This is a genomic window from Variovorax paradoxus (genome assembly GCF_024734665.1).
Taxonomy (GTDB): domain Bacteria; phylum Pseudomonadota; class Gammaproteobacteria; order Burkholderiales; family Burkholderiaceae_C; genus Variovorax.
Map to the genome: position 1 here is coordinate 1434197 of NZ_CP102931.1, position 229829 is coordinate 1664025.

The following is a 229829-nucleotide window of genomic DNA, read 5'->3' on the forward strand; positions in this document are numbered from 1 at the left end:
GCGCAGCAGCGAGATCGAGGCCCAGGGCTACAAGCGGGTACGCCAGGGCACGCACGACCCGGCTCGCATCGACTTCCCCCTGCTCACCGCCGAGATTCGCGATGGCGCCCGCCACGCCTTCCAGGCCATTCGCGCGGCCCACCCCGACGAAACCATCCGCCTCTTCGCGCTGGGCAGTGACGACAGCGCGATGACCATCATCCACGCCGCCGGCGTTCTTGCGCTGGGCGAGCCCGGCGACATGGACGACGAAAGCGAGATCTGGTGCTCCACCGAGTGGCCCTATTCGGAGGGTGACGAGTTTCTCGACATCGCCTATCGCATGATCCTGTCCTGCCACCGCAACGACTTGCCCTGCAGTGTTGAATTCGACGTTTTGCACGCGGGCCTCTTCGAAGCCTGCGTCGCCGCGATGGAACAACTTGATCGCGAAGGGTTCTTTGGTACTGGCGCCGTGCGTGAAGAGGTTGTGCTGCTGTGCCAAAGCGAAGGCGCTGAGGACATGGAAGGGTCGATTGCCCGGCTCAATACTCCGCGTGTGGTGGGGCGGCTTGAACGCTGGATCAGGCTCTGCGAGTGAGTGCTGATGGGGATGGTCTTGGCGGGTTAACGGTCAGCGGAAACGTCGACTGAGTGACCGCTTTGCGAAATTTCCATGGCTGCTCAGGGCCCGTTCCTGTCCTTCGATCTCGGGAGTTCAACGCTCGAAAGCGGGCATACGACTAATCACCAAAAGCTCTCGTGTATCAAGGGAGGAACTTCTATGTCGTCGACCCTTGGTCAACTCTCCGAACGCTCCACTACCACCTCACTAAATTGCAGAACGGGTTGTATATCCGTGTAATTGGCTATGTCGCCCCTGATCTCCTGCGCGTGCGGGCCGCGGGCTGCCTGGAATGCTTCGACAGAAGTGCAGACGAAGTCGCACTTGGCCACGTAAACAGGGTCGGTGCCCGGAGCACCACCTGCGATGCCCTTGTCCACCGTGTAGTACAGACATGCAGCGCCGAGCAGCTGTTTCATCATTGGCATATGCCTCTCGCGGTAGTAAGCATGATCGAATCGCGCGCCTGCGGCGTACGGGTACATGACACTGACTTTGATCATCGGGTTTTCTCCTGTTGTTGCACGGTAGTCGAGGCGTCGCCTCCGGGCGCACTCAGTCCATGGTTATGAATAGAACCTGCGCGGCACCTGTCATCGGTGCTTTGATAAGGAGTTCAGAGTGTGGTCGCGGTCTGCCACCCTCGGCCAGCCACTGTTCACGAATGTGAACGCTATTTGAGGGCGACAGCCGCGACCGCGTCGGCGATCTTTGCGCCCGTCGATCGAAGAGCCTGCAGTACGGCCTCCTGGCGCAGTTCGTCGAAGCGGCTCTCCGGCAACGTGATGCCCAGCGCAGCAATGGCTCGGCCGTGCACGTCCAGCACGGGCACAGAAACGCCTACCAGGCCCGCAGTAAATTCACCCCACGACCACGCAACGCCTTCGTCACGCACCACCCGCAATTGCCGCCGCAGCACGCCGACGGAACGGATCGTTTTCTCCGTACGCGGTTGCAGCGACACCTTGCGCAAGTAGGTCTCTCGCTCCGCCGCTGGCTGCCAGGCCAGCAGGATCTTTCCACCAGACGTGGCGTACAGCGGCATGAGGACCCCGACGTGGGTCGTGTACAGGACGGCGCGGGGTGTTGCAGAGGCGGCGATGCGCTCTGCCATATCGTCGCGCCGCACTACCAGCATGCTCGATTCGCCGGTGACCCGCACCAAGCCGTCCAACCAAGGCTGGCTGAGACTGACCAAGTCACGGTGGTGTGCGCCGCGCCTGGCCAGGTCGTACGCTCGCTCGCCAAGGCGGTAGTCTTGCGTGCGCTCCAAATATTCGACATAGCCGCGGGTTATCAGGTTGCGCAGGAGCGCCGTGAGGCTACCTTTGGGTATCGCGGTGCGGCGCGAGAGTTCTCCGTGGTTCATGGCCCGGCCCGTGCCCGCCAGCAGCTCGAGGAGGTCGAACACGCGATCGGCCGATTTGACGCTGGATGGTCGACGAGCAGCGGATGCCGCCAGTTGCGTTCCGGCGAGAGTATTGGGCCTTCTCGTCTGACGTGCGGGCATGTAGTTACAACAACGGCTGCGGGCGAGCACAAAGCCTACCCTAAACGGACATCTCCAAAGGACGGCTCCTGGCCGACTGTAGCCGAAGGGCGGTCGGTGCTGCAGGGCCATTGCTGTCATCAGACTGGCCGCCGGACCTCCGCTTCGCAACGGTTGCTGCCGGTGATGTCGGCCTCCTGAGTTCACGGTCTTGACCACGCAGCGGCCATTCATGCGCCAGTGTCATCTCGACCCAGTGGCCGGTTTTAAGTACTGCTGACCTTGCTGCTCAGCCGGTACGTTCACGACGCCTGCACGTCTGCTGACCTCGGTCAATTCGGCGTGAACTTGCTTACGGCTTAAAGAACCCTCAGCACCTCAAACTGCTGTTGGATTGGAGCGACCTGTATCGACACCTCATCACCCTCGAATTTGCCCAGCATTGCCCTACCCAAAGGGGCTTCGCTACTGATGACCTGAACAAGCTGAGTGCCGCTGACCAACTTCATGCTGCCCCCATCCGGGCCGAGAAAGAGCTGTTGCTGCTTGTCGTCGGAGTCGACTAGGCAGACCAGCGAGCCGAGCTGTATGCCTTTGATGGCGTCGTAGGGACGCGGGCGGAATCGGCGCCAATTGGCCATCGCCTGGCGTATGGCTTCGGCGCGCCGAGCTTGGCCGGTGGCCAGGTAGGCGGCTTCGAGTCCCAATGTGTCGTACTTGTTTTCGGCGATGTTTTCTTCGTGAGTCGCCGTTTCATGGGCTGCCCGCACTGCCTGTTCGGCTTGCAGCAGGTCTTCGGCGAGCCGTTCCAGCACCTGCTGTTGCAGCAAGAATTTATCCATGACGAAAGGTCGGCATCTCGAACAAGCGGGGGCAGGTTTTGATTATGAAGGGCTCCAGAAGCCTTCGACGCCTCTGTTGGCTGCAGGTTAACTTCAGCTGTGGGCCCTTGCCGTCACTCGGACGTCGCGAGAGCTGCCGTTCGATGCTTGCGTCCAACGCCATGGACCGTCATGGTTTGACAGCCTCTTCGCGCTTTTTATCAATAACCGCCTTGGCCTCTGAGTTCAAGTAGTTGACCCAAATTTCTAGGGCGTTCTGATCTCCTCGCCCCATGCCGCCAGATTTTAGAAAGAGTTGTCCCTTGTACTCGAATGCTTGACGAGTTATGACTGCTGGGTGTGCTGGATGGCCCGGCTTCGTTACCAAGAAAACTCTCGATTGCTTGCTGTCGATGAACTGAAGGACTTCCCCTCGGTCGATCTCCTCGAACCCCGTCTCGGTCCGGAACATCTTCACTATGTCAGCGTGTTCCTTTTCATACGCTGCTCTTTTTTCTTCCGATGGCTGTGCCATTGCTGAAACGCTTACGACCAGGCATAAAACCAGCGCAATTGCTCGGTGCATGCGACTCCCTTCTCAAAGTCAATGTTCAGCTTGAACGAATGGCAGTTCTTGGCTGTTCTGCCGAAGCAGCGACCGACCGGTTCTGGCCGAGTGCCGCAGTTTCCGGCGATCTCCTGCAACCGCATTCTGCGTCCAAGGTGGCCGAACGCATTGCCCCTAAATCGGTGACTGAAAGCAGGGGCTCAGCCCCATGTAACGAGCTTCTCTACACCTCTATGCACGTCCAAGAAGACGTCCGAGTATGGGGAAATCTCGGAGTGCTCCGAACCCGGATCACAGCGGACTTGGCAATCCAGTGCGCCGGAGAGGAATCGTGCGAAATCGACATGGGAGCGCCATGGGGTGGCACCGCGAAGCCACTCACGCTGCGTGCCCAACAGCTCATCTGCCACCACTGCACATTCGGCCATCAGGCCGCCTTCACGCCGCGCCATCGGCGCCAGCGATTCGAAGAAGCACGTCAGCGGTAGCAGTCCATTTGGCGCCGGTAAGGGCCGCTTCGCATGCAGCCGGCCGATGGTGCGGCAGACGATGCTTGTGGCAGCGACGTCATCACCTTCTAGAGCCATTTTCAGCAGATGACCCGCGCCGGTAGCACGCTCCATCAGCAGTACGCCCGCGTTCTCATCGAGGGCATACACGCGCGCAGCGCCATCGCCGTCCCACCAGCGCATCACTTGACCGCCGACCCGCTCGTCAATGTGCCGCGCGATCTTGATCATCCCGGCGCGACCGTCCGGATGTCCATCGAGACGGACCGGTAGTAGGTGGCCGGCGTGGGTTGCAAAGGGCTCGCCGTCAGGCTGCGCGTTCCAGCTTTGGAGGTAGGAATCGAAGAGTGTCAGGTTGGACATGCGGCTAATTTCACGTGGCCATCGATTCTCGAGGGTCTTCGTTGATGACATCGAATGCCCGCTCATGGCCGAACTGTGCCACAGCGCATAGGTTGGGCCCGATGCTCGACTACCCGCGCTGCTCTTCTATCAAGAGTTTCTCGTAGAGCGTCCTGTGCAGTTGTCGCGGCGAGGGGTGAATATCAACATCGAACAGGTCATATGGAACCGTCGGGAGCGAGCCGATGCCGATTCCTTGCATCCAGGACCGCACCTCTTCGAATAGACCGCCTCCGCCTGCGGTCAAAATTGCACCGGCCAAATTGGTGGTGCCGCAGAAGTCAAACTGACCCTCGTTGTCTAAGCGGACGATTGGCGCCTGCGAGACGTTGATATCGGCTTGCCCGCGCCAGTAGCCGAAATAGTTCCGCTCCTCGTCCGCAGCCACAAAATCAATAGAGGCGCAGACTTCGGCAATCGCCTTCACGTTGGCTCGAATATCTGGATTGGCCCATTCGCTTTCCCTGAGATAGCTTGTGTCAAGCCAGGGCGCCCAACTTGATGAGCTATCAAAAGCGAACCCAGTTTGACGTACCAATGCGTCCCGGTGCCCCAACAGAATCGCAAGGTCTGGCGGTGGTGCCTCGCCGCGAAGTCGGTGTATCGAGAATGCGGTCAGGAAGTCTGCGTTTTCAATCATGGCTCTTTGTATGTAGGACCGGAGGCTCGGTTGTGGCGCCGAAGGTCTGCTTACAGGCGAGTTGAGGGCCCGCGGCGAACGGCCGGCTCTGGCCGACTGTAGCCGGTTGGCATGACGTCGAAAGGCGCTCCAAGCAGACAAGCCGCATGGTCCAAGTAGCGAGTACGAGCAGCTCACCTTGAGCTTCAGTGGGAATGCCGTCCAAACCACTGGCGTATTGAGTACCCCGACGGCAACGAGAGAGATGCCGGTCTGCGGGCTGGCTGCTTGATACGCCCTGCAACGAGATGTCCCGAAGACATATGCCCTTTCGCCTATGCCTTTCTATTTGCGCGGCAATTGAACCTCTGCGTCACGAGCGTCAGCGCCCAACCTAACCGGTAGTGAGCAACGAGAGATCGGCTTGATCGCCCATCAGTTCGATCAGGGCCTGTGCGGCTCCTCGGTGGAGACATGCTTGATTTCAATGCCGTCCTACTGATTAAGGCGTTTCATCCAAAGGTGCAGGATGGTGCCGATATGGGGAAACGTCGCGCGATGTTGTGAAGCCCGAACCTCCTACCGATGGCAGAAGTTGCTCATGGCAGAGCCGCGGATCTCATGACTTTGGTCATTTCAGGTTCGCAGCCATCCGCACTAAGATGCCCGGACCATGGCTACTGCCACATCCCTGCCGCTGCATGCCGCGCCATTGCGTAGCGAGGCCAGCGTTGCCATACCGGCGCGGGGCATCCTGGTGGTCGACGACCACGAGTTGGTGCGCCTGGGCCTGAGGGCGCTGCTGCTGGCGGAAACCGGCAGCGTGCCGGTGCACGAGGCACGCTCCCTGGCCGACGCGTTGCGCTTGTACGAGTTCCATCTCACGTCGCATCTCCTGGTGCTGCTCGATCTCGATCTGCCCGACTCCCAGGGGCTGGATACCCTGGTGCGTTTCAGGCGCGCCTTTCCTGCATCGCGCGTGGTCGTGCTATCGGGCAAGGACAGCCATGCGTTGATGCAAGGGGTGATGGCGCTCGGGGCGCAGGCCTTTCTTCCCAAGACAGGTCACTTGGGCGAGGTGTTGCGCTACGTGAGGGACAACGATCTGGTCGCTCTGCCAGCCTCGCCGTCCACGACCCCTGTCGCCGTCCGCACGACTGCGGTAACGGCGACGACTGAGTTGCAGCCGCAGCTCAATGCGCGCCAGGTCGAAATCCTCGACTGGCTGCTGGCCGGCAAGTCGAACAAAGAAATCGCACAGCTGTCGCACCTGACCGAGGGCACGGTCAAGAACCATGTGTCTACCCTGTTGTTGCTGTTCGGCGTGCGCTCGCGAGCCCAGCTCATCAGCAGTCTGAAGTGAGCCCGTCGCGCCATGCGGCCTTCGACGTGGCGATGCCCCGCATGCCTGCGATGAATGACTTGCATCCGCCCGAGTTGGCCCAGCGGGTGCTGCGCGAACAGGTGGCCGCGGTCCATGCCAACGCGCCGGCAGCCTATCTCGCAGACTTCCTCACGGCACAGTCGCTGGGCATCGGCCTGTTCGTGGCCACGTGGCGCTGGCAAGTCCTGCTGTGGATGGCGCTGCACCTGGCATTGACGCTGCGGCGCGCTTATCGGCGCTATCGGCGCAGTCCCGATGCGGCCGCTCATCCCGAGTACTGGGCACGCTTCAATGCGCGCAACGTGCTGCTGCGCTCCTGCGTCTGGGGCCTGGCGCCGTGGCTGTGCGTTCCGCCGGGGCGCAACCTGGGGCTCTGGGTCATGGTCATCGTGATGATGATGGGCGGCTGCGCCGGCGGAGCACTGTCGCTGGCGGTTCTCAAGCGCAACATTCCACGCTTCATCGTGCCCAGCATGGCGAGCCTGACCTTGGCGCTGGCCTGGCGCGGCGACAGCACGCACCTGTTCCTGGCCACCGGCTGCCTGCTGTACCTGTGCGTCATGATCATGTTCGCGCTGCAGCATCATCGGCTGCTGACCGCTGCGCTGACCATGCGTTTCGAAAAGGAGGCGCTTGCCGAGCAGCTGAGCCATCAGATTGCCGCAACCCAGCGTGTCAGCGAGGAGAAGACGCGCTTTCTTGCCGCGGCGAGCCACGATCTGCGCCAGCCTCTGCACGCCATCGCATTGTTCGGAGCCGTCATTGAAAAGAAGCTCAAGGGCACCGAGGAATGGGATCACGCGGTGCGGTTGATGGATGCGGTCGGAACGCTCGGCGATTCGCTCGACATCCTGCTGGACATCTCGCGACTTGATGCCGGCGAGGTGGCGCCGCAGATTCGACCCGTGGAGCTCAATCCGCTGTTCCTCGCGCTCAACAATGTGTTCGTGGCGCAGGCGGCCGACCGGGATCTGCAACTGCGGCTGCGCGCCACGCCTTGCTGGGTGCTGAGTGATCCGCAGCTGTTGCAGCGGCTGCTGTCCAATCTCGTGGACAACGCGCTCAAGTACACGACGCGTGGCGGCGTGGTGGTGGCCGCCCGCGCACGCGGTCCGCTGGTGTGGATCGATGTGTGCGATACCGGCATCGGCATCGCGGACGAGCACCTCGGCCGCATCTTCGACGAGTTCTACCAGATCGGTAATCCGGGGCGCGATCGAGCACAGGGACTGGGCATCGGCCTGTCCATTGTGCAGCGGCTCTCACGCCTGCTGGCGCACCCGCTGCAGGTGCGCTCGCGCCTGCATCACGGCAGTCGCTTTCGCCTGGTGCTTCCGGCGGTGATCGCCTCGGGTGTCGTGCCACTCGCTGCATGCCCGGGCGCTGCCTCGCCATTGCCGCAGCGCGTGCTGCTCATCGATGATGAAGCCGCGATCCGCCAGGCCGTTACCGGGCTGCTGCAGGCCCATGGCGTAGCCATCGACGCAGTGGCCAGTGAGGCCGAAGCCGAGGCCGTGCTGGTGCAAGCCGCACATGGAAGTGCCCCTGTCGAAGTTCTGTTGTGCGACGTGCGGCTGGCCGATGGTGCCGACGGACTGGCCGCGGCGCAGCGACTGAGCGCGCGCTTCGGCCCAGGCTTGCAGGTGCTGTTGATCACCGGGGAAACCGCGCCGCAGCGACAGCGGCAGATGCTCGACTCCGGGCTGCAGGTGCTACTCAAGCCGGTGGCTGCCGACAGGCTGCTGCAGGCCCTTGCATCGCTGGTGCAGCACGATACGACGCACGCTTGCATGCGCTCCTGAGCATCTTTTTTTGCTGCTCGGCGATGACCTTCGACACTAGATCGCAGGCGTTGCCGACCCTACCGTGGAGGCCTTCTCGTTCACTCCACTTGAAAAAAGGAAGGCCCATCATGAATACCACTCGTACCGTTTCCCGTGCATGGCGTGCACCCGCCGCGCTGCTGATGATGAACCTCGTGCTGGCCGCCTGCGGCGGTGGTGGGGGCGGAGGCGGCGGCTTCCCCGGCTTCGCTGTCGCTCCTGCACCTGCTCCTCAGGGAACGCAGACGCCGGCACCGACGCAGGAAGACACCGCGCCCTCCATCACGACACAGCCATCGGATACCACCATTGGCCAGGGCGTGACCGCCATGTTGAAGGTACAGGCTGTGCGTGCCACGACCTACCAGTGGCAGCGCAGCGTTGATGGCGGTGCCAACTGGACCGATGTTTCCGGCGCCACCAGCGACAGCTTCACCACAGCAGCCAATCAACTGGCCGACAGCGGCCAGCAGCTGCGCGTGCAAGTGACGGGCCCCAATGGCAGTGTGACCAGCCATGCCGCCACGCTGACGGTCAAACCCTGGGTCGCCAACGTGCTGGCGGCCACCGGGGTGACATACAACCGTCCCTATCAACTCGTTCTGGATGCCAGCGGCGCGAACCTCTACGTGGCCATGGGAGGCAATGGTTCGGTCTACAGGATCGACACGGCCAGCGGCAGCGGCGCGGAAGTAACGCCGGGGACGACCATGAACACGCCGTATGGCCTGGCACTGGCCGCCGACGGTACCCTGTACGTGAGCGACCAGCATCGCATCAACAAGATCGCCCCCAACGCCACAACCTACAGCACCTGGGTGGGCAGTGGCACCAGCGGGTACGCCGACAGCCCGGCCGCTGCAATGTTCAACGACCCCGCCAGCATTGCGCTGGATGGCGCAGGCAACCTGTTCGTGGCGGACCTGGAAAACAAGCGCGTGCGCAAGGTCGCAGCCGATGGCACCACGAGCACGCTCGCGGGCGACGGCACGCAGGCCTACCTGGACGGGGTTGGCACAGCAGCCCAGTTTGCCCGTCCGCAGGGCCTGGCGATCAGCCGCGATGGCAGCACGCTGTACGACACGGACACCGACGGCACATGCTTGCGCAAGATCGATGTGGCCAGCGCCACAGTGAGCACGCTGCTGGGCGATTGCAACGGCAACGCTGTTTCCAATGTGGTCGACGGAACGGCCGCCACGCCGGCCAAGCTCGGCTATTCCTACGGCGTAACGGTGGATGCACATGACAACGTGTTCCTGACGCATGCCTGGGATGGCGTGGCGCGAGTGGTCACGCCTGCGGGCGAGATCAGCACACTGCGGGACAGCACCGGCGCGGCGATCATCTTCAATTTTCCGATTGGTGTGGCGGTCGCCAGCGACGGGACCATCTACGTGGGCGCATCCAACGGCAACCAGATCTTCAAGCTCACGCTGGCGCCCTGAGCGGTACGCAGGCAGGGATCTTCGGCTCGCACCACGCGAGCCGTTGATCTTGTCTGCCCGATGCGGCTTCGCACGCCCGCTTCGCCGCGGCTCAGGTGGCCTGCCGTTTTGGCCGAGCAGATTTTGGCGCCTCGCTTCGCGCCAGCCACAGTCCGCTCGCAACGATCAACGCCCCGCCGCCCAGCGTCCATGCGTCGGGCGCGGCCTGCCAGAACACCCAGTCCAGCACAAGCGCCCAGGCGAGGGCGCTGTATTCGAAGGGGGCGATGGCAGCGGCCTGGCCGTGACGGAAGGCCTCGGCGATAGCCATCTGGCCCAGAAAACCGCTGATGGCCAAACCCGCAAGCACCCACGTGTGCTGGGCCTGGATTGGCACCCATTGCGGTGCTGATAACAGGCTACCGCCGACAGCCATGCCGGCCGTGGTCCAGAAGACCAGCGCGGCGCTCGATTCGGTGCGGCTGATGAGCCGGCCCAGCATGTTCGACAGCGCATAGCAGACTGCGGCCACCAGGATCGCCAGAGCGCCCACCGAGAGGAAGGCCCCTTGCTCGGGTCGCAGTGCGATCACGACGCCTATGAAGCCCAGCCCGATGGCGATCCAGTGCCGCGGCTGGACCGACTCGCCCAGCATCGGCACGGCGATGAGCACCATCAGCAGCGGAGCGATGAAAGTGAGTGTGTAGGCCTCTGCCAGGCCAAGGGTCTTCAGGCCATAGACGAAGAGCACAAGCATCGTCATATTCAGCGCGGTGCGCAGCAGGTGCAGGCGCCAACGCAGCCGGCGGCTGAAAACGCCGGCTGCCTCGCGCCGCCAGGCGATGTACAGGCACACCAGGGGCAGCGCCGTGAGACCGCGCAGTGCCATCACCTGCACCGGCGGGTAATGCCCGGCCAGGTTTTTGAGCAGCGCGTCCATGCAGGCAAAGAAGGCGCAAGCCAACAGCATCGCGGCGATGCCGCGCAGGGTTCCGGTCGATTGCATGGTCGGGTTGTCTCGCGGCAGTGGCCGGGGAGGGGACTTGTTCTTGACCGCCTAGCATAGGCGCTGCGAACGTCTGGTCCTCGCCGCAAGTTACCATCAACTCGAGAGCAGCGCTGCGATGCAGCGACACTGAAACGGCATGGCCTTGGTGAAGTCCCCGGACCAGAAGACATCGCAAAGCCCGCCCCAGGTCAGTTCGATATGCCGCCGAGAAATGTCAGGTCTTGTTGTCAGCCCGGCTCTGCTTCAGCCGGCGAATCTCGGCGAGCTGGAACCTGAAGGCATCTACCGCTTCCTTGGCCTTGGGCTCCCAGGTGTCGGTCTTCATGTGCGCGAGAACCGCCTCCAGCGCATCGCCGAGTTGCCCAATCTGCCGTCCGTAGCTTCCGACGTCATCCAGAATCTGCTGCTCCAGAGCAGGGTCTGACGACTTGCCCATATTGATGTTGATGAACCCAAGCTGCCCATTGGCAATCTTGGTAAACCAAGTCCAGGGATTGATTTCCTGGCGCACATTGCCGGAGAGCGGCAAGTAAAAGTTCGGCATCGGAGACCTCCTGCGCAACGCGACTGGCTGCTGCGATGAGGTCAAGCAAGAAGCTCGCCGAGCCACTTCCGGTCCTGCCATGTGCTCGCACACGGGCCTCCACTTGCTTCCAGTCGGGTCGCTACAGCGCGTGTTCCCGCAGAAACCGGTCCAACTGGTGGCTGTTCGCCAGCCCCAGCTTGGCGAACACGTGCGCGCGGTGGGTCTCTACCGTGCGCTGCTCCAGCGGCGCCAGCTCCAGGGCGATCTGCTTGTTGGGCTTGCCCTCGGCTACCAGCCGGGCCACCTGCATCTCGCGCGGCGTCAGCTTGTCCCACAGTGCCTGCGCGGCCTGGCGGGCCTGCCGGCGCGCGGCGATCTCGCCGGCTTGCTGCAAGGCTTTGGCGATGCTGTCGAGCAGGCGCTCGTCATTGCAGGGCTTTTCGAGCCAGCCGAAGGCGCCGTTCTGCACGGCTTCGACGGCCATGGGTATGTCGCCGTGGCCGGACAGGAAGATCACCACCAGCGGGCTGTCTTTTGCGCGCAGCGCATCGAAGACCTGCAGGCCGCTCACGCCGTCCATGCGCAGGTCCAGGATCACGCAGCCCGCGCGCTGCAAATCGGCGCCGGCCAGGAAGGCCTCGCCCGAGGCAAAGGTCTGCACCGCGTAGCCGCGCGACAGCAGCAGCAGGCCCAGCGAACGGCGCACGGCCTCGTCGTCGTCCACCACGCACAGGTTGTTGGCAAGAGCGCTCATGGCGTTCATGGGGGTGTGATTTCCAGTTCGAGGGTGAAAACTGTGCCACCGCCGGCCCGGTTGGCAAAGGACAGCCGGCCGCGATGGGCCTCGACGATGGTGCGGCAGATGTTCAGGCCCAGCCCCAGCCCGCCGGTCTTGGTGGTGAAGAAGGGCGCGAACACCTGCTCGGCCAGCGCGGCGTCGATGCCCGGCCCGCGGTCGGCCACGCGGATGTGCATGCGTCCTTCGAGCACTTCGGCCTCGATTTCGACGAGCCGCTGCTCCGGCGGCGTGGCCTGCATGGCGTGCAGGCTGTTGGACAGCAGGTTCAGCAGCACCTGTTCGAGCAGCACGCGGTCGCCGCGCACCTCGGGCAGCCCCGCCGGCATGCGAACCTCGGCGCGCGCCTGGCGCATGCGCATCTCGCCCTGCAGCAGCGCCAGCGCGTTGCTGACCAGCGCCGCCACCGCGCAGTCTTCGGTGCCGGCGGTGCGCTGGCGCACGAAGCCGCGAATGCGCCGCACGATCTCGGCGCTGCGCTGGGCCTGGGCCATGGTCTCGTCGAGGCTGCTGACCAGCAACTGCTGGTTGCCCTGCTCTGCAAAAGCCTTGGCGGCGCTCGCGAAATTGCTCAGCGCCATCAGCGGCTGGTTCAGCTCGTGGGCCAGCGTAGAGGCCATTTCGCCGAGGCTGGCCAGGCGCTGGGCGTGCTGCAGTTGCTCGTCGTTCTGGCGCTGGCGCAACTCGGCGCGCTTCTGCTCGGTGATGTCCACCACCGAGCTCATCCAGCCGCTGTGCTTGCCGTCGGCGTCGATCAGCGCGGCGGTGTAGACCATGGTGATCACCTCGTGCCCGTCGCGGTGCCGCAGGCGCGACTCGAAGCCCGCATGTGCGGGCTCGCCGCTCATCATGGCGTCGTAGTGGCGCCAGTGCAGTGTCACATCGTCGGGGTGCCAGTAGGGGTAGGGCGGCAGCCGGCCGAGCAGTTCGTCGGCGCCGTAGCCGGTCATTTCGCAGAAGGCCAGGTTGACGTAGATGATGCGGCCGTCCAGGTCGCGCGCGCGCATGCCCACCAGCAGCGAATCTTCCATCGCCTTGCGGAAGGCGTGGGCCTCGTCGAGCTCGTGGGTGCGCTCGCGCACGCGCAGCTCCAGGTCGCGCCGCGCATCGCGCTGCTCGGCGAAGCGGCGTTCGCGCAGCTGCCAGTACAGGCCGCCCAGCAGCAGCAGGCCGGCGCACAGCAGGCCCAGCATCCAGGTGCGCTCGCGCGCGCGGACGACTTCGGCATGGTCGGCCATCACCGTCAGCGTCCAGCCGAGATCGGGCAGCGACTCGTCCACCGCCAGGAAGCGGCGCGGCTGGCCGCCGAGGTCGGTGCGCACGAGGTAGCCGGGCCCGCCTTCGTCGCGATCGACCTTCCACGGCAGCGCCGGAAAGTTCGTGCGCGCGCCGTACTGCTGGTCGCGCCGCATGCCTTCGATCTCGGCGGCGCCCAGGGCTCGCGTGGCCTGGTACATCCATGACTGCACCGAACTCAGGAACACGATGCCGCGCGCGTCGGTCAGCAAGATGGGGTCGCGCGCGAAGGTCCAGGCATCCTGCAACTGGCGCAGGCTGACCTTGACCGTTACCACGCCCAGCACCGCGCCGCCATCCGGCCGCACCGGTGCCGAAATGAAGAGCCCCGGCTCGCCGGTCGTCTGGCCCACACCGTAGAACAGGCCATTGCGTCCCGCGCGGGCGTCGATGAAGTAGGGCCGGTTGGCATACGACTCGCCCACGAAGGTCTGCGGCGTCGCCCAGTTGCTGGCCGCCAGCGTCATGCCCTGCAGGTCGATCAGGTAGAGCGCATCGGAGCCCGCCTGGCGGTTCACTTCCTCGATGTAGCGGTTGGCGCGCTGCTTCACCGCCGCATCCTGGGGATGGGCCAGCGCGGCCAGAACGTCGGGATGCAGGCTTGCCGTGAACGGGAGGTAGCTGTACTTGCCGGCGGCATCGCGCAGGCCCAGCGCGTGGACTTCCATGGCGCGGCGGATCGAGTCGGCCTGGAAATTCGCTTCGCGGACTGCGGCCCATTGGGCTGCGAGGCCGATCAGCAGCAGGGCCAGTGCGAGGGCGGCCGCCCATGCGGCGATCGCGCGGTAGCGGCGGCGCGGGCGGGTTGGGGGTGGCGGAGGAGCGAGCGTGATTGGCGGCATGGGAGGCAGGGGCCGACCGGCGCGGCGAGCAGAATTTTGCCCTGATCGCTGGAAGGCCCCCGGATGCCGCTGACGCTTGGCTCAGGCAGCCACGGGCTGCACAGGCGCTGGAGCTCGTGCACGGGAAGCAGGCACCACGTCCAGCTGCTTCACCAGCACGCCCCACCGCACGCGCGCTGACACCACACTCTCTTCCTTCACATGCCCGAAGCCGCGAATCTGCTCGGGCAACCGCGCCAGCGACAGCGCGGTGTCGAAGTCGATGACGTCGAAGCGCGCCAGCAGGTCTTCGACCATCGCGCGGTAATCCTCGATCAGCTGCCGCTCCATGCGCCGTTCGGCGGTACGGCCAAACGGGTCGAGCGCCGTGCCGCGCAGGCCGCGCAACTTCGCGAGCAGGTGGAACGCACCCATCATCCAGGGCCCGAAGCTCGTCTTCACCGCACGGCCTTCGGCGTCGCGGCGGCCGAGCACCGGCGGGGCGAGGTGGAAGCGCAGCACCGGCTTGCCTTCGAACTGCTCGCCCAGCTTCTCCATGAAGCGCTTGTCGGTGTAGAGCCGCGCGACCTCGTACTCGTCCTTGTAGGCCATGAGCTTGAAGAGGCCTGATGCGACGGCCTTCGCCAGCCGCGTGCTGCCGCGCTCGCGCTGTTCGACCACGCTCACGCGTTCCACCAGCTCGGCATAGCGCTGCGCATACGCCGCGTTCTGGTATGACGTGAGGAACGCGGTGCGATCAGCCACCAGCGCCTCGAAGCTCTGCGGCCGCTGCAGCGCCACCACCTTCGAAGGCGCCGCTTCGCGCGTCACAGCCGCAAGATCCAGTGCCGCCTTGCGGCCCCAGCGGAAAGCCGCCTGGTTCGCCTTTACGGCCACGCCGTTGATCTCGATGGCCTTGTCCAACGCCTCGGCGGACAGCGGAACAAAGCCTTTCTGAAACGCAAAGCCCAGCAGGAACAGGTTCGCCGCAATCGCATCGCCCATGAGCCGCGTCGCCAGTTGCGTCGCATCGATGAAGTCCGCACGCCCTTCGACCGATTCTTCGATCAGCGCGCGCACTTGCGCGGCCGGAAACTCCCAGTCGGGCTGCTGCGCGAAATGCCCCGTCGGCTGCTCGAAGGTGTTGACCAGCGCATAGGTGCGCCCTGGCCGCATGCGCGCGATGGCATCGGGCGCGCCGGCCGTGAGCATGTCGCAGCCCAGGATCAGGTCGGCCTCGCCGGTGGGAATGCGTTGCGCCTTCAGCTGCGCCGCATCGCGCGCGATGCGCACGTGCGACGTTACCGAGCCGTTCTTCTGCGACATGCCCGTCATGTCGAGCACGCTCACGCCCTTGCCTTCGAGGTGTGCTGCCATGCCGATCAGCGCGCCGATGGTGATGACGCCCGTGCCGCCGATGCCGGTGATGAGGATGTTGTGCATGCCTTCGAGTGCCAAAGGCGCAGGGTCGGGCAGGGCAGCCTCTTGCGCAGAGGCCTTCGCCGCCACCGGCGCCTGCTTGCGCGGCTTTACGCCTTCGACCGTCACGAAGCTCGGGCAGAAGCCCTTGATGCACGACTCGTCGGCGTTGCACGCGCTCTGGTCCACGCTGCGCTTCAGGCCCAGGTCGGTCTGCTTGGGCAGCAGCGCGGTGCAGTTCGACTGCTCGCCGCAATCGCCGCAGCCTTCGCACACCGCGTCGTTGATGAACACGCGCCGCGCGGCCTGCGGAAACTCGCCCTTCTTGCGGCGGCGGCGCTTCTCGGCTGCGCACACCTGGTCGTAGATGAGCACCGACACGCCCTCGAACTCGCGCAGCTCGCGCTGCACCGCGTCCATGTCGTCGCGGTGGTGCACGGTGAGCACGAAGCCGTCACGCTCCGGCGGCAGCACACTGCGGTCGACCCAGCGCGTCGGGTCTTCGGCCACCAGCGCAAGGCGCTTCACGCCCTCGGCCGCCATCTGATGCGCGATGCGCGGCACGGTGATGGGGCCGTCGACCGGTTGCCCACCCGTCATTGCGACCGCGTCGTTGTAGAGGATCTTGTAGGTGATGCTCACGCCCGCCGCCACGGCCGCGCGTATCGCTAGCGAGCCCGAGTGGTAGTACGTGCCGTCGCCCAGGTTCGCGAACACGTGCTTGCGCTTCGAGAACCACGCCTGCCCCAGCCATGGCGCACCTTCGCCACCCATGTGCGTGGTCGTCTTGTTGTGCTCGGGGTAGATGGCCGTCGCCATCACGTGGCAGCCGATGCCGGCCAGCGCGAGGCTGCCTTCGGGCACCTTGGTCGAGGTGTTGTGCGGGCAGCCTGAGCAATACCAGGCCGGCCGCGAGGGCGTGGCCACGGCCTTGCCGAGCACCACGTCCTTCGCGTCAAGAATGGCGAGCCGCATGCGGATGCGGTCGCTGGTGTGAAAGCGCGCCACGCGCCCTGCGATCACGCGCGCGATCTGCGCCACCGAGAAGTCGGCCGTGGCCGGTAGCAGCCACTGGCCGCGTGGATGTGCGCCCCATTCGCCCTGTTCGTCGAACTTGCCGATCACGCGCGGGCGCACGTCTTCGCGCCAGTTGTAGAGATGCTCCTTGAGCTGGTACTCGACGATCTGGCGCTTTTCTTCGACGACCAGAATTTCTTCGAGGCCGTCGGCAAACTCGCGGATCGAGTCGGGCTCCAGCGGCCACGGCATCGACACCTTGAACAGGCGAATGCCGATGCGCGCGGCTTCGTCCGCATCGATGCCCAGTTCTTCCAGCGCTTCGAGCACGTCGCGGTACGACTTGCCCGAGGCCACGATGCCCAGCCGCGCCTTTGGCGAATCGATGGTCACGCGGTTCAGCCGGTTGGCGCGCGCGTAGGCGATGGCGGCGTAGATCTTGTAGTCCTGCATCAGCGCTTCCTGCTTGCGCGCCTGCACGCCGAGCGTGTCGGTCGACAGGCGCGCATGCACGCCGCCGGGCGGGAACACGAAGTCCGAAGGCAGCCGCGTATGCACGTCGAGCGCGCCGGCCGCTATGGAGCCCGACGATTCGACCGTGTCGGCCAGCGCCTTGAAGCCCACCGGCAGCCCCGCAAAGCGCGACATCGCGAAGCCGTGCAGGCCCAGCTCGATGTATTCCTCCACGCTCTGCGGGTAGAGCATCGGGATCATCGAGGCGGCGAACAAGTGGTCGCTCTGGTTGGGCAGCGTGGAAGAAGACGCGCCGTGGTCGTCGCCCGCCACCAGCAAAATGCCGCCGTTGGGCGAGGTGCCCGCATGGCTCATGTGCTTGAACACGTCGCCGCAGCGGTCCACGCCGGGTGCCTTGCCGTACCACATGGCAAAGACGCCATCGACCGCGCTCTCGCCAGTGAGGTGCACTTGCTGCGTACCCCAGACCGCGGTGGCGGCCAGTTCCTCGTTCACGCCGGGCAAGAACTTGACGGCGTTGGCTTCGAGCTGCGGCTGCGCTTTCCACAGCGCTTCGTCCAGGCCGCCGAGCGGCGAGCCGCGGTAGCCGGAGACAAAGCCTGCGGTGTTCAGCCCCGCCTTCTGGTCGCGCCATTTCTGCACGAGCATGAGGCGCACCAGCGCCTGGATGCCGCTGAGGTAGATCCGGCCTTCGGTGGCCGTGTATTTGTCGTCCAGCGCAACGCTGGCCAGTTCGTGGGATGCCATGACTGAAAAAGACTCCGGGTAGGACTCGTGGAAATGCGGGCGTGGCCCCGGTAGAGGGCCGGCTCGCGAGATGCCTTGCCGGGGTAGACGGCGAGGCAGCAACGATTCTTCCGCCTTGTCTTCTGAAAGTGCTTCTTCGTTTTGGCAAAGCGCGGCGCTTTACGGAAGATCTGTCTTTTGCGGGTGCGATCGACCGAAAGGATTTCGGCAGGCTCGAACCGTCCCGCTGGCCCGACAATGGCGGCCCCCGCAGCACGACGAGAACCCGATGAGACCCGACCTCGATTCGCTGGCGCTTTTCCTGCGCGCCATTGAGCACGGCAGCCTGTCGAAGGCGGCCGCCGAGAGCCACATGGTGCTGTCGGCCGCGAGCCGCCGCCTGTCCATTCTCGAAGGCCACCTGGGCGTTGCGCTGCTGAACCGCACCTCCAAGGGCGTGACGCCCACTGGCGCCGGCGAATCGCTGGCCATGCATGCGCGCCAGATCCTGCGCGACGTCGATCGCATGCGGGCCGACCTGTCCGACTACGCGCAGGGCGCCACCGGCCGCGTGCGGCTGCATGCCAATGCCTCGGCCATGGGCCAGTTCTTGCCCGACGACGTGGCGAGCTTTCGCCAGCGCTACCCCGAGATCCGCGTGAGCGTGGAGGAGCACCGCAGCGTCTACATCGTGCAGGCCATTCGAGACCGGCAGGCCGATGTGGGCGTCATCACCAGCGAGGCGGCCGACCCGGCGCTCAACTTCATTCCCTACCGAACCGACCGCCTGGTGGCCATCGTGCGGCAGAAGCATCCGTGGCGCGGGCGCGAGGTATCTTTCGAGGAATTGCTCGACTTCGATTTCGTGGGGCTGGAGGACGACTCGGCCATCTCCCGCACGATGGAAGACGCCGCCATGAGTGCGCGCAAGGTGTTGAAGCTGCGCGTGCGGGTGAAGAGCTTCGAGGCCGTGTGCCGGATGATCGAAGCTGGTATGGGCGTGGGCATCTTGCCCGAGGGGGCTGCGGTGACCTATCGCAAGGAGATGAAGCTGCGCTTTATCAACCTCACCGACGCTTGGGCTTCACGCCGGATGTATTTGTGTACGCGGCAGGAGGCGTTGAGTTTTCCGCAGCGCCGGCTTGTCGATCATTTGCTGGCGCGGGGGATGCCTTAGGGCTCGGGTTCGGGTTCATTCGGGGCGACGCTCACGCCGACGGGGTACCTTGCTCCGCGAATGTCCTCCGCCCTTCGGGCTCCCCCTTTATTTCGCTGCGCAAGGCACCCCATCGGCGTGAGCGTTCAGCGCCGCTGCGGAAGCTGCATTTGTTGGCGGTCGCCGAGACTTCGTGCCGCATGGAGCGGCTATTTCGCCGGGTTCTTCTCTAGAGTGGATGCCCCTGTCACTCGATACCCCAACAAAGGGAGAAGAAAGGCGCAACACACCCAAGTCACCCAGATGTTTGAAGGCTGCTTGCCTCGCGGCAGGTTGTCGGTGCGAAAGCAGCGATGCAGATGCGAGGTATCAAAAGGCGACGGCCGGGGCGTTATCAGCACCCCAGCCGTCTAACCAAGTTCGTGCACAACCCTCTAAAGGAACGCACAAAAATGGCTACCAAGACTATAGCCCGGCCTCGCACGCCGGTAGCTTCCGAAGACAACGCCCAAGACCCGGCGGATCTTCTCGAAAACACCCTCTCTCAACTCGAAGCTCTCCTGTGGGTCTGCCACGGGGAAGACATCGACTGGTGCAGCGGGGATGGGCCTCGGCGATTGGACAACTTGCTTTGGCTTGCGGCTGAGCTGGCTCGCAAGGCTGGGGAGCTGTTTCAGGTGAGTGAGAAGGCGCGACGTGGGGCGCCTGAGGCTGGCGGTTAGCGGCTGGTCTGCGGGCTGCGGGTTTCGCGGCCCGCCTGGAGAGCGGGGTTCTTTGGGGTACGACGGCTGAAGCCTTCGTGATGGAGGGAATTCGGTTCGGCTGAGGCTGCTTGTGGGGTAGGCCTCGGTGGCAGCTATGCGCTCCATGCTGATCGTCGACAGACAATGCGAGCATCCGCTTTGCGGGCGGAAGCGGACTGTCGCTGCTCAAGGCTAGACTTCCGAGTCCGGCCAGAACCGGACGCTCAACCCCACCACTTACGCATGATGAAGTTCAGCTATTCCTTCAGCCTCCCAACAGCAGCTTTCCCGCCGTCCGCGGAGAAACTTCACCCCTATGACTACAACGAGTTCCTGCTTAGCCTTTCGGTGGACTGGCGGCAAGTTCCGAACTCTAGGGAGAGAACACTGAGCTGGTACTCGGACAAGCTCAAAGCCGAAATCGTTGTCAGCGTGGACTTCTACGAAGTGCCTGAGAGTAAGTGGGCGAACGTAGCAGAGGTGACTCTCGACAGCCGGCACAAGGCCCTTGAAGAGGCTTGTGGCGATGCACTGACCGTAGTCAGCCGCAGTGCGAAGCCCTACTCTGGAGGTGGTGGACTCGAAATCAGCTACGCCGCGCATACCGACGACATGACTCACCTCTATCTCGGCTACGTCACGTCGCGCAAGGTATTCAACTTCTCGCTGACGGGAGGCGCGAACAAGGCCGCACTCATTGAGTTCTACAACAGGCTAATGCAGAGTCAGCTACGGGTGAGGGTTCCTTAAAAGGCTCGCTTTGAGCACAATGCAGGCGCTCGCGGATGCCCGCTCAGCGCCCCTTCGCGACAGCGGCGTGACCGGCTACAGTCGGCCAGGACCGGTCAGTCGGAGGCGACGTCCCATTCGCCCGAGAGCAGACCAGCAACAGTCGGCCAGAATCGGCCGGTCGCAGCGTCGAGAAAAATTTGGCCAACTGCGGACATTCGCTCTGCGACGCAACGCCGGAGCATTCAGGCGGGTGCAGTGGCCACTACACAAAAAAATGATGAGGGTGGAATGAGAGATCGCTATACAAAACACCGATGGAAATTCCTATTGTTCGGAGCGGTAACTGGCGTTCTGATGGGAATCTATGCGCCGACGGCAACCGAACCCGGCAACTTGTTCTTTGATCTCCTCGGTGGCCTAATACTTTGGTACGTCCTCTGGTGGTTGTGGGCTAGGAGCCGAAGGCGCATTGATCGCAGCAAAGAGCAGTCATGAGAGACAGTGTCATGCGAACGACAGCTTGCTGTCTGATTCCCATCGTCTTCGTCGTCTCTACGCCGATGCTGAGGATGGCTCAATAGGCAGAATTCGGCCACCACCTGACATTCACCGATGAAGCCCAATTCGCTTGGGAGCCAACGTTCGAGGCGATTACACGACAGTTTCGGGCCAACTTGAAACCGAACCCATTGAAGCGCGTGCACGCCAACTTAAGGCGCGTCAACAATCGCTAATCGGTCGGTGCCGACCAACATTTCGGGCAATCAAGGCATGGCGGACAAGCTAGACAAGTACAACGACGCGCTCTTTGCACTTCTGCATGAGGCGATTCGCTGCTCTCCCGAATCTTGGACGCGAGGCGTGCTCACGATTGACTGCGACGGTCACCGCATCAACTACGGGCTCAAAAACGACCAGTCGAATGACAAGGCGAGCATCTCGCAAGACCTTGCCCAGCTCTGCGAGCAGTACTGGGCGGTTTTTCAGGAGCACGGCGAAGCCTGGTTGGAATCGACTATCGAGTTCTATCAAGAAGATGGGACATGGAAGTTCAATGCGAACTACAAGCGACCTGAGAAGGTCCGAGCGACTCCCAAATCCTCATGGAAGTTCTGGCAGTAGGTTGAACTGCGCCTACCGGCCAAGACCGGCCGCTCGCGGAGGGCGCAGAATTCAGGCAAGAGCGGACCTTCGGCAACTCACAGACAGCCAAAAAGACGACTGGATGCGATCCGCCCGAACTCGCAATGTTTTACTGGGGAATAAACTGTGAGCTTTGTCGCGAGCGAAGACATCAAGCGGGAGGCGATGGCCGAGTGCATCAAATTGTCTGACTATGTTTTGGGCACGTTCGGGGGCGGATTGGACTGGACTGACGAGAGTATTGAGAAGGTTGAGGAACTTCTCGACTACTTTCATCAGCAAGCCCAAAACGACAAGCCGACCGAGGCCGAAGTGTTCGCCTTTGCGAAAGGATTCGGTAGCTACATTGGAGAGGTTTACCGCCGAAATCACGGGGCCGAATGGGGGCTGGTAACGCTCAGCGGCAATACATTCCCTGGGTTGCGTTCAGATAGTGGCATCGAATTCTGGCCGTGGGGCCGCGCGCAGCAACGTATCGTTGAGGGGCCATCGAACAATGTTTGGCACTACTACCAAACGTTGGTGGCACGAGGTACTGTGAAAATTACACCGACCTCATCGGCGACGACCTGGTGGCGACGCATACGCGGTCGCTCGTAAGCCGCACCCACCCAGAAGCGGACCTTCATGGCGCCCCCCATCGACACCTTCGGCCGATGGCGGGAATTTGATGACAAGCATTGGTGCGGGCCAAAAGTAATCAGGCGCTGAACTCCCACCTAACCCATTCACTTGTAGCCTCTCCACCTTGAAAACACTTTTTGCCCCTGTTGGCGTTCTGCTGTTCGCATTGGGCGGATGCGCCCATCCGCCTTTTATTCCTAGTACCGGCCCGAACACCGCTGTGGTGGAGTTTTCAAACGGTCCGCTCGGCTATACGCAGCAGTACTTCTTTGAGAACCCGGTCACTTGTGAAGGGCCGTCAGTCATCTCCTCCCTTGACCCGCACGAGTCGAAGTCAGTTCGGATGCCCGCGGGTCGGCCAATAACAATATGGACAAGTGCGTGGGGACTTCCAGCGCCTTACGGCATGGTTGCGTGGTGTCGACCTTCGGCCTTCTCTACCCAACTTGTTGCCGGACGCTTCTACAAAGTGGAGTTCGCCGCCGACGTGGCGCAGAAAAGATGCGGGGCAGTGCTTACTTCGCGCGACGATTCAAGCCTGAAGTACATTCGCCGGCAAGTGGATGGTCCTGAGATTGCTGGTGGGCCGCTTACAAAAGGCTTTCAGTGCAATCGGACCGATGATCTCTCGAGCCTTTCACGATAGAGCGAGCGACGTTGTGCGAAACGCGTGCACGCCTGCGTGCGGCCAATACCGGAAGTTCGCCCCCGCTCTCCAGTTCGCCATCCAACGACCATCGCGATGCAGTTCTTGTTCGAAATCGAAGACGTGTTTGACATCAGCAGCCGAGGATGTGTGCTCGTGCCGGGCGTCCCGGATGCGTTCCGGCGTGACGTGAAGACGGGCGAGCAGCTTCTCATCGTGACTCCCCAGGGCACATACATTCGAACCAACATCGCCGGTTTCGAAATGATTAGTCGCGGGCGGCCCATGGTTCACGCGCCTTTCTCCTTGCCCCGAGCGGTCAACAAGGCGAGTCTTCCCGTCGGGTCGAAGGTTTACCTTATCGACGCCACCGACGTCTGACGGCCACAACCGGTCGTTCGCTATGTCAACGCAATGCGACTAAGAACAGACATCTGGCCGCCCCAGGCAGCCGAGAACCGCCGCGCTCGCACTGTCACATTTTTGCTGTTTGAGGTCACCTAACTGAGGGAGAAATCTCGTGTATCACGTTATAGGGCTGTCACACAATCTCATCCTACATGCGCAGCCTTTCGAACCTCTGGAAATTGATGGTCGCCTCCGATTTAGCACTCGGCATCAGCAAGCCAATGGCTACTTCAGATTGATTGCGCCGCATTTTGAGGCGTTCGCAATGCGAGATTCAGCCAAAGTCATAGGCGGCCTACACGTCGTGACGAGCCTTTCAGGCCACGATTTGCACGAAGCGCTGAGCATCTTGGATCAAATCGAGAAGCACATTACAGCCCTACCTCCTCACTGGCGCTCCTACCTCGGAACCACACAGCGTGGAAATGGCGCTGTGCAGCGCATGGAGCCGTTGTTGTTCAACAGCCGGGCGCTCCGCATAGTTCTGCACCTGAGGATGCTTGTCGTCTCGGCGTTGAAGCAGGGAAAATCCGTGTGCTATGGCAGTGGTGCTGTATATCGAGCTTACTGCGGGATCAGGTTGAAACCGGGCGAAGAATACTACTCATAGAGGCGGATGCAGGGAACATTCGTGGACATGCTGGTACTGCGTATGCCGCTTCACGATGACTCCTTCCGAGCGCTGAGCTTGTCTACACCGGACTCTGCGCAAATGCCGACTCTTCGGCTCCAGTCGGCCACCAGCAGACGGTCGGCATCGATCTCTAATCGAAGCGCAACGGCGTCAGATGATTCACGAAACCAAGCCCAAGCCCTCAATGCAAGAGACGTACATTCCCTTCACACCAGTTGCGGGTGTGGTTGCTCCATGCGCTTACGCGGTGCTTTGCACGGAGCCGGGCGACTACACGGTCCGACCCAGTTTCTCGAACGTTATCGGCGCTCCAGCGCAAGATCTACTGGTGCGCTTTGATAGCGTCATGGCCTGCATGTCTCATGCCGAGTTCTCACATCCGTGGGAGGCCATGTCGAAAGCCGAGTTACCTCGGCTTGAAGGGAGGTGGGACGGCTACGCATTCCCACTGCTGGAGGTTAAGGACTCTGATTGGTTGGCTTCCTTCACGGACTGCCAGACCATCGGTTTGGCGAGAGACGTCGTTCGTCACTTCCGGTTTGTGAGTCTCGACAATGTTGTAGACGTACTGATGTATGGCGATGGCGCCGTGACGGCGGAATGGATCAGCGTCATGCAAGAGTAGGCGCGAAGACTTCTTCTTGGGCGAAATTGCGGCCGTGCGGGAAAGACGTAGAAGTCGCATATCGAACGACTGCTTTTAGGCAACTTGTATGGCAGCTTGGGGCCCTGTGCTGCCGTCCACCCGACAGTTACGGATGTCTGCTTTGCAGTCTGAAGCGAGCATCGAACGCAGTCGTACCAATCTCGACCGTGACCGACGCCGGCCCTTCGGAGTTCTGCTTGTCCAGCGCCCGTCTTTCGCGAAAGCTCAGTGGTGCGCCCGCGCATGTCCATCTGCAATCCGCCACAGCGGTCGAACCGCCAACGCCACAGCCGCGCTCATCGTGCGCAGGGCATCGGGTGCTCCCCGCAGCGAAATAAAGGAGGAGGGGCGCAGCCCCGGGGGACATTCGCGGAGGGGAGTACCCGGTGTCCTGTGCACGCGCCCTGAACAACGGCGCACAGAACGCAACAAGAAATCAGCGCAGCGCTTCGACCAGATCCAGCACCATCCGGTCAGGCCCGAACTTCTCGACACCCTGAGTCAACAGCGCATCGACAGCCTGCGCAATGCCATGACTGGAAGATGACTGCTCCGCCATGTCGTTGTAGTACCCCAGGTCCTTCTTGGCATTGGCCATCGAGAACTTCAGTGAGTCGGTGCTGCCGGTTAGAAGCTTGGGCTTGACGCGCTCCAGCGCCACACCGTTGCCGCCGCCCTTGGCGAGCACGTCGACGAACACATCGGGCTTCACGCCCGCGCGCTCCGCACAGGCAGCAGCCTCGCACAGCAGCGCCACGGTGCCCAGCGACACGAAGTTGTGCAGCAGCTTCATCGCATGGCCCGCACCGATACCGCCCACGTGCGTGACGTTCTCGGCAAAGCAACGCAGCAGCGGCAGGCACGAGGCCAGCACCTCGGCGTCGCCGCCCACCAGCAGGTTCAAGCGGCCTTCAGCGGCTTCCTTCGCGGTGCGGGTCATCGGCGCATCGATGAACTTGCCGCCCTTGGCGCTCACTGCTTCCGCCACCTTGGCGGTGGAGGCGGGAACGGCCGTCGAGCAGTCGATCACCACCGTGCCGGGACGCAGCGCAGTCAATGCACCCTTGTCGCCGAGCATCACCGCCTCGACCTGCGGCGTGCCGGTGACGCACAGGATCAGCACGTCGACCTGTGCGGCCAGCGCGGCCACATCTTTCACCGAGGTGGCGCCGGCCTTCAGCAGGCCGTCGATGGGCTGGTTGCCCGCGTGCTCCAGCACGGTGAGCTGATGGCCGTGCTTGACGATGTTGCTGGCGATGCCGTGGCCCATCAGGCCGACGCCGACGAGGCCGACTTTGCGCGGCGTTTGCTGTTCAGTGGTTGTCATGTGTTGTCTTCATCCGTGCTTGATGGCGATGGTCTTGAGGGTCGTGAATCCGAGCAGGGCCTCGAAGCCCTTCTCGCGGCCGAAGCCGCTCGATTTCACGCCGCCGAAAGGCAGTTCTACACCACCCGCCGCACCGTAATTGTTGACGAAGACCTGGCCGCAGTGCAGCTTGTGCGCCATGCGCAGCTGGCGCGCACCGTCGCGGGTCCACACACCGGCCACCAAGCCGAAGTCCGTGCCGTTGGCCAGGCGCACCGCCTCGGCCTCATCGGCGAAGGGCATCACGACCAATACGGGGCCGAAGATTTCGCGCTGCGCCAGGTCGCTGTCGTGCGGCACGTCGCGGAACAGCACGGCCTCCTGGTAGTAGCCGGTGGCCGATGCATTGGGCGACACCGTGCCGCGCGCCGCCACCTTCAGGCCGCTGGCCTCGGCCGTCGAGACCATGTCGCGCACCTGGCGAAACTGCTTCTCGTTGATGAGCGGACCCATGTCCAGGTCTTCGGCGGGCGTGCCCGCGCGCACGGCCGTGAAGCGCTTCGCGAGCCGCTGCACCACCTCTTCGTAGACCGACTGTTCCACCAGCACGCGGCTGCCCGCCGAGCAGGTCTGGCCGGCGTTCTGGATGATGGCGTTCAGCAGCACCGGCTCGGCCGCGTCCAGGTCGGCGTCGGCGAACACGATCTGCGGCGACTTGCCGCCCAGCTCCAGCGTCACCGGGCAATGGCGCTCGGCCGCGGCCAGGCCCACGCTGCGGCCTGTCATGGTGGAGCCGGTGAAGGAGATGTGGTCGATGCCCGGGTGCGCGCACAGCGCAGCGCCGGCTTCCTTGCCGTAGCCCGTCACCACGTTGAGCGCACCGGCCGGAAAGCCCACTTCGGTCGCGATCTCGGCCAGGCGCAGCAGCGAGAGGCTCGCGTCTTCCGCCGGTTTCACCACGCAGGCGTTGCCCGCGGCGAGCGACGCGCCCACGCTGCGGCCTGCGATCTGCATCGGGTAGTTCCAGGGAATGATGTGGCCCGTTACGCCGTGCGGCATGCGCACCGTCAGCACGGTGTAGCCGCGCTCGTAGGGCAGGGTGTCTCCGTGCAGCTTGTCGCAGGCGCCGGCGTAGTACTCCATGTAGCGGGCCAGCGCGGTCGCGTCGTTGCGCGCCACGCGCAGCGCCTTGCCGGTGTCGCGGGCTTCGAGCTGGGCGAGTTCTTCGTGGTGCTGCATCACGGCGGCGCCCAGCTTGGCGAGCAGGCGGCCGCGCTCCAGCGCGGTCATCGCGCCCCAGGGGCCGTCGAAGTTCTCGCCCATGGCCTGGCGTGCGGCGCGCACGGCCGTGTTCACGTCGGCGGCCGTGCCGCGTGCGATCTGGCCGAATTTCTGGCCGTCGCTCGGGTCGATCACGTCGATGGTGGCGTTGCCTTCGGACGGCACGTGGCGGCCGTCGATGTAGTGGGTTGCGCTCATTTGATTTGTCTCCTTGCGGCCAGTCACTTGGGTTCCGGCCAGGGTTTTTGTGCTTCGCGGATCTGTTCGAAAGCGCGGCTGAACTGCAGCACGCCCAGGTCGTCGAAACGGCGCCCGGCAATCTGCAGGCCGATGGGCAGGCCCTCGGCCGAGTAGCCGCAGTTGATTGAGGCAGCTGGCTGCTCCGACATGTTGTAGGGCACCGTGAAGCCGATGTGTTCCAGCGGCAGCAGCGGGTTGTTGGTCGGCGAGGCGTGGTCCGCGGGCGCGGGCATGTTGGGCGACACCGGCGAGATCACGAAGTCGTAGGCCTTGGTGGCGGCAACGGTGGCCGCGCGCGTGGCGATGAACTGGCTGTAGGCCTCGAAGATGTGCGCGCCGGAGAACCCGGCCGCGCTCTCGGCCCAGGCGCGGATGTACGGCAGGATCTTCGCGCGCTTCTCGGCGGGCATGGCCTGCGTGTCGATGAACGAGCGCATGCGCCAGAAGTGGTCCATGCCCTGCAGCATCTTCGGCGTCATGAAGGGCTTGATTTCCTCGACCAGCGCGCCGGCCGCTTCGATGCGCTTCGCAGCGCGGCGCACCGCCTCGGCGATCTGCGGGTCCAGCGGCAGGCCGCAGCCCGCGTCCATGTGCAGCGCCACGCGCTTGCCCTTGATGAACGACGGGTCGACTTCGAAGGCCGTCCAGTCGATGCCCGGCGCCGGCAGTTCCGAATAGTCGCGGTCGTCGGGCTGTGCGACAGAGGCCATCATCAGCGCCGAGTCGGCCACCGTGCGCGTCATTGGACCGGCGCAGCGGCCCATGTACGGTGTGCTCAGCGGAATACGGCCGAAGCTGGGCTTGAGCGTGTAGATGCCGCACCAGCTGGCCGGCAGGCGCAGCGAGCCGCCGATGTCGGTGCCCACGTGCAGTGGGCCGTAGCCCGCGGCAGCCGCCGCACCGGCACCCGCGCTGGAGCCGCCCGGCGTGCGCGACAGGTCCCACGGGTTGCGCGAGAGTTCATGAAAGCTCGACAGGCCCGACGACAGCATGCCCAGGTCGGGCATGGTGGTCTTGGCGACCAGCACCGTGCCGTCTTCCTTCAGGCGCGCGGCGGGCGGGGAGTCTTGCGTCATCGGCACGAGGTCGTAGGCGGCGGTGCCCAGCGGCATCGGGTCGCCTTCGGTCGCGAGGTTGTCCTTGATGGTCACGGGCACGCCGTCGAGCGTGCCGCGCGGCGTGCCGGCCAGCCAGCGCGCCTCGGAGGCGCGGGCCTGTTCGAGCGCAAGCTCGGGGCGGAAGAGCCAGGTCGCGTGCAGCTCAGGCTCGTAGGCCGCGATGCGCTCGTTCACCGAGCGCGCCACTTCCACCGGCGAGAGCTCCTTGGCGGCGTAGGCCGCGTGCAGCTCCTGCACGCTCAGGGAGTACAGGGGCCTGGTCATCGCATCAGCTCCACGAAATTGCGGCCAGGTCGTTCACCACGATCGGCATGCTCGGCCACAGGCCCTTCACTTCCTTGCGTGCGATGGTCGGGAACACCGCCTGGTACAGGAAGCCGTTGACCGCATCGGATGCCAGCTGCCGCTGTGCTTCGGCCAGCAGGTCGGCGCGGCGCTTCTTGTTCTCTTCGTTCTGGATGCTGACGAACAGGTCGCGGAACTTCTTCGAGTCGTAGCCCCAGTAGTAGTCGGGCTCGGTGTACTTCACCAGGTCGAAGGGCTCCACGTGCGCGACCATGGTCAGGTCGAAGTCGTGCGCGCCGCCGAAGGTGCCGCTGAGCCACTGGGCCCACTCGACGTTCTGGATCTTCACGTTGATGCCGATCTGCGCGAGCTGCGCCGCGATCATCTCGCCACCCTGGCGTGCATACGAAGGCGGCGGCAGCTGCAGGCGCAGTTCGAGCGGCGTCTTCACGCCGGCTTCGGCCAGCAGCTTCTTCGCCTTCTCGATGTCGAAGGGGTTCATCGCCGTGGTGTCGATGAAGCCCGGCGCGCCCAGGGCGTAATGGCTGCCGATGGGCCTGCCGAAGCCGTCCGCCGCGCCCTGGACGATGGCGTTGCGGTCGATGGCCGCGAGGATGGCGCGGCGCACGCGCACGTCGTCCAGCGGCTTCTTGCGGTTGTTGATGGTCAGGATCACCTTGCCGCGCGTGCCCACCTCGATCACCTGGAAGCGTGGGTTGCCCTTGAACTGGCTCACCGAGCGCGTGCCCGCGCGCGGGAAGATGTCGATGTCGTTCGACAGCAGCGCGGCGGTCTGCGCGGCCGTGTCCGACATGAAGCGGAAGACGAACTTCTCGGTCTTCGCAAGGCTCGGGTCGCGATAGGTCGGCGACTTCACCAGCGTGCACGAAGCGCCGCGCTGCCATGCGCTCAGCTTGTACGGGCCGGTGCCTACCGGCGCAGTGACGTTGGTCTCGGCGCTCTTGGGCTCGACGATGCAGGCGGTCGATTGCCCCAGCATGAACGGCAGGTCGGGGTTGGGCAGCGTGCTGTTCACGCCCACCATGTACTCGTCGAGCACCACGGTGCCGATCTCGCTGAAGAAGCGCTTGTCCTTGTTGGTGCTCTTGGCGCCGCCCGCGCGGTCGAACGAGAACTTCACCACCGACGCATTGAAGGGCTGGCCGTTCTCGAAGCGCACGCCCTTGCGCAGCCTGAAGACGAAGGTCTTCATGTCGGGCGACGACGTCCAGCTCTCGGCCAGCATCGGCGTGACCGAACCGTCGGCGTTCACCTTGGTGAGCGTCTCGAAGATGTTGTACTGCGTGATCTCCGCGATGGCCGATGCGGCGCCGCTCGTCGGGTCCAGTCCTGGCGGTTCGAGCGGCATGCCGATCGTCAGCGTGTTCTTGCCGGCCTGCGCGCGGGCCTGGGGCAGGAATACACCCGGGATTGCCGCGGCCATGGCGGAAGTCATGAGTGTGCGTCGCTTCAACATTCGATAGTTCCTGGAGGTGAGGGTGGAGGAAAAGAAAGCCTTGCCCGGCTAGCGGGACGGCGTGTGCAGAACGGCGGAAAGCAGGGTGCGCGTGTACTCGTGCTGGGCGTGCTGGAACAGGTCAGCCGGGCGGCCCCGTTCGACGATGCGGCCCTTGAAGACCACGCAGACTTCGTCGCACAGGTGGTTGACCACCGCAAGGTCGTGGCTGATGAGCAGGTAGCTGATGCCGAACTGCTGCTGCAGGTCTTGCATGAGGTTGAGCACCTGGGCCTGCACGGACACGTCGAGCGCACTCACCGGCTCATCGGCGACGATGAGCTTGGGGCGCGTGATGAGCGCGCGTGCGATGGCGATGCGTTGCCGTTGTCCGCCCGAGAACTCGTGCGGGTACTTGTCCATGTCGGTGGTGCGCAGGCCAACCGCTGCCAATGCTTCGGAAGCGCGTTCGCGCTGCACGGCGCGGCTGGTCTCGGCCAGCGCTTCGAGCGGCTCGGCGACGATGCGTGCGACCGTCTGGCGCGGATCGAGCGAACCGTACGGATCCTGGAACACCATCTGGAAATCGCGCCGCGCGGTGCGCAGTTCGGCCTTGGGCAGCGCATGCAGGTTGCGGCCTTCGAGCGAGACAGTGCCCGAGGTGGGTGTGTCGAGCGCCATCACGAGGCGCGCGATGGTCGACTTGCCCGAGCCCGATTCGCCGACGATGCCCACGCTCTTGCCGGCCTGCACCTCGAAGCTCACGCCGTTGAGCGCCTTCACGGTCGGCGGCGGGCCGAAGAGCTTTTCGCGCGGCAGGGCGTAGTGGCGATAGAGGTTGTTCACGGCCAGCAGGGGCTGACCGGCGGTGGTGGGCTTGCTCATGCGGTGGCCGCCTTGGCATTCAACGCGGCGATTTCGCCCAGCCGCAGGCAGCGCACCGTGTGGTCGTTCGGCAGCATCGTGGCTTGGGGGCGTGTGCTCTGGCACAGGTCGATGGTGTGGGCGCAGCGGCCTGCGAAGGCGCAGCCCCGGGGCATGTCGACCAGCTCGGGCACGCTGCCGCGAATGGTCGGCAGGCGGCCGGCACGCACGGCCCCGATGGCGGGCCGCGCTGCGAACAGGCCGCGTGTGTAGGGGTGTGCGCGGCCGGCGAAGACCGTGTCGGTCGGCCCGCTTTCCACCGCGCTGCCGCCGTACATCACGAGCATGCGCTGCACGCTGTTGGCGATCACGCCCAGGTCGTGCGAGATCAGGATCAGCGCCATGCCCATTTCCTTGACCAGGCCCTGGATCAGGTCGAGCACCTGCTTCTGGATGGTCACGTCGAGCGCGGTGGTGGGCTCATCGGCAATCAGCAGGTCGGGCCCGCAGGCGAGTGCCATGGCGATGCCGATGCGCTGGCGCTGGCCGCCCGAGAACTGGTGCGGGTAGGCGTCGAGGCGCGAGGCTGCATCGGGAATGCCCACGCGGTCGAGCAGGCTCAATGCTTCCTTGCGTGCCTGTGCCTTCGTCAGCCCGCGATGCAGCTGCAGCGGCTCGCTGACCTGGCGCGCGATGGTGTGCACCGGGTTCAGTGCCGTCATCGGTTCCTGGAAGATCATGCCGATGCGGTTGCCGCGGATCTGGCACATCTGCTTTTCTGGCAGGCCGACGAGTTCCTGCCCGTCGAGCTTGATGCTGCCCCCGACCTTGGCGCTCGATGGCAGCAGGCCCATGAGCGACATCACGGTGATCGACTTGCCGCAGCCCGATTCGCCGACGATGCCCAGCGTTTCGCCGCGCTCCAGCGAGAACGAAATGCCGCGCACGGCCTGCGCCGGCCCGCGCTGGGTCTGCAGGCCGATCTGGAGGTTGTTGACTTCGAGGAGGGGCATGGCGCTTACCGGGCTCTGGCGAGGCGGGGGTCGAGCAAGTCGCGCAGCCCGTCGCCAAGGAGGTTCAGCCCCAGCACTGCGAGGGCGATCGCCATGCCGGGGAAGACGGCCAGCAGCGGCTGCTGGAACATGAGGGTCTGCGCTTCGCTGAGCATGCGGCCCCACGAGGGTTGCGGCGGCTGCGTGCCCAGGCCCAGGTAGGAGAGGGCGGCCTCGGCCAGGATGGCGATGGCGAAGCGGATGGTGATCTGCACGATCAGCACGGCCGAGATGTTGGGCAGCACGTGCTGCATGGTGATCGCGAATGGGCCCTTGCCGCAGGCGCGTGCGGCGGCCACGTACTCGCGCGACCAGATTGCGTTGGCCGAAGCCCGTGTGATGCGCGCGAAGGTCGGAATGTTGTAGATGCCGATGGCCACGATGGCATTCACGATGCCCGCGCCGAACACGGCGGTCATCATGATGGCCGACAGGATCGCAGGGAAGGCCAGCGTGAAGTCCGACAGCCGCATCACCGCTTCTTCGACCCAGCCGCGTTTCGCGGCCGCGAGCAGGCCCAAGGCGGTGCCGACCACCAGGCCGATACCGACTGCGATCACGCCCACGAGGATGGATGCGCGCGCACCAACCAGCAACAACGAAGCCACGTCGCGACCGAACGCATCGGTGCCGAGCCAGTGCGAGGCCGAAGGGGCCTGCATCTTGTTCGGCATGTCCATCGCATAGGGCGACCAGGGCGTCCACACGAAGGACACGAGGGCGGCCAGGAGCAGCAGGGCGGCCAGCACGCCGCCGATGACGAAGCTGCGGTGCTTCAGCGCGCGGCGCCAGAAGCCCGGCACCTTGAGCGCCGCGGCGCTTGGGCTTGGAATGGCAAGGGTACTCATATGTCGCTGGCCTTGATGCGCGGATCGATCACGGCGTACAGCACGTCGACCACGAAGTTCACGATGACCACCATGGCCGCCAGCAGCATCACGCAGTTGCGCACCACGATCAGGTCGCGGTTGCTGATGGCCTGGAAGATCAGCCGGCCCAGGCCCGGCAGGTAGAACACGTTCTCCACCACGATGGTGCCGGCCAGCAGCTCGGAGAACTGCATGCCCATCACGGTAATGACGGGGATCATGGCGTTGCGCAGCACGTGGGTCCACAGCACTGCACGTTGCGACACGCCCTTGGCGCGGGCAGTGCGCACGAAGTCTTCGCGCATCACTTCGAGTACGGCCGAGCGGGTGATGCGCGCGAGGATTGCTGCTTGAACAACGGCAAGAGACAGCGCCGGCAGCAGCAGCGACTTGATGCCCGAGAAGATGCCTTCGCTCCAGCCCTCGAAGCCACCAGCGGAGAACCACTGCAGCTGCACCGAGAACACGAGGATCAGCAGGATGGCGAACCAGAAGTTCGGAATGGCGATGCCGACCTGGGCCATGCCCATCAGGCCGACGTCGCCAAGCTTGTTGTGGCGGGCCGCGGCCGTGACGCCGACGAGCAGCGCAATCACGACGGTGAGGGCCATCGCAAGCATGGCGAGAGGCACGGTGAGCGCGAGGCGCTCCAGGATCAGGTCGAGCACCGGCGAGCTGTAGGCGTAGCTGTCGCCGAGGTTGCCGGTGAGCAGGCCGCCGATCCAGTGCCAGTAGCGGGTCCATGCGGGCAAGTCGAGACCCAGTTTCGTTGCCAGTGCCGCGACGGCTTCGGGTGAGGCGTCTGGGCCCATGAGCATCTGCGCTGCATTGCCCGGAAGAATCTCCAGTACCAGGAACACGATGATGGATGCGCCCACCAGGGTGCCGATGAGCGTCAGTGTGCGTTTCAGCAGGAACAGGCCCATTTCAGTGACTCCGCTCTGCGTTGTGTCGTTGGGTGTTCTTGTTCGGGGTGCGTGCGAATGACACCGGGTGCTCCCCTCCGCGAATGTCCCCCGCCTTCGGCTCCTCCTTTATTTCGCTGCGGGGAGCACCCGGTGCCATTCGCACATGGACGCGGCTGTAGTGCTGGCCGATCAACCGCTGCGTCCATCGATCACGTCGATGGGGTGCTCTGCGCAGCGAAATAAAGGAGGAGGCCGCAGGCCGGGGGACATTCGCGGAGCAGAGAACGCCGTCGGCGTGATCGCTCCCTGAACAAGAGCAGTGCGTCATGCCGAGATGCAATTCGCAATCGCGCGGCCCACGTCCACGGTGTTGGCGGTCCCGCCCATATCTCGAGTACGCGGACCTTCGCTCAGCACGGTCTCGATGGCCGAGATCACCGCAGCCGAAGCCTCTGCGTACACAGGGTCGTTGTTGCCCAGATGGTCCAGCATCAGTGCGGCCGACCAGATCTGGCCGATCGGGTTGGCGATGCCCTTGCCGGCGATGTCGGGTGCCGAGCCGTGCACCGGTTCGAACAGCGAGGGGAATTTGCGTTCGGGGTTCAGGTTGGCCGAGGGCGCAATGCCGATAGTGCCGGTGCAGGCCGGGCCCAGGTCCGACAGGATGTCGCCGAACAGGTTGGATGCCACCACCACGTCGAACCAGTCGGGGTGCTGCACGAAATGCGCGCACAGGATGTCGATGTGGTACTTGCTCGTCGCCACGTCGGGGTAGCGCGTGGCGATCTCGGCCAGGCGCTCGTCCCAGTAGGGCATGGTGATCGAGATGCCGTTCGACTTGGTGGCGGCCACCAGGTTCTTGCGCTTGCGGCGATTGGCGAGCTGGAACGCGTAGTCGATGATGCGGTCCACGCCGGTGCGGGTGAACACGGCCTCCTGGATCGCCATCTCGCGCGGCGTGCCTTCGAATAGGCGCCCGCCCACCGAGGTGTATTCGCCCTCGGTGTTCTCGCGCACCACCAGAAAGTCGATGTCGCCGGGCTTGCGGTGCGCCAGCGGGCCGGGCACGCCGGGCATCAGGCGCACGGGGCGCAGGTTCACGTACTGGTCGAAGTCGCGGCGGATCTTGATGAGCAGGCCCCACACCGCGATGTGGTCGGGCACTTTGTCGGGCGCACCCACCGCACCGAAATAGATCGCGTCGTGGCCCTGGATCTTGTCGGCCCAGTCGGCCGGCATCATCAGGCCCGTGCGCACATAGTGGTCGGAGCCCCAGTCGAAGTGGTCGTACGAAAAATCGATGCCGAAGCGGCGACCGACCGCATCGAGTACGCGCAACCCTTCGGGCATGACCTCGACGCCGATGCCGTCTCCGGGAATGACGGCAATCCTGTGCTTTTTCTGCATTGACTCAACCTGTTCCAAGTTCGTTTCGTTCGGTGCGCCAGCGCTCGTGACGCCGGGCTTGTCGAAAAATTCTAGAAGCGAGAACTGGGCCTGAAGAGGGGGTTGGCACTCAAATGGCCTTGACAAAATAAGAAGGCAAAGCGGAACGCCTTCACAGGAGATTTCTCGGATTTCTTGTCATTAAATTGACTTTGACTTCAGAAAATTAGAAGGCGACAAGCATCCGCGACCGACCGCTTGCCGGCTCCGACAACCGGTTCATGAAGGTTTTCTGAAGCCCTCGGCGCGGGCGTACCGGATACTCCACGCGCTTGCGATGCGCTCCGCAGAGACCGCCGCCTGGAGGACCATGAATCTTTTGCCTGTCGCCATGACGGCGCTTGCCCGGCGCTGGAGACGGTGGTTGCAGCCCTCGCTGCTGCGGCGCCTGCTGCTGGCGCAGACCGCGGTGGTCGTGCTGCTGTGGGGTGCCATCCTGGCGCTGTTCCTGTACGACTCCAACCGCGTGACGGATCTGGTGCGCTACGACAAGATCTTCGATAGCGTCATCACGATTGCACAGAACCTCGCGGCCGACCCCGCCCGTCAGCAGGAGGCCCTGAAGGCCTTCGACATGGCGCTGCTCGAAACATCGGGTGACTTCAGTTCAGAGACGGACAAGGCGCCCGTCATGCAGGTGTGGCAGCGGGGGCGGCTCATCTTCAACTCCACGGCTGCCGCGCCGGTCATGCACACGGCAGCGCCGGGCCGGGTGGAGAACGTGCGCGTCGGCGAGCGCGTGTGGCGCGCGCGCATGATGACTTCGCCATCGCTCGACACCCGCGTGCTGCTGGCCGAGCCGAAGGTGCTGCGTTTCAGCTTCACTGTCGACCACCGCAGCTACTACTTGCTGCCGCTGGCCATCAGCCTGCCGTTTCTCGTCTTTCCGGCGTGGCTTTCGGTGCTGTTCGCGCTGCGTCCCTGGCGGCAGGTGACGCAAGAGACTGCCGAGCGCGGCCCGGCCGACCTGACGCCGCTGAGCTTCGAGCCGCGGCACAAGGAGCTGCAGCCGCTGGTGCGCAGCATCAACGACCTGCTGCGCAGCGTGCGCGACCGGGCATCGCGCGAGCGAGTGCTGATCGCCGATGCGGCGAATGAACTGCGCACGCCGCTCGATGCGATGCGCGTGAATGTGGAGGCGCTGAAGGAGCAGACCGCCGACGCAGGCCAGCGCGAGCTCATGGTCAACCTGCTGCGCAGCAACGACCGCGCCGCGCGGCTGGTGGGCCAGCTGCAGCAGTTGATGCGCAGCGACGAGATGCCGCAGGATGCCGTGCCCATGCTGCTTGCGTTCGATGCGCTGGTGCAGGAGCGCGTTCTGTTCGTGGAAGGCCTGGCCTGCGTGCGCGGTATCAGGCTGGACTTCGTGTCCGAAGGCGCGGTGCTGGTGTTCGGAGAGCGTGAGAGCCTGATCTCGATGGTGAGCAATCTCATCGAGAACGCCATCAAGTACAGCCCGGACGGCGGCATTGTCACCGTGCGCGTTGCGTGCGAACCGGAATCGTCGAAGGCCGTGCTGCGCGTGACGGACCAGGGGCCGGGCATTCCGCCGGAGCTGCGCGAGCGCGTGTTCGACCGCTTCTTTCGCAACCCGGACCAGACGCAGTCGGGCAGCGGACTGGGGTTGGCGATCGTTCGTTCGGTGCTGAACAAACATGGCGGCCGGATCGAACTGGCGGCCGGTGAAGACGGGAGCGGCCTGTGCGCGACCGTGTGGCTTCCGTTGTCGACGGGCTGACAGGGCCTTGCGTCCCTCGTACCATGACCCGATGCGAACACTCCAACTCCCCACCGGCGGCGAGATGCCGGTACTCGGTCTCGGCACCTGGCGCATGGGCGAAAACGCGGGGCATCGCGCGGCCGAAGTGAAGGCGGTGCGCGAGGCCATCGCGCTCGGCTACCGGCTCATCGACACCGCCGAGATGTACGGCGAAGGCGGCGCTGAAACCGTCCTGGGCCAGGCCATCGGCGAGGCCTTGCGCGCGAGCGACGTGCGGCGCGAAGAGCTCTTCATCGTCAGCAAGGTTTATCCGCACAACGCCAGCCGCCGTGGCACGCGCGATGCCTGCGAGCGCAGCCTGAAGCGGCTGGGGCTCGACGCCGTCGATCTCTACCTGCTGCACTGGCGCGGCAGCCATCCGCTGCGCGAGACGGTCGCGGCGATGCATTCGCTGGTGGCCGACGGGCGCATCGCCCACTGGGGCGTGAGCAACTTCGACACCGACGATATGGAGGAGCTGGCGCAGGCTGTGGGCGATGGTCCGGAGTGCGCGGCCAATCAGGTGTACCTGTCGCTCGGCGAGCGCGGCCCGGAGTTCAGCCTGCTGCCCTGGCTGCACGAACATGGCATGCCGCTGATGGCCTACAGCCCGATCGACCAGGGCGCGCTGGCTGAAGACGACGGGCTGGGCGAATTGGCCGAGCGGCTCGGTGTGACGGCTGCGCAACTGGCACTGGCCGCGGTGATCGCGCGGCCCGGCGTGGCGGCGATCCCGAAGGCGGTGCGCAGTGCGCACCTGAAGGAGAACCTGGCCGCCGCAGAGCTGGAGCTCGATGCGGCGACTCTTGAAGAACTCGACCGGCTGCACCCACCGCCGCGGCGCAAGGGGCCGCTGGCGATGATCTAGCAAAAGGCTCAGTGGGCTTCGGCCTGCTTGGCCGCAGCGATCACTGCCTGTTCGTCGTGCTTCGCTCCATTGAGGAACAGGTTCAGCAGCACCGCCGCAATCGACGCCAGCAGAATGCCCGATTCGATCAGCGAGTGAATCGCATGCGGCATCCACTGCTTGAAGTTGGGCGCGATCAACGGAATCATGCCGATGCCGATCGACACCGCGACGATCATCGCGTTGTGCCGGTTGGTCTTGAAGTCCACGCCCGACAAAATGCGGATGCCGGTGGCCGCCACCATGCCGAACATCACGAGGCCCGCACCGCCGAGCACCACCGTGGGCAGCGACTCGACCAGCGCCGCCATCTTCGGCAACAGGCCCAGCACGATCAGGATCGCGCCGCCGGCCACGCACACATAGCGGCTCTTGATGCCGGTGACGGCCACGAGGCCCACGTTCTGCGAGAAGCTGGTGTACGGGAATGTGTTGAAGATGCCGCCGATCAGCGTGCCCAGGCCGTCTGTGCGCAGGCCGCGGGCCAGGTCCTTCTGGCTGATCTTGCGGTCGGTCATCTCACCCAGCGCGAGGAACATGCCGGTCGATTCGATCATCACCACGATCATGATGAGGGTCATCGTCAAGATCAGGATCGGGTCGAACTGCGGCATGCCGAAGTGAAAGGGCAGCACGATGTCGACCCACGCGGCCTTGCCCACTTTCTCGTAAGTCATGAGCCCGGTGATCGAGGCCACCACTGCGCCAATCACGATGCCGAGCAGCACCGAGATGTTGGCGATGAAGCCCTTCGCGTACTTGACGATCAACAAGATCGACACCAGCACCAGCGCAGCCACGCCGAAGCCCGACAGGTCTGCGTACTTGGGGTTGGGCACGGTGGGCATGATCGCGAAGCCCTTGGGCACGGCGGGAATGGAGCTGCCGGGCGAAGTTACTTCGGCCAGCCACTTCGCATAGACCGGGTCGACCAGCGCGGGCGCCGTCGGGCCCACGGGGTTGCCGAAGATCCAGTTGATGCCCACGCGCATCAGGCTGATGCCGATGACCGCGATGATGGTGCCGGTGACCACCGGCGGAAAGAAGCGCAGCATTCGGCTCACCAGCGGCGCAATCAGTATCGACACCACACCCGCGCCGATGATGGCGCCGAACAGTAGCTGCGCACCGTTCTGGCCCGGGTTGGCATTGGCGATGGCGACCATCGGCGCGACGGACGCGAAGGTCACGCCCATCATCACGGGCAGCTTGATGCCGAAGAACTGCGTGGCGCCCAGCGCCTGGATCAGCGTGGCGATGCCGCAGCAGAAGAGGTCGGCCGAGATCAGCAGCGCGACCTCGTCCGGCGTGAGCTTGAGCGCGCGCCCGACGATCAGCGGCACCGCGACGGCGCCCGCATACATCACCAGCACGTGCTGCAGGCCAAGGGCCGCGAGCTTGCCCGAAGGCAGGCGCTGGTCCACGGGATGAACTGTTGAGAGAGAACTGTCGGCCGTCATCGTTGGGCTCCTGCTGCGGCGAGAAGGAAGGTGGGCGACACGGCTTGGCATGCGCACACCCCGTTTTGTGTACGCCAAACTGTATACAACTTATGCAACAATCCAGACTCTGGAAAACCCGCATCCGCGGAGGGGCCTCGCCGAGTGGTCAAGGCCGCAAGACTGGCGCCGGCCGCCGGGACCATCGACGCATAAGTCCCTGCGCTATGGGCGTGGCCGGGCCTCGCGCACCGTGAGGCCCGAGGCCGCCTGCTTGGCATCGTGCTTCGCGATGGCCGCCTCGCTCGCCACATCCTCGGCATGGCTGAACATGCCCGGCGGAATGCGCACCGCGCCGATGGACAGCGTGGAGAAGGGCGTGAATCGGACCACGCCATGCCGGTCCTCGCCTTCGATGCCGCCGGACTGTCTTTCCGCCTCGTCGTAGAGGCTGGGCGCCTGCCGGTTGAAGTCGTCGATCAGGGCGGTGCAGCGCCGGTGCCAATCGGGGCTTTGGAACAGCACCAGGAAGTCGTCGCCGCCGATGTGGCCGACGAAGTCGCGGTGGGCGTCTGCGTGCTGCGTCGCCAGCCGCGCGAGCAGCAAGATCATTTCGTCGCCGCGCCAGTAGCCGTAGTGGTCGTTGAACACCTTGAAGTTGTTCAGGTCGGCATAGCAGGCGGCAAAGTCGGCGCCGCTGTCGAGCAGGCGCGCGATGTGGATGTTGATGGGGATGTTGCCCGGCAACGAGGTCAGCGGATTGGCGTGCCGTGCGGCCTCGATGCGCGCCTCGGTCACGGCGCGCACGAGCTGGTCGCCGGTGCCCAGGCCAACGTAGCGCTTCTTCTCGGTGACGATGAAACCTTCGCTCAGGTAGCGCTGGTCTTCCGACATCAGGATGCCGAGCAGGCTCTCGACGTTCTCTTCGCGCTCCACGATGCGTGGAGTGCTGCTGCCGTAGGCCAGGCAGGGGCGGCGGCCGTGGACCTCGCGGAAGTACATCCGCGCATAGTCGTTCATGAACGACTGCCGGTTGATCAGCGAAACGGGGGTGCCCTTGTCGACCACGGCGAGCGCATGCAGCTCGGGGTGTTTCTGGAAGATTGCAGAGACCTCGTCGATCGGCGTCTGCGGGTTGAGCGCCGGCGCCTGGATGACCGACAGGCTGCGCAGCACATTGGGCTGCGACGTTTGAGACGCATGCGGCATCACCGCGATGCGGGTGTCGCGGATGGTGGCTGCCATGGGCTCAGGCAGCGCTGGCTGCAGCGCCGGCGCCGGCCGGCCGAACAGGTAGCCCTGGCCATGGGCAATGCCGAGGTCGCGCAGCACGTGCAGGTCTTTCGCGTCTTCCACGCCCTCGGCGATGAGCTCGGTGCCCAGCGCGTTGCCGAAGCCGACGATGGCACGTACCAGCGCCACGCTCTGCGGGCTGTTCGCGATGCCCTGCGTCAGCAGCTTATCGATCTTCACGAAGTCCGGCTGCAGGTCTTTCCAGCGCCGCAGGTTGGAATGGCCTTCGCCGAAGTCGTCGAGCGCGACGCGCGCGCCCAGCGCATGCAGCGTCTCGACCGCACGCCCAAGCGCCTCAGGGCTGCCGGTGGCGCGCTGCTCGGTGAGCTCCACGGTCACGTCGCGGGCGCTGACGTTGTGGTGCGCGAGCATGCGTTCGAACCAGCACGCCGTGCCCACGCCGCCCGTGGCCGCGGCCAGCGCGTCGGCGCTCATGTTCACGAACAGCCGGCCCGCATCGGGCAGGCGGCCCCACTCGACGAGGATGGCTTCCACGCACTGCAGCTCGAACTCGGTCAGCCGCGACTCGGCCGCGGCAAGTGCAAGCAGCGCCTGCGGGCTGTGGAGCGGGGTGCCGGCCGGTCCGCGAATGAGGGCTTCATGGCCGAAGACCGTGCCCTTGCGCAGATCCACGATGGGCTGGAAGAAGGGCGAGATCGCAGGAGGCGAGGCAGGGGTGGCGTTGGGCCGGGTTTGCCGGGGCATGCTGTGGAAGTTGTTCGTCGGCGGCGCTCGCGCACGGGAAAAACGCGTAAGCCATTCGGGCTACAGCATGACGCGGTTGTGTGACAGCCGCACCGGCCCTGCCGGCCGTGGGGTCAGGCGAGCAGCGCCTTGACCAGGTCGAGCTGGCGGTCGGGCTTGTCGGTGCCGAGTTCGAGGCTGGATTCGATGCGCTCCAGGTGGTCGATCATGCTCGTCACCGCGGCCTCCACATCGCCCTTGCGGCACAGGCGCAGGAAATCGGAGTGCTCGTCCGACGAGCAATGCGGGTCGTTCGACGAGTGGTAGAGCATGGCGATCAGCGAGCTGCGCGCCACCAGTTCGCGCACCAGCTCGGCCAGCGTGCGGTTGCCCGTGGCCTCGGCCAGCGCCACGTGGAAGTCGCCCAGCAGCTTCTCGCGCACGGTGCCAGTGGTGGTGGTCTGGCGCAGCGCGGTGCGCTCGAACTTGATGTGCTGCTCCAGCACCTGGTAGTCGCGCGGCCGCGCGGCGGCGATGAACAGGCGCACCACCTCGCTTTCGAGGATGCGGCGCACCGCGAAAACCTCGCGGGCCTCTTCCACCGAGGGCTGGCAGACGAAGGCGCCCTTGTCGGGAATCATCTCGATGAGCTTGTCTTTCGACAGCATCAGCAGCGCGGCGCGTACCTTGGTGCGGCTCACCGAATACACCCGGCCCAGCGCTTCTTCGCGCAGCCAGGTGCCGGGCGGCAGGCGCTTCTCGACGATCGCGGTGGCGATGTCGTTGGCGATGCTTTCGATGGAGCTGTTCTTGTCGGCTGCAGCCACGCCGTTCTCGACCGGAACGGCGGTGGCGGGGGAAGCGGAGGGTTTGGAACTGGCGCGAGGCATGCGCGGATTGTGGCCTAGCGCGGGAGAGTGAAGCCCTCGAGTGCACCAATGATGGGCTTGGGCAGGGGCTTTGCCAGCTCTCCGTGCTTGCTGGTGCGCAGCTTCAGGGCAACGAGCGATTCGATCAGCTTGGTGCCCGCGGCCACGCCATCGATCACGGGCACGCCGAGCACCTGCTCGATGTGCGCGCACAGGTCGGTCATGCCGGCACAGCCGAGCACGATGCAGTCGGAGCCGTCTTCTTCGAGCGCGCGCCGGCACTCGTCGACGATGCGTTCCCGCGCACCCGAGCCGGGCTCTTCCAGTTCGAGCACGGGCAGTTCGCAGGCGCGCACGTTGGCGCAGAAGCGCTCCATGCCGTAGATCTCGGCCAGGTGCCAGGCCTGGCCCATGGTGCGGCCCAGCGTGGTCACCACGCTGAAGCGGCTGCCGATCATGCTGGCCAGGTGCATCGCCGCTTCGGCGATGCCTACCACGGGGCCGCGTGCCAGCTCGCGCGCGGCCTTCAGGCCCGGGTCGCCGAAGCAGGCGATCACGTAGCCGTCGATGCCGTCGCGCTCGCCCGAAGCGATCTCCTGCAGCAAGCCCGGCACGGCCAGCGCCTCGTCGTAGTGACTCTCGATGGAGACCGGCCCCATGGCCGGGCTCACGGCCACGATCTCGGTGCCGGCGTGCGCCACCGCGCGGGCGCAGGCGCCGATCTTCTCGGTCATGCTCCAGGTGGTGTTGGGATTGATGATCTTGATGCGCACGGCGCGGCCCTTTCTTTCTCTTTCAGTTCAAGTCTTGCTGTTGCGGTTCAGCAGGGCATAGAGGACGAAGCCCAGGCCCATGCCGATGAACCAAGCATAGTTGGCGCCACCGCGCAGCGCCGGCACCATCACGCACAGGATCGGCACGAGAGCCGACGGTACCAGCGCCTGGATCGCCTTCGGGTTGTAGCCGCCGCTGTACCAGTATTCGCCCTTGGGGCTCATGGTGTAGAGCGCGTCCACGTCGATGCGCTGCTTGCGCACGATGTAGTAATCGGCAATCAGGATGCCGAACAGCGGGCCGATGAACGAACCCAGCACGTCGAGCGTGTAGTGAATGACCTCGGGGCTGTTGTAGAGGTTCCACGGCGTGAGAAACACCGAGCCCACCGCGGCGATCATGCCGCCCGTGCGCCAGCTGATGTGCTGCGGCGCCACGTTCGAGAAATCGAAGGCCGGCGAGACGAAGTTGGCCACGATGTTGATGCCGATGGTGGCGATCATGAAGGTCAGCGCGCCCAGCACCACGGCGGTGGTGCTGTCGATCTTGCCCACGGTGTGCACCGGATCGGTGATGAGTTCACCAAACACGGGCAGCGTGGCGGCCGTGGTGATGACCGTCAGCAGCGAGAAGAACACGAAGTTCACCGGCAGGCCCCAGAAGTTGCCCTTTTTCACCGCGTCGAAGCTTTTGCCGTAGCGCGAGAAGTCGCCGAAGTTGAGCATCGGGCCGCTGAAGTAGCTCACCACCAGCGCAATGGCCGAGAGCATCACGGGCAGCGCGTCCCAGCCCTGGAACTTGATGCCGCCCAGGTTCAGGTCGATCTTGCTCCAGCCGGCCTTCCACACCAGCCAGCCGCAGAGCACGGCCATCACCACGTACACCGCCGGGCCGGCCCAGTCGATGAACTTGCGGATGGCGTCCATGCCGCGCCAGAACACGAAGGCCTGCAGCACCCACATAACCATGAACGCGACCCAGCCAAGCGCCGAGAGGCCGACGAAGCCGTACTGCGTGACATCGGCATATGGCGCGAGGCCCGGGGCCATGTGCAGCGCCAGCACCATGAAGGCGGCCGACGCGAGATACGTCTGCACGCCGTACCAGGCCACCGCGATCAGCCCACGGATGATGGCCGGAATGTTCGCGCCCAGCACGCCGAAGGGCGCGCGGCAAACCACGGGGTAGGGCACGCCCGTCATCTGGCTGGGCTTGGCCACCAGGTTGCAGAAGAACTGCACGATCACGATGCCCACCAGCAGCGACACCAGCACCTGCCAGCTCGACAGGCCCAGTGCGAACAGGCTGCCGGCCGTGATGTAGCCGCCCACGCTGTGCACGTCGGACATCCAGAAGGCAAAGATGTTGTATTGGCCCCAGGTCTGCTTCTTCAGCGGAGCGAGGTCTTCGTTGGTCAGGCGCGGGTGGTAGCCGGGCTTGATGACGGCGTTCGATTCCGCGTGCGGCGCAAGGCCGGCTTCGCTTGCCCCCGCGGGGGCCTGGCTGACGACTGTGCTCATGGTCTTTTCCTCGTGCGAGTGGGGTGGATTGAGTACCTGCTTTTCGGATGCGTTATTTGTATACAAAAAATGCACTCAATCAAGACCATTCGGGGAATCATATATCCGTAGATTCCCTGATGCGCTGCCGACGTTGCGGGATGAACCCCGTGGCGTGCGTAGCGCGCCGCTATGCTGCGGCAAACATTTGGAGGTGGAGATGCAAAGAGAAAACTGGGGGCGTGCCGCCCGGTGCATGGCGGTGCTGCTTTGCTGCGCCGCATCGGGAGGCTGTGGTCTCTATTCCGTCAACCGCGAGGCGAAGCTGTACCGCGCCGAGATGGCCGAGGAGATGAGGCGTGAGGTGGAAGAGTGCCGCAATGGCTCCTCACCGGAAAAGCGGCACGTTCTGGACCATCGCTACCGGGATACCGACGCGTCCGACTGCTACAGCGCGGTGATCTCCGCTGCCAGCCGCTCGCTCGAGGGAGCAAGGGTCGATCGGGTTCAGAAACCGACGATAGACAGTTCGCCGTCCGCCGTTGCAATAAGCAAGCCGTGGACGCCCCAGGAAGTGGCCCAGGCAACCTCCGCGGCCGAAGTGCTCGGCCAGATGGCGTGGCCTGCAGTGCTGAGCAAAGTGGTCTACCGACGGTATGCGCCTGAGGCAAGCCGGGGCGACTGCGCCTACAGGCCGGATCTGCATCCGCTGGAGCGGCTGAAGAGGGTCCCGTCCGCCGGTGCCGGCAAATGGGAGTCATGGGAGCACTCGGGGGTCGGCTGCAAAGCCGTGGGAGGCCTGTACTACGAGACCTTCGTTTATCGCCTGCCCGACGGGCCGATCACACAAGCGTTCATTGTCTTTCGCGGTACGGAGAACTACAGCGGCCAGTTGTTGCCCGATTGGGAAGCGAATCTGGCGATGGCGCTGAATCTCGAACCACAGCAGTTCGTGCAGGTCCGGATCGGATTGAAAGAGATCGTCAGAAAATTGAAGAAAGACGCCCCGAATGTCGAGATCTACACGGCTGGGCATTCCTTGGGGGGCAGCATGGCGCAGCTGGCCGCATACATGAGCGAGGACGTGAAGATCGCCTACGCTTTCAACACATCGCCGGTGAGTGGCTGGACGTGGTTGCGCAAGCAGCAGAGCGAAAGCCCGGGAGAAATCGTGATGCCGAGAAAGGATCCCCCGATCATCAGGGTCATGCAGGACGATGAGGCTCTGGGGTTCATCCGGGTGTTCTCCAACGCGGCGAACACGACAGTGCGGCGTACAGGCCGCACCGACGTGGCGCTGGATTTCCCTTCGAGCCGCGACGTGCTGAAAATATCCGAGGTGTCGGGGCGTCTGAGCGCTGGCGTTGCCCTGCACTCCATTACTCTGCTGGCGTGCAACTTGACGGCCCGCGTCGCGAATGGAGCTCCCGGTGCATTTGGCTTCACGAAGGAGCAGGCTGAAGCGGTTATCAGCGAACGAGATGGAGCCTATTCGGTAACGGGCGCCGAAAGGACAGAAGGCCTATGCCAGGTGGTTGACCGTGGCGCGAATTGCACGGTGAACTGGACCGGCGCAGGTTGGCCGACAAACTGCAGGTCGGACCAGGCGCCCTCGCTCAGCCCGTCGCCATGAGGTTTTCACATCCCGACGGTCGCGCGGATCGCATCGGGGGAGCCGGCCGTTTCTGTCGCTCTCGATCTCATTGACTGATCGAAATCTGTGTGGCTCAGAGAAAAAATATATCGCTTTCAGTTGTGAGGGGCGCTGCTTAGAGTCCCGTCCAACCCCCACTTCCGATGGCAAGAACCATGAGCAACACAACCACCCGCATCCCCTTCCACCTGGCCTTTCCGGTACGCGACATCGCCGAGGCGCGCGCGTTCTACGGCGAACTGCTGGGGTGCCCCGAAGGCCGCAGCGCGCCTGAATGGGTGGACTTCGATTTCTACGGCCATCAGATCGTGGCGCACCTGGCGCCCGACGAATGCGGCCACCACCAGAGCAGTTCGGTCGACGGTCACGACGTGCCGGTGCGGCACTTTGGCGCGATCGTTCCCATGGACCAATGGCAGGCCATGGCCGACAAGCTCATTGCCCGCCAGACCAAGTTCGTCATCGAGCCCTACATCCGCTTCAAGGGCGAGCCGGGCGAACAGGCGACGATGTTCTTTCTGGACCCTTCCGGCAACGCCATCGAGATGAAGTCGTTCGCCGACCTGAGCTCGCTCTTCGCACGCTGACACGGGCCCTTGCGGCTCGAGCTTTAAGATGCGACCGCGTTTTTGCTGCAAACGGGTCGCCTCATGCTCCAACTTCTCTCCGATCCCCAGGTCTGGATTGCCTTCGCCACGCTGACCGCGCTGGAGCTGGTGCTCGGGATCGACAACATCATCTTCATCTCGATCCTGGTCGACAAGCTGCCGCTGGCCCAGCGGGAGTTCGCGCGGCGCATCGGTCTTTTCATGGCCATGTTCATGCGCATCGGCCTGCTGCTGGTGCTCGCATGGATCGTCGGGCTGGTGAAGCCGCTCTTCGTGGTGTTCGGCCAGGAGATTTCGGGCCGCGACCTGATCCTGATCCTCGGCGGGCTGTTCCTGATCTGGAAGAGCACGAGCGAGGTTCACCAGTCGCTGGAGGGCGAACACGAGCACAAGCAGAGCACGGCGAAGGCGACCTTCGCCTCGGTGATCCTGCAGATCATGATCATCGACCTGGTGTTCTCGCTCGACTCGATCATCACCGCGGTCGGCATGGTGGACGACGTGCGCGTCATGATCGCGGCGGTGATCGCCTCGGTACTGCTCATGATGCTGTTTGCAGGGCCGATCGGCCGCTTCGTCTCCAACCATCCCACCATCAAGATGCTGGCGCTGTCCTTCCTGGTGGTGGTGGGTGTCGTGCTGGTTGCCGAAGGCTTCGAGCATCACGTGCCCAAGGGCTACGTGTACTTCGCAATGGCTTTCTCGCTGAGCGTGGAAATGCTCAACATCCGCATGCGCAAGAAGTCGGCGAAGCCCGTGGTGCTGAATCCGCCCCACATACCGGGCGATTGAGGGGCTGAGTCGGCATTACGCCGAACGCCGGCGAGTCGGTGCCGTCGCTTCAGCCGCATCGCGCAGGCATTGGGCGAAGTGCGCCACCACGGGCGGACTGGCCCGGGGCTTGCGATGGAGCAGGCCGATCTCGCGATGGAAAGTGAACTCGCCCAGTGAGACGATGCGCACCCCCGCAGGCATCGGAAGATGCGCCTCGACCAGCGGGACAAGCGCCACGCCTAGCCCTCTGGAGGCTAGGTGGATCAACCCGGGGATCTCGTCGATCTCGATGGCGTCGTTGACCGAAAGGCCTTCCCTGCGCAGAAACGCCTCGACCATCCGTCCCCCGAACGAAGCCCTGTCGTAGCGAAGGAACGGCTGTTCCTGGATCAGCGCCCGCCAGTTCTTCGTTGCGGGCACGGCCTTGGGCACGACCAGCACAAAGGGCTCCTGCACCAGCGCCTGCCACGTCAGGTCGGGAGGCATTCCGAAGGGCGGGCGGATGATCACGGCCGCATCGATCTTGCCGGCGTCCAGGTCGTCCATCAGACGCATCGAAACGCCGGGCGACACATGCACGCGCACAAGGGGAAATGATTTGCGCAGCTGCTCGAGCGCACGCGCCAGCAGCGTAGGTTGCGCCGAGGCAATCGAGCCGATGCGAAGGAGCCCCCGGGTGGCGTCGTCGTGAGGGAGTTCGCCGAGCTTGGCGAACAGGGCGCAGATTTCTTCCGCCCGCGGCAAGGTCGTCTGGCCCGCGACGTTCAAGGTGGCTGATCGGCCCGTCCGGTCGAACAGCTCGAAGCCCAGGGCCTCTTCGAGCCGCTTCATCTGGCTGCTCACTGCCGATTGCGTGAGGCCGATGCGGTCGCCGGCTGCCGCGAAGGTGCCGAGCTTGCACACCGCAATGAAGGTCTTGAGTTCGTTGATCACGCCTGGAGCATCGCAAACATCGATGCTCGGGTCAATCGAGCTTCAACAGAAGTGATGGATGTCCGGCCGTCCAACGGGCATGGGCTATTCTTCGCACCCTTCAAAGCAGGTATGCGCCTCGCACCGATCGATGCCTTCCATCAAATTCCGTTCGCGGCTTTCGCTGGCCTTTGCGGCGCTCGTCGCGCTGGTCTGCGTGCAGGCAGCCTTCATCTACCTGGGCTCCGAGCGCGTCACCTTCTATGCGCAGCACAGCCGGCTGGCGAGCGACATCCAGTCCGACCTGCTGGAGCTGTCCGCCAACAAGCAGCGATTGCGGGTCTGGGCCTCGCAGCGGCTGATGAACGGCGACGCACCGATCGAGTCGCGCGACCGCTGGCTGGCCGGCATGCGCTCCAGCGCAGCCAGCCTGCGGGACCTGACGCAGCGCGACCTGGCCTGGTGGACCACCGTGACCTCGGCGCGGGGCACGCAGGTGCCCGAAGCGGTGACCCAGCTGGCGGCCAGCATCGACCTGCTCGATGCCAACATCGCCGCGGTCCAGGATCGCCTGCTGCAGCTTGCGCCGCTGCAGCCGGGCGCGGAGTTTTCATCGGTGTGGCAGCAGATCAATCAGGTGTTCGACGTGACGCGCGGGCGCGACCTGCGCGAACTCGTCAACGGCGCGATCGAGCGCCAGAAGCAGGCGGTGCCGGCTGCACGCTTGGCCACCGAGCACGCCATCGAGGTGCTGCGCCTGCAGGCCATCGGCCTGGCGGTGCTGACGCTGGCAGCGGCGGTGCTGCTCGCCATTCGCCTGAACCGGCGGCTGCAGGCACCCATTGCCAGCCTGCTGACCGGCACGCAGGCCTTGCAGGCGGGCCAGATGGACCATCGCATGGCGGTTGGCTCGGGCGATGAATTCGGCCAGGTGGCCGAGAACTTCAACGCCATGGCCGCCGAACTGCAGCAGCGCCGAAGTGATGCCGAAGCTGCGCGGCACAAGCTCGAAGAAGCGGTGGACGCGCGCACGGCCGAGTTGCAGACCGCGCACGTCACGCTGCAGAACATCGACCAGCGCCGCCGCCAGTTGTTCGCCGACCTGAGCCACGAGCTGCGCACGCCGGCCACCGCCATCCGCGGGGAGGCCGAGATAGCGCTGCGCGGCACCGACAAGCCGCTGGCCGAATACAAGGAGACGCTGTCGCGCATCGTCGGCGGCGTGGAGCAGCTCGCGCGCGTGATCGACGACCTGATGCTGATCGCACGCGCCGAGGCCGACCAGCTCGTCATGCGGCAGGACCAGGTGGACCTCGGCCTGCTGGTCGGCGATGCCACCGAGCAGGCCGAGGCGCTGGGTGCGCTGCACGGCGTGGGGGTTCGCCTCGATAGCTCGCAAGACGCGCAGTCGGACATGCTTTACGTGCATGCCGATGCCGACCGGCTGCGCCAGGCCTTGGTGATCGTGCTCGACAACGCGGTGCGCTATTCGCGCTCGGGCGGCGAGGTCCGCATCGGCTGGCGTGAAGTCGACGGGTGCGCGGAGATCGCGGTGCGCGACAAGGGCATCGGCATCGACGCCGACGAGCTGCCCACGGTGTTCCAGCGCTTCACGCGCGGCCAGCGCGCGCGGGCGCATCGGGTCGACGGCACCGGCATCGGCCTGTCGATCGCACAGGCCATCGTTACCGCGCACGAAGGCCGCATCGACATCGACAGCGAGCCGTTCGTGGGCACGACGGTCCGCATCAGGCTGCCGCGCTTCGACGGCGCAGTTGCCCCCACTACGCCGGAGGTCGCATGAACAACATCCTCGTGGTCGAAGACGACCCGCGCGTGGCCGACTTTCTGCAGCGTGGCCTGCGCGCCGAAGGCTATGGCGTGCAGCTGGCGCGCACCGGCACCGAGGGCCTGGCGCTGGCGCGCGGCGGCGAGCCGGCGCTGCTCATCCTCGACCTGATGCTGCCCGGCATCAGCGGCCTGGAGCTGTGCCAGACGATGCGCGCCGAAGGCCACCACGTGCCCGTGCTGATGCTCACGGCCATGAACTCGCTGGAGGACAAGGTCAACGGCCTGCGGCTGGGCGCTGACGACTATCTGACCAAGCCCTTCGCCTTCGAGGAACTGCTCGCGCGCATCGAGGCGCTGCTGCGGCGCGGACGCGAGCAGCGCGTGAAGGCGAGCAGCCTGCAGGTGGCCGACCTGGTGCTGGACCGCGAACGCATGCAGGTCACGCGGGCCGGACAGCCGATTGCACTGACGGCGAAGGAGCTGGCGTTCCTGGAGCTGCTGATGAGCGCACCCGGCCGCGTCTACAGCCGCGAGCGCATCCTCTCGAACGTGTGGGGCACCAATGAGGACCCGCTGACCAATGTGGTCGACGTCTACGTGCGCCGCCTCAGGGCCAAGATCGACGAGGGCCACCCGCTCGCGCTACTCAAGACCGTGCGCGGCTTCGGCTACCGACTCGACGCGCTCGAGGCCTGAGCGCCCGGGCACACGACGGGTGCGTGCGCGTTCATCCATTGTTCATCTGCGCTTCAACCTGTGTTCATGGCCCGGCACGGGTCGTGTTCATCTCTGCGCCAGAGACTTGATTCCTGCCTCGCGAATGCGGTGCAGCGCCGGCAGACACCGGTGCTTCAACACTTTCACAACAAGGAATCTCCGTGAAGAAAAGTCTCGTCACCAGTGCCGCCCTCGGCGTTCTTTCTCTCACTCTTGCCACCGGTGCGCTGGCCCAGGGGGCGGGTGCAGCAGTTGCCTGCGTGGCGACCGATGAAGCGCAGATCGGCGCGCTGTTCGACCGCTGGAACAACTCGCTGCGCACGCTGGACCCCGACAAGGTGGTCGCCAACTACGCACCCGACGGCGTGCTGCTGGCGACCGTGTCGAACCAGCCGCGCACCAACCCGGCGGAGATCCGCGACTACTTCGTGAAGTTCCTCAAGAGCGAGCCGCAGGGCACGATCGACAAGCGCATCGTCAAGATCGGCTGCAACGTGGCGCAGGACGTCGGCACCTACACCTTCCGCTTCAAGGATGGCGGCACGGTGCATGCCCGCTACACCTATGTCTACGAATGGGTGAACGGGCAGTGGCTGATCGCGCATCACCACTCGTCGGCGATGCCGGAGGTGCGCGCCGCGAAGAACTGATCGATGCGGGCGGGCTCCGGCTCGCTTGTTAGAGCGCTGCGACCTTCACGAACACGGGGTTCGAGTAGAACCACAGGTCGCTGTAGTTGCGCACGTTGATCGCATTGAAGCGCGCCACGTTGTCGGTACCCGTGGTCTGCGCGTCGGGCAAGGGCTCGCCGGCGGCGGTTTCGTTGGGCACGTCGGTTCCCAGGTTGGTGCCGCGCAGGCGGAAATACTGGTTGTTGCCGGCCTTCACCGTGTAGCTCACCGAGAAGTAGCCGTCGGCGTCGAGCTTCCAGTCGTTGCGGGTAAAGCGCTTGAGCACGCGCGTCGACGGGTTGGTGTCGCGCGCGTAGCCCGGCGTGCCCGCCAGCTCGGGGCCGGTCACGTCGCCGGCGATCAGGTCGATGTGGTCGACCACCGGCTTCACGTTGGCGAAGTTGCCGCTGCCGAGCTGGTACTCGAAGTTGTTGCGCTCGGGGCTCTTGAAGCGGATGGTGATCTTCAGGTCTTCACCTGCCTTGGCCGCCACGTCCGAGCCCATCTCGCCGGCGCCCTTGGCGCTTTGCACCTTGAAGTCGAGCGCGTTGATCAGGCCGCCGTTCACCGCGAAGAGCTTGCCCGAGCGCAGGGCCGAGAGCAGCGACTTCGGGTCCTTGACATCGCCCCACAGGTGGTTCTTCGCGTATTCGCCCGGCGCGTAGCCGCTGCTGTACTGGCCTTGCGAGGTAGTGAAGTGGTAGTCGGAGTCGGCCACGTTCCAGATGTGGCGGCCTTCGGACAGCAGCGCGTCCCAGGTGCCGCCAAGCTTGGCGACGAGGTAATCGACGCCGCCGTAGGTGCGCGAGGGCAGGTTGGCCGGGATGTAGGCGCTGGTGTAGCCGCCACGGTCGGGCTCCATCTGGTTGCCGACCATGCCTTCGAGCGAGAACACGATGTTCGGCGCGAGGTCGTTCATCTCGCGCAGCTGGGCGATGGTGTACTTGCCGGAGTTGCGCGAAGGATGGTTGATCTGCAGGTAGCTGGTGTCGGGGTAGTTCTTCTTGAGCCAGGCGATTGCCGCGAGCGTCTCGGCGTGCGTGTCGTAGTTGACGCCGGCCTTCGGGCCCCAGGCGGTGACGTCGCCGGCCGGGAAGAGCGCGGCGGCGCGGTTGGTGAAGAGGTATTCGAACTGGCTCGCGGCCTTGAGCGCTGCGTCCGACATGGGGTTGTCGGTCAGGATGCCGACGTTGCCGTGGTCATGCGAGGGCATGTCCCATTCGAAGGACGCGAAGATCGTCTTGTCGGCGTACTTGCCACCGGCCTGCAGCGCCTTGATGCGCGGCACCTGGTACTTGGCCATGCCTTCCGAGAACGGAATCTGCGCCGGCAGCTTGGTGCCGTTGTTGTCATAGGAAGACAGGCGCAGGTGGTCGGACAGCGCCGCCCAGTCGAGCCCGAACTGGTCGAAGGCCTTGGCCAGCACCTGGTCGAGCGTGGAAATCTGCTGCGTGTCGTCCGACTGCATCGTGTGGATGTGCATGTCGCCAACGGTCCAGCGGCCGGGCGGTGCGGACGGGCCTGGATCGGCTGCGGGAGCGGGGGCGGGCACGGGCGCGACGGCTGCCGGGGTGCTGGGCGTCACGGGGAAGAAGGCCGGGCCGCTGGAGTCTCCGCCGCCACAGCCGGCCAGCATGAGCGTGCCGATGGCGAGGGTGGAAAACAGCGTGCGGCGGAACGGGAGAGGCGTCGAGAGGGCGGTCGGAAGAATGAACATGGCGGTCTGAAAAAAGTGACGCGCACCTGAAGTGCGCGTGTCGAAGGAAGTCGCCGAGTCTCGAATGGCGCCATGACGCTTCGATGAAAGCAGAACGAAAGTTCGTTGTTTTCGCGCCCGCAACCGGGCCGCTGGAGGGCTTGCCCTCTATAAACTGTGCCCCTTCCATGATCCCCAGCGCGCCCGTCCCCCTGCCCACCGCATCCATCGACGATGAAGTGCTGTCGCGCATGGTGCGCACCGATCAGCTCGTGACGGTGCGCCGCAGCGTTCTCTCGGCCATTCCGATCAGCGTGCTGCTGAGCTTCACTGCGGCGCTGGTCGCCCTCAATGCCGGCCGCGCGTTCGAAGGGATGAGCTGGCTGCTGCTGTCGCTCATGGTGAACGGACTGCGCAGCTACATCTGCCGCTGGCCGTTCGCGCCGTCGCCCGGCGCCGAGCCCGGCAGTGACGTCCTGACCTCGCCAAATGGTCGCCCGGTCGAATGGCACCTGCGCATCGCTGCGGTCATGGCTGCGGTGTCGGGATGTGTGTGGGCCCTCATTCCGTTTCTGTGCGACGGCTACTCATCGCCGCATGCGGTGTTCTATCTCACGGTGGTGTGCGGCATCTGCGCGGGGGCTGTCACCTATGGCATTGCCTATGCGCTCGTTCCCGTCAGCTTCATCACGCCGGCGCTGCTGTCGGTGGTGGGTTGCCTTGTTTATGCAGGCGGCTTCGACAACCTGAGCCTGGCGGCGATGGTGCTGCTGTACCTCGCGGCACTGGTGCGCGGTGCGCTGCAGAGCGACAGGACCTTTCGCGAAGGAAGCCGCCTGCGCAACGAAGCCACAGCCATGGCCGCGCAGCTGCGGCTGGTGCACGCGCTGTCGCTGGACGCCACGCAGCAGTTGGCCTTCCGGGCCTCGCACGATTCGCTCACGGGCCTGCTCAACCGCGAAGGCTTCACCGAGGCGGCGACGCTGCACATCGCCGCACCCGGCGGCCGCCAGCACGGCCTGCTGCTGCTGGACCTCGACGGCTTCAAGGCGGTGAACGACGCCTTCGGCCACAAGGTCGGCGACCGCGTGCTGCAGGACGTGGCACGCTGGCTGCAGCGGGAGACCGCCGACATGCAGGCCGTGCTCGGCCGCTGGGGCGGCGACGAATTCGCGGTGCTCTACAGCCTGCAGGACGAGCGGCAGGCACCTACGGCCATCGCGCAGGCGCTGATCCGTTCGATCTCATTCGCCACGGCGCACTACGGCGGCCACCTGGGCGTGAGCATCGGCATCTCCGTCTCGGGCGATGCCGAGATCGCCGACATGATCAGCTTTGCCGACGAGGCCGTCTACGAGGCCAAGCGCACCGGGCGCAACCGCTACCAGGTCTTCGACAAGGCGCTCAACCAGCGGCTGGCCACGCGCCGGGACGTGGAGCGCGACCTGCTCCATGCCATCGAGGCGCGCGACATCGGCGTGTGGTACCAGCCGATCATGAACAGCGACGGCCGGGAAGTTCACAGCCTCGAGGCATTGATGCGCTGGAACCATCCGCGCCACGGCCACATTGCCCCCGAAGAGGTGATCTACGCTGCAGCGAGCACCGGCGTGGCCGAGCCGCTGCTGCGGCATCTGGTCGACGAGGTCTGCCTGGGCATGCGCCAGTTCGAGGCCGCAGGCTCCAGCCTGGCCGCCGTGCCGGTTGCCATCAATGTCTCGCCGCGCGAGATGGCGCAGCTGGCGGTCGACGACATCGTGCTCGGCATGCTGAAGACGCGCGGCGTGGCACCGCGCCGGCTGCAGATCGAGATCACGGAAGAGGTGGCGCTCGACACCCATGCCACGCGCAGCCGGCTGAGCGCGCTGTCGGCCGCGGGCGTGGCAATCGTGGTCGACGACTTCGGCGTGGGTTATTCGTCGCTGGCGTCGCTGCGCAGCGAGTACGTGCGGCAGGTGAAGATCGACCGCAGCTTCATCCTCGACCTGTCGTCCTCGCCGGGCAACGTGGTGCTGGTGGACGCCATCGTCCAGCTCGGCCGCTCGCTGAACATCCAGGTGGTTGCCGAAGGCGTGGAAACGCAGGACGAGCTGGATGCCCTGCACGCGATGGGCTGCCGGCTGGTGCAGGGCTATCACCTGGCGCGGCCCGCGCCGCTGCCCGATGTGATGGCGTGGGCCGCGGCGCGCTCGGCGCCCGTGGCCGTCAAGGTCGTCTGAGCCGGCTGCGCTACCGCGCAGCCCAATCAGGCCAGCAGGTCGCTGAGCGTGCGCGCGATCACCTTGGTGGCGCGGCGCAGGTCTTCGAGCACCACGCGCTCGTCGCTGCGCTTGGCGTGCGATTCGAGCACCGTGCGCGGGCCGGCGCCGTAGATCACGCCTGGAATGCCGGCTTCGACGTACAGGCGCACATCGGTGTACAGCGGCGTGCCCATGGCCTTGATGGGCTCACCGAACAGTTCGCCGCCGTGCTTCTGGATCGCATCGACCAGCGGCTTGTTGCCGGCCAGCGGCTTCATCGAATTGGCGAGCAGCAGGCGCTTGATTTCGACGGTGATGCCCGCGCTCTCGGCGGCGGCATCGGCAATCACCTTGCGGATCGCGGCTTCGACCTCGACCGGGTTCTCTTCGGGGATCATGCGGCGGTCGAGCTTGAACACGACCTTGCCGGGCACCACGTTGGTGTTGGTGCCGCCCTCGATGCGGCCGACGTTGAGGTACGGGTGCGTGATGCCCTCGACCTTCGACGTGACCTGCTGGTAGAGCGTGTTCTGCGCATACAGCGCGTTGAGGATCTTCACGGCGCCTTGCAGAGCGTCGATGCCGGTGGCCGGCACGGCGGCGTGGGCCATCTTGCCGTGCACCGTCACTTCCATCTGCAGGCAGCCGTTGTGCGCGGTGACCACTTCGTAGCTGAAGCCGGCCGCGATCATCAGGTCGGGCTTGGTCAGGCCCCTCTCCAGCAGCCAGCCCGGGCCGAGGATGCCGCCGAACTCTTCGTCGTAGGTGAAGTGCAGCTCGACGCTGCCCTTGGTGGGCTTGGCCACCGCTTCGAGCGCGCGCAGTGCGAAGGTGAAGCTGGCGAAGTCGCTCTTGCTGACGGCAGCGGCACGGCCGTAGAGGCTGCCATCGACGATTTCGCCGCCATACGGGTCGTGTGTCCAGCCTTCGCCCGGGGGCACCACGTCGCCGTGGGCATTGAGCGCGACCGTCAGGCCTTCGTTGCCGTACTTGCGGCGCACGATCAGGTTGGTGATCGATTCGAGGCCGTAGTCCTTCACTTCCTGCGCGGGCACGGCGTGCTTCTCGGCATCGAGGCCGAAGTCTTTCAGCAGCTCGGCTGTGCGCTCGGCGTGCGGCGCGTTGTTGCCCGGTGGCGTGTCTGTGGGCACCTGCACCAGTTGCTGCAGGAATTGCACTTCCTCGTCGAAGTGGGCGTCGATCCAGGCGTCGAGCTTGGCGTAGTCGGTCATGGTTGTTCTTCTGTGAATCAGTGGGCTTGTTCGGCGGCGAGGTTTTCCAGAAGCAGTTGGAAGGCCTGCACTGCGAGCTGGATGTCGTCGTTGGTGCTCGATTCGAGCGGGTTGTGGCTGATGCCCGAGTTGATGCCGCGCACGAACAGCATGGCCTGCGGCATCACCTCGTGCAGCTTCATCGCGTCGTGGCCGGCGCCGCTGGGCATGCGGAAGAGCGGAATGCCCAGCGCATCGACGGCCTTTTCCCAACGCTGCTGCCAGGCGGGCGCGCTGGGCGCGGCGGAGGCGCGCATGGTTTCTTCGAGCTCGTAGCGCACGCCGCGGCGCTCGCAGATGTCTTTCAGCGCGTTGACCACGTCGGTGGCCAGCGCGTCGCGCTGCGCGTTGTTGGGCGCGCGCAGGTCGAGGCTGAACTTGCAGCGGCCCGGCACCACGTTGATCGAGCCGCTGGGCACTTCGAGCATGCCGACGGTGCCGACCGAGTCGCCGTCTTTTGCGGCGCGCTGCTCGGTGTAGAGGATCAGCTCGGCCACGGCGGCCGCGGCGTCGCGGCGGCGGTCCATGGGCGTGGTGCCGGCGTGACTGGCCATGCCGATCACTTCGCCCACGTAGCGCACGCTGCCGTTGATGGAGGTGACGATGCCCAGCGGCAGGTCGAGCTCGGTGAGCACCGGGCCCTGTTCGATGTGCACTTCGACGAAGCCGAGGTAGCGTGCCGGGTCGCGTTGGATCTTCGGGATGTCTTCCTGCTTCAGGCCTGCGTGCTGCATGGCCTCGCGCATGGTGACGCCGTCGGCGTCCTTCTGGTCGAGCCAGCGCTGGTCGAAGTGGCCGATGAGCGCGCCCGAGCCGAGGAAGGTCGCCTTGTAGCGCTGACCTTCTTCCTCGGCGAAGCCCACCACCTCGAAGGCGAAGGGCAGGCGCTTGTTCTGCCGCTTGAGTTCGCGCACGCAGGCCATCGGCACGAAGATGCCCAGGCGGCCGTCGTACTTGCCGCCGTTGCGCACGGTGTCGTAGTGCGAGCCGGTGAGCAGGGTCTTGGCGCCGGGTGTCGAGCCTTCGTAGCGGCCGACCACGTTGCCGACCGCGTCGATGTGCACCGAGTCGAAGCCCACGTCGCGCATCAGCGCGCTGATCTGCGCGGCGCAGGCGCGGTGCGCATCGGTCAGGTAGGTGACGGTGAGCTGGCCCTTCTCGGCATAGCCCGGGTCGGTGTGTACCGAGAGCTGCTCCTGCCAGTCCCACACGTCGTTGCCGAGCGTGACGTCGGCGGCGAACTTGTCGTCGAGGCGAATCTCCGCGATGCGATGGATGTTGCGCAGCGCCTCGCCGAGTTCGAAGTCGGGGTGGTTGTACAGCCGGCGCGCGAAGGTGTCGATGATCTCGCGCTTGGGCAGCCCCGTGCCGCGCGGGCCGCGCACCGCGAGGATGAACGGGAAGCCGAACTTCGCGTTGTAGTCGGCGTTGAGCTGCTGGATCTTTGCGAACTCCTCGGGCGTGCAGTCGGTCAGGCCGGCCTTGCTCTGCTCGTTGGTCGATTCGGCCGTCAGCGTCTTGCTGACCATGGCCTTGCCGGCGAGTTCGGGGTGGGCGCGGATCAGGCCGATCTGCTCGTCGGCCGACGAAGCGGCCAGCGCCTGCACGAGCGCATGCTTGAGATGCGCGAGCGAGCGGAACGGGCGTGCGGCCAGGGCGCGCTGAGGGATCCAGGGCGAGTGCTCATAGATGCCGTCGAGCAGCGCGACGGCTGCGGCCGGCACCGCGGCGTTGAGTTGGGCGATGGTGAGGCTCATGATGCGGCTCCGGCAATAGCTCCGGTTTCGAAGGGGTGCGCCTGCTTCCAGTGGCGCGCGATGTCGAGGCGCCGGCAGACCCACACGCGGTCGTGTTGTGCGATGTGATCGAGAAAACGCTGCAGCGCCGTGATGCGGCCCGGCCGCCCGAGCAGGCGGCAGTGCATGCCGATGCTCATCATCTTCGGGCTGTTGTCGCCGTTCGGGTCGCCTTCGGCATACAGCGCGTCGAAGGTGTCTTTCATGTACTGGAAGAATGGGTCGGCGTGCGAGTAGCCCTGCGGCAGCGCGAAGCGCATGTCGTTGCAGTCGAGTGTGTAGGGCACGATGAGCTGAGGCACCACGGTGCCGTCGGTCTTTTGCACCTTCATCCAGAAGGGCAGGTCGTCGCCGTAGTAGTCGCTGTCGTATTCGAAGCCGCCGTAGTCGGCCACGAGGCGGCGCGTGCGCGGGCTGTCGCGGCCGGTGTACCAGCCCAGGGCACGTTCGCCGGTGAGCTTTTCAATCGCTTCCATGCCCAGGCGCATGTGTTCGCGCTCGGTGGCTTCGTCGAGGTTCTGGTAGTGGATCCAGCGCCAGCCGTGGCAGGCGATCTCGTGGCCCAGCTCCTTGAAGGCGGCGGTCAGCTCGGGGTAGCGCTCAAGCGCCATGCCCACGCCGAACACGGTGAGCGGCAGGCCGCGCTTTTCAAACTCGCGAAGGATGCGCCATACGCCGGCACGCGAGCCGTACTCGTAGATGCCTTCCATGCTGATGTGCCGGTCGGGAAAGCTCGCCGGGTTGAACATCTCGGAGAGGAACTGCTCGGAGCCCGCGTCGCCGTGCAGCGTGGCGTTCTCGCCGCCTTCTTCGTAGTTGAGGACGAACTGCACCGCGACGCGCGCACCGCCCGGCCATTGGGCGTGGGGCGGGTTGCGGCCGTAGCCGACGAGGTCGCGCGGGTAGGGCAGGGTGGTGTCGTAGACGGTCATGGTTTGGATCAGGACAGCGCGAGGGAGATGTCGTTGGTGGGCACCTTGCGGTCGAACGTGAGATTGGCCTCGACGTGCTCCAGGTGTTCGGTCATGAGGCGAACGGCGCGCTCTTCGTCGCGCGCGGCCAGCGCCTTCACGATGTCGGCGTGCTCGTCGTTGGAGTGCTCGGCCGCGCTGGCGCTCTGGTACATCAGCGTGATGAGGGCGCAGCGCGAGATGAGTTCGCCCAGGATCTGCGCCAGCACCTGGTTGCCCATGAGCTCGGCCATGCGCACGTGGAAATCGCCGAGCAGCTCGGTGCGGCCCGAGATGTCTTCGCCGGACACGGCGGATTTTTCGAGCGCAACGTGCTCCTTCAGCGCCTTGATCTTGGCGGGCGTGACGGTGCGCACGAACTCGCGCGTCATCTCGGCTTCGAGCATGCGGCGCACGGCGAACACCTGCTTGGCTTCGTCGACGGCCGGTGCGGCCACGAAGGCGCCGCGTGCGGGTTCAAGGCGTATGAGCTTGTTCTGCGACAGCTGGAACAGCGCCTGGCGCACCAGCGTGCGCGAGACGCCGAAATGATCGGCCAGCTTTTGCTCGGCCAGCTTGGTGCCGGGCTGAAGCCGGTGCTCGACGATGGCCTTCGTGAGGGCATCGACGATCGAACGGGTGGTGGAGGACTCCATGTTTTTCATGATAGACCCAAAGCCGGTAACTGTATACACTTTTGTCCACCGGAATTTCCCGCACCCATTTCAAGGAGCGCCCCATGGGCCTGAGCACTCACGTACTGGACACGATGCATGGCGGCCCCGCAGCCGGCATGGAGGTCGCGCTGTACACCACCGACGGCGACGCCGCGACGCTGGTGAAGCGCTTCACGCTGAATTCGGACGGCCGCAGCGACGGACCGCTGTACGACAACAACTCACTGAAGGCCGGCACCTACCGGCTGGTGTTCGACGTGGCGGGTTACTTCAAGGCCCGCGGCGTCAAGCTGCCGGAGCCGAACTTCCTGAACAAGGTGTCGCTGGACTTCGGCGTGGCGCACACCGACCAGCACTACCACGTGCCCCTGCTCGTCAGTCCGTGGAGCTACTCCACGTACCGGGGCTCCTGAGGTCAGTCCCCTTGTTGCTGTCCCTCTGTCAGGGTGTCGAGCTGGAAGCGCCCGCTCTTGTCCCACAGCCAGGTGTCGGTCCACGTGACCGCGCCGAGACGGGTGGCGGCGGGGAAGGGCGCGGCCTGCAGAACGGCACGCTCGATCTCGGCGATCACTTCGGGCGCATGCTGGGGAGCGCGCAACCAGTGCATCGAGACCACCTTGCCGCCCGCATCCAGGTTCACCTGCAGCGTGCCGACCGCATAGAGCATGGGCGGCAGCTGCCCGCCGTAGATGCGCGAGCGGTTGATCTCGTAGATATGGCGCGCTGCATCGCGGCGGTAGTCGCGCGCCGTGGCGGCGTTCGAGGCGCGGGGCACCCGGCCGGATGCGCTGGAAGGGGAGGCACTGCTCAACTGGCCGGGCACGGCGCCAGGGCTGCCGCAGCCGGCCAGCCAGAGGGCGGAAAGAACGGAAGCGGCAAGTGCAAGGCGGCGGGGCGTAAGCTGGCGATTCATCGCCGGGTTTATACCGTGAGTCTTCATGGGCCAGGCAACCGAAGGTATCGACAACGATGAGCGGTGCGGTCGATCAACTGCTGGCACGTCTTCGTCACGAAGACGCGGTGCTGGTGCGCGTCGAATCGACGCAGGGCTCGGCGCCGCGCGAGGCCGGCACCTGGATGGCGGTGTGGGCCGATGCGCTCACGGCCACCATCGGCGGCGGGCAACTCGAATTCCAGGCCACGAAAGAAGCACGCGAAATGCTGGCGGGCACACGCGCGCCCTTCGATGGCATTCAGCGCTACCCGCTGGGCCCGAGCCTGGGACAGTGCTGCGGCGGCGTGATGTTCCTGTCGTACGAGCACGTCACCGCCGCCGATGCGCCAAGGCTGCAGCGCGAACTGGTCGCGCAACTCAAGCCCGTGGCGCTGTTCGGCGGCGGCCACGTGGGCGCGGCACTGGCGCGGCTGCTGGCCGCGTTGCCGTTCGCGGTGCGCTGGATCGACAGCCGCGACGGCGTCTTCCCCGACGAATTGCCCGCGCAGATCGACACCGAACATTCAGAACCCGTGCAGGACGCCGTGGCCGCGCTGGCGCCGGGCAGCCGCGTGCTCATCATGAGCTTCAGCCATGCCGAAGACCTGGACATCGTCATCGCCTGCCTGAAGCGCCTGCGCGAGCGCAACGACCTGCCTTACGTCGGCCTGATCGGCAGCAAGACCAAGTGGGCCACCTTCAGCCACCGGCTCGAGGCGCGGGGCTTCACGGCCGACGAACTGGCCCGCATCACCTGCCCGATCGGCGTGCCCGGCATCACGGGCAAGGAGCCCGAGGTGATCGCTGTGGCGGTGGCGGCACAGTTGTTGCAATCGCTGGGCTGAACAGGGTTTTCCCGGCGATCACGCCTTAAAAAACAGCCCCGTCCTTGCCAAAACTGTATACACTTTCGGTCCACAACAAGCCGCAGCGGAGCGAGGCCCATTTCTTCATGGAGCCTGCGTTCGCGGCACTTTCTCTGCTTACAGCGCCCGCGGTGGTGAGCAGGCTGAAACCCCTCCTTGGTGCCCCCACGCGCCAACTGGGTTGAGAGAGAGCACATGGAAAGCTATTACCTCGACTGGGCCAACCTGCTGCTGCGCTGGGTCCACGTCATCACCGCCATCGCCTGGATCGGCGCCTCCTTCTACTTCGTGATGCTGGACAACAGCCTCGAGAAGCCGCAGGACCAGGAATCGCTCGACAAGGGCGTGGGCGGCGAACAATGGGCCGTGCACGGCGGCGGCTTCTACAACATGCAGAAGTACGCGCTGGCGCCCAAGAAGCTGCCGGACCACCTGCACTGGTCTTACTGGGAGAGCTATTCGACCTGGATCACGGGTTTCACGCTCTTCACCATGTCGTACCTGTGGAACGCGAGCACGTACCTCATCGACAAGTCGAAGATGGACTGGCAGCCCGGTGCGGCCATTGCCGTGGCGCTGGCCTTCTTCGTGGTGTTCTGGATGGTGTACGACGGCATCTGCCAGATCTTCGGCCGGCGCAAGCACGGCGACACCATCGTCGGCGTGCTGATCGCCATCTTCATCGCCTTCGCGACCTGGCTGGCCTGCCAGTGGTTCGCGGGCCGCGCGGCCTTCTTGCTCGTGGGCGCCATGATGGCCACGACCATGAGCGGCAACGTGTTCTTCTGGATCATTCCCGGCCAGCGCAAGAACGTGGCGGCGCTGCGCGAGGGCAAGCCGGTGGACCCGGTGCATGGCCAGCGCGGCAAGCAGCGCAGCGTGCACAACACCTACTTCACGCTGCCGGTGCTGTTCGCGATGCTGAGCAACCACTACAGCTTTACCTACACGCACAAGTACAACTGGATCGTGCTGCTGCTGATCATGCTCGGCGGCGCGGCGATTCGTCAGTTCTTCGTGGTGCGGCATCGCTTCAAGCTGGGCAATGCGGGCAACCCGCTGCCTTACGCGCTGGTCGGCATCGTGGTGCTGGGCCTGACGATCGTCTGGATGAAACCTGAACCCGTGGCCGCGCCCGCGGTGGCTGCCGCCGCGCCCGCCGTGCCGTTCAAGGACGTGCAGAAGGTGCTCGAACAGCGCTGCTTCATGTGCCACGGCGCGGCCGTTCAGATGAAGAACGTGCGCGTCGATTCGCCGGAGCAAGTGGCCGCGCATTCACAGGCGATCTACCAGCAGGTGGTGGTCACGAAGATCATGCCGATGAACAACGCGACCGGCATCACCGACGAAGAGCGGGCCCTCATCAGCCGCTGGTTCCAGGGCGGCGCAAAGACAAACTAGACAGACAGAAGTTGACCGGCGGCAAGAGGGCGGGTCACGGTCCGCAGCACAATCGCCGGATTGGAGACAAAGCAGCAATGACCGCATCGAACCCCGCCTTCGGCCCCGCTCCCGATCCGCGCGAAGCCCCGCGCGCATTCCTCGAACACCTCTACCGCGTGGCGGTGGACCGCGCGCTGCCGCTGTCCACGCTGGGCGCCCATCTGCCGCCGCCGCCCAAGGGCCGTACGCTGGTGCTGGGCGCAGGCAAGGCCGGCGGCTCGATGGTGCAGGCGCTCGAGGCCCTGTGGCCGGCCGATGCGCCGCTGTCGGGGCTGGTCGTCACGCGTTACGACCACATTCCGCCGCGGCCCGAAGGCGTGCCGCAGCGCATCGAGATCGTCGAGGCCGCACACCCCGTGCCCGACGCCGCAGGCCAGCAGGCCGCCGAGCGCATCCTCGCGCTGACGCAAGGCCTCACGGCCGACGACCTCGTGCTGTGCCTGATTTCCGGTGGTGGCTCGTCACTGCTGGTGCTGCCGGCCGAAGGCCTGACGCTGGCCGACAAGCAGCGCATCAACAAGCAACTGCTCGAAAGCGGTGCAGGCATCGGCGAGATGAACTGCGTGCGCAAGCATCTGTCGCGCATCAAGGGCGGCCGGCTGGCAGCAGCATGCGCGCCGGCCCGCGTGGTGACGCTGACGATCAGCGACGTGCCCGGCGATGACGCGGCCGTCATCGCCAGCGGCCCGACGGTGCCCGACGCCACCACCTGCGCCGATGCGCTTGCCATCCTCGACCGCTACGGCATCGAAGTACCCGCCCCGGTGCGCGCGCAGCTCGAAAGCGGCGAACTCGAAACGCCCAAGCCGCACGACGCCGTGTTCAAGGGCCACGAGACGCACATGATCGCCACGCCGCAGCAGTCGCTCGAAGCCGCGGCCAGGGCGGCGCGCGAGGCTGGCATCGAGGCGCACATCCTCAGTGACGAAATGGAAGGCGAATCGCGCGAAGTCGGCAAGGTGCACGCCGCGCTCGCGCGTGCCGTGGCGCACCGCGGCGAGCCGTTCGCGCGGCCCTGCGTAATTCTTTCGGGTGGCGAGACCACGGTGACCATCCGCCCCCGCCAGCCGGGCCAGGCCAAGGGCCGCGGCGGCCGGGCCGGCGAGTTCTGCATGGGGCTGGCCGGTGCGCTCATGGGCCAGCCACAGGTGTGGGCGCTCGCCGCCGACACCGACGGCATCGACGGTGTGGAAGACAACGCGGGCGCCTTCGTCACGCCCGACACGCTGGCGCGCGCCACCGCTGCCGGGAAGAAGCTGTCGGACCATCTCGATCGCAATGACGCCTATGGCTACTTCGACGCCATCGGCGACCTGTTCGTGACCGGCCCGACCCACACCAACGTCAACGACTTCCGCGCGCTGCTGGTGTTGTAAGGAGCTTTACTCCTTCAGCACCATGTCGATGCACATCACCGCTGCCACGATCAGCAGGCGGCGGGCGTCGTTGGCCGGTACGCCCGGGTCGATCGACAGCATGTAGTTGTCGGCCGTGGTGAAGAGCTCCTTGCCCAGCCCCGCCCATTTTTTGGACACGGCGGCGAACTCGGTGCTGCCCTGCACGAAGCGGAAGTCCCAGCTGGTCCACTTGCCCTTGAGAGTGCAGGCGATCTGCTCCTGAGCGTCGAGCACGTCGAACTTGCCGCCGATGGAAAAGAGCTTCTGCCTGAACGAACCGACGACCTGATCGTTGCCGTCCAGCACCTGCACCTTCGACAGGAAGATGGACACGCCTCGCTTGACCGACAGCACCTTCTGCCCTTCGGGCGTCGATACCACCACGTCGAAAGGCGTGAAGCGCTTGTAGTCGGTGAAGCGCAGCAGCTTGCTGAAGAAGCCGAGGTTCGGCTCGCGGCACTCCAGAATTTTCTGTTGCGAATTCGGGTCGAAGATGTCGTAGTTGTTGGCCGCCTTGAAGATGCCGACGTGTTCCTTGATGAAAAACAGGTTGTTGCGCAGCGCTGCGTGCATGGATTTCCCTCGTCCTCTGTGTGTTTGTGTGACGGGGATTATGTTCGGCGCGCATGACGGCCCCGTTCCCCGCCCATTCCTCGCCCGTGCCCGCTGGCGGGCGAGGTTTGTGAACTCGGGTTAATCTATGCCCCCGGCGGCCTGTGGCTGCCGTTGAAGCCGGCGCATCCTTTCGGGTGCAGAGCCGCACAGCACCTCCAGAATTCCCCATTCTTCTTTTCATCATCCAGTCCCCGAAGGAAAGTTCGCCATGACCGCCACCTACACCGACACCCGCCTGCTGATCGACAATGAATGGGTCGACGCCACCGGCGGCAAGACACTGGACGTCGTGAACCCCGCCACCGGCAAGGCCATCGGCAAGGTGGCGCACGCCAGCATTGCCGACCTCGACCGCGCCCTGGCCGCCGCACAGCGCGGCTTCGAAACCTGGCGCAACACCCCCGCCAACGAGCGCGCTGCCGTCATGCGCCGCGCCGCCGGCCTGATCCGCGAACGCGCCCCCGAAATCGCCAAGCTGCTGACGCAAGAGCAGGGCAAGCCGCTGGCCGAAGCCAAGGGCGAAACGCTGGCTGCCGCCGACATCATCGAATGGTTCGCCGACGAAGGCCGCCGCGTCTACGGCCGCATCGTGCCCTCGCGCAACCTGGCTGCGCAGCAGCTCGTGCTGAAGGAGCCGCTCGGCCCGGTCGCTGCCTTCACGCCGTGGAACTTCCCGATCAACCAGATCGTGCGCAAGCTCGGCGCGGCATTGGCCACCGGCTGCTCGTTCCTGGTGAAGGCCCCTGAAGAAACCCCGGCATCGCCCGCCGCGCTGCTGCAGGCTTTTGTCGACGCAGGCATTCCGCCCGGCACCGTGGGCCTGGTGTTCGGCAACCCCGCTGAAATCTCGAACTACCTGATCGCCCACCCGATCATCCGCAAGGTCACCTTCACGGGCTCGACCCCGGTCGGCAAGCAACTGGCCGCACTGGCCGGTTCGCACATGAAGCGCGTGACGATGGAACTGGGTGGTCACGCTCCGGTGATCGTGGCCGAAGACGCTGACGTGGCGCTGGCCGTCAAGGCCGCTGGCGCGGCCAAGTTCCGCAACGCGGGCCAGGTCTGCATCTCGCCGACCCGCTTCCTGGTGCACAACAGCCTGCGCGAAGAATTCGCCCGCACGCTGGTCAAGTACACCGAAGGCCTGAAGCTCGGCGACGGCCTCGCCGAAGGCACCACCATCGGCCCGCTCGCCAACGCACGCCGCCTCACCGCCATGGCCCATGTGCTGGAAGACGCGCGCAAGAAGGGCGCCACGGTGGCTGCCGGCGGCGAACGCGTGGGCGACACCGGCAACTTCTTCGCCCCGACCGTGCTGACCGACGTGCCGCTGGACGCCGACGTGTTCAACAACGAACCCTTTGGCCCCATCGCCGCCATCCGCGGCTTCGACAAGCTCGAAGAAGCGATCGCCGAAGCCAACCGCCTGCCCTTCGGCCTGGCCGGTTACGCCTTCACCAAGTCGATCAAGAACGCGCACCTGCTGAGCCAGAAGCTCGAACTCGGCATGCTGTGGATCAACCAGCCCGCCACGCCGTCGCCCGAAATGCCGTTCGGCGGTGTGAAGGATTCGGGCTACGGTTCGGAAGGCGGCCCGGAGGCACTCGAGGCTTACCTGAACACCAAGGCTGTTTCGATCCTCGGCGTTTGATCGGCTCTTAGTCTTCGGCAGAGGCGTTCCAGAACGCCTGCTGCACGCCGTCGAGCGCTTCAAGCTCGGCAATCACCCGGTCGAGCTCCAGCGGCTCGACTGCGGTGGCGTACAGCGTCGCCTCGATTTCCGTGTCGGCTGGCCCGAAGGCGTGCTGGTCGACATCGCGCACCGGGTAGTTCGCGGCTTCCAGGAGCAGCAGCAACTGGTCCATTACCTCGGGCCGCGCCGCGCGCGAGCAGATCACGCGCACTGCATAGGTCGCCTCGCTCGATTCTTCGCTGATCGGGCGGCGGTTGATCCGGTTGACCACCGGCCGCAGCAGCGTGTTGCTGGCCAGCACGAACAGCGCGGCGATCATCGCCTCGCCCAGCAGATCGGCGCCCGCGCAGGCGCCCACCGCCGCCGACCCCCACAGCGTAGCCGCCGTGTTCAGGCCCGTGATGTTGGCGCCTTCCTTCATGATCGCGCCCGCGCCCAGGAAGCCGATGCCCGAGACCACGTAAGCCACCACGTGCACCGCCCCGTCCTGGCCATGCAGGCGGTTGGCCATGTCGACGAACACCGCCGCACCCACGGCCACCAGCGTGTTGGTGCGCAGGCCTGCGGTGCGCTGCCGTATCTGGCGCTCCAGGCCGATCAGCGAGCCGAGGACGAACGCGGCTGCCACGCTGATGAAGGTGTCGAGCAGCGAGAGCAGGTTGATGTTCTGGATGGCTTGCATCGAAAAGTTCTTTCTTGTCGGTAGGCCCCCGCATCGGGAGCCAAGGCATATTTGACGTCGCCAGGATGAAACCTTGTTGGCGAGTTGTTCAGAGCACTTGTTGATCGGCGAGCACTCATCTCACTGCCACCCATACCGCCGTGCATACCACCCCTTCACCGCCTGCGTCAGCACCGCATAGCCGACCAGCATGGCGACAAGCCAAGGGAAGTACATCAACGGCAGCGCCTGCAGCTTGAAGTAGTGCGCCAGCGGTCCCATCGGCAGCCAGATGCCCACCGCGGCAATCGCCGCGCCCATGATCAGCAGCGGCCATGCCGCGCGGCTTTGCAGGAACGGGATCTTGCGCGTGCGGATCAGGTGCACGATCAGCGTCTGCGACAGCAGGCCCTCGACGAACCAGCCCGACTGGAACAATGTCTGGTGGCCCACCGTGTTGGCCGCGAACACGAACCACATCACCGCGAACGTGAGGATGTCGAACACCGAACTCAGCGGACCGAAGAACACCATGAAGCGACCCAGGTCCGCCGGGTTCCAGCGCTGCGGGCTTTTCAGAAATTCGTCGTCCACGTTGTCGAACGGAATCGCGATCTGCGACACGTCGTACAGCAGGTTCTGAACCAGCAGGTGCAGCGGCAGCATCGGCAGAAACGGCAGGAACGCGCTCGCCACCAGCACCGAGAACACATTGCCGAAGTTCGAACTAGCAGTGAGCTTGATGTACTTGAGCATGTTCGCGAAAGTGCGGCGGCCCTGGATCACGCCTTGCTCCAGCACCATCAGGCTCTTCTCCAGCAGGATGATGTCGGCCGATTCCTTGGCCACGTCCACCGCGCCGTCCACCGAGATGCCGATGTCCGCTGCGCGCAGCGCGGGCGCGTCGTTGATGCCGTCGCCCATGAAGCCCACCACATGGCCGTTCGCATGCAGCGCGTGCACGATGCGCTCCTTGTGCGCGGGCGTGAGCTTGGCGAACACCTGGTGAGCTTCGACCACCAGGCGCAGGTCGGCATCGGCCATGTCCTCGATCTCGCGGCCGAGCACGATGCGGCCGACTTCCAGGCCCACGTCGGCGCAGACCTTGCGCGTGACCAGCTCGTTGTCGCCGGTCAGCACCTTCACGGCCACGCCGTGCTCAGCCAGCGCGCGCAGCGCGGGCGCGGTCGACTCCTTCGGCGGGTCGAGGAAGGCGACGTAGCCCAGCAGCATGAGCCCCGACTCGTCGGCCACGCCGTAGGCCGGCTTCTGCGCTTCGACTTTCAGCGAGCGGCTGGCCACTGCCACCACGCGCAGGCCCTGGGCATTGAGCTCCGACGCCACGCGATGAATGCGCGCCAGCACCTCCGCATCGAGCGCCAGCACTTCAGCGCCACGCTCGACCGAAGTGCACACCGACAGGATCTCTTCCAGCGCCCCCTTGCAGATCAGCAGGTGCTCGCTGCCGCCATTGGCCACCACCACCGACATGCGCCGGCGCGAGAAGTCGAAGGGCACTTCGTCGATCTTGCGGTAGGCCGTCTGCAGGCGTGTTTCGAGCTGCATCTCGGCATGGCTCAGCACGGCCTTGTCGAGCAGGTTCTTCAGCCCCGTCTGGTGAAAGCTGTTGAGGTAGGCCAGTTGCAGCACGTGGTCCGAGCCCTCGCCCCAGGCGTTGGTGTGGCGTTCGAGCACGATGCGGTCCTGCGTCAGCGTGCCGGTCTTGTCGGTGCACAGCACGTCCATCGCGCCGAAGTTGTGGATGGCTTCGAGCCGCTTGACGATCACCTTCTGGCGCGACATCACGACCGCGCCTTTCGCCAGCGTGGCGGTCACGATCATCGGCAGCATCTCGGGCGTGAGGCCGACCGCGATCGACAGCGCGAACAGCGCCGCCTCCCACCAGTCGCCCTTGGCCACGCCGTTGATCACCAGCACCAACGGCGCCATCACCAGCATGAAGCGGATCAGCACCCAGCTCACGCGGTTGATGCCTGCCTGGAACGCGCTGGTGCCGCGGTCGGTGGCTGTCACGCGTTGGGCCAGCGCGCCGAAGAAAGTGCGGTCGCCCGTGTGCACGATGAGCGCGGTGGCGGTACCGCTGATCACGTTGGTGCCCATGAAGAGCAGGTTCTCGCGTTCGAGCACGCCCGCCGCGTGGTCGCCGCGGTCGACGACGAATTTTTCCACCGGCATGGCCTCACCCGTCAGCGCGGACTGGCTGATGAACAGGTCCTTGGCGGTGAGCAGTCGGCAATCGGCCGGGATCATGTCGCCGGCCGACAGCGCGATCACTTCGCCCGGCACCAGGTCGCGCATCGGCACTTCGACGCGAACCGTACCGGCGTGCGTGGTGTCGAAGCCCTCGTCGCCAGCGGCGCCCGTCTTGTAGCCCGGCGCAGGCCGCAGCACGGTGGAGGTGTTGCTCACCATCGCCTTGAGCCGGTCGGCTGCCTTGTTGGAGCGCGACTCCTGCAGGAAGCGCAGCACCGTCGACAGCACCACCATGCTGCCGATCACGAGCGTGGCCTTCATGTCCTCGGTGACATAGGAGACCAACGCCAGCACCGTCAGCAGCAGGTTGAACGGATTGCGATAGCACTGCCACAGGTGCTGCCACCAGGGCAGCGGCTGCTCGTGGCGCACCTCGTTGCTGCCGAGGCGCTTGCGCAGCACCTGCGCATGGCCTTCGCTGAGGCCGCGCGGCGAGCTGTTGAGCTTGACCAGCATCTCGCCGGCATCGGTGCGCGAGGCGACGCCCAGTGCCTTCGCGATGTCGGGCGGCATGCTGACGGCGGAGCCGGTGCCGACGGGCTTGGAGCCCAGCAGCGTCTGCCAGCGCTCGAAGTGATGCAGCATGTGGCGGCTGCGCAGGAAGCTTTCGAAGAAAGACTTCAGGACGTTTTTCATTTGGTTCTCCTTCGGGGCGGCCGCCGCCCGCCCAGGGAGAACCTCCAGGCATCAATCAGCCAGGAGCAACCCTTTGCGAAGCGCGGCGGCGGGCCGCGTTGTTGTTGGTGCAATCGATCGAAGCGAAGGGGGCGCGCTACGGCGCAAATGAGAGGCTGGGTCCATCGTGTGCTCCCGGGTTGCTTGCAGGTTGAAAGAGGGGCTCGGAGCGCGGCTCAGCGGCGAGGCGCGCAGGCCGGCTGGAGCACCAGGAAGCTGCGGATGCGGCGCGTTGTCCAGAGCGCCGCGGCCTGGTCGAGCGAGGCATCGACGACGGGCGCGGCGTCCGCTGCCGCAGGGTCGCGGGCAGGCACGTGCGCCGACGGGCGAACGCGCTGCTGCTGTTCGTGCGGCTGACGACGAAGATGAAAGTGACGCATGACAAGGCTCCTTCGCGATGAAGGGCCTCGTGCACGGACGCACGCAAGCTGACTGAAAAAGTCAGCGACGAAACGACGGGAATCGGGAGGAGGGGAACCGCTTGCCGATGAAGCAAGAGGGTCACGCTGTGTGCACACCGGCACGCAGCGCGCAAGAAGCCTGCGCTAGAGAGCCGGGTGTGTCACGCCTGCCGAGGCACGCGTCTTGTCACTGATCCAACTGGCACTGTCCACGCACGGGGCTCCGAAATGAAGATGCAGGATTGTTGCACTGCGGCACGAACAGCGTCAACCCTTTTGGCCATGTCCCCCGATGCCAGCATGGTGGTTATCGCCTCACTGTTGCGGTTACGCCTTGGCTCGATTTCGGCCCCGGGGCCATGCCGATGCTGAGGGCTGGTGTGTATGCTCCGCCCGCCCAAACAACCTGAGCCCTGAAAATGCGCTTCGCCTTTGCCTCGTTGACTCTTCTTGCCATGCTCGGGGGCTGTGCCCCGACACAGCCCGTCAAGAATTTTGAGTTCCCTCCGACCCAGTCGAAAGCGAGGATCAAGTTCTATGACGACGCCAACCGAATCTCGGCGACCTTGTCTGTGTCCGACAGATGCGGAGAGGAGGGCGACGCCAGAACCTGGCGTTGGCTTGAGATTCCGGCCGGTGTAAGGGTCTACGTCGGGCACAAGAACAACACCGGCTACACAGGCAGCACCTGCAGTTTCTTCTATTCGTTCATTCCGAAGGAGGGGGCTTCGTACATCTCGGACCTCAAGGAGAAAGTCTTCTATTGCACTTATGACCTCTACGAGCAGCCGGCCGAGAACGGTGAGAAGCTGTCGATTCCAACCAAAGAGCCTGGCGGATGCCGTTGGAGTGCGAAGTGATCTCCTCATGCGTCTGGTAGAGCTGGCCGGTCTTGAGCTACGCGACCTGGCTTCGCTTCACAGAACACTCCCGCGGACTTCATGCCGAATTCACTTCGCTTGAGCACACTGGCTTCGACAGCAGACGGCGCTGGTAGAGGCGAGGGAGGAATAAAACCGCTCAGGGAAGTGCCTCGATGCCGGCTGTTGTCACCTTTCACGGTCTGTAGGACCATCAGACCAAAGCGTCCACACGTAAAAAAGCCCGCTCGAGGCGGGCTTTGGGAATGTGGTCGTGAACTCTTACGCGGTCCACGCTACGGCAAATTCTTTTGCATGAAGTCATTTTTGTTTTTTTCGTCGTAGTGACTTCGACGCGCTGGTGTGAGATTCAGCTTGCCTGGCCAGGCAACGCTCAGGATCATTGAGCGAGGCCGTATTGTAGCCTCTGTCGCATATGAAGAAATTGGCAATCCTGTTTATTTGCACCGGCAACATCTGCCGCTCGCCAACGGCCCATGCATTGCTCATGCACAAGGCCCGCATCGCAGGCATGGCGGTCGATGTCGACAGCGCTGCCATCTCCGACGAGGAGCGCGGCAACCCGCCCGATCCACGCTCCGTGGCCGAGGCCAAACGCCGTGGCATCGAGATGCACGCCCATTCCGCGCGGCAGGTCCGCAAGGCCGACTTCGAACGTTTCGACCTGATCGTCGGCATGACTGCCCAGCACTGCGCCGCGCTGCGCCGGCTCGCGCCCGCAGGCACGGCCCACAAGGTGCACCTGTTCACCGAATTCGCCGAGGGTGTCGAAGGCGATGTGCCCGACCCCTGGTATGGCGGGCATCAGGCTTTTGTCGAAGTCTTCGACCTGATCGATCTTGGCGTCGACGGCCTGCTGACGAGGCTGGCCGCGCTTGCTACCAGCGCACCCGCACACCCAGCGACGCGTTGATCGAGCTCTTCAAGCGCGCCGCGCCGCCCGAGGCCCACAGCTTGCCGAGCTCCCCGTAGAGCGAGGCGCGCTCGCCGAGAGCGAGCGTCACGCCACCGGCCACTTCGGTGCTGGTCGAACCCGTTTCGCTGCGGATGGCCGTACCGCCGCCGAAGTTCAGGAACTGCGTCACGTCGGCACCGCCGGAGGCGTGGAACACGTTGATGCGCCCATAGGGCTGCAGCGTCCCGGTGCCGGTGGCGATCTCGCCCTTGATGCGCACGCCTGCGCGCACGATGAGGCCGTCATGCGGGTCCTGTGTCACCGCGGCGCCGGAGATGCCCGTGTCGTCCATGCGCAGGCGCTGGTGAATGAGCTGCAGCTGCGGTTCCACGATCCAGCCGCTGCCGATGCCGAAGGCCTTGCCCACCTCGATGGAGATCAGCAGGCTCTTGCCCTTGCCCGAGCTGCCGAAGGTCGCGAACGGCTGCACGTTGTAGCGGTGCTGGCCGGCCTGCAGCACGGCATCGGCGTACCAGCCCTCGTCGCCGTGCCAGGTGGCGTAGGCGCCGAGGTAGCGGCTGCGCAGGTCGTTGGAACCCACGTCCAGCCCCTGGATGCCGCGCGCGAAGCCGTTCACGCGGATGTTGCCTTCGAGCTGGCCGACGTAGACGCCCACGTTCCAGCGGGTGTCGGCCCACAGGTCGGTACCGGCCTGGAAGCCGTGGAGGCGACCCTTGCTCTGCGCGTTCGCGGTGCCGCGCTGGCTCGCGTCGATGTCGGTGCTGATCAGGCGGCCCCAGGCGCGGCGACCGCGAGCGCTGGCGCCGTCGGTGGCCAGCCGCGTGTCGTCGCCGCCGCGCAGGTGCAGGTTGCCCAGCATCTCGAGGTTGCCTTGGCGCAGCTGTTGCGCCAGCGCGGCATACAGCGGCACTTCGATGCGGTAGGTAGGCAACCCGCCGATCCCGCCCGGCCCGCCCGGTGTTCCAGGAAGGCCACCGGTGGTGGAGCGCAGGTACCAGTTCTCGCCGCTGCCGCTGGCATCCGCCGGGTACAGCCGGTACTCGTAGGCGCCAGCGTCCACGTGGCCGCCGGCCAGCGAGAAGGCGTCCCTGGTGGTCTGCGCGGTGGTGGTCGCGCCGTTCAGGGCGCTGATCACCTCGATGCCGTTGCCCGTCGTCAGCGCGCCCAGTCCGCCGAGGTTGATGATCTGCACCGTGGTGCGCCCGCTCGCGGTCGCGCCGGCGCCGTCGAGCACCAGGCGGTCCGAGGGGCCGGTGGCATTGAGCACCGCGCCCAGTTGCAGGATGCCGTTGTTGCCCGTGTAGGGCCCGGTGACGGTGAGCGTGGTGCCCGGCGCGGCGCCGGCCAGCGAGACCGTGCCGCTGTTGGCCAGCGAGGCCACCGTCTGGCTGAAGCCGGCCAGATCGAGCGTCGCACCCGCGGACACGCTGGTGGCGGAGGCAGCGCTCAATGCATTGGTCGCGCCCGCGCGCAGCGTGCCCGCGTCCACCTGCGTTGCACCGGTGTAGGTGTTGGCGGTGCCGGCCAGCGTCAGCGTGCCGCTGCCCTCCTTGACGAGCGCGCCGCTGCCGCTGACGGCGCCCGTGAGCGTGCCGTTGAAGGCACCGGTGTCGACCACCGCGCCGCCGCCGCCGGCGCCGAGCGTCACGTTGTTGGCGACCGTCAGGCCATCGGCCGCAAGACCGAGCGTGGTGCCGCCAGACATCGCCAGCGCGCCCGTGCCCAGTGCCGCATTGGCGCCCACGTCGATGCGGCCCTGTGTGAGCGATGTGCCGCCCGCATAGCTGTTCGCGCCGGTCAGCGTGAAGGTGCCCGTGCCTTGCTTGACCAGGTCGCCGCTGCCGCTGAGCGTGCCGCCGAAGGTGGTGCTGGTGTTGTCGCCGCCGGTCGTGAGCGTTGCGCTGCCGAGCTGGAGTTCGCCGCCGGCCGTGCCGCCGCCGGACAGCGAGCCGATGGTCTGGTTGAAACCGTTCAGGTCCAGCGTTGCGCCCGCCGTGTTGGCCAGTGCGATCGGCGCGGTGGGATTCAGCAGGTCCGGCGCGCCGAAGCGCAGCGTGCCGGCCGCGACGGTGGTGGCGCCCGTGAGGGTGCTGGTGCCTGCGAGCGTCAGCGTGCCTGCGCCCGACTTGACCAGGCCGCCGCTGCCGCCGAGCGCGCCGCTGGCGGTGAAGTCCAGACCCGGATCGACGATCTCGATGCCGCCGCCCGCCGCGCCGATGTCCAGGTTGCGCGCGGTACCGGTGAACGCGGTGCCTGTCACCTGCAGGCGCCCGCCGTCCAGCGTCACATTGCCGGCGGCCGCGCCGAGGTTCACATCGGCGGAAACGGACAGCGTGCCGCCTTGCACCGCGGTGCCGCCGGTGTAGGTGTTGGTGCCGCCGAGAACCAGCGTGCCGTCGCCGGTCTTGGCGATGCCGGCCGTGCCCGCGACCGTGTTGTTCAGCGTGGCGGTGAAGCCGGCCGAGCCCGCGCCGCCGTCGCCGACGCGGATCTCCGCCTTCGCGCCGCCCCCTGCGCCCAGCAGCGTCAGCGCGTCGCCGGTCAGCGTGTAGCCGTTGCTCGCGAACTGCAGGCCGGTGGCCTGCACCGCGCCGCCGGTGTTGTCCACCGTCACGGTGCCCGGCGCGCCGGTGAAGATCGCGAAGCCCGGCTGCGGCTGCATCGGCAGCGAGATGTTGCCCACCGCATCGGTCCACACCGGCGAGGTGGTCGACCAAGTGCCGGTGCCGCCGCCCGACTGCGTCGGGCTGGCCAGGCCATTGGCATTCCAGAAGTCCAGCGTCATGCCCGTGCTGTTGACGAGCGTGAAGCGCTTGTCGGCGCTGAGGTTTTGCAGGACCAACGTGGCGCCGCCGGGTACACCGCCCAGCGTCAGCGTGCCGCCGCCCGTGAGCGCGCCGCCGTAGTCCACGAGCCGGTACACACCGGGGCCGAAGCCGCCGGTGTCCGTCACATTGATGGTGGTGTTGCCCGCGATGAGGAGGTTGCCGCCCACGCTCACGCTGTCGCTCTGGCCGGGCGTGGCGAAGTTGGCGCCTGGCGTGCCGAACTGGTAGTCGAACACGCTGCCGTTGGCAAGCGACAGGCTGCCGCCGATGGTGAGCATGCCCATCGCGCCGGGGGTGCCCGGTGCCAGCACGGCAGTGTTGTTGAGCGTGACATCGCCACCGATGCGGCCATTGCCCGACAGCGTGGAGCCGTTCTGCATCGTGACCGCGCCGCTCCCGGTGGCGCTGCCGGTCGCATTGCCCACCTGCAGCGTGCCGCTGGCAACCACGGTCGGCCCCGAGTAGTTGTTGGCGCCGTTCAGCGCCAGCGTGCCGGTGCTGCCCATCGAGATTCCCCCGGCGCCGCTGACCGTGCCGCCGAGCGTGATGTTCCTGGCGCCCGCGACACCCAGGTTGCCGTTGAGCGCGACGTCGTTCGCCAGCGCCACGTCGGTGCTGGCGCTGAGCATCGCGGTGCTGGCCACCGTCAGCGCGCCGGTACCCAGGGCTGCGTTGTTGCCGACGCTGAGCGTGCCCGCCTGCAGGGTGACGCCGCCGCCGAAATTGTTGGCGTTGTTGAGTGCCAGCGTGCCGGTGCCGTTCTTGATGAGCGAGCCGGCGCCGCTCACCGTGCCGTCGAGCGTGAGGTCTGCTGCGCCGCCCACCGTGAGCCCCGCGCCTGCTCCGAGCGTGACGGCGTTGGTCAGCGCGAGTGCACCGCCCGTGCTCGACAGCGTGGCGTTGCCCGTCACGCCGAGCGTGCCGGTGCCCAGCGAGGTGCTGGTGCCCAGCGCGAGCTGGCCGCCGGCCAGCGTCACGCCGCCGCCGAAGTTATTGGCGCCGCCTAGCGTGACGGCGGCAGCGCCGTTGACCGCGAGCGCGCCCGCACCGCCGATGACGCCGCCCAGCATGAGCGCATTCGCGCCACCCAGGCCCAGCGTGGCGCCGCCGTTCAGCGTGACGTTGTTGCCCAGGGTAATGCCGGGTACGCCCGCGCTCAGGTTCGCGCTGCCGCTGACACCGAGCCCACCCGTGCCCAGCGCGAGGTTGTTGCCCACGCTGAGCGTGCCGCTGGCCAGGTTGACGCCGCCCAGAAGGCCGACGTTGGCGCCATTGAGGGCCAGCGTCGCCGTGCCGTTATAGCCCAGCGTGCCGATGCCCGACACCAGCCCGCCGAGGGCGATGTTGTTGGCGCCGCCCACGGTCAGGCCCGCGTTGAGAACGACCGCGTTGCCCACGCTCACGTTCGCACTCGCATCGAGCGTGGCGGCGCCGTTGACCGTCAGCGCGCCCAGGCCCAGCGACGTGTTCGTGCCGATGCCCAGGCTGCCGGCCTGCAGGTTCACGCCGCCGGAGAAAGTGCTCGCGCCGCCCAGCGAGAGCTTGGCGGCGCCGGTCTTGATGAGGCCGCCGAGGCCGCCGAGGGCGCCGTTGAGCGCCAGGTCGCTGCCGCTGCCGATGGTCAGGCCGGCATTGAGGTTGAAGTTGTTGACAAGGCTCACGGCCGCGCCGGCCGTGAGCGAGCCGGCACCGCTGACCGTGACCGCCCCCGTGCCCAGCGCGAGGTTGTTGCCGACGGTGAGCGCGCCGCCGCCCAGGTTGAAGCCGCCGGCGAAGTTGTTCGCGCCGTTGAGCGTGAGTCCCGGCGCGCCGGCCAGGCTCATGCCGCCCGCGCCACTGATCGTGCCGTTGAGCGTCAGCGCACCGCCTCCGCCACCCGCGCCGAAGTTCAGTGTGTTGTTGAGCACGACAGCGTTGCCGATCGTCACGCCGGCCGCACCGGTCAGCGAACCGGCGCCGTTGACGGTCAGCGCGCCCGAGCCGAGCACGGAACTGTTGCCCAGATCGATCGAGCCGGCCTGCAGCACGGTGCCGCCGCCGTAGTTGTTGCTGCCCGTCAGCGCCAGGGCGCCGCTGTTGAGCGTCAGGCTGCCGGCACCGGCAATGTTGCCGCCCAGAGTCAGGGTGCCCGCGCCGTTGAGCGACAGGGCGCCATTGAGCTGCACCGGGTTGGTGAGCGTGCCCGTGAAGGCGGTGTTCAGCGTGGCCGGACCGCCGACCTGGAACAGGCCGGTGCCGAGCGAGCTGGCCGAGCCCAGCGTGAGCCCGCCCGCATTGAGCGCCAGCCCGCCGCTGAAGTTGTTGCTGCCGGACAGCGTCAGGGTGCCGGCCCCGTTCTTGATCAGCCCGCCCGCGCCGCTGATCGTGCCGCCGAGCGTCAGGCCGTTGGCGCCCTGCACGATCAGGTCGCCTGTCAGGTTGACGTTCTGCGCCAGCGCCAGGCCCGGAAGCGACGCCTCGATGGCGCCGCCGTTGGCCGTCAGCGCGCCGGTGCCGAAAGCCAGCGGGTTGTCGAAGACCGAGAGACCGCCGTTGAGCGTGGTGGCGCCGCTCACCACCGCGCCGGTGAGCGTCCACGTGCCGCTGTTGACGGTCAGGTTCTCGAAGTTGAGGTACTGCAGGCCCGAGATGTTGCCGGTGCCGCCCGTGCCGGAGCCGGGCCCGGCGATGGTGTTCTGCAGCACGAGCGTGTCGCTTCCGCCGACGCCCGCATCGACCGTGCCCGTGGCGGCGAATGTGAGCAGGCCCGGTGGGAGGGTGAGCGTGGGAATGGTCACGGCAGGCAGCGGTATCAGTGGATTGCCGATCGACGACCCGGTCACCGCCACGAAGGTGTCGTTGCTGACTGTGGTGCCCAGCGAGACGCTGCCGTTGATGGTGCCCGCGTTGACGAAGGTGTTGCCGCCGGCGGTGGGGCTCTCGAAAGCCACGCGGCCCGTGATCGTTCCGGTGTTCGTGAAGTTGACGTTGCCGCCGCCGTAGACGGCAACCGCGATCGAGTTGACCGGATCGAAAGCGCCCAGCACGCTCACGCCGATCGAGCCGCTGTTGTTGAACGTCGTGGTTCCGGCGTTGGCGATGACCGCCGCCGTGCCGAGCAGGCCGAAGGTGCCGTCGAAGGTGCCTTCGAGCAAGCCCGAGTTGTTCACCGTGACGTTGCTGCTGGTGGGCGCGATCAGGTTGCCGATGGTCAGGGCCCGGGCGAGCACGAGGGACCCCGCCGCATTCGCATCGATGGCGCCCAGGTTGTTGAGCGTGATGTTGTTGCCCCCAAGGGCCATCGCGGTGCCGCCGGGCAGCGTGCTCATGATGCCGCCCGCCTGCACCGTCACGGCGAGGCCGTTCGCGTTGCTGAGAAAACTGTTCGGGTTCGGCGGCAGCGTGATCGGCACGCCGGTGCAGCTCACCGTGTCGTTGTCGATGGGAGCTGCGGGTGCGCATGCCGCCGCCGCTTCGCCGCTGTGAAACTGCAGCGCCGCCAGCACCGCGAGGGTAGGGAGCACGCTGTGGCATACAGCACCGGTGCTGCCTCTTGTCCTTCCTGAACCACTGCGCTTCGTCAGTTCCGATGCGACCCGGAATTCCCCCGACCGACGATCAAAGATGACACGGTAGACATGGTTCACGGCTCGCCTCCAGCCTTGTAATGGCTGCGATTATTTGTATCGAGGCGTGTGAAATGAAAGGGTACTGAAAGGCTTCACGGAGCGCGAAGCCGCGACGAATGAGGTCCAAGGAATTAAGCGGCGTCGCTGGCCGGCGCTATGCGCAGAGTGCGCGAATGTCCGGCGGAATCGGCACCGCGCGGATGCCGCCGCCCTCGCGTTTCGCGGCGAAGATCCGCACCTCTTCGCATTCGAGGATCAGGTCATCCCCGCGCGTCACGCGGTACGTTTGCACAAAACTCTTCTCGCGCCACTCGGTGATGCGCACCGCAATCTGCAGCGTATCCCCATAGCTCGCGGCCTTCACGAAGCGCGTGTGCGTGTCGACCAGCGGCGTGCCGATCACACCCAGCGTTTCGGTCGTTTCCTCCCAGCGCGGCACGCCGCACTCGGCAAAGAAGTGCCGGGAGGCCGCATCGATCCAGCGGAAGAAGTTGGGGAACCAGACGATGCCGGCCGGGTCGCAATCGCCGAATTCGACGCGTGCGGTGTAGACGATTTCTTTGTTGATGCTGCTCATCAGCCCATTCTCGTCGGCAGCCACAGGGCAATGATGGGGAAGGCGATCAGGATCACCAGCCGCACGATGTCGGTCACGATGAACGGCAGCACGCCCTTGAAGATGGTGGTGAAGCTCACGTCCTTCACCACGCTCTTGATGACGAACACGTTCATCCCCACCGGTGGGTGGATGAGCCCCAACTCCACCGTCATCACGATGATCACGCCGAACCAGATGGGGTCGAAGCCCAGGTGCACGATCACCGGGTAGATGATGGGCACGGTCAGGATGATCATCGCCATCGCGTCCATCAGGCAGCCCAGCACCAAGTACATGAGCATGATGAGCGCGAGCACGCCGTAGCGGCCGATGCCTAGGCCGGTGAGAAATTCGGTGAGCTTCTGCGGGCTTTGCGTGATGGTGAGGAAGTACCCGAACAGCAGCGCGCCGATCAGCACCGTGAACACCGCCGCAGCCGTGCGCGTGGCCGACAGCAGTGCCTCGCGGATCTTCGGGCCGTCGAGCTTGCGCCGCACCAGACCGAGGATGAACGCGCCGCTCGCGCCCACGCCGCCTGCCTCTGTCGGCGTGAAGAAGCCGCCGTAGAGCCCGCCGATCACGAACACGAACAGCACCAGCGGCGCCCACACGTTCTTCAAATCCTTCAGGCGCTCCGACCACGGCTTGATCTCGCCGCCTGGCAGCCAGTCGGGCCGCAGCTTCACGATGATCGCGATGGTCAGCACGTACATCGCCATCGCGAGGATGCCGGGCACGATGCCTGCCATGAAGAGCTTGCCGATGTCCTGCTGCGTGAGGATGGCGTACACCGCCAGCACGGTCGAGGGCGGCAATATCGCGCCCAGCGTGCCGCCCGCAGCGATCACGCCGGTGGAAAACGACTGCGGGTAGTTGAAGCGCCGCATCTCCGGATACGCCACCGCCGAGAACGTAGCGGCCGTGGCCACCGACGAACCGCAGATCGCCGCGAAGCCGCCGCACGCCACCACCGTGGCCACGCCGAGGCCGCCGCGAAGGTGGCCGATCATCGAGTTCGCGGCCTTGAAGAGCTCACGGCTCACGCCCGACACCGACACCAGCGCGCCCATCAGCATGAACATCGGGATCACGCCGAAGGTGTAGTCGGTCACCGTGCGCATGGAGGTCTGGCCCACCAGCTTCAGCGCGGGACCGGGCCCGACGAGGTAGCTGTAGCCCACCACGCCGACCAGCCCCATCGCCATGCCGACCGGCACGCGCAACAACATCAAAACGAAGAGGGCGACAAAGCCCAGGATGGCAACTGCATCGGGGCTCATTCATCAGCCTTCTGTTCGGGGTGGATTTCTTCGAGCTGCTCGGGATGGAAGATCAGCCTGTAGGTGCGGATGGCGATCAGCAGCACCGCGCACACGTCGCCGGCCCAGGCCACCGCATAGAAGGGCCAGGTCGGAATGTTGAGGTCGTAGGTCTGCACGTTGTCGACATACGTGCCGCGCACCTTGTCGAACAGCATGGCGGTCTGCACCGCCACCACGAACAACAGTACCAGCGTGGCGAATACGTCGATCACGCGCTTCATGCGCGGACCCGCCGCCGTCCACACGAGGTCGACCGTGATATGGCCACCGCGGTAGCTGGTGGCCGCAATGCCCCAGAAGATCAGGATGCCCAGCAGCATGCGGCCGAAGTCGTATGCGTCGGGGATCGAGGTGTCGAAGAACTTGCGCAGCACCACGGCCACGAAGATGTTGAGCGCGACGATCCCCACGAAGATGGCGGCGAGCCATTCGATCGTGTTGATCGCGCGGTCCATGTAGCTGGCGGACCGTGTAGCCATTGCTCAGAGCGCCGATTTGTATTTGACGAGACTGGCCTTCAGTGCATCCATGATGGCCTTCGGGTCTTCGCCCACCTTCTTCACGCTCTCGGCCCATTGCGCCTCCGAAGGCGCTGCCGCCTTGCGCCATGCATCGAGCTGCTCGGGCGTGAGCTTGTAGATCTCATGGCCCGACAGCGCCGCCATCTTGGCGTGCCCCGCAAACTCGAAGTCGGCCCACGGGCCGGCCACCTTCTGCGCCCATTCGCTGGTGCAGTGGTCGTCGATCACCTTCTTCTGCGCGGTGGACATGGCGTCGTACTTGCCCTTGTTCATCACCCACACGAAGGGCGTGACGTAGAGCGGTGCGTCCATGTGGTACTTCACCACCTTGTCGATGCCGAACAGGCCGATCGATCCCCACGGGAAGGTGATGGCGTCGGCCACGCCGCGCTCCAGCATGTCGCGCGACTCGGGCGCGGAGGCCTGCACATTGGTGCCGCCCAGAGAGGTGATGAGCTGGCCCACGGTGCTGGTGGCCGGGCGCACCTTCATGCCCTTGACGTCGGTGGGAACGGTGATCTTCTTGCGCGAGTGGAAGGTGCCCGGGTCATGCACGAACGCGAAGCAGTACTTCACGTCCTTCATTTCCTTTGCCGCGTAGTTGCGATACCAGGCGTCGATGGCCGCCGAGCCCTCCTTGCCGTTGGCGAACAGGAAGGGCAGCGAGGCGCCGGCCATCACCGGGAAGCGGCCCGGCTGGTAGCCGGGGTTCACGTACGAGAAGTCGGCGATGCCGTCGCGCGCCATGTCGTAGTGGTCGAAGGCCTTGCCGAGCTGTTCCGACGGAAACAGGATGGCGGTGATGGTGCCGCCCGATTCCTTCTTGATGTCGTCGGCCCAGGCCTGCAGCGCGGGGTTGAGCGGGTGCTGCGCGGGCACCCAGCTCGACAGTTTGAGCTGCACGGGCTTGTCCTGCGCCTGCACGGCGGGCGTGCCCGCGACGAGCGCGGCGCAGGCTGCGAGCAGGGCAAGGGGCTGGATGCGGCGAGCGACGCGTTGCGGGCGTGGTGTGCCGAGGCGGCGGGGGCGGTGCGTGGTTTGCATGGTCTCCTTCGTTATGGGTAGCGTGTGAAATCGTCGAGTCCGGTGAGCCTAGGCAGGCGCACGCGCTGGGTAAATGGAGGGTTTCCCGCGCGTGCTTTCCGGAGGTCGTTGCGCGAGGCCGTTCTGTTCGTCGAGCGAACGCGGTGCGCGCAGGTCGACATGGCGTGGCCCGAGCTCTCGTGCATGCGCTGCGCCGAGCAGCGTCATCGTGCGTTCGGTTTCCTGTGCCAGCAGTTGCAGGACCGACAGCGCGCCTCGCTCGCCGTCGCAGGCCAGTCCGTAGACGGGTGCGCGGCCGACGAGGACCGCGCGTGCGCCCAGCGCGAGCGCCTTCACGACATCGCTGCCGCGCCGGATGCCTCCATCCATGAGCACGGGGATGCGTCCGCCGACCGCATCAGCAATCGCAGGCAGCGCCGCGATGCTGGCCGGTGCCGCATCGAGCTGGCGTCCACCGTGGTTCGAGACCACGATGCCGTCCGCGCCATGCCTCACCGCGCGCCGCGCATCTTCCGCGCCGAGCAGGCCCTTCACCAGCAGCGGGCCGTCCCAGAGCTTGCGCAGCCAAGCGAGGCTTTCCCATGTCAGCGTGCGGTCCATGCTGCGCGAGAGCAGCGCGGCCTGTGTCTGCGCGGAGACCGGGGCGTCGTCGTCCTCATCAGGCAGCAGGTTCGCGAACTGCGGCATGCCGCCGCGCGCCAGTCGCAGCAGCCACGCGGGGTGCCGCGCCATGTCGAATACCGTGCCGGGCGTGAGGCGCATCGGCACGCGAAAGCCATGGCGCAGATCGCGTTCGCGCAAGCCGCCGACGGGCACGTCCACAGTCAGCACCAGCGCCTCGAAGTTGGCGGCTCGCGCGCGGCGCACGATGCGCTCGGCGATGGCGCGCTCGCCCATCACGTAGAGCTGCATCCACAGCGTGGCGTCGGGGGCGGCGGTGCGAACGTCTTCGATGCGGGTGTTCGATGCGGTCGAGAGGATGAAGGGCACGCGCGCGGCCTGCGCGGCGCTGGCCAGCAAGGCATCGGCGCGTGGGCGCACGAGGCCGGCCAGCCCGATGGGCGCGACCGCGAAAGGCGCGCGCCAGCGTCGGTCGAAGAGTTCGATGCCGATGTCCATCGCGTGGGTGTCGCGCAGGCACTCCGGAATCAGCGGCAATGCTTCGAGCGCGTCGCGGTTGCGCCGCAGGCAACGTTCGTCCTCCGCGCCGCCGTCGACATAGTCGAACACCAGTCGCGGCAGCACGCGCCGTGCGCGGCAGCGGTAGTCCTCGACGTTGAGCAGCAGCGTCATCGTGGGCGCCTTCCGTCTCAGGCGCCGCCGGTCGGCTTGCGCTTCATCCAGCGGATGGGCTGGGCCTTGATGGGGCGTGCGGGCGCGCCATGTTCGACCAGCGCGGCATCGAGCGCCTTGCCCGCGTCGTCAGCCAGCGCGGCCGTGCGCGCGGCGGCCACGGCCAGTGCCCGCTCGGCCGGCGTCACGCCAGGCTGTGCGGCGAGGTGGTCGGTCACGTGCAGCAGGTTGTCCTTGCCGCGTTCGTTGGTGCTGCCGTAGCCCTTGATGAGCCGCCCGCACAGCGCGAGTTCATGGCCCAGTGCCCAGGCTTCGCGTGTGCCGGTTTCCACGGCGGCGAGCCAGCGTTCGATGAGAGCCTGTTCCTCGGCGAAGCGGCTGCCACGGCGGCGCAGCCAGCGCAGCGAGGCCAGCAGCCGCAGCGAGGCCATGCCGAACACCGAATGGCTGCCCACCTTCAGCGGCAGCGCCCACGGCGCGAGGCCGCGCGCCTGCCTGCCCCGGTCCCAAGCCGTCACGCGGCGCGAGAGCGAAGGAGGCAGCAGTGCAGCGAACTCGGCGGCGCCGGGCTTGAAGTGGTCGTAGACCTTCACGATGTCTTCATCGCCGGCCCGCACCTCCTGGCGCACCCGTTGTGCGCGGCTCGCGCGGCCCTTGAGCGCGGCCACGCGCACGATGTCGTCGAAGGCCATCCACAGCGCGAGCCAGCGCGCGGCCTCGCGAGTGATGGCAAAGCCATGCGCACCGGCCGGATCGGCGGCGCGCTCGGCGTTGAGCACACGGCCCAGGCGTTCGGTGTAGAGCGCGGCGTAGGCGGCGTCCTGGTAGTCGAGCACACGAGCGTGGCCGAGCGTGAGCATGTCGTGCACGGCCGGCGGAAAGCGCCGCGCGAGGTCGGCGGGCAGGGCGCTGGCTGGTGGCGGTGCGTCGTTCGTGTCGCCGGCCAGCACGCTGCTGACGAAGGCGGCCTGTGCGCGCGGGGCGCTCACCGCATCGAAGGCTGCTGCAAAGCCGCGCAGGCTGGCGGCAGCCATCTTGCCGATCTTGTCGGGCGCACCGGCATCGCCGCCGCGCACCACGTGCTCGTAGGCGTCGCGCGGGAACGGAAACATCCCGCTGCCCGCGATGGCACCCAGCATCACCGCGCTGACCACCGTGCCGCTGTCGCGCGCGATGGCGTTCATGTCGAACACATGGTGCTCGCGGCTGAAGGCCTTCACCACGTCGAGCAACCGCTGCGCGTCGGCACGGCCGTCGCCTGGCTCCATGCGCTCGGCCGTCGTGAAGATGCGCGCCGACGAGCTGATGACCAGCGTGCGCAGCGGTGCGCTCATGCCGTTGCCGATCTGCCGCGCGGTTTCCAGCAGTTCCGACGAGACGATCGCGTCGAGCGCGCCCGGCACCGGGCTCAGGCTGAACACGGGGCGCTTGCCGCCGAGCTGCGCGAGCGGCACGGGGAACACTTCGAGGTAGTAGGTGGTGGCGCCCGTGCGCTGGGCAACACCGGGAATCGACGTGCTCTGTGCCGCGTAGCCGGCGTGGCGTGCGATGTCGACCAGCCATTCGGTCAGCACGCCGCCGCCTTCGCCGCCGAGGGCGCAGACGAGCAGGGTGAGGGGGCGGTTCTGTTCCATGCCTTCGCTCCTCACGCCGGTTGCAATGCGCGAACTACCGCGCCGCGCAGCCCATGCAGCAGTCGCTCATGCCACTTCGGGTTCTGCACCACCTCGGCCCGGTAGAAGCTCGGGCACAGCGTGGCCGCGTGCGCGTTCGCGCCGCACAGCCCGCAGCCCACGCAGCCGTCGATCACGGTGGCGACTGGGTCCACCTTCAGCGGATCGGGGTTGTCCTTGAGCGTGAGCGTCGGGCAGCCCGACAGGCGGATGCATGCGTGGTCGCCATTGCACACGTCCTCATCGACGCCGTACTTCACGCGCACCACGCGCTCGCCCTTCTTCAGCAGCCCGGCAATCCACGGCTTGATACGGCGCTGGCGCTCCAGCTGGCATTCGCCCTCGGCGATCACCACCTTCAGGCCGTTGAAATCGCTGGTGAGCGCCTCTGTCAGCGTCTTGCGCATGCGCTCCACGTCGTAGGTGGTCACGGTGCGCATCCATTTCACGCCCAGGCCCTTGAGCGTGTCCTCGATGGTCTGGTTCTTGTCGACCAGGCTCTGCTGCTTGTCGACGGCACGCTCCTTGATCTCGTCGTCGGGCGTCGAGATGATGTCCTGCGTGCCGGTGGCCGATGTGTAGCCGTTCTTGAAGATCAGCAGCACTGCGTCGTCGTCGTTGAAGAGCGCGCTCTGCACGCCGGTCAGCAGGCCGTTGTGCCAGAAGCCGCCGTCGCCCATGATCGACAGCGTGCGGCGGTTCATCATCGGCGCCACGCCCGCGCGGCTCGCCAGGCTCATGCCGTAGCCCAGGATCGAGTGGCCCATCGAGAACGGCTCGAAGGTGCCGAAGGCATGGCAGCCGATGTCGGCTGCGATGTGCACCGGGCCGGTTTGCTGCTGCGCGAGCTTCAGCGCCGAGAACACCGGCCGTTCGGGGCAGCCGATGCAGAAGCTCGGCGGCCGGTTGGGCAGCGGCGCGCTCAGGCTGCGCGCAACGGCTTCGCGGCGCTCGCGGTTGCCGGCCAACCAGGCCTGCGCCGAAGACAGAGCCTCGCCTGCCTCGATGTACTTCGCGGCAAAGGTGCCGATGCCGCCCGACAGCACCTCGACGCCGTACTCGCCCGCTGCTGGCAGCATGTCCTTGCCGTGCAGCGGCGTCTGGATGTCGCGCCGGCGCAGCAGCGTGGCGATGTCCTGCTCGATGTACTCGGGCTGGCCTTCTTCCACCACCAGCACCGCGCGCTTGCCCACGCAGAAGTCGGCGACCTGTTCGGGCACCAGCGGGTAGGTCACGTTGAGCACGAGGATCGGGATGTCCGTTTCGCCGAAGGCATCGGCCAGCCCTTGCTGTTGCAGGCTGCGGATCAGCGCGTTGTAGAGCCCGCCCTGCACCACGATGCCAAGGTCGGCGTGGCGCTGGCCCGGTATCAGCTCGTTGAGGCCGTGCTCCACGATGTAGCGCCGCGCTGCCGGAATGCGCTCGTCGCCCTTGAGCTTCTCGTGCCGGAAGGTGACGGGCGGATGTGCGAGCCGCATGTAGTCGAAGCCCGCCGGCTCGGTCATCAGCGCGCGGGTCGAAATGGCGGGCGCCATGTTGTCCTTGCATTCGAAGCTGCCGCGCACGTGGCAGGTGCGGATGCGCAGCTCCATCAGGCAGGGCATGTTCGAACTTTCGGAGAGGCGAAAGCCTTCTTCGACCATGCGCACCATCACACCGAGATCGGGCCGCGGGTCGAGCAGGCACATGCTCGACTTGAGCGCGTAGGCATGCGTGCGCTCCTGGATCACGCTGGCGCCTTCGCCGTAGTCTTCGCCCACCACGATCAGCACGCCGCCGGTCACGCCCGGGGAGGACAGGTTCGACAGCGCATCGGCCGCCACGTTGGTGCCGACGATGGACTTCCACGTGACCGCGCCGCGCAGCGGATAGTGGATGGACGCGCCGAGCATCGCTGCGGCCGAGGCCTCGTTGGAGCAGGCCTCGACGTGTACGCCCAACTCGTCCATGTAGGCCTTGCCCTGGACCATCACGTCGAGCAGGTGCGACACGGGCGCCCCCTGGTAGCCGCCGACGTAGGCCACGCCCGACTGCAGCAGGCCCTTGGTGATCGCGAGGATGCCCTCGCCGTGAAAGGTGTCGCCTGCGCCGAGGCGCAGCATTTCCACTTCCTTGCTGAATGAGACTTCCAAGAGATTCGGCTCCGATGTTCGTTGGGGGGAGGGTTCGGGGTGCGCAGTGCCGGCACCGTGCATCCGCCGGTGCTGCACGCCGGAAGAGGGCGTTTATTTGGGAGGCGGCTTGGGCGCCGTGCCGGGAAAGCGCGCCACGTAGTAGGCGAGGGTGTCCAGGTCCTCCGGCGGGACGCGACCCACGGCCTCGCCCATGGCCTGGGTGTAGCCCGGGCGCTTGCCTGTGCGAAAGCCTTGCAGGGAGAGCTGCAGGTAGTCCTCATGCTGCTGTGTGATGCGCGGTACCTGCTGGCCGCCGCTCAGGTCGGCGCCGTGGCAGAGCAGGCAGCGATGTTCCTGGGCCAGCGCCTGGCCGCGCGCCATGCGCGCCGCGTCGGCCGGCGCGGCAGGCGGCGGGGGCGGCACCGCGGGCAGGGTGGCGATGAAATCGGAGAAGCCGCGCAGGTCCTCGTCCTTCATGGTCTTCGCCACCGCCGTCATCGCGGGGTTGTCGCGCCGGCCTTCACGGAAGAGATACAGCTGCGTGATCGCGTAGAACGAATGCTGCCCCGCGAGCACCGGCGTGCCTGCCATGTCGCTGCGGCCGTTGGCGCCGTGGCATGAGGCGCAGAGCTCGGCGTAGCGCTGGGCGTAGCCGCCCTTTGCCGCCTGCGTGCCCTGTGCACCGGCCGACGATGCTGCCGCCGCCATGATCATTGCCGCCATCGCGTGTCGAAAGAGAAGGCCCGCTGGTGTCATCGGCCGCCGTAGCTGATGCGGTAGATCGCGCCGGCGTGGTCGTCGCTCACGAGCATCGAGCCGTCCTTCAGCACCAGAAAGTCCACCGGCCGGCCGAGGTAGGTGTTGTTCTCGACGAAGCCGGTCATGAAGGGCTCGACCTTCGCGCCGCCCTTGCCGTCGGGCCAGGCGACCGCGATGTCGGCGTACTTGACGGTGCGGTTCCACGGGCCGTGGCGTGCGATGAACATGGCGCCGCGGTACTTGGCCGGGAACATCGTGCCTTTGTAGAAGGTGAGGCCCAGCGCGGCGGCGTGCGGGCCGAGCAGCGCGGCGGGCTTCACGTAGTCGTTGCAGCTCTTGCCCCAGCCGAATTCGGAGTCGGCGATGTTGCCCTGGTGGCAGTACGGGTAGCCGAAGTGCTGGTCGGGCTTGGTCACCACGTTCAGCTCGTCGTTAGGCAGGTCTTCGCTGAGCCAGTCGCGGCCGTTGTCGGTGAACCAGAGGTTGCCGGTCTTGGGATCGAAGTCGAAGCCCACCGTGTTGCGCACGCCGCGCGCCACGGTCTCGATGCCGCTGCCGTCGGGGTTCATGCGGAAGATGCGCGCATGCGCGTCGTCGGGCTCGCACAGGTTGCAGGGCGCGCCGACCGCGTAGTAGAGCTTGCCGTCGTGCATGCGCAGGTAGCGCCAGCTGTGGTCCTGCCCGCCGGGCAGCTTGTCGTTGAGCACCACGGGCGTGCCGGGGTTGTCGAGCTTGTCCTCGATGCCGTCGTAGCGAACGATCTGCTTGTGGGTCGCGAGGTAGAGCGCTCCTTTGTAGAACTCGATGCCGGTGGCGAACTCGGTCTTGTCGATGATGGTCTTGGGCTTGCGGTCGCCCTTCTCGGCAATTGCATAGACCTTGTTGCCCACGAAGAGCGTGCTCACGAACACCGTGCCCTTGGCGCCCTGGCGCAGCTCGCGCGCGTCGAGCACGCCCGAGGCCCAGGTCTCGACCTTGAAGCCGGGCGGCAGCTTGAACTTGGCCGTGGGCAACTGGTCGGCCGCGGTCGGAATCGGGAAGGAAGGCACCGGTGCCATGCGCGTGGCGGCTTCGTTCTTCGGCCTGCCCTTGGCCCAGCCAGGCTCTTCGGTGGGCGGCTGCTGGGCCCATGCGGTAACGGCTGCGCAGAGAAGGGCGGCGAGCGCCGCATGCGCGCGGAACGCGCTGAATGCACGAATCGGGGCCATGTCTTGTCTCCTTCTTGTCGTGGGGCTGTCCGGCCGCGGGGCGATCCGGACAACGCCCGCCAGTGTGCGTGGCGCTGCTGCAGCGTTCAATAAAATAATCGAGCTAAGTAATATGAATGGCATGCATATGGAAACGCTCGACCTCAACCTGCTGCGGCTGTTCGACGCGGTCTATCGCGAACGCAGCGTGAGCCGCGCCGCCGAATCGCTGGGCCTCACTCAGCCGGCGGCCAGCCATGGCCTGGGCCGCCTGCGGCTGCTGCTTGCCGATGCGCTCTTCACCCGCGCGCCCGGCGGCGTGGCGCCGACACCGCGCGCCGACCGGCTGGCGGTGGCCGTGCAGGCGGCGCTGAGCGTGCTGGAAGAGGCGCTGCACGAGTCCGACCACTTCGAACCGCTGGTGTCGCGCAAGACCTTCCGCATTCACATGAGCGACATCGGCGAGGGGCGCTTCCTGCCGGCGCTGATGGCGCGGCTGCGCGAGTTGTCGCCGGGGGTGAGGGTCGAGACCATGCCGCTGGCGCCGGGCGACATTGCCACCGGCCTTGATGGCGGCAAGGTCGATTTCGCCTTCGGCTTTCTGCCGCGCGTGAAGGACACCCAGAGCACACAGCTGCTGAAGGACCGCTACATCGTGCTGCTGCGTAAGGACCATCCTTTCGTGAAGCGGCGGCGTAGTGGGCAGGCGCTGCTTGAAGCCCTGCAAGAGCTCGAGTACGTGGCGGTGCGCACGCATGCGGACACGCTGCGCATCCTGCAGTTGCTGAACCTCGAAGATCGGCTGCGGCTGACTACCGAGCACTTCATGGTGCTGCCGGCTATCGTGCGTGCTACTGACCTTGCGGTTGTGATGCCGCGGAACATTGCGCGTGGTTTTGCTGAGGAGGGGGGTTATGCGATCGTTGAGCCGCCGTTTCCATTGCGTGATTTCACGGTGTCGCTGCATTGGAGTAAGCGGTTTGAGGCTGATCCGGGGAATCGGTGGTTGCGGGGGGTTATTACTGAGTTGTTCTCTGAGCGGGTTTGACTGCTGAGTTTGGTTTGCTTCCCGGGGCCGGGACTCGCCCCGGCGGGCGACCTACTTTTCTTTGCTTCGCCAAAGAAAAGTAGGCAAAAGAAAGGCGACCCCACTGTCTGCGACCCCTTCGCTGTGCGAAGGGGCAACCTGCGGTGCTCGCGTTTCGCGGGGTCTCGCCCAAACTCGCTTCGCTCAGACAAGGGCGAGCCCTGATCCGCGAAACGCTGCGCTCCTCGGCGCAGCCAGAGGGGCTTGGAGACAACTCGGGCCTTTGCTTCGCTCGGCCACCATGCCACCGCAGGCGCTGCGCGCCTGCGGTGGTTGGTATTGGCTGTTGGTATTGGATGTTCGGCCGAGCGAAGCGATGGCCTGCTGGGTTCCCCAATCCCTTCTGGCTGCGCCGAGGAGCGCAGACGTAGGAGGGATCAGGGCCGCAGCTGTTTGAGCGAAGCGAGTTCTGCGGACCCCCTCCGGAGTTGAGCACCGCAGGTTGCCCGTAGCGAAGCGAAGGGACGCAGACAGTAGGGTCGCCTTTTCTGTGCTTACTTTCTTTTGGCGAAGCAAAAGAAAGTGAGTCGGCCGCCGGGCCGAGACCCGGCCTCCGCCCTCAGCAAAGAGCACAAAAACAAAAATTGGCCCAGGAATTGCAGCGCCTGCACAAGGGTTTCCCCGTACATGGCATACCGCCCCCCACATACGCGTTATGGGCCCCTCCATATGCAAGACCCCGAACAAGCCGCTAACGTCCATGACTGACCCACAACGGGTCCCCCACGAGCCCAAAAGCATGAGCACCGACAGCAGCAGCCAGATTCACCCGATCCGCTTTTTCCATCGCGGAAAGATCGTCGACGTCACCGGCGTCCACCCGACCCGTTCCGTGCTTGACTGGCTGCGCGAGGACGCCCGCTGCACCGGCACCAAGGAAGGCTGCAACGAAGGCGACTGCGGCGCCTGCACCGTCGTCATCGGCGAACTCGCCACCGACCCGAACGCCCCGGGCGCTGTTGGCGGCCTGAACCTGCAGACCGTCAACGCCTGCATCCAGTTTCTTCCCACGCTGCACGGCAAGGCGCTGTTCACGGTCGAAGACCTCAAGGGCCAGTGCAAGACCGAAAAAACCGCAGACAAGAAGCACCCCGTACACACCCTGCACCCCGTTCAACAAGCCATGGTCGACTGCCACGGCTCCCAGTGCGGCTTCTGCACGCCCGGCTTCGTGATGTCGCTGTGGTCCACCTACGAACACCACCAGGCCGAAGGCACGCAGCCCACGCGCCAGCAACTGGCCGACGACCTCTCCGGCAACCTGTGCCGCTGCACCGGCTACCGCCCGATCCTCGATGCCGGCCAGCGCATGTTCGACCTGCCATCGGTTCGCCTCGACACGAAACCCGTGGTCGCAGCGCTCACCGCCCTGCAGAACGACGGCCTGGACCTGAACTACGCCGCCCCGCTCGGCGCCCGCATCGACCATTTCCACGCTCCCAAGACCCTGGCCCAGCTTGCCGCGCTGCGCGAACAGAAGCCGCGCGCCCAGCTGCTGGCCGGTTCGACCGACGTCGGCCTCTGGGTCAACAAGCAGTTCCGCGACCTGGGCGACATCATCTACGTGGGCGACGTGGCCGAAATGAAGACCATCGAAGACCGCGAGGATGAGCTCTACATCGGCGCGGGCGCCTCGCTTGAATCCGCCTTCACCGCACTGGTCGAGCGCGTGCCCAGCCTGGCCGAGGTGTGGCTGCGTTTTGCCTCGCCGCCGATCCGCCATGCCGGCACCATGGGCGGCAACGTGGCCAACGGCTCGCCCATCGGCGATTCGCCGCCAGTGCTGATGGCACTCGACGCGCAGATCGAGCTGCGCCGCGGCGACGTGGTGCGCCGCATGCCGCTGCCCGAGTTTTATCTGGACTACATGAAGAACCAGCTGCAGCCCGGCGAATTCGTCCAGGGGCTGGCTGTTCCGCATGCCGCGCTGCGCCGCCAGATTCGCGCCTACAAGATCAGCAAGCGCTTCGACTGCGACATCTCGGCGCTGTGTGCGGGTTTCGCCATCGAGCTCGAAGCTGGCAGCGACACGGTGAAGGCCGTGCGCCTGGCCTTCGGCGGCATGGCTGCGACCGTCAAGCGCGCCGCGAATGCCGAGGCTGCTTTGCTCGGCAAGCCATGGACGCAGGCCAGCGTGGCCACCGCCAAGCTCGCGCTCGCGCAAGACTTCAAGCCGCTGTCGGACATGCGCGCCTCGGCCGACTACCGGCTGCAGGTGGCCCAGAACCTCATTCAGCGCCTCTGGCTCGAAACCCGCGCCGAAGACGCCCTGTCGCTGGAAGAAACCAGCGTCTGGAGCGTGATGCCCCACGCGACCCCGGCCACTGCCGCAGGAGTCTGACCATGAACAAGCCCATCGACGCCCGCCTGCTGCAGCCCTCCGAGGCCTTTGCCGACTACCTGACCAACACCGCCGCCCGCATCGACGTGGGCGCCGAAGCGCTGGCGCACGAGCGCGGCATGCGCGTGGGCATCAGCCGGCCGCACGAATCGGCGCACCTGCACGTTGCCGGTGAGGCGACCTACATCGACGACATTCCCGAACTCACCGGCACGCTGCATTGCGCGCTGGGCCTGTCGCCGGCCGCGAATGGTCGCGTCACGGCGCTGTCGCTCGACGCCATTCGCGCCATGCCGGGCGTGGTCGCGGTCATCACGGCCGACGACATTCCGGGCACCAACGACTGCGGCTCGATCATTCACGACGACCCGATCCTGCTGCCCGTGAACGACGGCGGCGAGATCCGCTACCTCGGCCAGCCGGTGTTCGCCGTGATCGCCGAAACGCGTGCCGACGCGCGCCGCGCCGCCGCGAAGGCCAAGGACGCGCTGACCATCGAGGCCCAGCCGCCCGTGATCACGCCGCAGGCCGCGCACGAACGCGGCCAGTACGTGGTGCCGCCGATGCACATCGTGCGCAGCGGCGGTGCCGCCAACGAAGGCGACGAGGCTGCAGTGCGCACTGCCATTGCCAACGCGCCGCATCGCCACAAGGCCACGCTCGACGTGGGCGGGCAGGAACAGTTCTACCTCGAAGGCCAGATCAGCTACGCCATTCCGAAGGAAGGCGGTGCGTTGCACATCCACTGCTCCACGCAGCACCCGAGCGAGATGCAGCACCTGGTGGCACATGCAATGCACCTGCAGTCGAACGAAGTGCATGTGGAGTGCCGGCGCATGGGCGGCGGCTTCGGCGGCAAGGAGTCGCAGTCGGCGCTGTTCGCCTGCGTGGCCGCCATCGCGGCGCGGCAGCTGCAGCGCCCGGTCAAGCTGCGGCTCGACCGCGACGACGACTTCATGGTCACGGGCCGGCGTCACTGCTTCTGGTACGAGTACGAAGTCGGCTACGACGACGAAGGCCGCATCCTCGGCGCAGAGATCACGATGGTCTCGCGCGCCGGTCACTCGGCCGACCTCTCGGGCCCGGTGATGACGCGCGCGCTGTGCCACTTCGACAACGCCTACTGGCTGCCCAACGTGGCCATGCACGGCTTCTCGGGCAAGACGAACACGCAGAGCAACACGGCCTTCCGCGGCTTCGGCGGCCCGCAGGGCGCGATTGCCATCGAGAACATCATGGACTCGGTGGCCCGCGAACTGAAGCGCGACCCGCTCGACGTGCGGCGCGTCAACTTCTATGGCAAGGCAGAGAACAACGTCACGCCGTACCGCCAGACCGTGACCGACAACATCGTCCACGAACTCGTGGCCGAGCTGGAAGCCAGCAGCGACTACCGCGCGCGGCGCGAAGACATCGGGGCCTTCAACAAGAAGAGCACTGTGCTCAAGCGCGGCCTGGCGCTGGCACCGCTGAAGTTCGGCATCTCGTTCAACGTGAAGCACTTCAACCAGGCCGGCGCGCTGGTACACGTGTACACCGACGGCTCGATCCTCGTGAACCACGGCGGAACCGAGATGGGGCAGGGCCTCAACACCAAGGTGGCGCAGGTGGTGGCGCACGAGCTGGGCGTGAGCTTCGAGCGCGTGCGCGTCACCGCGACCGACACGACCAAGGTGGCCAACACCTCGGCCACGGCCGCGTCGACCGGCGCCGACCTGAACGGCAAGGCCGCGCAGGACGCGGCCCGCCAGATCCGCGAGCGCCTGGCCGAGAGCGCGTCCGAGCGCCATGGCGGGAAGGCCAGCGAAGTGCGCTTTGCCAACGACAAGGTCGAGGTCAACGGCCGCACGCTGGCCTTCAGCACCGTGGTGGGCGAGGCGTATCTCGACCGCAAGCAGCTGTGGTCCGATGGCTTCTACGCCACGCCCGGCCTGAGCTGGGACAAGGACAAGATGCAGGGCCGTCCGTTCTACTACTACGCCTACGGCGCGGCGGTGAGCGAGGTGATCGTCGACACGCTCACCGGCGAATGGAAGTTGTTGCGCGCCGACATCCTCCACGACGCGGGCAAGTCGCTGAACCCGGCTGTGGACATCGGCCAGGTCGAGGGCGCCTTCATCCAGGGCATGGGCTGGCTCACCACCGAAGAGCTGGTGTGGCATCCGCAAAGCGGCAAGCTCACCACGCACGCGCCCAGCACCTACAAGATTCCGACCGCCAACGACTGCCCGCCCGTGTTCAACGTGCGCCTGTTCGAAGGCCAGAACTTCGAAGACTCCATTCACCGCAGCAAGGCCGTGGGCGAGCCGCCGCTCTTGCTGCCGTTCTCGGTGTTCTTCGCGATCCGCGATGCGGTGTCGGCCGCGGGCGACCACAGGGTCGATCCGCCGCTGAAGGCGCCGGCCACGAGCGAGTCGATTCTTCGCGCCATTACGGTGGTGCAGACAGCATCGGCCGAATGACAGCGGGCCGTGCTCGCACGGTCCGAGCTTCACTTCCACACCCGGTTTCGCCAAATGCTGCGCTGTATAACTGTTCGCACAGACAAGAAAGGTGTGAACAGCCATGAGAGACCAGGCGCTTTTCGACAAGATCGATCTTCACCTCATCAGGGTGCTTCACACCGTGCTGACCGACCGCAGCGTCTCGCGCGCAGCCATCCGCCTGGGCATGTACCAGCCGGCCGTTTCGGCCGCGCTGAAGCGCCTGCGCGAGCTGTCGGGCGACCCGCTCCTGGTGCGCTCGGGCTCGGGCATGGTGCCGACCGACGCGGGGCTGCGCATGATCGAGCCGGCTGCGAGCATTCTTCGCGCGGCCGAGATGCTGTTCTCGGATGCGCGGGGCTTCGAGCCGCAGTCGGCGGCCACCACCTTCCGCATTGCGGCCAGCGACTACATGGACCCGCTGTTCCTGCCCATGCTGGTGGCGCAGGTCAAGCGCGACGCGCCGCTGTGCCAGATCGAGATCCACGCGCTCTCGCCCGATTCGGACTACCACGGCCACCTGGCACTCGGCCAGGTCGACCTGGTGATCGGCAACTGGCTCAAGCCACCGGAAGACCTGCATATGGCGCGGCTCTTCGGCGACGAGGTGGTGTCGCTGGTCAACAAGGATCATCCGGCGGTGCGCCGCGGCTGGGACCTGGAGACCTGGCTCACTGCAGAGCACATCGCGCCCACGCCCATGCACCCGGGCGGGCGCGGCATCATCGACCAGATGCTCGACGAGCTGGGGCGGCAGCGCAACATCACGGCGCGCTGCGCGCACTTCAGCCTCATTCCGGACATGGTGGCTTCGAGCCTGCTGGTGCTGACCACCGGGCGCCAGTACTGCGAGCGCTTCGCCTCGCGGCTGCCGCTGAAGATTCTCGATTGCCCCGTGGCGCTGCCGCGCCTCATGTACTACCAGCTCTGGCACGAACGCACCCATTCGTCGAGCTCTGCGCGCTGGCTGCGCGAATGCATCAAGGACGTGGCGGCTTCGCTGCGGCCCCCGGCTTCCGCCATACCCGGTGTATCTGGCGCCGTAACGCGCCCGCCCGCCGCCCCTGAAACCCCGGATCCCTGAGAAAACCCCGTTCGCGCCGGCGTCGTGAGTGGGGGAACGATGAAAACCGCCACTACAACAGCTGGAGACAAGCGAAATGAGTACGTTGGAACAGGCGCCGAAAGGCGCCGAGCCCCGCATCCCGGGGCATGTCGAGTCCGCGCGTCCGCGTGCGGCTGTGGGCAGCGCAAGCGGCTCGGGTCTGCTTGAACGCATGTTCAAGCTCAGTGCGCATAACACCACGGTGCGCACCGAAGTCATCGCGGGGCTCACCACCTTCCTGACGATGGCCTACATCATCTTCGTGAACCCGTCGATCCTCGGGGACGCGGGCATGCCGAAGGGCGCGGTCTTCGTGGCCACCTGCCTCATTGCGGCGCTGGGCACGCTCATCATGGGCCTGTACGCCAACTACCCGATTGCCATGGCGCCGGGCATGGGCCTGAACGCCTACTTCGCCTACGTGGTGGTGCTGGGCATGGGCTACACGTGGCAGGTTGCGCTGGGCGCGGTGTTCATCTCGGGCTGCCTGTTCCTGATCGTCACGGTCACGGGGTTGCGGGAGCTTTTCATACAGGGCATACCGCAGTCGTTGCGAACTGCGATCACCGTGGGCATCGGCATGTTCCTGGCGCTCATCGCGCTGAAGAGCGCTGGCGTGGTGGCCGCATCGCCCGCCACTTTCGTCACGCTGGGCGACCTGCACTCGGCGCCGGTGGTGCTGGCGACGCTGGGCTTTCTCATCATCGTGGCGCTCGACAAGCTCAAGGTGCGCGGCGCGATCCTGATCGGCATCGTCACGGTGACGGTGCTGTCGTTCTTCTTCGGCGGCAACAAGTTCCACGGTGTGTTCGATGCGCCGCCGTCCATCGCGCCCACCTTCATGCAGCTCGACATCCTGGGCGCGCTCAAGGGCGGCATCCTGAACGTGGTGTTGGTGTTCTTCCTGGTCGAGATGTTCGACGCCACGGGCACGCTGATGGGCGTGGCCAAGCGCGCCGGTCTGCTGGTGCCGGGCAAGATGGAGCGCATGAACAAGGCGCTGCTGGCCGACAGCGGCGCGATCTTCGCGGGCTCGCTGCTCGGCACGTCGAGCACCACGGCTTACGTGGAAAGTGCAGCGGGCGTGCAAGCAGGCGGACGCACCGGCCTCACGGCCGTGGTGGTGGCGCTGCTGTTCCTGGCCTGCCTGATGATCTCGCCGCTGGCGGGCTCGGTGCCGGCCTATGCCACCGCGCCGGCGCTGCTCTTCGTGGGCTGCCTGATGCTGCGCGACCTGGTCGAGCTCGACTGGGAAGACACCACCGAGGTGATCCCGGCCGCAGTGACCGCGCTGACCATGCCCTTCACCTACTCGATCGCCAACGGCCTGGCCTTCGGCTTCATCACGTACGCCGTGCTGAAGCTCTGCACCGGCCGGGCACGGGAAGTGCATGCGATGGTCTGGGTCATCGCCGCCGTGTTCCTCTTCAAGTTCGCCTATATCGGCGGGCATTGAAGCAATGAACTGAGCGAAGCGCCGTCGGGCGCCGATGGTCGCGGGAGCACGCTATTAAACTGATAGCTGTTCCCGCTTTGTTGCAGTTGAACGAGACAAATCCACGAAACCCGGCATGACAACCCCCAGACTCCAGCTCGCGAACATCACCAAGCGGTATCCCGCGGTGGTGGCGAACAGCGACATCTCCCTGGCCGTGCAGCCCGGCGAAATCCACGCCGTGCTCGGCGAGAACGGCGCCGGCAAGTCGACCCTGATGAAGATCATCTACGGGTCGGTCAAGCCCGACGAGGGCACCGTGATGTTCGACGGCCATGCCGTCAACCTGCGCAACCCGCAGCAGGCGAGGGCGCTGGGCATCAGCATGGTGTTCCAGCACTTCAGCCTGTTCGACACGCTCACCGTGGCCGAGAACGTCTGGCTGGGGCTCGACAAGTCGCTGCAACTGGCCGAGGTTGCGCGCAGCATCACCGCCAAGGCGAGCGAATACGGCCTCGACATCGACCCCTCGCGGCCGGTGCACACGCTGTCGGTGGGCGAGATGCAGCGGGTGGAAATCATCCGCGCGTTGCTCACCAACCCCAAGCTGCTGATCCTCGACGAGCCGACCTCGGTGCTCACGCCGCAGGCGGTCATCAAGCTCTTCCATGTGCTGAACAAGCTGGCTTCGGAAGGCTGCAGCATCCTCTACATCAGCCACAAGCTGCACGAGATCCAGGAGCTGTGCAGCGCCTGCACCGTGCTGCGCGGTGGCAAGGTAACGGGCGTGTGCAATCCGCAGAACGAGAGCACCCAGTCGCTGTCGCGGCTGATGATCGGCAGCGAGCCGCCGCCGTTGCAGCACCGGCCGGTGCATGCGGGCGCAGTGGCGTTGTGCGTCGACGGGCTGTCGCTGGCGCGCGAAGACCAGTTCGGCATGGACCTCGAGGGCATCTCGTTCGAGGTTCGCGCGGGCGAGGTCGTCGGTATTGCGGGCGTCTCGGGCAACGGCCAGCGCGAACTGCTCTACACGCTCTCGGGTGAAGATGTGCGCGCCGAGGCCTCGATGGTCCGGGTGTTCGACAAGCCGGCCGGCCGGCTGCGCCCGCGCTCTCGCCGCGCACTGGGCTTGCACTTCGTGCCCGAAGAGCGGCTGGGCCGCGGCGCGGTGCCGACGCTGGGGCTTGCGCACAACCTGCTGCTCACGCGCAGCGATGCAGTGGGCCGGGGCGGGTGGATCCGCACAGGCGCGCTCGAGCGCCAGGCCAAGGCCATCATCGAGCGCTTCAAGGTCAAGGCCGGCGGGCCGCGCGCAGCGGCGCGTTCGCTCTCCGGCGGCAACTTGCAGAAGTTCATCGTCGGCCGCGAGATCGACGCCAACCCGAAGCTCTTCATCGTTTCGCAGCCGACCTGGGGGGTGGACGTGGGCGCGGCTGCGCTGATCCACGCCGAGATTCTTGCGCTGCGCGATGCGGGCTGTGCCGTGCTGGTCATCAGCGAGGAGCTCGACGAGCTGTTCAACATCTGCGACCGGCTGCACGTGATTGCAAAGGGGCGGCTGTCGCCCTCCATCGACCGCGCGGCCGCCACGCTGCCGCAGATCGGCGAATGGATGAGCGGCTTGTGGCAGACCTCCGGCAACAATGTCGGCCAGAAGGCGGAGGCCGCCCATGCTTAAGCTCGAACCCCGCCCGGAGCTGTCGCGCTTCTGGAGCTATGCCTCGCCGATCCTGGCGCTGCTGATTACCGTGCTGATCGGCGTGGCGCTGTTCGCCGCGCTCGGCAAGGACCCGGTCAAGGGCTTGCTGGTGTTCTTCTATGAACCCATCAAGAGCGGCTACGCCATCGGCGAGCTGATGGTGAAGGCGACACCGCTGCTCATCATCGCGCTGGGGCTGGCCGTGTGCTTCCGCTCGAACGTGTGGAACATCGGCGCCGAAGGGCAGTTCGTGTTCGGCGCCATTGCGGCGGGCGGCGTGGCGCTGCTGGCCGACAAGACCACGGGGCAGTGGATCGTCGCGGCCATCCTGCTGGCCGGCATCCTTGGCGGCATGGTGTGGGCGGGCATCGTCGCGTTCCTGCGCGACAAGTACAACGCCAACGAAATCCTGGTGAGCCTGATGCTGGTCTACGTGGCCACGCTGTTGCTGGGCTACATGGTCTATGGTCCATGGAAAGACCCGAACGGCTACAACTTCCCGCAGACCAAGACCTTCGAGGCGGTCACGCAGATTCCGCGCCTGTTCAAGGGCTCGCGCGTGAGCATCGGGCTGGTCATCGCGCTGGCGGGGGCGGGGGCGCTGTGGGTGTTCCTGTTCCGCACGCGTGCGGGCTTCGCGCAGCAGGTTGGCGGGCTGGCACCAGCGGCCTCGCGCTATGCGGGCTTCTCGGCGCGGCGCGCGGTGTGGATCGCGCTGCTGACTTCGGGCGGCGCGGCCGGCCTGGCCGGTGCGCTCGAAGTGGCCGGGCCGCTTGGCCAGCTTACGCCCTATGTGCCGGCAGGCTATGGCTTCGCAGCCATCATCGTTGCCTTCGTCGGACGGCTGCATCCGGTGGGCATGATCTTCTCGGCCATCCTGATGAGCATGTTCTACATCGGCGGCGAGCTTGCGCAGTCGCGGCTGGGCCTGCCGAAGTCGCTGACCGGTGTGTTCCAGGGGCTGCTGCTGTTCACGCTGCTGGCTTGCGACACCCTCATTGCGTACCGGATCCGGCGCAAGGCCGCAGCTAAAGCCGCCACCATGACCACCGCTTCGCTGCAAGCGAGCACGCCGATCACCGCACCCGTCGCGCGTGCCACCGAAGGGAGCCACTGAACATGGAAAGCTACGCACTCCTGCTCGGCTCCACGCTGAGCGCGGGCACCGTGCTCGCCATCGCGGCGCTGGGCCTGCTCATCAACGAGAAGGCCGGCATCGTCAACCTCGGCGCCGAGGGAATGATGCTGTGCGCCGCCATCGCCGGCTTTGCCACTGTCGTCACCACGCACAACCCCTGGCTGGGCTTTCTCGCCGGCATGGCAGCAGGCGCCTTGCTCGCGGCATTCTTCGGTGTGCTGGTGATCTGGCTCAACACCAACCAGTACGCAACGGGCCTGGCGCTGAGCCTGTTCGGCGTGGGCTTCTCGGCCTTTGCCGGCATCAACTTCGTGCAGGCCAAGCTGCCCGAAAGCACGTCGTACGCGATCCCGGTGTTGAGCGACATTCCGCTCGTCGGCCCCGCGCTTTTCCGCCATCACCCAATGGTGTATTTCGCGGTGGTGCTGACCCTGGCGCTGATCTGGTTCCTGTACCGCACGCGCGCCGGCCTGGTGCTGCGCTCAGTCGGTGAATCGCCCGAGTCGGCGCATGCGCTGGGTTATCCGGTGCGGCGCATCCGCTTCATGGCGGTGATCGCGGGCGGCTCGCTGTGCGGGCTGGCGGGCGCGTACCTGTCGACCGTGTACACGCCGCTGTGGGTCGAGGGCATGGTGGCCGGCCGCGGCTGGATCGCGCTGGCGCTCACCACCTTCGCCACCTGGCGGCCGGTGCGCGTGCTGCTGGGGGCCTACCTGTTCGGCGGCGTGTCGATGCTGGGCTTTCATTTGCAGAGCAGCGGCGTCGACGTGCCCTCGCAGTTCCTCAGCATGCTGCAGTACATCGCGCCCATCGTTGTGCTGGCGCTGATCTCGCGCAACCCGGCCTTCATCCGCGCCAACATGCCGGCTTCCATCGGGAAACCGTTCTACCCCGGCTCATAATCGCGATTCGTTTTTCCGCCAACCTGTCCTTTTGAGGATTTCCGACAATGAATGATCTGAACAAGCGCTCCCTGCTCAAGCTGGCCGCTCTCACTGCGGTTGCTTCGGCGGCCCTGATCGGCTGCGGCAAGAAAGAAGAAGCGGCAGCACCGGCCGCGGCGCCCGCGCCGGCCCCGGCACCTGCTGCGGCCGCTCCGGCACCGGCAGCGCCGCTGAACATCGCATTCGCCTATGTCGGACCGGTGGGCGACGGCGGCTGGACCTTCGCACACGACAACGCCCGCAAGGCGCTCGAGAAGGAATTCGGCGACAAGATCAAGACCACCTTCGTCGAAAGCGTGCCCGAGGGCGCCGACGCAGAGCGCGTGTTCCGCGACATGGTCGGCCAGGGCAACAAGCTGATCTTCGGCACCACCTTCGGCTACATGGAACCCATGCTCAAGGTCGCGGCCGACAGCAAGGAAGTGAAGTTCGAGCACGCCACCGGCTACAAGACCTCGGACAACATGCGCACCTACGACAGCCGCACGTACGAGGGCGCGTACATGGCCGGCGTCATTGCCGGCGCCATGACCAAGAGCAACACGCTGGGCGTGGTCGGCTCGGTGCCTATTCCCGAAGTGCTGCGCAACATCAACAGCTTCACGCTGGGCGCGCAGTCGGTCAACCCGAAGATCACGACCAAGGTCGTGTGGGTGAACGAGTGGTTCAGCCCGCCCAAGGAAACCGAAGCCGCCACCGCCCTCATCAACGGCGGCGCCGACGTGCTGTTCCAGAACACCGACTCGCCCGCCGTGCTCAAGACCGCGCAGGAAAAGGGCAAGCGCGCCTTCGGCTGGGATTCGGACATGACCGCCTACGGTCCCAAGGCCCACCTGGCCTCGGCCACCATCAACTGGGCCCCGTACTACATCAAGGCGACCCAGGAAGCGCTGGACGGCAAGTGGGCCACTGGCCAGGCCTGGTGGGGCGTGAAGGAAGGCGCCATCGACATCGTGTCGATCGCCGAGGACGTGCCGGCCGAAACCAAGGCCAAGGTCGAGGCGGTGAAGAAGGGCCTGAAGGACGGCAGCTTCGTGATCTGGAAGGGCCCGATCCTCGGCCAGGACGGCAAGGAAGTGGTCGCCAAGGACGCTGTGGCCGACGACAAGTTCTTGTCGGGCGTGAACTTCTACGTCAAGGGCGTCGAAGGCAAGGTGCCGGGCGGCGACAAGAAATAAGCTCGCCCCCAGGCTTCGCGCACTTCGTGTCGCTACGCCAACCCCCTACCGGGGGCGACACCTGAGGCCCGGCGGAGCCGGTTCCTCGGTGTGCGCGAATCGGCCACGTTCGCGAGCGAGGGCGCTTATACATTCAAAAGTTCTAACCTCCCGCGCGTTGCGCGGGTTTTCTTTTTTGGGGCGACCCAGTTGAAAAGTCCTCGCGTCCGCTACAGTAACAATTAGTGTCTAATTCGCGTTCCTGCCGCAGCGCAGATCGCGGCCGCAGCACGCTCCGGAGGACTCTCAACGCGATCCATCACGACGAGACTGAAATGCAGGATGCCGTCACCAACCCCACGCACGCAGTGTCGCAATCATCATTGCCGAATCCGTTGGAGATTCCGGGCTACGAGTTGCTGGAGGAGCTAGGCGCCGGCGGCTATGGCACCGTGTATCGCGCGCTGCAGAAGAACACGGGCACCGTGGTCGCAATCAAGGTCGTGAAGCTGCAGGTCGGCAGCCAGCGCGTTGCACGTTTTCACCGCGAGACGAAGCTCTGCGCCTCGCTGCACCATCCGCACATCGTCCAGTTGCTCGACAAGGGTGAGCAGGGCCCATGCGTCTATGGCGTCTTCGAGTACGTGCCGGGCGAAACGCTCACCAGCCTGATCCGGCGCAAGGGCGCGCTGACTGCCACCGAGACCGCTCATCTGATGGCGGAAGTGCTGGACGCGCTGGACTGCGCGCACAGCGCGGGCATCGTGCACCGCGACCTGAAGCCCGACAACGTGATGGTCACCTTCACCGGCGCCGTCCCGCATGCGAAGGTGCTCGACTTCGGCATCAGCACCGTCATTCCCTCGAACAGGGGCGCCGAGTTTCCTACGCTCACGATGACCGACGAGTCTCTGGGCACGCCGGCCTACAGCGCGCCTGAGCAACTGCGCGGCGAGCCGCCCGGCGTCAAGTCAGATATCTACGCTTGGGGCCTGATGTTCATCGAGTGCCTGACGGGCGTGCCCGCCATTCGCGGCGCATCGGCGGCAGAAATTCTTCACCAGCAACTGAGCCCGCAAGAGGTGCCTCTGCCGGCGGAAATCGCCAGCCATCCGGTGGCCTCCGTGCTGCGCCAGGCATTGCGCAAGAAGGCGGCCGACCGCAGCGATTCAGCAGCCACGCTGCTGGCCGAACTCGGGCGCCTGCGGCTTGACGATCTGGTGGGCGTGCTGCGATCGGCGAAGCAGGCGCAAGACGAAGCTCTCAGTCACACCGTGGTCACCACGCGCGGCTTTTCCGAAAAGCGGCAGCTCACCGTGCTGTGCTGCAGCGTCTCCGTCTGGCCGGACGCCGGCGCGGACGAAGAGGGCATCGACGACGCCTTGCCCTCCGACATCGAAAACCTGGAGCTGCTGCAGCGCAACGAGCTCACCCTGTTCGCGGAGACCGCCACGCGGCGCGGCGGATTGCTGGCCGGCACGCTGGGCGACCGGATGATCGTGCTCTTCGGCTATCCGCACGCCAGCGACACCGATGCGCGGCAGGCCGGCATGACGGCGCTGGAGCTGATCGAGCTGAGCCGCCAGCGCTCGGCTGCCATCGAGCAGGCGCACGGCGTGCACCTGGGCATTCGCATGGGCATGCACACCGGCATGGCGGTGGTGGCCGCCGGAGAAATTCCGTCGGGCCATGCCGTCAACGTTGCGGTGCGGCTCGAGGGCGTGGCCGATACCGGCACGCTGCTGGCAAGCGAAAGCAGCTACCGGCTGCTGGGCCGCCATGCGCGCTTCGACAAGGCCGGCAACGTGACCCTGCCGGGGCAGTCCGGCGGCATCCAGACCTATCGCCTGGGCGGTGAACAGCAGGCGCCAGCGCCGCATGGATCCGTGGAGCAGGCACTGCACAACGCGTGCATCGGACGCGAGGCAGAACTGCAACAGCTGCGCGCCGCATGGGCGCAGGCCCGCCAAGGCCACGGCGGCGCGGTGTGGGTCCGGGGCGAGCCCGGCATCGGCAAGTCTTGTCTCGCCGACGTGCTGCGCGAGCAGGTGGCGCAAGAAGGCTGGCAGACCGTCAGCGCGCAGTGCCAGCCCGAAAACCAGAACAACGCGCTGACACCGTTCCTGACGCTGCTGCGCCAGCGCCTCGAAGCCGCACCGGATGCAGCCACGCCCGACGCCCGGCGCGAGCGGCTGCGCGAGGCCCTGCAGGCCGCCGGCTGCGACGCCGAAGCGGTGCTGCCGATCTTCTGCGCTTGGCTGTCTCTCCCACTGGGCGATCGCGCACCCAGCCAGGTGTCTCCCGCGATGCAGAAGGGATTGCTGCTGCAGTCGACCGCACAGTGGCTGCTGCACATGGCCGAGGCGGCGCCGCTGCTGCTCCTGCTCGAAGACGTGCACTGGGCCGACCCCACGAGCATCGAGTTCGTCGAGCAGCTGGTTGCCCAGCTGCCGCAGCAGCGCGTGCTGCTGGTGCTGACCGCGCGGCCCGAATGGGTGAAGCCGACGGCGCTGCAGGCCGAGTGCATCGAGGTGCGTCGGCTCGAAGACGCGCAGGCCGCCGAACTGGCCCGGCAGGCGCTGGCGCCAAGAGTCGCCGCGCAGCAGGTGATCGACAACGTGGTCGCGCGCACCGACGGCGTGCCGCTGTTCATCCAGGAAATGGCGCGCATGCTGCTCGACGCCTACCTGGTGGAACAAGAGGGCGTCTGGGTCTTCAAGGACACGGCCCAGCCGGCTGCCATTCCGGTCACGCTGCGCGACTCTCTGGTCAGCCGCTTCGACCGGCTGGGCTCCGTCAAGGGCCTGCTGCAACTGGCAGCCACCATTGGGCGGCAGTTCGATGCCGAATTGCTGTGCGCCTGTTCGGGCAAGTCGCCCGAAGCGATGGACAAGGACATGGCCGTGCTGCTCGACGCGGGGCTCGTGGCCCCGGCCGGACTGCCGGGCGCTTTCATCTTCCGCCACGCGCTGATTCGCGACACCGCCTACGAATGCATGCTCGACGCGCAGCGCCGGCAGCAGCACCGCAACGTCGCGCAGACGCTGCTGAGCAGCCAGCCGCAGCGCGTGGCGAGCGAGCCGGGCAGCGTGGCCCAGCACTGGGCCGATGCGGGCGAGCACGCGGAGGCCGTTGCGCTGGCCGTGCGGCAGCTGCTCATTACCCAGCACCGCTCGCTGAACGACGAAACCATCGCCTATGCCCAGCACATCGACGGCTGGATGGCGCACCTGGACAGCGCCGCGCAGCGCGAGGCGCGGCTCGACGTGAACAGCTACGTCACGCAGGCCATGATGAACAAGTACGGCTGGGCGCATGCGCAGGTGGTGGACCGCATCGCCCTGTCGCAGGAGCTGCTCTCCGACGACGTGGCGCGCGAGAAGCAGGTGCAGCACCTGTGGACGCTGATCACCTTCCACCACGTCGCGAGCAACCGCGCCGAGGTGCAGCAGCTGAGCAACCGGCTGCTCGACCACGCCACCCAGCAGCAGGACGAGGGCGTGTTCGTCGCGGCGCAAACGTACCTCGGGCTCGCGCACTATTCAGACGGCTATTTCGAGCGCGCCGAGCAATCGCTGACGGACGGCATCGAGCGCTACAGCCCCGAGGCGCACGCGCACCATGCCGCCTACTTCGGCTTCGACACCCGCGTGTGGGCGACCACGGGGCGCGCGCTGGTGCGCTGGTTCGCGGGCCACGACGCGGCCGCGCGCGCCGACGCCACGAACGCCGTGCGCTGGGCGCGCGAGATGTCGCACATTCCGTCGCTGAGCATGGCCCTGCTGTACCAGAGCCTGGGCCATCAGGGCCGCAACGACAAGGCGCGGGCGCTGGTGAGCACGGGCGAGCTGCTCGGCATCACCGAGCGCTATGGCCTGCCGGCGTTCCAGGGCTACGCGGCAATCATTCGCTGCTGGGCCACCGGCGACGTCGACAACATCGCGCAGGCCGACGGCTGGGTGCAGGCGCTGTGGGGCATGGGCTGCCGCTATTGCCAGACCTACTACCGCGCCTTTGCCGCCGACACGCTGGCCGTCAATGGTCGCTGGGGCGAGGCGCTGGAGCGGGTCGACGAGTGCCTGCGCCTGGCGGACGAGCTCAAGGAAGGGCTCTACAGGTCCGAGCTCCATCTGCAGAAGGCCCGCTACCTGCAGGCCTCGGGCGGCGAACACGACGCAGTGGCCGAGTGCTTCTCGCAGGCCGCCAACGTGGCGCGCGAGGGTGCGAAGTACAGAACCGAATACGAGGCCCTGGTGGCGTTGCAGGCACTGGCACCCGCCGGGCACGACGTGGCTGGACGCCTCAAGGAGCTGGCCGACCTGCGGCCGGAACTGCCGTCGCGCATGCCCGTGCATGCGCCTGTTTCTCGAACCATGTCTTGAACCAAGGATGAAGTCACCATGACCTTTCAAAGCCAAGCTGCCGAACCGTTGCTCGAATTCCGTCTTGCCTACCTGCGTGGCATTGCCAAATCGTGGCAGGACGATGCCTACCGCCGCGAACTGCTCGACTCGCAGGACATCCAGCCCATGCTGCACCGCGACTTCGGCTTGCCGACGCTGTGGCCGCAACTCGACGTGAGGCTTTTCCAGAGCCCCAATCCGGACATGCGCGCCGAATGGAAGCCGGTGCTGACCTCCGGCTGGGTCGGCCCCGACGACTCCTTCGTCATCGTGCTGCCGCAGGCGCCGTCGTCGCATGCCACGGAGGCCCTGGCCGCCTACTACCAGCTGTTCCCGAACTTCATGGGCTCCGCTGCTGCCTTCGAAGCACCCGTGCCGCCCCCCGGCATCGTGGGTGGCGCACTGCCCACCGGCCTCGGCATTCCCGGCGGCGGCGATGGTTCGCTGCTGGCGTTCGGCGGCGTGGTGCTGCGCGCGATTGCGCTCGCATGGCAGTCGCCGGAGTTCCTTTTCGACCTGACGCGCGACCCCGATACCGACAAGGCGCCCGTGCTGAGCCAATGGCTGGGCTACAACAACCCGTTCAACTTCAAGATCCTGTTCACGACCAATTCCGCCTTCACGTGGGATGCGGCAAAGGGCGAATGGAATCTGAAGAACGCCGACGGCTCGCTGATCAAGAACGGCATCCTCCTCAACTACCCGACCGCACCGGTGGAAGTGGACATGCGGCCGATCGCGCTCACCTCGTACAACAACACGGGCGACGCCTATCCCTTCACCTGCTGAGTCCGCTGCCGAACAGGGGCAGGCCACGGGCGCGCTGCAAGGCGCCTCGGCCACGCTCCTGCTGACGCTGGCCGCGCGTGCCGACTCCGGCAGCGTGGCCGATGCGTCGGTGTTTTCCGATCCCGAGGCGCGACGCATCGCGGCGTCGCTGCCCTTCGATCTGTCGGCCTATGCGACGGACGCGGCATTCGTCAGGAGTGTGGTCCTGCGTGCCGCACTGTTCGACCGCTATGCGGCCGAGTTCCTCGCGGCCCATCCGACCGGCCTGTGCATCACGTTGGGCGCGGGGCTGTGCACCCGGCGCAGCCGCCTCGGAGCCGCCGTGACTGCGGATTCCCGTTGGCTGAACGTCGATCTGCCCGAGGCCATCAGCCTGCGGGCGCAACACATTGCACGCCATGAGGGCGAGAGCGATCTCGCATGCTCGGTGCTCGACGACGCGTGGTTCGACGCCGCCGGGCTGCCCGGCGAGCGGCCCGTGCTCGCGATGCTGGAAGGCGTCTGCCCCTACCTGCCGCAGGCGCCGCTGGAGGCGCTTCTGCGCCGGTTGGCCGGGCGCTTCGAACACAGCGCGACGCCATGTGTCGTCGTGCTCGACCACGTGCATCCGATGTTCGCGCGCATGCCCATGGAAGTGGGCGGCATGCGGTTGCCAGTGGTGTCGGGCTTCGAGGATGGCGCCCGCATCGCAGGCCTGCATCCGTCGATGCGGGTGCTGTCCGAAGACCATATCTACGCGCAATTCTCGGAACAGCATCGGCTGTTCGAGGCGGCGTTCCGGGCCACGACAGGCGCTTGGCCCTATGGCGTCGTGCGCCTCGCGCTGGGCCTGAAAGACGATGAGTAGCGCTGCGGCGGCGCCGGATTTCTTCGGCGAGGTTTTTCGTTGGCACGACAAGTACCTGCCGCCGGTGGTGTTGCAGGACCGCCTGCTGCTGCCCAGCGAGAACGACTTGCTGGTGCTCGGCTCGCCGGGCGTCATGGCCGTCGAACGCGTGCTGCGCGAGGGCGTCAGCCTCGCCACGTATTGCCGGAACGAAGGCGCGGCCGCGCTGCTCGCGCAGATGCTGCATGCGCTCGAAGCATTGACGCGCCAGGGGCTCGTGCGACCTGTTGCGATGGACGGCGGCGAGCCGTACCTCGTGCCTGATTTTTCTGCGGTGCATGTGCGCACGGCCCTCTCCGCACATGTGGATGTCATCGCGCTGTCGAACGCCATGCGCGACGACGTGGCAAGCGGCTGGGCGCAGGCGTTCGCCGACACCAGCCTCGCCCTCGTTTTTTGCGACGACTACCTCGACCCCCGGCTCGGCACCATCGATGCGCAGCAGCGCGCCTCGGGGCGTCCCTGGCTGCTGGTCAAGCCCACCGGCGAACAGGCCATGGTCGGCCCATTCTTCAGGCTGGGCGCGGCAACGGTCGGCCCCTGCTGGCATTGCCTCGCGCACCGCTGGCTCAGGAACCGGCCGGCGCGCGCCTGGTGGCAGGCGCGGCATGGCATCCCGGGCAGCGGCCTGCCGGTGCGGGCAGGCGACCGGCTCGTCGCCGAACGCCTCGACCAGTTGCTGCCCATCGCGCGGCAAATCGCCACGCACGCGGACGCGCAGGTGCGCACGCTTGATTCGCCGCAGCCGCATTCCGTCGCTGCCCGCCCCCAGTGCCCGCACTGCGGAACGCCGGGGCTCGTGGCGCAGCGGCAACGCGAGCGCATCACGCTGGCGCCAGGTCTGCCCATTGGCCGGCGCGATGGCGGCTGGCGCACGGTGCCGGCCTCGGCCACGGTGGAGCGGCTGGCGCCACACGTCAGCCCGCTGTGCGGCGTGATCGCGCAGATCGCGCCGCTGAACGCCGAGTCCGAGGGCGCGCTGACGGTCTATCGCAGCGAAATCTTCAGGACGCCGCCGCCCGGCGACGATCTTTTGCCCGGCGCGCTGACCCAGATCTGCCTCGGCAAGGGCATGTCGATGGACCAGTCCCGCGCCAGCGCGCTGTGCGAGGCGGTCGAACGCTATGCCGCCTTCCATCAGGGCGACGAAGCCTCGGTCGTGGCCTTCGCCGACGACCTCGATGCGCGCTGCATCCAGCCGCAGGCGCTGGCGCTCTTCAGCGACCGGCAACGCGAGCGATTCGACACGGCGCACAAGCCCCCGCATGCCGTGGCGTCGTCCGTGTCGTCCGGCCCCGCGTGGTGGACGCCTGCCTGGTCGCTCACGGCCGATGAACGCTGTTACCTGCCGCTGGCCTTCTGCTTCGCCCATGCGCCGGCGCAAAGCCAGCGCCACGTCAGCTGGACATCGAACGGCTGCGCTGCTGGAAACACGCGCGAGGAAGCCATCCTGCAGGGCTTTCTCGAACTGGTGGAGCGCGATGCCGCCGCCATCTGGTGGTACGGCGAAGTTCCCAGGCCGGCCATCGACCTTGGCGGCCTGTCCGACGAAATCCGCCAGCGCGTCGAGCGCACCTGCGGCCCGCAATGGGAGCGCTGGGTGCTCGACATCACCCACGATTTCGGCATTCCGGTGGCGGTTGCCATCGGCCGGCATCTGCAAACGGGCGCGTGGGCCATCGGCTTCGGCTGCAGCCCCGATCGCGCGCTGGCCTGCGAGCGCGCGCTCACCGAAATGAGCCAGCTGATCGCGGCGGGCAAGACCTTCGCGATGCAGCGTGCCGCCGGGGAAGCCAGGGAAGAAGGCCCGCCGCGCTTTCTCATGCCGTCGGGCGCGGGCAACGTCGCGCCGACGCCGGCCGCGCGCACGGACATCGCCGAGGAGATCCGGCGCTGCGTTGCCATTGCCGCCGCGCTCGGCCTGGAAACCATCGTCCTGGACCACACGCGCCCCGACATTCCCCTGCACACTGTGAAGGTGGTCGTGCCGGGGCTGTGCCACATCTGGCCTGAGCTGGGCAATCCGCGTCTGTACCGCGTTCCAGTCGCCATGGGATGGCGCGACACTCCGGTGTGCGAAAGCGACCTGAATCCGCAGGCGCTGTACGTCTGATACGGTCCGATTTCAAGAGAAGGAGAAAAGGGAAAGCCGATGGCCATTTTCAGGAACAAGCTCGACGAGCGCGCCATCATGCTGCGACCCGTGCACGCCTTCGGCCGCCGCGCCTCGGCGTGCCAGACGGTGCTGAAGGCGCCGGATGTGTCGCAGGTCCATGCGATGGTGCGGTGGAACAGGCACACCTGGGAAATCGTCGACCAGAGCCGCAATGGCACCACCGTGAACGGCGAACGCCTGCCCAGCGGCCGCTGGACTGCCTTGCCCGTGGGCGCCGAAGTCCGCATGGGCGTAGGCGATGAAACGGCCTGGACCGTGGTCGACCTGGCACCGCCGGTCACCTGCCTTTTCCCGGTCGATGGAAGCAGTGCCCCGCTGGCGCTGGGCCTGCGCGAAAACCTGCTGCCGGACGAGCACCAGCCCGAAGTGAACGTGTATTTCCAGGACGGCAGATGGATGCTCGAGCACATCGACGGCATCGAGCCCCTGAGCGACGGCGCCATGGTCCGCACCGCGGTTCGCACCTGGGAGTTCGTGCTGTGCGACGACCTCGCGTTCACTTCCGAGAACCCGATCACGCCGTCGGCGCCGGGCTCTGCATCGGCGGATGTCGCGCTGCACTTCAACGTCAGCCAGAACGAGGAGCACACGAGCCTGAGCCTGGTTGCGGAGGGCAAGTCGGTGTCGCTCGGCGAACGCATCCATCACTACACCCTCGTCACGCTCGCGCGCGTGCGCCAGAAAGACGCGCAAAGAGGAATCGCGCCGCAGAGCCAGGGCTGGATCGGGCTGGACGAACTGTCGCGCATGCTGGGCGTGGAGCCCTCGTACGTGAACATCCAGATCTTTCGCGCCAAGCACCAGATCCTCAATGCATTGCCGCCCCATCTGGCCGAGCCGCCGCTGGTCGAGCGGCGTCGCGGGACCGTGCGGCTGGGCAACTATCCCTTCGAGATCCAGGGCGGTGCACAACCTGTGTAATCGTCTGTAATTCCATTCGATCCCTGCGCTCCCTAGAGTGACGTCAAGTTCGGTGCCGCCGTCGCGGCATGAACTGGCTGATCAACCACTTCCGGGAAGTTGTCATGGGAATGATCTATTCCGTCACGGTCAACAACCATGCGAGCCATTCGGCTTATTTCATGGTGTTCCAGAACGACCCGACGCAATGGGCGCCGAATGCCCTGTCGCTGGCCTGGTTCGCCAAGTTCTCGAACCCGAGCCCGACTTCGCGCGTCAAGTTCCAGTGGAGCATCGACACCGGCTTCTCCTGGGCCGAAACGGGCGAGCTGCAGCCCGGCATCCAGTTCATCGCCACTGAAACCTACGACCCCAGCGGCCTGAACAACAAGATCACGCTGGACTACAACGGCGCCTACCGGTTCGTGAACCCCACCCAGGGGCCCGACCAATCCCGCTTCTATCTCGCCGAATCGCCCAACATCCCGCTCAGGTCCGCGGCCGCCGTGGGCGTGACCATGGGGGGCAGCACGGTGTATGCGGCGCAGGCGCGCCCCAATCAGAACCTGGCCTTCTCGCCGCGTCCCAAGTACTTCATCGCCTACGGTGACTACGAGGAAGGCGGCGTGATCGACGTCAGCACGGTCAACAACCCGCTGGAGCTGCCATTCCCGGCGGGCGTCTACGCGTTGACCACCACGCTGAACGCAGACGGTACCTGGGACCAGCCGGAGAGCCTGGCCCATTCGAACGCGAGCCGCCTGCGACTGCTCGCGGCCTGAACTTCCAAGCCTGTCACACAACGTGCGCCTCCGCCGAGGATGACGACCATGAGAAAGCCACGCCATGTTGCAATACCCCATGCCGCTGAGGCAGCCATCACCGCTGAAGTTCCGGAGTCCGGCGATGCACTCGCAAACCGCCGTTGAAAGAGTCGCCATGCGGCGCGTGTTCCTGGTGCCCCCAGGTGCCCGCCCGGAGGATCCCGGCGTGGACTGCCTGCCCATGGACGAAGAGGTCTGGGAGCGCGGCTACACGCTCGTGATCGACGAAGTCAAGCGCGGCCTGCTGCAGGACTTCTGGAAGAACTACTACGGCGCCTCCGCCGAAATGGCGATGTCCGGCGACCGGCTGATGGAGTTTCGCAAGGACATCATGGCGATCACGCCGGACTGCCTGAGCGAGCCGACCGTGTTCCGCTTTCTCGTGCAGCTGACCCGCATGTGCGTTCGGGCGTACAGCGTGCAGGGTAGCCTGCAGGTCGTCGCTGACTGACTAGGATTGACTAGGATTGCGCCGCCTGGAGCTGCGCGGCCATCTTCTGGTGAATCAGGTTCACCGCCTTCAGGGGACGCAGCATCACCTTGAACTCGGTGATCCTGCCTGCGTCGTTCCACTTCATCATGTCGACGCCGTTGATCTGGATGCCGTCCAGCTCCAGCGCGAATTCGAGCACGGCGTCGTTCGCCGACCGCAGCTCGCGCACATAGCGAAAGCTCTCGTTGAAGAAGACCTGGAACGCCGCGGCCAGGTACTTCTGCGTGATGGCTTTCCCGACCTGGGGCTTGTGCACCACCGGCGAGTGGAAGACGGCCTCGTCGTCGAGCAGGGCGTCGAGCCCCGCCACGTCGCGTTCCTTGACGAGCCGGTGCCAGGTGGCGAGGGTGTCGATGGCCATGGTTCTCCTGAGGCTGTGAGTGAAGATGCCCGGCATTTGACGCACCCGCGTGCGACATGGCAAGGCTTCCCCCGCGCCTTGGCGACTCGGCTCCCTCAGACGGCAGACGCCGCGGCAGCCCTCGTACCGCGACGGTCGAAGACCGGCGGCGTCTTGACGATCGAAGTCAGCGCGGGTTCGGCCATGCGCAACGAGGCCAGGTCGGGCCGGGGGCGGCGCAGCTGCGCGTGGGCCGAGAAGGCTTCTTCCATCGCCCGCGCGGCGCCCAGCACCTGGTGGTCGGCGCGAAAGCCGCCCACCACCTGCAACCCGAAGGGCATGCCCGCGTGGTCGAGCCCGCAGGGCAGCGAGATGGCCGGGTGCGTGGTCAGCGTGACCACGTAGGTCAGCGCCAGCCAGCGGTAGTAGTTGGCCTGCTGCTCGCCGTTGATGTGGCCGGCATACAGCTGCGTCCACGGAAAGGGCGACACCGGCGTGGTTGGCGACAGCACCAGGTCGTAGTCGGCGAAGGTCGTCTGAAAGCGCTTGATGAGCCGCGTCTGCTCGGCCTGCGCCCAGGCGCTGTCGAGCAGGCTCATGCGCGCGCCCATCTCGTAGTTCGCGCGCGGGTTGGGCCCCAGGCTGGCGGGGTCGCGTTCGTAGGCCGCCTGCATGCCCGCCACGAAGGCTTCGGCACGCAGCACGTCGAAGCAGCGGTGCGCCTCGCCCATGTCGAACTCGACCTTGTCGCAGCGGCGGAACAGGTGCCGCATGGCTTCGATCTTCTGCCGGAAGGTGGCGCGGATGCCGTCGTCCACGGCGCAGGTGCCGAAGTCTTCGGTCCACGCCACGCGCAGGCCGGCCAGGTCAACCTGCGCGGGCGCCAGAAAAGACATCGGGTCGAGCGGATAGCTCAGCGGGTCGCCCGCGTGCATGCCGGCGGACGCCGCCATCTGCAGGCAGGCGTCTTCCACGGTCCGGCCCATGGGGCCGACGACCGAAATGGGCGTCCAGCCCAATGGCTTGCGCACGCTGGGCACGATGCCCGGCGACGGCCGGAAGCCCACCACGCCGCACTTGGCCGCCGGAATGCGCAGCGACCCGCCGGTGTCGGAGCCGGTGCATACGGGCAGCATGTCGCAGGCCAGCGCGGCCGCCGAGCCGCCCGAGGAGCCGCCGGCATTCAGGTTCGGGTTGAAGGGGTTGCCCGTGGCGCCCCACACGTCGTTGCGCGAGTTGGCGCCCGCGCCCATCTCGGGCACGTTGGTCTTGCCCGCCACGATGGCGCCCGCGCGGCGCAGGCGGGCCACCAGCTCGATGTCTTCCGTGGGCACGTGGTCGCGGTAGATCGGCGAGCCCCAGGTCGTGAGCAGGCCTTCGGTGGGCTCCAGGTCTTTCACGCCCAGCGGAAGGCCGTGCAGCAGCCCGAGCGTGTCGCCGCGCATCACGGCGCTTTCGGCCACCATGGCTTCGTTGCGCGCACGCTCGAAACAGGTTGCGGTCACCGCGTTGACGAAGGGGTTCACGCGCTCGATGCGCGCGATGCATGCTTCAAGGAGCTCGACGGGCGAGATGGCCTTGCTGCCGATGAGGTGGCGCAGTTCGACGGCGGATTTTTCGACGAGCTCCGTGCTGGTGTCGCGGGATGTGTTGTTCGTTGGGTTCATCAGTCGGCTGTGATGTTTGCGCGAGCCGCAACGGCGCGCATCAAGGGCAGTTCGCGGTTGATCAGCTCACTCGACGCGGCACTGCTGCTGAACGCCGGCTCCAGCCCCTGGCCCAGCAGCTTGGTACGCGTTTCGGGGTCGGCGATGGTCGTGGCCAGCGCCTTCTCGAGCTTGGCCTTCACGTCGGCGGGCACGCCCTTCGGGACGGCGATCATCAGCCACGAGTCCATGTCGACGCTGGCATAACCGCTCTCGGCGAAGGTGGGCACGTCGGGCAGCAGGGCGGAGCGCTTCGCAGTCGTCAGCGCAATGGCCTTGATCTTTCCGCTCTTGAGCTGCGGGATTGCCGCGCTCACCGTGTCGATGCTGAACGGAATCTGGCCGCCCATCAGGTCGGTCATTGCGGGCGCGCTGCCCTTGTAGGGTATGTGCGTCATCTTCAGGCCGGTGGCATGCAGCATGGTTTCGCCGGCGAACTGCGCGGTGGTGCCGGTGCCGAAGGAGCCGTACGAATACTTGCCCGGCGAGGCCTTCACGTAATCGACGAACTGCTTCACCGTCTGCACCGGCACCTCGCTGTTCGCCAGCAGGATCAGCGCGACGCGACCCGCGATGCCGATGGGGTCGAAGCTCTTCACCGGGTCGTAGGGCAGGGCGGCGCGAATGGCGGGGTTGACGGTGAACGTCGAGCCCGAGCTGATCAGCAGCGTGTAGCCGTCGGGCGCGGCCTTCGACACATAGCTTGCGCCGACCACCGTGCCGGCGCCCGCGCGGTTCTCGATGATGACGGGCTGGCCGAGCTCCTTGGCCAGACGCTGAGCGATCACGCGCCCGTTGACGTCCGTCGCTCCGCCAGGCGGGAACGGAATGACCAGCGTGATCGGGCGCGAGGGAAAGTCCGCCGCGGCGGCAGGCGTGGTCAGCGGCAGGGCGCCAAGTGCGAGGCCACATACCAGTGCCATGCGCGCCATGAGCGGGAGACGGTTCATCGGGAACTCCTGGATTTCGACGGGGGATTTCGATGGGGATCGGGAGAGGGCAGGTTCATCCTAGGAGCGTCATGCCAGTGTCACAAGCGCAATGTTTAGAATTCTGCGTTGCCGAATCGGCAATCCACGCAATCCGTTTCAGGCCACGCCACAGGAGAAATTCATGCAGCTTCGTGCCTTGCAGGAGACCGCGGTGCGCTACTTTCTCGAGGTCGTGAAAACCGGCTCCGTGAAGGAGGCAGCGCTCAAGCTCAATGTGGCGCCCTCGGCGGTGAGCCGGCAGGTGGCGCGGCTGGAGCGCGAACTCGACACTCTGCTGTTCGAGCGCCATGCGCGCGGCATGGTGCCCAATGCCGCGGGCGAACTGCTGGCGGCGCATGCCAAGCGCGCACAACAGGACATCGAGCGGGTCACGAACGACATCGCCGGCCTGCGCGGCCTGCGCAGCGGCCATGTGCGCGTGGCGAGCACCGAGGGCTTTGCCTTCGACTTCATTCCCAGGCTGATCGCGGACTTCCGCCGCAAGCACGAGGGCATCCGCTTTCACCTGGAGGTGTGCTCGCCCGCCGATATTTCGAGCCAGGTGCGCGACGGCGAGGCCGACGTGGGCATCACTTTGAGCGCCGCGCCCGAGCCCGGCATCGAGATCCAGCTGCGGTACCCCAGCCCCATCCTGGCCGTGATGGCCAGGGACCACCCGCTGGCGCAGCAGCGGCAGCTGTCGCTGCGCCAGGTGGTCGCGTATCCGCTGGGGCTGCCGCAGGAAGACAGCTCCATACGCCGCCTGCTCGACGCAAGCTGCGCCCGGCAGGGGCTGCGCTATTCACAGGCCATGTCCAGCAACCACGCGAATGCGCTGCTGAGCTTTGCAGCCGCTGGTGGCGGCAGCATCGCCTTCTACGGCCCGCTGTCGATACGCACGCTGCTGCAGAGCAAGGCACTGGTCGCCCTCCCCGTGAAAGATCGCGAAATGAACGAGCGGCACCTGGAGATAGAGACCATGGCCGGCCGCTCGCTGCCCGATGCCGCGAAAGCCTTCGTGCGGCATCTGGTGGAGGCCGTCAAGGCCAGCGGATAGGCCCTGGGGTTGCGCCGCCTTCAGGGGGCGTCAGGCTGGTTGCAGCTATCCGCGCCGTTCGAGCGCAGCCTTGATGAGCGAGGGGTAAGGCGGCCGCGATTGCGGCGTGGCTGCAAAGCGCTGGCCGGCAATGTCGATTTCGTACTCGCCGTGCATTGCCTCTTCCCTCGTCAGTGGTTCGGCGCTGCGTACGTAGCCCATCACCACCATCCGCTCCAGCACCGCGCTGTAAGCCGTGGAGGTCAGCTCGCCGACGGCCTTGCCGTTGCGCAGGATCGGTTCGCCGCCCCATGCGAAGGCCTGCGGGTCGTTCAGCGTGAACATCATCAGCCGCTTGGAGAGCCGCTCGGGTGTGATCTTCGCGAGCGCGGCCTGTCCGATGAAGGCGACCGGCTTGTCCAGCTGGACCGCGAATTCCAGGCCTGCCTCGAACGGGTTTTCGTCCGGCCCAAGTTCGAGGCCGAAGGCTCGGCGCCCGGCCTCGATGCGCAAGGCGTCGATCGTGTAGTAGCCGCCGTCGCGAAGGCCCAGGTCGGTGCCCGCGTCGAACAGCGTGTCGTACACATGCACCGCCATCTCAGTCGGGATGTACAGCTCCCACCCTGGACCGCCGACGTACGAGACCTTGGCCGCGAGTGCGCGCGCGTAGCCGACGTCGATCTCGATCACTGCCGATTGCGGGAATGCCTCCTTGCCCAGGTCCTGCGGCGTGACCCGGGACAGCAACTGCTGTGCCTTCGGGCCGGTCACCGTGAGGGTGCAGTAGCTGGAGGTCACATCCGTCACCGTCACATGCTCGTGCGCATGCAGGTGGCGCCTGATGTGGCCGATGTCGCGGCAGGGCTGCGCGGAGCCGGTGATGATCAGGAAGCAGTCTGCCGCCAGCCGCATCACCGTGAGGTCGCTCTCGAAGCCGCCGCGTTCGTTGAGCAGCGCGGTGTAGACCATGCTTGCAGGCCGGATCGCCACATCGTTGGCGCACAGGCGCTGCAGCAGCAGTTCGGCGTCGCGGCCCTGCACCATCAGCTTGCCGAACGAAGTCTGGTCGAAGACGACCACATCTCGCCGCACCGCCATCTGCTCTTCGATGCAGGCATCCAGCCAGTCGGGGCGGCCGAAGCCGTAGCGGGCATGCGCCTCTTGCCCCGGCAATGCGAACCAGCTCGCGCGCTCCCATCCCAGCTTGCTGCCGAAGGCCGCGCCCTTGGCCTTGAGCTTGTCGTACAGCGGCGAGCGGCGCAGCGGCCGTCCGGACTCCAGCTCGTGGCGCGGCCAGCGCATTGCGTAGTGCAGCCCGAGCGCTTCCACCGTGCGGTCCTTCAGCCAGCGCTTGTTGCTGTTGAAGGGTGCGAAGCGGCGGATGTCCACGTCGAGCAGATCGGCCGGCGCAGCGCCACCGACGATCCATTCGGCGATCAGCTTGCCCGCGCCGCCCGCGTTGGCGATGCCGGCCGAGTTGAAGCCGGCGGCCACGAAATAGCCGCGCACCTCGGGCGCTTCGCCGAGGATGAAGTTGCCGTCCGGTGTGAAGCTCTCGGGGCCGTTCAGGAACAGCTTGATCTCGGTGGTCTCCAGTGCCGGCGTACGGTGCACCGCTTCGTCGAGCAGGATCTGGAACTGGTCCATGTCGTCCGGCAGCAGCTGGAACTCGAACTTCGGCGGGATGCCGTCCATGCCCCAGGGCTTGGCCACCGGCTCGAAGCCGCCCATCACCAGGCCGCCGACTTCTTCCTTGTAGTAGATGTAGCCGTCGGGGTCGCGCAGCACCGGCAGGTCCCGGTGGACGCCTTCGATCTCCTTGGTGACCAGGTAGAAGTGCTCGGCCGAGTGCAGCGGGATGTTGACGCCCGACATCTTGCCCAGCTCGCGCGCCCATTGGCCGGCGCAGTTGAGAAAGCTCTCGCAGCGCACCGTGCCCTGGTTGGTCTCGACGCCGACGATGCGGCCGTTCTCGATGATCGTGCCGGTGATCTGCACGCCCTCGAAAATTTTCGCGCCGCGGTTGCGCGCGCCCTTGGCCAGCGACTGCGTGAGGTCGGTCGGGTTCGCCTTGCCGTCGCCGGGCAGCCAGACTGCGCCCACGAGATCGTCGATGCGCATCAGCGGCCACAACTCCAGCGCTTCGGCCGGCGTGATGAACTCGGCCTCGATGCCGAAGCTGCGGGCCGTGGCGATGGTCCGTCGCAGAAGCGTCATGCGCTCGGGCGTGCGCGCAACCGTGATGCTGCCGCACTGCTTCCAGCCGGTGGCCAGGCCCGTCTCGGCTTCGAGCGAGGCATACAGGTCGATGCCGTAGCGGCTCATCTTCGTCATGCTGCGGTTCGCGCGCAGCTGGCCGACCAGCCCGGCGGCATGCCAGGTCGTGCCGCAGGTGAGCTGGCCTTGTTCGAGCACGATCACGTCGGTGCAGCCGAGCTGGGTGAGGTGGTAGGCCGCGCTGCAGCCGGCAATGCCGCCGCCCGCGATGACGACCTGCGCATGGGAGGGAAGTGGCGTCGCCATGATGTGTCGGAGGACTCGTTGGTTGATGGAGGGTTACTTGAAGACCACCGTCTTGTTGCGATGGACCAGGATCCGGTCTTCCAGGTGCAGGCGCACGCTGCGCGACAGCACGCTCTTTTCGATGTCCTTGCCGAGCCGCACCATTTCTTCGATCGAGTTGCCGTGGTCGATGTCGATCACGCCCTGGTCGATGATCGGGCCGGCGTCGAGCTCGGCCGTCACGTAGTGGCTGGTTGCGCCGGTCATCTTCACGCCGCGCTCGAAGGCCTGGTGGTAGGGCTTGCCGCCGACGAAGGCCGGCAGGAAGCTGTGGTGGATGTTGATGATGCGGTTGCGCAGGCGCTGGGTCATGTCGTCCGACAGCACCTGCATGTAGCGCGCGAGCACCATGAAGTCGCCGCTGAACTCGCGGAACAGCCGCTCCACTTCGGCATAGGCCTGCGTCTTGGTGTCGGGCGTCACCGGCACGTGGAAGAACGGGATGCCGTGCCACTCGACGAAGGACCGCAGGTCGTTGTGATTGGAGATCACGCACGGAATTTCGCAGTGCAAGTCCTTGTTGCGCCAGCGGTGCAGCAGGTCGTTCAGGCAGTGGTCGAGCTTGCTCACCAGCACCAGCATGCGTTTCTTCACCGAGCTGTCGGAAACGCTCCACTCCATGTCGAACTGCTTCGCGACCGGCGCGAAGCGTTCGCGCAGTTCGTCCAGGTAGAAGGGCAGCGTGTCGGCCTGGATCTCCACCCGCATGTAGAAGCGGTTGTGCAGCGCGTCACCGTGCTGTGCGGCCTGGGTGATCAGGCCGCCGTGGCTCGCGATGAAGCTGCCCACACCCGCCACGATGCCCGTGCGGTCCGGGCAGGTGAGGGTGAGGATGTAGCGGCGTGGCGTTTCGTCGCTCATTGCAATGCCTTCAGGCGGCAACGGGTGCGGTGACGCGCCTGATGCCCATGGCCTTGAGCGTCTCGCCGATGGCGGCCACCGCGCCCGGAATGCCTGCCTCGCCGAAATGCCCCATGCAGCCGACGCGGAAGGTTTCCACCTGCGTGAGCTTGCCGGGGTAGAGGATGTAGCCGCGCTTCTTCACCTCCTGGTAGAAGGTCTTGAAGTCATAGTTGGCATCGTCGGGCGCGTGGAAGGTGACGATGATCGGCGCCTGGATGGCAGACTCCAGGAAGCTGCGGATGCCCAGCGAAGCCAGGCCTTCGATCAGCGCCTTGCAGTTGCGCGCATAGCGCCCGCCACGCGCCGCAAGGCCGCCTTCCTCGATGTACTGCGCAATGGCGGCGTCGAGCGCGGCGACCACGTGCGTGGGCGGCGTGAAGCGCCACTGCGTGGTCTTCTCCATGTACACCCACTGGTCGTACAGGTCCATGCTCAGCGAGTGGCAGTTGCCTTCGCACTTCTCGAGCGTGCTGCGCTTGATGACGACGAAGCCCATGCCCGGCACGCCTTCGAGGCACTTGCCCGAAGCGGCGACGACGGCATCGAAGGGCGTCTTGCGCGCATCGATCTCCAGCGCGCCGAAGGAGCTCATGGCGTCGATGATCAGCCCGCGGCCGTGCCTGGCGACAACCACCGCGATCTCGTGCAGGGGGTTGAGCACGCCGGCGCCGGTTTCGCAGTGCACCACCGCGACATGGGTGATGCTTGGGTCGGCTGCGAGCGCCCGGTCAACGTCGGCCGGCGAGACCTGTTTTTCTTCCGTGTAGTCGATGGTGGTCAGCTTGCGGCCGAGCACCTTGCAGATCTTGGCGAGCCGCTGGCAATACGCGCCATTGCTCGGCACCAGCACGTGGCCGGCGCGCGGCACGACGGTGCCGATGGCCGCTTCCACAGAGAAGGTTCCGCTGCCCTGCAGCGGAACGCACTCGTGCGTGTCGGCGCCGTGCACGATCTCCAGCACATGCTTGCGGATGCGCGCGGTGATCTGGTTGAAGTCGGCGTCCCATGACCCCCAGTCGCGCAGCATCGCCTGGCGCGTGCGGTCCGAAGTGGTCAGGGGGCCGGGCGTGAGAAGAATGGGGTAGGGGGCTTGACTCATGATGTCTCCAGGCAGGGAAAGAAATGAGAGGAAGGGGAGGAGAGAGGGGCCGCCGTTCAACCGCGGCTCAGGTTGCGCCAGGCCTGCGTGCGCGACAGCAGCACGCGCGTGAGCAGCGAGTAGGCGATGCACACGATGGTCGAGGTGACGACGATCAGGCTGGCCAGCGCCGCGGCCGGGCCGATGTCGCCAGCGTCGTCCAGATGCATGATCGCGACCGAGGCCAGGATGGTCTCCGGCGTGTAGAGAAAGATGGCGCACGACAGGCTGGCCATCGACACCACGAAGAAGTAGCGCCCGATATCCAGGATGGCCGGCAGGCACACCGGCACCGTCACGCGCAGGAAGGTCTTGAAGAACGGCACCTTGAGCGAGGCCGACACGGCCTCGAACTCGTTGTCGATCTGCTTTAGCGCCGTCACGGCCGTGAGATGGCTCGACGTGTAGTAGTGCACCACCATCGAGATGATCAGGATCGCCATCGTCTGGTAGAGAAAGTTCAGCGGGTTGGCCGGGTGGTTGAAGAACATCACGTAGCCCAGCCCGAGCACCAGGCCCGGCACCGCCATCGACAGCACCGCCATCAGGTGCATGCCCTTGCGCATCAGGCCGAGGTTGCGCGTCTTCTCGATCAGGTAGGCGCCCACGAAGACGATCAGCGAGCCGGCCACGGCGGTGGCCATGGCAACGATCAGGCTGTTGCCGTAGGCCGCGGCCATGTCGCTTTCGACCAGCACGAAGTGATAGTGCTTGAGCGTGAGCGAAAGGTCGTAGGGCCACAGCGAGATCAGCGAGGTGTAGATCGCCATGCCGATGGTGGCCAGCAGCAGGCCGCACACCACCGCGCAGAACAGCATCAGCAGCGGATCGGCGAGCTTGCGGCGCTTGGGGCTGTAGGGCACCGAGCGGGCCGTGAGCTGCGCCTTCAGCTTGCGCCGCACCACGTAGTCGATCACGAAGGAAATGATCGATGGAAGCAGCAGCAGCATGCCCACCACCGCGCCGATGGAGAAGTTGTGCTGCCCCACCACCTGCTTGAACACGTCGACCGACAGCACGTTGAAGTTGCCGCCGATCACCTTGGGCGCGCCGAAGTCGCTCACCACGTAGGTGAAGACCACGGTGGCCGCGCTGATGAGGCCGTACTTGCACGAGGGCAGCGTGATGGTCATGAACTGGCGAAACGGCCGCGTGCGCAGGGCAGTGGCCGCCTCGTACAGCCGGCCGTCGGCGAGCGACAGCGCGGTGACCAGGATCATCAGCGCATGCGGAAAGGTGTTGTAGACCTCGGCCAGGATGATGCCGGGCGCGCCGTAGATCGACGTGCCGCCCAGCAGGAACTTGAGCGCGCCCTGGTTGCCGAACCACTGCACGAAGGAAATGGCCGACAGCAGCGAGGGCGCCAGCAGCGGAATCAGCGCGATGAGGCGGAACACCGCCTTCAGCGGCGCCGGCATGCAGCTGCGCGTGAGCGCGTAGGCAAAGACGAAGGCGGTGGGCACCGAGATCATCACCACCGCCGCCGAAACCCAGACCGAGTTCCATGCCGCGCGCAGCAGGCTCGGCGTCTGGAAGTAGGTGATGAAGTGGGCAAGGCCGACGAAGCGGCCGTCCTTGTCCTGCACCGCGTGGGCCAGGATGGTCGCCAGCGGTGCGATCAGGAACACGAAGAGCATCGCCATCACCACGAACAGGATGACCCGGGCAATGGTTTCGTCGCGGCTCCAGCGCATGGCCGGTCGCGCGGCGAACGCAGGACGGGGGTGTGCCAGCGTGTTCATGGCTTCGGGCTGCGTGCGGAGAAGGCGCGGATGCGATTGGCGCGCAGCGCGATGTCGATGGTGTTGCCTTCGCGGATGTCGAGGTCGTGCAGCTGGTTGAGCGAGAAGTGCAGGCCGAGCGTTTGTCCGTGCAGCGCATCAGCCGTCACTTCGGCAATGCACAGGCCACCGAGGAATTCGACCTTGGTGACCAGCGCCTGCAGGCGGTTGGCCGTGTCCTCTCCCAGGTGCTCGACCGCGCGGTCTTCGGGGCGCAGGTAGAGGTTGACGGCTTCGCCGGGCTCGAAGGCGCCGTCGCAGGCGTCGCACTGCAGCTCCATGTCGCCGACCTTGAAGCGGTGGTTGCCCAGCGCCACCGCGCGCAGCACGTTGACCTTGCCGACGAAATCGGCCACGAAGGGCGTGGCCGGCTGTTCGTAGACTTCCATCGGCGTGCCGACCTGCTCGATCACGCCGTGATTCATGACCACGATGCGGTCGGCCATCGACAGCGCCTCTTCCTGGTCGTGCGTGACCATGATGGTCGTGATGCCGACCTGCTTCTGCAGCCGGCGGATTTCGCCGCGCAGGCGAATGCGCTCCAGCGCATCGAGCGCCGACAGCGGTTCGTCGAGCAGCAGCAGGCCGGGGCGCGTGGCGAGCGCGCGGGCCAGTGCAACGCGTTGCTGCTGGCCACCCGAAAGCTGGCTCGGGTACTTGTTGCCCGAGGTCGGCAGGCCGACGAGCTTCAGCAGTTCTTCGACACGTGTCTTGATCTCACCTCGTTTGGCGCGGCTGTTGACCAGCCCATAGCCGATGTTCTCGGCAATCGACAGGTTGGGAAAGAGCGCATACGACTGGAAGACGATGCCGTAGTCGCGCCGGTCCGGCGGCAGCCACGAGACATCCTTGCCGTTCTGCAGGATCTGCCCGGCGGTCTGCGTTTCCAGCCCCGCGATGATGCGCAGCAGCGTGGTCTTGCCGCAGCCCGAGGGGCCCAGAAAACACAGCATCTCGCCCGGGTTCACGCGCAGGTGTACGTCGCGCAGCGCGCTGAAGGATTCGAAGTCCTTGCGAACGCCGACGATCTCGAGCGCTGCGGGAGCGCTCGCAGGCACCGGGCTGGCAATGAACTTGGTGTCGGTCATATCCATTTTTCGCACTCGTCGTTGGCGGGCGTCACCACTGCGGCAGCGCCCGCGGATTGAAAGTCGTGGGGAATGCCGTCGGGCCTACTTGGGTTCAGCCTTGCCTTCGTAGCGCTTGCTCCATTCCGCCAGGATGCGCTCGCGGTTCTTCGCTGCCCAGTTGATGTCGTTCTTGGCGAGCAGCTTTTCGTAGTTGTCCGGAATGCCTTCGAGCTTCGAGGCCACGCCGGGGTAGGCCACCACCGCCCACCATGTGGAGGTGATCTGGTTGGCCTCCTTGCTGGCCATCCAGTCGGCGAAGCGCTTGGCCTGTTCCGTCTTCTTGCTCGTCTTCATGATGCTGGTGGCCTCGATGTCCCAGCCCAGGCCTTCCTTCGGGAAGATCAGGTCGACGGGCGCGCCCGATTTCTTGACTTGGTGCGCGCGGAACTCGAACGAGATGCCGATGGGGAACTCACCCGCGCCGGCCTGCTTGCAGGGCTTGGAGCCCGAGTGCACGTACTGCGCGATGTTCTGGTGCAGCGCGTCCATGTACTTCCAGCCCTCTGCATCGCCCATGTTCTGCAGCCATGACGACACGTCGAGATAACCGGTGCCGCTGGAGGCCGGGTGCGGCATCGAGATGGTGCCCTTGTAGACGGGCTTGGCCAGGTCCTTCCAGCTCTCGGGCTTGGGCAGGCCGAGCTTCTGGGCCTCGACGCGGTTGAAGCAGATGGTGGCGGCCCAGACGTCCATGCCGACCCAGGCCGGCGGGCGGGCGCTGTCGGAGTAGGCGGGGTTCAGGTCCTTGAAGCCCTTGGGCTCGTAGGGCAGGAGCATGCCTTCCTGCTGCAGCAGCGCGAGGCTGCTGGCGGCCAGGCCGGCCACCACGTCGGCCTGCGGGTTGGCTTTTTCGGCCAGCAGCTTGGCGGTGACGATGCCGGTGGAGTCGCGCACCCACTTCACTTCGATGTCGGGGTTGGCTTTTTCGAAGGCGTCCTTGTAGAGCTTCATGGCGTCGGTCTCGAGCGCCGTGTAGACCAGGAGCGGAGTCTTCTGCGCCCAGGCGGCGCCGCCGGCCATGAGGCCTAGCGCCGCAACGCACAGGGCCGCGGTGAGACGGCGCGTGCTTTGTTTCATCGTCATCTGTTTCTCCTGAAATGGCTTGCTGTCACAGGGGTGAGTGAGTGGCGGGCTCCGGCAGTTGGCATTGCTCAAGCTCCGGTGATCGCAATGTAGATTGCTGATTGAAGACTGTCAATAAAAAATTGTTGACAGTTTTCAATCCTCGGGGAAAATACGCCCCATGGTCACCAGCAATCACTCCGCCGCCCTCGCGTTTCTCCAGTCCAGCTCGCTGCCGATGCTGATGCAGGAAGAAATCGAGCGTTTGATCATGACGGGCGAGCTCCCCGTGGGCAGCCGCATCAACGAGAGCGAACTCTCGCAGCGCTTCAACACCAGCCGCGGCCCTATCCGCGAGGCGTTGCGTGCGCTGGAAGAGGCCGGCCTCGTGCGCAACGAAAAGAACCGTGGCGTCTTCGTGCGCGAGATCGCATTCGAGGAAGCCGACGAAATCTACGAACTGCGCGAGGCGCTGGAAGAAATCATCGGCCGGCGCGTGGCGCTCGCCATCAGGCCCGACGCGATCGAGCGCCTGCGCGCCATGCTTGATGCAATGCGTTCGGCGGCCCAGGCGCAGGACGTGGAGCAGTACGCGCAGCTCAACCTGCAGTTTCACGAGATCCTGCTCGACACGGCCGGCAGCAAGAAGCTCACCGAAACCTACAAGCGCCTGGTCAAGGAGCTGCACCTTTTCAGAATGCGTGCGCTCGACAGCGGCGGCGGTCTGCGCGTGTCGGCCGACGAGCACCGCGACATCGTCGACGCCATTGCCAGCGGCGACCCCGACACAGCAGGGCGCGCGCTGCGCCAGCACGTTGCGGGCAGCCGCGCGCGCATGCACAAGGCCTTCGGCCGCGCCGATTCCGACGCGGCGACCGCATCGAACAACCCACCCCAAAAGGAAGTCTGAAATGACACCGGAGACACTCGAAGTCAATGCCCGCAGCTACCGCTGGATGAGCCGCCCCGTCGTGGTGGTGTGCGTCGATGGCTGCGAGCCTGCGTATCTCGATGCCGCCATCGCAGCCGGCGTAGCCCCGTACATCGAGCGCATGCGCAAGACCGGAGCCGACCTGCTGGCCGACTGCGTGGTGCCCTCCTTCACCAACCCGAACAACCTGTCCATCGTCACCGGCGCACCACCGGCCGTGCACGGCATCTGCGGCAACTACTTCTTCGACCGCGAACTCGGCCAGGAAGTCATGATGAACGACCCCAAGTACCTGCGCGCAGGCACCGTGCTCGCAGCCTTCGCCGACGCAGGCGCCTCGCTCGCGGTGGTCACCGCCAAGGACAAGCTGCGCAAGCTGCTGGGCCACCGCATGAAGGGCATCTGCTTTTCCTCCGAGAAGGCCGACCAGGCCACCATCGAGGAGAACGGCATCGACGGCGTGGTCGAGATGGTCGGCATGCCCGTGCCCTCGGTGTACAGCGCAGAGCTGTCGGAGTTCGTCTTCGCCGCAGGCGTGAAGCTCATGGAATCGCGCCGCCCCGACCTGATGTACCTGTCGACCACCGACTACGTGCAGCACAAGGCCGCCCCCGGCAGCCCCGCGGCCAACGCCTTCTACGCCATGATGGACGGCTACCTCGCGCAGCTCGATGCGCTGGGCGCCACCATCGTGCTCACGGCCGACCACGGCATGAACGACAAGCACGACGCGGACGGCGCCCCCAAGGTCATCTACCTGCAGGACGTGCTCGATGATTGGTACGGCAAGGATCAGGCACGCGTGATCCTGCCGATCACCGACCCGTACGTGGTGCACCACGGCGCGCTGGGCTCCTTTGCCACGGTGTACGCCCCCGACGAGGCCCGCGTGCCGGGCTGGATCGAGCGCATCCAGCGCCTGCCGGGCATGGAGCTGGTGCTCTCGCGCAAGGACGCGGCCGCGCGCTTCGAGCTGCCGCCGGACCGCATCGGCGACATCGTGGTGGTCAGCGAGCAGAGCACGGTCATCGGCACCTCGGCCAGCCGGCATGACCTGTCGGCGCTGGAAGTGCCGCTGCGCTCGCACGGCGGGGTGTCGGAGCAGCGGGTGCCGCTGATCTGCAACCGGCCCGTCACCGGTATCGCTGCCAGCCGCCGGCTGCGCAACTTCGATGCGCTGGACCTTGCGCTGAACCACGCCCAATAACGACAACGACTTCCGGAGCACTCCCCCATGAGCCAAGCCATCCTGAAGCCAGGCACCGTCCACCGCGAGGCCCTGCGCATTGCCGGCGAGCGGATTCACCGCGACCGCACGATCGACGTCACCTACCCCTATACCGGCGAAGTGATCGCCACCGTGCCCAAGGCCACGCTCGAAGATGTTCGGGTGGCCTACAAGATCGCACGCGACTACAAGCCCACCCTCACGCGCTACGAGCGCTACAAGATCCTGATGCGCGCGGGCGAGATCATCGCCTCGCGCCTGGACGAGATCTCGCGCGTGATCACGATGGAGTCGGGCCTGTGCCGCAAGGACTCGCTGTACGAGGTGGGCCGCGCCTCCGACGTGCTGCTGTTCGCGGCCAACCAGGCGCTGGTGGACGACGGCCAGGTGTTCTCCTGCGACCTCACGCACCACGGCAAGAGCCGCAAGGTCTATACGCTGCGCGAGCCGCTGCAGGGCGTGGTCACGGCCATTACGCCGTTCAACCACCCGCTGAACCAGGTGATCCACAAGGTGGCGCCGTCCATTGCCACCAACAACCGCATGGTGCTCAAGCCCAGCGAGAAGACGCCGCTCACCGCCTTCATCCTGGCCGACATCCTGTACGAGGCGGGCCTGCCGCCGCCGATGCTGTCGGTGATCACGGGAGACCCGAGGGAGATTGCCGACGAGATGCTCACCAGCGCCGACGTGGACCTGGTCACCTTCACGGGGGGCGTGGCCATCGGCAAGTACATCGCGGGCAAGGCGGTGTACAAGCGCCAGATCCTGGAGCTGGGGGGCAATGATCCGATCATCGTGATGGAAGATGCGGACGTCGAGGAGGCGGCCACGCTGGCGGCCAGCGGCTCGTACAAGAACTCGGGCCAGCGCTGCACGGCGATCAAGCGCATGCTGGTGCACGAGGCGGTGGCGGACCGGTTCGTGGAGCTGCTGCTGGCCAAGACGAAGGCCCTGAAGTACGGCGACCCGATGGACCCGGCCACGGACATGGGCACGGTGATCGACGAGGCGGCGGCGATCCAGTTCGAGGCGGTGGTCAACGAGGCGATCAAGGCGGGTGCGAAGCTGTTGTACGGCAATGTGCGTAGCGGCGCGCTGTATTCGCCGACGGTGCTCGACCATGTGGACCCCGGGATGACGGTGGCCAAGCACGAGACCTTCGGGCCGGTCTCGCCGGTGATCCGCTTCAAGACGATCGAAGACGCGATCCGCATCTCCAACGGCACGGCCTACGGGCTGTCTTCTGCGGTGTGCACGAACCGCATGGACTACATCACGCGCTTCATCCGCGAGCTGAACGTGGGCAGCGTCAATGTGCGCGAGGTGCCGGGCTACCGCCTGGAGCTCACGCCCTTCGGCGGCATCAAGGACTCGGGCCTGGGGTACAAGGAAGGCGTGCTCGAGGCCATGAAGAGCTTTACCAATACCAAGACTTATTCGTTGCCGTGGTAGTCGCAGCATCGCTCGCTGTGCCGCTGGACGTGGAGGGCATCGTCGCCCTGTTCGAGGCCAGGGGCCACGCGCAGTACGACGGTGAACCCGTCACGCAGCTCCAGCACGCGCTGCAGTCCGCGCACCTGGCCGAGCAGGCCGGTGCATCCAGCGAACTCATCACTGCAAGCCTGCTGCACGACTTGGGGCACCTGCTGCACGACATGGACGGCACGCCCACGCAGCAGGGCCTGGACGACCTGCACCAGTACCGCAGCCGTGCCTTCCTGAAGCACCTGTTCGGCCCGGCCACGCTCGACCCGATCCGGCTGCACGTGGATGCCAAGCGCTTCCTGTGCGCGCGCGAACCGGGGTATCTCGAAGCGCTGTCGGCCGATTCGCAGCGCAGCCTGGTGCTGCAGGGCGGTGTGTTCGACGAAGCACAGGCAAGGCAGTTCGAAGCGCTGCCGCATGCGCTCGACGCGGTGCGCCTGCGCCGCTGGGACGACAGTGCCAAGTGCGCCGATGCGAAGACGCCCGACCTGATGCACTACGCGCGGCACATGGTGCTCGCGTCGAGGCAGGCTGCCACGCAGCAGCCATAACCTGAAACCGAGAGCCTTCCGACATGCGCCCCTTCTGGATCGAACAGGCCCTCTTCAACGACGGCGACCTCGCACCTGCACTGCAGGGCGCGCAGCGCGCCGACGTCTGCATCGTTGGTGGCGGCTTCACCGGGCTCTGGACCGCCATCCAGGCGAAGCAGCGCAACCCGGCGCTCGACATTGCCATCGTCGAGAGCGATCTCTGCGGCTCCGGTGCGAGTGGGCGCAACGGCGGCTGCCTGCTGACGTGGTCGACCAAGTTCTTCACGCTGCGCCGACTGTTCGGCGAAGCCGAGGCCATCCGCCTCGTCAGGGCCTCGGAAGATGCGGTGCAACACATCGCCGACTTCTGCCGCGCGCACGGCATCGATGCCGAGCTGCGGCAGGACGGCACGCTCTACACCGCAACCTCGCAGGCCCAGGTCGGCGCGCTCGACCCCGTGATGAAAGGGCTGGAGGACTGCGGCCTTCATTCCTACCGCACGCTGCCGCCCGAAGAAGTCGCGCGCCGCTCGGGCTCCGCGCGCAACCTGGCGGGCGTGTATTCGCCCATCGCCGCGACCGTGCATCCGGGCAAGCTGGTGCGGGGGCTGAGGCGCGTGGCGCTGCGCATGGGCATCCGCATCTACGAGCGCAGCCCGATGATCGACTTCACGCAAGGCCATCCGGTCACGGTGCGCACGCCGGCCGGCAGCATCGAGGCGCCGAAGCTGGTGCTGGCGATGAACGCGTGGATGGCCAGCGCCTTGCCTCAGTTCGAGCGCACGATCGCCATCGTGTCGAGCGACATGGTCATCACGGAAAAATGCCCCGAGCTGCTGCGCGCGACGGGGCTCGTCGATGGCGTCTCGGTGCTCGATTCGCGCACCTTCGTCTATTACTACCGCACCACTGTGGACGGTCGCCTGATGCTGGGCAAGGGCGGCAACACCTTCACCTGGGGCGGCCGCATCGCGCCGGTGTTCGACCAGCGCTCACCTTACGAGGCCGAGCTCACGCGCGCGCTGCATGGCTTCTTTCCTTCGCTGCGCGACGTGCCAGTGACTGCGAGCTGGAACGGGCCCTCGGACCGCTCCGTGACCGGCTTCCCGTTCTTCGGCAAGCTCAACGGCGCGCCGCACATCTACTACGGCTTCGGCTACTCGGGCAACGGCGTGGGGCCGACCTACATGGGCGGGCAGATCCTTTCATCGCTTTTGCTGGACGAGGACAACGCCTGGACGCGCAGCCCGCTCATCCAGGGGCCGCTGGGGCAGTTTCCGCCCGAGCCGATCCGCTACATCGGCTCCATCGTCGTGCGCGACGCGATCCGCCGCAAGGAAGCGGCCGAGGACCGCGACAGCCGGCCGTGGATGGTCGACCGGCTGCTGAGCAAGTTCGCCGACGCGGCAGGCAAGTCGGACAAGGGCTGAGCGCGTTCAGGCCAGCCGGTCGAGCAGGCTGTACCAGGCCACGCCGCCGGCCACGTAGAAGCGCTGCAATCCATGCAGCGGGATCGGTGCGATCGGCGTCACCGGGTATGGAAAATCCGCGCCCGCATCGACCAGCCGCGCCGCCACGTGCTTGCCCATGCTGGTGGCCAGCGCGATGCCACGCCCGTTGTAGCCCAGTGCCACCGTCACGCCCGGCGCCGGCGTGTGCACGTGCGGCATGAAGTCGCGCGTGACCGCGATGCGGCCGGCCCAGCGGTACTCGTAGCGCAGCGGCCCCAGTTGGGGAAACAGCAGTTCGAGCGAACGTTCGAGGTGCGCGAAATCCGCGGGCCCGGCCGGGTCGGCGAAGTGGCCGCGCCCGCCCATCAGCAGGCGGCCCTGCGCGTCCTTGCGGAAGTAGAGCAGCAGGCGCTGCGAGGTCGATGCGGTTTCGCCGCCCGGCAGGATGGCGTCGGCCGCGGGGCCCTTGAGCGGTTCGGTCGCGACGATGAAGCTGTTGGCGGCCAGCACGGTGCTCGACAGCTTCGGCCACAGCGCGCCGGTGTAGCCGTTGGTCGCGATGACGACCTGCTCGGCGGTGACGCTTGCACCGGTCGATGTGCTCGCATGCCAGTGCGTGCCGCGGCGCTCCAGCGCCGTGACTTCGGTGCCGCCGTGCACGGAAGCACCTGCGGCCTGCGCGGCACGCACCAGCCCGCGCGTGTAGGCCAGTGGCTGGATGCTGCCGGTGCGGCCGTCGAGCCAGCCGCCGGCAAAGGCTTCGGTGCCGAGCCGCGCGCTGACGGCGGCGCGGTCGAGTTGCAGCGTCGTCACGCCGCGCTTCGCCCACTGCTCGGCGCGCGCATGCAGCGCGGCCACGTCCTTCTGTGCGTAGGCGGCCTGGATCCAGCCTTTGCGCACCGGCTGGCAGTCGATGCGGTGGCGGGCGATCAGGTCGAACACCAGGTCGGCCGAGCGCGAGACCGCATCGATCAAGGGCTCTGCACGCGCTTGGCCATAGAGCTGGACCAGCTCATCGGGGTCGTGCTTGAGCGAAGGATTCACCTGCCCGCCGTTGCGCCCCGACGCGCCCCAGCCGGGTTCGTGCGCTTCAAGCACGCAGGCCTGCACGCCGGCCTCGGCCAGATGCAGCGCAGCCGAGAGGCCGGTGAAGCCGCCGCCGACGATCAGCACGTCGGCCTTGCGCGATTCGGTCAGCGGCGGCGTTGGCGGAGCGGGTGGTGCGGTGTCGGCCCAGAGCGAAGGAGGCAACGCGCGAACACTCATGCACGCACCTCCGCGGACGCCGCAGACGCTACAGCACCAGACGGATGCAGCACGCGCCGCAAGAAGTCTTGCGTACGTGCCTGGCGCGGCGCGCCCAGCACCTGCGCGGACGGGCCTTCCTCCACGATGCTGCCGCTGTGCAGGAAGCACACGCGGTCGGCCACTTCGCGCGCGAAGCCCATCTCGTGCGTGACCACGATCATCGTCATGCCCTCGTCGGCCAGTGCGCGCATCACGCCGAGCACGTCGCCGACCAGCTCGGGGTCGAGCGCCGAAGTGGGCTCGTCGAACAGCATGGCCTCGGGCTTCATCGCGAGCGCGCGGGCGATTGCCACGCGCTGCTGCTGCCCGCCCGAGAGCTGCGCCGGATACGCCTGCGCCTTCTCGGCAAGCCCTACCTTGGCCAGCAGCGCCAGCGCTTCTTCGCGCGCCTGCGCCGCGTTCTGGCGCAGTACGTAGATCGGGCCTTCCATCACGTTCTCCAGCACGGTGCGGTGCGGGAACAGGTTGAAGCGCTGGAACACCATGCCCATGCGGCTGCGCAGCCGGTGGATGTTGGGCCCGTTGCGGTCCACCCGCTCGCCGAAGGCGCGCACTTCGCCGCCTTCGTACGACTCCAGCCCGTTGATGCAGCGAAGCACCGTCGACTTGCCCGAGCCCGAAGGGCCGATCAGGCACACGACCTCGCCCTTGTCCACGTTCAGGCTCACGCCCTGCAGCACGCGGTGCGTGCCGAAGCGCTTTTCCAGTCCTTCGACGTGGATCATGTTTGTTTTCTCCCGGCGGCAAAGCGCTTCTCGAGCCGGCGCAGGCCGTAGACCAGCGGCAGGCTCATCAACAGGTAGAGCAGGGCGACCAGCGTGTAGACGGTCATGTTCTGGAAGGTCGACGAGGCAATGAGCTGGCCGGCGCGCGTCATCTCGGCCACGGTGATGGTCGAGACCAGCGAGGAGTCTTTCAGCATCATCACCAGCGTGTTGCCGTACGGCGGCAGCGCGATGCGAAAGGCCTGCGGCAAGATCACGCGCCGCATGATCAGCGCCGAGCGCATGCCCATGGCCTGCGCGGCCTCGCGCTGGCCCGGATCGACCGCCTCGATGCCGGCGCGGAAGTTCTCGGCCTGGTAGGCCGAGTAGGCGATGCCCAGGCCGATCACGCCGGCCTGGAAGGCCGTGAGCTGCACGCCGAACTCCGGCAGCACGAAGTAGATATAGAACAGCTGCACGATGATCGGCAGCCCGCGAATCACGTTGATCGTCACCGTGGCGGCCCAGGAAAGGGCGCGCACGGGCGACAGCTTCATCAGCGCCAGTGCAAGGCCGAGCGCGCTGCTCAGCAGAAAGGCGAGCACCGTGACTTGCACGGTGACCACCGCGCCCTGCAGGAGGATCGGCAGGAAGTCCTGCGCGTTCTGGAGAAAGGTGGGAGCAGCCATGGGTCAGCGCGCGCTCAGATGCCCCACTTCTGCACGATCTTGGCGAGCGTGCCGTCTGCCTTCACGGCGGCAATGGCCTTGTTGATGCGGGCCATCGTCTCGGTGTCGCCCTTGCGCACCACCAGGCACACGTCGCCCACGTTCACGGCCTTGTAGCTGTCGACCAGCTTCACGCCAGGGAAGGTGTTCTGCCGGATCTGGTAGGCCATGATGGGTTGGTCGCCCAGCCCTGCCTTGATGCGCCCGAGCGAGAGGTCGCGCGTCATGTCGGCCACCGAGTCGTAGCTGCGCACTTCCTTGAAGATGCCTTTCTTGTTCAGCATGTCGAGGAACACCGTGCCGACCTGCGCGCCCACCACTTCGCCCTTGAGTTCGTCGAGCGAGACATACGCGCGGGCGTCGTCGGCCTTGACGATCAGGCCTTCGCCGTACGAATACACCGGGTCGCTGAAGTCGACCACTTCCTGGCGCGCCGCCGTCTTGAGCATGGCCGCCGAGACGATGTCGATCTTGCGGGCCGTGAGCGAGGGAATCAGCGCCGAGAACACCGTCTGCTGCACGTTGACGTTGAAGCCGCCCGCCTTGCCCACGGCGGTGACGGTGTCGACCATCATTCCCTGGATGGTGTTGGTCTTCACGTCGAGGAAGGTGAAGGGCACGCCGGTGGCGGTGGCGCCCACGTTGTAGGTCGGGGTGGTGCCCTGCGCCACGGCGAGCGAGGCGCCACCGGCGATGCAAAGACCCAGGGCCAGGCGGTGAAGGCGGCGAACGATGCGATTCATGGAAGCACTCCTCGGAGGAAAAGGACGTTGAAAAGTGGAAGTGAACGGAAAGGGAACGGAAAAGGGTGGTGCACCCTGCGATGCAACATGTATGCCAATAGTCGATTCTTTCGAATCTCTAATCAATAAATAGAAACCACTAGTCGAGTTTTAAGAATCGATATTCGATATTTCGAAGGACATTAGATATACTCCACCGCCATGGACGCCACACCCGACACAGCCCCCGAAGACAGCCAGAGCCTGCTTTTCAACCAGTCGCTGGAGAAGGGCCTGGCCGTGCTGCGCGCCTTCAGCGCAAGGCGGCGCACCATGACGCTGGCCGACGTGGCCGAGGCCACCGACATCACCAAGAGCTCGGCCCAGCGCATGGTCTTCACGCTCGAAAAACTGGGCTACGTGCGCAAGCACCCGAAGACGCGGCGCTACCAGCTCACGCCGCGGGTGATGGAGATCGGCTTTAACTATCTGGCGGCCCATTCGCTGATCGACATGGCCAACCCCTTCCTGTCGGAGCTGACCAAGGTAACGACGGAAACCTCCTGCCTCACCGAGCCCGACGGGCTGGACATGGTCTACGTGGCGCGTTTCGTCAGCGCGCAGTTCGTGCCGGTGCACATGCCCATCGGCAGCCGCATTCCCATGTACTGCACGGCTTCGGGGCGCGCTTTTTTGAGTGCGCTGCCTGAGGAAGAGGCGCGAGCGCTCATCGAGGCCTCCGACCGTGTGGCCCACACCATGCACACATGCACCGATGTGGACGCGATCCTCGAAACGCTGCGCCAGGCGCGGCTGCAGGGCTTTGCCACCAATGCCGAGGAGCTGTTCCTCGGCGACATGACCATCGCGGCGCCCGTGCTGGGCAGCCAGGGACGGCCGGTGGCCTCGGTGCACATCGTGGCGCCGACCAGCCGCTGGACGATCGACGAAGCCGTGCGCAAGCTGGCGCCCACGCTGCTGCTGTGCGCGCGCTCGCTGACCAGTTCGGCGCGCAGCATCGACTGACTGACTGACTGACGCCTATACGGTTTCAGGCATCGCGCCGGCGGTGGCTGGCTTTATGCTGTGCGGGATCACAACGCAGCAGCAGAGTCCCCCACCATGACCGATTTCCGCCCCGCCTACGACAAGAGCTTCGACCGCATCGCAGCCGACCGCCTGCCCGAGTTGCTGCGCGCCATGCCCAAGGCCGAGCTGCACATGCACATCGAGGGCTCGCTCGAACCCGAACTCATCTTCGCGCTCGCGCAGCGCAACGGCGTGTCCATTCCCTATGCCAGCGTCGAAGAGCTGCGCAAGGCGTATGCCTTCACCAACCTGCAGAGCTTTCTCGACATCTACTACGCCGGCGCCAGCGTTCTGCTGAAGGAACAAGATTTCTACGACATGGCCTGGGCCTACCTGGAGCGCGCGGCCGCAGACAACGTGGTGCACACCGAGATGTTCTTCGACCCGCAGACGCACACGGCGCGCGGCGTGTCGATGGAAACGGTAATCAACGGCCTGCACCGCGCCTGCGTCGATGCGCAACCGAAGCTGGGCGTGAGCGCCACGCTCATCCTGTGCTTCCTGCGCCACCTGAGCGAGGAAGAAGCCTTCGAGACGCTGGAGCAGGCGCTGCCATTCCGCGACAAGTTCATCGGCGTGGGGCTCGATTCGAGCGAAGTCGGCCACCCGCCCGAGAAGTTCGCGCGCGTGTTCGCACGCTGCCGCGAGCTGGGCTTTCACCTTGTCGCGCATGCGGGCGAAGAGGGCCCGCCGGCCTATGTGTGGAGCGCGCTCGACGTGCTCAAGGTCGAGCGTGTGGACCACGGCGTGCAAAGCACCAAAGACCCGGCGCTGATGAAGCGGCTCGCGCAAGACCGCATTCCGCTCACCGTGTGCCCGCTGTCGAACCTCAAGCTCTGCGTGTTCCCCGATCTGTCGCAGCACAACCTCGGCGCGCTGCTCGACGCGGGCCTGGTCGCTACCGTCAACTCGGACGACCCGGCTTACTTCGGCGGCTACATGAACCAGAACTTCACGCAGACCTTCGCGGCCACCGGGCTCAGCGTGCAACAGGCCTGGCAGCTTGCTGCCAATAGCTTCGAAGGCAGCTTCATCGACGCGGCCGCCAAGCGCGCCTACGTCGACCGGCTCAACGCGGCCTTCGCGACTTTCTGATCCGACACGGCGGGCCGCGGCACCAGCAGCGGCATCGCCACCAGCGCGCAGGCGCTGGCCGCCAGCCACACCATCGGCCAGCCCTGCAGCGCCAGCAGGTGCGGAATGGAAAACGGCGTGACGAAGCACACCAGGAACACACTGGTGTTGGCCATGCCCAATGCCGTGCCGGCGCGGGCTGCACCGGCCAGCGTGGCGAGTTCCGTGTAGGCCACGCCGTGCCAGGCCGACACACACACTCCGCTCACACCCAGCAGCACGACCAGCGCAATGCGCAGCGCCAATGAATCGGCGGCATGCGTTCCCGAGACCATCACCAGCACCGCGAGGCCGGCGAACAGCAGCACGCTGAGCGCGCTGCAGGCACGCAGGTAGGCCGGCCGGTTGCGCTTGCGGTCGGTCCAGCGGCCGCTCCACACGCGCATGACCATCGCACCGACCTGCGTGAACACCATCGTCGCGGTGATCGTCGCGAAGCCCGCATGGCCGAAGTCGTGCAGGAACACGGTGCCGAAAGACAGCACCGCGAATTGCGGCGCGCAGAGGATGCCGATGCCGGCCACGATGCGCCACACGCGCACGTCGCGCAGCGGGCCGCTCTTCGGTGCGGCCGTTGTTTCCACGGCCTTGCTGCCGCGCGGCGCAATGGGTGGCTCGTGCACCCACGCCCAGCTCATCGCCGCGCTCAGCGCGCACAGCAGCGCGAGCAGCCCGTAAAGCGCCGCAAAGCCGAAGTGCAGGGCGACGAAAGGCAGCACCAGCGCGCCGATGCCGCCGCCCAGCGGCACGGCCGTCTGCCGGATGCTCATCGCGAGGCCGCGCTCGCTGGCGTCGAACCACGTCATCACCGCGCGGCCACTGGCGCCGTTGACGCTGCCGCCAAGCAGGCCGACCAGCAGCAGCCCGGCACCGAGCCAGCCCAGGCCGGGAATGTGCCCTGCCGCCGGTGCGGCCCACAGTGCCATCACCACCAGCGCGATGGCCGTACTGCCCAGGCCCATCAGCAGCACCGGCCGGTCGCCCCAGCGGTCGGTCAGCAGGCCCCAGGGCAGCTCGCTCACAGCAATGCCCAGCCCCATGAGGCCGAGCACCAGCCCGAGCGTGGCGTTGTCGAGCTGGTAGCCGGTGCGCATGAGCACGGCGGTCATCGGGATGCCACTGAAGGCCACGGAGAACGCCGCGTTGGCGGCCACGCCCGCAGTCAGCACCTTCCAGCGGTGGCGCGGCGAGAACGAAGAGGAGGAAGAAGGGGATTGCGTCATGTTGCGGCGCAGTGTCCGCCGCCGCCAAGGTTTTGAAAATCAGAAAATAATGCGCCAATCGTCCTGAAAAACAGGATGGTCAAAAAGGAGCCCCGACATGAGCCAGGTGATGTTCGATCTCGACGTGCTGCGCACCTTTTCCACCGGCATCGCGCTTGGCAGCTATGCGCGCGCGGCCGACAAGCTGGGTCGCTCGACTTCGGCCGTGAGCGCGCAACTGAAGAAGCTGGAGTCGCAGGCCGGCACCGTGCTGTTCCGCAAGGCCGGCCGGGGGCTTGAACTCACCGACGCTGGCGAAACGCTGCTTGCGTACGCCCATCGCATGCTCGAACTGAACGAGGAAGCCAGTGCCGCCATGCGCGGCGCTGATCTGCAAGGCTGGGTGCGGCTGGGCCTGCAGGAAGACTTCGGCGAGACGCTGCTGCCGGCCGTGCTCGGCCGCTTCGCACGCGCGCATCCCAAGGTACGCATCGAGGCTTGCGTGGCGCGCAGCGGCGAGTTGCGCGAGCGGCTCGAACTCGGCCAGCTCGACCTGGCGCTGGCATGGGACGCGGGCGACCAGCCCCTGTCGCCATACGCCGAGCGCGTGGCGCGTCTGCCCCTGCTGTGGATCGGCCCCAAGGCCCCCGACCGTGTCGAGGCCGACTGGTGGACGCAGCGCGAACACCGCGGTACCGGCACGCGCCAGGCCAAGAGCAAGGAGCCGTTGCCGCTCATCATGCTCGACGCCCCGTGCCCGCTGCGCGAGATCGTCATCACTGCGCTCGACCGTGCTGGCGTGCCATGGCGCCGCGCCTTTGGCAGTGCCAGCCTTGCGGCGCTGTGGGCTGCTGCCTCGGCCGGCCTGGGCCTCACGGTGCGCACGCCTTTCGGGCTGCCTTCGCATGTGCGTGTCATCGATCGCACGATGCTGTCCCTGCCGGCGCTGCCGCAGATATCGCTCGTGCTCTATCGCGCGCAGGCTCACTCCGAGGCCCCGGCGAGCCGGCTGGCCATGCTGCTGCTGGAGGCGGTGCGCCAGCATGTGCAGCCCATGGCCGTTCCGATGCAGGAGAATCCGCCGCTGGAGACAAAAACAAAAGTGGCACGGCATGGCAACGCAAAACTTCCTGCACCTGTGGGATGACCGGTTCCTCTACATCACGCCGGCGATCCAGTCGGGCCTGACGGCCCGCTCGTCGGCCACGCTGCTGGCGTCGGTCAGCGGGCATCCCTTTGCGCTGGAGGCGGTCGACGGCACGCGCGTGCACTGCACCGCGGCGCTGGTCGCTCCGCACGTGTCGCGCCGGCTTGACGTCGATGGCTGCGGGCTGCTGTCGCTCAATCTCGATCCGGCGTCTAGTGCCTACCGCATGCTCGCAAAGCGCATGGGCGGCCACGGCATCCTGCCGATCGATGCGCGCCGCTTCGGCCGGCTGCGCGACGAGTTCGATCCGGCGCAGCACGGCGCGCTTTGCAGTCGCGGGCTGCGGGCGCTGAGCGTGAAGTTGGTCGAGGCTATCAACGAGTTTCCCGAGATCGAAGCGGCCGTCGACCCGCGCATCGAACGCGTGCTGCAGGCCATCCGCGCGCATGCGGGGCAGATTCCGCTGCGCGACCTGTCGGCGGTGGCCTGCCTCTCGCCCGACCGGCTCACGCACCTGTTCGCCCGGCAGGTGGGCGTGTCGGTCAAACGCTATGCGCTGTGGACCAAGGTGCGCCGCACGGTGCAGCAGTTCACCGCGCGGCGCCCGCTCACCGATGTGGCGCTGGTCAGCGGCTTTACCGATGCGGCGCACATGAGCCGCACCTTCCAGCGCTACTTCGGCCTGTCGCCGTCCTTCCTGGCGAGCCAGGTGCGCGTGACTGCCGACGACGGCGCCTCGCACGCCTGGGGCCATCAGCAGGGGCTGGCGTCAATGTAAAGAAGGGCACGCGGGCGAGGCGTTCGCGTCGCCCGTCTTAAGATTGGCGCCGAACGCGCCACGCACGCTCGACGCCCACGCAGCTGCGTTCCTCATACACAACAGGAACACCGCATGCGCTCGAAATTCACGCGCGGCCTCGGGCCGCTTTTTCTCGTGCCGGTTGCCATGACCCTCGTGGCATGTGCCGGCATCGTCGACCGTTCAACGCCGCCGCACGGCAGCTACAAGGCCGAGATCCGCCGCACCGCCATGGGCGTGCCGCACATCAAGGCGGACGACTGGGCCGGTGCCGGCTATGGCTACGGCTACGCGCAGGCGCAGGACGATCTCTGCACCATGGCCGACAGCTTTCTCACCTACCGCGGCGAGCGTTCGCAGTTCTTCGGCGCCGAAGCGCTGCTGACGGCCAAGAGCACCATCGGCCAGCCGAAGAACATCGATTCCGACTTCTTCCACAAGCACGTGATTTCAGCCGACGTGGTCGACGCCATGGCCCGCGCGCAGCCGGCCAGCATCCGCGGCATGGTCGAAGGCTTTGCCGCTGGCTACAACCGCTACGTGCGCGAGCTGAAGGCCGATGCAGGCAACGCGCATGCGGCCTGCCGCAACGAGGCCTGGGTGCGGCCGGTGAGTCCCGACGACATCTACCGCCGCATGTACGCCACCAACCTGGCGGCGGGCTACAGCAACTTCCTCTCGAACATTGCCAACGCGGTGCCGCCTGCCGCCAAGGTGTCGTTGCGCAAAGAGCATGACGCGCAGCCGCTGGCGCTGCAGGTCGGCGGCGAAGCGGGCGTGGGCAGCAACATGATCGGCTTCGGCACAGCGAGCACAGGCGACGCGAGCCCGCTGCTGTTCGGCAACCCGCACTGGTACTGGCGCGGACCCGACCGCTTCTATCAGGCGCAGCTCACCATCCCGGGGCAGCTCGACGTCAGTGGCACTTCCTTCCTCGGCGTGCCGGTGATCCTGATCGGCTTCAACAACAGCATTGCGTGGAGCCATACGGTGTCGGCGGCGCGGCGCTTTGGCCTCTTTCAATTGCAGCTCGCTCCGGGTGACGCCACGAGCTACCTGCGTGACGGCCGCGTGGTGAAGATGCAGGCGCGCATCGTCACCGTGAACGTGAAGCAGGCCTCGGGCAAGGTCGAGCCGGTGACACGCACGCTCTACGCCTCGGAGTACGGCCCGCTGGTGAACCTGGGCACGATCAACCCGGCGCTGGCCTGGAGCCAGAGCACTGCCTTCGCCATCCGCGACATCAACGCCGACAACTACCGCACCTTCCGCACCTGGCTGCGCTGGGGGCAGGCGAAGTCGCTCGACGAGCTCGTCGCCATCCAGCGCGAGGAGGCCGCCATTCCCTGGGTCAATACCGTAGCCGTGGGTCGCGGCAGCGCCAAGGCCTGGTATGCGGACATCGGCGCGGTGCCCAACGTGTCGCCCGAGCAGATGGCTGACTGCACCACGCCCGCCGGCAAGGCGATGGCGGCCACGCTGCCGCGCGTGCCGGTGTTCGACGGCTCGCGCAGCGCCTGCGACTGGCAGAGCGATGCCGACTCGGTGCAGAAGGGGGCAGTCGGCCCTTCGCGCATGCCGAGCCTGCTGCGCGACGACTACGTCGCCAACATGAACGACAGCTACTGGCTCGCCAATCCGAAAGCGCCGCTCACGGGCTACCCGGCCATCTTCGGCCCGGCGGGCAGCAGCGCGCAGACCTTCCGCACGCGGCTCGGCCACCTCATTGCGCAGGGCGCTGGTAGCGGCGCGACGGTCGATGCCGTCGAGCGCGTGACGCTCGGCAGCCGCGCCTACACCGCAGAGCTGTTCAAGGCCCGCGCGCTGGAGCTGGTGTGCGACGTGCCCCGCATTGCCGTGACGGGCGATGCGCAGACCGGCGAGGCGTTCTCGCCGCCGCGCAGCGTGGACACCGGCCCCGCCTGCGCGGTGCTGAAGGCGTGGAACAACACCGGCCTGGCCTCGGCGCGCGGCGCCCACGTGTGGGACGAGTTCTGGGCGCGTGCCTCGCGGCTGCCCGCGGACAGGCTCTATGAAGTGCCTTTCAGCGCGAACGATCCGATCAACACGCCGAGCGGCCTCAAGACTTCCGCCGCCGAGGACCTGCGGCAGGCCTTCGGTGCGGCAGTGCTGCGTGTGCAGGCCAGCGGCTATGCACTCGACGCACCGCGCGGCGACACGCTGTTCGTGACGCGCAATGGTCAGAAGATCCCGCTGTCGGGCGGCTGCGACGGCCAGGGCTACTTCACGATCCTTTGCTCGGAGAACCGGCTCGACAAGGGCGGTTACACGATGGACGCCAACCCCAACGGCAACAGCTACATGCAGATCGTGCGTTTCCCCGCAGGAGGCGTCGAGGCTCACACCTTCCTCACCTTCTCGCTGTCGGACGACCCGGCGTCGCCGCACAACGCCGACTACACACGCGCCTACAGCGCCGGGCAGTGGCTGCGCCTGCCGTTCTCGGAAGCGGAGATCAAGGCCGACGCCGCCTACAGCAGCGTGACCATCCGCGAGTAAGGAAGGAGGAGGGCGCAGCGGTGCTTCTTCAGCGCCGCTTCGCCAACCAGTTCCACCCGGCGCCCGCGGCCATCAGCACGCAGGTGCCGAGGAACACGGCGCGCATGCCGATGTGCCCGCCCACGAAGCCGCCGAGCAGCGGCCCCGCGACCTGGCCCGTGTATTGCGCCGAGGTCGAGTAGCCGAGCATGTTGCCCGCCACGCGCTCGGGCACGTTGTGGCGGATCACGCTCGCGATGCAGGGCAGCAGCCCGCCGAGCGACAGCCCCATCAGAAAGCGAAGCACCACCAGCTGCCAGCCCGAGCTGACGAAGGCCTGCGGCACCAGCAGCAGCGCCGACACCGCAAGGCAGCCGACGATCACGTTCCAGTGCCCCACGCGGTCGGCCAGCTTGCCCAGCCACGAGGCCGAGAGAATGCTGCCCAGCGCCGCCGCCGACATCACCAGGCCGGCCATCATCGTCACGCGGTTCGGGTCATCGACCAGCGTGGCAACGTAGACGGTGATGATCGGCTCGATCGACATGTTCGCGAGCATCAGCAGCATGCCGGTGAAGAGCATCGCGACCAGCGGGCGCTTGTCGGGCACGGCGGCCCAGCCGGTGTCGTCGGAGGCGCCGCGCTGCTTCGATGCGGAAGGCGCCTTCTTTTCTTCACGGATGAGGAAGGCCGTCGCGAGAAAAGCCACGAAGATCATCGCGCCCGCCGCGAAGAAGGTGTTGCGAATGCCGACGAGCGGCGGCAGCACGCCACCCACCAGCGGCCCCACGAGATTGCCCGCCATGATGGCCGACGACATCGTGCCCAGCGCCCAGCCGGTGCGGTCCTTGGGCGTCTGCGTGGCGACCAGCACCATCGAGCCCGAGGCATAGCCGCCGAGCAGCCCCGCCAGCAGCCGCAGTCCCACGAGCTGCCACACGTTGCCGGCAAGACCGATCAGCGCCATCGCCACAGCCATGCCGAGGCTCGCGCGAATCAGCATCGGCTTGCGCCCATAGCGGTCGGCCAGCCGGCCCCACAGCGGCGCGACCAGCGCGGCGCTGAAGAAGGTGGCACCGTATGCCGCCCCTGACCATTGCACGATGGCCGCATGGTCCTTCACGCCCAACTGCTCGACGTACAGCGGCAGGAAGGGCAGCAGCAGCGTCATCGCGATGATGGTGGTGAAGGAGCCGAACATGCAGACAGCGAGGTTGCGCTGCCAGTGGATGTGGGCGCCCGACTCGGCTGGCGGGGCGGTTGTTGTCGTCGATTGCGTCATGTGGAGCGCCCATTGTGGGACGGCGCGTCCGGGTTGGCGCTTGCCGATTGGCGGCGGCACCCATCGCCGCGTGGGAAGGCCATGCTGCGTATCCCTCACGCCAACGCGGTCGGCGCAGGTCGTCTAGCCTCGCGTCCGTCATTCAGTGCAAACCTCTTTTCAGGACATGGCCATGAAACGCATCGGCGTGCTCGTCTTCCCCGGCTTCCAGATCCTCGACCTGGCCGCGATCGCGGCGTTCGAGCTCGCCAACATCCATGCCGGCAAGGTGGTCTACAAGGTCGAGCTGCTGTCGGAAGAGGGCGGCCTCGTGGCCAGCTCGTCGGGCGTGACCGCCGACAGCAAGCGCTTCGGCACGGCGAAGTTCGACACGCTGGTGATGAGCGGCGCGCTCTTCATCGCGCCCACGTCCGAGAAGATGCGCCGCTTTCTGCGTGCAGGGCTGCGCAATGCGCGTCGCGTGGCCAGCATCTGCACCGGCGCCTTCGGGCTGGCCGATGCGGGCCTGCTCGACGGACGCCGGGCGACCACGCACTGGTCCTTTGCGGGAGAGCTGCAGAAGCGCCATCCCTCCGTCAAGGTGCAGCCCGATCGCATCTTCATCAACGACGGGCCGGTGTGGACCTCGGCCGGCATGACGGCCGGCATCGACCTCGTGCTGGCGCTGGTGGAGGAAGACCTCGGCGTGGAGGCTGCCCGGTTCGCGGCGAGGAAGCTGGTCGTGTACCACCGCCGCGCGGGTGGGCAATCGCAGTACTCCGCGCTGCTCGAGCTGGAACCCAAGTCCGACCGCATCCAGAAGGCGCTGGTGCATGCGCGCGCCAACCTGCGCGAGACGCTGTCGGTGGAGGAGCTGGCCGAGGTCGCGCACCTCAGCCCGCGTCAGTTCAGCCGCGCCTTCAAGGCCGAGACCGGGCAGTCGCCGGCGCATGCGGTCGAGAACCTGCGCGTGGAGGCGGCGCGTGCGCTGATCGACGAGGGCAGCCTTGCGCTCGGCGTGGTCGCGCGCGAAACGGGCTTCGGCGATCCCGAGCGCATGCGCCGGGCCTTCCTGCGCACGCTGGGGCAACCGCCGCAGAGCGTGCGCCGCGTGGCCCGGCGGGAGGCTGCGACGGCCTGAAACGCCGGATGTCCTGAAAGGTGGCTTATATGACATTTACGCCATAGCCTTGCAGAAGGAGACTTCCCCCACGGCCACAACCCCGTGGCGATCAAAGGAAACTCCATGACTGCAACTTCCAATCCCGGCAAGGGCACAGCCCTCATCACCGGCGCTTCGTCCGGCATCGGCGCCGTGTATGCGGACCGCCTCGCGCGGCGCGGCTTCGACCTGATCCTGGTGGCGCGCAACCGCGAGCGCCTCGCCGCACTGGCCGCGAAGCTCGCGAGCGAGACCGGGCGCAAGGTCGAGGTCCTTTCGGCCGACCTGTCCGACCGAAAGGACATCGCGTCCGTGGAAGCCGTGCTGCGCACTCGCGGCGACATCACCGTGCTGGTGAACAACGCTGGCTTCGGCGCCGCCGCACCGCTGCTCGGCTCGGACATCGACAGGATGGAGGAAATGATCGAGCTCAACGTAAGCGCGCTCACGCGGCTCACCTATGCGGCCGTGCCCGGTTTCGTCGAACGCGGCGCAGGCACGCTGGTGAACATCGCCTCCATCGTGGCGATCTCGCCCGAGACGCTCAACGGCGTGTACGGTGGCACCAAGGCCTTCGTGTTGGCGCTGAGCCAGTCGCTGCAGCACGAGCTGAAGGACAAGGGCGTGCGCGTGCAGGCGGTGCTGCCCGGTGCGACGGCCACCGAGTTCTGGGGCGTCGCGGGCGTGCCGATCGAGCACCTGCCCAGCGAGATCGTGATGACCGCGCAAGACATGGTCGACGCGGCCCTCGCAGGGCTCGACCAGGGCGAGCAGGTCACCATTCCCGCGCTGCCCGACCTTGCCGAGTGGGATGCCTTCGATGCGGCGCGGCGTGCGATGTCGGGGCGGTTGTCCAGCACCGTGCCCGCGGTGCGCTACCGCGCCGCCTAGACGGCTCGGGCATAAAATCCCCACCCCGCAGCAGGACGTCCCGGCCTGCTGCGGGGTTTTGCTTTTCCGGGGCCATGTAGAGGAACACCATGTACAAAAACCTCGCGGGCCGCGCCGTTCTGGCGCTGGCCGCCGCGTGCTTTTTATCTCCCGCCTTCTCGCAGACGCAGCCGCCGAAAGCACCGCTGAAGATCGGCTTCGTCTACGTCACGCCCGTCACCGATGCCGGCTGGGTGCGCCAGCACGAGGAGGGCCGCAAGGCCGTCGATGCAGCGCTGGGCGACAAGGTCAAGACCACCTACGTCGAGAACGTGGCCGAGGGCGCCGATGCCGAGCGCGTAATTCGCGACCTCGCGCAGCAGGGCAACACGCTCATCTTCACGCCGAGCTTCGGCTACATGGAGCCGACGCTGAAAGTGGCGAAGGACTTCCCCGAGGTGAAGTTCGAGTCGATCACCGGTTACAAGACCGCGCCCAACGTGGCGACCGCCAACGCGCGCTACTACGAGGGCCGCTACCTCGCGGGCATCGTGGCCGGCCGCATGACCAAGACGAACATCGCGGGCTACGTGGCGGGCTTTCCGATTCCCGAGGTGCTGCAGGGCATCAACGCCTTCACGCTCGGCATGCGCTCGGTGAACCCGGCCGCGAAGGTGCACGTGGTGTGGCTCAACGAGTGGTTCGATCCGCCGAAGGAGCGCGATGCGGCCATGGCGTTGTTCAACCAGAACGCCGACGTCGTCGCCTTCCACACGGGCTCCACCGCCGTAATGGCCGCGGCGCAGGAGCGCGGCAGGATGGCCATTGCCTACCACTCCGACATGCGCAAGATCGCGCCCGACGCGCAGATCGTCGCGGTCACGCACCAATGGGGTGGCTACTACACGCAGCGCGCGAAGGCCGTGCTCGACGGCAGCTGGAAGAGTGGCAATCTCTGGGGCGGCGTGAAGGAAGGAATGATCCGCGTCGGCGACTTCGGCACGAAGGTGCCCAAGGCCGTGCAGGACGAGGTGCTGGCGCGGCAGAAGGACATTGCGGCGGGCAAGCTGCAGCCGTTTCGCGCGGTTGCCGCTGACGTGCGCGACAACGAAGGCCACGTCGTGATCGTCAAGGGCGTGCAGCTGAGCGACGAGCAGGTCCTGAAGATGAACTGGCTGGTCGAAGGTGTGCAGGGGCGGGTGACGCGCTGATTGCCTGCCCTACGTGGCAATCTTCCCGGTCCCACCTTCTTGATCGCGTTCGCCGGCCACATCTTCATGGCCCATTTCCGTAGCATCTGCGACGGCTACCTCGATTTCCAGGAGGTATTTCTCGACGAAGACGACGTCGTCATGTTCCAGGCCATTAAGGCCTATCGGCGCGGCGGCTATGTGGGGCAGCTGTGCCGTGATCACGTGCCCGTGTCGGAGATCGACGAAGGCCGCGAGCGCTTCACGTTGTTCGTGTTGGGATACGCGCGCGGGTTGCTGCAGGCAACTGGTGCATGGTCGACCACTACTTGCACGCCCGGAGTGGTCGGCCCGCGTTGATGAAACGTTCGGCGTCGCACCTGCACTGCGGGAGGCTACAGTCGTCGACGCGCGGAATGGACGGCGCCCGTGTCGTGCTTCGGACGGGAATATGGGTGGATATTTTCAGAGCGCATCTTCTCCTAAGTTCGTTGAACCAAGGGTCGACTCAACGTACGGCTGATCCCGCTGAATAAGGCGCTAAGGCACACGCCGAGTAATGGAGTGCAATGCCAACTTGATCTGGGGCGAGGATTGGATGCACTCCTCTTCGAGTGATCGACAAAATTGCGCGACGTCGTCGAGGACCTCTTCAATGTGCGCAGAGAAAACAAAGATGTTTGTAAAGAATGCCGAAGGCAGAGACCCGTGCCCGCGCGAAGTAACGGGGTATCGGAAGGAGTAGGAGCCAGCATCGAATTCATCAATTTTCGCTGCGAGGTCGAATATCTTTTTCTTCAAGTCACCGGACGCCACCAACAATCGGCTCGTGCCGTCAAGAATCGGCTCCGCCATCGATGCGAGCGCAACAAGAGAATGTTCTCTCCATAGTCTCGGAATTGCGAGAGCGAGTTCTTCTTCATTGACTGAAAGGAGCGCCGCCCTGAATACGATGGCTTTGATGTACAACTCAAAGGAATGCCGGTAGAGAAACAGAATCGGCAATGCAGCATGATCATTTGATCCAAGTCCGCGTTGTTCGCGAAACGCGACGAGGTTCATTGCTGCACCTCGGTAGGTGGCAGCGTAGGAAACTAGTTCCTTTGTCGGTTGGTTCGCCCAGTTGATGAAAGCGTTGCCCTCAGTTCCCCTTGGGGCTGAGAAAAATTCGAAGAGAGACATGATCGGCTCTTGTGCGTCTACGCAGAAGTGGAGCGGTATCTAATAAAGCCAGAAATTTCGTTTCCACTCATGTTAGCCGTCGACCCACGGCACTGCTATATCGACGGTCGCCCGACTCATTGCAGTGCTCCTATTCACGAAGTCGGACACGGTTGAGCAGAAGGAGGCGGGGACGCGAATACGCCTAATATCCTCGACTTGTTCAGGAGCCCGCATGCTCTTGGGCATCTTGCTCGCGCAGTACAGCGTCACGACCGTCACACGGTTCCCTGTGTCGTGGTTTCCCATGTATCTAGTGAAGGCGCGGCACATGAGCACCTGACGGCTGGCTTCGCGGTCTCGGTGGTGTGTTCAAGGGGGCTTCGTATCCGATTGACTGCTGAAGCGAACGGGCTCATTCACCATCGTGCGCGAGGTACCGATTGACATCATGACGCCAGTGATCAGCTGCACCCTGGGCGCCACTGGCTCGTTCCACAAAGTGCTGGTGTTTGTGGGGCTGTACGGCCTGGTGGCGGTGGCGAGCTACTGGCTGGTGGTAGGGGGATCGAGCGGTTCGGGCCGACGCGCAGGTCTGCGTGCAGCAGTCCGGTGCCTGCGCCGGTCAAGGGTCGATAACAGCGCTCTCGGCCCGCGGAGCACGAGGCAACAGAGCCTTGATGCGTTGGCGAAGCAGCGCGGGCGTCACGGACGGAGTCATTTGCAGCACGGCCATGCAACGGTCCATGCGACCCGGCCGCGCGAGCAGCGCCTCGGCAGCTTTGGTGAGATCGGCATCGATGCTGTTGCCGTAGGCGCGGCTGGCTTTGATGGTTGCTCGACGCAACAGTGCCGACCCGGGGTTCATCATGGCCAGGTCGATGATGTCGCGGCTGAAGACGCTGTCGTCGGCCCAACGGTCTGAGTTTGCGAGCAACTTGCTCGTTGCCATATCGAGGGGCGTGAGGGTTGCGATGTCGCCGATCCGGTCCTCTGCTCCCGGCAATTCAAGTTCGATGCGCGCTTCGAGAACGATTTCGAACTTGATCTCGATGTCGCCCACACGAACCGACGATCGAATACCGTATTGATCGGCGCGGAGTTCTGCCGATTGCTGAATCTCGGAGCCCTGCCGTGCGAGCGCGCCGAGGCCTTGATTCCCTGTCAGCAACTGGCGCAGGTGGCGATAGCCATCGATGTCGGATACGAGGAAGTCGATGTCCACGGACTCGCGGTACTCGCCATAGCGAAGCGCAATAGCCGTGCCTCCGCCGAAGAGGCAATGGCTTCGGGCGAGCAGGTTTGCGTCGAGCGAGGCCAGCACCTGAGCGACGCGTTGATGGTGTGGCCGTTCAAACATGCAATGGCTTTCTGCCGAGGCTGCGTGCCAGGTCTTCCAGCAACTCGCGCTCTCTTGCGTCCAGAGCGGATGTGTCGACATGGCGCCAGTTGCGCTCGTAGGTTCCCCATGCTTCTTCGGGCGTGAGCTCGGTGGCCGGGGCCAATTGCCAGGCAAGGCGGCGCAACTGGGGGTAATCGGCGATCCGAATGCCCCCTGGGAGAGGCGCAAGGGCTGGTGGCTCAGTGGACATCACCACATCGACATCGAGACCCAATGCTCCCAGTGCGTTCATATAGGCGCCCATCGTGACCGAAGGTTCTCCGCGCTCGATCCTGTACAGCGTCATGCGAGACACGCCCGCTGCCTCTGCGGCGGTGGTGGCGCTGACCTTTATCGCCTTGCGGCGTGCATGGATGCGGCCGCCGAGCGTTGCGAGGCGCCGGTCTGCTGTGGCAGTGGTTGGCGGGGAGGTAGATGGCATGGTGTCTCTCATGTTAGACAAATTTGAGGATTTGTCCAGAATGAGTTATATCCAACGCTAGGAGATCCTTCAGCCCAGCCGCTCGACCACGAAGTCCACGAAGGTCCGCAGCTTCGCACTCGGCCGCGCTTCCGGCAGCCGCATGATGTGCACCTGCCGCGTGGGCAGTTCCCAGTCGGGCAGCAATCGCACCACCTGACCCGACGCCAGGGCGGGGCCTAGCAGCGCATCGGCCTGCACGATCACGCCCACGCCGCCCATGGCCGCGGTCAGCAGTGCCTGGCCGTTGTTGGTGGTGAGCGGGCCGCGCACCGGCACGTGCACCGTCTCGCCCTTGCGCGTGAAGCGCCATGAATGGTTCGGCCCCCAGGTCGCGAAGCCCAGCAGCGGAAAGGCCTCCAGGTCGGACGGGTGCTTCGGCTGCCCGTGGCGCGCGACCCATGCGGGGCTGGCCACGGCGTACATGCGCGCCAGCGCGAGCGGTCTTGCAATGAGCCGCTCGTCGACCGCAGCCCCCGAGCGGATGCCGCAGTCGAAGCCTTCTTCCGCGAGGTCGACCACGCGGTCGTTGAGGCTCAGGTCCACTTTCACCTGCGGATAGGCGGCGATGTAGTCGCCGATCACCGGTGTGAGCCGGTGCGCGCCGTAGGCCACGGGCGCAGTGACGCGCAGCACGCCCTGGGGCATGGCGCGTAACGACTCGGCCACACCGTCGGCGGTGTGCACGCTGGCCAGCACGTCGCGGCAGCGCTCGAGGTAGGCGGCGCCTATCTCAGTGAGCGCGTGGCGGCGCGTGGTGCGTTCCAGCAGGCGCGCGCCAAGCTGCTCTTCGAGCGCGCGTATGTGCTTGCCGACCATCACGGCAGACAGGTCGAGCGCCTCGGCGGCGGCCGCGAAGCTGCCCGCATCCACCGTGGCGACGAAGACCTCCATGGCGCGGAGCTTGTCCATATTGAGAATCCAGAGTTTCGAATGACCGAACCAGATGGCAATTTATCAAATCAATGGTTCGTAAAACAATCGCCGCTTGTTGATTCACTTTTGGCGAGGTTCTCCATGAAGGTTCTTGTTGTGGGCGCGACGGGCGCGATTGGCAGCGCAGTGGCTCAGACGCTGGCCGAGCGCGGTCACGAGGTGATTCGCGCAGGACGCACGCGCGGCGATCTCCAGGTCGACATCACGAGCGATGCCAGCGTTGAGGCGCTGTATGCGGCAGTAGGGCGCGTCGATGCCATCGTGTCGGCGGCGGGCGGGCTGTTCTTCGGGCCATTGAATGAAATGCGGCCGGCCGACTTCAACGTCGGCCTGCAAGACAAGCTGCTCGGCCAGGTGCGGCTCGCGTTGCTCGGCCAGCACGTGCTGAATGACGGTGGTTCGATCACGCTGACCACGGGCGTCGCGGCCGCCGACCCGGTTCGCGGCGGAAGCAATGCGGCCGCCGTGAACTCGGCGGTCGAGGGCTTCGTATTGGGCGCGGCGATCGAGCTGCCACGCGGCCTGCGCATCAACGCGGTGAGCCCTACGTTGCTGACCGAATCGCTGGCGGCATATGGCGCGCTCTTCCCGGGCGTCGAAACCGTATCGGCCGCGCGCGTGGCGCTGGCTTATGTGCGCAGTGTCGAAGGACCGCTGACGGGGCGCGTGTTTCGCGTGTGGCAATGAGCAGCCACACACGGCTGGCCGGCGCGCTGCTCGCGCTCGCCACGACAGCAGCCACCGCCGCACCGCCTCTCGTGCAGGCGTTGCCCGAGGACTGGTATCCGGAAAGCGTCGCCATCGGCCCGGATGGCTCGTTCTACGTCGGCAGTTGGCGCGAGGGCGCGGTCGCGCGCCTGAAGCCGGGCGTCGCTCCGAAGGCCGAAGTGCTCGTGAAGCCCGGCGCCAACGGGCTGGCGAACGGGCAGGGCGTGCTGGTCGACGCGAAGCATCGGGCGCTGTGGGTCTGCTCGGGCAGCAGCGGCTTCACCACCGTGCCGCAGACGCCGAGCGCGCTCAAGCGCTACGACCTGGCCACGGGCGCGCCGCGCGCGAGCTATGCAATGCCCGACAGCGGCTACTGCAACGACCTCGCGCAGGACGCCCGCGGCAATCTCTACGTGACCGACTCCTACCACCCGCGCGTGCTGAGGCTCGCGCCAGGCGCCACCGCGCTCACTGTGTGGAAAGAAGACCCGGCGCTGGCCGGTCCGGGCCCCTACAAGGGCCTGAACGGCATCGCGATCGATGGCGGGCGCGATGTCTACGTGAGCCTCGTGGCGGCGGCTCCTTACGTGCTGCGCATCGGCTTGGGCGCCGACGGCAGCGCCAGCGAGGTCACGCGCATCGATGCACCGCGCGTGCTGAAGAACGTCGACGCAATCCGCGCCTGGAAGCCGGGCCGGCTCGTGCTGTTCGAGAGCAATGCCTTCGGCGAAGGCCCTTACGGCGGCCAGATCACAGTGGCGCGTGTCGACGGCATGAAGCTCGGCTTGCAGACGGTAGTGACAGGGCTCAACGACCCCTCGTCGGGCGCGGTGCGGGGCGACCGCGTCTATTTCATCGAATCGAAGTACGCGCTGCTGACAAAGCGCAAGGACGGCGACGGGCCGGTGCCGACCGGCGTGCCCTTCGACATCCAGTCGCGTGCGCTGCCGCCGCGGTGAGTGCGTTCCGCATATAGCACTCATATGCGCATGGAAATTGCGGTGCGGCGGGGCTGGATTACCCTCCGCACCCACGATGAAAAAAGCCTACCGCGCCTCCCTCCTGCGATTCGACGCCGCCGGCCAGCCCGTTTTCGATGAAGACGGCCTGCTGGTCGTGGCCCCCGACAGCACCGGCCGCCAGCGCGTGCTCGATGCCGGCAGCCATGCCGCCGTCGCGCCGCGCCACTCCGGCGCCCATGTGACCCATCTGCCGGGGCGCATCCTCGCGCCGGGCTTCGTGGACATGCACATCCACTATCCGCAGACCGACATCATCGGTTCGCCCTCGCCGGGCCTGCTGCCCTGGCTCGAGAACTACACCTTCCCTGCCGAAAGCAAATTCGCAGACCCCGCGCATGCAAACGAAGTGGCCGACGTGTTCTTCGGCGAACTGCTGCGCAACGGCGTCACCACCTCGCTGACCTTCGCGACCTCGCACGTGGCCTCGGTCGATGCCTTCTTCGAAGGTGCGCAGCGCCGCGGCCTGCGCATGATCACAGGCAAGGTGCTGCAGGACCGCAATTCGCCCGACGGCGTGCGCGATGAAACCGAGCAGAGCCTGATCGACTCCGAGGCACTCATCCGCAAGTGGCACAACGTCGACCGGCTGGGCTATGCCATCACGCCGCGCTTTGCACCCGCGAGCACCGACGCCCAGATGCGCGGCGCGAGCGAGCTCGCCGCCAAATACGCCGACACCTGGATCCAGTCGCACGTGGCGGAGAACCGCGACGAAGTGAGCTGGGTGCGCGAGCTGTACCCCAAGGCGCGCTCGTATCTCGACGTGTACGCCGGCTTCGGCCTGATGCGTGAGCGCGCCGTGTACGCCCACTGCATCTACCTCGACGACGCCGACCGTGCCCTGCTGCGCGAGACGAAGACGGCCGCGGCCGTGAGCCCCACGAGCAACCTGTTCCTCGGCAGCGGCTTCTTCGACTTCGGCGCGGCCGACCGCGTGGGCTATCCCTACGGCCTGGCCAGCGACGTGGGTGGCGGCACCAGCTTCAGCCCCTTCCACACCATGATGGCCGCCTACTACGTCGGCCGTGAAGGCCAGACCAAGACCGGCCTGAGCATCGCGCCTTCCGAGCTCTGGTGGCGCCACACCGGCGGCGCGGCGCGCGCGCTGGGGCTCGATGGCGTGGTCGGCAACCTGCAGCCGGGCTGCGAGGCCGATTTCCTGGTGCTCAACCCAGCGGCCACGCCGCTGCTGGCGCGCAAGACGAAGCTGGCGAGCACGCTGGAAGAGATGCTCTTCGCGATGATCGTGCTGGGCGACGACCGGCTGGTCGAGCGCACGGTGATTTCGCAAGCGCTGTAGCACCCGGGGCGGCGGGGAGGGCAGTGGCGCATGCCACAATTCGCGCCATCTCCCCCCGCAGCAGCAGTAGCGACCGCATATGAGCATCAAGAGCGACAAATGGATCCGGCGCATGGCCGAAAACGAAGGAATGATCGAGCCCTTCGAGCCCGGCCAGGTGCGCGAGAGCGACGGCCACAAGATCATCAGCTACGGCACTTCCAGCTATGGCTACGACATCCGGTGTGCGCCTGAATTCAAGGTCTTCACCAACATCCACAGCACCGTGGTCGACCCGAAGAATTTCGACGAGAAGAGCTTCGTCGACATGCACGGCGACTACTGCATCATTCCGCCCAATAGCTTCGCGTTGGCGCGCACCGTCGAATACTTCCGCATCCCGCGCAACGTGCTCACCATCTGCCTCGGCAAGAGCACCTATGCGCGCTGCGGCATCATCGTCAACGTCACGCCCTTCGAACCCGAATGGGAAGGCTACGTGACGCTCGAATTCAGCAACACCACGCCGCTGCCCGCCAAGATCTACGCGGGCGAAGGCTGCGCGCAGGTGCTGTTCTTCGAGAGCGACGAGGTCTGCGAGACCAGCTACAAGGACCGCGGCGGCAAATACCAGGGCCAACGCGGCGTCACCCTGCCAAAAACCTGACGAAACACCGGGCCGTCTGCTGACGGCCAGTTACCCCGGAGGGCGCCGGGGCAAGTACCATCCTGCGACCGCCGGCAAATCCTCCTGCAATGGCCGGCAAGGAGACTGCGATGAGATGGGAAGGCAACGAACAATCGGACAACGTCGAAGACCGCCGCGGTGAAGGTGGCGGCGGTGGTGGGGGCGGCGGCTTCATCGGAGGCCGCAGCATCGGCATCGGCACCATCGCGGTCGCGCTGATCGCGGGCTGGGTCTTCGGCATCAACCCGCTCACGGTGCTGAGCCTGCTCAGCGGTGGCGGCGGTCCGGCCCAGGTGCAGCAGCAGCAACAGGGGCCAGCGCAAAAGCCACCATCCGGTGACCGCGAGGCGGCCTTCGTCTCCACGGTGCTCAAGAACACCGAAGTGGTCTGGACGGGCATCTTCAAGCAGAACGGCGGCACGTACCACGCGCCCCGGCTCGTGCTGTTCCGCAATGCCACGCCCACGGCCTGCGGCACGGGGCAATCGGCCATGGGCCCGTTCTACTGCCCGGGCGACCAGAAGGTCTACATCGATCTCGGCTTCTACGACACGCTGAAGAACCAGCTCGGCGCGCCGGGCGAGTTTGCGCAGGCGTACGTCATTGCGCACGAGGTCGGCCATCACGTGCAGGACGAGCTCGGCATCACCGCCAAGGTCGACGGCATGCGCAGCCGCCTGAGCCAGACGCAGAACAACGCGATGAGCGTGCGCGTCGAGCTGCAGGCCGACTGCTTCGCGGGCGTGTGGGCACACCATTCGCAAGAGTCGAAGAAGTGGCTCGACCCGGGCGACATCGAGGCCGCGATGAACGCCGCGCAGAAGATCGGCGACGACGCCCTGCAGCGTTCCGCAGGCCGTGCAGTGGTGCCCGACAGCTTCACCCACGGCACGAGCGCGCAGCGCCAACGGTGGTTCGGCGCGGGGTATCAAAGCGGCGATATCAAGTCCTGCGATACCTTCAATGCACGCAGCCTCTGAGCTGCCTCGTCTTGAAACGCTTGTCGGCGCTGAGTTCACTGCTATCTAATAAATAGCAATTCCGCTGGCGCGGGCGTTGTCATGCCGCCGTCACTGCCGTTTTTTGCGGCAATGCGACAATAGCGGGCTCAATGACAAGCTCCTTCTCCAATCTATCGCTGGCGGAACCGCTGGCGCGCGCCGTAGCCGAAATGGGCTACGAGACCATGACACCGATCCAGGAGCAGGCCATTCCGGTCGTGCTCGCGGGCCAGGATGTGATGGGCGCCGCCCAGACCGGCACCGGCAAGACGGCGGCGTTTTCGCTCCCGCTGCTGCAGCGCATGCTCAAGCATGAAAACGCCTCGACCTCGCCCGCGCGGCATCCGGTCCGGGCCCTCGTGCTGCTGCCCACGCGTGAACTGGCCGACCAGGTCGCGCAGCAGGTCAAGCTGTACGCCAAGTACACCAACCTGCGCAGCACGGTGGTGTTCGGCGGCATCGACATGAAGCCGCAGACGCTGGAACTGAAGAAGGGCGTTGAAGTGCTGGTCGCCACGCCGGGCCGGCTGCTCGATCACATCGAAGCCAAGAACGCGGTGCTCAACCAGGTCGAATACGTCGTGCTCGACGAAGCCGACCGCATGCTCGACATCGGCTTTCTGCCTGACCTGCAGCGCATCCTGAGCTACCTGCCCAAGCAGCGCACCACGTTGCTGTTCTCGGCCACGTTCTCGCCCGAAATCAAGCGACTGGCCGGCAGCTACCTGCAGAACCCCGTCACCATCGAAGTGGCGCGGCCGAACGAAACGGCTTCCACCGTCGAGCAGCACTTCTACAGCGTGGCCGACGACGACAAGCGCCGCGCGCTCAAGCAGATCGTGCAGCAGCGCGGCATCACGCAGGCTTTCGTGTTCGTCAACAGCAAGCTCGGCTGCGCGCGCCTCGCACGCTCGCTGGAGCGCGATGGCCTGCGTACCACCGCACTGCATGGCGACAAGAGCCAGGACGAACGCCTGAAGGCGCTCGCTTCGTTCAAGGCCGGCGAAGTCGACCTGCTCGTGTGCACCGACGTCGCGGCCCGTGGCCTCGACATCAAGGACGTGCCCGCGGTCTTCAACTTCGACATTCCGTTCAACGCCGAAGACTACGTGCACCGCATCGGCCGCACGGGCCGTGCCGGCGCTTCGGGTCTGGCCGTGAGCTTTGCCAGCGGCGGCAACGATGCGCGCCTGGTGGCCGACATCGAGAAACTGATCAAGAAGAAGATCGAGCTCGAACCCGTCGAGTTCGAAGAAGACCGCCCGCGCGGCCGCATCAACGACGGACGCCGTCACTGGCGCGAAGAAGGCGAAGCCGGCGACGCACGCGATGTGCTCGACCAGCCGCGCGAACGCCGCGAGGCCGAAGCCCGCCGCGGCGGTGGCCGACCGCACCGCGCACCGTCGGCGCCGCGCGATCCGTTCTTCGACAAGCCTTACGAAGCCGGCGAGCCCGATGCCACGCCGGCATGGGAAGCCGCCGCCAAGGCCGCGACGCCCGCACGCGGCATCTCCAGCAACATCAAGACCAAGCGCAAGGTCGCGGCGCTGTTCAAGAGCGCCGAGCCGAGCTGATCCAGGCGAATAGAGGCGGCATCAGCCGCCTCGGTTCAGCGCCAGCCGCGGTGCCAGCCGTACTGCGGGTGGTGCCAGCCCCAGCCGTAGCGCGGGTGGTAGGCCCACACGAAGCCGACACCGGGCGACACATACGTGGGTGCCACATAGGCCACGCCCGGAGGCGCCGAATACACGGGGGCTGCCGGCGCAACCACGCAGCCGGTCAGAGCAGCTGCCAGTGCGGCAGCGGACAAGGCAAGAACAGGGAATCTCATGATGGCGAAGCTCCTGGGATGAGTTGTTGTCGGTATGAACAACCAACGTCCCGTGGCATCGCCGGATGACGGCCTTTACCCAGCCTACACAGTGTCACCACCGTGTTGTCATCCTTTCAAAACGCTTGCATCTAGATCACGTTGAAATGATGCGTGCCGTCGCGCCCTAGCTGCGCCACCAGGCCGAACTCCCAATCGAGGTAAGCCTGCATCGCTTCGGCAGGCGCATCGGTGCCTTCGTACGGCCGGCGGTAGCGGTCGGTGCGCGCAGTTGCAAGGCGCGTCTCGCCGGTCTCCGCATCGAGGCCTGCGGCGAACCATGCCGCGTTACCACCAGTCAGCACCAGCACTTCGACATCGCCCTTGCCGCGCGCGTCGAGCAGCGAGCGCAGGTCGGCTGCGGCATATCGGGCGAGCAGGCTGCTGCCGCAGGTCAGCACGTAGCGCTGGGCCGGTGGAATGACAGCATCGATGGCCTGCGCCAGCTGAGCGCGAATCGCATACCAGGCACCGGGAATGTGGCGCTTCACATAGTTGGCGCTCGTCGTCACGTCGATCACTGCGGTGCCGGGTTGCTTCAGCAACGCCGCCAGTTCCTTCGGCGTGAGCTCGCCCACAACGGCCGCAACCGGCGGGTATGAGCTCGGCGGTGCCGAGGTCTCGACGAAGTCCGCAGCCGTTGGCACGAGCTCCGGCAAATAAACCTCCCACCCCATCTGCGCAAGCCACGACGCGCTCATCGATGCCCGCACGCCGTCGTCATCGGCCAGCACGATGCGCGCGCCGCGCACGGGCACCTGGTGATCGGTTTCCTGCACAAGTTGCCCGCCGGGCGCACTGGCAAAGCCGGGCAGATGGCCCGCCGCATATTCCTCGGGCGTGCGCACGTCGAAGCTGTACACGGTGCGTCCCGGCGCTTCGAGCGTCTGCAGAGCGTCAAGCGCGATGCGGCGCACGCCAGCCAGATCGGCCACGCGTTTTGCATCGGCCTGCGCCTGTGCGCGATGTGCCTGCGACACCGCAGCGGGCGCCTGCCGATCGGCACCATGGTCTAACACCTGCCCCGCGAGCTTCCAACCGATCGTGCCGTTGCGCAGCGCAGCCACCGGGTTCGGAATGCCCGCGTTCACCAGCGACTGCGTACCGATGATGCTGCGCGTGCGTCCCGCGCAATTCACGATCACCTGCGTTGAAGGATCGGGTGCCAGCTCGCGCACCCGCAGCACCAGTTCCGCGCCCGGCACGCTGGTGGCCGAGGGAATGCTCATCGTCTGGTATTCGTCGAAGCGGCGCGCGTCGAGCACCACCACGTTGGCCTTCGCATCGACCAGCGCCTTCACCTCGGGCGCGGACAGCGAAGGCGTGTGCCGCTCATGCTCGACCAGCTCGCCGAAGGACTTGCTCGGCACGTTCACGTCGCGGAACAGTTCACCGCCCGCGCGGCGCCAGCCTTCGAGGCCGCCTTCGAGCAGATGCACGTTCGTGTAGCCCAGCGGGGCCAATGTCTTCGCGGCCTGCGGCGCAAGGTCGACGCCGCCGTGCTCGCCATACAGCACGATCAGCGTGTCACGCCGCGGAATACGCCGCCACGCCTCTATCTCGATGCGCGACAGCGGCAGGTTCGCGGCCCACAGCGGATGCTCCTGTGCGAACGGGTCTTCCTCGCGCACGTCGAGCAGGGCGGTTTCGTCGCGGGCGATGAGGCGCTCGCGCACGGCGGCAAATGAAAGAACGGGAAAGGAGGCAGTCGTCATACGGTGTTCGAGGATGCGAGTTCAGCGGAGCGATCCCACAGATTGGGCAGCAGCGCGTTGGAGTATCCGGAGACGAAGGGCTTGCGGCCACCCTCCGTCGGGTAAGTATGCCGCCGCACGGCGCCGATGTTCGCGCCGTACACGTGGATGCTGATCGACACGCGGTCCGCATGCGCGTTGTGCACGCGGTGCAGGTCGCCGATGGTGGGCGACACGGCTTCCACGTCGCCAGCGTCGAGCCGCACCGCCTCGCCCTGCGACTGCGCATTGCCCTGCGCATCGAGCGCATAGCCCTGGCTGTACTCCGCGCCGCGCAGCATGCCGATCAGCCCCCACACCGTGTGGTCGTGCACCGGCGTGGCCTGCCCCGGCCCCCACACGAAGCTCACGACCGAGAAGCGCTCGGTGCTGTCCGCGTGCAGCAGAAATTGCCGATAGCGCACAGGGTCTGGCTGGGCAAAGGCCTCTGGCAGCCAGTCGTCGCGCGCAACCAGCGTGCGCAGCAATGCGCCACCTTCCGAAAGAATGCGGGGCTCGTTGGGCGCGCTGTCGAGCAGCCGGCCGAAAGCGCCGACGAATTCGCGCAGCGGCGCGATCACGCCGGGCGCTTCCAGACGCTGGTGTCGGTAATCGCGCGCACGTCCACCCGCACCGGCAGGATGCCGTCGCGCGCCGAGCGGTCGGCCACGGCCTGCAGCGCGACGATGTCGGCTTCGCTCACCGGCCGGCCCGCCACCGAAGCCCGTTCGGTGATGATGCGCGCGGACTCGATCGGCAGCCGCGTGAGCTGGCTGTAGGCCTGTGCGTAGGCCTCGGGGTTGGCCAGCGCCCAGTCGCCCGCACGGCCGAGCCGGTCGAGAAACTGCACGATGGCTGCGCGCCTGGCCGGGTCGGCCAGCGAATGCTCGCTCGCGGTGATGAAGCCCAGGGCAGTGTTGATGCCGCGCCCGTCGCGCAGGATGCGACCGCCTTGCTGCAGCGCAATCGTGTAGTACGGATCGAAGATGGCCCACGCGTCGATCTGCTTCGACGCGAAGGCGGCGGCCGCGTCGGTCGGCAGCACGAACTTCACCGTGACCTCTTCGCGCCGCACGCCGGCCTCTTCGAGCGCGCCGTACAGCTGGTACTGCGAGATGCTGCCGCGCGCCGACGACACGATCACCGTCTTGCCGCGCAGGTCCGCCACGCTGCGCAGCGGCGAATCGGCCTGCACCACGATGCCCAGCGAATCGGCCTTGCCGACGCGCGTGGCGACGATCTTCAGCGGCGTCTTGCCCACGGCTGCGGCCAGCACGGGCAGGTCGCCGGCCATGGCCGTGTCGACCGCCGCGCTGCGCTGCGCCTCGAACAACGGCGCCGCCCCCTGGAAGTTGGCCCAGCGGTAGGCGAACGGCGCGCCTTCGAGCGTGCGCGAGGCCTCGAAGAGCGAGCGCAGGCCACCGGCCTGGTCGCCGAGCACCAGCGTTGTTTGCTGCGGCTGTGCCCACACACGCAGCGAGCCAGCAGCGGCAAGCGAGAGCGCGGCGCCTTGCTTCAGCCAGCTGCGGCGCGAAGCCTTGGAAAACAGCAGATCGGTCATGCGGCGGCTCCCGTCGAGAGCAACGCGCGCTTGCCCGCGGCCACCAGGATCGCGTCGTTCTGCGGCGTATGGATGCGACTGCACAGCACGTCGCGGTAGTGCCGCTCCAGCGGGTTCTGCCGCGTAAGGCCGTGGTTGCCGCTGAGCTGCAACGCCAACTCGACTGCGCGGATCGCGTTGCCCGTTACGGTGTACTTGAGCAGGCCGCTGTCGGCGGCCGGTTGCGCATGGCCGCTGTCGACGGCAGCGGTCGCATCGTCGAGCAGCACGCGGTTTGTTCGCAGCAGCGCCTCTATCTCGCCGACATGCTCCTGCACGCGCGGCAAGCTGGCCAGCGGCGCGCCCAGGCTGCCGGGCGCGCGCTGGTTCAGGAAGCCGACCAGCCAGTCGCGCGCGGCCGTGGCCACGGCGTCGTAGAGGCTGCCGAGCAGCACCGTCATCCACGCCTGCTGCGTGGCGTGGGCGTCGATGTCGGTCTGGCTGCCTGCATCGGGCGCCCAGTCGGCCGGCACGCGCAGGTCCACCGCGTGATCGAGGTCGATGGCGACGTCTTCGAACACCACCTCGTGGCTGCCCGAGGCGCGCAGGCCCAGATGGTCCCAGCTCGCGATCACGCGCACGCCGGGCGCGTTGCGCGGCACCAGGAACACGCCGGTGCGCGGCGTGGTTTCATCAGCCTCATCGGTACGAGCCCACACGGCGAGCCAGCTCAGGCCCTCGATGCCGGTGGTGTAGAGCTTGTGGCCGTCGATCTTCCAGCCGTTGCCGTCGCGCCGCGCGACCGTGCCGGGCAGGCCGCCACGGGCCGGCGAGCCTAGCGCGGGCTCCACGCGCAGGGCGTTGATCAGCGCGCCGTTTGCGACCGCATCCCGCGCCACGCGTTCGCGCAGATGCGGTGGCCAGCGGCTGTCGGTGCGCGTCAATGCGTGGTGCTGCAGATAGGTCATCGTGAGGATCAGCGCCGTGGCCGGCTCGCCCCGCGCCACGGCCGAGATCACGCGCCGCGCTGTCGCCAGCGTGGCACCGCCGCCGCCATGCTCGGCGGGAGCGACCAGCCCGATGAGCCCGTGCGCCTGCAGCGCCTCGAAGTTCTCGCGCGGAAAGGCGCCGCTGCGGTCGTGGTCGGCCGCGGTGGTGGCGAACTGGGCCGACAGGCGCGCCAGCACGGCGGCATCGACGGTGGAAGGCGGGGAGGGGTGTTCAGGCGTGGCCGGCGCGCGGCGCAAGGGGAGTGCACTCATGGTTCCCGCACGGTACCGGGCCGCCCGCAGCCCGAAAACGACGCATCCCGCATATGCAAACTCGTTTTTCTGCGTTCGCTTCCGTGGAGCGTCTGGTTACGGTTCGGTGCATGAAACCAGACTTTCCTTTGGACCGGCGCCGCCTGTTGCAAGCCGCTGCCGCGCTGGCCACGGCCGGCACGGCAGGCTGGGCGCAGGCCGCCACCCCCTCGCGCGACCTGTCCGGCGTCACGCTGCGAGTGGGCACCTACAAGGGCCTCTGGCGCCCGCTGCTCGCTGCTTCGGGCCAGGCCAACACACCTTACAAGATCGACTGGCGCGAGCTCAACAACGGCGTGCTGCACATCGAGGCCATCAACGGCGACGCGCTCGACCTGGGCTCGGGCAGCGAGATTCCGCCGGTGTTCGCGGCGCGGCAGAAGTCCAGCGTGAAGCTGGTGGCCGTTACGCACGAAGACCTGAACAACCAGGCCACGCTGGCGCGCAAGGACGCACCCATTCGCTCCATCGCCGACTTCAAGGGCAAGCGCGTGGGCTACGTGCGCGCCACCACTTCGCACTACTACCTGGCCAAGCAGCTGGCCGAGGTGGGGCTGTCGTTCAGCGACATCCAGGCCGTGAGCCTCACCCCGTCGGATGGCCTCTCGGCCTTCGCGCGCGGCGACCTCGATGCCTGGGCCATCTACGGCTACAACGGCCAACTGGCGCGCACGCAGTACGGCGCGCGTGTCATCAAGACCGGCGTGGGGTATCTATCGGGCAACTTCCCGATCTACGCCAACCCACGCGCGCTTGACGACGCGTTGCGCCGCGCCGCACTGAGCGACCTGCTGCAGCGCCTGCAACGCTCGTTCGCGTGGATCAACGGAAACTTCCTGGCCTATGCCCGCGCGCAGTCGGCCGAAACGCGCGTGCCCGTCGGCGACATCGTCGAGCTCTTCAACGGCCGCAGTGGCGATTACAGCCTCGGCCCCGTCAGCGATGCCGTGGTGCGCAGCCACCAGGACGTGGCCGACACCTTCCTGAAGATCGGCGTGCTCGACGGTCCGGCCGACGTCAAGCCGCTGTGGGACCGCAGCTTCGAGAACGCGCTTCGCCTGCCCGCCGCCTGACATCCACCTCCCATTCATATTCAAACAAGGACAACACCATGAGCCAGCAACACCAAGACGGCGTCGAATTCATCGGCATGATCCAGGGCCAGAAGGTCTCGGAGATCCACGCGGCCAAGGGCCCCTCGCTCGACCGCGACTATGTGCGCGCCTTCGCGCAGGCCCACGAGACGGCCGGCTTCGACCGCGTGCTGGTGCCGCATCATTCGACCAGCCCCGACGCCACGCTCACGGTGGCCTACGCCGCCTCGGTGACCGAGCGCATCCACTTCATGCTCGCGCACCGCCCCGGCTTCGTGGCACCCACGCTGGCGGCGCGGCAGTTCGCTTCGCTCGACCAGTTCAGCGGCGGCCGGCTCGGCGTGCACTACATCTCGGGCGGCTCCGACGAAGAGCAGCGCCGCGACGGCGACTGGCTCGACCACGACCAGCGCTACGCCCGCACCGACGAATACCTCGAAGTGCTGCACAAGGTGTGGACGGCCGAGAAGCCCTTCGACCACGAAGGCGCGCACTACCGCTTCCAGAACGCGTTCTCCGAAGTGAAGCCGCTGCAGACGCGCAACGGCAAGCCGCACGTTCCGGTGTATTTCGGCGGGGCTTCCGAGGCTGCGATTCCGGTCGCTGGCAAGTACGCCGACGTGTATGCGCTGTGGGGCGAATCGCTCGACCAGGCGCGCGAGCTGACCACACGCGTGCGTGCCGAAGCGGCCAGGCACGGGCGCAGCGTGCGTTTCTCGGTGTCGTTCCGGCCGATCGTGGCGGAGACCGAAGAGGCCGCATGGGCGCGCGCCGAGAACATCCTGGCGGAGACCAAGCGTCTGCGCGTGGTGCAGGGCTACAACCGCGGCGGTCCGCAGCAGAGCGAAGGCGCCAAGCGCCTGCTGGCCGCGGCCGAGAAGGGCTCGCGGCTCGACAAGCGGCTGTGGACCGCTGTCGCGCAGGAAATCGGCGGCCGCTCGAACAGCACCGCGCTGGTCGGCACGCCCGAGCAGGTGGCCGACGCACTGCTCGACTACTACGACCTGGGCGTGACGACCTTCCTGATCCGCGGCTTCGACCCGCTGGAAGACGCGCTGGACTATGGGCGCGAGCTGATCCCGCGTACGCGCGAGCTGGTGGCACAACGCGTGCAAGCACAACGCAAGGCGGCCTGAGTCATGAGCGCCGTTCTCTCCATCGACCGCAACGCGCCCCAGCCGCTGAAGCTCAACCCGAACCCGCAGCAGAAGTACTGGTTCGACCCCATTCCGCCGCGCACCACCGTGCAGGCCGAGCGCCGCCACCGGCAGGAGCGCCTGGCCGGCGCCTTCCGCCTGTTCGCGCGCTTCGGTTTCGCGCAGGGCCTGGCCGGCCACATCACGGCGCGCGACCCTGAGCTGAGCGACCACTTCTGGGTCAACCCGCTGGGCATTCATTTCTCGCGCATCAAGGTATCCGACCTGTTGCTCGTCAACTCGAAGGGCGAGACCGTCATTGGCGACAGGCCGCTCAACAAGGCCGCCTTCGCCATTCACGCTGCCATCCACGAGCACAACCCGAAGATCATTGCCGCCGCCCACACACACTCGACCTACGGCAAGGCCTGGTCAACGCTGGGTCGCAAGCTCGACACCATCACGCAGGACAGCTGCGTGTTCCACGAAGACGTGGCGCTGTTCGACGACTTCACCGGCATGGTGGTCGACACCAGCGAGGGCGACCGCATTGCACACGCGCTGGGTGACAAGAAGGGCGCCATCCTCAAGAACCACGGCATCCTGACCGCAGGCCCCACGGTGGAGGCCGCCGCGTGGTGGTACATCGCGCTCGACAACGCCTGCCACACGCAACTGCTGGCAGAAGCCGCCGGCAAGCCGCAGCCCATCGACGAGGCCACCGCACGCCACACGCACAGCCAGATCGGCGGGCCTGAGGGCGCCATCCATTCCTTCGACAGCCTCTATGAAGGCCTGGTCGAAGCCGAGCCCGAACTGCTGCTGTAACGCGACGACGATGACCCCAACTCTTTCCCGCCGCAGCGTGCTGCGCGCCGGCGGTGCCGCCGCCGTGGTCGCCTCGGGCGGCCTGATCGCCTCGCAGGCCTTCTCGCAGCAGGCGCGCAAGCTCACCTTCGCCTGGAACGCAGCAGCCTTCTGCCTCTCGCCCGTGGTGGTGGCGCAGGAGCGCGGCTACTTCGAGCGCAACGGCCTGCAGGTCGACCTCATCAACTACACCGGCTCCACCGACCAGCTGCTGGAGTCGCTGGCTACCGCCAAGGCCGATGCGGCCGTGGGCATGATCCACCGCTGGCTCAAGCCGCTCGAATCGGGCTTCGACGTGAAGATCGTCGGCAGCTCGCACGGCGGCTGCGTGCGGCTGGTGGGCGCGAAGAGCGCGGGCGTTACCAACCTTGCGAGCCTCAAGGGCAAGACCATCGGCGTGTCCGACATCGCGAGCCCGGGCAAGAATTTCTTCTCGATCCTGCTCACGAAGAACGGCATCGACGCCGACAAGGACGTCACCTGGCGCCAGTACCCGGCCGACCTGCTCGACATCGCGGTGAAGAAGGGCGAGATCCAGGCCATTGCCGATGGCGACCCCAATATCTACCTGATCGAGAAGCGCAACCAGGGCGCCTACGTCGAGGTGGCGAGCAACCTCTCGGGCGAATACAAGGACAAGGTCTGCTGCATCGTCGGCGCGCGCGGCGAGCTCGTGCGCAAAGACAAGGCGACTGTCGCCTCGCTGGTGCGCGCCATTGCGCAAGCCTCCGACTACGTGGCCGAGAACCCGAACGAATCTGCCAAGCTCTTCGCCAAGTACTCGCCCAACGTTGCGGTGGAAGACCTGCGCGCCTTGCTCGGCACGCTCACGCACAACCACCATCCGCTCGGCCGCAACCTGCGCGACGAAGTCGAGTTCTATGCGCGCGACTTCCGTGGCGTGGGCGTGCTCAAGAAGAGCACGGACCCGGTGCGCTTCGCCGAGCACGTTTCTTTCGATCCGCTGGCATGAAGCCCGGCATCAGCAAACCTATGACCCACAGTTCACGCCGCCAGTTTCTCGTTCAAGGCACCACCGCCGCTGCCGCCATCGCATTGCCCGGCTGGGCGTCCGCGCAGGGCCGCCCGGTGCTCAAGGCCGGCGACCAGAAGGGTGGCCTGCGCGCGCTGCTCGAAGCGGCGGGCGGGCTCGAAGGCCTGGGTTACGACATCCAGTGGTCGGAGTTCCCGGCCGCTGCGCCGTTGGCCGAGGCGCTCAATGCCGCTGCGGTCGATTCCGGCCCCATCGGTGATGCGCCGCTGATCTTCGCGCTGGCCGCGGGCACGCGCGTGAAAGCCATCGGCGCGAACCGTTCCGACTCCTATGGCACGGCTGTACTCGTGCGGCCCGATTCACCGCTGAAGACCGCTGCCGACCTCAAGGGGAAAAGCGTCGCGACCAATCGCGGCTCCATCGGTCACTACATCACGCTCAAGGCCATCACTGCGGCCGGCCTCAAGCCCGAGGACGTGAACCTGCGCTTCCTTGCGCCGGCCGATGCCAAGCTCGCGCTCACGCAGGGCTCCGTCGATGCCTGGGCCACATGGGAGCCCTACACCGCACTGGCCGAGGTCAGCCACCATGCGCGCGTGCTGGTCAGTGGGCGAGGGCTGCTGCCGGGCCTGAGCTACCTCGCGGCGACCGATAGCGCCATCACGGCCAAGCGGCCGGTGCTGCAAGACTTCCTGCAGCGCGTGGTGAAGGCCCAGATCTGGTCATACCGCAACGTCGACGCCTACTCGGCCGCGCTGGCGCGCATCATCGGCATTCCGCCTGAGGCGGCGAAGCTGCAGTTCGAACGCCGGCAGCAGAAGTGGGTGCCCATCGACGCGCAGGTCATCGCCGATCAGCAGGGCACCGCAGACTTCTACCGGCAGGTCGGGCTCATCAAGCAGCCGCTTGATGTGAAGGGCACTTTCGACACGGGCTTCGGGGTGGCGGCTGGCTAGTGATGCCCAGGCGCGCCGGCCTTCACCGAGTGCTCTGCCGCGGAGGCAGTAACGGCCGCGGTGCCCGCCTCCAGCGAACACCATGCTGCCGAAGGTTTGCCTGCTTCCAGCGAACACCACGCTGCTGCAGGTTTACCTGCCTCGAGCGAACACCATGCTGCTGAAGCCTTGCCCGTCTCGAGCGAACACCATGCTGCCGAAGGTTTGCCGACCTCCGCCGAACACCATGCTGCTGCAGGCTTGCCCGCCTCAAGCGAGCACCATGCGGCCACATCCTTGGCCGCCTCGTGTCGGGGCGCGGGCGTAGGCTCGCCGAATTCCTCGACAGTCAGGCGTTGCATCTCCAGGAAGGCCGCCTGCAGCGCCTGGGCATCTTCCTCGCCGCGCAGGCCGAGGTACGGAAAGTGGTGCAGGAAATAGCCGAAAGTGGTTTCGCAATCAGCTGCGTACTTTCTCGTGTCGAGGATGTGCATGTGCCAGAAGCGGTCGACGTCCTGCTCTGGAGCGAGCGTCAGGTCGGGATGCTTGGCGTGCAGTATCAAGTAGCGCTTGTAGGCCACTTCCATCTGATCCGCGTAGCCTGCCGACCAGCCGTAGCCGTCCTCCTTGCGGCAGGCCTTGAACTTGATCGGTGTGAGGTCGAGCGCATTGATCGCGGTGATCGTCTGCTCCAGTGTCTTGCCTTGAGTGGAATGAACCATGAATGCTCCTGTTGAGTTGCTGGAAGGTCCGAGCGAACGTGCCCGGTGAAGATTGCTCCGAAGGCTCGGCCGTCAGACCACTACCGATGGGGCAAATTGGTTGCGCAGGTGACGCGCCATGAAATCGCGCGCCTCGTCGGCGGGTACGGGCTTGCACAGCCAATAGCCCTGGGCCTCGTCGCATCCGTGGCTGCGCAGGTAGTCGAGCTGGGCTGTGGTCTCGATGCCCTCGGCCACCACCTTCATCCGCAGCCCGTGGGCCAGGGTGATGATTCCGTCGATGAGCGCTCGTGCGTCGGGGTCTTGCGAAAGGTCGTTGATGAAGGAGCGGTCGATCTTGACCGTCGACAGCGGGAAGTGCTTCAAGTAGGAGAGCGAGGAATAGCCCGTTCCGAAATCGTCGATGGCGAGCCTGACGCCCATGTCCCGAATCGTGCGGAGCAATTTCGCCGCATGCTCGGGGTTCGCCATCACCGCGCCTTCGGTGATTTCCAGTTCCAGCAGCGACGGCTCCAGGCCCGAGACTTCCAGGACGGCCCGTATGTCGGCGATGAGCGTGCGGCTTTCGAATTGGCGCGGCGACAGATTGACGCTCACCAACACCGCGGGCAAACCGTATTTCTGCCACGAACACGAATCGGCGCAGGCCCTCTCCAGCGCCCACTTGCCCATCGACACGATCAAGCCGATCTCTTCGGCGATCGGAATGAACTGCATCGGCGGAATCATGCCCAGAGCCGGATGGTGCCAGCGCATCAGCGCCTCGACGCCGACGATGCGCTGGGTCTGCAGATCCATCTTCGGCTGGTAATACATTTCCAGCTCGCCACGTTCCAGGGCATGGCGCAGCGCGCTTTCCAGCATCAGCTGCTCGGTACTCTGCGCGTTCATCTTCGCTGCGTAGAACCGGTAGGTGTTGCGGCCTTTTTCCTTGGCGCGGTACATCGCCGTGTCGGCATTTTTCAGGAGCGCTTCGGCATCCGCGCCGTTCTCCGGATAGACGCTCACGCCAACGCTTGCGCTGACGTGCAGTTCGCGCCCCTCGATCACGAAAGGCTCGGCGCAACAGGCCAGCACCTTTTCGGCGAGCACCTCGGCATCTTTCGGGCCGGACAGGTTCTCCAGCACCAGCACGAACTCATCGCCGCCAAAACGCGCCACGACGTCGGTATCGCGCAGCAGCGCCGTGAAGCGCTCGCCGCAGATCTTGATCATCTCGTCGCCCACGCCGTGGCCCAGCGTGTCGTTGATGTGCTTGAAGCGATCCAGGTCGACGAACATCACCGCGAACTGCCTCTGATGGCGGTTGCTGCGCCTGATGGCACGGGCAAGCTCGTGCTGCAGCGCGGCGCGATTGAGCAACCCGGTCAATTCGTCGTGGCTGGCGATGAAGCGAAGACTCCGCTCGGCCCGCTTGCGTTGCTTGTACTGGGCGATCTGCAAGGCGATCACACGCAGCGACTCCAGCGTCTCCGTGTCGGCAACATACGGATTGCAGCCAAAGAGTTCCAGCGCAGTGGTCGCATCGGAGGCGACCATCGGCACGATGAGGCCGACGGTCAGCCCGGCCTGGCGAGCCATCGCATCGCGCGTGAAATGGCTCGGAGCCGCCAGCGTGTCGATTCGCACGACGCCGCCGATCCCCCAGGCGCGGCCCAGCGAACCTTCGTTGGGCCGGTAGGTGAGCGACCGGCTGGCGCTGACGAATTGCTGCACCGCCGGGTCGTTGTCGGCATGCCAGGCCGCGGCACAGCGAGCCAGGCCGTCGTCGCCAACGCTCCACAACGCGCCGCAGTCCCAGCGCAGATCGGTGCATACCGCCTCCAGCGCCAGTGCAATCACCGTCTCGGTCCTGCCGTCGCCGGCAAGCAGCCGGGCGATCTTGTACTCGAGCTTCTGGCGCAACGCATCCTTGCGCGGCTGCGTGGCGTCGCGCACGGTGCCGCGCACCAGTCTCCTGCCTTCATCGTCGGCCGACTGCACGATGACGTGGAGCCAGCGTTCGGTGCCATCGGGCAGGCACAGACGGTGCTCGAATTCGCTGCGTTCCGTGGACCGGGAGGCCATTGCGATGCGCTGTTCGACCGCGAAACGCTCTGCGGGCGGAATGCGCAAGAGCAGCGTTGGCAGGTCCGGCGGCAAGGGGCCCGCCTCGAAGCCCAGGATGCGCCGGGCTTCTTCGGAGCATTGCAAGGCTCCGGTTTCAGGATCGAGGATCCAGCTGCCCAGGCTTGCCAGATGCTGGGCCTCCTCCAGCTGCCGTTCGCTCCTGCGCAGGTGGCTGGTCATCCTGTTCGCCAGGACCTGGGCCCGGCTGCGTGCGGTGGTCAACGAAAAGACGATGCCCGCAAGCAGCATGCTGGTGGCCAGGCCACCGAGGACGATGAACCACGGGATGGCCTTGTCGAGCGGGCCGAGGACCTGGTTTTCATCCTGTCTGACCTCCACAAGCCAGGAGTGGCCGCCCAACTCGAAGCCGAGCATGCGCTCGAGGCTGTGCGCCGGTGCGGCAGCGGGCTTCGCCAGGGCCGCGCTGTCGAACAGCAATTGCCGCTCGCCGAATGGGGTTGGCGTTACAAATCTGGTCTCGATACGCGTCCCGATCGCCGCCTTACCCGGCCCGGCACCGATCAGGCGCAACCGGAACGTCCTCGCGGCGTCGGCACCGACCACATCGCTCAGCATCCCCGCGATGCTGAAGCCCGCGCCGACCGAACCGATGTAGGCAGTGCGCCGCTGCTCGAGCGTATCGAGCGGTTGTCTCGGGCGATAGACCGGCAGCCGCATCGCCAATCCAATGTCGGACTCGCGACCCGGGATGCGGACCTTGCGGCCGGACATGACGAGCCCGCCGGTGTCGCGCCCCTGCTCCAGCGCGTCTCCTCTGTTGGGCATCGCGCCCAGGTCATTGCCGAGCAGCTTCTCGTTGCCGCCCTGCGGTTCGACGTAGATCAGCGGGTAGTAGGTGTCTCGCCCACCGGGCGGCTTGATGGCGAAGCTGGAGGCAACGCCGGCGTCGAGGCTGGCATCACCGCGGACTCGTTCCTCGAAGGCGTGCTTGTCGTTGGCCGCGATGCGGGGCGCATAGTTGACGGCCTGGAAACCGGGGTAGGCGCTCGCCAGGTTCAGCCCCGCGACGTAGTCCCTGAAATCGCTTCGCGTCACGGCCTCGGAGGTGTTGAATCGCGCACGCAGGCCGATCAGGACGGCAATGTAGTCGTCGAAGCGGGCTTCGACCTTGCGTGCCAGATCGAAGGCGGTTGCGTCGAAGCGCGCCTGGGCACTGCGCCCGATCTCCTGGTGGGCGGAGACACCGAGGGCGATCGACAGTGCCGTGCCGGCCACGAAAATTACCAGCGGCAAGCGAATCCTGACCCAGACGGACACTGACATCGGATTTGATCCTGTCGTTGGTACAGGCCGGTTAGCTCTGTATGCGGCGATGCGGCACGGCAGAGAACGCAGCAAGTTGCTTCGTTGCCGCAATATATATGGCTGGCGAGAGAGCGTCACGCAATTCGTTACAACAATATCAGGACATGCTCTGGACGGCTTGCTCCGAATCAGAATGCTTAAGTTTTAGTTCGAACAAATGTGGAGCCGGCATTCGGGGAAGAGAGAGCGGCTCTTCCGGCAACCGACTGGAAGCAATGTTGAGCGCCGCCGCACCGGGCGGTGTTGAGATGGATCAAGCGCCGCTTCAACCTGTCGATTCGCAGCGCGGTGGTTGATCGCCCGGCGCAACGACGACGCTTCCTGTGCTCGCGCCCCGAAACAGAAGCGCCAAAACGAAAACGTAGCCAAGTCCAAGACTCGCATAGATGCGTCCCCCGGAAGCGGGGCGCCGCTCGCTAGAGTTGTTACATGATTTCTGCCACCGACACCCTCTACGCCATTGCACCCGCGCCCGTTCACTCCCTGCCCATCCAGGGCGAACGCGCACGCTTCCCGGTCAACCGCATCTTCTGCGTGGGTCGCAACTATTCAGAACACGCCCGCGAAATGGGCCACAACCCCGACCGCGAGCCGCCGTTCTTCTTCATGAAGCCGGCCAGCGCCATCGTGGCCGACGGCGGCGAGTTCGCCTATCCGACGCTCTCGAACGACGTGCACCACGAGATCGAACTGGTGGTCGCGCTCAAGACCGGCGGATCGAACATCGCCGCTGCCGATGCGCTCAGTCACGTGTACGGCTATGCCGTCGGCCTCGACATGACCCGCCGCGACCTGCAGGGCGAGGCCAAGAAGATGGGCCGCCCCTGGGACACCGGCAAGGCCTTCGACGGCTCCGCGCCCTGCGGCGAGTTGGTGCCCGTGGCCAAGGCCGGCCACCCGGCTACCGGCGAGATCCGCCTCGAAGTGAATGGCGCGCAACGCCAGGTCGGCGACCTCGCCGACATGATCTGGAACGTGCCCGACACCATCGCCTACCTGTCGACCCTGTTCACGCTGCAGCCTGGCGACCTGATCTTCACGGGCACACCGGCCGGCGTGGCGGCCGTGCAGCGCGGCGACCGCATGCGCGGCAAGGTGGCGGGCGTCGGCGCGCTGGAAGTCGTGGTCGTCTGAGCCTGAAGACAGTCCGCGCATCGGACCTGCCGGGCCTGGCCGCCTCGCGTGGCCGCAAGTTGGCGTACCCTCGCGGGCAGACGCCTGCCGCCACGCCCGTTCCGATGCGCCCCTCTCCCTCCACGTCCGTTCGCACCTACGGCATGCACGAGCGTGCCGACCACCTCGACTTCGACATCCGCTTTCAGGGTGCGCGCAACGAACTCACGCTGCCGCACCGGCATGCGTACTTCCAGATCCAGATCGGCATCGAAGGCAGCTCTCAGCAGGCCATCGGCGGCGAGGTGCGTCCCTTCGGGCCGCGCCACCTGAGCTTCGTACTGCCGTACCGGGTGCACGTGATTCCGCATCCGCCCGAGGCGCTGTACTGCATCGTCAACTTCGACCAGCGCTTTTTGTGGCCCGAGCTCGAGGTCGATGCGCTCGATCTCGACGACGTGTCGCTCGCGCGCTACCCCGACCTCGCGCCCTTCCTGTTCCAGGAGTACGTCGACTTCGCCTTCGACGACGCCGACTTCGCGCGCATCCGCGGCTGGCTCGACGAGCTGCATGCATTGAACGCGGGCCGCAACTTCGGCGCCAAGATCGCGATGCGCGGCATCGTGCAGCAGATCATCGGGCTGGCCTGCATGCGGCAGGAGCAGGCGCTGATGCGCCTTTCACTCCAGCACAACGGCAAGACATCGCAGCGCGACGCGTTGCAGCGCGTGGTGCGCTACGTGCGCGACAACCTCGACAAGCCGCTGTCGCTGACCGATGCGGCCGCCGCTGCGTTCCTCTCGCCCAACTACCTCGCCAACCTGCTGCGCAAGGAAACCGACCGCACCTTCACCGACCTTGTGACCGAGCGGCGCATCGAGCGGGCGAAGGAACTGCTGTCGTCCACCTCGCTGCTGGTGCGGGAGATTGCGCACCAGTGCGGCTTTACCGACGAGGCGTATTTCAACCGGCGCTTTCGGCAGTGGGTGGGTAGCACGCCGCGCAACTTCCGGCGCGACCACGTGGTGAATACGCGAGGTTGATTTCCCTCGGATCAAGTCCTCGACTGATCAGGCCTGGGTCACGCCGTCGATGGGACTTACGTCGCCTACGAACTGCAGCAGGTCCACCATCGTAAAAGTCCCAGGCGTGCGCGAGGGAAGAGTCGGCGTCCAGTCGGGGCCTTTCTTCCAAAGGTAGGACTCATGATCGCCGTGGACCAAACCGATGAAGACTTCCGCCACGATACGCGCGCCCACAGGCCCCAATCGCTCGCCGCCCTCTCTGACCGACGCTTCCTTGAGGATGTAGTACCACAAGGGCGTCTGCTCATGTAGTCCCTGCGCCTTGGCCACCGCGCCGTCCGTGCCGGACGAGATCTCGGCGCTTGTCAAAGGGTTGGGCACTTCCATTGACTGCGCAACCGATTGGCCTGAAGGCAGTCCGAGCATCACGCCCCGCTTCAGGTTCAGGAACGGCAGGCTGGCACCGCCAGGCAGCGTATGCAGCGTCTTGACGACGAAAGGATCGATGCGCCGCGCATGATTGAGCGTGACCCCTGGTGGGTTGTTGCCGAAATCGTAGAAGCGCCGCCAGTCGATGATCCAGTTGCTGGCGAGCTTGCTTATCGGAGTCGGAGCGGTGAGCGGATTGGGCGCCAGGTCACCCACGATGCCACCTGAGAGGCCGGAGAACGCGAAGAGAAGTCCCAGCGAGGCGGGTGCGAGCCCGCCCGGGGTGAAGACTCTGTTATGGCTGTAGACCTCCCGAACCATGCTGTGTCCGAGCCGGTAGGCCGCACCGGAGAACTCCACGGGCATGTAGGGCGTCTTCTTGAACCGGTAGAACTGGCGGCCCTCGTTGAGAACGCGAGCCACGATGCCGTCTTCGGTGAGCCGTTCCACGAAGTCGTGCAGCACGAGCCATTGATAGTGCCAAGTCACCTCGCGCCGGGCTTGAAAGAAGAGCTCGGCGGGCGTGGGAGCCGTTGGCGAAGCCATCAGCAGGTCCACCACCTTGTTGTGGAACTTCATGAAGGCCAGATGAGTTTGTGCGACCAGCAGGTTCTCGTCATTGCGATGGTCGCCGATCAAGGCCTGGCCCTCGGGGCTTCTCGGAAGGTCGTTGGGGAACACGCCAGGTATGTCGGCCGCATTCTGTTGAAAGCCCAGGGTGGTCTTGCCGATCAGCAGCTTCGCGCTCGGCGCGTTGTTGGGGCCGCGGGCGTAGAGGTGCGGGCTGCCGTCCGGACCTCGCCCATAGATCGAGTCCAGGTCCAGCGCCGGCGTCCTGAAGTTCTCGACCCCGGTCGGGTCCTCCAGCTTGTCGCCGATGGAGGTCAGATCCAGCGTGATGTCGTGGTCGACGAACTGGCCCAGATAGGTGAACCCCGCCGGCACTCGTGCGTTGTCTGCGCTGCTGTTGTCGTCCAGCATTGCAGCGGCGAGCGCCTTCAACTTGTCGTCGGAAACAGAAAGAGGCGCCAGGTGAGGGAACATCCGGCCGAACATGCCCGGGTCGCCATGCCCAGCGAGCGCATCCAGCGATCCTTTGGTGGGGTGGCGGCCGGCTCGGCCGTGCTTGGGATCGACACCGATTTCATCAGTCATGACGAATTCCTTTGCTTCGTGTGTGGGGCTTCGAGCAACATGATCGGAGCGGGTTTGCATCCTACGGAGCGGCAGAAGAATTCATATACGCTGCTCGCGGTAGGCCGGTTGTTTGCGATAGACCGGTTGCGCTAGGAAAGTTCTACAACGAAGAACTCACTCAATAGCCAGGTTCTTTGTTGGGACCGTCCAACCTTCCTGCCGCGCGTGCGAGTTGCGACAACTGCTTCACCAGCGGCTCGAATAGCTCCGCCGGCGTGTTGCCATACCCCAGCACCAGCCCGTTGTCCGACGGCGTGGGCTGCAGCGCGAAGCCCGATAGCGGTGTGGGCGCAATGCGATGGCGCAGCGCCTTGGCCGCGATAAGTCGATCGTCATAGCGCGCGGGTAGACGCACCGTCAGATGTAGGCCGCAGTAGCCACCGTCGATCTCGTGTAGCACTTTGAAATGTTTGTTCAGCGCGAGCCGCAACGCTTGCTGCCGGTCGCGGTAAAGCCGGCGCATGCGGCCCAGGTGCCGGCTGAACTGCCCGCTCTCGATGAAGTCGGCCATGGCCAGTTGCTCGTGGCGGTGCCCGCCGCGCAGCATCTCTTCCAACGGCGCCTGCACAGCAGACATCAACTGGGCAGGCAGCACAAGAAAGCCCAGCCGCAGCGACGGAAACATCGTCTTGCTGAAGGTGCCGACGTAGAGCACGGGTGCGTCGTCCACCAGCCCCTGCATCGCGCCGATGGGCTCGCCCGTGTGGCGGAATTCGCTGTCGTAGTCGTCCTCGATGATCCACGCGCCATGCCGGCGGGCCTGCGCGATCAGGTCGAGGCGGCGCGCGATGCTCAGCACGGAACCGACCGGGTACTGGTGCGAGGGCGTGGTGTAGATCAGCCGGGGCGGGTGCTTCTGCCAGTCGCGTTCGCTCACGCACAGGCCTTCAGCGTCGACCCGTACGGGCACGATGCGCATGTCGCCCGCGTGCATGGCAGCCTTCACGCCGCGGTAGCCCGGGTCTTCGACCCAGCCGATGTCGCCGGGGTTGGACAGCAGCCGCACGCACAGCGAGATGGCTTCCTGTGCGCCTTCTGCAATGACGACCTGCTGCGGCTCGCAGCGCACACCGCGTGCCACCGAAAGGTGCCGTGCGATGGCCGCGCGCAGCGCTGATTCGCCCAGCGGATCGCCATAACCCAGCGCGGCAGAGCCGGCACTGCGGATCGCCCGGTCGAGCGCGCGCCGCCATGCGGCCGACGGAAAGTGCGACAGCGCGGGCACGCCGGGGCGCAGTGCCATGTCTGTCTCGGCGCGTGACACGCTGGGCTTGATGTTCGAGAGGCGCAGCGCGGTGGTGGGCGTGCCGGCTGGCCTGCCTGCGCGCTTTGGTGGAAGGGCGGGCGACGAAAGCTCGGTCACGCGCGTGCCCTGTCGGTCGGGCCGCACATAGCCCTCGGCCGCCAGGTGCTCGTAGGTTGCGGTGACGGTGTTGCGCGAGATGGCGAGCGCCTCGGCGAGCGCGCGCGAACCGGGCAGGCGACTACCCGGCGCAAGGCTGCCGTCGAGGATGGCGCGCTTGAGCCGGTCGTGCAGCTGGCGCTGCATCGAACCGGCGTCGCGCTCCTTCACGAGCGGAGATTCGAGCAGAGCAGTGGAGGAGGGGATTGGGCGTGGCACCATGGAATAAGGCATGCGTGGCACTTTCATTGGAGCCACGATGCGGGTACTTTACGTCCTCCGACCTTGCCGCTCCAGTTTTTCAGAAAGACACCCGCATGCCAGTCCGCCATAACGAATTCGGCCAGTCCATCGGCCCAGACCTGCCCGAATGGACCCCGCGTTCCCTGCCGCCGCGCCGCCCCCTCGAGGGCCGCTTCTGCACCCTCGAGCCGCTCGATGCAGCAAAGCACACCGACGACCTGTACGCCGCCTATGCGCAGGCCCCGGACGGCCGCGACTGGACCTACCTGGGCGTGGAGCGGCCCACCGATATCGACAGCACCCGGGCCTACGCCGAGCGCATCGCGAAGAGCACCGACCCGATGCACTTCGCCGTCATCGACAGGCAAAGCGGGCGCGCCGTCGGCTCGCTGGCGCTGATGCGCATCGACCCCGCCAATGGCGTCATCGAGGTAGGAACGGTCAATTTTTCGCCGCTGCTCAAGCACACGCCGATGTCCACCGAGGCGCAATACCTGCTGATGAAGCTCGTCTTCGACGAACTCGGCTACCGCCGCCACGAATGGAAGTGCGACAACTTCAACGAACCTTCGAAGCGCGCAGCCCTGCGGCTGGGCTTCCAGTACGAAGGACTCTTTCGCCAGGCCGTGATCTACAAGGGCCGCGGCCGCGACACGGCGTGGTTCTCGATCATCGACAGCGAGTGGCCGGCGTTGCGCACCGCCTTCGAGCGCTGGCTGGCGCCCGAGAACTTCGATGCGCAGGGCAGGCAGCGCATGTCGCTCGACAAGTTCCGCCTGCCTTCCTGAGCCTGCATCGTCACTGCGTACCGGGCGCAGGCAGCACCTTGCACAGGAAGTCGAGAAAGGCACGCACCACCTCGGGCAGCGTGCGCCCAGCCAAGGTCTGCAGCTCGACCGAGCGCGCCCGCATGCCGCGCTCGCGAATCTCCGCGGCATGCAACTCGCCGCGCCGCACGCGTTCGCGCACCGTGATCTCGCCGGCAATCGCAAGGCCGCCGCCGTGCAGCACGAAGCTGGCGAGCGCCTCGAAACGGTTGCTCACCAGCGCGGGCTCGAACACCACGCCGCGGTTGCTGCAGGCCACGTCGAACAGCTGGCGCACGGTGGTGTCCGGCCCCGACAGCCCGATAGGAAACGGCAGCATCTGCGCCAGCGTCACGCTGCGCTGCTTCGCCAGCGCATGGTCGGGCCGCATCAGCGCGAACACCGAGGCCGCCTGGCGATGCGACACCCGAACGCCCTGTACCGCGGCGCGGCTGTAGGTGAGGCCGATGTCGGCATCGCCGAGCAGCACGGCTTCGGTCACGTCGGCGGGGTCGCAGGCCTCCAGCTCGAACTGGATGCCGGGGTGCAGCGCGCGGAACGCGACGATGGCCTGCGGCAGGAACTCGTTCGCGAAGCCCGACGAGCAGGCGATGCGTACATGCCCGCGCTGCAGGCCTTGCAGTCCCTGGATGTCGGACACAACGCGCTCGGCTTCCAGCGCACCGCGTCGCGCGTGCGCCGCCAGCAGTTCCCCGGCTGCGCTGGGCGCCATGCCGCGCGGGCGGCGCTCGAACAGTGGCACGCCCAGCAACTCCTCGAGCATGGCCACCTGCCGGCTGATGGCCGATGCACTGACGTTGAGGCGCGCGGCCGCTTCGGTCAGCGAGCCACCGCGGACCACCTCGAGAAAGTAGCGAAGCGAGGTTTCCTGCAGGCGATGGGAGGACATGGCGGCGGACGCGGGTTGGCTGCGTTGCAAAAAAAGCAAAGATATCGCGAAAAATCGGCAATTGTTCAAAAGCACGCGTTTGCCTAGACTGCCTCGGAACTGTCACAAAGCGGAATCCGCCCATGCCCTTACAGCGCAGAACCTCGCGCAGCTCGCTCGCGCTGCTCCCCATGGCCTTGCTCGCAGGCGCCTGCATGACCTGCATGGCCGCAGCCGCGGAACTTTCCCCGGCCGATGCCGAACGCCATGCGCAGGCCACCTATCGCGAGTACTTCGAGCTTCTGTCCCTGCCCAACGATGCGATCTCGCCGGAGGACATCCGCAAGAATGTCGAATGGCTGGAGCAGGCCTTCCGCAAGCGCGGCTTCACCACGCGGCAGTTGCCCAACGACGGCAAGCCGATGCTCTATGCCGAGTACCCGGGCAGCGACCCCACGCGCAAGACGGTGCTGTTCTACATGCACCTCGATGGCCAGCCCGTCATTCCCGCGCAATGGGCGCAAAAGAGCCCGTGGACGCCCGTGCTCAAGCGCAAGGCGGCCAACGGGGGATGGGAAGAGATCGATTCGGCGCCGCTCTTCAGCGGACCGCTCGACCCCGAGTGGCGCGTGTTCGGCCGCGCGTCGGCCGACGACAAGGGACCGATCATGATGATGCTCGCGGCCATCGACGCCCTGAAGGCCGGCGGCGGGCAGCCGGCGGTCAACGTCAAGGTGATCCTCGACAGCGAGGAGGAAAAAGGCTCGCCGTCGATCAGCAAGGTGATGCAGGCGCACCGCGACCTGCTGCGCTGCGACGCGATCGTGATCCACGACGGCCCCATGCACGCCACCAACCGGCCCACGCTGGTGTTCGGCAACCGCGGCGCGGCCAGAGCCCAGCTCACGGTGTACGGCGCCAAGGTGCCGCTGCACAGCGGGCACTATGGCAACTACGCGCCCAATCCGGCGCAGCGGCTGGCCAGCCTGCTGGCCTCGATGAAGAACGATCAGGGCCGCGTGACGGTGGCCGGCTACTACGACCACGTGAAGATCGGCGAGGCCGACCGCAAGATCATGGCGGCCGTGCCCGACGACGAGGCCGCACTCAAGCGTCGCCTGGGTATTGCCCAGACCGACAAGGTCGGCGCCAACTACCAGGAGGCGATGCAGTACCCCTCGCTGAACGTGCGCGGCATGGCCGCGGCAGCGGTGGGCGACAAGGTGGCCAACATCGTGCCCGACAAGGCCGTGGCCGAGATGGACCTTCGCACCACGCCCGACTCCGATCCGACCTACCTCGGCCAGCTCATCCAGAAACACATCGAGCGCCAGGGCTACCACCTGGTCAAGGGCGAACCGACCGACGAGGAGCGCAGCCGCTACGACAAGCTCGCGAGCTTCTCCTACCAGAGCGAGGGCGGCGAAGCAGCGGGCTCGCAGATCGACTCGCCCGTGGGGCGGTGGGCCTACAGGGCGCTGAGCGACACCTTCGGCGCCAAGCCCGAGCCGGTGCGCATCCGGATGATGGGCGGCACGGTTCCCACCGCCGAGATCGTGCGCGTGCTGCCGGTGCCCTTCGCGATCATTCCGCTGGTGAACGCCGACAACAACCAGCATGCAGCCAACGAGAACCTGCGCATGGGCAACTACGTGAGTGGCGTGCGCACCGTGTACGGGCTGATGACGCAGGCGTTCTGAGGTCCTTCAGCCGAGCTTCAGCCCGGCTTCTGCGCCTGCTCGCACTCGACCTGGATCAGCTCGCGCTCGTCCAGCGTCGCGCCGATGCGCACCGCGCTCAGGCAGCCGCCCCACACGCAGCCTGTGTCTGTAGAGAGCAGGTCGGGCCGCGAGAGCCAGCCCAGCGTCGACCAGTGGCCGAAGGCGACCGTGGCGTTGGCCGTCTTGCGCCCGGGCACGTCGAACCAGGGCATGAAGCCTTCTGGCGCGGTGGCCGCGCTGTCCTTGGCATCGAACTCCATCACGCCTTCGGTCGTGCAGAAACGCAGCCGCGTCAGTGCATTGACGATGGCGCGCAACCGGGCGCTGCCCGTGAGCGCGTAGCTCCATTGCGCCGGCTCATTGCCGTACATCGACATCAGGAACTCGCCCAGCGCCGGCCCGCGCAGCACCGATTCGACCTCTGACGCCAGCACCAGCGTGTCGCCCACCGTCCACTGCGGCAGCACGCCCGCGTGCACCATCAGCAGATCGCCGTTGCCTATGCGCATGTGCAGCGCCATGTGCTGCTGGCGCACCCATTCGAGCAGGGTCTCGATGTCGGGCGCGGCCAGCAGCTCGGCCAGGGTGTCTTTGCGGCCGGCCTTGCGCGCGCCGTGCGCCACGCCCAGCAGGTGCAGGTCGTGGTTGCCCAGCAGGCTCAGCGCCGAGGCGCCGTAGCCCTGCACGCGGCGCAGCACCGCGAGCGAATCGGGCCCCCGGTTCACCAGGTCGCCCAGCAGCACGATGGTGTCTCGGCTGGGGGAGAAATCGATCTTTTGCAGCAGCCGCCCGAGGGGGGCGTCGCAGCCCTGCAGGTCGCCAATCAAGTAAAGTGACATTCCCTCATTCTCTCCCTCAGTTCATGGATGTCTTCCTCCTGGCCTTGTTGACCACGCTCAACGCGTTGTTCGCAATGTCCGAAATGGCCCTTTCCACCAGCCGGCGCGCACGTCTCGCGGCACTGGCCGAAACGGGAGACACCGGCGCGGTGGCCGCGCTGAAGCTGATGGAGTCGCCCACGCAATTCCTCTCGACGGTGCAGATCGGCATCACCTCCATCGGCATGCTCAGCGGCATCGTCGGCGAGGCTGCCTTTGCCGAGCCGCTCTCTGTGTGGATCGAAAGCGTCGGCATGGGTCGCGGCACCGCCAGCATCGCGTCTACCGCGGTGGTCGTCACCTGCATCACCTTCTTCACCATCATCTTCGGCGAGCTGGTGCCCAAGCGCATCGGCCAGCTCTACCCCGAGCCCGTGGCGCTCTGGGTGTCGCGCCCCATGCGCGGGCTGGCCAAGGCCGCCAAGCCTTTCGTGTGGCTGCTGGCGGGTGCCACGGCCACCATGCTGAAGGTGCTGCGCATCGACGCCAACGCGGCTCGCTCCGTCACCGAAGAAGAGATTTCGGCCAGCCTCGAAGAAGGCGTGGACGCCGGCGTCATCGAGCAGCATGAGCACCAGATGGTGCGCAATGTGTTTCACCTTGATGACAGGCGCCTGTCGTCGCTGATGATTCCGCGTGCCGACATCGAATGGCTCGACGCCTCCTTCAGCGTGCAGCAGGCGCTGCAGAAGGTGGCCGAGGCGGGCGCGCTCAACCTCGTGCATTCCTGGTACCCCGTGTGCCGCAACTCGCTCGACGACGTGGTCGGCGTGATCAGCGTGGCGCACCTGCTGCGCCTGGGCGCCGCACACCCCGGTGTGCTCGGCCAGGAGGCCACGCCCGCCGTGTTCGTGCCCGAGACCCTTACCGGCATGGAGCTGCTGGAGCAGTTCCGCGCCCGCGCCGGCCGTCTCGTGTTCGTGGTCGACGAATACGGCGTGGTGCAGGGTCTCATGACTCCGCGCGATCTGCTCGAAGCCATCACCGGCGAGCTGCAGCCTGGCATGCAGACCGACGCCTGGGCGCGTGAGCGGCCCGACGGCGTGTGGGAGCTCGACGGGCTCATGCCTGTGTCGGAGCTGCGCGCGCGCCTGGGCATCCGCGAGCTGCCCGACGAAGAGCGCAACCGCTACAACACCGTGGCAGGCCTTCTGATGGCCGTGTCCGGTCATCTGCCCGAGGTGGGCGAGCACATCGACTGCGCCGGCTGGTGCTTCGAGATCGTCGCGCTCGAAGGCCGCCGCATCGATCGCGTGCTGGCATCGCCCGACCCGGCGGCGCCCCCCAAGGAAGACTGAGGCGCGGGCCATGCTGTCGCTGCTTGCTCTCAGCTGCCCGCAATGTTCTGCGCCGCTGCCGCGCGCCGCCCGCTGGCGCACGGTGAACTGCAGCTACTGCGGTGCCACAGTCGTGCGCGGCGAGGAAACCGTCGAGCGCGAGAGCTTCCGCGCCGCGCTGCGCCGGGCCAATGCCGACGTTGCCGGTGGACGCATCCTCACGTGGCGTGGTGTGCGCTACCGCGTGCTGGCGCCGCTGGCTACCGGCGAGCACAGCGAAGTGCTTCTGGCCGAGCGCCTCGGCGCATTGCCCGAACGCGTCACCATCAAGCTCGCACGAGACAGCGCGGCCAACGACGTGCTGGTGCGCGAAGGCGCGGTGCTGCAGGCCCTGCAAGACTTGTCGGTGCCCGGTGCTGCCTACTTCACCCGCCGCCTGCCGCAGCCCTTGGGCGTGGGCGTGGCCGAAGGTCTGGGTGACGGCGCCCGCCAGGCGCTGGTGCTGCGCCATCCGCCCGGCTTCTGGGGCAGCCTGCAAGACGTGCAGCAGGCCAATGCACAAGGCATCGATCCGCGCCATGCCGTGTGGATCTGGCGCCGCATGCTCGAAGTGCTGGCCTTCGTGCACGGCGCCGGCTGGACGCATCGAGACCTGTCGCCCGCGCACGCGCTCGTGCATCCGCGTGATCACGGTGTGCTGCTCGTCGGCTGGTCGCGCGCTCAGCATGCGACCGGCTCGGCCCAAGGCTTCGCTGTTGCTCGCGACCTCATGCAAGCCGCCTGGACCGTGCGCGCCGTGCTGCATGGCGGCGCGGCCGGCGAGCCCGGCTTCGGCTCTCACACCCCTGCACCGCTGGTCGCCTTGCTGCGCCAGTGCAGCGAAGACGCCGCCACCTGCCGGCGCCTCGGTGCGCAGGGCATCGAGCAAGAACTCTCCGCCGCATCGCGCGAAGCCTTCGGCGCATCGAAGTTCGTTCACTTCGACCCCGCGCCGCGCGCCGGCGCCTGAACCGCAGTCATCAAGGAAGAAAAGCTCATGGGATACGGAAACTACTCGCACGCCGCCCACACGGCGCTCATTGCCGACCGCGCCGCCAAGCCCGGCGCCGAGGTCTTCACGCAGCGCTCCACCCACCCGCTGATGAACCCGAAGGGCCTGAAGGTGCGTGAGTCGCGCGACAACGCTGACCACCCCAACTCGCTGGGAATCGTCTTCGCGCTCGACGTCACCGGCTCCATGGGTGACATCCCGCAGACCCTGGCGCGCCGCGAGCTGCCCACCTTCATGAAGCTGCTTACCGATTGCGGCGTGGCAGACCCGCAGCTCATGTTCATGGCCATCGGCGACGCCACCTCCGACCACGCGCCGCTGCAGGTCGGCCAGTTCGAGTCGACCGCCAACCTCATGGACCAGTGGCTCACCTGGAGCTATCTCGAAGGCGGTGGCGGCGGCACCGGCGAAGAAAGCTACGAGCTGGCCTTCTACGTCATGGCGCAGCACACCGACATGGACTGCTGGGTCAAGCGCAAGAAGCGCGGCTACCTGTTCGTTACCGGAGACGAGCTGCCGTACCCGGCCGTCTCGCGCCACCAGGTCGAAGGCCTCGTCGGCGAGAAGCTCGACGAGGATATTCCCATCGAGGAAGTCATCGCCGCCGCGGCCGAGACCACCAACCTGTTCTTCCTGATTCCCGACGCCCAGCGCCGCCGCCGCTGCGAGCCGCGCTGGCGCGAATTGCTGGGCGATCACGTCATCTGCATGGATTCGCCCGACGATGCCTGCGCCGTGGCCGCCGGCATCGTCGCCCTCACCGAGAAGGCCGTGCCCAGCCTCGAAGCGCTGGCCGGCGTGATGAGCGGCACCGGCATGGCCAAGGAGCGCGTCGGCGGCGTGCTGCATGCGCTCGACGGCTATGCCGCGCTGCTCGACCCGAGCGCATCGCGCCGCGCACCGCCGGCCGTGGCCGCCGCGGCAGCGGGCCCGCGTTCGTCGTGGTGGAAGCGGCTTTTCGGCTGATGGCCGTGTGACTGCCGCCACGCGCTACGTCTCGCTGCTGGGCCTTGGATTCGGAGACTGCGGCAAGGGACTCTTTACCGACCACCTGTGCGGCGCGTTGCAGGCCCACACCGTGGTGCGCTTCAACGGCGGCGCGCAGGCCGGGCACAACGTGGTGCTGGCCGACGGTCGGCATCACACCTTCTCGCAGTTCGGCGCCGGCAGTTTTCAGGCGGGCGTGGGCTCCGTACTTGCGAGCCCGGTGGTGGTGCACCCGACGGCACTGCGCGTAGAGGAAGCGGCATTGCGCCGTGTGGGCGTCGAGGACGCCTTCTCGTGTTTGCTGATCGACGCTCGCTGCCGCGTGACCACCCCGTTCCACCAGGCTGCAGGGCGGTTGCGCGAATGGGTGCGAGGGGAGGGCGCGCATGGCAGTTGTGGCGTGGGTGTTGGCGAGACCGTGCGGCACGCGCTTGCTTCACCCGACGAAGCCTTGCTCTACGGCGACTTGCTGCAGCCCGCACGCGCACTTGAAAAACTGGAAGCCTCGCGCACCACGCTGCTGCGCGAGTTCGCAACCAACTCAGTTCCCTCGCATGCCGATGCCGCGCAGGAGATCGCCATGCTTCGAGACGACACGCTCGCACAGCGCTGGCTGGATGCCGTGGCGCCGTGCCTGAAGCAGTCGCCGCCCGCAAGCGCGGACCGCATCGCTGAACGCCTCGCGCAGCCCGGCACAGTGATCTTCGAAGGCGCGCAGGGCGTGCTGCTCGACGAGTGGCGCGGGTTTCATCCGCACACCACGTGGAGCACCATCTCGACCACAGCGGTCGAAGCGGTGCTGCGCGACATGAGCATCGATGCGCCCGTGCAGCACCTCGGCGTGCTGCGCAGCTATCTCACGCGCCACGGCTCAGGTCCGCTGCCCACGCACGACCGCGCGCTCGACGCGTGGCTGGCCGAACCGCACAACGCTGACGACGGCTGGCAAGGGGCGTTTCGGCGAGGGCATCCGGATGCGGTGCTGCTGAGGTATGCGCTCGATGTGGTCGGCAAGCTTGATGGGCTTGTGGCGAGCCATCTCGACGCCATCGAAGGATCGAACCTGCGCTGGTGCTCGGGCTATCGCAGCGCAGATGGTTCACGGCTCGACTCGCTGCCTCTCAGCGATGCGCCTGGCCTCGATCACCAGCATGCCCTGACGCAACAGCTGCACACAGCGCAGCCGCTGTACGAGCCCGGCACCATCGCCACGCAGCAAGAATGGATCGAGCGCGTCGAGACCCTGAGCGGCCTTGCCGTGCGCTACGGTGCCTTCGGCCCGATGCGGAACGCGGTGAGCGCACTGAAGCCCATCATTCGTCTTTGAAAGACATCGTGCCCTGCAACATTCCCCTGATCGTCGGCGCCGCACTCAGCGCCATCGCCGCACTGCTGCATATCTGCGTGATCTTCGGTGGGCCCGCGTGGTATCGCTTCTTCGGCGCGGGCGAGCGCATGGCCGCAGGTGCGGCGGCCGGGCATCTGTATCCGCCCATCGTCACGTTGCTGATTGCGTGCGTGCTGGGGGTGTGGGCCGCGTATGCGCTCTCGGGGGCAGGGGTGCTGCAACCGCTGCCGCTGCTGGTGTTCGTGCTGCCTGCAATCACGGCTGTGTACCTGTTGCGCGGGCTCGTCGTATTGGCGTTGTTCGTCTTCGATCGGCGGCGCTTGACGGCCTTCTGGGTGTGGAGTTCGGCGATCTGTCTCGTGTTCGGCATCTTCCATCTGGTTGGATTGATCCAGGTGTGGGATAGGCTTTGAATTTGTCGAATGCGCGTCCGATCGGTTCGTACGCATCTGCGCATTGGTAAAAAAATAGATGAAACAAGGGATCAAGGCATGAAGAAATTCGTGGTTTCCGATGTGGCCCGTGGCGGGCCATGCGAGACGCTCGATGCGCAGGAAAGCATCCGCAGCCTGCTCGCCAAGCCTGTCGAAGACCTGTACTGCGCGGCCTCTCGTCTCGTCTCATGCGATACACAGCATGCCTTGGTGAAGGCAGCGCACGACGCCTTCTACGATCACCATCCCCTGGTCATCCGACCAGACGACATCTGGTTCTGCATTGCCCAGGGTTTTGCGACGCATGTGGGGCAGAACGTTGAAGCGCTCCGGTCGCGATTCGTCGCGCATGAAGGCAAGAAAACACTCGTTGTTGAAAGAGCAGACTTCGTTCTCGGCCAGCCGAACCCATGGCCCGAAGTCTTCGATGCTTTCTCCGCTCAGATCGGTGAACATGTGGGCGAGCTGAGGGACGTTGTCGGTGCCCGCTTCTCGACCACCACACCTACCGAGGCAGCCGCGTTCGACGTGTGCCTGATGGAAACCTTCGAGGGGTACTTCGACTATGAGGTGCGCTGCGGTTGCGGCATTCCTGAGATTACGCTGCTCGGCACCCCGGAAGACTGGGCTTCGATGATCCCGCGTGTGAAGCAGCTCGCGACCTACGGGCTCGAGGAGTGGGGTGAAACGCTCTGCGGTGTTCTGGACAAGATCCAGCGCGCTGCAGCGGGCGAGGTCGACATCGATTTCTGGCGCTCTTTCTTTCGCTACCAGAGTGGTTCGGGGCCCTCCGAGCTGACCGGCTGGATCGTTACCTTGTTCCCCTACCTGATCGTCGATTGGAGAACCAAGGCGCTTGGGCCAAACAAGTACCTGGGCAACTGGAAGGCGCACTTCGACGCTGCGAATGCGCGCACGGGATGGCTGCGTTACGACGTGCCATCAGAAGGCCCTGGCATCCATGCGGTGCCGCAGGCGCTGGCCAGCGCGCCCTTGCGCTGCATCGATCTGCTGAACGGCTCGAAGAAAGAGCTGCGATTTGTAGCGGGTATGTTCGGCGTCGCGCAGGATGGTGACACCGGCGCGCTGTCGGCGAGCTTTGGATGGGCGGTGGTGCATGAGCTGGCGGTTGATGAGGCCGCCAGCCCGCTTGCCGAGCCAGTGCCTGTTCTCGATGAAGTCACGGGACAGTCTGGCTTCCACTAAAACCATCATCAAGGAACGCGACATGGAGACAAGAGGGATTCTTCGCAGGCTCATGTTCACAGCGGGCTGCGCCCTGCTGCTGGGTCTTTCAGGCTGCGGCGGAGGAGGCGGTGGTGGCGGAGGGGGCGGCGCAGCGGTATTGCCCGTAGCTCCTGTAGTCACCACACCGCCGCCCGCGAACACCTCGAGCGGCCGGGTGGTCAGCATCTCGATGAAGTCGGATGCCACGGGCGCGACCTATCCCATCCAGTTCTATCTGCCGGCCGGATACGACAGCGCGACGTCGTCCTATCCCGCGATCTACATCACCGATGGCGACGCCGTCTACAACAACAGCGTGACGCGCTTCAAGAACTTCACGGACATCCTCGAGGCGGCGGGCAAGAAGGCGATCGTCGTTGGCATCGGCGGCACCGCGCGCCGCAACACCGACTATCTGATGCCGGGTGCCAAGGCGTACCACGACTTCCTCACCGGCCAACTGGTGCCGTATGTCGAATCGAACTACCGTGCCAACCCGGCCAAACGCATGCTCTCGGGTTTGTCGAACGGCGGCATCTTTGTCGCATGCGCCTTCTTCATGGAGGGCGCGAGCCAATTCACCTTCCAGTATTTCTTCTCTTCCGAGGCGCCCTTCAACGGCGCACACGACCAGATCGATCCGCTCGAAAGCCAGATGTACGCGAGCAGCAGCGGGCGGGACATCCCCGTGACCTTGCTGCTCGGATATGGCATCGGCAACGTCGGAGGAACGGTGATCACCGCGATGTACGACCAGATCGCCAGTCGCAACTACAAGGGCCTGCAGCTGAGCGTGAAGGGCTATCCGGGCGGCCACACGCAGATGGACTTGCCGTCCTTCGAGGACATCGTGGCGAGGTTCATCGACTAGCAGCGCAAGCCGGTCCCCTTCTTCCATCGGTCAGGCTCGGCGGGTGCCTTTGGGCAGCAGAGCCGCCACCACGCCCAGCAGCGGCAGGTAGGCGATGGTCTGGTAGACGAAGGCGATGCTGGTGTGGTCTGCGAAGATGCCCAGCACCGCGGCGCCCAGCCCGCCCATTCCGAACGCGAAGCCGAAGAACAGGCCCGACACCATGCCCACCTTGCCCGGCATCAGCTCTTGCGCATAGACCAGGATCGCCGAGAAGGCCGAGGACAGCACAAGCCCGATCACGACGGTCAGTGCCGTGGTCCAGAACAGATCGGCATGCGGCAGCAGGAGCGCGAACGGCGCCACGCCAAGAATGGACACCCAGATCACCGGCTTGCGGCCGATGCGATCGCCAACGGGCCCGCCAAGCAGCGTGCCCAGCGCCGAGGCGAAGAGGAAGAAGAACAGGTGCAGCTGCGCGTTCTGCACCGTCAGGCCGAAGCGCTCCATCAGGTAGAACGTGTAGAAGCTGCTGATGCCCGCCACGTAGAAGTACTTGGAGAAGATCAGCACCAGCAGCACCGCGATGGCGCCCATCACCACCTTGGGCGGATACGGCGCCGCGGCGGCCGGCTTCTTGCGGCCGGCGGTGGCAACATGGTGCGCGGCATACCAGCGGCTCACCTGCATCAGCAGGACGATGCCCAGCAATGCCGCCAACCCGAACCAGGCCACGCTGCGCTGGCCGAAGGGCACGATGACGGCGGCAGCCAGCAGCGGCCCAATGGCCGTGCCCGTGTTGCCGCCCACCTGGAACACCGATTGCGCGAAGCCGTGCTGCCCTCCCGAAGCCAGCCGCGCGATGCGCGACGACTCCGGATGGAAGATGGACGAGCCGATGCCCACGAATGCCGCGGCCAGCAGCACAAAGCCGAAGCTGGGCGCGAAGGCCAGCAGCATCAGGCCAATCAGCGTGGACATCATTCCGAAGGGCAGCGAATACGGCTGCGGCCGGCGGTCGGTGAACAGGCCCACCAGCGGCTGCAGCAGCGATGCGGTCAGCTGATAGGTCAGCGTGATCAGCCCGATCTGGGTAAAGCTCAACGAGAACTCACCTTTCAGGATGGGATACATCGCCAGGATCAGCGACTGCATCATGTCGTTGATCATGTGCGAGCTGCTGATGCCGGCGAGGATGCCGAAGGCCGGCTTGGCTTTTTGAGAAAGAGAGGCCGGATCGCTGGCCGCGCCGGTCGGCGTGGCACTGGTGTCCAAGGATGCTGCTGCGGAGGTTGTCATGGGAGAATTATCGAAAGCACCGCAGCGCCTGTCTCGCGCCAATCCACCAGAAACCCTCGCGAAAAGGACATGGACTCATCTCGCAAGCCCAAGGCCCTGCCTCAGGTGCTCAAGGAGATCGATGAGGCGCCTACGCCCGTCACCGGCCGGGCCACCGACTACCCAAGCGGCTGGTACATCGAGCCGCATGCGCACACCAAGCACCAGCTGATCTATGCCGTGCGCGGCGTCATGGTGGTGCAGGCCCGGGCGGGCCGCTGGGTGGTGCCGCCGACTCGTGCCATCTGGATGCTGGCCGGCATGACCCACGAGATCCGCTGCATCGGGGAAGTGCACATGCGCAGCCTGCAGGTGGCGACCGATGCCGCCCCCAAACTGCTGGGCGAAACCCGGGCGGTGGGCATATCGCCCCTGTTGCGCGAACTCATTCGAGCCGCCATGGAGGTGCAGCAGCCTTACGTGCCCGGCACCCGCGACGGCCGCGTCATGCGCTTGATTCTGGACGAGCTGCGTGCCTTGCCGGTGCTACCACTGCATCTGCACATGCCCTCCGACCCGCGGCTGCTGCAGATCTGCGAACTGCTGCAGCAGCAACTGGACGACTCCTCCACCATGGCCGATTGGGCGCGGCGCCTTGCGGTGAATGTGAAGACGATCCAGCGCCTGTTCGTGAACGAGACCGGCATGACCTTCGGTCAATGGCGACAGCAGGCTCGGCTGCTGCGGGCGCTGGAGCTGCTGGCGGCCGGCGAGAAAGTCATCGACGTTGCCCTTGCGCTGGGTTACGAAAGCCCCAGTGCCTTTGCCACAATGTTCCGCAAGCAATTCGACCAGACGCCCAGCCAGTTCTTTGCCGAAGGCTGAGCCCTCGCGGTAATCATCATCAGAACGAGCCATGAAGATCGACGCATTCGACGAAGGCCTTGAGCACCGGAATATCGTTCCGTATGACGCTGCATACGCCCGAGTCTTCGCCGGGGTGCAAGAGTACGTGCGAATGCATCTGAGCGACGTGGAACTCGTGCACATCGGGAGCACGGCGGTGGTCGGACTGCGTGGCAAGCCGATGATCGACATCACGGCGATCACGTCTCGCGATGACCTTCGGGAAGAGCAGAGGGCGTTCGAGCGCATCGGCTTTCACCGTCGGCCGGTCTGGGTCGACAGGGATGAGAAGCCGTATGTCTGTGGCTCCGTCTTGCACGAAGGGCGGCGCTTCAACGTCAACATGCACATCTGTCATCGCGGCGATCCTGTTCACAAGGATTCGCTGGCCTTCATCGACATACTCAGCCGCCGCCCGGATCTGCGCAGAAGATACGAAGAAGCAAAGGATCGCGCCCACGCGGTAGACCCGGCCAATCCCCAGGTCTACAACCGGGAGAAAGAGGCCGTGATCAAGGAGATAGAGGCGCAGATTCCGAGGGCCTGAACAAAGGACGGATGCATGGAAGTTCATCAAATTGGCGCTTCGGAACTCAAGGATCTTCTGGCCTTGTACAGGCATCTCCACGACGCCGATGACCCCTTGCCCGACGCCGCAACTGTCGCAAAAGCGCCTGCCGACCAGGGCCATTCCTTTCCGTGAGCCTCGGAACGAGGCTCATCCTCTTCACTTCAGGAGAACACAACCATGGCTACCAACACCGTCCGTCTGCACCGCGTGCTGCGCGCTCCGCCGGACCGGCTCTACCGTGCCTTCGTCGAGCCCGGTGCTTTCGAGCGCTGGCTGCCACCATTCGGATTCACCGGAAAAGTCCACAGCATGGAGCCCGTGGTCGGAGGCGCCTGGCGCATGTCGTTCACCACCTTTGGTACGGGCCACAGCCACTCGTTCGGCGGGAAGTACCTGGAGCTCGTTCCCGGCCAGCGCATTGCATACGACGCCACGTTCGACGACCCCAACCTGCCAGGCACCATGAAGACCACCGTGACGCTGACCCCTGTGTCCTGCGGCACTGAAATGTCCGTCGTGCAGGAAGGCATCCCCGATGTCATTCCTGTCGAGATGTGCTACCTGGGCTGGCAGGAGTCGCTTGTCGCGCTGGCCCAGTTGGTGGAGCCGAATATTCCGGGTTGAGGGGGCCGCTTTGAGCTTGTGCTCAGCCTTGGCCAGGTGGTGCCACCTCTCACCTCTCTGGAGGAGGGCGTTGCGAACTGGCCAGAATTTGCTAACCAAAACTTCAGAGGAAAGGGTAATTCAATGCACCCTGTGATCCGTCTTTTTGCAACCCTCATCGTGTTATTGAGCAGCGTGGCAAACGCAGGACAGGGGCGCGAGTACGTCAATTCCTATTTCGAACTCTGGCTCAAGGCCCACAACTTCACGAAATTCGAGAAGAAGCCGAATGGGCTCTTCTTCCCCGCGCAAGGGGTACTTCTCGACGGTGAGATCCATGAGGCAAAGGAGTTTTCCTCCAGCAAGTTGTACTCGGTCGAATCCCGGGTTTCCATCACGTTCAAGGATGGGCGTCGGCTCGACGATTTTGTCGTGGGCATAGGGAGCACCGCCGAGGAAGCGTTCAAAGACTCGCTGCAGAACTTCTGTCTTACGACGCTGCACCCGATCTACGCAGAGCTCTTCGATCATGCCGACTCTCATGTCAGAAAGGATGCATGGGAGATCAACGGCACTCGGCGCCGGATTTTCTTGTCCGAGTGGGGGCAGCGGGGTGTGTCGATCAATGAGGCCACCCAGAAGCAGATCGAGCAGTTGATCGCTGCGGAGTTGCGGAACAGCTCCCCGACAAAGGAACTGCAATGGGCGAAGCTGGTTGTTCTGATCGTCAAGGGGAAGGTGGAGCAGGTGGTGTTCACGGTCAACGGCATGCAGGACGAGCGCATTACGCGACGGCTCTCCGCTTTCAAGTGGCCAGCCTCCGGCGAATTTACGATGGCGAAATTGTTCTTTGTGATCGGTGGGGTGTAGTCGCTCGAGCTGGCGCCGCCCTATGTGCAGACGGAACTCACGGGCGACAGCCAGGCATCCGACCCGCGTGCCATGCCGCTTGCCGCGTACGTGGCGGAGGTCATGCAACTGCTCCTCAACAGCGCGCGCTCTCCTGAAACAACGCCGCTGCCTCTTGCGCCAACTCCGCCGCGAGCCAGAGCACGTTGTTCAGATGTTCCCTAGGAAGTCTCGATTTGCGGGAATAACTTTTCTTCAGCCCACAATGGCGGCTTGAGTACAACGAAGTCGTGGCGTCGGGTTTCTTCTCCACTTCTTCACAATGGGAGCGCGACCTGATGAAGAGCCGAATCATGTACATCGAAGCGAAGTCGGGCGGCCTGACAGGACCGGCCCGCATCGGCCGAGTCACCAGTTCCAAGTCGGGGGCAACCCTGTACTACGGAGGAAAGGCCTTTCGCAGCCTGAAGGGAAGCGGCTTCAAGTCGAACTATTTCGACGTTGAAACCGGCGAGCACTATTGGATTTCGGGGCCTCGACGGGACGGGAAAGACGCCCTCTATGCGACGCACATTCGGCCCGTCATAGACGATGACGTTCGAGACGAGTATTGGTCGAAGATTCGCGGGGAGGCGGTGCTATGCGGGGGTGAGAAGCAACTCGCGTGAGTGCCGGTAGGCGCGACCCAGGGGTTCTACCAAGCAGCAAACTTCAAACCATGCCAGCAGCAAATATGCAGAAGTCCCGCTCGATAGCTCGGCGGGCACTAGTTCTTTCCGCGGTGTTATTGGTGACAAGCGGATGTGCTCCCATCGAAGTGAGGGAAAGTCAAAAGCTTGATGCCGTCTTGACAGCTTCCAAGGGAGCGCCGCCTGCAAAATTGGCTCAGAAGTTGGCTCTGCAAGGCTATACCTGTACTGCAGCCCCTGAGGTTCCATCGAGCAAGAAGGCGATGCTGCAGTGCTCAAGTCAGAGAGACAACCTGTGGCCGCCCTACTCTTGCATCTTCCGCGTCGACCTGGAAGCTGAACCGCAGGCAGGCTCGAGCGGAACATCTCCAGTCGTGAGCCATGCATGCGCTGGACTATAGGCGGAATCCGGCCGAGGCCCAGTCGCTCGGAAACTCGACTCAGCTCGCCCGGTAGTGGGCGTTCGAAGCTTCCGGGCAAGGGTGCGTTGGACCGCTGGAAGCCTGCCTTCGAGTACGATGCGCCTCGACTACGGGGAGCGCGCATGCGAATTGGAATCCGTGGCCGGGCCGTCGTGACGCTGAGCCTTGCTCTGGCGTGTGCAATTGGTCTGGCGCAAACCCCGTCCGAGCGGGACGGCAAGCTATCACCCATGAAGCTCGAACACGGCGTTTCTATTGACGCGCCGATCGACTGGATAGCGTCCAACACAGCGGGACGCCAAGCACTACTCGGAAAAATGGCGTCGACCTCCGGGGACGCTGGGCGCATCGCCCAAAAAGAGTCGATGGTGACCACGCTACTTGCGCGCCAGGCTGGGCCCCAGCCGTTCGGTACGAGCGTGCGCATCGTGAGCCAGCCTCCCAACACCTCCGAAGCCACTATTGCAAAAGCCACTGAAGAGGATCTTCGTGCCTACTCAAAGCAGGCCGAAGTGGTCATGAGCAGCACGCTCCGCTCGTTGGGCATGGAACTTCTCAAGCTTTCACCTTTGCGGCGAGTTACGCTAGCGGGACGCCCCGCACTGTTCAGCGAGGCGGTGCAGACGACGCCGAGAGGCGATCTCTATGTACGGCAGTACATCGTGGCAACAAGTGACCACAACTTCCGTGTGACGTTCCAGATGCAAGACAGAGAGCGCGCGACCTGGATGCCCATGGTGGAACTGATGGAACGGTCGATAAAGTTAGCGGATTGAACAGCCGTCAAAGGCCGGCGGGGCGATTGGTCGGCGTTCGGCCCACAAGCGGACCTGGAACCTCGCACTTCGGATGAAGCATGAAAGAAGCACTTCTCGAGAAGATCGACGCTGCCCTCGCTGAGATTCGGCCCATGGCCGCGCAGTCGTTCGAGCCGGCCATAAGCATAGAGCGCCAACTTAGGTGGTGCCGAAACTTCGTTCTGGGTGGCTCTCAGAACGACCGGCCAGGTTCGTTCTCGATGGGCCTCATCGCCGTTCGCGAGTTCGATATGTACGGGGACCGGCCCGAACTCGCGGCCCTCATCAACGATGTTCAAGGCCTGATGCAAGCAAAGTTGGGGCGGTGCTGACAGGCTGAATCCAGCCAGAATCCGTTTTCGTTCTGTGTCTTTGTTGATGCAAAGGGATACTTTGCCGGTATCGACGTCGATTGCCGCACCAACTTTTTTCGTATCTATCCGACCACTGCGCCACTTCCTTCAGATGGACGTGACGTCTTGCTAGGGCGGCAAGACGCTCAAGCAAGCCGCACTCATACTTTGTTATGAACGCGGACAGGAACTCGCAACCTCTCCTCGCCATTCATCGCACCAGACTAGTACTTCGGTGAGCTCGATCGCGTATCGCTTTTGCGCAAAACCAACCACCGGAGCGGCATATCGATCCGCGCCCGTAACAACGCTTGAAATTGTCATCGGTTCGGGCCCACACTCCGAACGCCTGTCACTCTGGATAGATCGCGATGTCCTTTTCGTTCGGTGCCGTTGTCGTCACTTATTTCCCCACCGACGGGCAACTGACGAACCTCCATTCGCTTGCACAGGCGTGCCCGCGCCTTTGCGTGGTCGACAACACGCCAGAAGTGGGCGACTGGCATCGCACGCTCATTGATGCGGGGATCCCCGTGCTGCACAACGGCAACCGTGGCGGCATCGCAGGTGCTTTCAACTGCGGCATCGTCGAACTCGAAGCGCGGGGCGTCGAACTCTTCTTTCTGCTCGACCAGGATTCGGAGCTGCCGACCGGCTACTTCGACGCCATGTGCCAGGCCGCGGTGGCAGCACGAGACAGGAAACACGACCGAGGCACAGGCGATGCCGGCGTGAGCGAAGAAGACGCCGCCTTCCTGATCGGCCCGCTCGTCCACGACACGAACCTGGACGCGCTGATTCCGCAATTCGGCCTGGAGGGCAAGCGTGTCTATCAGTTCGACCTGCGAAAGCCCTTCACCGAGCCGCTGGTTCGCTGCGCCTTCCTGATCTCTTCTGGCTCTTTGATTTCGCGCGCGGCCTGGGCCAGGATCGGTCGCTTCGACGAGCGCTACGTGATCGACCACGTCGACACCGACTATTGCATGCGTGCACTGCACTGCGATGTACCGATCTATCTGAATCCGCAGGTCGTGCTTCGGCATCAGATCGGCGATCTCCAGGCGAAGTCGCTGTTCGGTTGGAAGATCTACGTCATCAACTATTCGGCCGTGCGCCGCTATTACATTGCGCGCAACGCCCTCGACCTCTCGCTGGCGCATGTGCGTGCCTTTCCTGCGATTTTGTTCATCAACGTCTATACGCTGAAGCAGATCCTGCCCATGCTGATGTTCGAGCGCGATCGTTTGAGAAAGTGCATTGCACTGATGGTCGGCTTATTCGATGGCCTGCTGGGTCGGCTTGGCGGCATCCGCGAGGCGCGTCCCCGGATGAGCAAGTACCTGAGCCGCAGCGGTTGAACTCGCGATGACTTCGACCCTTCAAGCGCCGCGCGCCCGCCGTGCCGCGCTCGCTTTCATATTCGTGACCGTGCTGATCGACTTCCTGGCGTTCGGGTTGATTCTTCCTGGTCTGCCGCATCTGGTGGAGCGCCTCGCTGGCGGCAGTACCGCGACAGCGGCGTACTGGATCGCAGTGTTCGGCACGGCGTTTGCGGCGATTCAGTTCATCTGCTCGCCGATTCAGGGCGCCTTGTCCGATCGCTTCGGGCGGCGGCCGGTGATCCTGCTGTCATGCCTGGGGCTGGCCGTGGACTTTGTGTTCATGGCCCTGGCCAACAGCTTGCCCTGGCTGTTCATCGGCCGGGTGGTGTCCGGTGTGTTCTCGGCCAGCCTCACTGCAGCCAATGCCTACATCGCCGATGTGACGGCGCCAGAGGAGCGCGCCAAAAGCTACGGCATAGTGGGCGCGGCGTTCGGTGTCGGCTTGGTGCTCGGGCCGGTGCTCGGCGGCCAACTGAGCCACATCGATTCACGCTTGCCGTTCTGGTTCGCGGCCGGCCTGACCATGCTCAACTTCTGCTACGGATGGTTCGTGTTGCCGGAGTCGCTGCCGCCGGAGCAGCGCAGCCAGAAGTTCGACTGGTCGCATGCCAACCCGATCGGATCGCTGGTGCTGCTGAAGCGCTATCCGCAGGTGTTCGGGCTGGCGGCAGTGATCTTCCTTGTGAACCTCGCGCAGTATGTTTATCCCAGCGTGTTCGTGCTGTTCGCCGACTACCAATACCGCTGGAAGGAAGACGCCGTGGGTTGGGTGCTCGGACTGGTAGGCGTGCTCAGCGTGCTGGTCAACGTGCTGCTGATCGGGCCAGGCGTGAAGCGCTTCGGCGAGCACCGCACCCTGTTGTTCGGGCTGGGTTGCGGCGTGCTCGGTTTCGTTATCTACGGCTTCGCCGATGCAGGCTGGGTCCTTGTGGCTGCGCTGCCGTTCGGCACGTTGTTGACGGTCGCCGGACCGGCGGCACAGACGCTGCTCACCAGGCAGGTCGACGCTAACGAGCAAGGTCGCGTTCAGGGCGCGTTGACGAGCCTGGTGTCAGTGGCAGGTATCGTCGGGCCAGCGATGTTCGCCGGCAGCTTCGGTTATTTCATCGGCGCGGACGCACCGGTGCACTTGCCAGGCGCACCGTTTTTCATTGCCGCGGTGTTCCTGGGCATTGGCGCGCTGATCGCGTGGCGCTACGCACGGCCGACGGTGGCGGTGGACGCAACAACAGCGGTAGTCGAGCCGACCTAGCACGGCCTTCTCGACTATGCCGGCAAGGTCATGGGCAACGGAAGCTATATTGTTCACTCAGCAACAAGAGAGAAGTCACCATGGCAAAAGCCTATTGGGTCAGTGCGTACCGTGCCGTCAAGGACGCCGACAAACTTGCAGCCTATGCGAAGCTGGCCGGCCCGGCGATCACCGCCGGCGGTGGGCGCTTTCTGGCGCGTGGCCTGCCCGCCAAGGTCTACGAGTTCGGTTTGTCCGAACGCACGGTGTTGATCGAGTTCGACAGCATCGAGCAAGCTACGTCCACGCATGACAGCCCTGACTACCAAGCCGCGCTTGTCGCTCTGGGCGACGGTGCCGAACGGGATCTACGGATCATCGAAGGGGTTTGAGCAACGGCGGGCCAGGGCCCGGTGCCGACTCAGGCAGCCGAGTCCCTCGAAGGCAGCAACGCCTCCAGGACGAAGCGTGTCGGGCCGCTGGCGCCTCGGTCACTGACCGCGAGACCGAGCTGCCGCCATAGTGCCGGGCTGAGCGGGCGGACTGCGATGCGAGGATCACGCCGCGCGGGCTCGTGCGATTCCTCCGGCAGCAAGGCCGCTCCGTAGCCGGCGGCGACCAGTGTCCTGATCGCATCGTTGTAGTTGAGCTCGATGCGCGGCCGACAATGGACGCCAGCCGCAGAGAACCATTCCGCTGTCAGCCGGTAGAGACGTGTGGAAGAGTCGTTCATGATCAGCGGACGCTGGGCCAGCCACTGCGGGGTAAGCCGCTTGGGTGCTTTCCAGTCCGCCGGCAGAAAGGCGACGACAGACTCGCGCCGCAGGGGAGTGACATGAACGCCCCGCACAGGCGCCTGCGGTAGCGCCACGACCGCCAAGTCAAGGCTGCCTGCGGCGAGCCGGGCCATGCTGTCGTTGGAGGTCAGCACCTGCACGTTCACGTCGATGCCGGGATGGTTCCGGGCAAGACGTTCGAGCGCGGGCGGCAGCAGGTGCGCAATGGCGCCTGTCGAGGCTCCCACCCGCACGCGGCCCGTTTGGCCGGCGAGCTGACGTCGAACGTCCTCCACTGCGTCGTCCGCGTCCGCCAGCAGCCTGCGGGCACGCGCGATGAAGCGCTCTCCCAAGGCGGTCGCTTGCGCGGGCCCCCGCCCGCGAACGAGCAACTGGCCACCCAGGCGCGACTCCAGTTCCGCAATCTGGACGGTGACGGTGGGTGCCGCCAGGTGAAGGGCGCGCGCAGCATTGGCCAAAGACCCGAGGTCGGCGATGGCGACAAGGGTGCGCAGATGGTCAAGGCTCAGTTCCCGCATATGGCTAATTTAACTTTTCTTAATCTGGGGTTCCATATATTTAGCTGGAGCCATCGAGGTCGTATCCCTACGATTGCGCTCCATGGACCTCAATATCTTCATCGACGGCGACCAGGGCACCACCGGCCTTGACCTGCAGAACCGCCTGCGGGGCGGGGAATTTCGCATCCGCACATTGCCGACAAGCCTGCGCAAGGATGCGGCTGCCCGCCGGGCCGCTCTCAACGAGTGCGACATCGCAATCCTTTGCCTGCCCGATGCCGCGGCGCGCGACGCGGTGGCGATGATCGATAACCCTGCCGTGCGCGTCATCGATGCCAGCTCGGCCCACCGTACCAGTCCGGGTTGGGTCTACGGCCTGCCGGAGCTCGATGCACGGCAAGGCGAACGTATCGCCTCGGCACTGCGGGTCACGAATCCGGGCTGCTATCCCACCGCCGCGGTCGCCCTGCTGCGACCGTTGACGGATGCGGACTTGTTGCCCACCGACTATCCGCTGGTCATCCATGCCGTCTCAGGCTATTCGGGTCAGGGCAGGGCGGGGGCGGAAGCGCACGAGGCCGCAGCTGGCGGCGCAGGAGCGCATTCGCTGAAGGTCTATGGCCTTGCACTCGAGCACAAGCACGTCGCGGAAATCGAGGCCTATGGCGGCTTGGCGCAGCGGCCCATCTTCGTGCCGGCCTATGGCAGCTACCGGCAGGGCATCGTGCTCACCATCGGATTGCACGCGCGGATGCTTCCCTCTGATGCTTCGGGCGTGCGCATCCACGAATGCCTTGCGGAACGATACCGCGATGCGGCGCATGTGCGCGTGCTGCCGATGTCGTCTGCCGCGCCAATGGCCGAACTGGATCCGCAAGTCCACAACGGCTCGAACGACATGAGTCTGGCTGTGGCATTCAATGAACGCACAGGTCAGATCGTCTTGAGCGCGGTTCTCGACAATCTGGGCAAAGGTGCTGCGGGCGCGGCCGTGCAGAACCTGCGATTGATGGCGAGCGCTTAGTAGCCCACTTTGTGAATTCGAAAGGGATATGGCTCACGCAGCCGGATTGTTGTGGGTCCTTCTTTCCCCACCTCTCACCACGCATACCCCGCCTGCACCCGAGCAGCAACCCTGTTATTGCTCCCACTGCTCGTAGCCGTCGAAACCCCCACCCCCAGATTCAGGTTGTCATTGACCTGATAGCCAAACGCAAAGCCCACAGCCGACGCACCTGCATAGTTGCCAACAGCCGCGCCCATCCATTTCTTGCCAACCGGCAGCGTTGGCATCGACGGCATGGCCAGCGCAGCGGCCACGCCCTGCGCAGCAAATGCATTGGCCTGGCTGGTCGCGTTGCTCACCGCCTGCTGCAGCTGATTGACGTTGACTGCGTCAGTGCCCAGCACCCCCGGCGCGACATTCGTGATGCCGCGCAACTGACCGGTGGCGGCGTTGCCCACCGACACGGTGTTGTCGCGCTCTGCCACGGAGCCCTGGCCCAGTGCGACCGCGTTGTTGCCAGAGGCCAATGTGTTGGCGCCCAGCGCCACGGCGTTGTTGCCGGTGGCGATGGCGTTGTTGCCAACTGCGGTGGTGGGGTCGGCCAGCGCCTTGGCGCCGGCACCGATGGCGACCGAGCCCGCATTGCTGGCTTGCGCCCCGTTGCCGATGGCCACGGTGTTCTCGCCATTGGCCTGTGCGTTGGTGCCCATCGATGTGCTGCCCGCGCCGCTGGAACTGGCGCCGGGGCCGCAGGCCACGGCACCGCCAGCGCCCACAGCGCAGACGCCGCTGGCCAGGGCCTGGTTCATCAGCGTCTGCAGCGCCGTCACCTGCTGCACGGTGAAGTTGTTGGCCGTGGTGATGGCGGTCTGTTGTGCCTGCTGCACCTGGCCGACGTTGGCTGCATCGGTGGTCGCCTGACCCGCGCTCACGTTGTTGATGGTGGTGCCGGCGCCGCCGTTGGCGTTGAGTTGCAGCGATGTGCCGCCCGCGCCGTACTGCGCCGAGTTCTGCGCGAGGGACTGCGCGGTCGAGGCGGTCTGCTGCACGGTGTAGAGCTGGCTGCCGTTGACGGCATCGGTGCTAGTGGCGTTCACCGCGCCGGCGTTGATGTTGACGAGGGTGCGCGTCTGGCCCGCCGAGCCGAATGAAACGGTGTTTGCCGCGGTGGCGACCGAGTTGGCGCCGATGGCTGCGCTATTGGTCGCGCCACTGGCAACCTGGCTGCCCGTGCCGACGGCCACGCTGCCGGTGGCCAGCGCCGACGCACCGGATGACCCGTTGTAGGCGCCGCCAATGGCGGTGCTGCCGTTGCCCGATGCCACGGCGCCCTGGCCGGCGCCCGAGGCACTGCCGATGGCGACCGCCGAGACGCCCGATGCCTGCGCGCCGCTGCCGCCCGCCTGGCCGCTGAAGCCGCAGCAGCCGTCCGTGCCCTGGCCTCCCGACCCGACGGCGATGGCGCCGCTGGCAGAAGCTTGTGCACCGCTGCCGCCGTTGCCGCCCGTGCCGCCCGCGAGCCCCTGCCCGGCGGTGCCGCCGCCGCCGATGGCCGTCGCGCCGTTCGCGTTTGCGCTGGCGCCCGCTCCACCTCTGCCGCCGGTTCCGCCGGCGGTTCCGTTGCTGCCGTCGCCGCCCGCTCCGATCGCGGTGGCGCCATCTCCGGAGACCGTGGCTGCGCCACCGCCGCTGCTGCTCGTCCAGCCCGGCTGGTTGGGGCCGGGGTTGCCGGCGTCACCGGCCACGTAGCCCGCTGCGTGAGCGCTTCCCATGGTGAGCAGGGCCACGGCCGGCAAGTACCGGCGCGAGAGCTGGAGTCGAGTGAGCATGGTTCTTCCCTTGCAAAAACGAATAAGACAAAACGCGGGCGAGTGTGTCTTTTTGTTTGCAGAAGAGCCATACCCGAGAACTGGTAGATCCGGCTCCGGCAAGGCTCGGCGTCAGGTTGAGCGCGTCATACTCCCAGCCGGATCATTCGCACGGGATGTGATGTGCCAACCGAGCCGGGAGTAGAAGAAATGATGACTGCATGCTGGCGTGCGTCGCTTGCCGCACTGGCGCTTGCCTTCTCGATGCTGATGAGCGCCTGCTCCAGCCTGCCGCCCCGTGTGCCGGAACAGCCCGTCAGCGCCATCTCCGATTTCTCGGCCACGCCGTTGAGCGTGATCACGCAGAAGGTTCTGCCCACGGACACCCGCTCGGGCTTTCAGCTTTTGCCCTACGGTCCAACATCTTTCGTCACCCGCATGGAAATGGCGAAGCTCGCCACGCGCAGCCTCGACGTGCAGTACTACCTGCTGGCCGCAGACAACACCGGCCGCGCCCTCATGCGCGAGCTACGCGACGCCGCGCTGCGCGGTGTTCGCGTGCGGCTGCTGGTCGATGACCTCTACACCACTGGCGAAGACGATCTGCTGCTGGCGCTCGCCAGCTATCCGAACGTGCAGGTGCGCCTGTTCAATCCGTTCCCAGGCGGGCGCGGCAGCGACGTGACACGCTTCATCAGCTCGGGGCTGGACTTCGACCGCATCAACCGGCGCATGCACAACAAGCTGTTCGTGGCCGACAACGCCGCGGCCGTGGCGGGCGGTCGCAACATGGCAGACGAATACGTGATGAATGCCGCCGGCAGCAACTTCGTCGACATGGACGTCTTCGCGGCCGGCCCGGTGGTGCGCGAATTGTCGAACGAGTTCGACCACTACTGGAACAGCGAAGTCGTCTACCCTGTGGGCCAGATTGCACGCAGCACGCTGACACCCGCGCAACTGCAGCAGAACTTCGAAGCGCTCACAGCCACGGCAAAGCCGCCCGAGGCATTCCGAATCCCGCTGGACGGCAAGATCCTCAACGCCAGCGCAAACGAGCCTTCCGTCGTGCCGCTCGACATGGTGCCGATGCTGAACCTGCCTTTCGAGCTGGCCGAGCACCAGTTGAGCCCGCTGCTGTGGGCCAATGCGCGCGTGCTGTTCGATCCGCTCACCAAGACCGAGGGCCTGAATGAGCGCGAGAACTCCATCAAGGGCACGGTGACCGAAGGCGTCATCCGCTGGTTCGAGACTTCGCGCTCCAGCATCAAGATGGTGTCGCCGTATTTCGTTCCGTCCGATGCGGCCGTGGCCAACCTGGCGCGGGCGCAGGCCGAGGGCATCAGCGTGTCGCTGGTCACCAACTCGCTTGCGTCCACTGACGAACCATGGGTGTACGTGGGCTACTGGCCGCACATCCACGAACTGCTCAGGTCCGGTGTGACCATCTACGAGCTGAGCCCCACGCTGAGCGTGAAGCGCGGCAAGTACGGCATCTTCGGCCACCGCACGGGCGCGTTGCACATGAAGAACGGCATCGTCGACCAGAAGCAGGTGTTCCTCGGTTCGATGAACCTCGACCCCCGCTCGGCCCGGCTCAACACCGAACTGGGCGTGATCATCGACAGCCCGGAGATGGCGCGGCAGCTGTTGAGCTTCGCGGATGCGGGCAGCTCCTATCGCTTGCGGCTCGACGCCACCGGCCGGAACGTCGAGTGGGTCGAAGAAGACGAGGACGGCAAGGAGACGGCCTACGACGTGCCGCCCGAAACCTCGGCGTGGCAGCGCTTCAAGCTGCGATTGATCGCGCCGTTCATTCCGCAGAGCCAGCTGTAGCGGCTCTGCGTTCGCGGGCTCGCCCTTACCGCTCTTACACGTTGCTGGTGGCGCGCACTTCCTCGATGGTGGTGTGCCCGGCCAGCACCTTCTCGATGCCGTCCTGTCGCAGCGTGCGCATGCCTTCCTGCAGGGCAGCCTGCTGAAGCTCTTCCGCGCGTGCGCCGGTCTGCACCAGTCGACGCAGCGTCTTCGACATGGTCATCAGTTCGTGGATGCCTACGCGCCCCTTGAAGCCGGTGTCGCCGCAATGCTTGCAGCCGGTGCTGGTGTAGGTATGCAGGTGCCCGTCGCGGCCGTATCGCTGCACCCAGTCGTTGCGCACCGCCTGGCGCTGGGCCGCATCGTGCTGCTGCGCGCCGAAGGCGTGCATGTAGTCGTCCAGCAGTTCGTCGACGGTCTCGGGGCTTGCGGGCTTGCTGCTGGTGCATTGCTTGCACAGGCGGCGCACCAGCCGTTGCGCGAGCACGGCCAGCAGCGAGTCCGCGAAGTTGAACGGGTCCATGCCCATGTCGAGCAGGCGCGTCACAGTCTCGGGCGCGCTGTTGGTGTGCAGGGTCGACAGCACGAGGTGGCCGGTCAGCGAGGCCTCGATGGCGGTCTTCGCGGTTTCCTCGTCGCGGATTTCGCCGACCATGATCACATCCGGGTCGGCGCGCACGAAGGCGCGCAGCGCCTTGGCAAAGGTCCAGTCGATGCGCGGATTGATCTGCACCTGGCGCAACCCGGCCTGCGTGATTTCGACCGGGTCTTCCGCCGTCCAGATCTTTCGCTCCGGCGTGTTGATGTGCATCAGCGCCGAGTGCAGCGTCGTCGTCTTGCCCGAGCCCGTGGGGCCCACGCACAGCACCATGCCGTAGGGGCGCTCGACGGCCTTGGTCAGCTGCGCAAGGTTGTTCGGCGAGAGACCCAGCTCGCGCATGGGAATGGGCTTGGCCGATGCCAGGATGCGCATCACCACGTCTTCGAGCCCGTTGTTGGTGGGAATGGTCGCCACGCGCAGTTCGATGCGGTGCTGCGGCGAGTACTTCGCGAAGTTGATCTTGCCGTCCTGCGGGTTGCGCTTTTCGCTGATGTCCAGGTCGCACATGATCTTCACGCGCGCGACGATGGCGTTGCGGTAGCTCGGCGGCAGCTCCAGGTAGGTGTAGAGCAGGCCGTCGCGGCGAAAGCGGATGCGGGTCTTTTCCTGGCCGGGATAGCTCTCGATGTGAATGTCCGATGCGCCCTCGCGATGCGCCTCGAGAATCATGCTGTTGATCATGCGCACCAGCGAGTTGTCAGACTGCTCGATGGGCGCGTCGGAAGTGGGCGCGGCGGGGCCTTCCTTCTCGAGCGTCTGCAGCAGTTCGCTGGTGCCGGCCATGTCGAAATCGAGCGGCTGGCTGGGATCGAGGCTGGACGAGAAGACGCCAGGAGAGGAGGTTGTGTGCTCGCCGATCTTTTCGTACACCGCTCGCAGCACGCCGTCGAGGTCGAGGCATTGCCCGACGACCGGCGTGACCTTCATCTGGGCGATGAACTCCACTTCGTCGAGTGCCGAATGCCGGCTGGTCGGGTCGTCGATCGCCACGACGAGGCGCCCTTCGTGCAGCATCAGCGGCATCACCTGCAGGCGGCGCGACACCGCATACGGGAGCTTGCGCAACGCCTCGGCTGCCGCGGGAAACAGATGCAGGTTGACGAGGGGATAGCCCATCTTGCGCACCAGCGCGGTCTGCAGCTGGCCGCGGCTCACTACGCCCATGCGCACCAGCGTCTCGCCCAGCGGCACCGTGGGCTCGAGCTGTTGCTGCGCGAGCCCCGCGCGAAGCTGCTCGTCGGTGATCATGCCCAGCGAAGTCAGCGCCTCGCCGATGCGTGCGATCGGCGTGCGGCTCTGGGCTTCGAGCGCGCTATGCAACTGCTCGGGCATGACGACTTCGATGGGGGGCATGGGGCGATCTCCTGTCTGGATTGCGGACAGGTAATCGTAGAGCGTGATCGATGCACTTGCCACCAGCTTGACCCTTGAGTACACAAGTTCTCAATGCTGTAATGAAATGCCCCCCAAGGCTTCGCGCACTTCGTGTCGCTTCGCCCGCCCCTCGCCGGGGGCGACACCTTCTCGGCCGTGGTTCGCACCCCGAATCTCCTTTAGTCCTACGCGGATTGCCCGCCAGCTGACCAAGCATGGCCACGATGCGTCAATTGATCCTTGCAACAACCCTGGGGCTGAGCGCGCTCGGCGCTTCCACACAGGCCGAGCCCGTCAAGGTGCCCGTCGACAGCGACGAGAAGGGCTCCGTGTACGTCGCGCCCAACGTCAACCCGACCGAAACATCGGCCACCGTCAAGGGCGGCACGGTCGGCGTGCTGCGGCCCGATGGCAGCGGCACCTACATCGGCACCGACACCTCCATGCCACGGCCCACTTACTCGCTGGGCGGAAGCACGGGCGGCAATCTGTCGCTCTCGGGCGGGTTGTCGTCGGACGGCAAGAACAACAACGGCGTGAAGGCCGGCGTCACCATCAAGTACTGAGTCGGGTACCGAAGGTCCCCACGGGCTCAGACCAGCGTGCCGTAGACGATGAACCCGTCGTGCGTTGCGACCTTGTCGTAGAGCGTGCGGCCGGCGGTGTTGGTCACGTGCGTCTGCCAGTACACGCGATGCACGCCCGCATCCTTCGCGCGCTCGTACACACCCTGGATGAGCTGGCGGCCGACGCCGCGCCCGCGCTCCGACGGCAGCGTGAACAGGTCCTGTAGATAGCAGGTCGGCTCCAGGCGCGTGGTGCTGCGGTGAAAGAGGTAGTGCGTCAACCCGACCAACTGGCCGTCGCGTTCGGCGACCAGCGCGTGCACCGGCTCGTAGGCATCGAAGAAGCGCTGCCAGGTGGCCTGTGTGATCTCGTCGGCCAGGGCGGTAGTGCCCTCGCGTCCATAGAAGGCGTTGTAGCCGTCCCAGAGCGGCTTCCATGCCGCGTAGTCTTGCGGCGTCGGCGGGCGAATCAGGAGGGAGGGGGAGGTCATGGCGTCGGTGGTCTGCACGTTGAAAGACATGCGATTGCAACATGACCCGGCTCAGGGCGCGAAGAACTCCTTCAGGGCTTCTTCAGGCAACTGTCCATGCAGGCCGATGGCGACAACGCCGGGGCGCGTGTCATCGGCGGGCGGCGCGGCCTTGCGCAAGCTGCCGTGACGGCCGGCGAACTGCACCTCCGACCATTCACCGTCGCCAGTGCGCAGCAAGCCCTTGAGCCTCAGCACACCGGGCGGCACCTCGCGCAGCCAGGCGCGCAGCGTGGCTGTGGGAATCACCGCTTCAGGCCGCGCGCTCCACGTCTGAAACAACGATCCGTGATCGGGGTTGTCATGGCCGTGGTGATCATGACAGTCATGACCGCAGACATGCGGAGCCACATTCCCATGTGGCAACCCCGACAGCAGCGCCAGCGGCACCGCCGATTCAGTCGTCTCGATGCACGGCGTTCCCGGTGCTGTCGCCCCGACCCACGCTCTGGCCGCAGCGAGCGCCTCGGCGGATGCAATGTCGGCCTTGTTCACCACCACCAGGTCGGCCGATTTCAGCTGCCGCACCAGCGTGTCCGCCAGCAGCGGGTCTGCCGACTGCTGCGCCACCGCGCTCGCATCCACCAACACGATCACGCCTTCGAGACTCAGCTCCGGCGCGGCCATGCCGATCTGCGCGATGCGCCACGGGTCTGACACGCCGCTGGCCTCGATCACCACTGCGTCGAACGGAGTCTTGGCCTCGATCACGTCTACCAACGCGCGCCCCAGGTCGTCGCCGATCTGGCAGCACACGCAGCCGTTGGTCAGCGCGGTGGTGTCGCCGTGCGTGGCGGCAATCAGCTCGGCGTCGATGTTGAGTGCGCCGAAATCGTTCACCAGCACCGCCATGCGCAGGCCGTTCGCCTCGCGCAGCCAGCGGTTGAGCAGCGTGGTCTTGCCCGCGCCCAGGAAGCCGCCGATGACCGTGAGCGGCAAGCGCTTCTTCTTCGGCGTCATGTGGCCTTCAAGCTCTTTGCGCCTCGAACACGCGGCCCGACAGCACCGTGCCCCACACGCGTGCATCCTTCAGAGCCATCGGGTCCATCTCCAGTGGGTCGTCTTCCAGCACGCAGAAGTCGGCGCGCTTGCCGCATTCGATACTGCCGATCTCGCCGTCGAGCTTCAGCGTCCATGCTGCGCCTAGCGTGATGGCGCGCAATGCCTGCGGCACGCTGATGCGCTCGGCCTCGCCCAGCAGCCGGCCCTTGGGCGTGATGCGGTTCACGGCGCACCATGCGGTGAAGAGCGGCCCGAGCGGCGTGACGGGTGCATCGGAGTGGATGGCCAGCGGCACGCCCGCCGCCAGCGCGCTGCCGCAGGCGTCGAGCCGGTTGGCGCGGTCGGGGCCCATGGTCATTTCGTAGTGCTGGTCGCCCCAGTACCAGATGTGGTTGGCGAACAGGTTGGCGCACAGGCCCAGCGATGCCATGCGGCGGAACAGCGGCGCGTCGATCATCTGGCCGTGCTGTAGCGTGTGGCGGTGGTCGGGGCGCGGCGCGCGCGCGAGAACGCGGCCGATGGCGTCGATGGCAACCTCGCTGGCCTCGTCGCCGTTGGTGTGCGTGTGGATGGTGAGCCCGGCGCGGTGATAGGTCTCGAAGTCGGCTTCGTACTGCGCGGGCGCGGTCACCCAGATGCCGTTGGGCGCGCCGTTGAAATGCCCTGGCCAGCGCAACCGCGCCGAGAAGCCCTGGATGGAGCCGTCGAGCATCATCTTCACGAGGCCGTAGCGAAGTCGGTCGGTGTTGCGCGGCATCAGGCCCTTCACATGCTCCGCGCCCTGTGCAGCGCCGTGCGTACCGTGGAAGGCCTGGAACGCGGGCAATATGCGCACACCGAAGCCGTCGTCCTGCGTCACCACCTCCAGCACGCCGCAGTCTTCAGGCGTGAGCTTGTTGACGAGGTCGGTCGCGGTGGTCACGCCCTGCAGGCAGGCCAGCCGCGCGAAAGAGCGCACGCCGGCTTCGGTCATCGGCGCGAGCAGGCCGGCGTTGCCGATCTTGCGCAGCACCAGGAACATGGCGGCCGGCTCCTGCAGCTCTCCGGTGGGCTCGCCTTCGTTGGCGCCATTCGCGAACTTGACCACGCCTTCGACCTCGTTGTCGCGCGTGATCTCGGCGATGTTCAGCATCGCGCTGTTGACGTTCATCAGGTGGCCGTTGGCGTGGCCGATGACGATGGGTCGTGTGCTGCTCGCGCGGTCGACGTGTTGCACCGTCATGCGCTCGCCGCCGAAGTAGATGGGATCGAACCCCCAGGCGATGAGCGGCCGGGTGTCGGGTACGCCGTCGGCCGTCATCTTCGCGGCCACTTCGGTCAGGCGAGCGACCACCTCGTCCATTGAGCGCAAGCCGCTCCACACCTTGCCTTCGGGGTCGCGGCGGTCGAACCAGCCGAGGTACGTCCAGTCCCACATGCTGCCTTCCTTCAGGTGGCAGTGGCCTTCGACGAGGCCGGGCATCAGCACCTTGCCGGCAAAGCGCTCGTCGAGCGTGAAGGGGCCCCAGCCCTGAATGTCCGCCAGCGCACCGACGGCAAGCACGCGGCCGTCGCGCACCGCCACGTGAGTGGCATGCGGCTGCATGGGGTTCATGGTGATGATCTTGCGGGCGGGGTAGACGGTGGTGTTGCTGGTGCTCATGGCGATGTGGGAATCGAAAGAGGAGGGCGCGGCAAGCCGTCGATGACATCGACGCGCCTGCAGCGTACCCAATGATCGGGCGCGACTTCGCGCAGCGGCGGCAGTTCGGCCGCGCAGGCCGGCTCCGCCACCGGGCAGCGGCCTGCAAAGCGGCAGCCTTGCGGCGGGTTGATGGGGCTCGGCGGATCGCCGCTGAGTTTGATGCGGTTTGCCGCGCGCCGCCGCCCGCCGCTTACCGTGGGCACGGCCGACATCAGCGCCACGCTGTACGGGTGCAGCGGCCGCGCGAAGAAACTGCGCCGCGGCGCGCGCTCGACGATCTGGCCGAGGTACATCACGGCGATGTCGTCGCAGATGTGCTCCACCACCGCCATGTCGTGCGAGATGAAGAGGTAGGTCAGGCCCAGCTCGCGCTGCAGCCGGGCGAGCAGGTTCAGTATCTGTGCGCGAATGGCGATGTCGAGCGCCGACACCGGTTCGTCGCACACCACCAGCTCCGGGTTGGTGGCCAGCGCCCGCGCAATGTTGATGCGCTGGCGCTGCCCGCCCGAGAACTGGTGCGGAAACAGGTGCTGCTGCTCGGGCCGCAAGCCCACCGCCTCGAACAGCTCGGCCACGCGGCGCGTGCGTTCTTCCGGCGTGCCCACCCGCATCAGGTCGAGCGGCGCACGCACCGCAGCGCCAGCCCGCTCACGTGGATTGAGCGAGGAGAACGGGTCCTGAAAAATGATCTGCATGCGCGTGCGCGCCTGCCGCAATGCTTCGCCCTGCAGCGCGCCCAGGTCGGTGTCGCCCAGCTGCATGCGGCCCGAGGTAACGGGCGACAGCCGCATCACCGCAAGCGCGGTCGTGGTCTTGCCCGAGCCTGATTCGCCGACCACCGCGAGCGTGCTGCCACGTCGGACCTCGAAAGAGACGCCGTCCACCGCCTTCACTACTTCGGGCGTGCGGCCCCAGCCGGCCTTGCCGCGCGGAAAGTGCACCTTCAGGTCGTCGACCGAAAGCAGCGTGTCGGTCTTGCCGATGAATGTCATGCGGCCTCTCTTTCGCGTTGGTCGAGCGCTTCGGCATGCAGCCAGCAGGCCGCGCCGTGCGGCACGCCGGCGGCCACATTGCCGTGCAGCGCGAACATCGGCGGCACCTCGACGGCGCAGCGCTCCATTGCGCGCGGGCAGCGTTCGCGAAACGCGCAGCCCGTGCCCAGCTCCCATATCGATGGCACCACGCCTGCGATCTCGGCCAGGTCTTCTCTGGCATCGTCGTCGTACGCTGCGCTGCTGCCTAGTTCGGGCAGGCAATCGATCAACCCGCGCGTGTAGGGATGGCCGGGCTCCGACAGCACCTGCTCGGTCGTGCCCTGCTCGATGACGCGGCCCGCGTACATCACCATCACGCGGTCGGCCATCTCGGCGACTGCGCCCATGTCGTGCGTGATGAGCATGATGGCCGTGCCTTTCTCGCGTTGCAGTTCGCGCAGCAGGTCGAAGATCTGCGCCTGCACCGTCACGTCGAGCGCGGTGGTGGGTTCGTCGGCGATGAGGATGTCGGGGCGGCAGGCCAGCGCCATCGCGATCATCACGCGCTGGCGCATGCCGCCGGAGAGCTGGTGCGGGTACTCGTCCACGCGCCGCTCGGGTGCCGGAATGCCCACCTGCTGCAGCATCTCGATGGCGCGCTGCCTCGCTGCACGTGCGTTCATGCCCGCATGCAGCTGAAGCGATTCGCCGATCTGGTCGCCCACGGTGAACACCGGGTTCAGCGATGTCATCGGCTCCTGGAAGATCATCGAGATGCGGTTGCCGCGCACCTCACGCATGCGTGCGTCGGTGGCCTGCACCAGGTCTTCGCCCTGGAACAACACCCGACCGTCGCGGATGCGGCCCGGCGGCGAGGGAATGAGCCGCAGCAGCGCCAGCGCGGTCATGCTCTTGCCGCAGCCCGATTCGCCAACCACGCACAGCGTTTCGCCGGCGCGGATCTCGAAGTCGACTCCGTTGAGAACCAGCGCCTGGCCGCGGCGGGTCTTGAACTCGACGTGCAGGTTCTGCACGCGCAGCAGTGCGTCGTCGTTCGTCATCAGCGTTCCCTCAGCTTCGGGTTGAGGGCATCGTTCAGGCCATCGCCGATCAGGCTCACGGCCAGCACGGTCACGAAGATCGCCGCGCCGGGAAAGGCCACGGCCCACCAGCATGAGAGCACGTACTGCCGGCTGGAGCCGATCATCAGCCCCCAGCTCATCTGGTTCGGGTCGCCCAGCCCGAGGAAGGACAGGCCCGCCTCGAACAGAATCGCCGCGCCGATGGCCAGCGTGGCCGACACCACCAGCGGCGGCAGCGCATTCGGCAAGATCACCTTCCAGATGATGCGCGCATCGCGTGCGCCGATGGCACGCTCGGCCCGCACGAACTCAAGTCCGCGAAATTTCATGAACTCGGCGCGCGTGAGCCGCGCGGTGCCGGTCCAGCTCACGATGCCGATGGCCAGCGTCACCGTTACCAGCGTGGGCGAGAACAGCGTTACCACCACCATCGCAAACAGCAGCGCGGGCAGCACCTGGAAGAACTCGGTCAGCTTCATCAGCGCCGCATCGACCTTGCCGCCGTAGTAGCCCGCGAAGGCGCCGAGCGTGATGCCGATCAGCACCGAGAGCAACGCGGCCACCGCACCCACCAGCAGCGTGGCGCGCCCGCCGTAGATCAGCGCGGTGAGCACGTCGCGGCCCAGATAGTCGCTGCCGAGCCAGGCGTCTTCGCTGAAGGGCGGCGTAAGCGGCGCGGCCTTGATCTCGAACGGGTCGGCCGGGTAGACCCATGGCCCGGCAATGGCCACGAGCAGCACGATCAGCAGCATCGCCATGCCGGCGATGGCCGCAGGGTTGCGCAGGAACATGCGCATCGCTTCCACGCCCGGGTGCTCGACGCGAAGGGCGGGCTTTGCCTGGGCCTTGGAAGATGCGGCAGCAACGGTAGGCATCGTGATCACCTTGCTCATGAGGCCTTGATCCGTGGATCGATGAAGCGGTAGCACAGGTCGGTGAGCTGGTTCATCACCACCACTACGATGGAAGAGAACAGCAGCACGCCAAGAATGGTCGGGTAGTCGCGCCGCAGCACCGACTCGAAGGCCAGCCGGCCGAGGCCCGGCCAGTTGAACACCGTCTCCACCAGAATGGCGCCGGCCAGCACGTTGCCGAACTGCAGCCCCAGCACCGTGACCACCGGCAGCAGCGCGTTGCGCAGCGCATGCTTGTAGAGCACCACGCGGTCGGCCAGACCTTTTGCGCGTGCGGTGCGGATGAAGTCGGAGCCCAGCACGTCGAGCATCGACGAGCGCGCAAGCCGGCTGTATTGCGCCAGGTACACCAGGCTCAGCGTGAGCGTGGGCAGCACCAGGTGCTGTGCCACGTCGAGCATGTCCGCGAAGCCGCCGGTGCCCGTCGAGTCGATGGAGCGCATGCCCGCGACAGGAAGAATCGGAAACACCGATGCCAGCAGGATCACCAGCATGATCCCCAGCCAGAACACTGGCGCGGCGAAGCCCACCAGCGACAGCACGGTGATGAACTGCGAGAGCAGCCCATTCGGCCTGCGCGACGACAGCACGCCCAGGGCAGTGCCCACGAAGAAAGCCAGCAGCACTGAACTGAGCACCAGCAGCAGCGTGGCCGGCACGCGCTCGGCGATCATGCTCGTCACCGGCAGGTTGAAGAAGTACGAGTAGCCCAGGTCGCCCTGCGCCACCTTGCCCAGGTACACGCCGAGCTGCACCGGCAGCGACTTGTCGAGCCCGTACTGCGTGCGCAGTTGCGCCATCAGCTCGGGCGACATGCCGCCGCTGGCGCCGGCAATGGTTTCCACCGGGTCGCCCGGCGCCGCGTGCACCAGCACGAAATTGAGCACCACCACCGCGAGCACCAGGCCCAGGGCCTGAAGCAGTCGCGAGGCGGTGTAGCGAAGCGTGCCCATGTCGTGCCCGCCTTACTTGAGATACACCTCGTCGAGCGGCGACAGCGGCCCCCAGATGGTGGTCGGCACGTTGCCCACCTTCTTGCTGGTGATGGTGTGATACGGCACCTGGTTGATGAACTCGATGGGCAGCTCATCGGTCACGATCTTCTGGAAGGTCGCGTAGTAGGCCTTGCGCTGTGTCGGATCGATCAGGCCGCCGGCTGTGTTGAGCAGCTCGTCGACCTTCGGGTTGGCGTACGACTGCGTGTTGGTCCAGACGATGGGCTTGATGTTGGTCGACAGGTAGGTGCGGTGCACGCCGATGATCGGGTCGCCCCAGTTGAACACCGCGTCCATCGACATGTCGAAGTCGTGCGAGGCCAGGCGCTTGGCCCAGGCCGGGAAGTCGGCCGAGGCGCGCACCTCCACCGTGATGCCCACTTTCTTGAGCTGGCCGCGGATGTACTCGGCCACGTTCTTCTGCTGGTCGTCGCCGCCGGGCAGGTAGTCGATGGTGAGCTTGAAGCGCTCGCCGCCCGCGCCTGCCTTGTAGCCCGCGGCGTCGAGCATTTCGCCGGCCTTTTTGAGGTCGAGCGGGTAGCGCACGAGGTCGGGCACGGCAAAGGGGCTGCTGGCCACCAGCGGGCCGTCGGACACGGTGGCAAAGCCGCCCATCAGCGCCTTGGTGATGAAGTTCTTGTCGATGGACGTGGCGATGGCCTTGCGCACCTGCACGTCCGACAGCGGCTTCTTCGCGGTGTTGAAGGCCAGCCAGTTGAGCGGGCCGATGCCGTCATAGCCCTTGGGCGTGAGCGACACCCTGGGGTCGTTCGCGAAGCGCTTCAGGTCGGTGGGCAGCGTGGCGAAGGGCAGCATCTGGATGTCGCCGCGCTCCAGCCCGAGCACCAGGCTCGCCATGTCGGGCGTGACGTTGACGATGATCTTGTCGAGATAAGGCTTGCCGGGCAGGAAGAACTTGTCGAAGCGCTCGAGCACGATGCGCTGCGCGGGCTTGAACTCCGTCACGCGGAAGGGCCCCGAGCCGATCACGTCGGTGGTGTTGCGCGGGTGGTTCTTCAGGTCTTGCCCATCGCCGTAGATGTGCTTGGGAAGAATGGGGCACAGCGCCGGCGACATCGCAAGCACGATGGCCGGGTGCGGCACGCTCATGCGGATGATGGCTGTGTACGCATCGGGCGTTTCCACCTTCTCGACCGGGCCGAGCATGGTGGTGAACGGGTGGTTGGCCTTGATGGCCATGATGGAGAAGGCCACGTCGGCCGAGGTGACGGGCTTGCCGTCATGGAACACAGCGTCTTTGCGCAGCTTGAGCGTGAGCGACTTGCCGTCGTCGGCCAGCTTCCACGACTCTGCAAGGTAGGGCTGCGGGTTCCACTTGTCGTCGAAGCGCAGCGGGCTCGCGAAGATCTGTGTCGAGGGCAGGGCGGTGGCAATGCCCGACTGCACCGCGCCGTTCAGGTGCCGGGGTGTCTGCGTGCTGCCGATGACCAGCGTGCCGCCGCGCTTGGGCTCATCGGCCGCGGAGGCGGGCTGCGGGAGCAGAGTGCTCGCGGCCAGGAGCGCGGCGGAAAGCAGTGTGGTGCGGCGCGTGAAAAGGGAAAGCGGGAGCTGCATGACAAGACCTCGGAGAGTTCGACACAGGCAATCGGATTCGGCCAACGCCAACGCGAAGACCTTGTGTCGAAGATAGGCGCTTGGTACACACCGGCGAAGAGCCAACGCGGCACGACTCACAGGGCCAGAAGGGGCGGGTTTGCCCCGTTGTGCAGCAGGGGCGTGCGCCACTTCGGTGAATGCGCGCAGGCGGTGCGCCTACTTCTCGTCGCGCAGCCAGTACCACTTGTAGAGCATGCGCTGGCCGATGCGCCGGAACGGCGCGAACGCGCGCGACTCGACCACCCCCAGCACGTTGGGAAAGGGCAGCGGCGAGCGGTAGATGGGCAGCTCGAACACGTCCTTGCCCGAGTCCTTGCCGGCCACGCGCTCGGCCAGCCGCTTGCCTGCCCAGGTCGAGAACGACACGCCGTTGCCGCCGTACCCCACTGCGTACCAGATCTTCTTGCCGGTATCGGGCTGCGTGATGCGCGGCATCATGTCGTGGCTCATGTCGACCCAGCCCCACCACGAGTAGTCGATGCGGATGCCTGCCAGCGGCGGGAACTTGCGCGCGATGGCGTCGGTGAGCAGCTTCAGGTGCACCGGGCCTTCGGCGTCGGCGCCGCTCACCGCGCTGCGGCTGCCTATCTGCAGCCGGTTGCCCTTGAGCAGCCGGTAATAGAAGCGCAGCGTGCGCGTGTCGGTCAGGAAGGTCTGCGACTTGAAGTTGGTGGCTTGCAGCTCGGCATCGGTGAGCGGACGAGTGACCACCGAGTTCGACAGGATCGGCATGATCCGGTTCTTCAGCAGCGGGTTGAGCGCCTGCCCCGTGTAGCCGCCGGTGCACACCGCCACGCGGCGCGCGCGCACCACGCCGGCCGGCGTCTGCAGATGGTGCACGCCGTCGATGGTCTGCCAGCCCTGCACCGGGCTGGATGTGTGCACCGTCACGCCCAGCGCGCGGGCGCGCCGCATCAGGCCGAAGGTGAACTTCAGCGGGTGGATGCCCACGCCTTCGGCCTCGTACATCGCGCCGACAGTCTCGCGCTCGTCGCAGTAGTCGTGGCGCACTTCCTCGGCGCTCATCATGCGGGTGGCGTAGCCGAACTTCTCGCGCATGAGCCGTGCTTCGGCGTCGAGGCCGGCGAGCTTTTCGGGGCGGTGCGCGAGGTAGAGATGGCCGCCGTCGTAGGCGTCGCAGTCGATCTGCGTGGTGAGGTGGCGGAAGTTCTCGAAGCCGCTGCGGATCTCGGCGTCGAGCCGCTTGGCGGTGTCGAGGCCCCAGCGTTCGATCCACTGCGAGCGCTTGAGCCGGCCGCTCGCGTTCTGGCCCTGGCCGCCGCTGCGGCTGGAGCAGCCCCATGCGGCCTGGTTGGCTTCGAGCACGGTGGCGCAGATGCCGTGTTCTTGCGCGAGGTAGAGCGCGGTCGACATGCCGGTGGCGCCCGAGCCGATGATGGCCACGTCTACATCGATGTCGCGCAGCAGCGGGCCGTCGTCTTCCGGCGGCTCGCCGGCGCTGGCCACCCACCAGGTGGGCGCGTAGGCGCGGCCTGCGCCGGGGTCGGGGGCGCGCAGCGGGTCGTACTGCGGGTCGTAGGGGCGGAAGGGGGCCTGCGGCGGCTGTTGCTCGAACGCGGCGGCGTCGATGGCCGCGCTGGCGGTGGCCGTGGCGGAGGCGAACTGTACGGTGCCTGTCATGGTCATGAAGGGCTCCAGGAGAAGGGGAAGAAGAGGGCCGGAAAGAAGTGGGCCGAGGCGTGCGTGCCTTACTTCGCGGCCGGCAGGTTCGGGCGTGCTTTGCGAAACACGTTCTTCAGGTGGATCTTTCCGCCCTTGAAGGTGAAGACGTCGATGCCGTCGGTCTCGATGCGGCTGCCGTCAGCGGCGGTGCCGGTGAAGGTCCACTGCGAGGTGCCGAAGTCGCCGTGCACGAAGTGCTGGCCGTTGATCCATTGCGCATCGGGCACGGCCTGCCATGCCGCGGCGAAGGCCTTGCGCACCGCCTCGGTGCCAACGTGGCGGGTGCCGCAGGCGTCGGGGCCGGCGGCGGTCTGGAAGATGCAGTCGGCCGTCATGAAGCTCATGAGGGCGTCGATGTCGTGGCGGTTCCAGGCGTCGCTGAAGGCGGCAAGGGTGTCGGTGGTCACTGAAGTGGAAGGCATTGCGGTCACGCGGGAACTCCGGAAATTGATGCGGCAAGAGTAGGCAGCCGCCTGCCGACGCGATAGGGCCAGTTGGGAGGATTCGACCGAGCCAGAGCACCACGAACCGTGTGCGCTGCCCTAAACTGCGGCGCACCATGCCCCCGAATCCGCGAGCCACCCAGTGGGCGCAGCTCTTCGCGCTGCCCGATCAACCGGCGCTGCCGCTGCAGGCCCGTTTGCGCGCCGCCGTGGTGCAGGCCATTCTTGAAGAGCACCTGGCGCCAGGCGCGCCGCTGCCTTCGTCGCGCGAGCTTGCCGCGTTGCTGGGGCTGAGCCGCAACACAGTCACCTCGGCCTACCTGCAGCTCATTGACGAAGGCTTTCTGGAAGCGCGTCCGCGCAGCGGCGTGTTCGTGGCGCACGATGCCCGTCCGCTTTCAGCTGTGCATGCCGAGCCGCTGGTGGGCCGCAGCGGGCAGGCGAGCCAGCCGCCCGACTGGTCGGGTCGCGTGCTGCGCTCGCTGGTCGACAAGCCCACGCTGTCGAAGCCTGACCGGTGGCGCGACTATCCGTACCCTTTTGTCTACGGCAACTACGACCCGCAGCTCTTTCCCACCGAAGACTTCCGCGAGTGCTGCGCGCGCAGCCTGGCGCGCTCGCAGCTGCCGCACTGGACGCCCGACTTCGAGACCGACGACGTGCCCGACCTGATCGAGCAGATCCGCACGCGGTTGTTGCCCAAGCGCGGCGTGTTCGCGCTGAAGGAAGAGATCCTGGTGACCATGGGCGCGCAGCACGCCTATTACCTGCTGGCCGAGGCGCTGTTCGACGAGCAGACGCGAGTGGGGCTGGAAGAGCCGGGCCATCCGCATGCGCGCAACAGCTTCTCGCTGCGGCAGCCCAAGTGGGTGGATGTGGATGTCGACGAAGACGGGCTGGTGGTCGATGCGCTGCCCGCGGCGGACTATCTTTTCGTCACGCCCTCGCACCAGAGCCCCACAACCGCGACGCTGAGTCTCGAACGTCGCCAGTGGCTGCTGCGCAAGGCCGAGCTGCAGGACTTCGTGATCATCGAGGACGACTACGAGGCGGAGAACCTGTACGAAGGCACACCGATGCCCGCGCTCAAGAGCCTGGACAAGACGGGGCGGGTGATCTACGTGGGGTCGGTGTCGAAGAGCCTGTCGCCGGCCCTGCGGTTGGGCTTTATCGTGGCGCCGCGTGCGCTCATCAAGGAGCTGCGCGTAATTAGGCATGCGATGGTGCGGCACCCGAGCGCATTCCTGCAGCATGCATATGCGCTGTTTCTCTCGCTGGGGCACCACGAGTCGCATGCGCGGCGGGTGAACCACGCGATGCAGGAACGGCTTGCCCTGGCTGCCCAGGCGCTGCGGGACCATCTGCCCGATTTCGAGTTCCGGCTGCCTTCTGGCGGGGCTTCGATCTGGGTGCAGGCGCCGACCTGGGTAGATGCCACGGAGCTGTCGCTGATGGCGCGCAACCATGGGGTGTTGATCGAGGCGGGCGATGTGTTCTTTGCGAAGCCGCCGTATCCGTGTCCCTTCTTCCGGCTGCGACTGTCGTCCATTGCGGCCTCGCAGATTCCGGCGGGGATCCGGGCCTTGGGAATAGCGGTGGAAGAACTGGCCCTGGCGCGCGGCGAGAAGCGGCCAGCGGGCGGACGGACCCACTGATCGACTGAAGAGCTCGGGAGAGGCAACGCCCCGTCTGAGTGCCATGTGCACCAGAACAAGGGTATTCACCCATCGGCTGGCTCCATGCCCGCCCCGGTGCTGGTACTTCCTGGCTGGATGCGATGCGTGCAAAGTCGCTGCGAGATTCACCTACTGGAGAAACCCGATGACCATGTCCCGCCGTCTCCCCCTGCAACTCGCCGTGCTGGCCGCCACGCTGGCAGCCTTGTGCGGCACCGCTTCCGCACAGCAGGCCAAGGAAGTCACCTTCGCCCACCAGGACATGCTGGTGCCGCTGCGCCTCGTCATGGAGTCCGGCGAGGTCGAAAAGGCCACGGGCTACAAGATCAACTGGCGCATGTTCGCGGGCGGCGGCGACGTGATCCGCGCGATGGCTTCAGGCGACGTGCAGATGGGTGAAACCGGCTCCAGCCCGCTGACGGCCGCGGCCAGCCAGGGGCAGGACATCAAGCTGTTCTGGATCTCCGCCGACATCGCGAATGCGGAAGCGCTCATCGCGCGCAATGCATCGGGCATCAACAGCATGAAGGACCTGGCCGGCAAGAAAGTGGCCACGCCCTTCGTGTCGACCGCGCACTACCAGCTCATGGCCGGCATGAAGATGGACGGCGTCGACCCCAAGAGCGTGAACGTGATGAACATGCGCCCGCCGGAGATCGCGGCTGCATGGGAGCGCGGCGACATCGACGCCACCTTCATCTGGGACCCGGTGCTCTCCAAGATCAAGGCGAGCGGCAAGACCATCGCCACATCGGGCAGCATCGGCAAGCGCGGTGCGCCCACCTTCGAGGGCATCGTGGTCAACGCCAAGTGGGCAGCCGCCAACGAGCCCTTCATGATCGCCTTCGTGAAGGCGCTCAACCGCGCGAACGAGGAATACAAGGCAACGGGCAAGAGCTGGACGCCCGACTCACCGCAGACCAAGGCCATGGCCAAGTGGACCAAGGCCGACCCGAAGGACGTTGGCGCGGCCATGGCGCTGTACACCTTCCCGACGATGGCTGAGCAGGTTTCGCCGACGTGGCTGGGCGGTGGTGCTGCCAAGGCGATGGCTAACACGGCGGCCTTCCTGAAGGAGCAGGGGCGGGTGCAGGAGGTAAAGCCTGATTACGGCGCGTTCGTCACTACTACCTACGTTGAGAAGGCGATGGGCAAGTAGGGGGCGCTCACGCCGACGGCGTGATCGATGGACGCAGCGTTTGATCGGCCGGCACAACGGCAGCGTCCATGTGCGAATGGCATCGGGTGCTCCCCGCAGCGAAATAAAGGAGGAGCCGAAGGCGGGGGACATTCGCGGAGGGGAGTACCCGGTGTCATTCGCACGCCCCCCGAACAAACGAACAGACGAACAGAAAACGGAGATCTGAAATGCCCACGCTAGACATCCGAGACCTGACGGTCAACTACGCGGTAAAGGGCGGCACGCTGCAGGCGCTGGCCCCCGTCAACCTGACGATGCATGACGGCGACTTCGTCGTAGCGCTAGGTGCCTCGGGCTGCGGCAAGACCACGCTGCTCAACAGCATCGCTGGCTTCCTGCCACCTTCGACCGGCGAGATCCTGCTGGACGGCAAACCGGTAGTCGGCCCCGGCGCCGACCGCGGCGTGGTATTCCAGAAGCATGCGCTGATGCCCTGGCTCAACGTGCGCGACAACGTGGCACTCGGCCTGCGGCTGGGGGGAGTGGGCAAGGCCGAACGCGACCGCATCGCCGAAGAAAAGCTGGGCCTCGTTGGCCTGCAGAAATACGCCGACCGCGCCGTGTACGAACTCTCCGGCGGCATGCAGCAGCGCGTAGGCATTGCGCGCGCACTCGCCAGCGACCCCGCCGTGCTGCTCATGGACGAACCCATGGGCGCGCTCGATGCCTTCACGCGCGAACAGGTGCAGGAGATTCTTCTACAGGCCTGGTCCAAGTCGAACAAGATGGTGTTCTTCATCACCCACTCGGTGGAAGAGGCGCTGTTTCTCGCCACGCGGCTCATCGTGATGAGCCCGAGCCCCGGGCGCATCTCGCACGTCTACGACGACGTGCCTTTCTCTCGCCAGTACCTGTCGCACGGCGATTCGCGCAAGGTGAAATCCGAGCCCGAATTCATCCGCATGCGTGAAGAAGTGCTGTCGATCATTCATCATCGCGAGGTTGCCCATGTCTGAGGTGTCGATCGCATCCCCCGTCGCCATGACGCCACCGCCTTCCAAACCCGCCGCATCGCCCGCACCAGCAGCAGGCGCCAAGCTCAAGACCAGCGCCTTCAAGGTGCCGGGCGAAGGCTCGAGCGTGACCATCAGCATCGTCACCGTAGTGGCGCTGGTGGCGCTGTGGTTCATCGTCACCAACATGGGTTGGGTCAAGCCGCTGTTCCTGCCCACGCCGCAGGCGGTGTTCCAGCAGTTCTACGAATATCTCACCGGCCAGGCCAACGACAAGCCGCTGTGGCAGCATTTTCTTGCCAGCATGTTCCGCGTGTTCTCTGCCTTCTTCCTGGCCTGCGCCACGGCGATTCCGGTGGGCATCGCGATGGGCATGAGCCGCTTCTGGCGCGGCATCTTCGATCCGCCGCTGGAGTTCTACCGGCCGCTGCCGCCGCTGGCGTACCTGCCGCTCATCATCATCTGGTTTGGCATCGACGAGCTGCCGAAGGTGCTGCTCATCTTCCTGAGTTGCTTCGCGCCGCTGGCGCTGGCTGCGCGCTCGGGCATGCGCAGTGCCTCACAGGAGCAGATCAACGCGGCCTACTCGATGGGCGCGAGCTACATGCAGGTGATCCGCCACGTGATATTGCCGTCGGCGTTGCCCGACATTCTGGTGGGCATGCGCATCGCCATCGGCTTCGGCTGGACTACGCTGGTGGCCGCCGAGATGGTGGCGGCCAACATGGGGCTGGGTCAGATGGTGCTGAACGCGTCGAACTTCCTGCGCACCGACATCGTCATCATGGGCATCATCGTCATCGGGGTGGTTGCTTATCTGTTCGACCTGCTGATGCGGTGGCTCGAGCGACGTCTGGTGCCCTGGAAAGGGCGCATGTAGTCGGCGCCATGTGTACGGGCTGCTGTGGTGGCAGCGCCGGGCCTTCGGCCAGCGCGCCCATCGATTGCTCCAGGAAGTCGAGCATGGCGCGCATCGCGGCGCTGTTGTGGCGGCGTTGCGAGTACGCGGCATACAGCCAGTGCTCGCGCGGCATGTGCTCGCGCAGCACCGGCACCAGTGCCCCGCGCTCCAGGTGCGACTGCGCCAGCGGCTCGGGCACATAGGCCACGCCCACGCCCCGCAGCGCCAGTTCGATCAGCGCCACGGCGTCGTTGGCTTCCATGCGGCTGTGCACGGGCACGTCGTACGGCTTGCCATCGGTCTCGAAGGGCAGGTGAGTGGTCGGCTTCGCCGAAAAGCTCAGCACATCGTGCCGCCCCAGGTCTTCGGGCGTCTGCGGCATGCCGCGCTGGGCCCAGTAGCCTGGCGTGGCGCAGACCACCATGTCGAACTGCACCAGCCGGCGCACGATCAGGTTCATGTCGTCGATGCGCCCGCCCGTCAGGTGGATGTCGATGCCTTCCTCGATCAGGTCGAGGTTGTCGTTGGTGAACACCAGGCTCACGTACACGTCGGGGTAGAGCTTGATGAACCCGGCGATCACATCCGAGAGCCAGCCGGCGATAAGCCCGTGCGGCGCGCTCATGCGCAACCGCCCGCGCGGATGCGAGCCGTGGGCCTGCAGGTCGTTGAGGGTGTTCTCGGCCATCGTCACCAGCTGCGTGCTGCGGTCGAGCAGCACCTGGCCGGCATCGGTGAGGCTCAGGGAGCGGGTGGAGCGGTTCAGCAGGCGCACGCCGCTGCGGGTTTCGAGCTCCGCCACATAGCGGCTCACCGTGGCTTTCGACATGCCCAGCGAGATCGCCGCGCGGGAGAAGCTGCGCCGGAACGCGACTTCACGGAATGTTTTGATGAGATCGAGGCCGTCCATGGTGGAGGCATTGTTCCAGCATCGGGGATGAGGCCGTGGGGTGTAGGGGCATACCCAGGCCTGGATCGGACTTCACGCGAGACGGCTTCCGTGAAGATCGACACGAGTAGACTCCGCGGCTTTTCCTTTCTGCAGGGGAGCGAGCTGCGATGGCTATCTTGGACGCCGGCCCCTACTTCCACGGTACGCGGGCGGACCTTCAGGTGGGCGATCTGCTCACGGCCGGCTTTCGGTCAAACTACGACGGCCGCGTCGTCATGAACCACATCTACTTCACCGCCTGGCCCAAGGGCGCCGGGCTGGCTGCCGAAATGGCGAGGGGCGACGGCCGTGGCCGCGTCTACATCGTCGAACCCACGGGCGCTTACGAAGACGACCCCAACGTCACCGACAAGAAGTTTCCGGGCAATCCCACACGCTCGTACCGCAGCCGGGAGCCGCTTCGGATCGTCGGCGAACTGGAGACCTGGGAATCCTTCGATCCGGAGTACATCCGGCAGCTCAGGGAGCGCGTACGCGTTGGCATGGGAGAGATCATCAACTGAATCCCGCCTGCCGTGCCCGCGCCGGGTAGCGAACGGAAATGGACTGGGTTGTTGACCGTCTTGGGCCTCTCGGCGCCACTGCTGTGCGGCAGAATTTGGCTAGGAGCGCTCCCTCGCGGCCGACGTTCGAAGCTGAGGCAGGCAGCCGCAACGAGTTCAACCCACAGGTCTACGGCAGTTGGTCATTTTGGATCGATGACATCAAACTCGAACTGCACCGGAGCGGAGTCTTCGACGTAGGCGCTGATCAGGTAGTGGCCGGCAGGATCGCCATCGGCCACGTCCCAAGACTTCGAAATGGTGCCGTCGTAGATGGTCAGGGTCACGTCCAGCGAAATAGTCTTGCGATCAGCCGACGTACCGTAAGGCTGGCCACCGCTGCCCCACGTCTTCGGGGTTTCCGGCAATGTCACGCGTTCGAGAACGCGGACCTTGCCAGATTTCTGGTTGAGTTTCAGGATCCAACCGTAGTTTTGGTTGATCGCCCGTGGCACGGTGTTCGAAACCTTGAAGTCCAGCACGTCGTTGTTGAGCGCGAGCTTGAAGAGCCCAAAGACCGCATCGAGCGGGCACGCTCCATTCGCTGTCGGGGCGACGGCGCAAGCTTTGAACACGGCGGCATTGGATTCAGAAATGGATCCATGCGATGCGGCGCCCGTTGTTTGAGCGCCAATGTGGGTGCATGCGACCGCGGCGAAAAGAACAAGAAGGTGGCGTAAATTTTTCATGGCGGATGAGGCTCAGCAAGCGACTGTCAAACGATCAAACCTTGCATGTCTTATGGCATAGGTTGAGCCAGGAGTAAGCTCGACCTTCGATGCGAGATGCGCCCGCCATGCTCTCCCGGTGAAACGCAGCAGCAGGATTGCCAGCGAGACCTACTTGAATGTAAGGCTCAAGGGAATCCGGCGGAATCCTAAGCGTCCGCTTTCGAGAGCGTCGCACATCCGCTTTCGGCCCTTTGCGCAGACTTCCCGTGCGGCCACAAGCGGCCAATCGCGAAAGGCTGCTTCGGCGATGCTCTATCCTCATTCAAGAGGTGTGGGATCGCTAACTCGGAGGAGTAGGCGATTGACGCGCGCAGCCTTCGCCGCTTAGCATCAATGCACCTTCCGCCGTCGACGTGTCATGAAACGCCGTGAGTTCGTTCTTGTTGGCACTGCGCTCGCCTCACTCGGCGGGGCAGGGTGCACCCATTCGATCGAAGGCTTCGCCGCGAAAACCTCGCGAGACGATGGCTGGAACATCGCCGCGGGCGACGACAAGCTCGTTGACACCATCGCGCTGAGCAAGATGGCCGATCGGCTTGCGGCTTCGCGCGCGAACATCCACGCCGTGCTCGTCGTGCATCGCGGCAAGCTCGTCTTCGAGCGCTACCTGCAAGGCAGCGATCAGGTGCCGACCAGCTTTTTCGGCAGCCGCGTGGAGAACATCGTCTTCGACGCCAACACGCGCCATGCAATGAAGTCGGCGACGAAGAGCGTCGCGTCGCTCGCCGTCGGCATTGCGATCGACCGGGGGCTGATCCATGACATCGACGAGCCGATCCTTAGCTTCTTCCCCGAACTCGCAGACCTGCGAACGCCAGAATCGGATCGCCTGTTGCTGCGGCACGCGCTAAGCATGACGCTCGGTCTCGAATGGATCGAGTCAACGCCCGCGACCGGCGATCTCGCGAACGACGAAACGCGCATGTATTTTTCGGGAGATCCGTGCCGCTATGTGCTCACGCGCCGAACTGTGGCGGCGGCTGGGCAGCAGTTCTTCTACAGTACCGGCGCGCTGGCGCTTGTATCAGCGATCCTGCATCGGGCCACCGGCAAACCGCTCGACGAGTTCGCGCGAGCGAGCCTGCTGGAGCCCCTGGGCATCTCGGGCGAAGAATGGAGCCGAATGGGCAGAGACAGCGACGCCGGCGGAGGCCTTCGCATGCGTCCACGGGACATGGCAAAGATCGGACAGCTCGTGCTAGCGGGCGGGCGCTGGGATGGACGCCAGATCGTGTCGAAGGGCTGGATCGAAGCTTCCACCGCGTCGCTCATCAAGGCAACGGACGATCAGGACTACGGCTACCTTTGGTGGAGCGGCCATGCCGCTGCGCACCGACGAATAGTTCGCTGGATCGGTGCGCTCGGTCGAGGCGGGCAATCGATCCGCATCGTGCCCGAGCTCGATCTCGTCGTTGCCGTGACGGCAGGCTACTACCAGGACTACAGCCCGCAGGCATTCAAGTTGCAGTACGGCGTGTTCAACGATGTGCTGCAGGCTATCTCACCGTCCCGGTGACCCGGATACCGTGACTGGCGTCCGTGCTGTCAGCGCTTAATTGAACCGCGAAACGCCTACTACGGCGACTGGCCGCTTGGCGATGGCCCACGTTGCACTCGCTACATCCGCTTGAGGCCCCGCTCGGGCCGTCAACAGCCGAGCTTCAAGAGAAGGAAGTCCCTGCCAAGCCCGCTTGCAATCATGGCCGCAAGGCAGATTGGAAGCACCTTGGAGTAGAACATCAGCTCGGCTCTACCATCAACCTTGAAAGCGCCTTGTTCCTGGTCATTGGTTGAGAGCAAAGAGGTCGGGCCCTCGCGTCGAGCACTCGCTTGAAGCAGCGCTACGACCCAACCCACGCAGCCCAAAACGAAACAACCCGCAGCCTGCAGAAATACGGGCGTGACTGACCAATACGCAGCGGAACACTGTGCCGACTGGGGTGGAAGTACGTTGGACAAGACAACTGCGAGCGGAACCGAAAGACACAGTGCCCAAGCATTCAGTTTGCCAAATCGCTTGATGAACATAGTAGGTGAGCCGTTGGGATTGATGTTTGAGGGACCGGTTCTGGCCAGACTCGGCCGCAGTGACGAGGCGAGTCCATGAGTGCCCCTTCACGTGTCCAGCCTCCACACTCTGGTGACGTTCATGGTTTCATCCAGTTCGACCCAGAGGAGCGTGTTTGGCATATGAAGACCCGCCGGAAATTTGCCCGCGGGCACATCACGCGGAGCACCGCTAGCAGCAAGTCCATTGCCAGGATGTTTCGCAGCTCACTCCCTTGAGCTTGGTTGCGATGCTCCAGATGAGGTTGTCGCCCTCGACGACCTCCAGAAGCAGGATGCCGGACCACTGCGCCCGCCTTTACGAAGAAGCAGCCTCGTCCACCTGGGCTCGGATAGCAGCGAATGCGTCCGACGGATACGCCGAGCGAGAGATGGAACGCCCAATGACGATATGGCTCGCACCCCAACGAACGGCGTCGAAAGGTGTGGCTACTCGCGCTTGGTCATTCCGGGCATCGGTCTCCAACTGCGTGCCTGGCGTCACGATGAGCATCTCAGCCGGAAGGCGGTCGCGGAGCAGCCGCGCCTCTTGGGCCGAAGCGACCACACCATGGCAGCCGGCAGCAGCGGCCAGCATGGCCAGTCGGATGACTTGCTCTGGGACCGTCGCAGCCAAGCCAAGTTCCGTGAGGTCCTCGTCTCGCATGCTTGTGATGACCGTCAGGGCCAGAACGCTCAAAGTGGGGTACGGGCGAGCAGCTTCGACCGCGGCCCTCAGCACAGCAGAGCCGGCTGAAGCATGAACGGTGACCATCGAAGCCCCCAAAGCACCGGCTGCCGCCACTGCGCCGGCCACCGAGGTGGGAATCTCGTGGAGCTTTAGGTCGAGAAAGACTTCCTTGCCGTCTGCAATCAGCTTCCGTACCAAGGTAGGGCCTTCCGCAGTGAGCAGTTGAAGCCCGACCTTGTAGAACGGTGCCGATGGTCCAAGGCGCTCCACCAACTCGAGTGCTCGACTGGCCGAGTCGAAGTCGAGCGATACGATGATGTTGTTCTTTTGTGGCATCAAGAGGCGTGCAGAGTCGAGGAATGGCTTTGAAGGATCGGTTCTGGCCGATAGTACCCATCCGCGCTCTGCCGCCGAATGCCGGCAACCGCTGCGCACGCAACAGACATCAGATCCCCAGAGCGCAGCGTGTGATGCGGTCCCAGCCGACATACGCCAAGCACGCAGCCTACGACGCGGCAACGGCCTCCTTGACGAAGTCGGTGTAATTGCGCAGAGGACGTCCGAGGATGGCCTGCAGGCGATCCACGGCGCCGTCCGCGCCATGCATGCCGAACTTCTGGATCCCGGCCATCATCAGGCGCATATCGTAGGCAAGCCAGGACGGCGCCGATGTGGCCATCTGCGCTTCGAAGGCCGCCACGTCGTCTCCGCCGTAAGTCACTGCACGACCGAGCGCAGCACTCCAGATTTTGGCCACCGACTCTCCGGTCAACAGCTCGGGCCCGACCAGCTCCAGCGTCACGCGTGGTGACGGCGCGGTCGCGCGATCGCGGCGCAGCAGTTCGGCGACGGCGGCGTCCGCGATGTCTCGCGCATCGATCATCGCGACGCCCGTGGAGCCGATCGGCATCGGGTAGACGCCATAGCCCTGGATCACCTGCTGGACCATGCGCTCGTTCTGCATGAAGTAGGCCGGCCGAAGGATGGTCGCCGGAATGTCGAGGCTTTCGATCATTCGCTCGACCGTGTGCTTGCCGGTGAAGTGCGGCACATCGGTGAACTTGTCTGCATGGATGACCGAGAGGTAGACGATGCGCTCGATGCCGGCCTCGCGCGCCAGGTTCAGCGCGACGAGGGCTTGCGTCACTTCGTCGGGCGTGACGGCGTTCAGCAGGAACAGCGTGCGCACCGACGACAGTGCCGCGCGCAATGAGGGCACGTCGGTCAGGTCGCCGACGACCTCCTTGACGCCGGCCGGAAAGCTCTGCTTTCCGGGTGTGCGAACGAAGGCGCCGACTTCGGCGCCGGCACTGGCCAGGCCTTGGACGACGAGGGAACCGATGGTGCCGGTGGCACCTGTGACGAGAATACTCATGGAAATCTCCTGGGAGGTTGGTGGGGGATGAAAAGATCGATCAGCGCGAGAAGTCCGCAACGACCTTGCCGATGCGCGGATCGGTGCGATTGCGTTCGATGGCCGCAGGGATGTCGTCGAAGCGCACGACTTCGTCGAGCTTCGAGACCAGGGTGCCTTGGGCGATCTCCGCCACCAGCCGCTCCAGGAGGGCGGTGTCCGGCTTGGTCATGAACCACAGTCCGCAGCGGCCGGGGGGCGTGCGTGCAAGGATGTCGGGCGAGGACGTGCCGACGATCGCGCCGTCCTTCGTCAGCACCTGCCACGAGCGATCGAGCACTTCGCCGCCAACGTAGTCGAGCACCAGGTCGATGTCGCGCGCGACCGACTCGAAGCGTTCGGTGCGGTAGTCGATGACGTGGTCCGCGCCCAGGCTGCGCACGTACTCGACGTGGGCAGTAGACGCCGTCGCGAAGACTTCGGCGCCTGCCTGCTTGGCGTACTGCACGGCATAGCCTCCCAGCCCTCCTGCTGCACCATGAATGAGGATTCGCTGACCTGCGGCGATCGGACCTGTGTGGTGCAGGCTTTGCCAGGCGGCCACGGCCGCGACGGGGACGGCGGCCGCATGAACGTCGTCCAGGCCTTGCGGCGTGCGCACGAGCTTCGCCTCGTCGACTGCCACGAACTCGGCATAGGCACCCAGGCCGCCCAGCGGGCCCATGACGCGATCGCCCACGCGAAAACGCGAGGCGTCGGAGCCAAGCGCTTCGACAACACCTGCAAGCTCGATACCTAGCACGGCGGGCAGTTGAAGCGGGAACGCGTCCCGGACGAAGCCTTCACGAATCTTCCAGTCGATGCCGTTCACGCCGGCCGCCCGGACGCGCACCAGGACCTGGCCTTGTCCGGCCGTGGGCCTCGCGGTCTCGGCGACCTCGGCGGCGGCAGCACCGCCGTAGGCCCGGATAAGCACAGCGCGTTGAGTGATGGTGGTGGTGGTCATTTCAGTTTTCTCCTGTTGAAGTTGCGGTAAGGAGAAGATTAGGTCGTTGCATTGTTAAAACAAAGATCAGAAAATGAAGACACCTCGTTTCAATTACGGAACACCATGGATCTGAACGCACTGAGCGACTTCGCGCTCGTCGCAATGAACGGCGGCCTGGGAAAAGCAAGCCGCGCGAGCGGTAGATCGAAGGCGACCTTGTCCCGGCGCATCGCCGATCTGGAAGAGCAGCTC

Annotated in this window: 195 protein-coding genes (2 of these 195 running past the window's edge); 100 read left to right on the forward strand and 95 right to left on the reverse strand. The window is 65.9% G+C overall.

The genetic code is table 11. From position 1 onward, the window contains the following. On the forward strand, positions 1 to 580 hold the 3' portion of the coding sequence (locus NWF24_RS06775) for a DUF4303 domain-containing protein (protein WP_258353519.1). Its footprint begins 221 nt before the window's first position; 580 of the gene's 801 nt are visible here — the last part of the coding sequence; its start codon lies off the left edge, out of view; it ends in the stop codon at positions 578 to 580. Between the two features lie 200 nt (positions 581 to 780). Here the strand turns inward: NWF24_RS06775 and NWF24_RS06780 are convergent, their stop codons facing one another. The 6 genes from NWF24_RS06780 to NWF24_RS06805 form a co-directional block, all read right to left on the reverse strand. After that, positions 781 to 1107, reverse strand: coding sequence for an EthD family reductase (locus NWF24_RS06780; protein ID WP_258353520.1), 327 nt, complete (start codon positions 1105 to 1107; stop codon positions 781 to 783). A 170-nt stretch (positions 1108 to 1277) separates the two neighbouring features. Next, a complete protein-coding gene (locus NWF24_RS06785; RefSeq protein WP_258353521.1) occupies positions 1278 to 2114 on the reverse strand; it encodes an IclR family transcriptional regulator in 837 nt (278 codons plus the stop codon). A 338-nt stretch (positions 2115 to 2452) separates the two neighbouring features. Next, complete coding sequence (locus NWF24_RS06790; protein WP_258353522.1) at positions 2453 to 2935, reverse strand: GreA/GreB family elongation factor; 483 nt, start codon at positions 2933 to 2935, stop codon at positions 2453 to 2455. Between the two features lie 169 nt (positions 2936 to 3104). Next, positions 3105 to 3500 carry a hypothetical protein gene (locus tag NWF24_RS06795; RefSeq protein ID WP_258353523.1) on the reverse strand — a complete coding sequence of 132 codons (396 nt, stop codon included), beginning with the start codon at positions 3498 to 3500 and terminating at the stop codon, positions 3105 to 3107. Positions 3501 to 3682: 182 nt separating this feature from the next. Further along, complete coding sequence (locus tag NWF24_RS06800; protein WP_258353524.1) at positions 3683 to 4354, reverse strand: aminoglycoside phosphotransferase family protein; 672 nt, start codon at positions 4352 to 4354, stop codon at positions 3683 to 3685. A 109-nt stretch (positions 4355 to 4463) separates the two neighbouring features. Beyond that, positions 4464 to 5033, reverse strand: coding sequence for a hypothetical protein (locus NWF24_RS06805; protein WP_258353525.1), 570 nt, complete (start codon positions 5031 to 5033; stop codon positions 4464 to 4466). A 652-nt stretch (positions 5034 to 5685) separates the two neighbouring features. Here NWF24_RS06805 and NWF24_RS06810 point away from each other — a divergent pair. From NWF24_RS06810 to NWF24_RS06820, 3 genes are all read left to right on the forward strand, one after another. Then, entirely contained in the window at positions 5686 to 6375 is a 690-nt protein-coding gene (locus NWF24_RS06810) for a response regulator transcription factor (protein WP_258353526.1), read from the forward strand. Beyond that, positions 6372 to 8198, forward strand: coding sequence for an ATP-binding response regulator (locus tag NWF24_RS06815; protein WP_309148863.1), 1827 nt, complete (start codon positions 6372 to 6374; stop codon positions 8196 to 8198). Before NWF24_RS06810 ends, NWF24_RS06815 begins: the two co-directional genes overlap by 4 nt. Positions 8199 to 8308: 110 nt before the next feature. Further along, the gene (locus NWF24_RS06820; protein WP_258353527.1) at positions 8309 to 9667 is read left to right on the forward strand and encodes an SMP-30/gluconolactonase/LRE family protein; all 1359 of its coding nucleotides are present in this window, start codon (positions 8309 to 8311) and stop codon (positions 9665 to 9667) included. Between the two features lie 91 nt (positions 9668 to 9758). Here NWF24_RS06820 and NWF24_RS06825 read toward each other — a convergent pair whose 3' ends face one another. The 5 genes from NWF24_RS06825 to NWF24_RS06845 form a co-directional block, all read right to left on the reverse strand. Then, positions 9759 to 10652 (reverse strand): DMT family transporter, encoded by an 894-nt coding sequence (locus tag NWF24_RS06825; RefSeq protein WP_258353528.1) that lies wholly within the window; start codon positions 10650 to 10652, stop codon positions 9759 to 9761. A gap of 217 nt (positions 10653 to 10869) precedes the next feature. Then, positions 10870 to 11199 (reverse strand): hypothetical protein, encoded by a 330-nt coding sequence (locus tag NWF24_RS06830; protein WP_093058168.1) that lies wholly within the window; start codon positions 11197 to 11199, stop codon positions 10870 to 10872. A gap of 121 nt (positions 11200 to 11320) precedes the next feature. After that, positions 11321 to 11935, reverse strand: a complete 615-nt coding sequence (locus NWF24_RS06835; RefSeq protein WP_258355253.1) for a response regulator transcription factor — start codon at positions 11933 to 11935, stop codon at positions 11321 to 11323. A 5-nt stretch (positions 11936 to 11940) separates the two neighbouring features. Beyond that, a complete protein-coding gene (locus NWF24_RS06840) occupies positions 11941 to 14115 on the reverse strand; it encodes a sensor histidine kinase (protein WP_258353529.1) in 2175 nt (724 codons plus the stop codon). An 81-nt stretch (positions 14116 to 14196) separates the two neighbouring features. Continuing rightward, positions 14197 to 17751, reverse strand: coding sequence for an indolepyruvate ferredoxin oxidoreductase family protein (locus NWF24_RS06845; RefSeq protein ID WP_258353530.1), 3555 nt, complete (start codon positions 17749 to 17751; stop codon positions 14197 to 14199). A 268-nt stretch (positions 17752 to 18019) separates the two neighbouring features. Between NWF24_RS06845 and NWF24_RS06850 the strand changes: the two genes are divergently transcribed. The 6 genes from NWF24_RS06850 to NWF24_RS06875 all read left to right on the forward strand — a co-directional run bounded on the left by NWF24_RS06850 (position 18020) and on the right by NWF24_RS06875 (position 24441). Beyond that, the gene (locus NWF24_RS06850; RefSeq protein ID WP_093058171.1) at positions 18020 to 18907 is read left to right on the forward strand and encodes a LysR family transcriptional regulator; all 888 of its coding nucleotides are present in this window, start codon (positions 18020 to 18022) and stop codon (positions 18905 to 18907) included. 965 nt (positions 18908 to 19872) lie between these two features. Further along, complete coding sequence (locus NWF24_RS06855; RefSeq protein WP_258353531.1) at positions 19873 to 20379, forward strand: hypothetical protein; 507 nt, start codon at positions 19873 to 19875, stop codon at positions 20377 to 20379. Positions 20380 to 21102: 723 nt separating this feature from the next. Continuing rightward, positions 21103 to 21483, forward strand: a complete 381-nt coding sequence (locus tag NWF24_RS06860) for a hypothetical protein (RefSeq protein ID WP_258353532.1) — start codon at positions 21103 to 21105, stop codon at positions 21481 to 21483. 147 nt (positions 21484 to 21630) lie between these two features. Then, positions 21631 to 22104 (forward strand): hypothetical protein, encoded by a 474-nt coding sequence (locus NWF24_RS06865; protein ID WP_258353533.1) that lies wholly within the window; start codon positions 21631 to 21633, stop codon positions 22102 to 22104. A gap of 766 nt (positions 22105 to 22870) precedes the next feature. Then, entirely contained in the window at positions 22871 to 23155 is a 285-nt protein-coding gene (locus NWF24_RS06870) for a hypothetical protein (RefSeq protein WP_258353534.1), read from the forward strand. Between the two features lie 845 nt (positions 23156 to 24000). Further along, positions 24001 to 24441, forward strand: a complete 441-nt coding sequence (locus NWF24_RS06875; protein ID WP_258353535.1) for a hypothetical protein — start codon at positions 24001 to 24003, stop codon at positions 24439 to 24441. 457 nt (positions 24442 to 24898) lie between these two features. Here NWF24_RS06875 and NWF24_RS06880 read toward each other — a convergent pair whose 3' ends face one another. From NWF24_RS06880 to NWF24_RS06920, 9 genes are all read right to left on the reverse strand, one after another. Beyond that, complete coding sequence (locus tag NWF24_RS06880; protein WP_258353536.1) at positions 24899 to 25789, reverse strand: NAD(P)-dependent oxidoreductase; 891 nt, start codon at positions 25787 to 25789, stop codon at positions 24899 to 24901. Positions 25790 to 25798: 9 nt separating this feature from the next. After that, positions 25799 to 27247, reverse strand: coding sequence for an aldehyde dehydrogenase family protein (locus NWF24_RS06885; RefSeq protein WP_258353537.1), 1449 nt, complete (start codon positions 27245 to 27247; stop codon positions 25799 to 25801). 23 nt (positions 27248 to 27270) lie between these two features. Further along, positions 27271 to 28671 carry an amidase gene (locus NWF24_RS06890; RefSeq protein ID WP_258353538.1) on the reverse strand — a complete coding sequence of 467 codons (1401 nt, stop codon included), beginning with the start codon at positions 28669 to 28671 and terminating at the stop codon, positions 27271 to 27273. A 4-nt stretch (positions 28672 to 28675) separates the two neighbouring features. Then, the gene (locus NWF24_RS06895) at positions 28676 to 30169 is read right to left on the reverse strand and encodes an ABC transporter substrate-binding protein (protein WP_258353539.1); all 1494 of its coding nucleotides are present in this window, start codon (positions 30167 to 30169) and stop codon (positions 28676 to 28678) included. A 48-nt stretch (positions 30170 to 30217) separates the two neighbouring features. Then, on the reverse strand, positions 30218 to 31033 hold the full coding sequence (locus tag NWF24_RS06900) for an ATP-binding cassette domain-containing protein (RefSeq protein ID WP_258353540.1): 816 nt from the start codon (positions 31031 to 31033) through the stop codon (positions 30218 to 30220). Next, positions 31030 to 32025 (reverse strand): ABC transporter ATP-binding protein, encoded by a 996-nt coding sequence (locus tag NWF24_RS06905; RefSeq protein WP_258353541.1) that lies wholly within the window; start codon positions 32023 to 32025, stop codon positions 31030 to 31032. The genes NWF24_RS06900 and NWF24_RS06905 overlap by 4 nt, the downstream gene beginning before the upstream one ends. A 5-nt stretch (positions 32026 to 32030) precedes the next feature. Next, a complete protein-coding gene (locus NWF24_RS06910; protein WP_258353542.1) occupies positions 32031 to 32912 on the reverse strand; it encodes an ABC transporter permease in 882 nt (293 codons plus the stop codon). Further along, positions 32909 to 33859 carry an ABC transporter permease gene (locus NWF24_RS06915; protein WP_258353543.1) on the reverse strand — a complete coding sequence of 317 codons (951 nt, stop codon included), beginning with the start codon at positions 33857 to 33859 and terminating at the stop codon, positions 32909 to 32911. The genes NWF24_RS06910 and NWF24_RS06915 overlap by 4 nt, the downstream gene beginning before the upstream one ends. A gap of 306 nt (positions 33860 to 34165) precedes the next feature. Next, on the reverse strand, positions 34166 to 35248 hold the full coding sequence (locus NWF24_RS06920; protein ID WP_258353544.1) for a tartrate dehydrogenase: 1083 nt from the start codon (positions 35246 to 35248) through the stop codon (positions 34166 to 34168). Positions 35249 to 35597: 349 nt separating this feature from the next. Between NWF24_RS06920 and NWF24_RS06925 the strand changes: the two genes are divergently transcribed. Together NWF24_RS06925 and NWF24_RS06930 are read left to right on the forward strand one after the other, a co-directional pair. Next, complete coding sequence (locus NWF24_RS06925; protein ID WP_258353545.1) at positions 35598 to 37025, forward strand: sensor histidine kinase; 1428 nt, start codon at positions 35598 to 35600, stop codon at positions 37023 to 37025. A 31-nt stretch (positions 37026 to 37056) separates the two neighbouring features. Beyond that, the gene (locus tag NWF24_RS06930; RefSeq protein ID WP_258353546.1) at positions 37057 to 37914 is read left to right on the forward strand and encodes an aldo/keto reductase; all 858 of its coding nucleotides are present in this window, start codon (positions 37057 to 37059) and stop codon (positions 37912 to 37914) included. 8 nt (positions 37915 to 37922) lie between these two features. Here the strand turns inward: NWF24_RS06930 and NWF24_RS06935 are convergent, their stop codons facing one another. The 5 genes from NWF24_RS06935 to NWF24_RS06955 all read right to left on the reverse strand — a co-directional run bounded on the left by NWF24_RS06935 (position 37923) and on the right by NWF24_RS06955 (position 44532). Then, positions 37923 to 39413: a nucleobase:cation symporter-2 family protein gene (locus NWF24_RS06935; protein WP_093179676.1), complete on the reverse strand. Its 1491-nt coding sequence runs from the start codon at positions 39411 to 39413 to the stop codon at positions 37923 to 37925. A gap of 204 nt (positions 39414 to 39617) precedes the next feature. Then, on the reverse strand, positions 39618 to 41390 hold the full coding sequence (locus NWF24_RS06940; RefSeq protein WP_258353547.1) for a phosphodiesterase: 1773 nt from the start codon (positions 41388 to 41390) through the stop codon (positions 39618 to 39620). A 113-nt stretch (positions 41391 to 41503) separates the two neighbouring features. Continuing rightward, positions 41504 to 42259 carry a GntR family transcriptional regulator gene (locus NWF24_RS06945; RefSeq protein ID WP_258353548.1) on the reverse strand — a complete coding sequence of 252 codons (756 nt, stop codon included), beginning with the start codon at positions 42257 to 42259 and terminating at the stop codon, positions 41504 to 41506. A 14-nt stretch (positions 42260 to 42273) separates the two neighbouring features. Then, a complete protein-coding gene (locus tag NWF24_RS06950) occupies positions 42274 to 43011 on the reverse strand; it encodes an aspartate/glutamate racemase family protein (protein WP_093179679.1) in 738 nt (245 codons plus the stop codon). A 27-nt stretch (positions 43012 to 43038) separates the two neighbouring features. Continuing rightward, the gene (locus NWF24_RS06955; RefSeq protein WP_258353549.1) at positions 43039 to 44532 is read right to left on the reverse strand and encodes an NCS1 family nucleobase:cation symporter-1; all 1494 of its coding nucleotides are present in this window, start codon (positions 44530 to 44532) and stop codon (positions 43039 to 43041) included. A gap of 199 nt (positions 44533 to 44731) precedes the next feature. Between NWF24_RS06955 and NWF24_RS06960 the strand changes: the two genes are divergently transcribed. From NWF24_RS06960 to NWF24_RS06970, 3 genes are all read left to right on the forward strand, one after another. After that, entirely contained in the window at positions 44732 to 46144 is a 1413-nt protein-coding gene (locus NWF24_RS06960; protein ID WP_258353550.1) for a lipase family protein, read from the forward strand. A 176-nt stretch (positions 46145 to 46320) separates the two neighbouring features. After that, positions 46321 to 46752, forward strand: a complete 432-nt coding sequence (locus NWF24_RS06965; RefSeq protein WP_258353551.1) for a VOC family protein — start codon at positions 46321 to 46323, stop codon at positions 46750 to 46752. Positions 46753 to 46815: 63 nt separating this feature from the next. Beyond that, entirely contained in the window at positions 46816 to 47565 is a 750-nt protein-coding gene (locus NWF24_RS06970) for a TerC family protein (RefSeq protein WP_258353552.1), read from the forward strand. Between the two features lie 15 nt (positions 47566 to 47580). On the opposite strand, the gene NWF24_RS06975 is transcribed toward NWF24_RS06970, so the two are convergent. Next, complete coding sequence (locus tag NWF24_RS06975; RefSeq protein ID WP_258353553.1) at positions 47581 to 48480, reverse strand: LysR substrate-binding domain-containing protein; 900 nt, start codon at positions 48478 to 48480, stop codon at positions 47581 to 47583. A gap of 130 nt (positions 48481 to 48610) precedes the next feature. On the opposite strand from NWF24_RS06975, the gene NWF24_RS06980 reads away from it, so the two are divergent. From NWF24_RS06980 to NWF24_RS06990, 3 genes are all read left to right on the forward strand, one after another. Continuing rightward, complete coding sequence (locus NWF24_RS06980; RefSeq protein WP_258353554.1) at positions 48611 to 50263, forward strand: sensor histidine kinase; 1653 nt, start codon at positions 48611 to 48613, stop codon at positions 50261 to 50263. Continuing rightward, positions 50260 to 50946, forward strand: a complete 687-nt coding sequence (locus NWF24_RS06985; RefSeq protein ID WP_258353555.1) for a response regulator transcription factor — start codon at positions 50260 to 50262, stop codon at positions 50944 to 50946. The genes NWF24_RS06980 and NWF24_RS06985 overlap by 4 nt, the downstream gene beginning before the upstream one ends. Positions 50947 to 51194: 248 nt before the next feature. Beyond that, positions 51195 to 51617: an SgcJ/EcaC family oxidoreductase gene (locus NWF24_RS06990; RefSeq protein ID WP_375338469.1), complete on the forward strand. Its 423-nt coding sequence runs from the start codon at positions 51195 to 51197 to the stop codon at positions 51615 to 51617. Between the two features lie 28 nt (positions 51618 to 51645). Here the strand turns inward: NWF24_RS06990 and NWF24_RS06995 are convergent, their stop codons facing one another. Further along, positions 51646 to 53355 (reverse strand): S-layer protein, encoded by a 1710-nt coding sequence (locus tag NWF24_RS06995; protein ID WP_258353557.1) that lies wholly within the window; start codon positions 53353 to 53355, stop codon positions 51646 to 51648. Between the two features lie 167 nt (positions 53356 to 53522). On the opposite strand from NWF24_RS06995, the gene NWF24_RS07000 reads away from it, so the two are divergent. Next, on the forward strand, positions 53523 to 55553 hold the full coding sequence (locus NWF24_RS07000) for a putative bifunctional diguanylate cyclase/phosphodiesterase (RefSeq protein WP_258353558.1): 2031 nt from the start codon (positions 53523 to 53525) through the stop codon (positions 55551 to 55553). A gap of 26 nt (positions 55554 to 55579) precedes the next feature. Here the strand turns inward: NWF24_RS07000 and NWF24_RS07005 are convergent, their stop codons facing one another. From NWF24_RS07005 to NWF24_RS07020, 4 genes are read right to left on the reverse strand one after another with little or no spacing between them, the layout of a single operon-like run. Next, positions 55580 to 56806 (reverse strand): M20 family metallopeptidase, encoded by a 1227-nt coding sequence (locus NWF24_RS07005; RefSeq protein ID WP_258353559.1) that lies wholly within the window; start codon positions 56804 to 56806, stop codon positions 55580 to 55582. A 17-nt stretch (positions 56807 to 56823) separates the two neighbouring features. Then, entirely contained in the window at positions 56824 to 58602 is a 1779-nt protein-coding gene (gene uraD / locus NWF24_RS07010) for a 2-oxo-4-hydroxy-4-carboxy-5-ureidoimidazoline decarboxylase (protein ID WP_258353560.1), read from the reverse strand. Beyond that, a complete protein-coding gene (gene puuE / locus NWF24_RS07015) occupies positions 58599 to 59573 on the reverse strand; it encodes an allantoinase PuuE (RefSeq protein ID WP_258353561.1) in 975 nt (324 codons plus the stop codon). Before puuE ends, uraD begins: the two co-directional genes overlap by 4 nt. Before the next feature lie 8 nt (positions 59574 to 59581). Continuing rightward, complete coding sequence (locus NWF24_RS07020; RefSeq protein WP_093058863.1) at positions 59582 to 60256, reverse strand: GntR family transcriptional regulator; 675 nt, start codon at positions 60254 to 60256, stop codon at positions 59582 to 59584. A gap of 74 nt (positions 60257 to 60330) precedes the next feature. Between NWF24_RS07020 and uraH the strand changes: the two genes are divergently transcribed. Then, positions 60331 to 60681 carry a hydroxyisourate hydrolase gene (gene uraH / locus NWF24_RS07025; protein WP_007838349.1) on the forward strand — a complete coding sequence of 117 codons (351 nt, stop codon included), beginning with the start codon at positions 60331 to 60333 and terminating at the stop codon, positions 60679 to 60681. Between the two features lie 2 nt (positions 60682 to 60683). Here the strand turns inward: uraH and NWF24_RS07030 are convergent, their stop codons facing one another. Continuing rightward, positions 60684 to 61181, reverse strand: coding sequence for a hypothetical protein (locus NWF24_RS07030; RefSeq protein WP_093081362.1), 498 nt, complete (start codon positions 61179 to 61181; stop codon positions 60684 to 60686). A gap of 56 nt (positions 61182 to 61237) precedes the next feature. Here NWF24_RS07030 and xdhC point away from each other — a divergent pair, with 56 nt between their 5' ends. The 3 genes from xdhC to NWF24_RS07045 all read left to right on the forward strand — a co-directional run bounded on the left by xdhC (position 61238) and on the right by NWF24_RS07045 (position 64887). After that, entirely contained in the window at positions 61238 to 62047 is an 810-nt protein-coding gene (gene xdhC / locus NWF24_RS07035) for a xanthine dehydrogenase accessory protein XdhC (RefSeq protein ID WP_258353562.1), read from the forward strand. A gap of 216 nt (positions 62048 to 62263) precedes the next feature. Further along, the gene (locus NWF24_RS07040) at positions 62264 to 63469 is read left to right on the forward strand and encodes a urate hydroxylase PuuD (RefSeq protein WP_258353563.1); all 1206 of its coding nucleotides are present in this window, start codon (positions 62264 to 62266) and stop codon (positions 63467 to 63469) included. Positions 63470 to 63546: 77 nt separating this feature from the next. Continuing rightward, the gene (locus NWF24_RS07045; RefSeq protein WP_093058859.1) at positions 63547 to 64887 is read left to right on the forward strand and encodes a glycerate kinase type-2 family protein; all 1341 of its coding nucleotides are present in this window, start codon (positions 63547 to 63549) and stop codon (positions 64885 to 64887) included. Between the two features lie 6 nt (positions 64888 to 64893). Here NWF24_RS07045 and NWF24_RS07050 read toward each other — a convergent pair whose 3' ends face one another. Next, the gene (locus tag NWF24_RS07050; protein WP_258353564.1) at positions 64894 to 65481 is read right to left on the reverse strand and encodes a phospholipid scramblase family protein; all 588 of its coding nucleotides are present in this window, start codon (positions 65479 to 65481) and stop codon (positions 64894 to 64896) included. Between the two features lie 250 nt (positions 65482 to 65731). Between NWF24_RS07050 and NWF24_RS07055 the strand changes: the two genes are divergently transcribed. Beyond that, positions 65732 to 67174, forward strand: a complete 1443-nt coding sequence (locus NWF24_RS07055; protein WP_093058857.1) for an NAD-dependent succinate-semialdehyde dehydrogenase — start codon at positions 65732 to 65734, stop codon at positions 67172 to 67174. A 7-nt stretch (positions 67175 to 67181) separates the two neighbouring features. Here the strand turns inward: NWF24_RS07055 and NWF24_RS07060 are convergent, their stop codons facing one another. From NWF24_RS07060 to NWF24_RS07070, 3 genes are all read right to left on the reverse strand, one after another. After that, positions 67182 to 67898, reverse strand: coding sequence for an MgtC/SapB family protein (locus tag NWF24_RS07060; protein ID WP_258353565.1), 717 nt, complete (start codon positions 67896 to 67898; stop codon positions 67182 to 67184). Positions 67899 to 68018: 120 nt separating this feature from the next. Further along, positions 68019 to 70787 (reverse strand): magnesium-translocating P-type ATPase, encoded by a 2769-nt coding sequence (mgtA, locus tag NWF24_RS07065; protein ID WP_258353566.1) that lies wholly within the window; start codon positions 70785 to 70787, stop codon positions 68019 to 68021. A 215-nt stretch (positions 70788 to 71002) separates the two neighbouring features. Next, positions 71003 to 71206, reverse strand: coding sequence for a hypothetical protein (locus NWF24_RS07070; RefSeq protein WP_258353567.1), 204 nt, complete (start codon positions 71204 to 71206; stop codon positions 71003 to 71005). Between the two features lie 440 nt (positions 71207 to 71646). On the opposite strand from NWF24_RS07070, the gene NWF24_RS07075 reads away from it, so the two are divergent. Both NWF24_RS07075 and NWF24_RS07080 read left to right on the forward strand, forming a co-directional pair. After that, complete coding sequence (locus NWF24_RS07075) at positions 71647 to 72087, forward strand: hypothetical protein (RefSeq protein WP_258353568.1); 441 nt, start codon at positions 71647 to 71649, stop codon at positions 72085 to 72087. A gap of 436 nt (positions 72088 to 72523) precedes the next feature. After that, a complete protein-coding gene (locus tag NWF24_RS07080; RefSeq protein WP_258353569.1) occupies positions 72524 to 73021 on the forward strand; it encodes a low molecular weight protein-tyrosine-phosphatase in 498 nt (165 codons plus the stop codon). Here NWF24_RS07080 and NWF24_RS07085 read toward each other — a convergent pair. The 10 genes from NWF24_RS07085 to NWF24_RS07130 form a co-directional block, all read right to left on the reverse strand. After that, positions 72987 to 79478 carry an autotransporter outer membrane beta-barrel domain-containing protein gene (locus NWF24_RS07085; protein WP_258353570.1) on the reverse strand — a complete coding sequence of 2164 codons (6492 nt, stop codon included), beginning with the start codon at positions 79476 to 79478 and terminating at the stop codon, positions 72987 to 72989. The two genes, NWF24_RS07080 and NWF24_RS07085, sit on opposite strands and share 35 nt — an antisense overlap. A gap of 136 nt (positions 79479 to 79614) precedes the next feature. Then, on the reverse strand, positions 79615 to 80037 hold the full coding sequence (locus NWF24_RS07090) for an acyl-CoA thioesterase (RefSeq protein WP_258353571.1): 423 nt from the start codon (positions 80035 to 80037) through the stop codon (positions 79615 to 79617). Further along, complete coding sequence (locus tag NWF24_RS07095; protein ID WP_093058852.1) at positions 80037 to 81338, reverse strand: TRAP transporter large permease; 1302 nt, start codon at positions 81336 to 81338, stop codon at positions 80037 to 80039. The genes NWF24_RS07090 and NWF24_RS07095 overlap by 1 nt, the downstream gene beginning before the upstream one ends. Beyond that, entirely contained in the window at positions 81335 to 81859 is a 525-nt protein-coding gene (locus tag NWF24_RS07100; protein ID WP_256216979.1) for a TRAP transporter small permease, read from the reverse strand. The genes NWF24_RS07095 and NWF24_RS07100 overlap by 4 nt, the downstream gene beginning before the upstream one ends. A 3-nt stretch (positions 81860 to 81862) precedes the next feature. Continuing rightward, the gene (locus NWF24_RS07105; protein WP_258353572.1) at positions 81863 to 82945 is read right to left on the reverse strand and encodes a TRAP transporter substrate-binding protein; all 1083 of its coding nucleotides are present in this window, start codon (positions 82943 to 82945) and stop codon (positions 81863 to 81865) included. A 48-nt stretch (positions 82946 to 82993) separates the two neighbouring features. Continuing rightward, on the reverse strand, positions 82994 to 84238 hold the full coding sequence (locus NWF24_RS07110; RefSeq protein WP_258353573.1) for an alpha-hydroxy acid oxidase: 1245 nt from the start codon (positions 84236 to 84238) through the stop codon (positions 82994 to 82996). A gap of 17 nt (positions 84239 to 84255) precedes the next feature. Continuing rightward, positions 84256 to 85872, reverse strand: coding sequence for an indolepyruvate oxidoreductase subunit beta family protein (locus tag NWF24_RS07115; protein ID WP_258353574.1), 1617 nt, complete (start codon positions 85870 to 85872; stop codon positions 84256 to 84258). Between the two features lie 11 nt (positions 85873 to 85883). Continuing rightward, on the reverse strand, positions 85884 to 88043 hold the full coding sequence (locus NWF24_RS07120; RefSeq protein WP_258353575.1) for an indolepyruvate ferredoxin oxidoreductase subunit alpha: 2160 nt from the start codon (positions 88041 to 88043) through the stop codon (positions 85884 to 85886). Between the two features lie 93 nt (positions 88044 to 88136). Then, positions 88137 to 88748 carry a c-type cytochrome gene (locus tag NWF24_RS07125; protein WP_258353576.1) on the reverse strand — a complete coding sequence of 204 codons (612 nt, stop codon included), beginning with the start codon at positions 88746 to 88748 and terminating at the stop codon, positions 88137 to 88139. A gap of 29 nt (positions 88749 to 88777) precedes the next feature. Continuing rightward, on the reverse strand, positions 88778 to 89992 hold the full coding sequence (locus tag NWF24_RS07130) for a PQQ-dependent sugar dehydrogenase (RefSeq protein ID WP_258353577.1): 1215 nt from the start codon (positions 89990 to 89992) through the stop codon (positions 88778 to 88780). A 121-nt stretch (positions 89993 to 90113) separates the two neighbouring features. Between NWF24_RS07130 and NWF24_RS07135 the strand changes: the two genes are divergently transcribed. The 16 genes from NWF24_RS07135 to NWF24_RS07210 all read left to right on the forward strand — a co-directional run bounded on the left by NWF24_RS07135 (position 90114) and on the right by NWF24_RS07210 (position 113789). Continuing rightward, positions 90114 to 91019 carry a LysR family transcriptional regulator gene (locus tag NWF24_RS07135; protein WP_258355254.1) on the forward strand — a complete coding sequence of 302 codons (906 nt, stop codon included), beginning with the start codon at positions 90114 to 90116 and terminating at the stop codon, positions 91017 to 91019. Between the two features lie 778 nt (positions 91020 to 91797). Then, on the forward strand, positions 91798 to 93399 hold the full coding sequence (xdhA, locus tag NWF24_RS07140; RefSeq protein WP_258353578.1) for a xanthine dehydrogenase small subunit: 1602 nt from the start codon (positions 91798 to 91800) through the stop codon (positions 93397 to 93399). A 2-nt stretch (positions 93400 to 93401) separates the two neighbouring features. After that, positions 93402 to 95861 carry a xanthine dehydrogenase molybdopterin binding subunit gene (xdhB, locus tag NWF24_RS07145; RefSeq protein WP_258353579.1) on the forward strand — a complete coding sequence of 820 codons (2460 nt, stop codon included), beginning with the start codon at positions 93402 to 93404 and terminating at the stop codon, positions 95859 to 95861. A 103-nt stretch (positions 95862 to 95964) separates the two neighbouring features. Continuing rightward, a complete protein-coding gene (locus NWF24_RS07150; protein ID WP_258353580.1) occupies positions 95965 to 96966 on the forward strand; it encodes a LysR family transcriptional regulator in 1002 nt (333 codons plus the stop codon). A 76-nt stretch (positions 96967 to 97042) separates the two neighbouring features. After that, positions 97043 to 98443 carry an NCS2 family permease gene (locus NWF24_RS07155; protein ID WP_093058841.1) on the forward strand — a complete coding sequence of 467 codons (1401 nt, stop codon included), beginning with the start codon at positions 97043 to 97045 and terminating at the stop codon, positions 98441 to 98443. A 115-nt stretch (positions 98444 to 98558) separates the two neighbouring features. Then, a complete protein-coding gene (locus NWF24_RS07160; protein WP_258353581.1) occupies positions 98559 to 100100 on the forward strand; it encodes an ABC transporter ATP-binding protein in 1542 nt (513 codons plus the stop codon). Then, positions 100093 to 101238, forward strand: coding sequence for an ABC transporter permease (locus NWF24_RS07165; protein WP_258353582.1), 1146 nt, complete (start codon positions 100093 to 100095; stop codon positions 101236 to 101238). The genes NWF24_RS07160 and NWF24_RS07165 overlap by 8 nt, the downstream gene beginning before the upstream one ends. A 2-nt stretch (positions 101239 to 101240) precedes the next feature. Then, positions 101241 to 102161: an ABC transporter permease gene (locus tag NWF24_RS07170; protein WP_093058838.1), complete on the forward strand. Its 921-nt coding sequence runs from the start codon at positions 101241 to 101243 to the stop codon at positions 102159 to 102161. 47 nt (positions 102162 to 102208) lie between these two features. Further along, positions 102209 to 103381: a BMP family ABC transporter substrate-binding protein gene (locus NWF24_RS07175; RefSeq protein WP_258353583.1), complete on the forward strand. Its 1173-nt coding sequence runs from the start codon at positions 102209 to 102211 to the stop codon at positions 103379 to 103381. 314 nt (positions 103382 to 103695) lie between these two features. Then, entirely contained in the window at positions 103696 to 107742 is a 4047-nt protein-coding gene (locus tag NWF24_RS07180; RefSeq protein ID WP_258353584.1) for a TOMM system kinase/cyclase fusion protein, read from the forward strand. An 18-nt stretch (positions 107743 to 107760) separates the two neighbouring features. After that, positions 107761 to 108552 (forward strand): BMA_0021/BMA_0022 family TOMM bacteriocin, encoded by a 792-nt coding sequence (locus NWF24_RS07185; protein ID WP_258353585.1) that lies wholly within the window; start codon positions 107761 to 107763, stop codon positions 108550 to 108552. Positions 108553 to 108646: 94 nt separating this feature from the next. Continuing rightward, complete coding sequence (locus NWF24_RS07190; RefSeq protein WP_258353586.1) at positions 108647 to 109399, forward strand: class I SAM-dependent methyltransferase; 753 nt, start codon at positions 108647 to 108649, stop codon at positions 109397 to 109399. After that, complete coding sequence (locus NWF24_RS07195) at positions 109392 to 111551, forward strand: TOMM precursor leader peptide-binding protein (RefSeq protein WP_258353587.1); 2160 nt, start codon at positions 109392 to 109394, stop codon at positions 111549 to 111551. Before NWF24_RS07190 ends, NWF24_RS07195 begins: the two co-directional genes overlap by 8 nt. Before the next feature lie 39 nt (positions 111552 to 111590). Further along, positions 111591 to 112535, forward strand: a complete 945-nt coding sequence (locus NWF24_RS07200; RefSeq protein ID WP_258353588.1) for an FHA domain-containing protein — start codon at positions 111591 to 111593, stop codon at positions 112533 to 112535. Positions 112536 to 112603: 68 nt separating this feature from the next. Beyond that, positions 112604 to 113296, forward strand: a complete 693-nt coding sequence (locus NWF24_RS07205; RefSeq protein WP_258353589.1) for a hypothetical protein — start codon at positions 112604 to 112606, stop codon at positions 113294 to 113296. Between the two features lie 124 nt (positions 113297 to 113420). Further along, entirely contained in the window at positions 113421 to 113789 is a 369-nt protein-coding gene (locus NWF24_RS07210; RefSeq protein ID WP_258353590.1) for a hypothetical protein, read from the forward strand. A gap of 10 nt (positions 113790 to 113799) precedes the next feature. Here NWF24_RS07210 and NWF24_RS07215 read toward each other — a convergent pair whose 3' ends face one another. The 3 genes from NWF24_RS07215 to NWF24_RS07225 form a co-directional block, all read right to left on the reverse strand. Then, complete coding sequence (locus NWF24_RS07215; protein WP_093058832.1) at positions 113800 to 114192, reverse strand: nuclear transport factor 2 family protein; 393 nt, start codon at positions 114190 to 114192, stop codon at positions 113800 to 113802. Between the two features lie 95 nt (positions 114193 to 114287). Next, on the reverse strand, positions 114288 to 115838 hold the full coding sequence (locus NWF24_RS07220) for an amidase (protein ID WP_258353591.1): 1551 nt from the start codon (positions 115836 to 115838) through the stop codon (positions 114288 to 114290). Further along, positions 115838 to 116827: a Bug family tripartite tricarboxylate transporter substrate binding protein gene (locus NWF24_RS07225; protein WP_258353592.1), complete on the reverse strand. Its 990-nt coding sequence runs from the start codon at positions 116825 to 116827 to the stop codon at positions 115838 to 115840. Before NWF24_RS07225 ends, NWF24_RS07220 begins: the two co-directional genes overlap by 1 nt. Positions 116828 to 116990: 163 nt before the next feature. Here NWF24_RS07225 and NWF24_RS07230 point away from each other — a divergent pair, with 163 nt between their 5' ends. Further along, positions 116991 to 117905, forward strand: a complete 915-nt coding sequence (locus NWF24_RS07230; protein WP_258353593.1) for a LysR family transcriptional regulator — start codon at positions 116991 to 116993, stop codon at positions 117903 to 117905. A 45-nt stretch (positions 117906 to 117950) separates the two neighbouring features. Here NWF24_RS07230 and NWF24_RS07235 read toward each other — a convergent pair whose 3' ends face one another. From NWF24_RS07235 to NWF24_RS07260, 6 genes are all read right to left on the reverse strand, one after another. Continuing rightward, the gene (locus tag NWF24_RS07235; protein WP_258353594.1) at positions 117951 to 120407 is read right to left on the reverse strand and encodes a GcvT family protein; all 2457 of its coding nucleotides are present in this window, start codon (positions 120405 to 120407) and stop codon (positions 117951 to 117953) included. 33 nt (positions 120408 to 120440) lie between these two features. After that, positions 120441 to 121307, reverse strand: a complete 867-nt coding sequence (gene purU / locus NWF24_RS07240; protein ID WP_258353595.1) for a formyltetrahydrofolate deformylase — start codon at positions 121305 to 121307, stop codon at positions 120441 to 120443. A 10-nt stretch (positions 121308 to 121317) separates the two neighbouring features. Further along, a complete protein-coding gene (locus NWF24_RS07245; protein ID WP_258353596.1) occupies positions 121318 to 122448 on the reverse strand; it encodes a 2-aminoethylphosphonate--pyruvate transaminase in 1131 nt (376 codons plus the stop codon). Between the two features lie 56 nt (positions 122449 to 122504). Then, entirely contained in the window at positions 122505 to 124229 is a 1725-nt protein-coding gene (locus NWF24_RS07250; RefSeq protein WP_258353597.1) for a putative 2-aminoethylphosphonate ABC transporter permease subunit, read from the reverse strand. Continuing rightward, positions 124226 to 125362, reverse strand: a complete 1137-nt coding sequence (locus tag NWF24_RS07255; RefSeq protein ID WP_258353598.1) for a putative 2-aminoethylphosphonate ABC transporter ATP-binding protein — start codon at positions 125360 to 125362, stop codon at positions 124226 to 124228. The genes NWF24_RS07250 and NWF24_RS07255 overlap by 4 nt, the downstream gene beginning before the upstream one ends. Positions 125363 to 125440: 78 nt before the next feature. Continuing rightward, entirely contained in the window at positions 125441 to 126481 is a 1041-nt protein-coding gene (locus NWF24_RS07260; RefSeq protein WP_093058824.1) for a putative 2-aminoethylphosphonate ABC transporter substrate-binding protein, read from the reverse strand. A gap of 160 nt (positions 126482 to 126641) precedes the next feature. Here NWF24_RS07260 and NWF24_RS07265 point away from each other — a divergent pair, with 160 nt between their 5' ends. From NWF24_RS07265 to NWF24_RS07285, 5 genes are read left to right on the forward strand one after another with little or no spacing between them, the layout of a single operon-like run. Then, positions 126642 to 127370, forward strand: a complete 729-nt coding sequence (locus tag NWF24_RS07265; RefSeq protein ID WP_258353599.1) for a phosphonate utilization associated transcriptional regulator — start codon at positions 126642 to 126644, stop codon at positions 127368 to 127370. Position 127371: 1 nt separating this feature from the next. Then, the gene (gene phnA / locus NWF24_RS07270; RefSeq protein ID WP_258353600.1) at positions 127372 to 128598 is read left to right on the forward strand and encodes a phosphonoacetate hydrolase; all 1227 of its coding nucleotides are present in this window, start codon (positions 127372 to 127374) and stop codon (positions 128596 to 128598) included. A gap of 27 nt (positions 128599 to 128625) precedes the next feature. Next, the gene (gene phnY, locus NWF24_RS07275) at positions 128626 to 130074 is read left to right on the forward strand and encodes a phosphonoacetaldehyde dehydrogenase (protein ID WP_258350481.1); all 1449 of its coding nucleotides are present in this window, start codon (positions 128626 to 128628) and stop codon (positions 130072 to 130074) included. A gap of 17 nt (positions 130075 to 130091) precedes the next feature. Continuing rightward, positions 130092 to 130658: a phosphonate degradation HD-domain oxygenase gene (locus NWF24_RS07280; RefSeq protein WP_258355255.1), complete on the forward strand. Its 567-nt coding sequence runs from the start codon at positions 130092 to 130094 to the stop codon at positions 130656 to 130658. Positions 130659 to 130681: 23 nt separating this feature from the next. Continuing rightward, positions 130682 to 132070, forward strand: a complete 1389-nt coding sequence (locus tag NWF24_RS07285; RefSeq protein WP_258353601.1) for an FAD-dependent oxidoreductase — start codon at positions 130682 to 130684, stop codon at positions 132068 to 132070. A 6-nt stretch (positions 132071 to 132076) separates the two neighbouring features. On the opposite strand, the gene NWF24_RS07290 is transcribed toward NWF24_RS07285, so the two are convergent. Genes NWF24_RS07290 through NWF24_RS07305 form a run of 4 tightly spaced genes read right to left on the reverse strand, consistent with a single transcriptional unit; the run spans position 132077 to position 135574 of the window. Beyond that, entirely contained in the window at positions 132077 to 133357 is a 1281-nt protein-coding gene (locus tag NWF24_RS07290; RefSeq protein WP_258353602.1) for an NAD(P)/FAD-dependent oxidoreductase, read from the reverse strand. Beyond that, the gene (locus NWF24_RS07295; protein WP_258353603.1) at positions 133354 to 134124 is read right to left on the reverse strand and encodes an amino acid ABC transporter ATP-binding protein; all 771 of its coding nucleotides are present in this window, start codon (positions 134122 to 134124) and stop codon (positions 133354 to 133356) included. The genes NWF24_RS07290 and NWF24_RS07295 overlap by 4 nt, the downstream gene beginning before the upstream one ends. Continuing rightward, positions 134121 to 134792, reverse strand: a complete 672-nt coding sequence (ehuD, locus tag NWF24_RS07300) for an ectoine/hydroxyectoine ABC transporter permease subunit EhuD (protein ID WP_258353604.1) — start codon at positions 134790 to 134792, stop codon at positions 134121 to 134123. Before ehuD ends, NWF24_RS07295 begins: the two co-directional genes overlap by 4 nt. Before the next feature lie 14 nt (positions 134793 to 134806). Then, on the reverse strand, positions 134807 to 135574 hold the full coding sequence (locus tag NWF24_RS07305; RefSeq protein ID WP_258353605.1) for an ABC transporter substrate-binding protein: 768 nt from the start codon (positions 135572 to 135574) through the stop codon (positions 134807 to 134809). Positions 135575 to 135775: 201 nt separating this feature from the next. Between NWF24_RS07305 and NWF24_RS07310 the strand changes: the two genes are divergently transcribed. Both NWF24_RS07310 and NWF24_RS07315 read left to right on the forward strand, forming a co-directional pair. Then, positions 135776 to 136579: an IclR family transcriptional regulator gene (locus tag NWF24_RS07310; RefSeq protein ID WP_258353606.1), complete on the forward strand. Its 804-nt coding sequence runs from the start codon at positions 135776 to 135778 to the stop codon at positions 136577 to 136579. A 96-nt stretch (positions 136580 to 136675) separates the two neighbouring features. Beyond that, positions 136676 to 137737, forward strand: coding sequence for an adenosine deaminase (locus NWF24_RS07315; RefSeq protein ID WP_258353607.1), 1062 nt, complete (start codon positions 136676 to 136678; stop codon positions 137735 to 137737). Here NWF24_RS07315 and NWF24_RS07320 read toward each other — a convergent pair. Further along, positions 137698 to 138999, reverse strand: a complete 1302-nt coding sequence (locus tag NWF24_RS07320) for an MFS transporter (RefSeq protein ID WP_258353608.1) — start codon at positions 138997 to 138999, stop codon at positions 137698 to 137700. The genes NWF24_RS07315 and NWF24_RS07320 overlap by 40 nt on opposite strands. Positions 139000 to 139096: 97 nt before the next feature. Between NWF24_RS07320 and NWF24_RS07325 the strand changes: the two genes are divergently transcribed. The 3 genes from NWF24_RS07325 to NWF24_RS07335 all read left to right on the forward strand — a co-directional run bounded on the left by NWF24_RS07325 (position 139097) and on the right by NWF24_RS07335 (position 143444). Next, positions 139097 to 140125: a LysR substrate-binding domain-containing protein gene (locus NWF24_RS07325; protein ID WP_258353609.1), complete on the forward strand. Its 1029-nt coding sequence runs from the start codon at positions 139097 to 139099 to the stop codon at positions 140123 to 140125. Further along, complete coding sequence (locus tag NWF24_RS07330) at positions 140091 to 140903, forward strand: helix-turn-helix domain-containing protein (RefSeq protein WP_258353610.1); 813 nt, start codon at positions 140091 to 140093, stop codon at positions 140901 to 140903. The genes NWF24_RS07325 and NWF24_RS07330 overlap by 35 nt, the downstream gene beginning before the upstream one ends. Positions 140904 to 141017: 114 nt before the next feature. Further along, positions 141018 to 143444 (forward strand): penicillin acylase family protein, encoded by a 2427-nt coding sequence (locus tag NWF24_RS07335; RefSeq protein ID WP_258353611.1) that lies wholly within the window; start codon positions 141018 to 141020, stop codon positions 143442 to 143444. 28 nt (positions 143445 to 143472) lie between these two features. Here the strand turns inward: NWF24_RS07335 and NWF24_RS07340 are convergent, their stop codons facing one another. Continuing rightward, a complete protein-coding gene (locus NWF24_RS07340) occupies positions 143473 to 144705 on the reverse strand; it encodes an MFS transporter (protein WP_258353612.1) in 1233 nt (410 codons plus the stop codon). 172 nt (positions 144706 to 144877) lie between these two features. On the opposite strand from NWF24_RS07340, the gene NWF24_RS07345 reads away from it, so the two are divergent. The 4 genes from NWF24_RS07345 to NWF24_RS07360 all read left to right on the forward strand — a co-directional run bounded on the left by NWF24_RS07345 (position 144878) and on the right by NWF24_RS07360 (position 148266). Continuing rightward, a complete protein-coding gene (locus tag NWF24_RS07345; protein ID WP_258353613.1) occupies positions 144878 to 145825 on the forward strand; it encodes a GlxA family transcriptional regulator in 948 nt (315 codons plus the stop codon). A 105-nt stretch (positions 145826 to 145930) separates the two neighbouring features. Then, on the forward strand, positions 145931 to 146737 hold the full coding sequence (locus NWF24_RS07350; RefSeq protein WP_258353614.1) for an SDR family NAD(P)-dependent oxidoreductase: 807 nt from the start codon (positions 145931 to 145933) through the stop codon (positions 146735 to 146737). An 89-nt stretch (positions 146738 to 146826) separates the two neighbouring features. Next, positions 146827 to 147927, forward strand: a complete 1101-nt coding sequence (locus NWF24_RS07355; RefSeq protein ID WP_258353615.1) for a BMP family ABC transporter substrate-binding protein — start codon at positions 146827 to 146829, stop codon at positions 147925 to 147927. 66 nt (positions 147928 to 147993) lie between these two features. After that, a complete protein-coding gene (locus NWF24_RS07360; RefSeq protein ID WP_258353616.1) occupies positions 147994 to 148266 on the forward strand; it encodes a hypothetical protein in 273 nt (90 codons plus the stop codon). A 180-nt stretch (positions 148267 to 148446) separates the two neighbouring features. Here the strand turns inward: NWF24_RS07360 and NWF24_RS07365 are convergent, their stop codons facing one another. From NWF24_RS07365 to NWF24_RS07380, 4 genes are all read right to left on the reverse strand, one after another. Beyond that, positions 148447 to 149088, reverse strand: coding sequence for a hypothetical protein (locus NWF24_RS07365; protein ID WP_258353617.1), 642 nt, complete (start codon positions 149086 to 149088; stop codon positions 148447 to 148449). A gap of 604 nt (positions 149089 to 149692) precedes the next feature. Continuing rightward, on the reverse strand, positions 149693 to 150427 hold the full coding sequence (locus tag NWF24_RS07370; protein ID WP_258353618.1) for a nucleotidyl transferase AbiEii/AbiGii toxin family protein: 735 nt from the start codon (positions 150425 to 150427) through the stop codon (positions 149693 to 149695). Beyond that, the gene (locus NWF24_RS07375; RefSeq protein ID WP_258353619.1) at positions 150420 to 150890 is read right to left on the reverse strand and encodes a helix-turn-helix domain-containing protein; all 471 of its coding nucleotides are present in this window, start codon (positions 150888 to 150890) and stop codon (positions 150420 to 150422) included. Before NWF24_RS07375 ends, NWF24_RS07370 begins: the two co-directional genes overlap by 8 nt. Before the next feature lie 69 nt (positions 150891 to 150959). Then, positions 150960 to 151841, reverse strand: a complete 882-nt coding sequence (locus NWF24_RS07380; protein WP_258353620.1) for a LysR family transcriptional regulator — start codon at positions 151839 to 151841, stop codon at positions 150960 to 150962. Positions 151842 to 151946: 105 nt separating this feature from the next. On the opposite strand from NWF24_RS07380, the gene NWF24_RS07385 reads away from it, so the two are divergent. The 6 genes from NWF24_RS07385 (at position 151947) to NWF24_RS07410 (ending at position 158137) form a co-directional block, all read left to right on the forward strand. After that, positions 151947 to 152552: a short chain dehydrogenase gene (locus tag NWF24_RS07385; protein ID WP_258353621.1), complete on the forward strand. Its 606-nt coding sequence runs from the start codon at positions 151947 to 151949 to the stop codon at positions 152550 to 152552. Further along, positions 152549 to 153532 (forward strand): SMP-30/gluconolactonase/LRE family protein, encoded by a 984-nt coding sequence (locus tag NWF24_RS07390; protein WP_258353622.1) that lies wholly within the window; start codon positions 152549 to 152551, stop codon positions 153530 to 153532. Before NWF24_RS07385 ends, NWF24_RS07390 begins: the two co-directional genes overlap by 4 nt. 76 nt (positions 153533 to 153608) lie before the next feature. Next, positions 153609 to 154895 (forward strand): guanine deaminase, encoded by a 1287-nt coding sequence (gene guaD, locus NWF24_RS07395; RefSeq protein ID WP_258353623.1) that lies wholly within the window; start codon positions 153609 to 153611, stop codon positions 154893 to 154895. Between the two features lie 79 nt (positions 154896 to 154974). Then, positions 154975 to 155541: a dCTP deaminase gene (gene dcd / locus NWF24_RS07400; protein ID WP_093179585.1), complete on the forward strand. Its 567-nt coding sequence runs from the start codon at positions 154975 to 154977 to the stop codon at positions 155539 to 155541. Positions 155542 to 155651: 110 nt separating this feature from the next. Beyond that, positions 155652 to 156542, forward strand: coding sequence for a KPN_02809 family neutral zinc metallopeptidase (gene ypfJ, locus NWF24_RS07405; protein ID WP_258353624.1), 891 nt, complete (start codon positions 155652 to 155654; stop codon positions 156540 to 156542). A 131-nt stretch (positions 156543 to 156673) separates the two neighbouring features. Beyond that, on the forward strand, positions 156674 to 158137 hold the full coding sequence (locus NWF24_RS07410) for a DEAD/DEAH box helicase (RefSeq protein WP_093080851.1): 1464 nt from the start codon (positions 156674 to 156676) through the stop codon (positions 158135 to 158137). Positions 158138 to 158172: 35 nt separating this feature from the next. Here the strand turns inward: NWF24_RS07410 and NWF24_RS07415 are convergent, their stop codons facing one another. The 5 genes from NWF24_RS07415 to NWF24_RS07435 all read right to left on the reverse strand — a co-directional run bounded on the left by NWF24_RS07415 (position 158173) and on the right by NWF24_RS07435 (position 162968). After that, a complete protein-coding gene (locus tag NWF24_RS07415) occupies positions 158173 to 158394 on the reverse strand; it encodes a hypothetical protein (RefSeq protein WP_258353625.1) in 222 nt (73 codons plus the stop codon). Between the two features lie 131 nt (positions 158395 to 158525). Further along, the gene (locus NWF24_RS07420) at positions 158526 to 160148 is read right to left on the reverse strand and encodes a rhodanese-related sulfurtransferase (protein WP_258353626.1); all 1623 of its coding nucleotides are present in this window, start codon (positions 160146 to 160148) and stop codon (positions 158526 to 158528) included. Next, positions 160145 to 160747 (reverse strand): cysteine dioxygenase family protein, encoded by a 603-nt coding sequence (locus tag NWF24_RS07425; protein WP_258353627.1) that lies wholly within the window; start codon positions 160745 to 160747, stop codon positions 160145 to 160147. Before NWF24_RS07425 ends, NWF24_RS07420 begins: the two co-directional genes overlap by 4 nt. Then, entirely contained in the window at positions 160744 to 161727 is a 984-nt protein-coding gene (locus NWF24_RS07430; RefSeq protein WP_258353628.1) for an ABC transporter substrate-binding protein, read from the reverse strand. The genes NWF24_RS07425 and NWF24_RS07430 overlap by 4 nt, the downstream gene beginning before the upstream one ends. After that, positions 161724 to 162968 carry an acyl-CoA dehydrogenase family protein gene (locus NWF24_RS07435; protein WP_258353629.1) on the reverse strand — a complete coding sequence of 415 codons (1245 nt, stop codon included), beginning with the start codon at positions 162966 to 162968 and terminating at the stop codon, positions 161724 to 161726. The genes NWF24_RS07430 and NWF24_RS07435 overlap by 4 nt, the downstream gene beginning before the upstream one ends. Before the next feature lie 110 nt (positions 162969 to 163078). On the opposite strand from NWF24_RS07435, the gene NWF24_RS07440 reads away from it, so the two are divergent. Genes NWF24_RS07440 through NWF24_RS07460 form a run of 5 tightly spaced genes read left to right on the forward strand, consistent with a single transcriptional unit; the run spans position 163079 to position 168054 of the window. Continuing rightward, a complete protein-coding gene (locus NWF24_RS07440; RefSeq protein ID WP_258353630.1) occupies positions 163079 to 164080 on the forward strand; it encodes an ABC transporter substrate-binding protein in 1002 nt (333 codons plus the stop codon). A 38-nt stretch (positions 164081 to 164118) separates the two neighbouring features. Further along, the gene (locus tag NWF24_RS07445; RefSeq protein ID WP_258353631.1) at positions 164119 to 165237 is read left to right on the forward strand and encodes an LLM class flavin-dependent oxidoreductase; all 1119 of its coding nucleotides are present in this window, start codon (positions 164119 to 164121) and stop codon (positions 165235 to 165237) included. 3 nt (positions 165238 to 165240) lie between these two features. Beyond that, positions 165241 to 166065 (forward strand): class II aldolase/adducin family protein, encoded by an 825-nt coding sequence (locus NWF24_RS07450; protein ID WP_093179595.1) that lies wholly within the window; start codon positions 165241 to 165243, stop codon positions 166063 to 166065. 10 nt (positions 166066 to 166075) lie between these two features. Continuing rightward, positions 166076 to 167077, forward strand: a complete 1002-nt coding sequence (locus NWF24_RS07455; protein WP_258353632.1) for an ABC transporter substrate-binding protein — start codon at positions 166076 to 166078, stop codon at positions 167075 to 167077. A 20-nt stretch (positions 167078 to 167097) separates the two neighbouring features. Continuing rightward, positions 167098 to 168054 carry an ABC transporter substrate-binding protein gene (locus NWF24_RS07460; protein WP_258353633.1) on the forward strand — a complete coding sequence of 319 codons (957 nt, stop codon included), beginning with the start codon at positions 167098 to 167100 and terminating at the stop codon, positions 168052 to 168054. Here NWF24_RS07460 and NWF24_RS07465 read toward each other — a convergent pair. Continuing rightward, a complete protein-coding gene (locus tag NWF24_RS07465) occupies positions 168051 to 168755 on the reverse strand; it encodes a hypothetical protein (protein ID WP_258353634.1) in 705 nt (234 codons plus the stop codon). The two genes, NWF24_RS07460 and NWF24_RS07465, sit on opposite strands and share 4 nt — an antisense overlap. Positions 168756 to 168827: 72 nt before the next feature. Next, positions 168828 to 172148: a bifunctional diguanylate cyclase/phosphodiesterase gene (locus tag NWF24_RS07470; RefSeq protein ID WP_258353635.1), complete on the reverse strand. Its 3321-nt coding sequence runs from the start codon at positions 172146 to 172148 to the stop codon at positions 168828 to 168830. A gap of 471 nt (positions 172149 to 172619) precedes the next feature. On the opposite strand from NWF24_RS07470, the gene NWF24_RS07475 reads away from it, so the two are divergent. After that, a complete protein-coding gene (locus tag NWF24_RS07475; RefSeq protein ID WP_258353636.1) occupies positions 172620 to 173324 on the forward strand; it encodes a fumarylacetoacetate hydrolase family protein in 705 nt (234 codons plus the stop codon). Positions 173325 to 173428: 104 nt separating this feature from the next. Then, entirely contained in the window at positions 173429 to 174346 is a 918-nt protein-coding gene (locus tag NWF24_RS07480) for a helix-turn-helix transcriptional regulator (protein ID WP_093179601.1), read from the forward strand. Between the two features lie 27 nt (positions 174347 to 174373). On the opposite strand, the gene NWF24_RS07485 is transcribed toward NWF24_RS07480, so the two are convergent. Both NWF24_RS07485 and pdxR (NWF24_RS07490) read right to left on the reverse strand, forming a co-directional pair. After that, a complete protein-coding gene (locus NWF24_RS07485; protein WP_258353637.1) occupies positions 174374 to 175912 on the reverse strand; it encodes a peroxidase family protein in 1539 nt (512 codons plus the stop codon). A 160-nt stretch (positions 175913 to 176072) separates the two neighbouring features. Next, positions 176073 to 177578 (reverse strand): MocR-like pyridoxine biosynthesis transcription factor PdxR, encoded by a 1506-nt coding sequence (pdxR, locus tag NWF24_RS07490; RefSeq protein WP_258353638.1) that lies wholly within the window; start codon positions 177576 to 177578, stop codon positions 176073 to 176075. A gap of 95 nt (positions 177579 to 177673) precedes the next feature. Between pdxR (NWF24_RS07490) and NWF24_RS07495 the strand changes: the two genes are divergently transcribed. Then, a complete protein-coding gene (locus NWF24_RS07495; RefSeq protein ID WP_258353639.1) occupies positions 177674 to 178387 on the forward strand; it encodes a GNAT family N-acetyltransferase in 714 nt (237 codons plus the stop codon). Between the two features lie 10 nt (positions 178388 to 178397). Here the strand turns inward: NWF24_RS07495 and NWF24_RS07500 are convergent, their stop codons facing one another. Beyond that, positions 178398 to 179315 (reverse strand): LysR family transcriptional regulator, encoded by a 918-nt coding sequence (locus NWF24_RS07500; RefSeq protein WP_258353640.1) that lies wholly within the window; start codon positions 179313 to 179315, stop codon positions 178398 to 178400. Positions 179316 to 179437: 122 nt separating this feature from the next. Between NWF24_RS07500 and NWF24_RS07505 the strand changes: the two genes are divergently transcribed. Continuing rightward, positions 179438 to 180994, forward strand: a complete 1557-nt coding sequence (locus tag NWF24_RS07505; RefSeq protein WP_375338443.1) for a M20/M25/M40 family metallo-hydrolase — start codon at positions 179438 to 179440, stop codon at positions 180992 to 180994. Positions 180995 to 181011: 17 nt separating this feature from the next. Here the strand turns inward: NWF24_RS07505 and NWF24_RS07510 are convergent, their stop codons facing one another. Beyond that, entirely contained in the window at positions 181012 to 181854 is an 843-nt protein-coding gene (locus NWF24_RS07510; RefSeq protein ID WP_258353641.1) for a symmetrical bis(5'-nucleosyl)-tetraphosphatase, read from the reverse strand. 23 nt (positions 181855 to 181877) lie between these two features. On the opposite strand from NWF24_RS07510, the gene NWF24_RS07515 reads away from it, so the two are divergent. The 7 genes from NWF24_RS07515 to NWF24_RS07545 all read left to right on the forward strand — a co-directional run bounded on the left by NWF24_RS07515 (position 181878) and on the right by NWF24_RS07545 (position 189088). Further along, a complete protein-coding gene (locus tag NWF24_RS07515; RefSeq protein WP_258353642.1) occupies positions 181878 to 183191 on the forward strand; it encodes a hemolysin family protein in 1314 nt (437 codons plus the stop codon). Between the two features lie 10 nt (positions 183192 to 183201). Next, complete coding sequence (locus NWF24_RS07520) at positions 183202 to 184179, forward strand: lipopolysaccharide kinase InaA family protein (protein WP_258353643.1); 978 nt, start codon at positions 183202 to 183204, stop codon at positions 184177 to 184179. Between the two features lie 27 nt (positions 184180 to 184206). Continuing rightward, positions 184207 to 185187: a hypothetical protein gene (locus NWF24_RS07525; protein WP_093080801.1), complete on the forward strand. Its 981-nt coding sequence runs from the start codon at positions 184207 to 184209 to the stop codon at positions 185185 to 185187. 7 nt (positions 185188 to 185194) lie between these two features. After that, entirely contained in the window at positions 185195 to 186535 is a 1341-nt protein-coding gene (locus NWF24_RS07530; RefSeq protein WP_258353644.1) for an adenylosuccinate synthetase, read from the forward strand. Beyond that, positions 186532 to 186969: a hypothetical protein gene (locus tag NWF24_RS07535; protein ID WP_258353645.1), complete on the forward strand. Its 438-nt coding sequence runs from the start codon at positions 186532 to 186534 to the stop codon at positions 186967 to 186969. The genes NWF24_RS07530 and NWF24_RS07535 overlap by 4 nt, the downstream gene beginning before the upstream one ends. Positions 186970 to 187047: 78 nt before the next feature. Next, on the forward strand, positions 187048 to 188196 hold the full coding sequence (locus tag NWF24_RS07540; protein WP_258353646.1) for a DUF4419 domain-containing protein: 1149 nt from the start codon (positions 187048 to 187050) through the stop codon (positions 188194 to 188196). 22 nt (positions 188197 to 188218) lie between these two features. Further along, the gene (locus NWF24_RS07545) at positions 188219 to 189088 is read left to right on the forward strand and encodes an alpha/beta hydrolase (RefSeq protein WP_258353647.1); all 870 of its coding nucleotides are present in this window, start codon (positions 188219 to 188221) and stop codon (positions 189086 to 189088) included. Positions 189089 to 189118: 30 nt separating this feature from the next. Here the strand turns inward: NWF24_RS07545 and NWF24_RS07550 are convergent, their stop codons facing one another. Further along, positions 189119 to 190366, reverse strand: a complete 1248-nt coding sequence (locus tag NWF24_RS07550; RefSeq protein WP_258353648.1) for an MFS transporter — start codon at positions 190364 to 190366, stop codon at positions 189119 to 189121. Between the two features lie 69 nt (positions 190367 to 190435). Between NWF24_RS07550 and NWF24_RS07555 the strand changes: the two genes are divergently transcribed. The 11 genes from NWF24_RS07555 (at position 190436) to NWF24_RS07605 (ending at position 198540) form a co-directional block, all read left to right on the forward strand. Next, positions 190436 to 191230, forward strand: coding sequence for an AraC family transcriptional regulator (locus tag NWF24_RS07555; protein WP_258353649.1), 795 nt, complete (start codon positions 190436 to 190438; stop codon positions 191228 to 191230). Between the two features lie 31 nt (positions 191231 to 191261). Continuing rightward, complete coding sequence (locus tag NWF24_RS07560) at positions 191262 to 191798, forward strand: GrpB family protein (RefSeq protein WP_258353650.1); 537 nt, start codon at positions 191262 to 191264, stop codon at positions 191796 to 191798. A gap of 15 nt (positions 191799 to 191813) precedes the next feature. Then, positions 191814 to 191954, forward strand: coding sequence for a hypothetical protein (locus NWF24_RS07565; RefSeq protein ID WP_258353651.1), 141 nt, complete (start codon positions 191814 to 191816; stop codon positions 191952 to 191954). Positions 191955 to 191999: 45 nt separating this feature from the next. Then, a complete protein-coding gene (locus NWF24_RS07570) occupies positions 192000 to 192446 on the forward strand; it encodes an SRPBCC family protein (RefSeq protein ID WP_258353652.1) in 447 nt (148 codons plus the stop codon). Positions 192447 to 192569: 123 nt separating this feature from the next. After that, entirely contained in the window at positions 192570 to 193295 is a 726-nt protein-coding gene (locus NWF24_RS07575; RefSeq protein WP_258353653.1) for a DUF6348 family protein, read from the forward strand. A gap of 332 nt (positions 193296 to 193627) precedes the next feature. Continuing rightward, positions 193628 to 193942: a 1-deoxy-D-xylulose-5-phosphate synthase gene (locus NWF24_RS07580; protein WP_258353654.1), complete on the forward strand. Its 315-nt coding sequence runs from the start codon at positions 193628 to 193630 to the stop codon at positions 193940 to 193942. Between the two features lie 673 nt (positions 193943 to 194615). Further along, positions 194616 to 195161 carry a hypothetical protein gene (locus tag NWF24_RS07585; RefSeq protein ID WP_258353655.1) on the forward strand — a complete coding sequence of 182 codons (546 nt, stop codon included), beginning with the start codon at positions 194616 to 194618 and terminating at the stop codon, positions 195159 to 195161. A gap of 80 nt (positions 195162 to 195241) precedes the next feature. Continuing rightward, positions 195242 to 195514 (forward strand): immunity protein Tsi6 family protein, encoded by a 273-nt coding sequence (locus NWF24_RS07590; RefSeq protein ID WP_258353656.1) that lies wholly within the window; start codon positions 195242 to 195244, stop codon positions 195512 to 195514. 491 nt (positions 195515 to 196005) lie between these two features. Continuing rightward, positions 196006 to 196893, forward strand: a complete 888-nt coding sequence (locus NWF24_RS07595; RefSeq protein WP_258353657.1) for a rhamnosyltransferase — start codon at positions 196006 to 196008, stop codon at positions 196891 to 196893. Between the two features lie 7 nt (positions 196894 to 196900). Beyond that, a complete protein-coding gene (locus NWF24_RS07600) occupies positions 196901 to 198169 on the forward strand; it encodes a TCR/Tet family MFS transporter (protein ID WP_258353658.1) in 1269 nt (422 codons plus the stop codon). Positions 198170 to 198249: 80 nt separating this feature from the next. Beyond that, positions 198250 to 198540 carry a DUF1330 domain-containing protein gene (locus NWF24_RS07605; protein WP_258353659.1) on the forward strand — a complete coding sequence of 97 codons (291 nt, stop codon included), beginning with the start codon at positions 198250 to 198252 and terminating at the stop codon, positions 198538 to 198540. Positions 198541 to 198569: 29 nt separating this feature from the next. Here NWF24_RS07605 and NWF24_RS07610 read toward each other — a convergent pair whose 3' ends face one another. Then, entirely contained in the window at positions 198570 to 199463 is an 894-nt protein-coding gene (locus NWF24_RS07610; protein WP_258353660.1) for a LysR family transcriptional regulator, read from the reverse strand. A gap of 82 nt (positions 199464 to 199545) precedes the next feature. Here NWF24_RS07610 and argC point away from each other — a divergent pair, with 82 nt between their 5' ends. Continuing rightward, positions 199546 to 200469, forward strand: coding sequence for an N-acetyl-gamma-glutamyl-phosphate reductase (gene argC, locus NWF24_RS07615; RefSeq protein ID WP_258353661.1), 924 nt, complete (start codon positions 199546 to 199548; stop codon positions 200467 to 200469). Positions 200470 to 200543: 74 nt separating this feature from the next. Here the strand turns inward: argC and NWF24_RS07620 are convergent, their stop codons facing one another. Beyond that, entirely contained in the window at positions 200544 to 202280 is a 1737-nt protein-coding gene (locus tag NWF24_RS07620) for a YadA family autotransporter adhesin (RefSeq protein WP_258353662.1), read from the reverse strand. A 189-nt stretch (positions 202281 to 202469) separates the two neighbouring features. Between NWF24_RS07620 and NWF24_RS07625 the strand changes: the two genes are divergently transcribed. Further along, positions 202470 to 204095, forward strand: coding sequence for a phospholipase D family protein (locus tag NWF24_RS07625; RefSeq protein WP_258353663.1), 1626 nt, complete (start codon positions 202470 to 202472; stop codon positions 204093 to 204095). A gap of 34 nt (positions 204096 to 204129) precedes the next feature. Here the strand turns inward: NWF24_RS07625 and NWF24_RS07630 are convergent, their stop codons facing one another. Continuing rightward, positions 204130 to 206031 (reverse strand): GspE/PulE family protein, encoded by a 1902-nt coding sequence (locus NWF24_RS07630; RefSeq protein ID WP_258353664.1) that lies wholly within the window; start codon positions 206029 to 206031, stop codon positions 204130 to 204132. A 245-nt stretch (positions 206032 to 206276) separates the two neighbouring features. On the opposite strand from NWF24_RS07630, the gene NWF24_RS07635 reads away from it, so the two are divergent. Then, positions 206277 to 206618, forward strand: a complete 342-nt coding sequence (locus NWF24_RS07635; RefSeq protein ID WP_093058531.1) for a hypothetical protein — start codon at positions 206277 to 206279, stop codon at positions 206616 to 206618. Between the two features lie 26 nt (positions 206619 to 206644). Here NWF24_RS07635 and NWF24_RS07640 read toward each other — a convergent pair whose 3' ends face one another. From NWF24_RS07640 to NWF24_RS07685, 10 genes are all read right to left on the reverse strand, one after another. After that, positions 206645 to 207109: a GNAT family N-acetyltransferase gene (locus NWF24_RS07640; RefSeq protein WP_258355257.1), complete on the reverse strand. Its 465-nt coding sequence runs from the start codon at positions 207107 to 207109 to the stop codon at positions 206645 to 206647. Between the two features lie 51 nt (positions 207110 to 207160). Next, positions 207161 to 208108, reverse strand: a complete 948-nt coding sequence (locus tag NWF24_RS07645) for a CobW family GTP-binding protein (RefSeq protein ID WP_258353665.1) — start codon at positions 208106 to 208108, stop codon at positions 207161 to 207163. Positions 208109 to 208115: 7 nt separating this feature from the next. Next, on the reverse strand, positions 208116 to 209792 hold the full coding sequence (locus NWF24_RS07650; protein WP_258353666.1) for an amidohydrolase: 1677 nt from the start codon (positions 209790 to 209792) through the stop codon (positions 208116 to 208118). Then, complete coding sequence (locus tag NWF24_RS07655; protein WP_258353667.1) at positions 209789 to 210826, reverse strand: ABC transporter ATP-binding protein; 1038 nt, start codon at positions 210824 to 210826, stop codon at positions 209789 to 209791. Before NWF24_RS07655 ends, NWF24_RS07650 begins: the two co-directional genes overlap by 4 nt. Further along, positions 210823 to 211869 carry an ABC transporter ATP-binding protein gene (locus NWF24_RS07660; protein WP_258353668.1) on the reverse strand — a complete coding sequence of 349 codons (1047 nt, stop codon included), beginning with the start codon at positions 211867 to 211869 and terminating at the stop codon, positions 210823 to 210825. Before NWF24_RS07660 ends, NWF24_RS07655 begins: the two co-directional genes overlap by 4 nt. Then, positions 211869 to 212783: an ABC transporter permease gene (locus NWF24_RS07665; protein ID WP_258353669.1), complete on the reverse strand. Its 915-nt coding sequence runs from the start codon at positions 212781 to 212783 to the stop codon at positions 211869 to 211871. The genes NWF24_RS07660 and NWF24_RS07665 overlap by 1 nt, the downstream gene beginning before the upstream one ends. Further along, a complete protein-coding gene (locus NWF24_RS07670) occupies positions 212780 to 213757 on the reverse strand; it encodes an ABC transporter permease (RefSeq protein ID WP_093058462.1) in 978 nt (325 codons plus the stop codon). The genes NWF24_RS07665 and NWF24_RS07670 overlap by 4 nt, the downstream gene beginning before the upstream one ends. 12 nt (positions 213758 to 213769) lie before the next feature. Then, positions 213770 to 215374 (reverse strand): ABC transporter substrate-binding protein, encoded by a 1605-nt coding sequence (locus NWF24_RS07675; RefSeq protein ID WP_258353670.1) that lies wholly within the window; start codon positions 215372 to 215374, stop codon positions 213770 to 213772. A 198-nt stretch (positions 215375 to 215572) separates the two neighbouring features. Then, entirely contained in the window at positions 215573 to 217063 is a 1491-nt protein-coding gene (locus NWF24_RS07680; protein WP_258353671.1) for an NAD(P)/FAD-dependent oxidoreductase, read from the reverse strand. A 62-nt stretch (positions 217064 to 217125) separates the two neighbouring features. Further along, positions 217126 to 217521 carry a nuclear transport factor 2 family protein gene (locus tag NWF24_RS07685; protein WP_093058459.1) on the reverse strand — a complete coding sequence of 132 codons (396 nt, stop codon included), beginning with the start codon at positions 217519 to 217521 and terminating at the stop codon, positions 217126 to 217128. A 137-nt stretch (positions 217522 to 217658) separates the two neighbouring features. On the opposite strand from NWF24_RS07685, the gene pdxR (NWF24_RS07690) reads away from it, so the two are divergent. From pdxR (NWF24_RS07690) to NWF24_RS07705, 4 genes are all read left to right on the forward strand, one after another. Next, complete coding sequence (pdxR, locus tag NWF24_RS07690) at positions 217659 to 219197, forward strand: MocR-like pyridoxine biosynthesis transcription factor PdxR (RefSeq protein ID WP_258353672.1); 1539 nt, start codon at positions 217659 to 217661, stop codon at positions 219195 to 219197. Between the two features lie 166 nt (positions 219198 to 219363). Next, complete coding sequence (gene tauA / locus NWF24_RS07695; protein ID WP_258353673.1) at positions 219364 to 220377, forward strand: taurine ABC transporter substrate-binding protein; 1014 nt, start codon at positions 219364 to 219366, stop codon at positions 220375 to 220377. 209 nt (positions 220378 to 220586) lie between these two features. Further along, complete coding sequence (locus tag NWF24_RS07700) at positions 220587 to 221375, forward strand: taurine ABC transporter ATP-binding protein (protein WP_258353674.1); 789 nt, start codon at positions 220587 to 220589, stop codon at positions 221373 to 221375. A 25-nt stretch (positions 221376 to 221400) separates the two neighbouring features. Beyond that, positions 221401 to 222252, forward strand: coding sequence for an ABC transporter permease subunit (locus NWF24_RS07705; protein ID WP_258353675.1), 852 nt, complete (start codon positions 221401 to 221403; stop codon positions 222250 to 222252). On the opposite strand, the gene NWF24_RS07710 is transcribed toward NWF24_RS07705, so the two are convergent. Beyond that, complete coding sequence (locus NWF24_RS07710) at positions 222170 to 223183, reverse strand: LysR family transcriptional regulator (RefSeq protein ID WP_258353676.1); 1014 nt, start codon at positions 223181 to 223183, stop codon at positions 222170 to 222172. The two genes, NWF24_RS07705 and NWF24_RS07710, sit on opposite strands and share 83 nt — an antisense overlap. 149 nt (positions 223184 to 223332) lie before the next feature. On the opposite strand from NWF24_RS07710, the gene arr reads away from it, so the two are divergent. Further along, complete coding sequence (gene arr, locus NWF24_RS07715; RefSeq protein WP_258353677.1) at positions 223333 to 223728, forward strand: NAD(+)--rifampin ADP-ribosyltransferase; 396 nt, start codon at positions 223333 to 223335, stop codon at positions 223726 to 223728. Between the two features lie 182 nt (positions 223729 to 223910). Here the strand turns inward: arr and NWF24_RS07720 are convergent, their stop codons facing one another. Beyond that, positions 223911 to 224456 (reverse strand): hypothetical protein, encoded by a 546-nt coding sequence (locus tag NWF24_RS07720; protein ID WP_258353678.1) that lies wholly within the window; start codon positions 224454 to 224456, stop codon positions 223911 to 223913. Positions 224457 to 224856: 400 nt separating this feature from the next. Between NWF24_RS07720 and NWF24_RS07725 the strand changes: the two genes are divergently transcribed. After that, entirely contained in the window at positions 224857 to 226014 is a 1158-nt protein-coding gene (locus NWF24_RS07725; protein ID WP_258353679.1) for a serine hydrolase domain-containing protein, read from the forward strand. An 849-nt stretch (positions 226015 to 226863) separates the two neighbouring features. Here the strand turns inward: NWF24_RS07725 and pyrF are convergent. From pyrF to NWF24_RS07740, 3 genes are all read right to left on the reverse strand, one after another. Beyond that, positions 226864 to 227571, reverse strand: coding sequence for an orotidine-5'-phosphate decarboxylase (pyrF, locus tag NWF24_RS07730; protein WP_258353680.1), 708 nt, complete (start codon positions 227569 to 227571; stop codon positions 226864 to 226866). A 169-nt stretch (positions 227572 to 227740) separates the two neighbouring features. Next, positions 227741 to 228610, reverse strand: coding sequence for an NmrA/HSCARG family protein (locus NWF24_RS07735; protein ID WP_258353681.1), 870 nt, complete (start codon positions 228608 to 228610; stop codon positions 227741 to 227743). A 40-nt stretch (positions 228611 to 228650) separates the two neighbouring features. After that, positions 228651 to 229595 carry an NADP-dependent oxidoreductase gene (locus tag NWF24_RS07740; RefSeq protein ID WP_258353682.1) on the reverse strand — a complete coding sequence of 315 codons (945 nt, stop codon included), beginning with the start codon at positions 229593 to 229595 and terminating at the stop codon, positions 228651 to 228653. A gap of 105 nt (positions 229596 to 229700) precedes the next feature. Between NWF24_RS07740 and NWF24_RS07745 the strand changes: the two genes are divergently transcribed. Next, positions 229701 to 229829, forward strand: partial view of a LysR family transcriptional regulator gene (locus tag NWF24_RS07745; protein ID WP_258353683.1) — the 5' end (the start) only. It continues 747 nt past the right edge of the window; the window shows 129 of its 876 coding nt (coding positions 1-129); it begins with the start codon at positions 229701 to 229703; the stop codon falls past the right edge of the window.

Bases quoted from the DNA above. Each gene is read 5' to 3' on its own strand.
- NWF24_RS06780 (WP_258353520.1), bottom strand. From the start codon at position 1,107: ATGATCAAAGTCAGTGTCATGTACCCGTACGCCGCAGGCGCGCGATTC.
- NWF24_RS06785 (WP_258353521.1), bottom strand. From the start codon at position 2,114: ATGCCCGCACGTCAGACGAGAAGGCCCAATACTCTCGCCGGAACGCAA.
- NWF24_RS06790 (WP_258353522.1), bottom strand. From the start codon at position 2,935: ATGGATAAATTCTTGCTGCAACAGCAGGTGCTGGAACGGCTCGCCGAA.
- NWF24_RS06795 (WP_258353523.1), bottom strand. From the start codon at position 3,500: ATGCACCGAGCAATTGCGCTGGTTTTATGCCTGGTCGTAAGCGTTTCA.
- NWF24_RS06800 (WP_258353524.1), bottom strand. From the start codon at position 4,354: ATGTCCAACCTGACACTCTTCGATTCCTACCTCCAAAGCTGGAACGCG.
- NWF24_RS06805 (WP_258353525.1), bottom strand. From the start codon at position 5,033: ATGATTGAAAACGCAGACTTCCTGACCGCATTCTCGATACACCGACTT.
- NWF24_RS06810 (WP_258353526.1), top strand. From the start codon at position 5,686: ATGGCTACTGCCACATCCCTGCCGCTGCATGCCGCGCCATTGCGTAGC.
- NWF24_RS06820 (WP_258353527.1), top strand. From the start codon at position 8,309: ATGAATACCACTCGTACCGTTTCCCGTGCATGGCGTGCACCCGCCGCG.
- NWF24_RS06825 (WP_258353528.1), bottom strand. From the start codon at position 10,652: ATGCAATCGACCGGAACCCTGCGCGGCATCGCCGCGATGCTGTTGGCT.
- NWF24_RS06830 (WP_093058168.1), bottom strand. From the start codon at position 11,199: ATGCCGAACTTTTACTTGCCGCTCTCCGGCAATGTGCGCCAGGAAATC.
- NWF24_RS06835 (WP_258355253.1), bottom strand. From the start codon at position 11,935: ATGAGCGCTCTTGCCAACAACCTGTGCGTGGTGGACGACGACGAGGCC.
- NWF24_RS06840 (WP_258353529.1), bottom strand. From the start codon at position 14,115: ATGCCGCCAATCACGCTCGCTCCTCCGCCACCCCCAACCCGCCCGCGC.
- NWF24_RS06845 (WP_258353530.1), bottom strand. From the start codon at position 17,751: ATGGCATCCCACGAACTGGCCAGCGTTGCGCTGGACGACAAATACACG.
- NWF24_RS06850 (WP_093058171.1), top strand. From the start codon at position 18,020: ATGAGACCCGACCTCGATTCGCTGGCGCTTTTCCTGCGCGCCATTGAG.
- NWF24_RS06855 (WP_258353531.1), top strand. From the start codon at position 19,873: ATGATGAAGTTCAGCTATTCCTTCAGCCTCCCAACAGCAGCTTTCCCG.
- NWF24_RS06870 (WP_258353534.1), top strand. From the start codon at position 22,871: ATGCAGTTCTTGTTCGAAATCGAAGACGTGTTTGACATCAGCAGCCGA.
- NWF24_RS06875 (WP_258353535.1), top strand. From the start codon at position 24,001: ATGCAAGAGACGTACATTCCCTTCACACCAGTTGCGGGTGTGGTTGCT.
- NWF24_RS06880 (WP_258353536.1), bottom strand. From the start codon at position 25,789: ATGACAACCACTGAACAGCAAACGCCGCGCAAAGTCGGCCTCGTCGGC.
- NWF24_RS06885 (WP_258353537.1), bottom strand. From the start codon at position 27,247: ATGAGCGCAACCCACTACATCGACGGCCGCCACGTGCCGTCCGAAGGC.
- NWF24_RS06890 (WP_258353538.1), bottom strand. From the start codon at position 28,671: ATGACCAGGCCCCTGTACTCCCTGAGCGTGCAGGAGCTGCACGCGGCC.
- NWF24_RS06895 (WP_258353539.1), bottom strand. From the start codon at position 30,169: ATGTTGAAGCGACGCACACTCATGACTTCCGCCATGGCCGCGGCAATC.
- NWF24_RS06900 (WP_258353540.1), bottom strand. From the start codon at position 31,033: ATGAGCAAGCCCACCACCGCCGGTCAGCCCCTGCTGGCCGTGAACAAC.
- NWF24_RS06905 (WP_258353541.1), bottom strand. From the start codon at position 32,025: ATGCCCCTCCTCGAAGTCAACAACCTCCAGATCGGCCTGCAGACCCAG.
- NWF24_RS06910 (WP_258353542.1), bottom strand. From the start codon at position 32,912: ATGAGTACCCTTGCCATTCCAAGCCCAAGCGCCGCGGCGCTCAAGGTG.
- NWF24_RS06915 (WP_258353543.1), bottom strand. From the start codon at position 33,859: ATGGGCCTGTTCCTGCTGAAACGCACACTGACGCTCATCGGCACCCTG.
- NWF24_RS06920 (WP_258353544.1), bottom strand. From the start codon at position 35,248: ATGCAGAAAAAGCACAGGATTGCCGTCATTCCCGGAGACGGCATCGGC.
- NWF24_RS06925 (WP_258353545.1), top strand. From the start codon at position 35,598: ATGAATCTTTTGCCTGTCGCCATGACGGCGCTTGCCCGGCGCTGGAGA.
- NWF24_RS06930 (WP_258353546.1), top strand. From the start codon at position 37,057: ATGCGAACACTCCAACTCCCCACCGGCGGCGAGATGCCGGTACTCGGT.
- NWF24_RS06935 (WP_093179676.1), bottom strand. From the start codon at position 39,413: ATGACGGCCGACAGTTCTCTCTCAACAGTTCATCCCGTGGACCAGCGC.
- NWF24_RS06940 (WP_258353547.1), bottom strand. From the start codon at position 41,390: ATGCCCCGGCAAACCCGGCCCAACGCCACCCCTGCCTCGCCTCCTGCG.
- NWF24_RS06945 (WP_258353548.1), bottom strand. From the start codon at position 42,259: ATGCCTCGCGCCAGTTCCAAACCCTCCGCTTCCCCCGCCACCGCCGTT.
- NWF24_RS06955 (WP_258353549.1), bottom strand. From the start codon at position 44,532: ATGAGCACAGTCGTCAGCCAGGCCCCCGCGGGGGCAAGCGAAGCCGGC.
- NWF24_RS06960 (WP_258353550.1), top strand. From the start codon at position 44,732: ATGCAAAGAGAAAACTGGGGGCGTGCCGCCCGGTGCATGGCGGTGCTG.
- NWF24_RS06965 (WP_258353551.1), top strand. From the start codon at position 46,321: ATGAGCAACACAACCACCCGCATCCCCTTCCACCTGGCCTTTCCGGTA.
- NWF24_RS06970 (WP_258353552.1), top strand. From the start codon at position 46,816: ATGCTCCAACTTCTCTCCGATCCCCAGGTCTGGATTGCCTTCGCCACG.
- NWF24_RS06980 (WP_258353554.1), top strand. From the start codon at position 48,611: ATGCCTTCCATCAAATTCCGTTCGCGGCTTTCGCTGGCCTTTGCGGCG.
- NWF24_RS06985 (WP_258353555.1), top strand. From the start codon at position 50,260: ATGAACAACATCCTCGTGGTCGAAGACGACCCGCGCGTGGCCGACTTT.
- NWF24_RS06995 (WP_258353557.1), bottom strand. From the start codon at position 53,355: ATGTTCATTCTTCCGACCGCCCTCTCGACGCCTCTCCCGTTCCGCCGC.
- NWF24_RS07000 (WP_258353558.1), top strand. From the start codon at position 53,523: ATGATCCCCAGCGCGCCCGTCCCCCTGCCCACCGCATCCATCGACGAT.
- NWF24_RS07005 (WP_258353559.1), bottom strand. From the start codon at position 56,806: ATGACCGACTACGCCAAGCTCGACGCCTGGATCGACGCCCACTTCGAC.
- uraD (WP_258353560.1), bottom strand. From the start codon at position 58,602: ATGAGCCTCACCATCGCCCAACTCAACGCCGCGGTGCCGGCCGCAGCC.
- puuE (WP_258353561.1), bottom strand. From the start codon at position 59,573: ATGACCGTCTACGACACCACCCTGCCCTACCCGCGCGACCTCGTCGGC.
- NWF24_RS07020 (WP_093058863.1), bottom strand. From the start codon at position 60,256: ATGAAAAACATGGAGTCCTCCACCACCCGTTCGATCGTCGATGCCCTC.
- uraH (WP_007838349.1), top strand. From the start codon at position 60,331: ATGGGCCTGAGCACTCACGTACTGGACACGATGCATGGCGGCCCCGCA.
- NWF24_RS07030 (WP_093081362.1), bottom strand. From the start codon at position 61,181: ATGAATCGCCAGCTTACGCCCCGCCGCCTTGCACTTGCCGCTTCCGTT.
- xdhC (WP_258353562.1), top strand. From the start codon at position 61,238: ATGAGCGGTGCGGTCGATCAACTGCTGGCACGTCTTCGTCACGAAGAC.
- NWF24_RS07040 (WP_258353563.1), top strand. From the start codon at position 62,264: ATGGAAAGCTATTACCTCGACTGGGCCAACCTGCTGCTGCGCTGGGTC.
- NWF24_RS07045 (WP_093058859.1), top strand. From the start codon at position 63,547: ATGACCGCATCGAACCCCGCCTTCGGCCCCGCTCCCGATCCGCGCGAA.
- NWF24_RS07050 (WP_258353564.1), bottom strand. From the start codon at position 65,481: ATGCACGCAGCGCTGCGCAACAACCTGTTTTTCATCAAGGAACACGTC.
- NWF24_RS07055 (WP_093058857.1), top strand. From the start codon at position 65,732: ATGACCGCCACCTACACCGACACCCGCCTGCTGATCGACAATGAATGG.
- NWF24_RS07060 (WP_258353565.1), bottom strand. From the start codon at position 67,898: ATGCAAGCCATCCAGAACATCAACCTGCTCTCGCTGCTCGACACCTTC.
- mgtA (WP_258353566.1), bottom strand. From the start codon at position 70,787: ATGAAAAACGTCCTGAAGTCTTTCTTCGAAAGCTTCCTGCGCAGCCGC.
- NWF24_RS07070 (WP_258353567.1), bottom strand. From the start codon at position 71,206: ATGCGTCACTTTCATCTTCGTCGTCAGCCGCACGAACAGCAGCAGCGC.
- NWF24_RS07075 (WP_258353568.1), top strand. From the start codon at position 71,647: ATGCGCTTCGCCTTTGCCTCGTTGACTCTTCTTGCCATGCTCGGGGGC.
- NWF24_RS07080 (WP_258353569.1), top strand. From the start codon at position 72,524: ATGAAGAAATTGGCAATCCTGTTTATTTGCACCGGCAACATCTGCCGC.
- NWF24_RS07090 (WP_258353571.1), bottom strand. From the start codon at position 80,037: ATGAGCAGCATCAACAAAGAAATCGTCTACACCGCACGCGTCGAATTC.
- NWF24_RS07095 (WP_093058852.1), bottom strand. From the start codon at position 81,338: ATGAGCCCCGATGCAGTTGCCATCCTGGGCTTTGTCGCCCTCTTCGTT.
- NWF24_RS07100 (WP_256216979.1), bottom strand. From the start codon at position 81,859: ATGGCTACACGGTCCGCCAGCTACATGGACCGCGCGATCAACACGATC.
- NWF24_RS07105 (WP_258353572.1), bottom strand. From the start codon at position 82,945: ATGCAAACCACGCACCGCCCCCGCCGCCTCGGCACACCACGCCCGCAA.
- NWF24_RS07110 (WP_258353573.1), bottom strand. From the start codon at position 84,238: ATGACGCTGCTGCTCAACGTCGAGGACTACCGCTGCCGCGCACGGCGC.
- NWF24_RS07115 (WP_258353574.1), bottom strand. From the start codon at position 85,872: ATGGAACAGAACCGCCCCCTCACCCTGCTCGTCTGCGCCCTCGGCGGC.
- NWF24_RS07125 (WP_258353576.1), bottom strand. From the start codon at position 88,748: ATGGCGGCAATGATCATGGCGGCGGCAGCATCGTCGGCCGGTGCACAG.
- NWF24_RS07130 (WP_258353577.1), bottom strand. From the start codon at position 89,992: ATGGCCCCGATTCGTGCATTCAGCGCGTTCCGCGCGCATGCGGCGCTC.
- NWF24_RS07135 (WP_258355254.1), top strand. From the start codon at position 90,114: ATGCATATGGAAACGCTCGACCTCAACCTGCTGCGGCTGTTCGACGCG.
- xdhA (WP_258353578.1), top strand. From the start codon at position 91,798: ATGAGCACCGACAGCAGCAGCCAGATTCACCCGATCCGCTTTTTCCAT.
- xdhB (WP_258353579.1), top strand. From the start codon at position 93,402: ATGAACAAGCCCATCGACGCCCGCCTGCTGCAGCCCTCCGAGGCCTTT.
- NWF24_RS07150 (WP_258353580.1), top strand. From the start codon at position 95,965: ATGAGAGACCAGGCGCTTTTCGACAAGATCGATCTTCACCTCATCAGG.
- NWF24_RS07155 (WP_093058841.1), top strand. From the start codon at position 97,043: ATGAGTACGTTGGAACAGGCGCCGAAAGGCGCCGAGCCCCGCATCCCG.
- NWF24_RS07160 (WP_258353581.1), top strand. From the start codon at position 98,559: ATGACAACCCCCAGACTCCAGCTCGCGAACATCACCAAGCGGTATCCC.
- NWF24_RS07165 (WP_258353582.1), top strand. From the start codon at position 100,093: ATGCTTAAGCTCGAACCCCGCCCGGAGCTGTCGCGCTTCTGGAGCTAT.
- NWF24_RS07170 (WP_093058838.1), top strand. From the start codon at position 101,241: ATGGAAAGCTACGCACTCCTGCTCGGCTCCACGCTGAGCGCGGGCACC.
- NWF24_RS07175 (WP_258353583.1), top strand. From the start codon at position 102,209: ATGAATGATCTGAACAAGCGCTCCCTGCTCAAGCTGGCCGCTCTCACT.
- NWF24_RS07180 (WP_258353584.1), top strand. From the start codon at position 103,696: ATGCAGGATGCCGTCACCAACCCCACGCACGCAGTGTCGCAATCATCA.
- NWF24_RS07185 (WP_258353585.1), top strand. From the start codon at position 107,761: ATGACCTTTCAAAGCCAAGCTGCCGAACCGTTGCTCGAATTCCGTCTT.
- NWF24_RS07195 (WP_258353587.1), top strand. From the start codon at position 109,392: ATGAGTAGCGCTGCGGCGGCGCCGGATTTCTTCGGCGAGGTTTTTCGT.
- NWF24_RS07200 (WP_258353588.1), top strand. From the start codon at position 111,591: ATGGCCATTTTCAGGAACAAGCTCGACGAGCGCGCCATCATGCTGCGA.
- NWF24_RS07205 (WP_258353589.1), top strand. From the start codon at position 112,604: ATGAACTGGCTGATCAACCACTTCCGGGAAGTTGTCATGGGAATGATC.
- NWF24_RS07210 (WP_258353590.1), top strand. From the start codon at position 113,421: ATGCACTCGCAAACCGCCGTTGAAAGAGTCGCCATGCGGCGCGTGTTC.
- NWF24_RS07215 (WP_093058832.1), bottom strand. From the start codon at position 114,192: ATGGCCATCGACACCCTCGCCACCTGGCACCGGCTCGTCAAGGAACGC.
- NWF24_RS07220 (WP_258353591.1), bottom strand. From the start codon at position 115,838: ATGAACCCAACGAACAACACATCCCGCGACACCAGCACGGAGCTCGTC.
- NWF24_RS07225 (WP_258353592.1), bottom strand. From the start codon at position 116,827: ATGAACCGTCTCCCGCTCATGGCGCGCATGGCACTGGTATGTGGCCTC.
- NWF24_RS07230 (WP_258353593.1), top strand. From the start codon at position 116,991: ATGCAGCTTCGTGCCTTGCAGGAGACCGCGGTGCGCTACTTTCTCGAG.
- NWF24_RS07235 (WP_258353594.1), bottom strand. From the start codon at position 120,407: ATGGCGACGCCACTTCCCTCCCATGCGCAGGTCGTCATCGCGGGCGGC.
- purU (WP_258353595.1), bottom strand. From the start codon at position 121,307: ATGAGCGACGAAACGCCACGCCGCTACATCCTCACCCTCACCTGCCCG.
- NWF24_RS07245 (WP_258353596.1), bottom strand. From the start codon at position 122,448: ATGAGTCAAGCCCCCTACCCCATTCTTCTCACGCCCGGCCCCCTGACC.
- NWF24_RS07250 (WP_258353597.1), bottom strand. From the start codon at position 124,229: ATGAACACGCTGGCACACCCCCGTCCTGCGTTCGCCGCGCGACCGGCC.
- NWF24_RS07255 (WP_258353598.1), bottom strand. From the start codon at position 125,362: ATGGATATGACCGACACCAAGTTCATTGCCAGCCCGGTGCCTGCGAGC.
- NWF24_RS07260 (WP_093058824.1), bottom strand. From the start codon at position 126,481: ATGACGATGAAACAAAGCACGCGCCGTCTCACCGCGGCCCTGTGCGTT.
- NWF24_RS07265 (WP_258353599.1), top strand. From the start codon at position 126,642: ATGGTCACCAGCAATCACTCCGCCGCCCTCGCGTTTCTCCAGTCCAGC.
- phnA (WP_258353600.1), top strand. From the start codon at position 127,372: ATGACACCGGAGACACTCGAAGTCAATGCCCGCAGCTACCGCTGGATG.
- phnY (WP_258350481.1), top strand. From the start codon at position 128,626: ATGAGCCAAGCCATCCTGAAGCCAGGCACCGTCCACCGCGAGGCCCTG.
- NWF24_RS07285 (WP_258353601.1), top strand. From the start codon at position 130,682: ATGCGCCCCTTCTGGATCGAACAGGCCCTCTTCAACGACGGCGACCTC.
- NWF24_RS07290 (WP_258353602.1), bottom strand. From the start codon at position 133,357: ATGAGTGTTCGCGCGTTGCCTCCTTCGCTCTGGGCCGACACCGCACCA.
- NWF24_RS07295 (WP_258353603.1), bottom strand. From the start codon at position 134,124: ATGATCCACGTCGAAGGACTGGAAAAGCGCTTCGGCACGCACCGCGTG.
- ehuD (WP_258353604.1), bottom strand. From the start codon at position 134,792: ATGGCTGCTCCCACCTTTCTCCAGAACGCGCAGGACTTCCTGCCGATC.
- NWF24_RS07305 (WP_258353605.1), bottom strand. From the start codon at position 135,574: ATGAATCGCATCGTTCGCCGCCTTCACCGCCTGGCCCTGGGTCTTTGC.
- NWF24_RS07310 (WP_258353606.1), top strand. From the start codon at position 135,776: ATGGACGCCACACCCGACACAGCCCCCGAAGACAGCCAGAGCCTGCTT.
- NWF24_RS07315 (WP_258353607.1), top strand. From the start codon at position 136,676: ATGACCGATTTCCGCCCCGCCTACGACAAGAGCTTCGACCGCATCGCA.
- NWF24_RS07320 (WP_258353608.1), bottom strand. From the start codon at position 138,999: ATGACGCAATCCCCTTCTTCCTCCTCTTCGTTCTCGCCGCGCCACCGC.
- NWF24_RS07325 (WP_258353609.1), top strand. From the start codon at position 139,097: ATGAGCCAGGTGATGTTCGATCTCGACGTGCTGCGCACCTTTTCCACC.
- NWF24_RS07330 (WP_258353610.1), top strand. From the start codon at position 140,091: ATGGCAACGCAAAACTTCCTGCACCTGTGGGATGACCGGTTCCTCTAC.
- NWF24_RS07335 (WP_258353611.1), top strand. From the start codon at position 141,018: ATGCGCTCGAAATTCACGCGCGGCCTCGGGCCGCTTTTTCTCGTGCCG.
- NWF24_RS07340 (WP_258353612.1), bottom strand. From the start codon at position 144,705: ATGACGCAATCGACGACAACAACCGCCCCGCCAGCCGAGTCGGGCGCC.
- NWF24_RS07345 (WP_258353613.1), top strand. From the start codon at position 144,878: ATGAAACGCATCGGCGTGCTCGTCTTCCCCGGCTTCCAGATCCTCGAC.
- NWF24_RS07350 (WP_258353614.1), top strand. From the start codon at position 145,931: ATGACTGCAACTTCCAATCCCGGCAAGGGCACAGCCCTCATCACCGGC.
- NWF24_RS07355 (WP_258353615.1), top strand. From the start codon at position 146,827: ATGTACAAAAACCTCGCGGGCCGCGCCGTTCTGGCGCTGGCCGCCGCG.
- NWF24_RS07360 (WP_258353616.1), top strand. From the start codon at position 147,994: ATGGCCCATTTCCGTAGCATCTGCGACGGCTACCTCGATTTCCAGGAG.
- NWF24_RS07365 (WP_258353617.1), bottom strand. From the start codon at position 149,088: ATGTCTCTCTTCGAATTTTTCTCAGCCCCAAGGGGAACTGAGGGCAAC.
- NWF24_RS07370 (WP_258353618.1), bottom strand. From the start codon at position 150,427: ATGTTTGAACGGCCACACCATCAACGCGTCGCTCAGGTGCTGGCCTCG.
- NWF24_RS07375 (WP_258353619.1), bottom strand. From the start codon at position 150,890: ATGCCATCTACCTCCCCGCCAACCACTGCCACAGCAGACCGGCGCCTC.
- NWF24_RS07380 (WP_258353620.1), bottom strand. From the start codon at position 151,841: ATGGACAAGCTCCGCGCCATGGAGGTCTTCGTCGCCACGGTGGATGCG.
- NWF24_RS07385 (WP_258353621.1), top strand. From the start codon at position 151,947: ATGAAGGTTCTTGTTGTGGGCGCGACGGGCGCGATTGGCAGCGCAGTG.
- NWF24_RS07390 (WP_258353622.1), top strand. From the start codon at position 152,549: ATGAGCAGCCACACACGGCTGGCCGGCGCGCTGCTCGCGCTCGCCACG.
- guaD (WP_258353623.1), top strand. From the start codon at position 153,609: ATGAAAAAAGCCTACCGCGCCTCCCTCCTGCGATTCGACGCCGCCGGC.
- dcd (WP_093179585.1), top strand. From the start codon at position 154,975: ATGAGCATCAAGAGCGACAAATGGATCCGGCGCATGGCCGAAAACGAA.
- ypfJ (WP_258353624.1), top strand. From the start codon at position 155,652: ATGAGATGGGAAGGCAACGAACAATCGGACAACGTCGAAGACCGCCGC.
- NWF24_RS07410 (WP_093080851.1), top strand. From the start codon at position 156,674: ATGACAAGCTCCTTCTCCAATCTATCGCTGGCGGAACCGCTGGCGCGC.
- NWF24_RS07415 (WP_258353625.1), bottom strand. From the start codon at position 158,394: ATGAGATTCCCTGTTCTTGCCTTGTCCGCTGCCGCACTGGCAGCTGCT.
- NWF24_RS07420 (WP_258353626.1), bottom strand. From the start codon at position 160,148: ATGACGACTGCCTCCTTTCCCGTTCTTTCATTTGCCGCCGTGCGCGAG.
- NWF24_RS07430 (WP_258353628.1), bottom strand. From the start codon at position 161,727: ATGACCGATCTGCTGTTTTCCAAGGCTTCGCGCCGCAGCTGGCTGAAG.
- NWF24_RS07435 (WP_258353629.1), bottom strand. From the start codon at position 162,968: ATGAGTGCACTCCCCTTGCGCCGCGCGCCGGCCACGCCTGAACACCCC.
- NWF24_RS07440 (WP_258353630.1), top strand. From the start codon at position 163,079: ATGAAACCAGACTTTCCTTTGGACCGGCGCCGCCTGTTGCAAGCCGCT.
- NWF24_RS07445 (WP_258353631.1), top strand. From the start codon at position 164,119: ATGAGCCAGCAACACCAAGACGGCGTCGAATTCATCGGCATGATCCAG.
- NWF24_RS07450 (WP_093179595.1), top strand. From the start codon at position 165,241: ATGAGCGCCGTTCTCTCCATCGACCGCAACGCGCCCCAGCCGCTGAAG.
- NWF24_RS07455 (WP_258353632.1), top strand. From the start codon at position 166,076: ATGACCCCAACTCTTTCCCGCCGCAGCGTGCTGCGCGCCGGCGGTGCC.
- NWF24_RS07460 (WP_258353633.1), top strand. From the start codon at position 167,098: ATGACCCACAGTTCACGCCGCCAGTTTCTCGTTCAAGGCACCACCGCC.
- NWF24_RS07465 (WP_258353634.1), bottom strand. From the start codon at position 168,755: ATGGTTCATTCCACTCAAGGCAAGACACTGGAGCAGACGATCACCGCG.
- NWF24_RS07470 (WP_258353635.1), bottom strand. From the start codon at position 172,148: ATGTCAGTGTCCGTCTGGGTCAGGATTCGCTTGCCGCTGGTAATTTTC.
- NWF24_RS07475 (WP_258353636.1), top strand. From the start codon at position 172,620: ATGATTTCTGCCACCGACACCCTCTACGCCATTGCACCCGCGCCCGTT.
- NWF24_RS07480 (WP_093179601.1), top strand. From the start codon at position 173,429: ATGCGCCCCTCTCCCTCCACGTCCGTTCGCACCTACGGCATGCACGAG.
- NWF24_RS07485 (WP_258353637.1), bottom strand. From the start codon at position 175,912: ATGACTGATGAAATCGGTGTCGATCCCAAGCACGGCCGAGCCGGCCGC.
- pdxR (WP_258353638.1), bottom strand. From the start codon at position 177,578: ATGGTGCCACGCCCAATCCCCTCCTCCACTGCTCTGCTCGAATCTCCG.
- NWF24_RS07495 (WP_258353639.1), top strand. From the start codon at position 177,674: ATGCCAGTCCGCCATAACGAATTCGGCCAGTCCATCGGCCCAGACCTG.
- NWF24_RS07500 (WP_258353640.1), bottom strand. From the start codon at position 179,315: ATGTCCTCCCATCGCCTGCAGGAAACCTCGCTTCGCTACTTTCTCGAG.
- NWF24_RS07505 (WP_375338443.1), top strand. From the start codon at position 179,438: ATGCCCTTACAGCGCAGAACCTCGCGCAGCTCGCTCGCGCTGCTCCCC.
- NWF24_RS07510 (WP_258353641.1), bottom strand. From the start codon at position 181,854: ATGTCACTTTACTTGATTGGCGACCTGCAGGGCTGCGACGCCCCCCTC.
- NWF24_RS07515 (WP_258353642.1), top strand. From the start codon at position 181,878: ATGGATGTCTTCCTCCTGGCCTTGTTGACCACGCTCAACGCGTTGTTC.
- NWF24_RS07520 (WP_258353643.1), top strand. From the start codon at position 183,202: ATGCTGTCGCTGCTTGCTCTCAGCTGCCCGCAATGTTCTGCGCCGCTG.
- NWF24_RS07525 (WP_093080801.1), top strand. From the start codon at position 184,207: ATGGGATACGGAAACTACTCGCACGCCGCCCACACGGCGCTCATTGCC.
- NWF24_RS07540 (WP_258353646.1), top strand. From the start codon at position 187,048: ATGAAGAAATTCGTGGTTTCCGATGTGGCCCGTGGCGGGCCATGCGAG.
- NWF24_RS07545 (WP_258353647.1), top strand. From the start codon at position 188,219: ATGGAGACAAGAGGGATTCTTCGCAGGCTCATGTTCACAGCGGGCTGC.
- NWF24_RS07550 (WP_258353648.1), bottom strand. From the start codon at position 190,366: ATGACAACCTCCGCAGCAGCATCCTTGGACACCAGTGCCACGCCGACC.
- NWF24_RS07555 (WP_258353649.1), top strand. From the start codon at position 190,436: ATGGACTCATCTCGCAAGCCCAAGGCCCTGCCTCAGGTGCTCAAGGAG.
- NWF24_RS07560 (WP_258353650.1), top strand. From the start codon at position 191,262: ATGAAGATCGACGCATTCGACGAAGGCCTTGAGCACCGGAATATCGTT.
- NWF24_RS07565 (WP_258353651.1), top strand. From the start codon at position 191,814: ATGGAAGTTCATCAAATTGGCGCTTCGGAACTCAAGGATCTTCTGGCC.
- NWF24_RS07570 (WP_258353652.1), top strand. From the start codon at position 192,000: ATGGCTACCAACACCGTCCGTCTGCACCGCGTGCTGCGCGCTCCGCCG.
- NWF24_RS07575 (WP_258353653.1), top strand. From the start codon at position 192,570: ATGCACCCTGTGATCCGTCTTTTTGCAACCCTCATCGTGTTATTGAGC.
- NWF24_RS07580 (WP_258353654.1), top strand. From the start codon at position 193,628: ATGTACATCGAAGCGAAGTCGGGCGGCCTGACAGGACCGGCCCGCATC.
- NWF24_RS07585 (WP_258353655.1), top strand. From the start codon at position 194,616: ATGAAGCTCGAACACGGCGTTTCTATTGACGCGCCGATCGACTGGATA.
- NWF24_RS07590 (WP_258353656.1), top strand. From the start codon at position 195,242: ATGAAAGAAGCACTTCTCGAGAAGATCGACGCTGCCCTCGCTGAGATT.
- NWF24_RS07600 (WP_258353658.1), top strand. From the start codon at position 196,901: ATGACTTCGACCCTTCAAGCGCCGCGCGCCCGCCGTGCCGCGCTCGCT.
- NWF24_RS07605 (WP_258353659.1), top strand. From the start codon at position 198,250: ATGGCAAAAGCCTATTGGGTCAGTGCGTACCGTGCCGTCAAGGACGCC.
- NWF24_RS07610 (WP_258353660.1), bottom strand. From the start codon at position 199,463: ATGCGGGAACTGAGCCTTGACCATCTGCGCACCCTTGTCGCCATCGCC.
- argC (WP_258353661.1), top strand. From the start codon at position 199,546: ATGGACCTCAATATCTTCATCGACGGCGACCAGGGCACCACCGGCCTT.
- NWF24_RS07620 (WP_258353662.1), bottom strand. From the start codon at position 202,280: ATGCTCACTCGACTCCAGCTCTCGCGCCGGTACTTGCCGGCCGTGGCC.
- NWF24_RS07625 (WP_258353663.1), top strand. From the start codon at position 202,470: ATGATGACTGCATGCTGGCGTGCGTCGCTTGCCGCACTGGCGCTTGCC.
- NWF24_RS07630 (WP_258353664.1), bottom strand. From the start codon at position 206,031: ATGCCCCCCATCGAAGTCGTCATGCCCGAGCAGTTGCATAGCGCGCTC.
- NWF24_RS07635 (WP_093058531.1), top strand. From the start codon at position 206,277: ATGCGTCAATTGATCCTTGCAACAACCCTGGGGCTGAGCGCGCTCGGC.
- NWF24_RS07640 (WP_258355257.1), bottom strand. From the start codon at position 207,109: ATGACCTCCCCCTCCCTCCTGATTCGCCCGCCGACGCCGCAAGACTAC.
- NWF24_RS07645 (WP_258353665.1), bottom strand. From the start codon at position 208,108: ATGACGCCGAAGAAGAAGCGCTTGCCGCTCACGGTCATCGGCGGCTTC.
- NWF24_RS07650 (WP_258353666.1), bottom strand. From the start codon at position 209,792: ATGAGCACCAGCAACACCACCGTCTACCCCGCCCGCAAGATCATCACC.
- NWF24_RS07655 (WP_258353667.1), bottom strand. From the start codon at position 210,826: ATGACATTCATCGGCAAGACCGACACGCTGCTTTCGGTCGACGACCTG.
- NWF24_RS07660 (WP_258353668.1), bottom strand. From the start codon at position 211,869: ATGACGAACGACGACGCACTGCTGCGCGTGCAGAACCTGCACGTCGAG.
- NWF24_RS07665 (WP_258353669.1), bottom strand. From the start codon at position 212,783: ATGAGCAAGGTGATCACGATGCCTACCGTTGCTGCCGCATCTTCCAAG.
- NWF24_RS07670 (WP_093058462.1), bottom strand. From the start codon at position 213,757: ATGGGCACGCTTCGCTACACCGCCTCGCGACTGCTTCAGGCCCTGGGC.
- NWF24_RS07675 (WP_258353670.1), bottom strand. From the start codon at position 215,374: ATGCAGCTCCCGCTTTCCCTTTTCACGCGCCGCACCACACTGCTTTCC.
- NWF24_RS07680 (WP_258353671.1), bottom strand. From the start codon at position 217,063: ATGACCATGACAGGCACCGTACAGTTCGCCTCCGCCACGGCCACCGCC.
- NWF24_RS07685 (WP_093058459.1), bottom strand. From the start codon at position 217,521: ATGCCTTCCACTTCAGTGACCACCGACACCCTTGCCGCCTTCAGCGAC.
- pdxR (WP_258353672.1), top strand. From the start codon at position 217,659: ATGCCCCCGAATCCGCGAGCCACCCAGTGGGCGCAGCTCTTCGCGCTG.
- tauA (WP_258353673.1), top strand. From the start codon at position 219,364: ATGACCATGTCCCGCCGTCTCCCCCTGCAACTCGCCGTGCTGGCCGCC.
- NWF24_RS07700 (WP_258353674.1), top strand. From the start codon at position 220,587: ATGCCCACGCTAGACATCCGAGACCTGACGGTCAACTACGCGGTAAAG.
- NWF24_RS07705 (WP_258353675.1), top strand. From the start codon at position 221,401: ATGACGCCACCGCCTTCCAAACCCGCCGCATCGCCCGCACCAGCAGCA.
- NWF24_RS07710 (WP_258353676.1), bottom strand. From the start codon at position 223,183: ATGGACGGCCTCGATCTCATCAAAACATTCCGTGAAGTCGCGTTCCGG.
- arr (WP_258353677.1), top strand. From the start codon at position 223,333: ATGGCTATCTTGGACGCCGGCCCCTACTTCCACGGTACGCGGGCGGAC.
- NWF24_RS07720 (WP_258353678.1), bottom strand. From the start codon at position 224,456: ATGAAAAATTTACGCCACCTTCTTGTTCTTTTCGCCGCGGTCGCATGC.
- NWF24_RS07725 (WP_258353679.1), top strand. From the start codon at position 224,857: ATGAAACGCCGTGAGTTCGTTCTTGTTGGCACTGCGCTCGCCTCACTC.
- pyrF (WP_258353680.1), bottom strand. From the start codon at position 227,571: ATGCCACAAAAGAACAACATCATCGTATCGCTCGACTTCGACTCGGCC.
- NWF24_RS07735 (WP_258353681.1), bottom strand. From the start codon at position 228,610: ATGAGTATTCTCGTCACAGGTGCCACCGGCACCATCGGTTCCCTCGTC.
- NWF24_RS07740 (WP_258353682.1), bottom strand. From the start codon at position 229,595: ATGACCACCACCACCATCACTCAACGCGCTGTGCTTATCCGGGCCTAC.